Origin of the sequence: Acinetobacter sp. YH01009 (assembly GCF_013420765.1) — a bacterium.
GTDB lineage: Bacteria > Pseudomonadota > Gammaproteobacteria > Pseudomonadales > Moraxellaceae > Acinetobacter > Acinetobacter amyesii.
Window position 1 is genome coordinate 115,343 of sequence record NZ_VOYE01000002.1, and the last position, 230,686, is coordinate 346,028.

General features: G+C 41.5%; 205 protein-coding genes, 4 tRNA genes and 3 pseudogenes (2 of these 212 cut by a window edge). 107 read left to right on the forward strand and 105 right to left on the reverse strand.

The genetic code is table 11. The annotated features are described in order from the left end of the window. The 4 genes from FTT76_RS03355 to FTT76_RS03370 form a co-directional block, all read right to left on the reverse strand. Positions 1-347: the 5' portion of a hypothetical protein gene (locus FTT76_RS03355; protein WP_180034906.1), read on the reverse strand. Its footprint begins 481 nt before the window's first position; 347 of the gene's 828 nt are visible here — the first part of the coding sequence; it begins with the start codon at positions 345-347; the stop codon falls past the left edge of the window. 106 nt (positions 348-453) lie between these two features. After that, entirely contained in the window at positions 454-2,046 is a 1,593-nt protein-coding gene (locus FTT76_RS03360) for a peptide chain release factor 3 (protein ID WP_078192693.1), read from the reverse strand. 242 nt (positions 2,047-2,288) lie between these two features. After that, a complete protein-coding gene (locus FTT76_RS03365; RefSeq protein ID WP_180190041.1) occupies positions 2,289-4,355 on the reverse strand; it encodes an EAL domain-containing protein in 2,067 nt (688 codons plus the stop codon). A gap of 436 nt (positions 4,356-4,791) precedes the next feature. Further along, positions 4,792-7,002 (reverse strand): carboxy terminal-processing peptidase, encoded by a 2,211-nt coding sequence (locus FTT76_RS03370; protein ID WP_180190042.1) that lies wholly within the window; start codon positions 7,000-7,002, stop codon positions 4,792-4,794. 200 nt (positions 7,003-7,202) lie between these two features. On the opposite strand from FTT76_RS03370, the gene nagZ reads away from it, so the two are divergent. After that, on the forward strand, positions 7,203-8,225 hold the full coding sequence (gene nagZ, locus FTT76_RS03375) for a beta-N-acetylhexosaminidase (protein WP_180088981.1): 1,023 nt from the start codon (positions 7,203-7,205) through the stop codon (positions 8,223-8,225). A 130-nt stretch (positions 8,226-8,355) separates the two neighbouring features. After that, entirely contained in the window at positions 8,356-9,225 is an 870-nt protein-coding gene (locus FTT76_RS03380) for a class I SAM-dependent methyltransferase (RefSeq protein WP_180190043.1), read from the forward strand. Positions 9,226-9,254: 29 nt separating this feature from the next. On the opposite strand, the gene FTT76_RS03385 is transcribed toward FTT76_RS03380, so the two are convergent. Beyond that, positions 9,255-10,583 (reverse strand): alpha/beta fold hydrolase, encoded by a 1,329-nt coding sequence (locus FTT76_RS03385; RefSeq protein WP_180190044.1) that lies wholly within the window; start codon positions 10,581-10,583, stop codon positions 9,255-9,257. 303 nt (positions 10,584-10,886) lie between these two features. Here FTT76_RS03385 and FTT76_RS03390 point away from each other — a divergent pair, with 303 nt between their 5' ends. The 6 genes and pseudogenes from FTT76_RS03390 to FTT76_RS03415 all read left to right on the forward strand — a co-directional run bounded on the left by FTT76_RS03390 (position 10,887) and on the right by FTT76_RS03415 (position 20,098). Then, positions 10,887-12,152 (forward strand): glutamate-5-semialdehyde dehydrogenase, encoded by a 1,266-nt coding sequence (locus FTT76_RS03390; protein ID WP_078189652.1) that lies wholly within the window; start codon positions 10,887-10,889, stop codon positions 12,150-12,152. A gap of 493 nt (positions 12,153-12,645) precedes the next feature. Continuing rightward, the gene (locus FTT76_RS03395) at positions 12,646-13,863 is read left to right on the forward strand and encodes an acetate/propionate family kinase (RefSeq protein ID WP_078189653.1); all 1,218 of its coding nucleotides are present in this window, start codon (positions 12,646-12,648) and stop codon (positions 13,861-13,863) included. 59 nt (positions 13,864-13,922) lie between these two features. Continuing rightward, the gene (pta, locus tag FTT76_RS03400) at positions 13,923-16,064 is read left to right on the forward strand and encodes a phosphate acetyltransferase (protein WP_180004548.1); all 2,142 of its coding nucleotides are present in this window, start codon (positions 13,923-13,925) and stop codon (positions 16,062-16,064) included. A gap of 269 nt (positions 16,065-16,333) precedes the next feature. Next, positions 16,334-17,055 (forward strand): annotated as a pseudogene (locus FTT76_RS03405) (DUF2515 family protein). Then, positions 17,039-17,938: a hypothetical protein gene (locus tag FTT76_RS03410; protein WP_180007186.1), complete on the forward strand. Its 900-nt coding sequence runs from the start codon at positions 17,039-17,041 to the stop codon at positions 17,936-17,938. Before FTT76_RS03405 ends, FTT76_RS03410 begins: the two are co-directional and overlap by 17 nt. A 633-nt stretch (positions 17,939-18,571) precedes the next feature. Next, the gene (locus tag FTT76_RS03415; protein ID WP_078189659.1) at positions 18,572-20,098 is read left to right on the forward strand and encodes a fumarate hydratase; all 1,527 of its coding nucleotides are present in this window, start codon (positions 18,572-18,574) and stop codon (positions 20,096-20,098) included. A gap of 127 nt (positions 20,099-20,225) precedes the next feature. On the opposite strand, the gene FTT76_RS03420 is transcribed toward FTT76_RS03415, so the two are convergent. The 4 genes from FTT76_RS03420 to tig all read right to left on the reverse strand — a co-directional run bounded on the left by FTT76_RS03420 (position 20,226) and on the right by tig (position 24,573). Beyond that, positions 20,226-20,939: a DUF2846 domain-containing protein gene (locus FTT76_RS03420; RefSeq protein WP_180190045.1), complete on the reverse strand. Its 714-nt coding sequence runs from the start codon at positions 20,937-20,939 to the stop codon at positions 20,226-20,228. A 162-nt stretch (positions 20,940-21,101) separates the two neighbouring features. After that, a complete protein-coding gene (clpX, locus tag FTT76_RS03425; RefSeq protein WP_180190046.1) occupies positions 21,102-22,412 on the reverse strand; it encodes an ATP-dependent protease ATP-binding subunit ClpX in 1,311 nt (436 codons plus the stop codon). A 29-nt stretch (positions 22,413-22,441) separates the two neighbouring features. Continuing rightward, the gene (clpP, locus tag FTT76_RS03430) at positions 22,442-23,047 is read right to left on the reverse strand and encodes an ATP-dependent Clp endopeptidase proteolytic subunit ClpP (protein ID WP_078189662.1); all 606 of its coding nucleotides are present in this window, start codon (positions 23,045-23,047) and stop codon (positions 22,442-22,444) included. Positions 23,048-23,241: 194 nt separating this feature from the next. Then, positions 23,242-24,573 carry a trigger factor gene (gene tig / locus FTT76_RS03435; RefSeq protein WP_180171765.1) on the reverse strand — a complete coding sequence of 444 codons (1,332 nt, stop codon included), beginning with the start codon at positions 24,571-24,573 and terminating at the stop codon, positions 23,242-23,244. A gap of 272 nt (positions 24,574-24,845) precedes the next feature. On the opposite strand from tig, the gene FTT76_RS03440 reads away from it, so the two are divergent. From FTT76_RS03440 to FTT76_RS03485, 10 genes are all read left to right on the forward strand, one after another. Beyond that, a complete protein-coding gene (locus FTT76_RS03440; protein ID WP_180144330.1) occupies positions 24,846-27,020 on the forward strand; it encodes a TonB-dependent receptor domain-containing protein in 2,175 nt (724 codons plus the stop codon). Positions 27,021-27,333: 313 nt separating this feature from the next. Then, on the forward strand, positions 27,334-29,586 hold the full coding sequence (locus tag FTT76_RS03445) for a TonB-dependent siderophore receptor (RefSeq protein WP_180062936.1): 2,253 nt from the start codon (positions 27,334-27,336) through the stop codon (positions 29,584-29,586). 110 nt (positions 29,587-29,696) lie between these two features. Beyond that, positions 29,697-30,380 carry a Fe2+-dependent dioxygenase gene (locus FTT76_RS03450; RefSeq protein WP_078192711.1) on the forward strand — a complete coding sequence of 228 codons (684 nt, stop codon included), beginning with the start codon at positions 29,697-29,699 and terminating at the stop codon, positions 30,378-30,380. A 33-nt stretch (positions 30,381-30,413) separates the two neighbouring features. Beyond that, positions 30,414-31,520, forward strand: a complete 1,107-nt coding sequence (locus tag FTT76_RS03455) for an alpha-hydroxy acid oxidase (RefSeq protein WP_180065192.1) — start codon at positions 30,414-30,416, stop codon at positions 31,518-31,520. Between the two features lie 263 nt (positions 31,521-31,783). Further along, positions 31,784-33,481 carry a 2-isopropylmalate synthase gene (leuA, locus tag FTT76_RS03460; protein WP_111884051.1) on the forward strand — a complete coding sequence of 566 codons (1,698 nt, stop codon included), beginning with the start codon at positions 31,784-31,786 and terminating at the stop codon, positions 33,479-33,481. 104 nt (positions 33,482-33,585) lie between these two features. After that, positions 33,586-34,746, forward strand: coding sequence for a homoserine O-acetyltransferase (locus FTT76_RS03465; protein ID WP_168377871.1), 1,161 nt, complete (start codon positions 33,586-33,588; stop codon positions 34,744-34,746). After that, positions 34,746-35,339: a methionine biosynthesis protein MetW gene (metW, locus tag FTT76_RS03470; protein WP_067763682.1), complete on the forward strand. Its 594-nt coding sequence runs from the start codon at positions 34,746-34,748 to the stop codon at positions 35,337-35,339. The genes FTT76_RS03465 and metW overlap by 1 nt, the downstream gene beginning before the upstream one ends. Further along, the gene (locus FTT76_RS03475) at positions 35,336-35,926 is read left to right on the forward strand and encodes a tetratricopeptide repeat protein (protein WP_078189669.1); all 591 of its coding nucleotides are present in this window, start codon (positions 35,336-35,338) and stop codon (positions 35,924-35,926) included. Before metW ends, FTT76_RS03475 begins: the two co-directional genes overlap by 4 nt. A gap of 103 nt (positions 35,927-36,029) precedes the next feature. Then, positions 36,030-36,653, forward strand: a complete 624-nt coding sequence (gene rdgB, locus FTT76_RS03480; protein WP_180026016.1) for an RdgB/HAM1 family non-canonical purine NTP pyrophosphatase — start codon at positions 36,030-36,032, stop codon at positions 36,651-36,653. A 65-nt stretch (positions 36,654-36,718) separates the two neighbouring features. Next, positions 36,719-37,012, forward strand: coding sequence for a hypothetical protein (locus FTT76_RS03485; RefSeq protein WP_180190047.1), 294 nt, complete (start codon positions 36,719-36,721; stop codon positions 37,010-37,012). Between the two features lie 36 nt (positions 37,013-37,048). Here the strand turns inward: FTT76_RS03485 and FTT76_RS03490 are convergent, their stop codons facing one another. Next, entirely contained in the window at positions 37,049-37,930 is an 882-nt protein-coding gene (locus tag FTT76_RS03490; protein WP_180004574.1) for a permease, read from the reverse strand. A 141-nt stretch (positions 37,931-38,071) separates the two neighbouring features. On the opposite strand from FTT76_RS03490, the gene tatA reads away from it, so the two are divergent. From tatA to FTT76_RS03510, 4 genes are all read left to right on the forward strand, one after another. Continuing rightward, positions 38,072-38,293, forward strand: coding sequence for a Sec-independent protein translocase subunit TatA (tatA, locus tag FTT76_RS03495; RefSeq protein ID WP_078189673.1), 222 nt, complete (start codon positions 38,072-38,074; stop codon positions 38,291-38,293). A gap of 12 nt (positions 38,294-38,305) precedes the next feature. Then, positions 38,306-38,782, forward strand: a complete 477-nt coding sequence (gene tatB / locus FTT76_RS03500; RefSeq protein ID WP_078189674.1) for a Sec-independent protein translocase protein TatB — start codon at positions 38,306-38,308, stop codon at positions 38,780-38,782. Beyond that, positions 38,779-39,549: a twin-arginine translocase subunit TatC gene (gene tatC / locus FTT76_RS03505; protein ID WP_180190048.1), complete on the forward strand. Its 771-nt coding sequence runs from the start codon at positions 38,779-38,781 to the stop codon at positions 39,547-39,549. The genes tatB and tatC overlap by 4 nt, the downstream gene beginning before the upstream one ends. 220 nt (positions 39,550-39,769) lie before the next feature. After that, a complete protein-coding gene (locus tag FTT76_RS03510) occupies positions 39,770-41,986 on the forward strand; it encodes a PhoX family phosphatase (RefSeq protein WP_180050505.1) in 2,217 nt (738 codons plus the stop codon). 40 nt (positions 41,987-42,026) lie between these two features. Here FTT76_RS03510 and FTT76_RS03515 read toward each other — a convergent pair whose 3' ends face one another. After that, positions 42,027-42,806 carry an NRDE family protein gene (locus tag FTT76_RS03515; RefSeq protein ID WP_180050508.1) on the reverse strand — a complete coding sequence of 260 codons (780 nt, stop codon included), beginning with the start codon at positions 42,804-42,806 and terminating at the stop codon, positions 42,027-42,029. A 93-nt stretch (positions 42,807-42,899) separates the two neighbouring features. On the opposite strand from FTT76_RS03515, the gene lgt reads away from it, so the two are divergent. The 3 genes from lgt to FTT76_RS03530 all read left to right on the forward strand — a co-directional run bounded on the left by lgt (position 42,900) and on the right by FTT76_RS03530 (position 44,630). Further along, a complete protein-coding gene (gene lgt / locus FTT76_RS03520) occupies positions 42,900-43,712 on the forward strand; it encodes a prolipoprotein diacylglyceryl transferase (RefSeq protein WP_180007176.1) in 813 nt (270 codons plus the stop codon). A 156-nt stretch (positions 43,713-43,868) separates the two neighbouring features. Then, positions 43,869-44,261 carry a hypothetical protein gene (locus FTT76_RS03525; protein ID WP_180190049.1) on the forward strand — a complete coding sequence of 131 codons (393 nt, stop codon included), beginning with the start codon at positions 43,869-43,871 and terminating at the stop codon, positions 44,259-44,261. After that, positions 44,262-44,630 (forward strand): hypothetical protein, encoded by a 369-nt coding sequence (locus tag FTT76_RS03530; protein ID WP_180010198.1) that lies wholly within the window; start codon positions 44,262-44,264, stop codon positions 44,628-44,630. 21 nt (positions 44,631-44,651) lie between these two features. Here FTT76_RS03530 and FTT76_RS03535 read toward each other — a convergent pair whose 3' ends face one another. Then, entirely contained in the window at positions 44,652-45,164 is a 513-nt protein-coding gene (locus FTT76_RS03535; protein WP_168377881.1) for a peptidoglycan amidohydrolase family protein, read from the reverse strand. A 561-nt stretch (positions 45,165-45,725) separates the two neighbouring features. Between FTT76_RS03535 and thyA the strand changes: the two genes are divergently transcribed. The 5 genes from thyA to msrA all read left to right on the forward strand — a co-directional run bounded on the left by thyA (position 45,726) and on the right by msrA (position 49,505). Beyond that, positions 45,726-46,568: a thymidylate synthase gene (gene thyA / locus FTT76_RS03540; protein ID WP_078189681.1), complete on the forward strand. Its 843-nt coding sequence runs from the start codon at positions 45,726-45,728 to the stop codon at positions 46,566-46,568. Between the two features lie 99 nt (positions 46,569-46,667). Beyond that, on the forward strand, positions 46,668-47,180 hold the full coding sequence (locus FTT76_RS03545) for a dihydrofolate reductase (RefSeq protein ID WP_180010197.1): 513 nt from the start codon (positions 46,668-46,670) through the stop codon (positions 47,178-47,180). A gap of 27 nt (positions 47,181-47,207) precedes the next feature. Further along, the gene (locus FTT76_RS03550) at positions 47,208-48,278 is read left to right on the forward strand and encodes a DUF4105 domain-containing protein (RefSeq protein ID WP_180048848.1); all 1,071 of its coding nucleotides are present in this window, start codon (positions 47,208-47,210) and stop codon (positions 48,276-48,278) included. 84 nt (positions 48,279-48,362) lie between these two features. Next, on the forward strand, positions 48,363-48,821 hold the full coding sequence (locus FTT76_RS03555) for an META domain-containing protein (protein WP_180048847.1): 459 nt from the start codon (positions 48,363-48,365) through the stop codon (positions 48,819-48,821). Between the two features lie 159 nt (positions 48,822-48,980). Then, positions 48,981-49,505 (forward strand): peptide-methionine (S)-S-oxide reductase MsrA, encoded by a 525-nt coding sequence (gene msrA / locus FTT76_RS03560; RefSeq protein ID WP_180048846.1) that lies wholly within the window; start codon positions 48,981-48,983, stop codon positions 49,503-49,505. An 86-nt stretch (positions 49,506-49,591) separates the two neighbouring features. Here msrA and FTT76_RS03565 read toward each other — a convergent pair whose 3' ends face one another. From FTT76_RS03565 to FTT76_RS03585, 5 genes are all read right to left on the reverse strand, one after another. Then, positions 49,592-49,996, reverse strand: a complete 405-nt coding sequence (locus FTT76_RS03565) for a biopolymer transporter ExbD (RefSeq protein WP_078189686.1) — start codon at positions 49,994-49,996, stop codon at positions 49,592-49,594. Further along, positions 49,996-50,619, reverse strand: a complete 624-nt coding sequence (locus tag FTT76_RS03570; protein ID WP_168377886.1) for a MotA/TolQ/ExbB proton channel family protein — start codon at positions 50,617-50,619, stop codon at positions 49,996-49,998. Before FTT76_RS03570 ends, FTT76_RS03565 begins: the two co-directional genes overlap by 1 nt. A gap of 30 nt (positions 50,620-50,649) precedes the next feature. Next, positions 50,650-51,414 carry a TonB family protein gene (locus FTT76_RS03575; RefSeq protein WP_078189688.1) on the reverse strand — a complete coding sequence of 255 codons (765 nt, stop codon included), beginning with the start codon at positions 51,412-51,414 and terminating at the stop codon, positions 50,650-50,652. 210 nt (positions 51,415-51,624) lie between these two features. Next, positions 51,625-52,491: a formyltetrahydrofolate deformylase gene (purU, locus tag FTT76_RS03580; RefSeq protein ID WP_078192727.1), complete on the reverse strand. Its 867-nt coding sequence runs from the start codon at positions 52,489-52,491 to the stop codon at positions 51,625-51,627. Between the two features lie 79 nt (positions 52,492-52,570). After that, positions 52,571-53,272, reverse strand: coding sequence for a TetR/AcrR family transcriptional regulator (locus FTT76_RS03585; RefSeq protein ID WP_168377888.1), 702 nt, complete (start codon positions 53,270-53,272; stop codon positions 52,571-52,573). Between the two features lie 116 nt (positions 53,273-53,388). Between FTT76_RS03585 and FTT76_RS03590 the strand changes: the two genes are divergently transcribed. The 5 genes from FTT76_RS03590 to FTT76_RS03610 all read left to right on the forward strand — a co-directional run bounded on the left by FTT76_RS03590 (position 53,389) and on the right by FTT76_RS03610 (position 57,690). Beyond that, on the forward strand, positions 53,389-54,837 hold the full coding sequence (locus tag FTT76_RS03590; protein ID WP_180007171.1) for a coniferyl aldehyde dehydrogenase: 1,449 nt from the start codon (positions 53,389-53,391) through the stop codon (positions 54,835-54,837). A gap of 162 nt (positions 54,838-54,999) precedes the next feature. After that, positions 55,000-55,236 carry a 50S ribosomal protein L28 gene (gene rpmB, locus FTT76_RS03595; RefSeq protein WP_000048256.1) on the forward strand — a complete coding sequence of 79 codons (237 nt, stop codon included), beginning with the start codon at positions 55,000-55,002 and terminating at the stop codon, positions 55,234-55,236. Positions 55,237-55,248: 12 nt separating this feature from the next. Beyond that, positions 55,249-55,404 (forward strand): 50S ribosomal protein L33, encoded by a 156-nt coding sequence (rpmG, locus tag FTT76_RS03600; RefSeq protein ID WP_001205031.1) that lies wholly within the window; start codon positions 55,249-55,251, stop codon positions 55,402-55,404. Between the two features lie 141 nt (positions 55,405-55,545). Continuing rightward, a complete protein-coding gene (locus FTT76_RS03605) occupies positions 55,546-57,264 on the forward strand; it encodes a cation:proton antiporter (protein WP_180048845.1) in 1,719 nt (572 codons plus the stop codon). Between the two features lie 183 nt (positions 57,265-57,447). Continuing rightward, the gene (locus tag FTT76_RS03610; RefSeq protein ID WP_180048844.1) at positions 57,448-57,690 is read left to right on the forward strand and encodes a hypothetical protein; all 243 of its coding nucleotides are present in this window, start codon (positions 57,448-57,450) and stop codon (positions 57,688-57,690) included. A gap of 79 nt (positions 57,691-57,769) precedes the next feature. Here FTT76_RS03610 and FTT76_RS03615 read toward each other — a convergent pair whose 3' ends face one another. From FTT76_RS03615 to FTT76_RS03635, 5 genes are all read right to left on the reverse strand, one after another. Continuing rightward, positions 57,770-58,048: a hypothetical protein gene (locus FTT76_RS03615; protein WP_078189694.1), complete on the reverse strand. Its 279-nt coding sequence runs from the start codon at positions 58,046-58,048 to the stop codon at positions 57,770-57,772. Between the two features lie 105 nt (positions 58,049-58,153). Then, positions 58,154-58,657, reverse strand: coding sequence for a DUF6586 family protein (locus tag FTT76_RS03620; RefSeq protein ID WP_078189695.1), 504 nt, complete (start codon positions 58,655-58,657; stop codon positions 58,154-58,156). A 75-nt stretch (positions 58,658-58,732) separates the two neighbouring features. Next, positions 58,733-59,095, reverse strand: a complete 363-nt coding sequence (locus tag FTT76_RS03625) for an ASCH domain-containing protein (RefSeq protein ID WP_180048843.1) — start codon at positions 59,093-59,095, stop codon at positions 58,733-58,735. Positions 59,096-59,137: 42 nt separating this feature from the next. Beyond that, positions 59,138-59,389 (reverse strand): RNA-binding protein, encoded by a 252-nt coding sequence (locus tag FTT76_RS03630; protein ID WP_078189697.1) that lies wholly within the window; start codon positions 59,387-59,389, stop codon positions 59,138-59,140. 86 nt (positions 59,390-59,475) lie between these two features. Then, positions 59,476-61,464 carry an ATP-dependent helicase gene (locus tag FTT76_RS03635; RefSeq protein WP_180048842.1) on the reverse strand — a complete coding sequence of 663 codons (1,989 nt, stop codon included), beginning with the start codon at positions 61,462-61,464 and terminating at the stop codon, positions 59,476-59,478. Between the two features lie 185 nt (positions 61,465-61,649). On the opposite strand from FTT76_RS03635, the gene FTT76_RS03640 reads away from it, so the two are divergent. Next, entirely contained in the window at positions 61,650-61,946 is a 297-nt protein-coding gene (locus FTT76_RS03640) for a hypothetical protein (protein ID WP_180062924.1), read from the forward strand. Between the two features lie 65 nt (positions 61,947-62,011). On the opposite strand, the gene FTT76_RS03645 is transcribed toward FTT76_RS03640, so the two are convergent. After that, complete coding sequence (locus FTT76_RS03645) at positions 62,012-63,142, reverse strand: glycerate kinase (protein WP_180109028.1); 1,131 nt, start codon at positions 63,140-63,142, stop codon at positions 62,012-62,014. An 83-nt stretch (positions 63,143-63,225) separates the two neighbouring features. Here FTT76_RS03645 and FTT76_RS03650 point away from each other — a divergent pair, with 83 nt between their 5' ends. Then, positions 63,226-63,675, forward strand: a complete 450-nt coding sequence (locus FTT76_RS03650; RefSeq protein WP_180073302.1) for a carboxymuconolactone decarboxylase family protein — start codon at positions 63,226-63,228, stop codon at positions 63,673-63,675. Positions 63,676-63,752: 77 nt separating this feature from the next. Here the strand turns inward: FTT76_RS03650 and FTT76_RS03655 are convergent, their stop codons facing one another. The 7 genes from FTT76_RS03655 to FTT76_RS03685 form a co-directional block, all read right to left on the reverse strand. Then, entirely contained in the window at positions 63,753-64,325 is a 573-nt protein-coding gene (locus FTT76_RS03655) for an HdeD family acid-resistance protein (RefSeq protein ID WP_078189701.1), read from the reverse strand. A 126-nt stretch (positions 64,326-64,451) separates the two neighbouring features. Next, positions 64,452-65,210, reverse strand: a complete 759-nt coding sequence (locus tag FTT76_RS03660; protein ID WP_180073303.1) for a hypothetical protein — start codon at positions 65,208-65,210, stop codon at positions 64,452-64,454. Between the two features lie 169 nt (positions 65,211-65,379). Then, positions 65,380-68,022: a type I DNA topoisomerase gene (gene topA / locus FTT76_RS03665; protein WP_078192741.1), complete on the reverse strand. Its 2,643-nt coding sequence runs from the start codon at positions 68,020-68,022 to the stop codon at positions 65,380-65,382. Positions 68,023-68,060: 38 nt separating this feature from the next. After that, positions 68,061-68,510 carry an ammonium transporter gene (locus tag FTT76_RS03670; RefSeq protein WP_180073304.1) on the reverse strand — a complete coding sequence of 150 codons (450 nt, stop codon included), beginning with the start codon at positions 68,508-68,510 and terminating at the stop codon, positions 68,061-68,063. Positions 68,511-68,571: 61 nt separating this feature from the next. After that, positions 68,572-69,552, reverse strand: a complete 981-nt coding sequence (locus FTT76_RS03675) for a PIN domain-containing protein (RefSeq protein WP_180190050.1) — start codon at positions 69,550-69,552, stop codon at positions 68,572-68,574. Between the two features lie 25 nt (positions 69,553-69,577). Next, positions 69,578-70,579 (reverse strand): hypothetical protein, encoded by a 1,002-nt coding sequence (locus FTT76_RS03680; protein WP_180073310.1) that lies wholly within the window; start codon positions 70,577-70,579, stop codon positions 69,578-69,580. 132 nt (positions 70,580-70,711) lie between these two features. Next, positions 70,712-70,957 carry a SlyX family protein gene (locus FTT76_RS03685; RefSeq protein ID WP_180073311.1) on the reverse strand — a complete coding sequence of 82 codons (246 nt, stop codon included), beginning with the start codon at positions 70,955-70,957 and terminating at the stop codon, positions 70,712-70,714. Positions 70,958-70,991: 34 nt separating this feature from the next. Here FTT76_RS03685 and FTT76_RS03690 point away from each other — a divergent pair, with 34 nt between their 5' ends. From FTT76_RS03690 to FTT76_RS03705, 4 genes are all read left to right on the forward strand, one after another. Then, the gene (locus FTT76_RS03690) at positions 70,992-72,896 is read left to right on the forward strand and encodes an ATP-binding cassette domain-containing protein (RefSeq protein ID WP_180190051.1); all 1,905 of its coding nucleotides are present in this window, start codon (positions 70,992-70,994) and stop codon (positions 72,894-72,896) included. Between the two features lie 186 nt (positions 72,897-73,082). After that, a complete protein-coding gene (locus FTT76_RS03695; RefSeq protein WP_180190052.1) occupies positions 73,083-73,844 on the forward strand; it encodes a 3-oxoacyl-ACP reductase in 762 nt (253 codons plus the stop codon). A 99-nt stretch (positions 73,845-73,943) separates the two neighbouring features. Further along, positions 73,944-74,879, forward strand: a complete 936-nt coding sequence (lpxL, locus tag FTT76_RS03700) for an LpxL/LpxP family Kdo(2)-lipid IV(A) lauroyl/palmitoleoyl acyltransferase (protein WP_180190053.1) — start codon at positions 73,944-73,946, stop codon at positions 74,877-74,879. Between the two features lie 32 nt (positions 74,880-74,911). Then, positions 74,912-76,024 carry a glycosyltransferase family 4 protein gene (locus FTT76_RS03705; RefSeq protein WP_180190054.1) on the forward strand — a complete coding sequence of 371 codons (1,113 nt, stop codon included), beginning with the start codon at positions 74,912-74,914 and terminating at the stop codon, positions 76,022-76,024. A 177-nt stretch (positions 76,025-76,201) separates the two neighbouring features. Here FTT76_RS03705 and FTT76_RS03710 read toward each other — a convergent pair whose 3' ends face one another. Then, entirely contained in the window at positions 76,202-76,507 is a 306-nt protein-coding gene (locus FTT76_RS03710) for a hypothetical protein (protein WP_257235016.1), read from the reverse strand. A 371-nt stretch (positions 76,508-76,878) separates the two neighbouring features. After that, positions 76,879-78,006 carry an endonuclease/exonuclease/phosphatase family protein gene (locus tag FTT76_RS03715; RefSeq protein ID WP_180190056.1) on the reverse strand — a complete coding sequence of 376 codons (1,128 nt, stop codon included), beginning with the start codon at positions 78,004-78,006 and terminating at the stop codon, positions 76,879-76,881. Between the two features lie 185 nt (positions 78,007-78,191). Between FTT76_RS03715 and asd the strand changes: the two genes are divergently transcribed. The 5 genes from asd to truA all read left to right on the forward strand — a co-directional run bounded on the left by asd (position 78,192) and on the right by truA (position 84,087). Beyond that, complete coding sequence (asd, locus tag FTT76_RS03720; protein WP_180190057.1) at positions 78,192-79,310, forward strand: aspartate-semialdehyde dehydrogenase; 1,119 nt, start codon at positions 78,192-78,194, stop codon at positions 79,308-79,310. A gap of 143 nt (positions 79,311-79,453) precedes the next feature. Then, entirely contained in the window at positions 79,454-80,887 is a 1,434-nt protein-coding gene (locus tag FTT76_RS03725; protein WP_180190058.1) for a hypothetical protein, read from the forward strand. A gap of 75 nt (positions 80,888-80,962) precedes the next feature. Then, positions 80,963-82,261 (forward strand): fimbrial protein FimV, encoded by a 1,299-nt coding sequence (locus FTT76_RS03730; protein WP_180190059.1) that lies wholly within the window; start codon positions 80,963-80,965, stop codon positions 82,259-82,261. Between the two features lie 49 nt (positions 82,262-82,310). After that, on the forward strand, positions 82,311-83,273 hold the full coding sequence (locus FTT76_RS03735) for an asparaginase domain-containing protein (RefSeq protein ID WP_180190127.1): 963 nt from the start codon (positions 82,311-82,313) through the stop codon (positions 83,271-83,273). Positions 83,274-83,289: 16 nt separating this feature from the next. Next, a complete protein-coding gene (gene truA, locus FTT76_RS03740) occupies positions 83,290-84,087 on the forward strand; it encodes a tRNA pseudouridine(38-40) synthase TruA (protein WP_078189716.1) in 798 nt (265 codons plus the stop codon). 129 nt (positions 84,088-84,216) lie between these two features. Here truA and FTT76_RS03745 read toward each other — a convergent pair whose 3' ends face one another. After that, a complete protein-coding gene (locus FTT76_RS03745) occupies positions 84,217-85,224 on the reverse strand; it encodes an AraC family transcriptional regulator (RefSeq protein WP_078189717.1) in 1,008 nt (335 codons plus the stop codon). Between the two features lie 231 nt (positions 85,225-85,455). On the opposite strand from FTT76_RS03745, the gene infA reads away from it, so the two are divergent. From infA to FTT76_RS17600, 3 genes are all read left to right on the forward strand, one after another. Continuing rightward, positions 85,456-85,677: a translation initiation factor IF-1 gene (gene infA, locus FTT76_RS03750; protein WP_001284370.1), complete on the forward strand. Its 222-nt coding sequence runs from the start codon at positions 85,456-85,458 to the stop codon at positions 85,675-85,677. 154 nt (positions 85,678-85,831) lie between these two features. Beyond that, on the forward strand, positions 85,832-86,206 hold the full coding sequence (locus FTT76_RS03755) for a hypothetical protein (RefSeq protein WP_180190060.1): 375 nt from the start codon (positions 85,832-85,834) through the stop codon (positions 86,204-86,206). A 114-nt stretch (positions 86,207-86,320) separates the two neighbouring features. Beyond that, positions 86,321-86,599, forward strand: a complete 279-nt coding sequence (locus FTT76_RS17600) for a hypothetical protein (RefSeq protein WP_257235017.1) — start codon at positions 86,321-86,323, stop codon at positions 86,597-86,599. A 244-nt stretch (positions 86,600-86,843) separates the two neighbouring features. On the opposite strand, the gene leuB is transcribed toward FTT76_RS17600, so the two are convergent. The 4 genes from leuB to leuC form a co-directional block, all read right to left on the reverse strand. Continuing rightward, positions 86,844-87,923 (reverse strand): 3-isopropylmalate dehydrogenase, encoded by a 1,080-nt coding sequence (leuB, locus tag FTT76_RS03765; protein WP_180190061.1) that lies wholly within the window; start codon positions 87,921-87,923, stop codon positions 86,844-86,846. Between the two features lie 41 nt (positions 87,924-87,964). Next, complete coding sequence (locus tag FTT76_RS03770) at positions 87,965-88,528, reverse strand: hypothetical protein (RefSeq protein WP_168377913.1); 564 nt, start codon at positions 88,526-88,528, stop codon at positions 87,965-87,967. Positions 88,529-88,637: 109 nt separating this feature from the next. Further along, positions 88,638-89,288, reverse strand: coding sequence for a 3-isopropylmalate dehydratase small subunit (leuD, locus tag FTT76_RS03775; RefSeq protein WP_180062913.1), 651 nt, complete (start codon positions 89,286-89,288; stop codon positions 88,638-88,640). Between the two features lie 99 nt (positions 89,289-89,387). Next, entirely contained in the window at positions 89,388-90,836 is a 1,449-nt protein-coding gene (leuC, locus tag FTT76_RS03780) for a 3-isopropylmalate dehydratase large subunit (protein ID WP_180190062.1), read from the reverse strand. A gap of 356 nt (positions 90,837-91,192) precedes the next feature. Between leuC and FTT76_RS03785 the strand changes: the two genes are divergently transcribed. Further along, the gene (locus FTT76_RS03785) at positions 91,193-91,429 is read left to right on the forward strand and encodes a DUF2061 domain-containing protein (RefSeq protein WP_078189723.1); all 237 of its coding nucleotides are present in this window, start codon (positions 91,193-91,195) and stop codon (positions 91,427-91,429) included. A 129-nt stretch (positions 91,430-91,558) separates the two neighbouring features. Here the strand turns inward: FTT76_RS03785 and FTT76_RS03790 are convergent, their stop codons facing one another. Then, positions 91,559-91,768, reverse strand: a complete 210-nt coding sequence (locus FTT76_RS03790; protein ID WP_180024477.1) for a hypothetical protein — start codon at positions 91,766-91,768, stop codon at positions 91,559-91,561. Between the two features lie 465 nt (positions 91,769-92,233). Here FTT76_RS03790 and FTT76_RS03795 point away from each other — a divergent pair, with 465 nt between their 5' ends. After that, complete coding sequence (locus FTT76_RS03795; protein ID WP_078189725.1) at positions 92,234-93,097, forward strand: LysR family transcriptional regulator; 864 nt, start codon at positions 92,234-92,236, stop codon at positions 93,095-93,097. Positions 93,098-93,291: 194 nt separating this feature from the next. Here the strand turns inward: FTT76_RS03795 and FTT76_RS03800 are convergent, their stop codons facing one another. The 3 genes from FTT76_RS03800 to FTT76_RS03810 form a co-directional block, all read right to left on the reverse strand. Next, positions 93,292-93,534 carry a DUF2789 family protein gene (locus tag FTT76_RS03800; RefSeq protein ID WP_078189726.1) on the reverse strand — a complete coding sequence of 81 codons (243 nt, stop codon included), beginning with the start codon at positions 93,532-93,534 and terminating at the stop codon, positions 93,292-93,294. 96 nt (positions 93,535-93,630) lie between these two features. After that, positions 93,631-94,104, reverse strand: a complete 474-nt coding sequence (locus FTT76_RS03805; protein ID WP_180190063.1) for a DUF2628 domain-containing protein — start codon at positions 94,102-94,104, stop codon at positions 93,631-93,633. 93 nt (positions 94,105-94,197) lie between these two features. After that, a complete protein-coding gene (locus FTT76_RS03810) occupies positions 94,198-94,854 on the reverse strand; it encodes an HAD family phosphatase (protein WP_078189728.1) in 657 nt (218 codons plus the stop codon). Between the two features lie 181 nt (positions 94,855-95,035). Between FTT76_RS03810 and FTT76_RS03815 the strand changes: the two genes are divergently transcribed. Both FTT76_RS03815 and ptsP read left to right on the forward strand, forming a co-directional pair. Next, positions 95,036-95,515 (forward strand): RNA pyrophosphohydrolase, encoded by a 480-nt coding sequence (locus FTT76_RS03815; protein WP_078189729.1) that lies wholly within the window; start codon positions 95,036-95,038, stop codon positions 95,513-95,515. Between the two features lie 77 nt (positions 95,516-95,592). Next, on the forward strand, positions 95,593-97,887 hold the full coding sequence (gene ptsP, locus FTT76_RS03820) for a phosphoenolpyruvate--protein phosphotransferase (protein ID WP_180190064.1): 2,295 nt from the start codon (positions 95,593-95,595) through the stop codon (positions 97,885-97,887). Between the two features lies 1 nt (position 97,888). On the opposite strand, the gene FTT76_RS03825 is transcribed toward ptsP, so the two are convergent. Together FTT76_RS03825 and FTT76_RS03830 are read right to left on the reverse strand one after the other, a co-directional pair. Beyond that, positions 97,889-98,074, reverse strand: coding sequence for a hypothetical protein (locus FTT76_RS03825; RefSeq protein ID WP_180190065.1), 186 nt, complete (start codon positions 98,072-98,074; stop codon positions 97,889-97,891). A gap of 194 nt (positions 98,075-98,268) precedes the next feature. Then, on the reverse strand, positions 98,269-99,930 hold the full coding sequence (locus FTT76_RS03830) for an acyl-CoA dehydrogenase family protein (RefSeq protein ID WP_180190066.1): 1,662 nt from the start codon (positions 99,928-99,930) through the stop codon (positions 98,269-98,271). Positions 99,931-100,021: 91 nt separating this feature from the next. On the opposite strand from FTT76_RS03830, the gene FTT76_RS03835 reads away from it, so the two are divergent. Then, positions 100,022-100,630: a TetR/AcrR family transcriptional regulator gene (locus tag FTT76_RS03835; protein WP_180002945.1), complete on the forward strand. Its 609-nt coding sequence runs from the start codon at positions 100,022-100,024 to the stop codon at positions 100,628-100,630. Positions 100,631-100,834: 204 nt separating this feature from the next. Here the strand turns inward: FTT76_RS03835 and FTT76_RS17795 are convergent, their stop codons facing one another. Both FTT76_RS17795 and FTT76_RS17800 read right to left on the reverse strand, forming a co-directional pair. Further along, positions 100,835-101,014 carry a hypothetical protein gene (locus tag FTT76_RS17795; protein ID WP_180026622.1) on the reverse strand — a complete coding sequence of 60 codons (180 nt, stop codon included), beginning with the start codon at positions 101,012-101,014 and terminating at the stop codon, positions 100,835-100,837. Between the two features lie 211 nt (positions 101,015-101,225). Next, positions 101,226-101,516, reverse strand: a complete 291-nt coding sequence (locus tag FTT76_RS17800; RefSeq protein ID WP_180190067.1) for a hypothetical protein — start codon at positions 101,514-101,516, stop codon at positions 101,226-101,228. Positions 101,517-102,542: 1,026 nt separating this feature from the next. Between FTT76_RS17800 and FTT76_RS03850 the strand changes: the two genes are divergently transcribed. Continuing rightward, positions 102,543-104,063 carry a catalase gene (locus tag FTT76_RS03850; RefSeq protein WP_111884100.1) on the forward strand — a complete coding sequence of 507 codons (1,521 nt, stop codon included), beginning with the start codon at positions 102,543-102,545 and terminating at the stop codon, positions 104,061-104,063. A gap of 81 nt (positions 104,064-104,144) precedes the next feature. Here FTT76_RS03850 and FTT76_RS03855 read toward each other — a convergent pair whose 3' ends face one another. From FTT76_RS03855 to hcaE, 9 genes are all read right to left on the reverse strand, one after another. Next, positions 104,145-105,200 carry an MBL fold metallo-hydrolase gene (locus FTT76_RS03855; protein WP_180190068.1) on the reverse strand — a complete coding sequence of 352 codons (1,056 nt, stop codon included), beginning with the start codon at positions 105,198-105,200 and terminating at the stop codon, positions 104,145-104,147. Positions 105,201-105,260: 60 nt separating this feature from the next. Further along, positions 105,261-106,202, reverse strand: a complete 942-nt coding sequence (locus FTT76_RS03860) for a cation diffusion facilitator family transporter (RefSeq protein ID WP_078192768.1) — start codon at positions 106,200-106,202, stop codon at positions 105,261-105,263. 251 nt (positions 106,203-106,453) lie between these two features. Continuing rightward, the gene (locus FTT76_RS03865) at positions 106,454-107,335 is read right to left on the reverse strand and encodes a DMT family transporter (RefSeq protein WP_180190069.1); all 882 of its coding nucleotides are present in this window, start codon (positions 107,333-107,335) and stop codon (positions 106,454-106,456) included. Positions 107,336-107,769: 434 nt separating this feature from the next. After that, positions 107,770-109,005: a 3-phenylpropionate/cinnamic acid dioxygenase ferredoxin--NAD(+) reductase subunit gene (gene hcaD, locus FTT76_RS03870; protein WP_180007136.1), complete on the reverse strand. Its 1,236-nt coding sequence runs from the start codon at positions 109,003-109,005 to the stop codon at positions 107,770-107,772. A gap of 11 nt (positions 109,006-109,016) precedes the next feature. Continuing rightward, positions 109,017-109,979 carry a 3-carboxyethylcatechol 2,3-dioxygenase gene (locus FTT76_RS03875; RefSeq protein WP_180065704.1) on the reverse strand — a complete coding sequence of 321 codons (963 nt, stop codon included), beginning with the start codon at positions 109,977-109,979 and terminating at the stop codon, positions 109,017-109,019. 65 nt (positions 109,980-110,044) lie between these two features. Continuing rightward, entirely contained in the window at positions 110,045-110,863 is an 819-nt protein-coding gene (gene hcaB, locus FTT76_RS03880) for a 3-phenylpropionate-dihydrodiol/cinnamic acid-dihydrodiol dehydrogenase (RefSeq protein ID WP_067763930.1), read from the reverse strand. Positions 110,864-110,865: 2 nt separating this feature from the next. Next, positions 110,866-111,192 (reverse strand): 3-phenylpropionate/cinnamic acid dioxygenase ferredoxin subunit, encoded by a 327-nt coding sequence (gene hcaC / locus FTT76_RS03885; RefSeq protein ID WP_067763933.1) that lies wholly within the window; start codon positions 111,190-111,192, stop codon positions 110,866-110,868. Then, on the reverse strand, positions 111,192-111,710 hold the full coding sequence (hcaF, locus tag FTT76_RS03890) for a 3-phenylpropionate/cinnamic acid dioxygenase subunit beta (protein ID WP_180048817.1): 519 nt from the start codon (positions 111,708-111,710) through the stop codon (positions 111,192-111,194). Before hcaF ends, hcaC begins: the two co-directional genes overlap by 1 nt. After that, a complete protein-coding gene (gene hcaE / locus FTT76_RS03895) occupies positions 111,707-113,074 on the reverse strand; it encodes a 3-phenylpropionate/cinnamic acid dioxygenase subunit alpha (RefSeq protein WP_067763943.1) in 1,368 nt (455 codons plus the stop codon). The genes hcaF and hcaE overlap by 4 nt, the downstream gene beginning before the upstream one ends. A gap of 278 nt (positions 113,075-113,352) precedes the next feature. Between hcaE and hcaR the strand changes: the two genes are divergently transcribed. Next, positions 113,353-114,258, forward strand: coding sequence for a DNA-binding transcriptional regulator HcaR (gene hcaR, locus FTT76_RS03900; RefSeq protein ID WP_180002937.1), 906 nt, complete (start codon positions 113,353-113,355; stop codon positions 114,256-114,258). 401 nt (positions 114,259-114,659) lie between these two features. Here the strand turns inward: hcaR and FTT76_RS03905 are convergent, their stop codons facing one another. From FTT76_RS03905 to FTT76_RS17805, 8 genes and pseudogenes are all read right to left on the reverse strand, one after another. After that, a complete protein-coding gene (locus tag FTT76_RS03905) occupies positions 114,660-115,517 on the reverse strand; it encodes an alpha/beta fold hydrolase (RefSeq protein WP_180021149.1) in 858 nt (285 codons plus the stop codon). A 294-nt stretch (positions 115,518-115,811) separates the two neighbouring features. After that, positions 115,812-117,080, reverse strand: a complete 1,269-nt coding sequence (locus FTT76_RS03910) for an OprD family outer membrane porin (protein ID WP_180065708.1) — start codon at positions 117,078-117,080, stop codon at positions 115,812-115,814. A 546-nt stretch (positions 117,081-117,626) separates the two neighbouring features. Beyond that, a complete protein-coding gene (gene dmpG / locus FTT76_RS03915; protein ID WP_180109046.1) occupies positions 117,627-118,646 on the reverse strand; it encodes a 4-hydroxy-2-oxovalerate aldolase in 1,020 nt (339 codons plus the stop codon). A gap of 11 nt (positions 118,647-118,657) precedes the next feature. Beyond that, entirely contained in the window at positions 118,658-119,554 is an 897-nt protein-coding gene (locus FTT76_RS03920) for an acetaldehyde dehydrogenase (acetylating) (protein WP_180066245.1), read from the reverse strand. Positions 119,555-119,590: 36 nt separating this feature from the next. Continuing rightward, a complete protein-coding gene (mhpD, locus tag FTT76_RS03925; RefSeq protein WP_078189749.1) occupies positions 119,591-120,388 on the reverse strand; it encodes a 2-keto-4-pentenoate hydratase in 798 nt (265 codons plus the stop codon). A 693-nt stretch (positions 120,389-121,081) separates the two neighbouring features. Continuing rightward, entirely contained in the window at positions 121,082-121,750 is a 669-nt protein-coding gene (locus tag FTT76_RS03930) for an HAD-IA family hydrolase (RefSeq protein WP_180190070.1), read from the reverse strand. Positions 121,751-121,901: 151 nt separating this feature from the next. Beyond that, the gene (locus tag FTT76_RS03935; protein ID WP_078189751.1) at positions 121,902-122,873 is read right to left on the reverse strand and encodes an RluA family pseudouridine synthase; all 972 of its coding nucleotides are present in this window, start codon (positions 122,871-122,873) and stop codon (positions 121,902-121,904) included. A 55-nt stretch (positions 122,874-122,928) separates the two neighbouring features. Then, positions 122,929-123,237, reverse strand: a pseudogene (locus tag FTT76_RS17805) (hypothetical protein). A 394-nt stretch (positions 123,238-123,631) separates the two neighbouring features. Here FTT76_RS17805 and FTT76_RS03940 point away from each other — a divergent pair. The 6 genes from FTT76_RS03940 (at position 123,632) to FTT76_RS03965 (ending at position 129,863) form a co-directional block, all read left to right on the forward strand. After that, positions 123,632-127,060, forward strand: coding sequence for an Rne/Rng family ribonuclease (locus FTT76_RS03940; protein WP_180190071.1), 3,429 nt, complete (start codon positions 123,632-123,634; stop codon positions 127,058-127,060). 185 nt (positions 127,061-127,245) lie between these two features. Further along, positions 127,246-129,087: a long-chain-acyl-CoA synthetase gene (locus tag FTT76_RS03945; RefSeq protein WP_180190072.1), complete on the forward strand. Its 1,842-nt coding sequence runs from the start codon at positions 127,246-127,248 to the stop codon at positions 129,085-129,087. 140 nt (positions 129,088-129,227) lie between these two features. Next, positions 129,228-129,303, forward strand: a tRNA-Lys gene (locus tag FTT76_RS03950). Between the two features lie 21 nt (positions 129,304-129,324). Further along, positions 129,325-129,400, forward strand: a tRNA-Lys gene (locus FTT76_RS03955). A 49-nt stretch (positions 129,401-129,449) separates the two neighbouring features. After that, positions 129,450-129,525, forward strand: a tRNA-Lys gene (locus FTT76_RS03960). Positions 129,526-129,787: 262 nt separating this feature from the next. Then, positions 129,788-129,863: transfer RNA gene (locus tag FTT76_RS03965), tRNA-Lys, on the forward strand. A gap of 123 nt (positions 129,864-129,986) precedes the next feature. On the opposite strand, the gene FTT76_RS03970 is transcribed toward FTT76_RS03965, so the two are convergent. Continuing rightward, positions 129,987-130,640, reverse strand: coding sequence for a hypothetical protein (locus FTT76_RS03970; RefSeq protein WP_180010263.1), 654 nt, complete (start codon positions 130,638-130,640; stop codon positions 129,987-129,989). A 302-nt stretch (positions 130,641-130,942) separates the two neighbouring features. Between FTT76_RS03970 and FTT76_RS03975 the strand changes: the two genes are divergently transcribed. After that, on the forward strand, positions 130,943-131,200 hold the full coding sequence (locus FTT76_RS03975) for a PspC domain-containing protein (RefSeq protein ID WP_078189754.1): 258 nt from the start codon (positions 130,943-130,945) through the stop codon (positions 131,198-131,200). 117 nt (positions 131,201-131,317) lie between these two features. Here FTT76_RS03975 and FTT76_RS03980 read toward each other — a convergent pair whose 3' ends face one another. Beyond that, positions 131,318-132,424 carry an HPP family protein gene (locus FTT76_RS03980; protein WP_168377935.1) on the reverse strand — a complete coding sequence of 369 codons (1,107 nt, stop codon included), beginning with the start codon at positions 132,422-132,424 and terminating at the stop codon, positions 131,318-131,320. 275 nt (positions 132,425-132,699) lie between these two features. On the opposite strand from FTT76_RS03980, the gene FTT76_RS03985 reads away from it, so the two are divergent. Both FTT76_RS03985 and FTT76_RS03990 read left to right on the forward strand, forming a co-directional pair. Continuing rightward, entirely contained in the window at positions 132,700-133,281 is a 582-nt protein-coding gene (locus FTT76_RS03985; protein WP_180002928.1) for a hypothetical protein, read from the forward strand. Continuing rightward, positions 133,281-133,889 (forward strand): OmpA family protein, encoded by a 609-nt coding sequence (locus FTT76_RS03990; RefSeq protein WP_180002927.1) that lies wholly within the window; start codon positions 133,281-133,283, stop codon positions 133,887-133,889. The genes FTT76_RS03985 and FTT76_RS03990 overlap by 1 nt, the downstream gene beginning before the upstream one ends. Positions 133,890-134,180: 291 nt before the next feature. Here FTT76_RS03990 and FTT76_RS03995 read toward each other — a convergent pair whose 3' ends face one another. Next, the gene (locus FTT76_RS03995) at positions 134,181-134,468 is read right to left on the reverse strand and encodes a 2OG-Fe(II) oxygenase (protein WP_257223011.1); all 288 of its coding nucleotides are present in this window, start codon (positions 134,466-134,468) and stop codon (positions 134,181-134,183) included. 313 nt (positions 134,469-134,781) lie between these two features. Between FTT76_RS03995 and glyQ the strand changes: the two genes are divergently transcribed. The 7 genes from glyQ to FTT76_RS04030 all read left to right on the forward strand — a co-directional run bounded on the left by glyQ (position 134,782) and on the right by FTT76_RS04030 (position 142,821). Continuing rightward, the gene (glyQ, locus tag FTT76_RS04000; RefSeq protein WP_067666981.1) at positions 134,782-135,765 is read left to right on the forward strand and encodes a glycine--tRNA ligase subunit alpha; all 984 of its coding nucleotides are present in this window, start codon (positions 134,782-134,784) and stop codon (positions 135,763-135,765) included. Then, positions 135,765-137,834, forward strand: coding sequence for a glycine--tRNA ligase subunit beta (gene glyS / locus FTT76_RS04005; RefSeq protein WP_180190073.1), 2,070 nt, complete (start codon positions 135,765-135,767; stop codon positions 137,832-137,834). The genes glyQ and glyS overlap by 1 nt, the downstream gene beginning before the upstream one ends. A 65-nt stretch (positions 137,835-137,899) precedes the next feature. Beyond that, positions 137,900-139,789 (forward strand): AIPR family protein, encoded by a 1,890-nt coding sequence (locus FTT76_RS04010; RefSeq protein ID WP_180190074.1) that lies wholly within the window; start codon positions 137,900-137,902, stop codon positions 139,787-139,789. A gap of 271 nt (positions 139,790-140,060) precedes the next feature. Beyond that, complete coding sequence (locus FTT76_RS04015; RefSeq protein WP_078189759.1) at positions 140,061-140,450, forward strand: hypothetical protein; 390 nt, start codon at positions 140,061-140,063, stop codon at positions 140,448-140,450. A gap of 352 nt (positions 140,451-140,802) precedes the next feature. Continuing rightward, on the forward strand, positions 140,803-141,450 hold the full coding sequence (locus tag FTT76_RS04020; RefSeq protein WP_180007117.1) for a hypothetical protein: 648 nt from the start codon (positions 140,803-140,805) through the stop codon (positions 141,448-141,450). 213 nt (positions 141,451-141,663) lie between these two features. Next, positions 141,664-142,200: a hypothetical protein gene (locus FTT76_RS04025; protein ID WP_373683899.1), complete on the forward strand. Its 537-nt coding sequence runs from the start codon at positions 141,664-141,666 to the stop codon at positions 142,198-142,200. Between the two features lie 111 nt (positions 142,201-142,311). After that, the gene (locus tag FTT76_RS04030; protein ID WP_180190075.1) at positions 142,312-142,821 is read left to right on the forward strand and encodes a hypothetical protein; all 510 of its coding nucleotides are present in this window, start codon (positions 142,312-142,314) and stop codon (positions 142,819-142,821) included. Positions 142,822-142,964: 143 nt separating this feature from the next. Here the strand turns inward: FTT76_RS04030 and FTT76_RS04035 are convergent, their stop codons facing one another. The 3 genes from FTT76_RS04035 to FTT76_RS04045 all read right to left on the reverse strand — a co-directional run bounded on the left by FTT76_RS04035 (position 142,965) and on the right by FTT76_RS04045 (position 145,603). Beyond that, complete coding sequence (locus tag FTT76_RS04035; RefSeq protein ID WP_180190076.1) at positions 142,965-143,918, reverse strand: 2-hydroxyacid dehydrogenase; 954 nt, start codon at positions 143,916-143,918, stop codon at positions 142,965-142,967. A 97-nt stretch (positions 143,919-144,015) separates the two neighbouring features. Then, positions 144,016-144,207, reverse strand: coding sequence for a hypothetical protein (locus FTT76_RS04040; protein ID WP_180002912.1), 192 nt, complete (start codon positions 144,205-144,207; stop codon positions 144,016-144,018). Between the two features lie 124 nt (positions 144,208-144,331). Continuing rightward, the gene (locus FTT76_RS04045) at positions 144,332-145,603 is read right to left on the reverse strand and encodes an alpha/beta fold hydrolase (protein WP_180190128.1); all 1,272 of its coding nucleotides are present in this window, start codon (positions 145,601-145,603) and stop codon (positions 144,332-144,334) included. A 116-nt stretch (positions 145,604-145,719) separates the two neighbouring features. On the opposite strand from FTT76_RS04045, the gene FTT76_RS04050 reads away from it, so the two are divergent. Both FTT76_RS04050 and FTT76_RS04055 read left to right on the forward strand, forming a co-directional pair. Beyond that, positions 145,720-146,496: a class I SAM-dependent methyltransferase gene (locus FTT76_RS04050; protein WP_168377943.1), complete on the forward strand. Its 777-nt coding sequence runs from the start codon at positions 145,720-145,722 to the stop codon at positions 146,494-146,496. A gap of 9 nt (positions 146,497-146,505) precedes the next feature. Next, complete coding sequence (locus FTT76_RS04055; RefSeq protein ID WP_168377944.1) at positions 146,506-147,081, forward strand: hypothetical protein; 576 nt, start codon at positions 146,506-146,508, stop codon at positions 147,079-147,081. Positions 147,082-147,209: 128 nt separating this feature from the next. Here the strand turns inward: FTT76_RS04055 and FTT76_RS04060 are convergent, their stop codons facing one another. From FTT76_RS04060 to FTT76_RS04070, 3 genes are all read right to left on the reverse strand, one after another. After that, positions 147,210-147,620, reverse strand: coding sequence for a GFA family protein (locus tag FTT76_RS04060; protein WP_180190077.1), 411 nt, complete (start codon positions 147,618-147,620; stop codon positions 147,210-147,212). A 73-nt stretch (positions 147,621-147,693) separates the two neighbouring features. Then, positions 147,694-148,899, reverse strand: a complete 1,206-nt coding sequence (locus tag FTT76_RS04065; RefSeq protein WP_180048800.1) for a TIGR03862 family flavoprotein — start codon at positions 148,897-148,899, stop codon at positions 147,694-147,696. Positions 148,900-148,905: 6 nt separating this feature from the next. After that, positions 148,906-149,556 (reverse strand): SAM-dependent methyltransferase, encoded by a 651-nt coding sequence (locus FTT76_RS04070; protein WP_180002966.1) that lies wholly within the window; start codon positions 149,554-149,556, stop codon positions 148,906-148,908. 83 nt (positions 149,557-149,639) lie between these two features. On the opposite strand from FTT76_RS04070, the gene FTT76_RS04075 reads away from it, so the two are divergent. Beyond that, complete coding sequence (locus FTT76_RS04075; RefSeq protein ID WP_078189771.1) at positions 149,640-149,825, forward strand: DNA gyrase inhibitor YacG; 186 nt, start codon at positions 149,640-149,642, stop codon at positions 149,823-149,825. 93 nt (positions 149,826-149,918) lie between these two features. Here FTT76_RS04075 and FTT76_RS04080 read toward each other — a convergent pair whose 3' ends face one another. From FTT76_RS04080 to FTT76_RS04100, 5 genes are all read right to left on the reverse strand, one after another. Further along, a complete protein-coding gene (locus tag FTT76_RS04080) occupies positions 149,919-150,563 on the reverse strand; it encodes an MBL fold metallo-hydrolase (RefSeq protein WP_078189772.1) in 645 nt (214 codons plus the stop codon). A gap of 12 nt (positions 150,564-150,575) precedes the next feature. Then, complete coding sequence (gene hemH, locus FTT76_RS04085) at positions 150,576-151,598, reverse strand: ferrochelatase (RefSeq protein ID WP_168377948.1); 1,023 nt, start codon at positions 151,596-151,598, stop codon at positions 150,576-150,578. A 65-nt stretch (positions 151,599-151,663) separates the two neighbouring features. Then, complete coding sequence (locus FTT76_RS04090) at positions 151,664-152,692, reverse strand: DUF4062 domain-containing protein (RefSeq protein WP_180190078.1); 1,029 nt, start codon at positions 152,690-152,692, stop codon at positions 151,664-151,666. Between the two features lie 122 nt (positions 152,693-152,814). Next, a complete protein-coding gene (gene murI / locus FTT76_RS04095; RefSeq protein WP_168377950.1) occupies positions 152,815-153,702 on the reverse strand; it encodes a glutamate racemase in 888 nt (295 codons plus the stop codon). A 49-nt stretch (positions 153,703-153,751) separates the two neighbouring features. Then, entirely contained in the window at positions 153,752-154,360 is a 609-nt protein-coding gene (locus FTT76_RS04100) for a DUF1285 domain-containing protein (RefSeq protein WP_180026641.1), read from the reverse strand. A gap of 194 nt (positions 154,361-154,554) precedes the next feature. Here FTT76_RS04100 and FTT76_RS04105 point away from each other — a divergent pair, with 194 nt between their 5' ends. Next, positions 154,555-156,267, forward strand: coding sequence for an electron transfer flavoprotein-ubiquinone oxidoreductase (locus FTT76_RS04105; RefSeq protein ID WP_180190079.1), 1,713 nt, complete (start codon positions 154,555-154,557; stop codon positions 156,265-156,267). Between the two features lie 223 nt (positions 156,268-156,490). Here the strand turns inward: FTT76_RS04105 and FTT76_RS04110 are convergent, their stop codons facing one another. The 4 genes and pseudogenes from FTT76_RS04110 to tusA all read right to left on the reverse strand — a co-directional run bounded on the left by FTT76_RS04110 (position 156,491) and on the right by tusA (position 162,148). Beyond that, a complete protein-coding gene (locus tag FTT76_RS04110; protein ID WP_180190080.1) occupies positions 156,491-156,883 on the reverse strand; it encodes a hypothetical protein in 393 nt (130 codons plus the stop codon). Positions 156,884-157,106: 223 nt separating this feature from the next. Then, positions 157,107-158,033 (reverse strand): hypothetical protein, encoded by a 927-nt coding sequence (locus FTT76_RS04115; protein WP_180007097.1) that lies wholly within the window; start codon positions 158,031-158,033, stop codon positions 157,107-157,109. A gap of 1,159 nt (positions 158,034-159,192) precedes the next feature. Next, positions 159,193-161,757, reverse strand: a pseudogene (locus FTT76_RS04120) (type VI secretion system Vgr family protein); the annotation flags it as partial. Positions 161,758-161,890: 133 nt separating this feature from the next. Next, the gene (gene tusA / locus FTT76_RS04125) at positions 161,891-162,148 is read right to left on the reverse strand and encodes a sulfurtransferase TusA (protein ID WP_111885617.1); all 258 of its coding nucleotides are present in this window, start codon (positions 162,146-162,148) and stop codon (positions 161,891-161,893) included. A gap of 200 nt (positions 162,149-162,348) precedes the next feature. Here tusA and FTT76_RS04130 point away from each other — a divergent pair, with 200 nt between their 5' ends. Together FTT76_RS04130 and lnt are read left to right on the forward strand one after the other, a co-directional pair. Then, a complete protein-coding gene (locus tag FTT76_RS04130; protein ID WP_078189781.1) occupies positions 162,349-163,188 on the forward strand; it encodes an HlyC/CorC family transporter in 840 nt (279 codons plus the stop codon). Beyond that, entirely contained in the window at positions 163,185-164,744 is a 1,560-nt protein-coding gene (gene lnt, locus FTT76_RS04135) for an apolipoprotein N-acyltransferase (protein WP_180048793.1), read from the forward strand. Before FTT76_RS04130 ends, lnt begins: the two co-directional genes overlap by 4 nt. An 84-nt stretch (positions 164,745-164,828) precedes the next feature. Here lnt and FTT76_RS04140 read toward each other — a convergent pair whose 3' ends face one another. The 4 genes from FTT76_RS04140 to gspF form a co-directional block, all read right to left on the reverse strand. Next, positions 164,829-165,167 carry a tRNA-binding protein gene (locus FTT76_RS04140; protein WP_180048792.1) on the reverse strand — a complete coding sequence of 113 codons (339 nt, stop codon included), beginning with the start codon at positions 165,165-165,167 and terminating at the stop codon, positions 164,829-164,831. A 231-nt stretch (positions 165,168-165,398) separates the two neighbouring features. Beyond that, a complete protein-coding gene (locus tag FTT76_RS04145) occupies positions 165,399-165,734 on the reverse strand; it encodes a hypothetical protein (RefSeq protein WP_180022604.1) in 336 nt (111 codons plus the stop codon). A gap of 283 nt (positions 165,735-166,017) precedes the next feature. Further along, positions 166,018-166,455: a type II secretion system major pseudopilin GspG gene (gene gspG, locus FTT76_RS04150; protein ID WP_078189784.1), complete on the reverse strand. Its 438-nt coding sequence runs from the start codon at positions 166,453-166,455 to the stop codon at positions 166,018-166,020. A 36-nt stretch (positions 166,456-166,491) separates the two neighbouring features. Then, positions 166,492-167,697: a type II secretion system inner membrane protein GspF gene (gene gspF / locus FTT76_RS04155; protein WP_078189785.1), complete on the reverse strand. Its 1,206-nt coding sequence runs from the start codon at positions 167,695-167,697 to the stop codon at positions 166,492-166,494. A gap of 150 nt (positions 167,698-167,847) precedes the next feature. Here gspF and FTT76_RS04160 point away from each other — a divergent pair, with 150 nt between their 5' ends. The 10 genes from FTT76_RS04160 (at position 167,848) to FTT76_RS17610 (ending at position 177,098) form a co-directional block, all read left to right on the forward strand. Then, positions 167,848-170,070 carry a primosomal protein N' gene (locus tag FTT76_RS04160; RefSeq protein WP_180048791.1) on the forward strand — a complete coding sequence of 741 codons (2,223 nt, stop codon included), beginning with the start codon at positions 167,848-167,850 and terminating at the stop codon, positions 170,068-170,070. Between the two features lie 79 nt (positions 170,071-170,149). Further along, the gene (locus tag FTT76_RS04165; RefSeq protein WP_111885622.1) at positions 170,150-171,991 is read left to right on the forward strand and encodes a monovalent cation:proton antiporter-2 (CPA2) family protein; all 1,842 of its coding nucleotides are present in this window, start codon (positions 170,150-170,152) and stop codon (positions 171,989-171,991) included. A gap of 50 nt (positions 171,992-172,041) precedes the next feature. Continuing rightward, entirely contained in the window at positions 172,042-172,917 is an 876-nt protein-coding gene (gene hslO, locus FTT76_RS04170; RefSeq protein ID WP_180108809.1) for an Hsp33 family molecular chaperone HslO, read from the forward strand. 247 nt (positions 172,918-173,164) lie between these two features. Next, positions 173,165-173,617, forward strand: a complete 453-nt coding sequence (locus FTT76_RS04175) for a DUF2147 domain-containing protein (protein ID WP_180007084.1) — start codon at positions 173,165-173,167, stop codon at positions 173,615-173,617. Positions 173,618-173,901: 284 nt separating this feature from the next. Further along, the gene (locus tag FTT76_RS04180) at positions 173,902-174,366 is read left to right on the forward strand and encodes a DUF2147 domain-containing protein (RefSeq protein WP_180007082.1); all 465 of its coding nucleotides are present in this window, start codon (positions 173,902-173,904) and stop codon (positions 174,364-174,366) included. A gap of 188 nt (positions 174,367-174,554) precedes the next feature. Then, complete coding sequence (locus tag FTT76_RS04185) at positions 174,555-175,019, forward strand: DUF2147 domain-containing protein (RefSeq protein WP_180190081.1); 465 nt, start codon at positions 174,555-174,557, stop codon at positions 175,017-175,019. A 141-nt stretch (positions 175,020-175,160) separates the two neighbouring features. Further along, positions 175,161-176,123, forward strand: a complete 963-nt coding sequence (locus tag FTT76_RS04190; RefSeq protein ID WP_180007253.1) for a DnaJ C-terminal domain-containing protein — start codon at positions 175,161-175,163, stop codon at positions 176,121-176,123. A 10-nt stretch (positions 176,124-176,133) separates the two neighbouring features. After that, on the forward strand, positions 176,134-176,472 hold the full coding sequence (locus tag FTT76_RS04195; RefSeq protein WP_111885626.1) for a chaperone modulator CbpM: 339 nt from the start codon (positions 176,134-176,136) through the stop codon (positions 176,470-176,472). 81 nt (positions 176,473-176,553) lie between these two features. Then, positions 176,554-176,817 carry a YdcH family protein gene (locus FTT76_RS04200; protein WP_078192816.1) on the forward strand — a complete coding sequence of 88 codons (264 nt, stop codon included), beginning with the start codon at positions 176,554-176,556 and terminating at the stop codon, positions 176,815-176,817. A gap of 158 nt (positions 176,818-176,975) precedes the next feature. Then, complete coding sequence (locus tag FTT76_RS17610) at positions 176,976-177,098, forward strand: hypothetical protein (RefSeq protein ID WP_257224018.1); 123 nt, start codon at positions 176,976-176,978, stop codon at positions 177,096-177,098. A 184-nt stretch (positions 177,099-177,282) separates the two neighbouring features. Here FTT76_RS17610 and FTT76_RS04205 read toward each other — a convergent pair whose 3' ends face one another. The 6 genes from FTT76_RS04205 to FTT76_RS04230 all read right to left on the reverse strand — a co-directional run bounded on the left by FTT76_RS04205 (position 177,283) and on the right by FTT76_RS04230 (position 191,662). After that, positions 177,283-178,551: a magnesium transporter CorA family protein gene (locus tag FTT76_RS04205; RefSeq protein WP_180022601.1), complete on the reverse strand. Its 1,269-nt coding sequence runs from the start codon at positions 178,549-178,551 to the stop codon at positions 177,283-177,285. Between the two features lie 137 nt (positions 178,552-178,688). Next, on the reverse strand, positions 178,689-180,776 hold the full coding sequence (gene pnp, locus FTT76_RS04210; RefSeq protein WP_171262611.1) for a polyribonucleotide nucleotidyltransferase: 2,088 nt from the start codon (positions 180,774-180,776) through the stop codon (positions 178,689-178,691). A 273-nt stretch (positions 180,777-181,049) separates the two neighbouring features. Then, complete coding sequence (gene rpsO, locus FTT76_RS04215) at positions 181,050-181,319, reverse strand: 30S ribosomal protein S15 (protein WP_005007057.1); 270 nt, start codon at positions 181,317-181,319, stop codon at positions 181,050-181,052. Between the two features lie 868 nt (positions 181,320-182,187). Then, positions 182,188-183,969, reverse strand: a complete 1,782-nt coding sequence (gene recD, locus FTT76_RS04220) for an exodeoxyribonuclease V subunit alpha (protein WP_180190129.1) — start codon at positions 183,967-183,969, stop codon at positions 182,188-182,190. Positions 183,970-184,109: 140 nt separating this feature from the next. Continuing rightward, positions 184,110-187,880, reverse strand: coding sequence for a UvrD-helicase domain-containing protein (locus tag FTT76_RS04225; RefSeq protein ID WP_180190082.1), 3,771 nt, complete (start codon positions 187,878-187,880; stop codon positions 184,110-184,112). Then, complete coding sequence (locus FTT76_RS04230) at positions 187,877-191,662, reverse strand: exodeoxyribonuclease V subunit gamma (protein WP_180089625.1); 3,786 nt, start codon at positions 191,660-191,662, stop codon at positions 187,877-187,879. The genes FTT76_RS04225 and FTT76_RS04230 overlap by 4 nt, the downstream gene beginning before the upstream one ends. Before the next feature lie 179 nt (positions 191,663-191,841). On the opposite strand from FTT76_RS04230, the gene FTT76_RS04235 reads away from it, so the two are divergent. After that, the gene (locus tag FTT76_RS04235; protein ID WP_180024754.1) at positions 191,842-192,363 is read left to right on the forward strand and encodes a hypothetical protein; all 522 of its coding nucleotides are present in this window, start codon (positions 191,842-191,844) and stop codon (positions 192,361-192,363) included. A gap of 163 nt (positions 192,364-192,526) precedes the next feature. Here the strand turns inward: FTT76_RS04235 and FTT76_RS04240 are convergent, their stop codons facing one another. Continuing rightward, positions 192,527-193,945, reverse strand: coding sequence for a phosphate--AMP phosphotransferase (locus FTT76_RS04240; RefSeq protein WP_180190083.1), 1,419 nt, complete (start codon positions 193,943-193,945; stop codon positions 192,527-192,529). Positions 193,946-194,150: 205 nt separating this feature from the next. Between FTT76_RS04240 and FTT76_RS04245 the strand changes: the two genes are divergently transcribed. The 7 genes from FTT76_RS04245 to FTT76_RS04275 all read left to right on the forward strand — a co-directional run bounded on the left by FTT76_RS04245 (position 194,151) and on the right by FTT76_RS04275 (position 200,441). Beyond that, positions 194,151-194,864 (forward strand): hypothetical protein, encoded by a 714-nt coding sequence (locus FTT76_RS04245; RefSeq protein WP_180190084.1) that lies wholly within the window; start codon positions 194,151-194,153, stop codon positions 194,862-194,864. A 225-nt stretch (positions 194,865-195,089) separates the two neighbouring features. After that, on the forward strand, positions 195,090-196,034 hold the full coding sequence (gene ubiE, locus FTT76_RS04250; RefSeq protein WP_078189802.1) for a bifunctional demethylmenaquinone methyltransferase/2-methoxy-6-polyprenyl-1,4-benzoquinol methylase UbiE: 945 nt from the start codon (positions 195,090-195,092) through the stop codon (positions 196,032-196,034). 16 nt (positions 196,035-196,050) lie between these two features. Further along, complete coding sequence (locus FTT76_RS04255; RefSeq protein ID WP_180178271.1) at positions 196,051-196,719, forward strand: SCP2 domain-containing protein; 669 nt, start codon at positions 196,051-196,053, stop codon at positions 196,717-196,719. A gap of 18 nt (positions 196,720-196,737) precedes the next feature. After that, entirely contained in the window at positions 196,738-198,357 is a 1,620-nt protein-coding gene (locus tag FTT76_RS04260; RefSeq protein ID WP_180190085.1) for an AarF/ABC1/UbiB kinase family protein, read from the forward strand. 102 nt (positions 198,358-198,459) lie between these two features. Then, complete coding sequence (locus FTT76_RS04265) at positions 198,460-198,765, forward strand: hypothetical protein (RefSeq protein WP_180190086.1); 306 nt, start codon at positions 198,460-198,462, stop codon at positions 198,763-198,765. A gap of 209 nt (positions 198,766-198,974) precedes the next feature. After that, the gene (locus FTT76_RS04270) at positions 198,975-200,054 is read left to right on the forward strand and encodes a patatin-like phospholipase family protein (protein WP_180048786.1); all 1,080 of its coding nucleotides are present in this window, start codon (positions 198,975-198,977) and stop codon (positions 200,052-200,054) included. Positions 200,055-200,126: 72 nt separating this feature from the next. Next, on the forward strand, positions 200,127-200,441 hold the full coding sequence (locus FTT76_RS04275; RefSeq protein ID WP_180190087.1) for a hypothetical protein: 315 nt from the start codon (positions 200,127-200,129) through the stop codon (positions 200,439-200,441). Between the two features lie 70 nt (positions 200,442-200,511). Here FTT76_RS04275 and FTT76_RS04280 read toward each other — a convergent pair whose 3' ends face one another. The 3 genes from FTT76_RS04280 to FTT76_RS04290 all read right to left on the reverse strand — a co-directional run bounded on the left by FTT76_RS04280 (position 200,512) and on the right by FTT76_RS04290 (position 207,342). Beyond that, positions 200,512-202,692: a SulP family inorganic anion transporter gene (locus FTT76_RS04280; RefSeq protein WP_180123788.1), complete on the reverse strand. Its 2,181-nt coding sequence runs from the start codon at positions 202,690-202,692 to the stop codon at positions 200,512-200,514. A gap of 232 nt (positions 202,693-202,924) precedes the next feature. Further along, positions 202,925-204,892: a DUF2075 domain-containing protein gene (locus FTT76_RS04285; protein ID WP_180190130.1), complete on the reverse strand. Its 1,968-nt coding sequence runs from the start codon at positions 204,890-204,892 to the stop codon at positions 202,925-202,927. Positions 204,893-204,981: 89 nt separating this feature from the next. Continuing rightward, on the reverse strand, positions 204,982-207,342 hold the full coding sequence (locus tag FTT76_RS04290; protein WP_180007060.1) for a Tex family protein: 2,361 nt from the start codon (positions 207,340-207,342) through the stop codon (positions 204,982-204,984). A gap of 335 nt (positions 207,343-207,677) precedes the next feature. Between FTT76_RS04290 and ompR the strand changes: the two genes are divergently transcribed. The 5 genes from ompR to FTT76_RS04315 all read left to right on the forward strand — a co-directional run bounded on the left by ompR (position 207,678) and on the right by FTT76_RS04315 (position 213,295). Next, the gene (gene ompR, locus FTT76_RS04295; RefSeq protein ID WP_078189809.1) at positions 207,678-208,442 is read left to right on the forward strand and encodes a two-component system response regulator OmpR; all 765 of its coding nucleotides are present in this window, start codon (positions 207,678-207,680) and stop codon (positions 208,440-208,442) included. Between the two features lie 285 nt (positions 208,443-208,727). Beyond that, positions 208,728-210,188 (forward strand): ATP-binding protein, encoded by a 1,461-nt coding sequence (locus FTT76_RS04300; RefSeq protein ID WP_111885830.1) that lies wholly within the window; start codon positions 208,728-208,730, stop codon positions 210,186-210,188. Between the two features lie 206 nt (positions 210,189-210,394). Then, positions 210,395-211,912 (forward strand): acetyl-CoA hydrolase/transferase family protein, encoded by a 1,518-nt coding sequence (locus tag FTT76_RS04305; protein WP_180007250.1) that lies wholly within the window; start codon positions 210,395-210,397, stop codon positions 211,910-211,912. 128 nt (positions 211,913-212,040) lie between these two features. Beyond that, entirely contained in the window at positions 212,041-212,460 is a 420-nt protein-coding gene (locus tag FTT76_RS04310) for a GNAT family acetyltransferase (protein ID WP_180007058.1), read from the forward strand. Between the two features lie 148 nt (positions 212,461-212,608). Next, a complete protein-coding gene (locus FTT76_RS04315) occupies positions 212,609-213,295 on the forward strand; it encodes a DsbA family protein (RefSeq protein ID WP_111885832.1) in 687 nt (228 codons plus the stop codon). A 76-nt stretch (positions 213,296-213,371) separates the two neighbouring features. Here the strand turns inward: FTT76_RS04315 and FTT76_RS04320 are convergent, their stop codons facing one another. After that, positions 213,372-213,572, reverse strand: coding sequence for a dodecin family protein (locus tag FTT76_RS04320; RefSeq protein ID WP_067761311.1), 201 nt, complete (start codon positions 213,570-213,572; stop codon positions 213,372-213,374). 237 nt (positions 213,573-213,809) lie between these two features. On the opposite strand from FTT76_RS04320, the gene FTT76_RS04325 reads away from it, so the two are divergent. The 5 genes from FTT76_RS04325 to FTT76_RS04345 all read left to right on the forward strand — a co-directional run bounded on the left by FTT76_RS04325 (position 213,810) and on the right by FTT76_RS04345 (position 217,729). Beyond that, the gene (locus tag FTT76_RS04325; RefSeq protein ID WP_218946142.1) at positions 213,810-214,058 is read left to right on the forward strand and encodes a glycine zipper domain-containing protein; all 249 of its coding nucleotides are present in this window, start codon (positions 213,810-213,812) and stop codon (positions 214,056-214,058) included. Between the two features lie 232 nt (positions 214,059-214,290). Continuing rightward, positions 214,291-214,479: a hypothetical protein gene (locus FTT76_RS04330; protein WP_111885834.1), complete on the forward strand. Its 189-nt coding sequence runs from the start codon at positions 214,291-214,293 to the stop codon at positions 214,477-214,479. A 351-nt stretch (positions 214,480-214,830) separates the two neighbouring features. After that, a complete protein-coding gene (locus FTT76_RS04335; RefSeq protein WP_078189814.1) occupies positions 214,831-215,010 on the forward strand; it encodes a hypothetical protein in 180 nt (59 codons plus the stop codon). Between the two features lie 11 nt (positions 215,011-215,021). Then, complete coding sequence (locus tag FTT76_RS04340) at positions 215,022-216,470, forward strand: hypothetical protein (RefSeq protein WP_180026786.1); 1,449 nt, start codon at positions 215,022-215,024, stop codon at positions 216,468-216,470. A 149-nt stretch (positions 216,471-216,619) separates the two neighbouring features. Next, the gene (locus tag FTT76_RS04345; RefSeq protein ID WP_373685433.1) at positions 216,620-217,729 is read left to right on the forward strand and encodes a hypothetical protein; all 1,110 of its coding nucleotides are present in this window, start codon (positions 216,620-216,622) and stop codon (positions 217,727-217,729) included. Positions 217,730-217,797: 68 nt separating this feature from the next. Here the strand turns inward: FTT76_RS04345 and FTT76_RS04350 are convergent, their stop codons facing one another. The 6 genes from FTT76_RS04350 to FTT76_RS04375 all read right to left on the reverse strand — a co-directional run bounded on the left by FTT76_RS04350 (position 217,798) and on the right by FTT76_RS04375 (position 224,025). Beyond that, positions 217,798-218,073, reverse strand: coding sequence for a hypothetical protein (locus FTT76_RS04350; RefSeq protein WP_180160424.1), 276 nt, complete (start codon positions 218,071-218,073; stop codon positions 217,798-217,800). Between the two features lie 153 nt (positions 218,074-218,226). Next, positions 218,227-220,146, reverse strand: a complete 1,920-nt coding sequence (gene htpG, locus FTT76_RS04355; RefSeq protein WP_180190088.1) for a molecular chaperone HtpG — start codon at positions 220,144-220,146, stop codon at positions 218,227-218,229. Positions 220,147-220,263: 117 nt separating this feature from the next. Then, a complete protein-coding gene (locus FTT76_RS04360) occupies positions 220,264-220,611 on the reverse strand; it encodes a lysozyme inhibitor LprI family protein (protein ID WP_078189819.1) in 348 nt (115 codons plus the stop codon). Between the two features lie 156 nt (positions 220,612-220,767). After that, the gene (locus FTT76_RS04365) at positions 220,768-221,379 is read right to left on the reverse strand and encodes an OmpW family protein (protein WP_111885838.1); all 612 of its coding nucleotides are present in this window, start codon (positions 221,377-221,379) and stop codon (positions 220,768-220,770) included. A 306-nt stretch (positions 221,380-221,685) separates the two neighbouring features. Then, a complete protein-coding gene (locus FTT76_RS04370) occupies positions 221,686-223,053 on the reverse strand; it encodes a Na+/H+ antiporter family protein (RefSeq protein ID WP_111885839.1) in 1,368 nt (455 codons plus the stop codon). A gap of 96 nt (positions 223,054-223,149) precedes the next feature. Continuing rightward, on the reverse strand, positions 223,150-224,025 hold the full coding sequence (locus tag FTT76_RS04375; protein ID WP_180190089.1) for an alpha/beta fold hydrolase: 876 nt from the start codon (positions 224,023-224,025) through the stop codon (positions 223,150-223,152). A 129-nt stretch (positions 224,026-224,154) separates the two neighbouring features. On the opposite strand from FTT76_RS04375, the gene FTT76_RS04380 reads away from it, so the two are divergent. Then, positions 224,155-224,637: a DUF4442 domain-containing protein gene (locus FTT76_RS04380; RefSeq protein WP_180054258.1), complete on the forward strand. Its 483-nt coding sequence runs from the start codon at positions 224,155-224,157 to the stop codon at positions 224,635-224,637. Positions 224,638-224,687: 50 nt separating this feature from the next. On the opposite strand, the gene FTT76_RS04385 is transcribed toward FTT76_RS04380, so the two are convergent. The 4 genes from FTT76_RS04385 to rpoB form a co-directional block, all read right to left on the reverse strand. Next, positions 224,688-225,044, reverse strand: a complete 357-nt coding sequence (locus tag FTT76_RS04385; RefSeq protein ID WP_078192840.1) for a DNA transfer protein p32 — start codon at positions 225,042-225,044, stop codon at positions 224,688-224,690. A 129-nt stretch (positions 225,045-225,173) separates the two neighbouring features. Then, the gene (locus tag FTT76_RS04390; protein WP_180048778.1) at positions 225,174-225,716 is read right to left on the reverse strand and encodes a hypothetical protein; all 543 of its coding nucleotides are present in this window, start codon (positions 225,714-225,716) and stop codon (positions 225,174-225,176) included. Positions 225,717-225,875: 159 nt separating this feature from the next. After that, the gene (gene rpoC / locus FTT76_RS04395) at positions 225,876-230,075 is read right to left on the reverse strand and encodes a DNA-directed RNA polymerase subunit beta' (protein ID WP_180007037.1); all 4,200 of its coding nucleotides are present in this window, start codon (positions 230,073-230,075) and stop codon (positions 225,876-225,878) included. Between the two features lie 140 nt (positions 230,076-230,215). Beyond that, positions 230,216-230,686, reverse strand: the 3' portion of a protein-coding gene (gene rpoB / locus FTT76_RS04400) for a DNA-directed RNA polymerase subunit beta (protein ID WP_180007035.1). Its footprint extends 3,618 nt past the window's final position; only the last 471 of its 4,089 coding nucleotides appear in the window; its start codon lies beyond the right edge, outside the window; its stop codon occupies positions 230,216-230,218.

The window sequence follows — 230,686 nt, forward strand, 5'->3', positions numbered from 1 at the left end:
GCATCGACGGCTTGTTGGAGATTCATATTTTGCTTTAATGCAATCTGATCTTGTACGACGCTAGCCTGATTTTTTTCAATCCAACCATTCAACCACGTATCTACGGTCTGAATGGTTTGTATCTCTAAATCAATACAACTTTTATTTTCACAAAACGGTTTGGCAATTTTTGCTGCTTGCTCTCGAATATTTAAATAGGGCAAAACATCTGGATTGATCACGACCGCTTCAGAAGCGCCATCATCGGCCGGCTTTGTCGCTTTGTTTTCTTTTCCTGAATCACATGCACTGAGCAGCAAAACACTCCCCAAAAGTGCAAAAACTGTAGCATCCTTGAATATTTTCATGATGTCCTAAACGACCAAATGATTGCGTAATGTATGGATTTAAAAACTCTACCACAAAATAAAACAGCTTCACGAAGAAGCTGTTTTATTTCTGTAAAAGAACAACTTAGTGTTCACGTGTATTGCTGAACACGATATCCGGATAACGTTCTTGCATTAACTGTAAATTCACACGACTTGGTGCAAGATAAGTTAAATGACCACCGCCATCGACAGACAATTGGTCGTGTGCTTTTTTCTTAAATTCGTTGAATTTTTTCTCGTCATCACACGATACCCAACGTACGGTATTGATACTTACAGGCTCATAAATACAATCAACTTTGTATTCTTCTTTCAGACGATAAGCCACAACTTCAAACTGAAGTACACCCACAGCACCCACGATTAAATCGTTACTGTTTTGCGGCATAAAGACCTGAGTCGCCCCTTCTTCTGAAAGTTCTTTTAAGCCTTTTTGTAGCTGTTTTGACTTCAATGGATCTTTTAAACGCACGCGACGGAACATTTCAGGGGCGAAGTGCGGAATACCGGTAAAGTGTAAATCTTCACCCGAAGTGAAGGTATCGCCGATCTGAATCGTACCATGGTTATGCAAACCGATAATGTCGCCCGGCCATGCTTCTTCAAGGTGCTGACGGTCACCAGCAAGGAACGTTAAAGCATCACTAATACGCACATCTTTACCTAGACGCACATGTTTCATTTTTAAGCCTTTTTCATACTTACCTGAACAGATACGCATGAATGCAATACGGTCACGGTGTTTTGGATCCATATTGGCTTGAATTTTAAAGACGAAACCAGTGAAGCCTTCTTCAGTCGCTTCAACTTTACGGTCTTGAGTTGGATGTGCTTTAGGTTCAGGCGCATATTGACTAAATGCATCCAAAACATGGTCTACACCAAAGTTACCGAGTGCCGTACCAAACAACACTGGCGTTTGACGACCTGCCAAAAATTCATCACGGTCTAAAGGTTCATTGGCCATTTGAACCAATTCCAATGATTCTTCAAATGCAGCCCAAGCGAGATCACCGACTTTTTCACGCAAATCTGCATAGTCATAGCCATCACGGACTTCAATATCCGTAATTGTTGAACCGAAACCTGCCTTATAAACGTAGAATTTTTCTTCGAGTAGGTTAAATACACCGGCAAAGTCACGACCTGTGCCCAGTGGCCAAGTAATCGGAACACATTTAATTTTTAAAACGTTTTCGATTTCATCTAGCAGTTCTAATGGCTCACGAATTTCACGGTCCATTTTGTTGACGAATGAAATAATCGGCGTGTCGCGCATACGACACACTTCCATCAATTTGATCGTACGATCTTCGACACCTTTTGCACCATCAATCACCATAAGCGCAGAGTCAACAGCGGTTAATGTACGGTAAGTATCTTCAGAAAAGTCTTCATGCCCTGGGGTGTCGAGCAAGTTAATCATCTTGTCTTTAAACGGGAACTGCATAACAGAGGTGGTGATCGAAATCCCACGTTCTTTTTCCATTTCCATCCAGTCAGACGTTGCCGCACGATCAGATTTACGGCTTTTTACCATACCTGCAACCTGAATCGCCTGTCCCCATAACAACAGTTTTTCTGTCATTGTGGTTTTACCGGCATCGGGGTGGGAAATAATAGCGAAAGTACGTCGCTGAGCGACCTGTGTCGCTAATTCTTCTTTAAAACTCATGAAAGACACCTACTGCAAAACTCGCAGTGCAAAAGATCAGATCTGATCAATATGGAAAATTGGCGATATTGTATCAGATTGACCATTAAAAATAATCAACCACATCGGGTTGAGTCAAAATCTTAGCGTGGCGTGTCTTGATGTTTTACATTGGATGACGACCTGTTTTTATCGACGATATAACGTATTCCACTGTCTTTTCTTCTATACTCATTGGCAATGCGATAAGACCACAAATGACCTTATTCAACTTTCGCTTTCATGCTTTCTTCAAGCTGTGCCACTGGCATCGGCATTCCTAACAAATATCCTTGTAACTGTTGGCAACCTAAACGTTTTAAAATTTCTGCTTGTTGTTCTGTCTCTACACCTTCTGCAGTGACTGTTAGCCCCAGTCGAATTGCCAAGTGAATAATACTTTCTAAAATAATTTCTTCTTTAGAGCCAACGCTCAAATTGCGGATAAACTCACGGTCAATTTTCAGTTCATCTACAGGCAGTTCTTTTAAATACAAGAAACTTGAATGTCCCGTTCCAAAGTCATCAATCGCAACTTTAATCCCCATCTGTCTCAAATGTTCAAAAGTCACGATGCTGGCATCGATATGATGCATCGCTGTTGACTCGGTAATTTCAATAATTAAATTTGACGGGTTAATTTCATAACGTGCAAAAAGCGACTCTAAAGTACTAAATAAATGTTTATGCTCAAACTGGATGGCCGATAAATTGACCGCAATCGGATACAGCGGCATATTCAGCTTTTCCCAGTGCTGAATTTGCTTACAGGCTTCTTCAAGCGCCCAATAGCCCATGGCAATAATCAGTCCAGTTTTTTCCGCACCATTGATAAACTTATTTGGCGTCAGCATACCTAAGGTTGGATGATTCCAACGAATTAAGGCCTCAACCCCACAAATTTCACGATCAGTGGCATTGAATTTTGGCTGATAAAATAAGATAAATTGTTGTTCTTCTACCGCTTTATACAAATCATTGATCAGTTTCGTCTGACTTTTTTCTTCAAATTGGTCAGCGGTATAATTAAAAAATGAATAGGTATTCCGCCCTTGATACTTTGAACTCAGCATTGCAGTGTCTGCATTGATCAGCAGATCTTGCAAGTTCGCACCATGTTCAGGGTACATCGCAATACCAATACTGCCTGAAATATTGATTTCCTTACCTGCAATCAGGAAGCTTTCTTGCATCAATTCCAATATTTTTTCAGACATTGCTGTCGCAGAGTCATTGCTTGCCGCCTCAAGCACAATTAGAAACTCATCGCCACCGATTCGTAGCAATTTGGCTTGATCATCAATTAGACGGTGAATACGCGTAGCAATTTGAATCAGCAGTTGATCACCGACATGGTGTCCAAACACATCATTGACCGCTTTAAAACGGTCAATATCAATATAAATAAAAGCAATTTTATCTTGTCTTAAGCGATGCTCAGTAAATAAAAAATGTGCATATTCAGCCAAAAACAGTCGATTAGGTAAACGAGTCAAATTGTCCTGTACCGCTTGATTGGCCAGTTCTCGATTTGCGCGCATCAACTGCAAACTGCGATGCTCTAAACGTTGCTCAAGTACTGCAACGCTAAAGGCTGCCATCAACAATAAACTGGTGACAAATAAGACAATAAACAGCAATAAATTATGGTTAATTTGAGCCGCAACCAATACATCCATCGAGTTTAGCGGTACAAAATCTACAGCCGCCATACCAATATAATGCATAGCCACAATGCTAAAAGTCAGCATGACTGCTACAAAGGCATTCATGATGTTACGTTTAGACGAATACTTATTTTTAAATGTCAGCCAAAATGCTAAACCTGAACCACAAATCGCGACCAAAATTGAACAGATAACAATTAAAGGTTCGTAGCGTTGTTCATAGCCCTGAACGGCCAAACTCAGCATGCCAGTATAATGCATGCCGGAAATGCCAAGGCCCATTAACACGGAGCCTAAAATTAAACGCGGAAAAGGTAAGGTCGGACGAGTGGTCAGCCACACTGCAAAAGTGGATGCAACAAAGGCGATAAAATAGGAAGTTAGGGTCAGACTGGTATCAAAACTATGATTTGAAGGCAAATGGCTGGCCATCATGCCTACAAAATGCATGCACCAGATCGCAGCACCTAAAATTGCGCCGCTGAATAATAAAATGACATTTTCATATCTTGGTCGTGTTCCACGAAACAACATTTGTTCGAGTGAAACAGCTAAGTAACAACTTAATAATGCAACTACGATTGAACCAACGACCAGATTGTAATCATAATGAATATGGGTCATATCAAGCGTTCCGCTTAGGTTATCGTGGCACTTTCTTTAACCGAATTACCCAATCTATCTCTTCCCTTTAACTTGTTACATTTTCAATTACTTACTTATTTTCCCTTAGAATCTATTAGTCTACGATAATGGTCAAGTCTTTCTTTCAAGATTTTAAGCAACTGATTAATTTAAAAAAATAAAGCTTGATGAAGTTCACTAAAACTTAAACTTTTGATAAAAATTGCATCAGGTGTTTATTATTTTAGAACAGTTTCTAATCATAATAAAATGAATAAGTTAGAATCATTTATAGATTGCTTTCTAGATTTAAATCGAACACCGCCCTACTCACAAAAAAATAGCGAGCCGTAGCTCGCTATTTCTCAATGGATAAATTCATCTTTTCTGTCAAAAACTCAAGCAATCATCTCAATGTTATTTATGGATGAATTACTTACTTTTTGGCTGTTGTTGTATGCGTTTTGCCTTGTAATTTGGCATAGTCCATTAGCACGTTTGCTGCTTCCGTCACAAAGACTTCTTCTTCAGGCAGTGCTGGACGTTGGTTTGCCTTCATTTTTGCACGTGCCTCCACCAATGCATCCATAGACGCTTGGTAGCTTTCCCAGTTGGCATAAGGTTTTTGACCCACCACTTTACGACGCTGATTTTCAGCATCCAAAGACTTTTGCTCTAGTGCCAACAGCTCGGCTTTACGCTTCGCTAAGTCAAGCACCACACGCTTTTGCTCTTCTGTCTTTTTCGCAATCGCAGTACGTTGTTCTAAATATTTAAATTGCGGATCAATGCTGACACGTTGCTGAGATGACTTAATCAAATCGGGAACATAGGCTTGGATCGAGCCTTCACGTTTAAACGGTGCGGTTGGAATAGTATCCCACTGTAAAGCATTTTTCGATTTACGCTCACCAAACTCTTCATTGTAAATATCGACCAGCTTAATATCCGGTACGACTCCTTTATTCTGGGTACTACCGCCAGTCACGCGGTAGAATTTACGTTGCGTTAAGGTTGCTTGACCATAGGCTAAAGAGTCAAGTTGTACCTGCGCTGTTCCTTTACCCGTTGTGGTACTACCAATCACCACACCACGCTCATAGTCTTGAATCGCAGCAGAATAAATTTCACTCGCAGAAGCCGAAGCCAAATTAATCAATACCGCCAATGGGCCTGCATAAGTTTGCGCGCCACCATCATCATCTTCAAACACGCTGACATTGCCATTACCATCACGGATTTGCACCACTGGACCTGATTTAATCACTTGTCCAAGCATACGTGCCACTTCTTCAAGTGAGCCGCCTGGGTTGTTACGCAAGTCAATGATGATGCCTTCAACATTTTGCGCATCTAATGTTTTTAAGGCTTTATTGGTATCTTCCGACACAGAACGGTAGTCTGTACCCGCACGACGTGCACGATAATTTAAATAAAACGATGGAATTTCAATCACACCAAACTTATGTTTTTTGCCATCACGTTCAATTTCAACGGTACGTGAACGCACGCCTGCATCTTCTTCTTGAATTACATCACGTACAATCGTGACATTTCGCGCTTGATTCATGGACGCACCAGCACCCAATAAACGTAAAGTCACTTTGGTGCCACGTTTACCACGAATCAGTCCGACAATTTCATTGCTCGGCCAGCCGATCACGTCCACCATTTTGTCGCCATCTTGAGCAACACCAACGATGCGATCGCCCGACTTGACTTGCCCTGACTTACTGGCTGGACCACCTTCCACGATCGTTTCAATTTTGGTGTAGTCTTCGTTACCACGTTCAGGACGAATCGACACCCCAATCCCTTCCAATTGCAACGTGGTTTGACGGTTCAATTCCATCGCATCTACAGGCGGAAAATAGTTACTGTGCGGATCATACGTCAGCATCATGGCATTCAGAGTTTTATCAAGCACATCATCGCTTTTTAAACGACTAATCCGCTCTAACTGACGCGTATAACGCTTGGTTAAAGTCTGTTCAGGTGTTAAGTCTTCAGGACCTGTTAAGTCTTGACCATTTGCCAGTGTTGGGTCATCTTTCAACGCTTTTTGTTTGGCTTTCTCTTCTTCTTTGCTGATGGTTAAGTTGATCAGCTGAGAGACCAACATTTTATTCCAATGCGCACGCTGTTCTTCTGTCGACTTAAAGAATGGCGCTTTTTCACGATCGGTTTCGATGTAGCTATTCGGTTGATTTAAATTTTGTGGCTTTTTCAGCTCTTCCAACATATAGGTGTAGAACTGTTTTAAGCGCTCACGATATTGCGCATGAATGGCATACGGCCCTGTTAAATTGCCCGCTTTGAGATTTGCGCCAAAAGTTGAGCCATAACGTTTTTTATAATTTTCAATGTCCGATGCCAAGAACAACGTATGTTCAGCGTCTAAACTATCAATATAAAAATCTAAAATACGGTTAGAGGTATTGGCATCTAAACGCTGATTTAAATAGTGTTGACGGTCTACCAATGTTGCAAGCTGACGTGAGACCAAGGCTTGTTCTTGAGTGGGTTGAATGGTACCCGCGCTCACTGCTTCTGTATTATTGGCAGCAATTGCGTCATTCACCACATGAGTGAAAAAGAATCCACCTGTCGCAATCGCAACGGCACAAGCTAATGTTTGAAGTTTCATAAATAATTTGTACTTCCTTGGTATTAAGACCAATATTACCGTGTTGGTTTTCGACCTGAATTGAATAGATTCAAAATCTTAAACAACTTAATATGTTTATGTCGTGTAGTTTTATCATATTCTCTGCTGACAAAGTGTAGCAAATCATTGCAGAATTCAGGTATTGTTTTTCCTTAAAAATTCCAACACGGACACCGAATATGATTGGCGCATTAATGCTCGACATTGCTGGCACAGAACTTACCCAAGAAGATATTGAACTATTACAAGCACCACAAGTTGGCGGCATGATTTTATTTGGTCGTAACATTGAATCTCCTGAACAAGTTCGTGCCCTGACCGACCATATGCGTCAAATTCGTCCTGATATTTTAATTGCGGTCGATCAGGAAGGTGGTCGTGTACAACGCTTAAAGCAAGGCTTCACACTCCTACCAGCTATGGGTAAGTTTGGAGAAATTTACTTAACTGAACCTGAAAAAGCTGTTGAACTGGCTGAACAATGTGGCTGGTTGATGGCAGCCGAAGTCCTTGCGGTCGGCATCGATTTCAGTTTTGCACCGGTGCTTGATTTAAATGATGTCAGTGATGTGATTGGTGACCGTGGTTTTGCCAAAAATATGCAAGACATTATTCCATTGGCAAGTGCTTTCTTAAAAGGTATGAAACGTGCGGGGATGGCATCTACAGGTAAGCATTTCCCAGGCCATGGATCGGTGAAAGCAGACTCACATGTTGCTGCTGCCATTGACCATCGTAGTTATGAAGAAATCTATCAAAAAGACATGCAAAGCTTTATTCAACTGCAACCACAGCTTGATGCCTTAATGCCTGCGCATGTGATTTATGAAAATATTGATCCTAACCCTGCTGGTTTTTCACCGTATTGGATTCAGAAAGTCTTACGTCAAGAGCTCCAATTTGATGGCGTTTTATTCTCCGATGATTTAAGCATGCAAGCAGCTTGTGTCGCTGGCGGCGCAGATGCTCGTATCCAAGCAGCATTAAATGCAGGTTGTGATATGGGCCTCGTATGTAATAACCGTGAATCTGCATGCATTGCGCTTGATGGAATTCAAAACTTGGCTCTTCCAAATCAGGAACGCTTAGAACGTATGCGCGGAAAAATCCCACAAATTGAGATTGGACAAAGCATTGAACTCGGAGCGGACTGGCAAAATGTGCGTAACCGCATTGTGGATTTTAAAAATCAATATTGCTAATCCAAGACTTTCAAAATTCTAGAAAATGGAGCACGACAAGGTGCTCCTTTTTGATTTATGATGAAGTCAAAATAAGTGCTTCGGTGCTATACAAAAATTGCCAATAAAAACAACATTAGGTCAGGACGACATGACACAAAGTTTATCGGAACATCGACACATTTCCTTTACTGCACATTACACCGGCTATATTTGGTACAGCATGGGGATTTCACATCCCGTTTTTGCTACGCGTAAAGGCAAATTTTTAGCACGTTTAGTCCACCCATTAGAAAGCTGGGCAGAAAAGAATGTGGGCGGTAGCATGCGCTCGACGCTCAAACAGCGCCATGCCATGATCGATCAGCATTTAGATCAACTCATTGCCCAACACCCTCAGCTACAAGTCCTCGAAATTGCCTGTGGCCTTTCCCCGCGTGGTTGGAATTTTCGCACCAAGCATCCTGAAATTAACTATCGTGAACTCGACTTGCCGGATATGGCAAAAATCAAAACACAGGCACTCAAACAGATTGACCCGCATGCCCCCGAGGTCTTAACTGGCGACATTTTCACACAAGATTTTGAACGTATTTTTCAGAGTTTCAACCCTGAACGTCCTTTGGTGGTGATTAGTGAAGGGCTAATTAATTATTTTGATCAAACGCTACTGAATAAGTTATTGCAAGGGATCACCGAATATGGCGCCTCATTTCAGGAATTACATTATCTGACCGACATCTATCCTGAACCCGTCAAGAACCGTTTAGCACGTTTTATTTGGGCCAGTAGTAAATTACTCAAAGTCATGTCTCGCAGCGCTTTTACTTTTCATTTTCAATCCCCTGCTGAATTACAGCAGTTTTTCAGTCATACAGGATTTGAAGAAGTAGACGTCGTTCAGCCGGCCTTATACTTTCCACAACAGCAACATGAACAAGTGATTCCTTTCCACGATGCAGAGCAGCACTGTGGAGATTTGGTTTGGATGGTGCATGCCAAAACAAAAAAACAGCGCTAACGCGCTGTTTTTTTTTATATATTCATGTTTTAACTTACGGCTTCTAATAACAACACATCTTCTTTTTGGCGTTGCACAAAGCGCAATAAACGCTCCGCCAACTCAAAACTACCATGCTTAAACAAAGCGCGAATCTGCGTATCCACAACGTCAAAGATGAGACATTCAATTTTAAACTCACCTTCTTCATCTTCTAGATGTAAAGCCAAATCCCGAGGATATGCGTGCATGCAGTCCAACATTTCAGCCTGCACATTCAGCAACACACCGAAATAATTTAAATCCGTAATTTGAGTTTCAACCACGAGTTCTGAATGGCGATGAGATAAATGCGTGAATGGCTGTTGTACACTTACACGCACTTCGCCACGGCGGTCAATATTTTGCATTTGCTCTCGGCTCATTGGAATGATCCCTTCCAACTGCTGAATAGACTCACCGCGTAGATAAGTTGCAAACAAATTCATGGTTTCCTTACGGCGCTGCAACTGTGGTAAATGATCCGCATTGGCAATCATGGCAAACTGCATATTCGGACATTGCAAGGCAAAGCCAGCATTTTCATGTGGCAAAGTAAAACTGTCGTACTGCCCGCATGACACCAATACATCACACTGTGGAATCGGCACGTCTTGCAAACGCAGCAAACGATTACAGTTAATGTCATAACGCTCTTGTTCGGTATTGGTGAATTCAGCCATTTGTCTAAAGAACAAACGCTTCGCTGTCGGTGACATCCGCGTCACATCCAGTTTGGCATGATTAACCAAATACAAAATCACCGCTTGACCAAATTCATCCATGCGCTGTTCTTTCATTAAGTGCAAGGATTCTTCAAGCAACATGCGCCAGCTCTTGCGCGTTTTTTGCATCACGCCCATTAAAATCATGCGATCAATCAATTCAGGACGTTGATCGGCCAGACCTGCTGCCACCACTGAACCTAGTGACATCCCCATCACGGATACTTTTTCTAGCCCGACGATATCCAACCAAACGCCCAACATCTGCGCCAGATCACCCAACTCTAAAGTCCCTGCTGACACGGCTGTATCGACATTGGTAATTTGCTGGTTTGAGCCCATGGAGGGTAAATCAATTAAAATAATAGGGCCTGCCGCAAATAATTGTTCGACACAATATTTGTAGGAATTAAAGTTTTGAAATGCCCCACCAATAATAACAATCGGGGTGCGATGAATGGTTTCAGGTTGTGCAATGGCCATATATTCGACCTTCCAGCCATCAATCCATGTCGTTCTGGCAGGCTGTTTAAAGCTTTGCTTGTCATACAGATCGAAAAAACTGTAATGCGTACTTTCCTGTACGGTGGGATCCATTTGGATAATGGAATTCATATTCCTTTCCTCCATTCCTGCCTTATTTTTATTGTCAGGAATTCATTTAGAGACTCTGCTCGACTTAGCGTCCTGCTCTTTAATCGTTATTTGTACGACTTCAATGTCGCTATTGTTTCATTCTATACAGAGGTTCATTTTACAAGCAACTGATATCCCCGCCGCTTATCTACTTTTGTTCTAAAAACAATTTCAAAATGTTAATTCTGGTCAGCAAGTACAGTCGAATATGCACTTAAGTGCTTCATTGTTCAGTCACAGGCTGTTAATATCGAGTTGAAATTTCTAAGTGATCAAACCGCTATGCAAGAGTCTATTGAACAATACATGCAAACGGTAGGACAGCAAGCACGCACAGCATCACGTGTGCTCGCAGGGGCTTCTACCCAGACTAAAAATAATGCCTTATCAGCAATTTATACTGCTTTACAAAACAGTGAAACTGCAATTTTGGCAGCTAACCAAGTGGATATGACCAAAGCGCATAACAACAACTTGGATAGTGCTCTCCTTGATCGCTTAGAACTTACCCCCACACGCTTTAAAGGCATGCTCCAAGGTCTAAAAGATGTGATCGCACTAACTGACCCGATTGGCGAAATTACCGATATGGCCTTTCGTCCGACAGGTATTCAGCTGGGCAAAATGCGCGTGCCGCTAGGTGTTGTCGGCATGATTTACGAATCTCGCCCCAATGTAACCCTTGAAGCCGCATCTTTAGCGCTTAAATCAGGTAACGCGATTATTTTACGTGGTGGTTCTGAAGCTTTGGAATCTAACCAAGCAATTGCAGCAGCGATTCAACATGGCTTAACTGCTGCAGGTGTACCTGAGCATGCCGTTCAAGTGCTTAATACCCCAGACCGTGCTGCGGTTGGCCAATTAATTACTATGCCTGAATATGTCGATGTGATCGTACCTCGTGGTGGTAAAGGCTTAATTGAGCGTATTACCAATGAAGCACGTGTGCCGGTCATCAAACATCTTGATGGTAACTGCCATGTTTTTGTGGAAGCTCAGGCTGATTTGCAAAAAGCATTACCTATTGCGCTCAATGCCAAAACACACCGTTATGGCGTATGTAATGCCATGGAAACCTTACTTGTCGATGAAAATGTCGCTGAAGAGTTTTTACCACGCATTGCTGAACTTTATGCGGAGAAAAAAGTTGAACTTCGTGGCTGTGCTGAAACGCAGCGCATTTTGGGTGAATCGATTGTTCCTGCAACTGAAGAAGATTGGTATACCGAATACTTAGGCCCGATTTTGGCAGTGAAAGTCGTTACTGGCTTAGATGAAGCGATTGAGCACATCAACAAATATGGCTCACACCATACCGACTCGATCATTACCGAAAACTTTAGTCTGGCTCGTCAGTTCTTGGCGCGTGTAGATTCGAGTTCAGTGATGATCAATGCCTCGACGCGTTTTGCAGATGGTTTTGAATATGGTCTTGGTGCTGAGATCGGCATTTCAACCGATAAAATCCATGCACGCGGACCAGTCGGCCTAGAAGGTCTGACTTCTCAAAAATGGATTGTATTTGGTGATGGTCAAATTCGCCAATAACACCCAATAAGACAATGAAAGCTGTGCTTTTCTAAGTAAAGGCACAGCTTTTTTTATGGCGATTTAAAAAACTAGACCCAGGGTTCACATATTGAAATATAATCCTGCAAACACACAGGATTTAGAATCGAAAACAGATTTTTTGACAATTAAATGCTTAAGAAGAATAAGAAAAGTTCAATTTACCTGCTTTTTTGCAACAATTTTAGGATTACAGCGCAGCAACCGCATGTTATGTTCTATGTATATCTCTTAAATCGTATAAATTTTGAGGATTATTTTATTAATAAATGAAAACTATGAACTGATAAATTTTAATTATTATTGTGCTCAGGGTCGATAGTGCTTAAGTCTAATCTCCTAAAGTCTATCTAGGACGATAAAAAAACCCATGATAAAACATCATCACAGATCTAAATTGCATCAATCAATACAACTGCAATCAGATCAACATTATGGATAAGTATTTCAATTAGAATTCGGGTATTTAAACGTGTCTACATCAGTATTAGTAATTAACTGCGGATCTTCTTCTATCAAATATGCGTTAGTTTCTGAGCGCCGTGAAGATCGTATTTTTGGTCTGGCCGAGAACCTAGGTTCTGCTGATGCACGTATTAAAGGGGTCACTACGGGTGGTGCTGCGCTTGAGCTGTCTATTCCACATGCTGACCATGAAAAAGCCCTCGAAACTATTTTAGAGCGTTTGGCTCACCATAATCCTCAAGCGATTGGTCACCGCGTGGTACACGGCGGTACATTAACCAAAGCTGAGCTATTAACACCAGAAATTATTGAACGTATTCGTGAAGCTACACCGCTTGCTCCATTGCATAACCCGGCTCACTTGGTAGGGATCGAAGCAACCATGCGCTTGTTCCCTGAACTTCCGCAAGTAGCCGTATTCGATACAGCATTCCACCAAACGATGCCGTCTCATGCATACCGCTATGCATTACCAAAATTCTTGTACACACAGCATAACGTACGTCGTTATGGCTTCCACGGTACTAGCCATGCCTACGTATCTGAGCGTGGCTCAATGTTGGCAGGCAGCTTTAAACAAGGTGGCTGGTTAACTGCTCACTTAGGCAATGGTAGCTCGACTTGTGCGATTTGGAATGGTCAATCTGTAGATACGTCAATGGGTCTAACACCACTTGAAGGTGTGGTGATGGGCACACGTAGTGGTGATGTTGACCCAAGTATTCACAGCTTCCTTGCGAGCAACTTAGGTTGGGATATCTACAAAATCGACAAAATGCTGAACAGCCAATCAGGCCTACTCGGTTTGTCTGATCTATCAAATGACATGCGTACATTGATCGAAGCATCAGAACAAGGTAACGAAGATGCCGCGCTTGCCATTGAAGTATTCTGCTACCGTTTAGCAAAATCTTTAGCAGGTCTCAGCTGTGGTCTACCACGTATTGACGGTTTATTCTTTACCGGTGGTATTGGTGAAAACTCTGCCTACATTCGTGAAAAAACGGTTTCATACTTACCACACTTTGGTTTCAACCTTAGTAAAGAATTAAATGACAACTTAAAACGCGGTACGGAAGGTCGTATTGACCACGGTACTGGCCCACAAATTTGGGTTGTTCCTACCGATGAAGAAGGCCGTATTGCCAAAGAAACTGAGCATGTTGTAGACGAGGTGACAGCGTCTGCTACAAAAAAGCCTGATGCTGAAGCTGCGATTGCATAAGCAATCGCATCAGCCCCTTCGCCTTCAATATTAATTTTTAGCTTTAATTTAGACACCGTATGAAAACAATTTTACTCGTGCCAACTGGGGAAGGTGTAGGTTTAACATCTGCATGCTTAGGTTTAATTTATGCTTTGGAATGCCAAGGGGTCAAAGCAGGTTTTCTGAAACCATTTTCACAGGAAAATGTCGCAGATACTGTAGACCGTACAACGGCTCTTTATCGTCATTTATTTAATAATGAAACGGTAGAACCCATTCACCATGCCACCATCGTGAAACAACTCAGTCATGATGAAAGTGATGAACTGCTCGAAGAAGCGGTTCGTTTGCACCGTGAAATTGCAAAAAAGCATGACCTAATTATTGTTGAAGGCTTGGTTCCAAACAGCCGAGATAACTTTGCCTCAGAACTGAATGCGACTTTAGCAAAAGCACTCGATGCCAAAGTGATTATTGTCAGCACAGCAGATATTCAAAATGCCACGAAAACGGCTGAGAAAATTGACAGTTCACTACGCCAATTTGGTGGTGCTGCATCTGAACGTACTGCGGGTGTTTTGTTTATGCGCACACGTGGCTTGCCAGAAGAGTCTGCGCAAATTCCTGTCACACTTGATCCAAATCTGCGTTTAATTAGTGACACCAATAAATTTGTACTCGAATTACAACAAAGTAATCCGCAAATTGGTTCTACACAGCTACCTGTTATTGGTCTCGTTCCATTTAGCAATACGCTCAGCGTACCGCGCATGTCTGACTTGGCGACGCATATTCAAGCGGAATGGATTAACCAAGGCGATGCTGCTCATCGCCGTGTACTGCATAGCAGCTTAGTTGCATCGAATATTGAACATGAACTTCACAAATTTGTGGCAGGCGAACTGATTATCAGCGCCTCTGACCGTATTGATGTGTTGTTGGCTTCTAGCCTTGCAAGTAGCAATGGTATTCCACTTGCCGGTTTGGTTTTGACTGAACATCATCAACCGAACCCGCAAGTTTTGGATTTCTGCCAAACTGCGATTAAGCAAGGCTTACCGATTTTACATACGCCTTTAAGCACTTTTGAAACGGCACAACAACTTTCAAATTTAGGCAATGAAATTCCTGTCGATGACGTAGAACGTGCAGAACAAGTGACCCGCTTTGTTTCAAGCCACATCAATGCTGAATGGATTACTGAAGTATTAAATGGTTCATATCAACCACGCTTGTCCCCTTCTGCATTCCGTCATGAATTGGTACAAAAATCTATTGCTGCGAAAAAACGAATTGTTCTACCTGAAGGTGATGAACCACGCACCATTCAAGCGGCTGCCATTTGTCAATCACGTGGCATTGCACACTGTATTTTATTGGCAAAACCTGAAGCCGTGATTGAAGTTGCAAAAGCACGTAATATCGAACTTCCTCATGATTTGGAAATCATTGATCCAGACCTGATTCGTGAAAACTATGTGCCGAAAATGGTTGAGCTGCGTAAAGGCAAACTCAATGATCTACAAGCACGCGAACAGCTACAAGACACCGTGGTTTTAGGCACCATGATGCTTGCACTCGATCAAGTGGATGGCCTTGTATCTGGTGCAGTACATACTACGGCGAATACAGTGCGTCCAGCATTCCAATTGATTAAGACTGCACCTGATTATTCATTGGTTTCTTCTGTATTCTTTATGCTGTTACCAGATGAAGTCTATGTCTACGGTGACTGTGCCATTAATCCAGATCCAAATGCAGAACAGCTTGCAGAGATTGCGATTCAATCTGCAGATTCAGCGAAAGCTTTTGGTATTGACCCACGTATTGCGATGATTTCATATTCAACAGGTACTTCAGGTGCAGGAGCAGATGTCGAAAAAGTGGCTGAAGCAACACGCATTGCCAAAGAACGCCGTCCAGATTTACTCATTGATGGCCCGCTTCAATACGATGCTGCATCGGTGGAAAGTGTGGGACGCTCTAAAGCACCTGACTCTAAAGTGGCTGGTCGTGCCAATGTGTTTATTTTCCCTGATTTAAATACAGGTAATACAACCTATAAAGCAGTTCAACGTTCTGCAAATGTAGTCAGTGTTGGCCCAATGCTGCAAGGTTTAAACAAGCCTGTAAATGACTTGTCTCGTGGCGCATTGGTCGATGACATCGTGTTTACCATTGCATTAACGGCAATTCAGTCTGAACAGCAAGAAGCTTAATTTTAGTTTCGAGTTCTAAACCACCCTTTCGAAAGATTGGGTGGTTTTTTGTTTTATATAACTTCCATTATATTAAAAATGGCTCAGAATTAGTGGAAATTTCTTTTAAATTCTATGGCTGAATTTTGAGTATTTGGTACATGACCAATAATGTATTCATTCTTCGCTTAAAAAAAGAAATCAAAGCTCTGATACACATATCTAATTTAAAAAATAAAAGGAAAAATTTACATAAATTAGAGCCTGGATATGAAACTAGGGCGTGACGTATTGCTTCAGTTTATGCCAATATTTATCTAGAAAAAGAAAAACATCGAAACAAAGATTTAGTTGGCCGTTACTATTGGATGGGCTTAGGTGCATTTGTTTCAAAAAATCTTAGCTGCCATTTTAAACATGGTTTAACTGCATGGGAATATAAATGGATTCCACTAGGGGTAATTCGTGATCCTGTACATACTTTTGCAAAAGGTAACTTATGGCTATTTATGGATATTGCACCTTGGCATTATGCTTTGAGCATGTCTTCATCCTCTTTTAATCAATGCCGAACTCAACGTGATGTTTCCAAATTTACTCATATTAAAGAAGAAGTTATAAACGTTCCTTGGTCAAATTGTTTACCCATAATTAAAAACTTAAAAGCACTTTAGAAATTAAAAGTGCTTTTGAATATCTACCAAAATCGAAAAGTATTCTGCCGAGTTCTTATAATATCAAAAGCATGGAAAGAGAATATCAGGGGCGACACGCAGGTGTACTCGATAAGGTACCAGAAACAGTATACAGCGAACCATTAGCAAACACTAAAGTCGCCAATTATGATAGCCGTATGGAATGGATTAATAAAGCAGCAGAAAAATATCATCGTTTAATGCTCAATGATAAAGGAAGATACTTTTTAGAAGAAGAACTAAAAATTATTGCGAAATGGGGCGATAGCAAAGCTAATTTTACAGTTGGAAAGGATAGTAATGATGGAAAAATTTAATTACTTCATTGTTATTTTTATGGTGGGTTATCTCCTTTCAGCTTGTCAACCTAGTGCAAAAAATACAGAGAATAATGTCATGAATCAACAGCGTTTTAGTTTACATTTAGGCCAACAAGGATTTAAAGATTTTTCTCAACATAATCTTGGGCATCCCGATAGTCATCCATCTGGAGCAGGTTTTAGAGAGTTAGATTTTACACCGCCCAACTTAGGTCAGATTAAAGTTGAAAATGGTGAGAATAGCTTAGTGATAGATCATGTATTTTCAGTTCTAGGAACATCGTTTAATAATGAGGATGGAATACAAGGGCTTGATATTAATGCAGGGCTAAACAAAGAGGAATTTGTACGTCCTGAACAAGCCCACCAAGCTTATGTTGACTTAATGAAACGTATAAATCAGGCCGAATGGAAAAATTATTTCTATCGTTTTTCTGCACGAATAGCAAAGGATGATAATATTCGATATCTAATGAAATCAGGTGATGTCATTGACCCGACTTATATCTTTAATTATGAAGAATGGAAAAAGATAATAAATACAGTTGGAGGGAACTCTATAGGCTACCGATTATATGCCAATGGTATCCTTTTGGATCTGAGTATAAAACAAACTCAAAAAACTGAAGATGGTAAAGAACAATATATGGTTCGTTATGCTTTCAATACGATTCGTTATGATGAAAGAAATTCAATGGATGATTCAGAGAATAATATTGATACTTACAAAATGACCTCAAAAGAGTTAGAACAAGCATTTGCAAATGAGCTGATAAGAAATAAAAAATCAAGAGAAATTGATGAAAAAGAAGTTATAGTACAAGGCTACCATATCGATGAAAATTATGAAGATCCTGATGTTTGGCAATATGTTAAATAATCAAATGTTGTCGCGTTTAGACTCAATTTTAAAGCACTTTTACACAAAATTGATCATTGAAACTAAAGATTTAAAGATTTGAAGATTTGAAGATTTGAAGATTTGAAGATTTGAAGATTTGAAGATTTGAAGATTTGAAGATTTGAAGATTTGAAGATTTGAAGATTTGAAGAAGAATATTATTTTTATAAAATTTAAAGCAAAAAAAGAAGATAAAGCTTTAGGCTTGATCTTCTTGTTGACCGTAGAACCAAGTTGCTGCGATAAACAGAGAAAAACCAATAACTGACAACACTGGAGTAACCATATATTTCACACTCTAACTTTGATGACGTCATTATGTAAAAGTTTTATGACAGTTATATGACAAATACGAAATATTTAAAAATAACAAATATCATTTATTTTCAACAATTTAAAAATAAAAACATATCTCCCCCTCTAGTTTTGTGACAAATATTTCATGAAATATGACAGTTAAAACGTCATTTTCAGGCCATTTATGACAGCGAAACATGGCACTGTTTAAGCCTATTAAACTTTCGGCCAAAGATTAAGCGAAATACCCACACAACTGTGTTTTTGTCTTATAATTTAGCCCGCTAGCTATCAGCCCGCTCAAGAGATATTTGTATGACAACTATTATCAAGCAAGATGACTTGATCACATCGGTAAAAGATGCGCTTCAGTTCATTTCTTACTATCACCCACAGGACTTCATCCAAGCGATGAGCCGTGCGTATGACCGTGAAGAAAACAAAGCCGCAAAAGACGCGATTGCACAAATTTTAATTAACTCTCGTATGTGTGCAGAAGGCCATCGTCCTATCTGTCAAGATACGGGTATTGTGAACGTATTTCTTGAAGTGGGCTTAGACGTTAAATTTGATTTAACCATGAGCCTAGACGATGCAATTAACGAAGGTGTACGTCAAGGTTATCTTGAAAACTCAAACATTCTTCGTGCATCAGTATTAGCTGATCCTGCTTTTGGTCGTAAAAATACCAAAGACAACACCCCTGCTGTAATTCACTACAAACTCGTTCCGGGTAATAAAGTTGATATTACTGTTGCTGCTAAGGGTGGCGGTTCAGAAAACAAATCTAAACTTGCAATGCTTAACCCTTCTGACTCTATCGTAGATTGGGTACTTAAAACTGTTCCAACAATGGGTGCAGGTTGGTGTCCTCCTGGTATGCTCGGTATCGGTATTGGTGGTACTGCTGAAAAAGCCATGATGCTTGCAAAAGAAGCATTGATGGAAGAAATCAACATGGACGAATTACTTCGTCGTGGCCCACAAAACCAAATCGAAGAACTTCGTATCGAAATCTTCGAAAAAGTAAATGCTTTAGGTATTGGTGCTCAAGGTCTTGGCGGTTTAACGACTGTTCTTGATATCAAAATCAAAGACTACCCATGTCATGCTGCGGGTAAACCAGTAGGTATGATTCCTAACTGTGCTGCAACTCGTCATGCACATTTCCAATTAGACGGTTCAGGTGTAGCACATATTCAAGCACCTAGCCTTGAAGACTACCCAGCGGTGACTTGGGATTCATCAACATCTAAACGTGTTGACTTAGATAACATCACTCAAGAAGAAATGAACTCTTGGCAACCGGGTGACACACTGCTTCTTAACGGTACAATCTATACAGGTCGTGACGCTGCGCACAAACGTATGGTTGACATGTTAAACAAAGGTGAAGAACTTCCAGTTGACCTAAAAGGTAAATTTATTTACTACGTTGGCCCTGTTGATCCTGTCGGTGACGAAGTCGTTGGTCCTGCTGGCCCAACAACTGCAACACGCATGGATAAGTTCACACGTCAAGTGCTTGAAGCAACTGGCATGTTCGGTATGATTGGTAAAGCGGATCGTGGTCCTGCTGCTGTTGAAGCAATCAAAGACAACAAAGCGACTTACCTCATGGCTGTCGGCGGCGCTGCTTACTTAGTATCGAAAGCGATTCGTGAAGCTGAAGTTGTAGCATTTGCTGACTTAGGTATGGAAGCGATCTACAAATTTGTTGTAAAAGACATGCCTGTATCGGTAGCTGTTGACGTGAATGGTACTTCTGTTCACGCAACTGCACCAAAAATCTGGCAAGCAAAAATTGGTAAAATCCCAGTAGTTGATGCTGCTGCGAACTAATTTCGCCACGTTCAAGATCAAAAAAAGCACCCCATCGGGTGCTTTTTTATTGTCAATATTTAGACTGTCTGTCGAATGACATTCGCTATTTAATGCTTTCACACACTAAAAACAACGGCAAATTACATTACCAAGTTAATGGATTCCACAATTTAAAAGGCTTGGTCAACTGCACATCTTCCGCAGGATCATAATGAGGCGCCTTCAATTTCTGCGCACTTTTACGTACTTTTCCAGAGTTTTGATCTTCTGCCACAAAGTTAAAACTGTTGGACTTCAACTCCGTAAATGCGATTTCATTTCGACCAATTTTTTCAGGCATGAGCAGCAATGGACCTGAAATCGTTCGTTTACTGGATAAATTCTCTTCATCATATTTGATGAAATAGGATTGACCTGCTTCAACATCAAAGTCTAAATATTTAGGCTTTTGAAAATGATTCACACCCAAAGGGCGACTCGACGATAAGCGGTAATTCCCTGCCGGTAACTCCACCCAGTAATAATGATTATTCAATAAACTTGGAATACGCTCACTGTTGAGAAATAAGCTACTGGCCACAATTTCTTGGCGGTTCCACTTACTGTCTGGACGATATAAATACACAATCGCTGCTTGGTCATGCTGAGCCCTCACTTCTTGAAAATGTCGACCTTGCTTCTGATTGACCCAACCACCAATGGTGAACATACCCAATCGATATTGCTCAATATAACCCGGTGTACTTTCAGGATCCACGGGCTTTAATGTTGAAGCCAATGACGTTTGCTCAACGGCTGATTTTCCATGACAACCCAGCAGCGCTACACTGCTTAAAAGTAGAATTGCAACTCCACGCATGATTATCCCTCACTGCGTCTTTTTTTATTTTACACTTTTGTTTTCAGTTTTTTACATTCAGGCATCCACGCCATCCTGCTGAGATTAACATTCTGCTTTTATTTTTGGAAATAAAAAACGTGTGCAAATCTTGGATTTACACACGTTTCAGACGAATAGCGCTTAAGCAGATTTAGAGTTTACAACTTTTAAATCTGACTTCGGTGCAGCTTCTTCAGTTTTCTTTGGTTGACGTTCTGATTTAAATTCAGGTTCCGCTTCACCATTAATCACCGCTTCATTGACGACAACCGTACCCACATCTGAACGACTTGGTAAGTCATACATCGTTTCAAGCAATGAATTTTCTAAAATCGAACGTAGACCACGCGCACCCGTATTACGGTCAAGGGCTTTTTTAGCCACGGCACGCAATGCTGAGTCTTCAAATACGAGGTCAACATTTTCCATTTCAAATAAATATTGGTATTGACGTGTCAATGCATTTTTTGGTTCTGTCAGAATCTGCATCAATGCTTCTTCGTCCAGTTCTTCCAAGGTAGCAATCACAGGTAAACGACCAATAAATTCAGGAATCAGACCGAATTTAACCAAATCTGTCGCTTCAACTTGGCGGAATAAGTCAGATAATTTTTTAGTTTCATCTTTCTTACGTACTTCAGCCGTAAAGCCAATACCACCTTTTTCCTGACGCTGCTGTACGATTTTCTCTAGGCCAGAGAATGCACCACCACAGATAAACAGGATGTTTGAAGTATCAATTTGGATAAATTCTTGCTGCGGATGCTTACGACCACCTTGAGGCGGAATCGACGCAACCGTACCTTCGATCATTTTCAATAACGCTTGCTGAACACCTTCACCCGATACATCACGAGTAATAGATGGGTTTTCAGACTTACGAGTAATTTTGTCGATTTCATCGATATAAATAATGCCCTTTTGCGCTTTTTCTACATCGTAATCGGCTTTTTGAAGGAGTTTTTGAACAATGTTCTCTACGTCTTCACCCACATAACCGGCTTCAGTTAAAGTCGTTGCATCTGCCATCGCAAATGGCACATCTAAAAGGCGCGCAAGTATCTGAGCAAGCAGTGTTTTACCTGAACCTGTTGGTCCAACCAACATGATGTTACTTTTCGAAATCTCTACACCGTCTTCTGGTTTTTTACCACTGGTGCCAACTTTTAGGCGTTTATAGTGGTTATATACCGCAACAGAGAGGGTCTTTTTCGCAACATCTTGCCCAATCACATATTGGTCAAGCGCAGCACGGATTTCATGCGGTTTTGGTAAAGGACGAGTTGCCCAGTCATTTGATTCAACTTGCTGACTGGTCTGAACTAGGTCAAGACATACGTCCACACACTCATTACAGATGTACGCGTCCTCACCTGCAATCAGTTTCCCGACTTCAGACTGCGTTTTACCGCAAAATGAACAATGCTTTTGTCCTTGAGGATGTTCGGACATATTCACTCCAATAATTAATTCTTTAAAACTTATGGACGTTTAGATAAAACTTCGTCCACAAGACCGTATTCTTTTGCAGCTTGCGCTGTCATAAAGTTGTCACGGTCAGTATCTCGAGCAACAGTATCGTAGTCTTGACCACTATGCTCTGCCATCAAACGGTTTAAACGTTCTTTAATGAATAGAATTTCACGTGCATGAATTTCAATGTCAGATGCCTGACCTCGGAAACCACCGAGTGGTTGGTGAATCATGACACGGGCATTTTCAAGACAGTAACGTTTGCCTTTAGCACCGGCGTTAAGCAGGAATGCACCCATCGATGCTGCTTGCCCCATGCAGTAAGTCACAACATCAGGTTTAATAAATTGCATGGTATCGTAAATCGCCATACCTGCAGTAACCGAACCGCCTGGTGAGTTGATATATAAATGAATATCTTTATCTGGGTTTTCTGCTTCTAAGAACAACATTTGGGCAACAATCAAATTTGCCATGTTGTCTTCAACTTCACCGGTTAAAAAAATCACACGTTCACGCAAAAGGCGTGAATAAATATCAAAAGAACGCTCGCCACGAGATGACTGTTCTACCACCATTGGCACTAGTGCGTTTTCAATTGTTGGAACATACATACGTTATTTATTCCTAAATTTTTCTGACTCAACCCATAATTCACAATATGAGGGATATTTGTCGAAATTGCAAAAGATTCCCAATTAAATAACAGATATTTTTTTCATAAGCATTGTGAAATCAGGACAACTTATTTGGGGGCAAAATTCGATAAAAAAAGGCGCTTAACGCGCCTTTTTTTGAAAGCTAGAAATTAGCCTTGTTGACGAGCTTGTTGCTCTTTCAATAAGTCTTCATAGCTCACAGTTGTATCCGTTACTTTAGCAGAAGCTAAGATGTGATCTACAACTTGGTCTTCTAGAATAACAGCTTCGATTTGAGCGCGTTGCTGTTTATCGTTGTTGAAGTATTCAATCACTTCTTTAGGATCTTCGTAAGAAGAAGCCATGTCTTCGATGTAAGCATCAACACGTGCAGCATCAACTTCAATTTTAGCATCAGCTAATACTTTGCTGACTAATACGCCAAGTTTAACTGATTTTTCAGCTTGCTCTTTGAATAGGTCATCTGGAAGCATGCTTGAATCAAACGCTTTAGCGCCTTGAGCACCAAACTGTTGAGTGAATTGTTGGATCATTTGTTGACGTTGACGGTCAATTTCTTGAGCAACCATTGCTTCTGGAAGTTCTACTTCGTTTGCAGCTACAAGTGCATCAAAAGTTGCACCTTTCACTTGGTTACGAAGACCGTTTTTCACTTCACGTTCCATGTTTTTACGAACGTCAGCTTTCAGTTTTTCAACGCCTTCTTCTTCAGTTAGACCGAAGATTTTTAAGAATTCAGCATCAACTTCTGGAAGTTTTTGTTTTTCAACAAGCTTAACAGTGATTTTGAACTGAGCAGCTTTACCAGCAAGGTTTTCAGCTTGGTAGTCTTCAGGGAAAGTTACATCGATAACTTTCTCTTCGCCTTTCTTCATCCCAACGATGCCGTCTTCGAAGCCAGGGATCATACGACCAGAACCAAGTACGAGTTTAAAGTCTTCAGCAGCGCCGCCTTCAAACTTCTCGCCATCAACAGTACCTTCAAAGTCGAAAGTTACTTGCATGTCTTTTTTAGCCATGCCTTTAGTTTCAGCCCATGAAGCACGTTGTTTTTGAAGATTTTCAATCATCTTCTCAACGTCTTTGTCGTCAACTGAAGTTGCTTTACGTTCAACTTCTAGGCCTTCGAACTTAACTTCAACTTCTGGATAAACTTCTACAGTTGCTTCATAAACTAAAGCATCATCTTTCATTTCAGTTTTTTCAATGTTTGGCATACCAACAGCATTGATTTTTTCTTGTTGGATCGCTTCGAATACTGTGTCACGAATGATGTCGTTTACAACTTCTTGATAGATACCAGCACCGTATTCACGACGAACAACGTTTACAGGTACTTTACCTGGACGGAAGCCGTTGATCTTCACAGTTTTGGCAGTGCGTTTCAAGCGAGCTTCAAACTGCTCGTTAATACGGCTCGTCGGTACAGATACATTTAAACGACGGGCAACGCCCGAAACCGCTTCAGAAGTTACTTGCATGGCTTCCTCGATAATTTGTTAGTTAAAACAGTTTTAAAAAAAAGTGCCACATTATATGACAACAATTAAAGATATACAAAAATGGATTATAACACTATAAATTCAGGCATGGATGCCCTTCTTATTTTTAGAATTTTTCAGCTTTTTTCGAAGAAATATTGATTATTTTTTAATTCACCATTGAAAATGAGAAACTTTCTCACTATTATTCTTAATGATATTTTTTTAATTTATTTTCATATATTTATCTTGTCCATATTTGGAATTCTTTTATGAGTAAATTTAATCTCAACCCTCTTTCCGCTGCTTTATTTGGGGCAATTGTAACTACTACGAGTTTCGCACATGCTGAAACGACTGAATCTCAAGCTCAACAGATGGAAACCATTGTTGTTTCTGCAGCGGGCTTTGAACAAAAGATCAAGAATGCTCCTGCTTCAATCAGTGTTGTTACAAAAGCAGACATAGAAAAGAAAAATGCTTCTAGCATTGCAGATTTACTAGCTGACATTCCGGGCATTGATATTCGTGACGGTATTGGTAAAACATCCGGCTTAAACGTAAAAATGCGTGGTCTAGGTAATGACTATAGTTTGGTTTTAATTGATGGACGTCGCCAAACAACATCTTCTGACGTAACTCCAAATGGTTTCGGTGAATCATCAAATGGTTACTTACCACCCCTTGCTGCAATTGAGCGTATTGAGGTCATTCGTGGTCCTATGGCTACTCGCTATGGCTCAGAAGCAATGGGTGGTGTAATCAACATTATTACTAAAAAAGTGTCTGATACATGGACTGGTAATGTTACTGTGAGTGGTAACCTCATGGAACATAATGGGGAAGCCGACTCAGCAAAAACCAGTTTTGTTTTAAATGGCCCTCTTATAAGCGAACGATTAGGGATGCAGCTACGCGGTTCTTATTTAGACCGTCAAAAATCTGAACGTATTCCAGGTACATCTGGCCGTGACCCACGCCCAAGTGAAGCAGATAATTTTGATTTTGGTGGTAAATTATCCTTTAACTTAGATGATAAAAATAGTTTCTGGTTAGATGGCTTCCATTCAAGTCAAAACTATAAAAATGATGATAATCGACTGGGCACTCAAGACACACCGAGCCGTGCTAATGGTTATAAAGACGAACTAGAATTTAACCGTGATCAAATTTCTGCTGGACATGAGGGTAACTATGATTTTGGTAAATGGTCATCTTACGTAAGCCATACAACTACTGAAACCGTAGGCCGTACTATTCCACGAAACACATTCCCATTAAATGCATTTGCAGGTACAGATCGTACATTAGAAAACACTGACTTTGTTGCTGATACACATATCGTCATGCCTATTGCAGATCATAAAATCACAGTAGGTGCCGAATATAAAGAAGCAGAAATTGCTGACGATATTGCGGGCGTGGGTTCAAAATTCAAAAAAGACTCATTATCTTTCTACGCTGAAGATGAATGGCGCCTTTTAGATTCAGTTGCTTTAACTTTAGGTGGACGTTATGAAGATCATTCAGGTTTTGGTGGTCACTTCAGCCCACGAGCATATTTAGTTTGGAATACTAATGAAAATCTAACACTGAAAGGTGGTGTAAGTACGGGTTACAAAGCACCTTCTGCAAAAGCATTACACAATGGCGTGATTAGTGTTAGTGGTCAAGGTGCAACTTTTGGTGTCGGCTCTCCTAATCTTAAACCTGAAGAATCCACCAACTATGAATTAGGCTTTAATTATAACAAAGGTAGCTTTGACTTAACCACAACGGCATTCTTTAATAAAATTGAAGATCTGATAACTGATGGAGCTGACCTTTGGAACTGTTACTCTGAAACAAATCCAAACCAAGCAGGTTGTGTGAGCTATGGTTCCCATATTACTCAAGATAGTTTTTCACAAAGTATTAATGCCAATGAAGCAGAAACTAAGGGCGTTGAAGTTAGCTTGAAATACAGCATTATCCCTGAATGGGATATTAAAGCTGCATATACCTATATGGAAAGTGAGATCACAAAAGGTGAAAATAAAGGCTCGTACCTAAATAACGTACCCAAAAATGCTTTTAATATGACATCTACTTGGCATATTAATCCTTCACTCGATGTTTGGTTACAGCATGAGTATAAATCTGATCGTAAACGTTATAGTACAGTCCAAACTGCTGGTGATGCTGGCATCATTTATGCTGCAACAGGTAATAAGTTGAAGGGGTATAATTTATTTAACCTCGGTACAAGTTATAACCTTAACGAAAATATTCGTATTAATGGTTCTGTAAATAACTTATTAGATAAAGACTTCACAAGCAATGGAACTTATATCAATAGCCAAAATGTAGAGGCATCGTACTATGACTACATGACTATAGGTTCTTCAATGGCTGGAACTTACTTAGCTGGTCGTAACTACTGGTTATCCATTTCTTATGATTTCTAACTTTTAGTACTTATAAAAGACAAAACTAAAAAACCTGCTTCGGCAGGTTTTTTGCATAAATAATTTACGATTACTTCTTATTTAATTCACAATCATGTCTATATTTATAATCTCAATTAAACATAAAAAAACAATATATTTTATCAATATTTAAATAAAACATAGTCTTAATTAATACTTGTTATATCATTACATTAAATAGGACTATCACAATATGATTATTTATCGTGATTTACAATTACATAAAGATGTAAGAAAAAATAAGAATCATTATTATTCGCATACAAATTCACTATTCCAAATCGGGTTCGAAATGGCCTTCATTAAAACACGTAAGAAAATTGTTTCTTCAGCAATTGCTTCTTCACTTTCTGTTATTGCTGTTAATGCAATCGCACAAGAGCAAGTTACTCAACTTCCAACGATTAACCAAGAAGTTGCTGCTGAAAAAGCACCAAGCTTAAAAGTTGATAAATCTGCGAATGCTAAATTTGTTGCTCCCCTTCTTGATACACCAAAATCAGTATCAGTGATTTCTAAGCAACTGATTGAAGACACGCAAGTCACAACTTTAAGTGATGCTTTACGTACAGTACCTGGAATTACCCTCGGTGCTGGTGAAGGTGGCAATCCAAATGGCGACCGTCCATTTATCCGTGGCTACAGCTCTGAAAGCTCAATGTATATAGATGGTATTCGTAATTCAACCTCACAAAACCGTGAAATGTTTGCCATAGAACAAGTTGAAGTCACCAAAGGTTCTGCTTCTGCTATGGGTGGTGCAGGTACTGTTGGCGGTAGCATCAACATGATTTCTAAAGTGGCTAAAAAAGGTGACTTTTTAGAAGGTTCAGTTGCTGGCGGTACAGATGCTTATGCACGTGTAACACTAGATGGCAATAAAGATTTTGGCAATGGGATTGCTGCACGTGTTGCAATAATGGGCCACATGAATGAGAAAGCAGGTCAATCTGACGGTGCTGAATATAAACGTGCAGGTATTGCCCCTAGTATTACTTTTGGCTTAGACACCCCTACTCGTGCAACTTTAAGTTATTACTATTTAAAATCGGATGACACTCCCGATTCAGGTGTTCCATATTGGGATGCTGGTTTAGGTAAACCACAAGGTAAACCAGCGGAAGTAAAACAAGGCGTTTATTATGGTTGGAAAGATCGTGACTTCCAAAAACAAGAGAACCAAGCAGGGACAATCAAGTTAGAACATGATTTAACTGACAATTTAACCGTTACAAACACTGCAATGTACAGCAAATCTAAAAATGATTATGTCTGGACAAACCCTGATGATTCTAAAGGCAATGTAGCTAATGGCCAAGTATGGCATCGTCAAAACTCTGCCATCACAGATAGCGATACCTTTACAAATCAATTAGCATTGATAGGTAAATTTGCTACAGGTGCCATTAATCATAGCTTTAATGTTGGTGCTGAATACAGCAAGCAAGAAACTGACAAAGGTGGTTATAACATCATTAACAGTAAAGATGGCAAAGTTTCCTCAACTGGGTTTTACAGCGACTGTAAAGACCTTTCAAGCAATTGGTGTACTTCTCTAAACAATCCAACTCAAAAACCATTTTTAGATCGTCTAGAAGCCCGCCAAGACTTTGATGCCACGGTTGAAAGCACTTCTGTATATTTATTAGATAGTATTGAAATCACACCACAATGGTTACTTGATCTTGGTGTGCGCTGGGACAAGTTTGAAGCTGCACAAAACTTTCGTGCTACATCTTCAGCTGCTGCATATACAGCTAACAATGATTCAGACTTCTTTACATATCAATCAGGTATAACCTTTAAACCTGTTGAAAATGGTTCAATTTATGCAAGTTATGCTACCTCTGCCAGTCCTGTTGGCTTAAATGCTGGTTGGGGAGATAACAGCGAAACCATAAATGCTAATAACCAAATGATCGATCCTGAAGAAGCACAAACTTACGAGTTGGGTACTAAATGGGACTTGTTAAATGATCGTTTGAATTTAACAGCAGCGATCTTCCGTACTGAAAAACAAAATACTCGTGTACAACTTGACCCAACAACTTATGCGAATGTAGGTGAAAGTAAAGTTGATGGTGTTGAATTAGGATTAAATGGTCAAATTACCGATAAATGGGATATTTCGGCAGGTTATACTTATCTTAATAGTGAATTAACAAAAAATGGTAAATCATGCCGTGGTTCAGGTTCAACAGCAACTTGTACAGATAATGCCATTTATAATGGCAACCAAATGCCTAATGTACCTAAACAAGCAGCAACATTATGGACTACCTATAAGATATTGCCGCAATTAACTTTGGGTGGTGGTGCAGTATATTCAGACAAAGTTTATGGTGATGTTGCAAACATCAAATGGGCTCCATCTTATGTACGCTACGATGCTATGGCGCGTTATAATGTCAACAAAAATGTTGATTTACAACTTAACGTAAACAACCTTTCTGACAAACGCTACTTCACTAAAGCGTATGCCTCACACTATGCAACTGAAGCAGAAGGTCGCAGCGCAGTTCTGTCTGTAAACTTCAAATACTAAGAAAAAATAAATACCATAAATAATTTATGGTATTGACTCAAATAGCCTCGCTTCGAGGCTATTTTTGTATATGATCGAAACACAAACATTACATTTCAAAAGGTCAGACCGTGATTCACCATATTCCAAATGTATTGAGTAAAGAACAGGTCAACTACTTCCGCACAGAAATGCAAAAAGTAGAATGGATTAATGGTCAAAAAACTACGGGCTCACTGTCTAAAAATGTAAAAAACAACCAACAGCTAGATATAGACCATCCATTAACACAGCATTTAGGTGACATTATTCTGCATGAATTGTCACAACACGCGCTTTTTACATCGGCAGCCCTACCCCTCAATATTTTGCCGCCCTATTTTAATCGCTATGAAAATGGTGAAACGTTTGGTTTCCATGTCGACAATGCCATTCGCTGGATGCCTGACAGCAATCAAAAAATTCGTACCGATTTGTCCTGCACGATTTTTCTAAGTGAACCTGAAGAATATGAAGGTGGTGAACTTGTGGTAGAAGACACCTATGGCTACCACGAAGTGAAATTGCCTGCCGGAGATTTGATTTTGTATCCATCTACCAGTGTGCATGAAGTTACTCCTGTGACTGCAGGCTGTCGTATTGCGTCATTTTTTTGGTTGCAAAGTATGATCCGTGAAGATGCTGAGCGTCACATGTTATTTAATCTCGATCAAAGCATTCAAAATTTGCGTATGCAATTGGGTGATGCACATAGTGAAGTCGTCAAGTTGACGAGTCTGTATCACAACCTTATCCGCAAATGGGCCGAAATTTAAAGCTCAAGGTCAATAGACATGGACAAACTACCAATGACTGATCACAACATTTTAGCGCCACTGACTCAGATTCCAGCTCATTTGCAAACCATTGCAGATTACGAAAAACAGGCTGAATTGCACCTTTCTCAAATGGTGTGGCAGTACTTGCAAGGCGGCTCGATGGATGAACACAGTGTCCGTGGCAATTTGTCTCAGTTTGAACAGATACAACTGCTACCACGTATGCTGAAAGATCTAACCCAAGGTCATACCCAAATCGAAATCTTAGGGCAACGTTTCCCGCATCCGATTTTTGTAGCACCCATTGGTCACCAACAACAATTTCATCCTGATGCTGAAGCTGCAACAGCCCTCGCTGCCGAAGTCCTTGGCAGCAATATGATCCTCAGTACATTTACCAATACAGATATGCGTGAGTTAAAGCAGGACAATCCGTACAAATGGTTCCAATTGTATTGGCAAGGTGAGCGCGAAAAGTCATTATCACTGGTCAAGATGGCAGAAGAACATGCTTATACAGCAATTGTAGTAACCATTGATTCCCCGCATACAGGGATTCGTGACCGTGAACGTCGAGTGTTTTTTCATTTGCCTGAAGGCATGCAACATCCGCATACCCCTGCACATATCCCATTGCCTGAGCTCAATGATGGCGACCATCCCGTATTTAACGGTCTGATGAAAATCGCACCAACATGGGCGGATATCCTTTGGCTCAGTCAAAACACCTCATTACCGATTATTTTAAAGGGCATTGTCAGTCCACATGATGCTGAACTTGCCCTGCAACACGGTGTACAAGGCATTATTGTGTCGAATCATGGTGGGCGCGTACTGGACGGTTGCATCTCCCCTATCACCGCCTTAGAACTGATTAAAAAAGTTGTGCCTACGGATTTTCCAGTTTTATATGATGGTGGTATTCGTCGTGGTTCAGATGTGTTTAAAGCGATAGCCTTGGGTGCATCTGCCGTATTAGTTGGACGTCCTTGCATTTATGGTTTAGCTACAGCGGGCGCTTTAGGTGTTGCCCATGTACTCAAAATACTGAAAGAAGAATTTGAGATTACGATGGCATTGATGGGAACAGCCACCGTCGATGAGATCAATAAAGATTATATTTTTCAAAAAAGCTAATTTTATAGAAAAATATTTTCCAGTAATGGCATCTTGACGCAAAAATAGGAAATTATTTCCGGAATATATGGACTAATATTTAGTTATACGTTTACGAGCTTACGGTAAAGCTAAGTCATGTGAATCTTTACGGATTTATTTCGACTTTCGACTAAAGACTCCGAAATTAAACTTGTAAATTGCTAGAATAGACACAATCTATATAAGTAGTACCTTGCCGTTTATCCACGACATTTATCCACGGTGCTATAAGGAGTTTTCACATGATGTTGGCAGATCCAAGCAAAAAATACCGTCGCATGTACCAACGTGTAGACTTACCAGACCGTCAATGGCCAAATAACGAAATCAATAAAGCGCCGATCTGGATGAGTACCGACCTTCGTGACGGTAACCAAGCGATCTTCGAGCCAATGAACATTGAACAAAAGTTCAAAATGTTCCAAATGCTTGTGAAAATTGGTTTCAAACACATTGAAATCGGCTTCCCTTCTGCATCACAAATCGACTTTGATTTCACTCGTTTGTTGATCGAAGGCGGTCATATTCCTGATGATGTGTACATCGAAGTTTTGGTTCAAGCACGTGATCATTTGATTCAACGTACATTTGAATCATTACAAGGTGCAAAACGTGCCATCGTGCATATCTACAACTCAAATTCTCCAACCTTCCGCAATAAAGTGTTGAATGTTGATGTTGCTGGTGCAAAACAATTAGCGATTAATGCTGCAACGAAAGTCAAAGAATATGCTGCAAAACAGCCTGAAACTGAATTTGTATTCCAATACAGTCCAGAGTGTTTTACTGCAACAGAATTAGAAGTGGCTAAAGATGTCTGTGATGCGGTCACTGAAATTTGGGAAGCATCTCCAGAGAACAAAGTGATTTTAAACTTGCCTGCAACGGTTGAAGTTTCAGGTCCGAACGTCTATGCAGACCAAGTGGAATGGATGCACCGTAACATTCAACGCCGTGACGGTGTGATTATTTCTGTGCACTGTCATAACGACCGTGGCTGTGGTATTGCCGCTTCTGAGTTGGCCATTATGGCTGGTGCTGACCGCGTCGAAGGTTGTGTGTTTGGTAACGGTGAACGTACAGGTAACGTGGACGTTGCAGCGATTGCATTGAACATGTATACCCAAGGTGTTGCGCCAAACTTAGATTTCTCAAACATTAACGAAATCATTTCAATCATTGAAGAATGCACAGGCTTGCCGGTACACCCTCGTCATCCGTATGCTGGTGATTTGGTCTTCACCGCGTTCTCTGGCTCACACCAAGATGCCATTAAAAAAGGTTTCGAGTTCCAAAAGAACGAAGAAATGTGGGATATGCCTTATTTGCCAATCGACCCGAAAGACTTGGGCCGCGACTATGATGCCGTGATTCGTGTCAACTCACAGTCTGGTAAAGGCGGTATTGCGTACTTGTTAGAATCAAATTACAACGTGGTGTTGCCTCGTCGTATTCAAATTGAGTTCTCGCAAATCGTACAGCAAAAAACAGATGAAGACGGTACCGAGATTTCTGCGCAAGCAATCTGGTCTTTATTTAAAGACACGTATGTGGCTGCCAAAGACACGCATTATGCGGCGAAAAACTACCGCTTACATGATGAAAATGGCAAACAAGTCATTGAGCTTGATGTCGAAGTGAACGGTGAGATCCAGCAATTACGTGGTGAAGGCAACGGCCCAATCTCTGCTATCTTAAATGCCTTGCAGTTACCGATTGATGTCTTGAACTATGAAGAACGTAGCATCAGTTCAGGCGCACATGCTAAAGCCTTGGCTTTAATTGAGCTTCAAGTGAAAGGTACAGGTAAGTCTGCATTCGGCGCAGGTGTGCATGACAACATCGTGACCGCATCTATCGAGGCGATTATTGCCAGCACTAACCGTTTAATTGAACAAGGTGTTTTGAGTACTGAACAAGTGATTGCTGCTGCAGTCTAATTCAATGCTATAAATATCAAATAGCAATAAAATGACTTTAGAAGGATACCCTCAAGTGGTATCCTTTTATTATTCATACTAAAGATTTAAGGCGAATTATTCCTGTGTCTTTTCCAGCTGACTCAGTGGGCTTAGTTACCCCACAAAAGTTTATTTTTGAAGAGCCGTTAGAGCTCGAATGCGATCGCATACTCCCACGTTTTGAGCTCATGGTTGAAACTTATGGCGAACTGAATGCAGACAAATCTAATGCAATTTTGATTTGTCATGCACTGTCAGGCCATCATCATGCAGCAGGTTATCATCATGAAGATGACCGTAAACCGGGTTGGTGGGACGCATGTATTGGACCAGGCAAAGCCATTGATACGTCAAAATTCTTTGTCGTAGCATTAAATAATATTGGCGGCTGTAGCGGTTCTACTGGACCGACCTCTCCAAATCCTGAAAATGACAATCGCCCTTATGGTCCTGATTTCCCATTAGTGACTGTCCGTGACTGGGTCAAAACCCAAGCCATGTTGTCTGATCGTTTAGAAATTCAGCAGTGGTATGCGGTGATTGGCGGCTCTTTAGGGGGCATGCAAGCTCTACAATGGTCTGTGGACTATCCAGATCGTTTACAAAAGTGCGTGATTATTGCCAGTACACCAAAACTGTCTGCGCAAAACATTGCCTTTAACGAAGTGGCGCGTCAGTCGATTTTGTCTGACCCTGATTTCCATGATGGTCGCTATTTAGAAAATGATAGTTATCCTAAGCGAGGTTTGATCTTGGCCCGTATGGTGGGTCATATCACTTACCTCTCTGAAGAAGCCATGAAACAAAAATTTGGCCGTGACTTAAAGTCAGGTAAATTTATGTATGGCTTTGACGTCGAATTCCAAGTCGAAAGTTATTTGCGTTATCAAGGTGAGCAATTTAGCCGTAACTTTGATGCCAATACCTATTTGATCATGACCAAGGCTTTAGATTATTTCGATCCATCACGTGAATATGAGCAATCATTAAAAACCGCGATGTCTAAAACCAAGTGTCAATTTTTAGTTGTTTCATTTACAACGGACTGGCGTTTTACCCCTGCTCGTTCGCAAGAAATTGTAGATGCATTAATTAGTAATCATAAGCCTGTGAGCTATGTGGATATTGATGCTGAACAAGGTCATGACTCTTTCTTGTTCCCGATTCCGTTATATGTGAAAAGCTTACGTGCATTCCTAGGCGGTGTAAAACACCTGCAAGAAACACCGAAGGAGACCAACTAATGCGTATTGATCATCAACTGGCTGAACGTTGGATTAAACCAGATTCAAGCGTACTCGATTTAGGGTGTGGTGACGGTGAACTGCTTGCACATATGAGCAAAAAGCACAATATTCGTGCATATGGCTTAGAAATTGATCAAGAAAAGATTGCAATTGCGGTCAGTCGCGGGTTAAATATCATCCAACAGGACTTGAACTTAGGTTTAAGTCGCTTTGCCGACCAGTCTTTTGACTATGTGGTTATGGCACAAGCCTTGCAAGCTGTAGATGCACCAGACGTTCTTTTAAGAGACATGGTGCGTGTGGGGAAACAGGCCATTATCACCTTTCCAAACTTTGCACATTGGAAGACTCGTTCTTTCCTTGCATTAAAAGGAATGATGCCTGTTTCAGACGCGTTACCCTATATGTGGTATAACACGCCCAATATTCATTTATGTACTTTCCGTGATTTTGAAGCGCTGTGTGCTGAAAATAACATCCGGATTATTAACCGACTTGCCGTGAATGGGGATCAACAAGATAGTTTACTGAGTAAACGTCTCCCAAATCTATTTGGTGAAGTCGCAATTTATCGAGTGAGCGCTCTATGAAAAAATTATTATTAAGCACGACGCTACTGATTGGACTTTTTAGCATACAAGCCCATGCGGATTATGTTGCTCCATCATCTTCAGTTTCTAGCCAAGCTGCACAATATTCAATTATGGATATTCACAGCTTAAGTAAAGCTGCTAAAGCAGGTCAGCCTGGTGCTCAGTTTTACTTAGGCACTAAATATCAACAAGGTAAAGACGTTGCAAAAGATGAACGTCAAGCTTTTGCATGGTACAAAGCTGCTGCCGATCAAGGTTTATCTGCAGCTCAGCTCAATGTGGGTCGTATGCTCGCTGATGGCATTGGGACTAAAAAAGATGAAGCGCTTGCTCGTCAATATTTCGAAAAAGCAGCCAGCCGTGGTGATAACCGCGCAAGCTTTAACTTAGCCATGATGGAAGAGCAAAAGAAAAACTACATGGGTGCATACCAATGGTATGAGCTTTCTACCCGTGATGGCATGCTCGACAACAAAGTGATTAGCTTGTCTGAAGGCAAAAAAACCGCTTTAGCAGCGAACTTAAGCCAAGACCAAATCCGTCAAGCACGTGACCGTGCGGACAAATGGATTCAAGCACAATAAGTTTTTGAATCTTAAAAAGCACCTTCGGGTGCTTTTTTATTGCCTGTCAGCCACAGCATCTTGTTAAAATAGCCTCAAATCTTGTTTTATGGTGAATATTCACATGGCTTCAACTGATTGGTTATCTCAAGGCACTTTGGTGCTTGCAAGTAATAACAAAGGCAAAATTGCAGAATTTGAAAAAATGTTTGCCGAGCTTAATCTTCCTGTTGAAGTGATTCCACAAGGTCAGTTGAACATTGAAGATGCCATCGAAGACGGTCTAAGCTTTGTTGAAAATGCCATTATCAAAGCGCGTCACGCATCGAAAATTTCAGGCAAGCCAGCCATTGCAGATGATTCTGGCATTTGCGTTCCTGTACTCGGTGGCGCACCAGGGATTTACTCTGCGCGCTATGCAGGTGAACATGGCAATGATGCCGCTAACAATGCCAAGTTGCTTGCTGACCTCAAACCACTCCGTAAAGAGAGTGAAGCCATCGAAGGGATGTTTGTATGTGTCTTGGCTTTGGTCCAACATGCAGAAGACCCACTCCCACAAATTTTCCAAGGGATTTGGCGCGGTGAAGTGATGGAAGCAGCACGCGGTGAAAATGGCTTTGGCTATGACCCACTGTTTTGGCTGCCTGAACTAAACGTTTCTAGTGCTGAATTATCAAAAGAAGAAAAAAATAAAATCAGCCATCGTGGTCAGGCGATGAAATTATTTAAAGCAAGTTTGAAATAATTTGCATTGGAGTTAATCTTAATGCCAAAGATTAACTCCAATCCCTGAATAAAAATAGAATAATTATGGCACTTCAACCGATACAGATCATATGCAACGCTTGCCATCACACTTCAACTGAAATCCCGACACGCTCTTTTCTTGGTTTTCAAAAACTAAGCTGCCCTCATTGCCAGGCGCAACTGACCTACCCGCTCACCTCAGGCTTTCGTACCACTTACGCTATTTTTGCAGTGGTGATCGTGCTGTCGATCATGCTTAATCTGTCGCAAGGTCAGGTTGGATTTCCAGGCCTGATAGGTATCGCAATGATATACGCCCTCGTGCGTGATTGGCAGATTCGAAAACAGCTCAAGTAGTCGCCCTATGCGGGCATCTATAATTCACTTTTCATTTTAAAGCGAAAAAAGATGCAAAATTAACCCATATATACTAACGACGATGCAGCTCATAATCGTACCTGAAGCAATATAACGTGCCGAAGTGCCTGTTCCTTGATAATGCGTTTCTAAAGCCACAATATTGGCTGCAGGGGGTAAGCAGAACAGCATGAACATCACCCCAATATATTTCTCGATCTGGGGAATCGGAAGAAAGGCATAACTCAAACCACAGATCACCGCGCCAACGGTGAGTTTCATCGCATAAATACGACTACTGTTCATCAGATCACGCCACTGTACCTTAGTTTGGCGCAGCCACATGCCTAAGACACACATTCCTGTGAAACTCATTCCAATTTTTGCAGCCTGATACAGCCAATCTAAGATCTGATGTTCTTCTAAATGTTGTAATCCAACTATTCGACAGACACCTGCAATCATCAAGGCAAATACAGGCGGTGACATCGCCACTTTTTGAATCACGCTCGACCATGGTAGTTGGGCTGAACTGACGGCTGTAACAGCCCACATATTGCCAAAGATAGAACCACCGACATACAAAGCCACCATCGCTGCACTAATTTCAGGGCCGAACAATGCTAATGCAAAAGGAAAACCCAGCCAAGCCAAGTTCAAATAACTGACACACAAGGCACGTAAACTATCTTTTAACAGCCAGCGAAATAAATAAAACATCAGCACGGCAACACTAAAGCTAAAGAGCATCAGCGCTAAACTGCCTGCTTGATAGAACACCATGTTGTAGATGATTACGGCTGGAATAAAACAGCGTGCAAGTAAGCTAGAAAAAATCGATTTGAGCGATGCGGTTCCTGATAATGATGCCAATCCGAGGCCACTTAAAAAACCCAATATCGGAAGAAGAAACGCCACTACACCACCCTCACTGCTCAATCCATGCATAGTAACACTGAACATAAGCTTCGCGGCTGTCTTTAAACTGCAACATCTTGGTCACTTCACTGTCATCTACAACTGCTGAAATGTTGTGCAAACCAACAAGAGGATAACAAGATGGCTGGACTATCGATTTGGCATGTACTGATTTTTGCAATTGTGGTGATTTTACTCTTTGGTACCTCTAAGCTAAAAAACTTGGGTAAAGATGTCGGCGGCGCGGTCAAAGATTTCAAAAAATCGATGCGTGATGAAGACGCAGCAAATACGCAGCTTAATGAGCCTCGCACGCTAGAGCATGAAGCTCAAAATAAAACCAATTCCTCAGTTCAAAGCTAAGGGGTTGTCATAATGCTTAATATTGGTATTAGCGAATTACTGGTGTTCAGCATTATTGCGCTGATCGTACTCGGCCCAGAAAAACTGCCTGAAGGTATCCGCTTTGCAGGTAAATGGTACGGGAAAGTTAAACGACTGATCAGTAACGTGCAAACAGATATTGACCGTGAACTTCGCATGTCCGAACTTCGTGAAGAAATGCAAAAAGAAATGCAACGTATTCAACAGCTCGAAGCGCGTATGCAGGCGCAGATGAATGAATTGCAACAAACGCAACACCCCATAGAACAGACTGCGCAAAAACAACAAGAAGCCGTCCTACCTGACAATAAAAATTTATCCCCACGTTATCAGTACATCGAACGTGGTCAGAGCACGATCTTTGCCGTGGCTACACCCCAAATGAAAAAAAAGCACGAGATTAAAACAGACCAAGCTCCTACATTAAGTTCGACCGATGCATTAGCAGAATATCAGGTGGCCGTATGACAGATCTTTCACTGAATAATTCACAGAACACTGTGCCTGATTTGGAAGAAATGCCAATCACCAAACATTTGGTGATTTTGCGTCGGCATTTGATCAAAATTACAGGACTCATTTTGATTCTGTTCTTTTGTTTATTGCCCTTTGCCAATCAAAGCTATCAATTGATGTCAGAGCCACTGCGTGCTCAACTGCCAATGACCTCATCCATGATCGCAACGGATGTGACCGCCACGTTTATGGCGCCGTTTAAGCTGAATTTCTTTGTCGCGCTAATGCTCGCTATGCCCTTCGTGATTTATCAACTTTGGGCCTTCATCAAACCTGCACTGTATGAAAAAGAGCGGCATTTGGCGATGCCCTTATTATTCGGCAGCATCGTCCTCTTCTATGCCGGTATTGCCTTTGCCTATTGGGTTGCCCTGCCATCCATCCTACATTTTTTTATGAGTGTTTCCCCTGAAACGGTCGCCCCAATGACGGACATCAATAGTTATTTAAGTTTCTGCTTAAAGCTTTTTTTGGTGTTTGGACTGACCTTTGAAATTCCAATCATCACGTTAATTTTGATTTTGATCGGGGTGGTGTCTACTCAAACCTTGGTAGAGAAGCGTCGTTTTATTATCGTCGGCTGTTTTTTTGTCGCCATGTTTGCAACGCCACCCGATGCGCTTTCGATGATCATGCTGGCCATTCCCATGTGGATGCTCTTTGAGCTGGGTTTGTTCTTTGGCAAGCTGATTGAAAAACGACGTACATCTGTAACTTAAACAAACTGATGTTTCGACAATTTTGGTGAGTTTTACACCTAAGAGGCTGAGATAGCCTCTTTTTTTATGCGCCCATTTAATGTTTTGCAATTTTCATGCAGCGAAATCTAAACGCCTATTTCATCAGTTTGCAACATTAGCTTCAAAGCATTGTCATATTTTATCTATAGTTTTATGTGATCAACTTTTACCCAGCACACCTTTGCCAGGATTTAAATTCATGACAAACATGCCATATAACGAAGATCAAGAACTTGATAACAACACTTCGGATAACCTTCATTTTCGTGACATTTTAGAACAGCGCATCAGCCGTCGTAGCTTGATTACCAAGACTGCGAGTGGTGCCGTCGCACTTGCATTGGCATCTTCATTAACGGGGTGTAATGATGACAATGACTCAGGTTCAAATAGCAATACCAAACCACCTGTCACTGATCCAAATCAAAAACCGACCAAGTTCAATTTCACACCGGTGAAAAAAAATTTAGACGATATTGTGACTGTTCCTGAAGGCTATCAAGCGCATGTGCTATATGCGATGGGTGACTCGATTAACCCTGCATACCCAGCGTGGGATGATAACAATGTTCCTTCTGGCCCGAGCTTCCAATTCCGCTCTGGTGACTGCCATGACGGTATGAGCTTCTTTGGTTTAAATACCACCTCTGGACGTTATGATGCCAAGCAGTCTGACCAAGGTTTGTTGGTGATGAACCATGAATACATCAATCCAACCTTCTTACACCCACAAGGCCCAACCAAAGTGGATGGTCGTCGCCCTGAAGATGAAGTCATCCGTGAAGTCAATGCACACGGTGTTTCTGTGATTCAAATTGAAAAAGACAGCAAGACTCAAGCCGTTAAACTGGTACAAAATTCTCCATTTAACCGTCGTATTACCGCATCGACCGTAATGGACTTTAAAGGCCCTGTAGCAGGCTCAAGCTTAGTTTGCACGAAATTTTCAACCAATAGCCAGCAAACCCGTGGTACACACAACAACTGCGGTAATGGCTATACCCCTTGGGGCACTTACCTGACAACAGAAGAAAACTTCATTGGTTACTTCGCTCGTGCAAAAGACGATGATGCCAAACGTAGTCCTGCTGAAATTGTGGCACTCAACCGTTATGGCCTAAAAGCGGGTGCAAACTCACGCTATGGTTGGGAAACGGCGATTGGAAGTAATGAGTCACAAGATTTATATGACCGTTGGTCAGCGAATGTTACCGGTACTCAGGCAGCAGAAGATTATCGTAATGGTCCAAACACCTTTGGTTGGATTGTCGAAATCGACCCATTTGACCGTCGTGAAAACCCCGTAAAACGTACAGCACTGGGTCGCTTTGCACATGAAGACTGCCGTGCAAGTCGCTTACGTGAAGATGACAACCTTGCATTTTACATGGGTGATGACTCACGCGGTGAATACATCTATAAATTTGTATCCGACCAAAAATGGAGTAAAAAAGATGTCAACGGTGGCTATGCTGCAGGTGACAAATACATGAACAACGGTAAGTTATACGTTGCCAAATTTAACAATGACGGCAAAGGTCAATGGATTGAATTGAGCTATAACGTCAATGGTTTAAACCAAAGTAACAGCGTTTATCCGTTTAGCTCACAAGCAGATGTGCTAACCTTCGCACGTCTTGCCGCAGATGCTGTCGGTGCTACCAAAATGGACCGTCCTGAATGGGTCGCTGTGCATCCAGACAATGGTGAAGTCTATGTGACCCTCACCAATAACTCGAACCGTGGTACGACGCATGCACTAGATGCTGCCAACCCACGTAACTACACCGACCCTGAAGGTGGTAAAGGCAACGTCAACGGTCATATTATCCGTTTCCGTGAAGATGGTGATACAACCACAGCACTCAGCTTTACTTGGGATATCTACCTGTTTGGTGCTGAAGCAAAAATGGCGAGCAACATTAATTTATCTGGTTTAAATGACAACAATGACTTGTCATCACCCGATGGGATGTGGTTCGACCCACGTGGTGTGTTATGGATTCAAACCGATGACGGTGCTTATACCGATACCACCAACTGTATGATGCTTGCTGCGCTTCCGGGTCAAGTCGGTGACGGTACGAAAGCCACGACCTCATCGGGTCAAGAAACCATTGTGGGGGCAAAACTGAATGACGAAAACTTACGTCGCTTCCTGACTGGACCAAAAGAGTGTGAAATCACAGGTGTGACGATGACACCTGACTACAAAGCGATTTTTATCAATGTGCAACATCCCGGTGAAGATTCAGCATCCTATTCTGAACCGACCAGCCACTGGCCTGCATCACAAACCAATGCAGCAGCGACTTCACGTCCACGTTCTGCAACCGTTGTCATCACCCGTAAAGATGGTGGTGTGATTGCTGGCGAAGCGGTAGAACAAGCTCAGCCAACACAAAAAACCGCATAAAACACCTTTAAAAAATAAGCCGACGAATCGTCGGCTTATTTTATACCTTTAAATGCACTTCTATCTGGGTGATCTGTCCTTGTTGCTCACCGTGTTGCTGTTTTTCTTGCCAATGCCACTGTGAATCCCGCATACACAATAAATTTGAACAGCGGGTGCCATACACCGGACTTTGAATAAAGGTTGAAGACAGCAAATGTTCCATTTCCGCCTGAATCCCAGTATTGGGTAACAATGCTGGAATGATTTTACGTTCATCTTCCAAAATATCCCACGCAGCGGCGTCTATGTCCGCCTGTGGTTGCTGGCTTTGTAGCATCGGTAAAAATTCTTGCGTGAAGCGTTTGCGTAAATGTCGGGTCTTTTCCCAATGTTCAGTCATTAAACCATTGGATGTGACATACACCCCTTTGGCTAAGACTTGTGGTGCTTCACCGCGATTACTCATATAAACGGCTTGAGTGGCATCGCCAACGAATAAATTAAAGCCGGCATAATTACATTGGATTTGTTCAAGTGCATGCGCAAAACGAATGGGCGTTTGCTCAGATTCTAAAAATTGCTGAATCAAAGCGCCACGTGAAGTGGGATATGTGGTCTGATCACGACCATCACGAAAATTGGTCACAATCGCCCAACGCCCTTGAGCGGTTATCCCCATCCATGTTCCACCAGACTGTAAGTCTTGCCCTGCAATAATCGGACTATCTACCCATTGCTTTAGACCTGCCGTCGGTCGATGATAAAACTCATCACGATTCGAAATCAGGCAGAGTGGCATGTCATCCAAGACCTGCCAAGCAAAAGCCACAATGCACATATTCAACTCTCAATATCTTTACACATTGAATGTACAACATTTTTCAGCACATTCAGCTAAAATCTGTGCAAAACATAATGACAAGGAACAGCGATGCTGACATATCCAAATATCGACCCTGTGGCGATATCACTGGGGCCACTACAAGTTCACTGGTATGGTCTGATGTATTTATTGGCCTTTTTATTTGCATGGGGCTTGGCAAGCTACCGTGCAAAACAACGTGACGGCTGGAACGCAGAAATGGTCTCTGACCTGATTTTCTACGGTGCATTGGGTGTCGTGATTGGTGGACGCTTTGGCTACGTCTTCTTTTATGGTTTCGATCAATTCCTTGCCAACCCACTGTGGCTATTCCAAGTTTGGACAGGTGGCATGAGCTTCCATGGCGGTTTCCTTGGGGTCATGATTGCCATGTTACTGTGGTGCAAGAAATATAAAATGACCTGGTTCCAGACCCTCGACTTTATTGCACCCTGCGTTCCGACAGGCTTGATGTTTGGTCGTATTGGTAACTTTATTGGTGGCGAACTGTATGGTCGTGCAGTGACCGATCCTAATTTTGCTTTCGGCATGATCTTCCCGACCGATCCACTTCAGTTGGTGCGCCATCCGTCGCAACTCTATCAAGCCCTCTGTGAAGGTTTAATTCTGTTTATCGTGCTGTGGTGGTTTAGTTCAAAACCTCGTCCACGTTATGCCGTTTCAGCCTTGTTCCTCATCGGATATGGAATCGCACGCTTCACCGTTGAATTCTTCCGTGAGCCGGACAATGGTCAACTGTTCATCGGATGGATGAGTAAAGGTCAGTTCCTGACAGTTCCGATGATTCTGATTGGACTATGGATGATGTGGTATGCCTACCAGAAAAAAATCTATGACTGGGGTCCACAAAAAAATCATTAATATTTTATAATTGTCTTTAAGCAAGCGAGGTCTAAGCCTCGCTTTTTTATGCGCTGAAATTTATCCCTTCATACGTATTTACTGCACATGAAGTGACTGAATTAGACAACTGATCTGTGCTAAAGTTTATTCAGCTTATTTTTAAACTATCGATCCATGCTTGAATTTTGGTTTAACCCCAGCGTTTCTGTACTTAAAAAAATCTTGTTTTTTATTGCGATGGTCGTACTGACCAGTGTTCTGTATTGGATGGAACCCCTAACACTTCAAGCCATTCTAATGTTCATGGGTACAGGCGTCATTTTCCTGATTTGTCGTTATTGCAAGATTCATTTTGCAGCAAAAAACCCAACAGGTTTGCTCTATCGTTTATTGACCTGGATACCGATTGCACTGCTGTTAGCATTGGTTTTTATCAACATGAATAAGGGTGAAATTTTGATTCCGGGTGCTCAAGGCATTGGCTTTATGGCTTTGGCGATCTGCCTGCTCTCCCCGATTTCTCTACTGAATAAAAACGAGAAAACTTCGCCCGAAGGTAAAGTTTAAATGCTGACGTTTTGGTACTCTGAGCGCTGTAACCGACAAATCAAGCTCTTCATTTGTATCAGTACCTGTGTGCTTATTTTTCTATGCGCTGAACAAAAACAACTTGATCCCCGCTTTGCGGGCATAAGTTTAGCCATTGGTTTGATGATTGATCTGCTTTATAAGCTCAGACAAGACAAACTAAAAACACTGTCTCCGTCATTAAAATGGGGTTTGGCTAGTTTGCCAATTTTATGTTTAGTGTGCTTAATTTATTTTCTACCCAATGAGCAACGCTGGATTTTAGCGCTGCAATGTATGGGCTTTGCGGCAATTGGATTATTTATCGTCTCGATCTACAGTCAGCGTGCAAAAAGGTTTGAAGACTAACCTTTTTGCAGCCATGGGCTGTTAATCCGCTAAGCGGTAATAGCTGTATTTCACATTTGGAGTTCGATAGACCGCATAACCCGCTTGACGATAATCAGACACCCAATCCTTACCTGAATATGCTGCGATATGACCATAACGGCTACTTTGATTGCGGTCGATAATATAAATATCGCCTTTCTTTGGTCGATCAAACGCTAAATTAATTTTTTGATAACCAATTTTTTGTAATGTGCTGCCCCAATCTGCTGCGGCAACGGGGTGACCGTTAAAACGTGCCCCTGCGGACTCAAGTGCTAAACGAACACTGCGGGCACATTTCTGAGTACTTCTTTGGCGGGTAATGCCTTGTAAAAATCCAGTCAAACGATCGATATCGATACGCTGACCATTGCGGGATACCACATTTTTAGTCGCTGCTTTTTGAGTGGTATTGGACTTGCCCGTATTTTTACTCGCCTGAGAACGAATTATGATATTTGCCTGAACTGGAGCATGCACTTCACTCAAGTTTACATTGTGATCATAAGCCATTCTTTAACCCACACTCCCGCCTGTATTTAGGCATTCAAAAATTTTAACGAGGGTGATAGTACCGCGTAAATTATGTTTTTTCATGTAAAAAATGTAAGATTTCTTAAACAAATCTTCACATTTAAATACGATCGTCTATTTTTAATTCAATTGGATTTATTTTTGATATCAAACTCTTAATCAAAAATAGCAGCCCAAAACCACCTCTTTAAAATGAGAAAAATCACGTGTATTTTTTTAATCAAACTTATCTGTATTTTTTTCAACGCTGCGAATGTAACATCGCTCAATATATAAACAATAGAGCTTAAGTTTTCTAATTTCATTCTTGATTTAACAGACATATTGTCTCGTTAACACTTGATGTAATTGTTATAAATAGGCGTCTTCAGCCCAGACAACTCAGCGCTTGTTGCCTGCAAAATTTGGTCATCACCCAATAAACACCGTATGTTTTGGATTTTTTAAACCTGACTATATTCAAGCGCCCATCACAGTTCCTTCCACACGCAAAACAAGCTAATATGTGCCACAAGAAATTTAGCAAATTATGAGAGAGACATGCGCCAGTATTTAGACCTTTTACAACACATTCTCGACAACGGCGGCGACAAGGGCGACCGTACGGGTACGGGAACACGTTCTGTATTTGGTCATCAAATGCGCTTCGATCTTTCTCAAGGTTTCCCTTTACTCACCACCAAGAAAGTTCATTTCCGCTCTATCGTGATTGAACTGTTGTGGTTCCTTAAAGGCGATACCAATGTTCAATATTTGCAAGACAACAAAGTCTCGATTTGGGATGAATGGTCTACAGCAGAACAAACTGCGCGTTTTGGTCGTCCTGCTGGCGAATTAGGTCCTGTTTACGGTCATCAATGGCGTAATTTCGGTGCAACCAAAAAAGCCGATGGCCTATATGAACAAGATGGTTTTGACCAAATTAAATGGTTGGTCAATGAAATCAAAACCAATCCTAACTCTCGTCGTCTAATCGTGTCGGGTTGGAACCCAAATGAGGCAGGTAATGTTGCATTGCCACCATGCCATACCTTGTTCCAATTTTTTGTCCAAAACGGAAAATTATCCTGCCAATTATATCAACGCAGTGCTGACGTTTTTTTGGGTGTGCCGTTTAACATTGCCAGCTATGCCCTGTTAACACACATGATTGCGCAAGTTTGTGGTCTAGGTGTAGGCGACTTCGTTTGGACCGGTGGGGATACACATTTATATGCCAACCATTTCGAACAAGCGCAGTTGCAATTGACACGTGAACCAATGGGTCTGTGCCAATTAAAACTCAATCCTGAAATTACCGATCTTTTCGATTTTAAATTTGAAGATATTGAAATCGTAGGTTATGAATCACATCCTGCGATTAAAGCCCCTGTTGCGGTTTAATTTCAGAAATCCCAAGTGAAAAGCAAAATCCCGCTTTACCTCAAGCGGGATTTTGCATTCTAATAGACGACAAATAATTCGGCTATTTGAGTTCAAACTATGGCATTTCAAAATTTAGAAATCGTGCACGTTGTCGCTATGGATCAGCAGCGCTGCATTGGTAAAGGTAATGATTTGCCGTGGCATATTTCTGCCGATTTACAGCACTTTAAAGCCATCACCCAAGGCGGTGTGGTGGTCATGGGACGCAAAACCTTAGAGTCTATGGGACGTACCCTACCAAAACGTGTCAATTGGGTCATTACACGAGATAACACTTGGTCATTTGAAGGTACTAAAGTCGCATATAGTATCGATGAGGCGTTAACGCAAGCAGTTGCTGATGTCGCAAGTTCCGAAAAACCAACGAGTTTGTTTATTATTGGTGGTGGTGAAATTTTTAAGCAAACCATCGGCATCGCAGACCGTTTAGAACTCACGCATGTTGAACTGGATGTTCAAGGTGATGCGCATTATCCTGAAATTCCTGCGGACTTTCAAAAAGTGGCGTCAGAACAACATATCGACGACAAAACTGGGATTGCTTTTGAGTTCGCAACTTACCGAAAATAAAGAAAAATCTTAAGCTAAAAGAAAAATATGCAACAGAGTGACCAACAAGCAATGTTCAAAAAAATAGGGCGAAGTATTCTTCATGCTCTATTTAGTGTGTTTGTCCTCTGTTCTTCGATTTGGCTCTGTGCCGCCTTGTGGATACAGCAACCGGCAGGCTGGTTAGGCAGCCGCATTATCATTGGAATCTGGATTGCTTTTGCCCTGAGCATTTTAGGCATCTATATTACCCAACACTTTTTTAGCCGTCGTAAAGATGTCTTAATTTATATTATGGGCTTTATTTGCGGTCTATTTTGGTATTTTGGCATGGAAGCGCGTCAAGATCGTGAATGGAATCCTGAAGTAGCTGAAATTCTACATTATGAAAAGCAAGGTAATCTCGTCACCTTACACAATGTGCGTAATTTCGACTGGCATGCCGATGGTAGCTTTACCCCGCGTTGGGAAACTCGCCAATATGACCTGAGTCAAATCAATGGCGTCAACATCATTACCTCGTATTGGATGGGGCCACAAATTGCCCATACACTGGTCAGTTTTGATTTTGCTGACCGACCACCGCTGACGTTTTCGATTGAAATTCGCAAAGAGAAAAATGAAGAATTCTCTGCGATTGGTGGTTTTTTCCGTAAATATGAACTGAGCCTCATTGCATCAGATGAAAAAGATATTATCTATACCCGCAGCAATACACGCGGAGAACAGGTCTATTTCTTCCCCGTAAACATGCCAAAATCTGAAATGCAGGCGCTGTTTATTGAATATCTACATAAAGCCGATGAACTGCAGACTCAACCCAAATGGTACAACACACTCACTAGTAATTGTACAACACTGGTGTTTGACATGATTCAAGCGGTTTCCAAACATCAACTTCCAACCGATTACCGCTTATTTGCATCCGGTTATTTGCCGAATTATTTGCACGACCTCCATGCCATAGACCAAAATTGGGATATGAAAACATGGTATCAAAAAGCCCATGTTAACCCTCGTGTCTCTCAAATCAAGCAACTGAGCAGTGAACAATATTCGAAGTTAATCCGACAAGGTTTGCCGCATTCACAGTCTAAGCCAAGCGCCAATCAATTGTAATTCTTAAATATTGATACAAATATGGCTAGCTTATCTGTGCGATATTTGCTTAGATAATTGAAATGCTTCCACGGGGAAATTCCGATGCTAAAACAAATATTTGTTGCTGCAACTTTGGTTTCAACTTTAGTGGTGACAGGCTGTGAAAGCATGCCTGCACAAGACAACACCATAACTGAAAATTTAAACCTATTACAAAACCGTACTTGGATTGCCACTCAGATTGGCAACACCCCAATCAAAACAGCATCCAATGCGCATAATATTCCAAGCATTCAATTCGATGCGGCTTCAAAACGTGTCTCAGGTGCAGATGGCTGTAATCGTATAATGGGCGGCTATAATGCTGGCAAAGACACCATAACGTTTGGCCCGATTGCAGCGACACAGATGGCTTGTCTCAATAACAATGGGCTAGAGCGACAGTACCATGCAGCACTCGAAAAAGTAACGCATTATCAAGTGTTTGGAAAAACATTGAAATTACTAGACCGTCATGGCAATTTATTAATTCAATATGAAAGCGCTGTTCAACCGCGTTAAATCATTTTAAAAGTCTGCTTCGGCAGACTTTTTTATTCACTGTTCAGTCATGCCAGAGACATTTAATGCACATAAACTTGTGATTAGTATACAGACGTACATTGCAGTTTTTAGCTATAACCCCATATTAAACATCAGGGAACAAGATAGGATTTCACTATGCAACAAGCGGTATTTGGTGGTGGATGCTTTTGGTGTGTAGAAGCAGTTTTTCTACAACTTCAGGGCGTGCAAACAGTTGTCAGTGGTTATGCAGGGGGAATTACTCAGCATCCAAGCTATGAGCAAATCTGTGAGGGAAATACCCAACATGCAGAAGTCATTCAGATCAATTTTGATGACAGCCAAATCAGTTTTAGCCAATTGCTGGATGTATTTTTCGCAACCCACGATCCAACCACGCTGAACCGTCAAGGCAATGATGTCGGCACACAGTATCGCTCTGTGATTTTCTATCAGGACGAATCACAAAAGCAAATCGCTGAACACCGTATTGAAGAATTAAAAGCTGAAGGCATCAATATCGTGACTGAACTCAGTCCAATGCCGACCTTCTACCCTGCCGAAGAATATCATCAGAACTTCTTTGCGCGTAACCCAAACCAAGGCTATTGTAATTTTTCAATACCACCTAAACTCATGAAATTACGTAGCAAATTTCAAGACCTACTCAAATCTGAGTGATCTGATTCAAAGGCATCTATTTTCAAAATAGAGACATAAAAAAAGCGACATTTCAGTCGCTTTTTTTAGTTATCTTTGCTCAGTGCTTAGTTATCACTGGCAAAGGCGATATCGCTGAGTCCGGCTCCACTCGCACGCGACATCACTTGTGCAACTGTGTCATAACGTGATTCTTTATCGGCTTTTAATACCAATGCAGGCTTACGTTCTTGCTGACCAGCTGTATTAAGACGACTTTCTAAATCTTCGAGCGTGACAATATCACCATTCCAAGCGATATCACCCGCTGAGTTAATGCTGATGGTTACGCTTTCAGGCGGCAGATCAATCACTTCTGCAGTCGTTTGTGGCAAGGTTAATGGAATTGATGGGTTGGCAACAGTCGCAGTCACCAAGAAGATGATCATCAATACCAACATAATATCGATGAGCGGAATGAGGTTCATCTCATTCATGCCAGCATCGTTGTCTTCACCCAATTGAAAAGCCATTAAGCTTGACCTCCAGCTAAACTTTGCTGTGCAGTTTTCACGTCTTCTTTCTTCGCAGCAGAATCTTGTTGCAACATCGTGTCAATCAATAAACCATGTGCTTGATCTTGCAATTCATTCGACAGTGTACGGTTAAAACGAACACAGATGTTATAAGCCAATACCGCAGGAATCGCCACAGCCAAACCAAGACCGGTCATGATTAAGGCTTCACCGACTGGTGTTGCCACTTGCGCTAAGCCCGCTTGACCGCTTTTACCCACAGCTACAAGAGCATGGAAAATGCCCCATACAGTACCGAACAAACCTACGAACGGTGCAATTGAAGCAATCGTACCCAATACAGATACGCCTTTTTCAGCATTGGCTTTTTCTACCGAAATTTGACGTAGTAATGCTTGTTCAGCCACAGCCTTACGTTGTTCAAAAGCCAAAGGAGCAAATTTCGCTTTCAGTTTGCTTAGTGCATCTGCAAGGTGGTTATACGCCACTTGCTTGAGCTGACGTGTGCCCATAATACGAAGAACGAAGATCGTCCAAGTCGCAATCGACATTGCAAGTAACACGAAATACAGTGTTTTGCTGACTGCATCTGCATGTTGCCAATAAACTGAAAAGTTCATATTCGAACTCCTAATGGGTTAGCCGGAATCTTAATTAAGTTTAAAGTTAAATGGTTGATCAACTCGCGTCGGAGTTGCCACACCATTATCAATATATTTGGATAAACGCGCACGCTTCACTGCTGCAGTCACTTTACGGTTCACAGCAGCGCCACAAGTCGAGTTTTTAATGGTTGCTGATTCGATTTTACCTTCAGCACTTGCTGCAATCGCAACTTCAACTGTACACGACGCTTTTAATTCACCATCTTCAAATTGAACATTCGGTTTCTTAATCCAACTGACACCATTACCAATGCTCACAGTTTTAGGTGTCGGTGGCGCAGGTGGTGCTGGAGGCGCAGGTGGTGGTGCAACAGGTGCCGGAGGTGTTGGTTCAACACGAACGACTTTCGTTTCAGAAACCACAGTTGAAACAACAGGTGTTGGTGGTACGTTTTTGACCGCTTCAACAGTTGGTTTCGGCGCATCTTTCTTTTTCACCTGTTCCACTTTTTCCACTTTCTTCGGTGGAGGTGGTAAAGGCTTATCTACAATTTTAACTTCTTTTGGCTTTGGTGGCTCTTTCTTCGGTTCTGGTTTTGGCTTCGGAGGTTCTGGTTTTTTCTCTTCAACAATCTTCACAAAGCGAACTTTAATCGGATCTTTTTCGATCGGTTTAAGTTCTGGTGCTTTCATATTGCTGACCGCCCACAATACCCCCATATGCCCTACCACAACAGCGAGAAGCGCAGTAATGATTTTCTTTTTCATCGGGTTAGGTGATTGCATCATTGGAGCGGGAGATTGACTCATTAAACTCAGTTACCTTGAAGAAGCGATTGCATTTATTTTGTCAAAAATACAATCATGCTCATCGGTTAGCACAATTAAAGTACGGCAATAATAAATGAGAAGTGTTTTCATTTGCAACTATTAATTCGCCAGTTTTAATGACTTTTTTTAATCATAATATAAAAAAGGCATACCTAAAGTATGCCCTTTTATTCAAAAATTCATCTCGTTTTATTGAAATACAACAGTTTTATTACCATCGACAATAATACGATCTTCAAGATGCCATTTGACTGCACGTGCGAGCACATTACGTTCTACGTCCTGACCTAACTCACGCAATTGTTCAACAGTAAAGTCGTGGCTTACACGCTCTACGTCTTGCTCAATAATCGGCCCTTGGTCAAGATCAGCAGTCACATAGTGCGCTGTCGCACCAATCAACTTCACACCTTTTTCATGCGCTTGCTTATATGGGTTCGCACCAACAAAGGCTGGGAGGAATGAATGGTGAATGTTAATCACTTTCATTTCCCATTTTTGAACAAATTCTTCGTCTAAAATTTGCATATAACGAGCAAGAACCAATAAATCATTGCCTTGCATCAATTGATCAATTTGCTCATAAGCTTCACGTTTGTTTTCTTTGTTCACGGGAACCACTTCAAACGGAATACCGAAATTTTCTACAGATTCACGTAAAGCATCGTGATTAGACACGACTTTGGTGATTTCACATGGCAAACCACCACGTGCATGACGCCATAACAGCTCAAGCAATGCATGGTCAACTTTAGACACCAAGATACCGACTTTCTTCACATCACTGACTAAAGCTAAACGCCAGTGCATGTTGTAACGCTCAGCAACATTGCTCGCAAATGTTTGAGTTAGACTTTCTTTACGGCTTTGTAAATTGTCCAATTCGAACTCAACACGCATGAAGTATCGCCCCCCTTGAGCTTCAGTCGCGTATTGATCAAGTGCGGTAATATTTGCTCCCTGATGATACAAAAAGCTCGATACAGCTTGCACAATCCCCGGTTTATCTTCACAGGTAATGAGTAAGCGTGCTGTGTTAGCGGTCGACATATTCATGTTGGTTTATATCACTAATCAGTTAAATTGAAAAAAGAGCCGAGTATTCTAACGCTTTTTAAAGCCAGACTAAATAGTCTTATTCAGTAACCTGATGCTTTGCGTTTGAAAGACTTGCAAATAAGTCCGACGGCCCTAAAGTTTCGAGCAATCGCTCATAGGTTTCACGGCTTTCACCACGTAGATATGCACCTTCTAAGAACACCATTTGTCGTAGTGCTTGCCACACCCACTTTTCTTCCAAAGTGTTTGAGTCAGTAATATGGCCAGACATATAAAGGAAGTTGGTCCAGTTGGTCAGCACGATCCACAAGTTAATGGTTAAGGCCTCAATTTCAGAATCGGTCATCTGCATTAAGCCTGCGTCAACAAAGGCACGATAAATTTTCTGCCCTTGTTGCATGACTTGACCGGCAAAACGTGGATACATTTTGCGGAAATCTTCATTATTTTCGACCAAGTGATAAACATCACGATGTAAAAAGCGATAAGCCCATAATTGGCTACTTAACACTTGGAAATAGCGAATTTTATCATTGGCATCAAGCTGACGATCATCAGGAAGCGCTAACATTTCTAGCGTTTCATGCTGATATTGCTCCATTAATTCCTTAATAATTTCACTTTTATTTCGGAAATGGTAATACAAGTTACCTGGGCTCATTCCCAGTTCAGCAGCAATATGATTGGTTGTCACTGAACGCTCGCTACGCTCATTAAACAACTGCAAACTCAGCTGCAAAATACGTTCTTTCGTTTTTAAGGTTTTGGTGTGAGACATCCTAAAACAACCATTTATTTCAAAGCATTAGAACACTAACACATAAAGTAACTTGACTATTTAGAGTATTTGCTCTAAAAATTAATTAATCGCTAATTTGGATATGGTCGTGCGACATGAATAGTCAGACAAAAACAACTTCAATGACACCACATTCTTTTGATCACCAGCATCTCAACAATATGTTGGAACAGCAGAAACAAGCGTATTTACGTTACCCATTGCCTACAGCGAAGGAACGTATTGACCGTTTGGCTCGGCTTAAGCGTATCTTAGTTAAGTATCAAGATCAATTTGCTGATGCAATTAATCAAGACTATGGTAACCGTTCTATCGGTGAAACCAAGATTGGTGAGTTGCTCACATGTCTTGAACACATCAAATATTATAGCAAGCATTTGACAGACTGGATGAAACCATCCAAACGCCATGTCGGAATTATTCATCAACCTGCAAAAGCATGGGTGCAATATCAACCGCTTGGTGTCGTCGGCATTATTACGCCATGGAACTACCCACTGCTTCTTTCTATAGGCCCACTGATTTGTGCTTTGGCTGCGGGCAACCATGCCATGATCAAAATCTCGAGTGCCTCTGCGGCATTCGGTGATGTGCTAGAAAAAGCTCTCGCAGAAGCATTTCCTCAAGAATTGGTCGCAGTCGTCAACGGTGGTGGCCCAATTTCAGATGCGTTTAGTCACCTTGCCTTCGACAAAATGATTTTTACTGGCTCGACCAATGTCGGTAAAACCGTCATGGCGGCAGCGTCTGAAAACTTAGTTCCGGTGATTTTAGAATTAGGCGGAAAGTCACCTGTATTGGTTCATCCGTCTATTGACCTTGCAGATGTCGCACAGCGTCTTGCGGTTGGTAAACTTTGGAATGCAGGTCAAACTTGTGTTGCACCTGACTATGTGTTCTTACCTCGTGGTAAAACAGCTGAATTTTTAGATCACTATAAAGTGTGCGTTGAAGCCATGTACCCAAGTATTGCCCAAAATCAGGACTACACCTCGATTATTAATGACAAGCAGTACAACCGCCTACAAGGTTATTTAGAAGATGCGCGTGATCAAGGCGCACAAATCATCAGTTTTAACCCACAAAATGAAGATGTGGACGCTGTACGTAAAATTGCACCGACTGTTTTAACGGGTGTCACTCCAGACATGCAAATTATGCAGCATGAAATCTTCGGTCCGATCCTTCCGATCATGGAATATGATCAAATTGACGAGGTTATTGCTTTTATTAATAGCCGTCCTCGTCCACTTGCTTTATACTATTTCGACTTTGATCAGGCACGTGCCGACTATGTCGCAACACGTACCCATTCAGGACATTTCGGACAAAACACGGTATTAACCCATGTTGCTCAAGATGACCTGCCGTTTGGCGGTGTGGGGGCTTCGGGTATGGGGAAATATCATGGTCCAGAAGGTTTCTTCAGTTTGTCGCATGAACGCTCGGTGATGTCGAATCCAAAACTCTATAGTTTGAAATTCATTCTTCCACCGTTCAATAAGCCGATCCACAAACTGATTTCGAAGACACTTCTTCGATAAACGATCAAGGCATGAACGATCACACTAGGTGATCGTTCGTTTTATGCAAAATCGCTTGTCTTTTAAGCGCATTTTTGATATAAAACGCCCCTTGAATGAATTCAATGTTTTTTTTGACTGGCCATACAGATTTGCTGTTGGCTAAATCAATGGAGTTACACCATGTCTAAGGTTTGCCAAGTTACCGGCAAGCGTCCAGTCGTTGGTAACAACGTCTCACACGCCAACAACAAAACTAAACGCCGGTTCGAGCCGAACCTGCATCACCACCGTTTTTGGTTAGAAAGCGAAAAACGTTTCGTACGTCTTCGTCTAACTACTAAAGGTATGCGTATTATCGACAAATTGGGCATCGAAAAGGTTGTTGCTGACCTACGTGCTCAAGGTCAAAAGATCTAAGGAGCTACGAACATGCGTGATAAAATTCGCCTAGTTTCTTCTGCTGGTACAGGTTATTTCTACACTACCACTAAGAACAAACGTACTATGCCGGAAAAAATGGAAATCAAAAAATTTGATCCAAAAATCCGTCAACACGTAATCTTCAAAGAAGCTAAAATCAAATAATTTTAGTTTTTGAAAAAAACGACCTACTTAGGTCGTTTTTTTTTGCATTTTTTTTATTCGAATTGCTAAACTTTCAAAATGCTTTTTGGCACTTTTTGTGCTTGTCTTTTTTACCCTTAACTTAGGCTTAAGGAGTTTTTAGTGCCTCATGATGTAGAACTCATAATATTACTTGCTGTTGGCTTTGGTTTTGCCTTAATTTTTGGCTATATTGCTGCACGCCTGCGACTTCCTCCCCTTATCGGCTATCTGATTGCCGGTATTATTATTAGCCCAAACACACCTGGGGTAGTTGGCGATATCCATCTCGCTAACCAATTGGCCGAACTCGGTGTCATGTTCCTGATGTTTGGCGTGGGTATGCACTTTTCACTCAATGATTTGATGCAAGTCCGTCGTATTGCCCTCCCGGGTGCCATTTTACAAATTGCAGTGGCGACCTTACTCGGTATGGGAATTTCCATGCTTTGGGGCTGGAGCATGGGCTCAGCCTTAGTGTTTGGCTTAAGTTTGTCGTGTGCAAGTACTGTCGTTCTACTCAAAGCCTTAGGTGATCGCGGCTTACTCAACTCCGTCAATGGTAAAATTGCCGTGGGTTGGCTCTTGGTTGAAGACTTGGTGATGGTTCTGGTCCTGGTCCTTCTACCTGCGACTGCCGTACTGCTTGGCGGTCAACCGCTCACATCAGGCAGTGCCGATGAAAATATTTGGCTGACCTTAGGTCTAACTTTACTCAAAGTTGCTGGCTTTATTGCCTTCATGCTGATCATTGGTAAACGCTTAGTGCCAATGATTATGCAAGTGGTTGCGCGCTTAGGCTCACGTGAATTATTCACGCTCACCGTGGTTGCAGCAGCCGTATCTATTGCCTTTGGTGCCTACAAGGTATTTGGTGTATCCATGGCACTGGGCGCATTTTTTGCCGGTATGGTGGTCAAAGAGTCTGACTTTAGTCACCGTGCAGAAGAAGAAACTCTTCCGCTTCGTGAAATTTTTTCGATTCTGTTTTTCGTCTCCGTCGGCATGCTGTTTGATCCACGGATCTTGATTGAACAACCACTTCATGTCTTAGCAGTAGTCGGCATTATCATGATTGGTAAGACCATCGCTGCAATGGCATTAGTATTGTTCTTCCGCTACCCCATCAATACCGCATTAACCGTTGGGGCAAGCTTGGCGCAAATTGGTGAGTTCTCATTTATTTTGGCGACCTTGGGTGTATCTCTAAACCTCCTTTCTATGGAAGGACAAAATCTGATACTGGCAGGTGCTTTAATCTCGATTACGCTGAATTCATTTGTATTTTCTGCCATCGAGCCTATGCAGCGACTCATCCGTGAGCGCTCGAATTTGGCTCGTTTACTGGAACGTAGTAGTGACCCATTGGCCATGTTGCCGGATGAGGTCTCACAGGATTATCTACGTGATCAGGTGGTGCTGATTGGTCATGGTGAAGTCGGTCGTCGTATTACCCGCGAATTAATGAATGAAAACATTAAAGTGGTTATTGCTGAAGAAAACCGTGAAATCGTGGAAAACTTACGGGAAAAAGGCATCGCTGCGGTATCTGGTGTGGCAACAGAACCCGGCGTTTTAATTCAAGCCCATATTCAACACGCACGCCTTTTGGTCATTTCACCCATGGATATTTTAGATATTCATAAAATTGTCGACATTGCCAAAATGCTGAATCCGTCTATCCAAGTGTTGGTTTGTGCGGAAAGCAAAGAAGAAGCTGAAGTCATTCGTCGTGACAATGTCGGTGAGGTTTATTATGCCAAAGAGGAAATGGCGAAAAATATGAGCAATCATATTTTAAATCAAATCCAAATTGCCCATCACCAAACACCGACACACTAAGTGCCTAAATAAAACGCTTAGGGGCAATACCAAAAAGGCGATGCATTAAAGCATCGCCTTTTTTAAACTGATAAAATTCAGTAATTTTAAAATTACAAATAATTGAATTTAAAAAACATATTGATAAAATGAGCATCAAACGAAGCATCATGTTAAATACTTCAAACAAGATACGAGATAAACATGTTCATTCTTTATTTAGGCCTTGCCATTATTATAATTGGCGGTCTGGGCTTTCTCATCGCTGCATTTAAAACCAGTATTTTATGGGGACTAGGCTGTCTATTGTTTTATCCCATTTCCATCGTCTTTCTAATTCTGTATTGGCAAGATGCCAAAAATCCATTTTTCTTACAGCTCATCGGGGTCTTCATTGTATTTTTAGGTTCGATGCTGATCTCACCTGCTGAACTGGGCAAAATCTAAGTGCCATTTTGGGTATAAAAAAAACGCACCGAAAGGTGCGTTTTCCTCATCATGATCCACAAAATCAGCAGCTATATGATTAGCTCATATATTTAGGCTTTTCATCGACCACTTCAGCATGCCATTCATCCACTTGTTTTTCTAACAAACCAAACAGTGCAGCCTGAATCATTTGCTGAGCGATCACATTCATTTGATCGCCCAAAATATTGCGCAATTCTTCATTGAATTGGATAGTCACCAAAGGTTCTTTTTCTGAGCCTGCATTACGCAATGCCAACTCACCACCTTCCAATTGAACCAGCTCTAAAATTGCTTCCTGGTTCCCAAAGAGTTCTTTCAACTGTTCTATAGACATATATCCCTCCATGCGCAACATGGTGATAAAGGCATCTGCACTTTGTATTACTTAGATAATCTTATATCGGGTTAAATAAATTTATTTCAAGTAGCAATAGTCCGATTAGAACTCCACCATCTCGTTACGAAATCCATCAATCAATTGGGTTAGATCACGATGCCATTCACGCAAAATAGCGGTATCTGGCAACCATGCTTGCGGTGTTTGAGTGACTTTAATAATTAAATTTGAAGACGTTTCATCTTCTGGCTCTGGTGCAGACGGTTCAGGTGCATACTGACACATACGATGTGCGCGTTTCAGCTCTGCAATAAAACCCTGCTTTGCCAATTGCTGCATAACAGTCACTTCAGGTGATACCTGACCTTTTTCAGCCATCAGCGTTTCAATCGACTTTAACGTGGGCGCAGGATCATTTAAACGATAGTAACGCACCAACTCTTGTAAAAACGCAAGTACTGCACCATGCAAATGAAAAACTGCTGCTTCGCGATAAGCCTGAGCTTGTTGAACATGATCGGTCTGCTCAGCTTGCTGACATGCAAGACGGGTAAAATATAACTTTTGATTGGTACGATCAGCATGAAAGCGAGCAACACGAGACATGAACAATTCCCTAAATTTTGGCGTTTTTCTACATGAATAAGCTTAAACGGATTTTTAGGAAATTCACAATAAATATTATGGATGATCGATTTCAATTAAATAAATGTCACGCTTGGCAGGAACAGGCATATCCCAATCAATCATCCTGATATTTTCCAGACGCCAAGCCCAGTACCCTGCTGCCCAATATGTCGCCTGCGCTTGCTCTACCTCTGTTTCAGTCCATGCATGAACGTCATATACATCGACCTTCGCCACTGCACGTCCAATATCTTCATCTCCGCTTTCATGTAAGTAGCGTTGATTTTCCACGATCACTAAATCTTTTAAAGGCAAATGTTCGGGCTGCCATGAGCGGACTTCAAGCGTTTTAAGCCCACACGCAATGTTCGAACCAGATGGCGCAACAATAGACAAAGCCGAGTAGCATTTTTTCATAGATCACCGATAAAAAAAGGAGCGTTACGCTCCTTTTTGAATTTATGCTTTAGGCTTATCTTCAGCCGCTTTTACGCGAATACCCGCACCTTTGACTTTCAAAGTATTCAGGCCTTTAATCGCTTTTACAGCTTCACGACCATTTGGCATTTCGACAAAACCAAACCCTTTCGATTTACCTGTGCTTGCATCCATAACAACAACAGCAGACTCTACTGCGCCAAATGGTTTAAACAGTTCAACCAATTCTGCTTCAGTAACTGAACGCTCTAAGTTACGTACTAAAATTTTCATTCAATCTTCCAAATAGACAGCATCATCAAAAAGCATTTGTCTATTTTGCTTTTTAACTTGCGTGTAAATCACGTCAAAAATCTATTTTAATCGAGATCGATACCAAAATCTAAATTAATCGATTTTCTTTCGATTAACGCACTTTTTACGGTTTGCTGACGGGTTTTATAGTGTGTTTCCAAACTACATAAATTTCGAGTTAAATCATTCATAAAGTAACTTTCTACTTTACGCCCTTGCTCATCGACAGTTTCACGCGCCCAGTGGTTCAAGTTTTGCTTAGTCAAAATCAGTTCATTTTGCGCACGTGTCAGCGCTACATATAACACGCGACGCTCTTCTTCCACTTCATCGAAATTGCCTTGGGCACGTGCATGCGGGTATTGCCCTGGCGTGACATTCGCCACATAACAGACTTTTTGCTCCGTTCCTTTTGCCGAATGAATGGTAATTAAAGTCACGACATCACTGTCAGATTGGCGTTCAATTTCAGAAATGGACACTGGATCAAGGACATATTCTTCTAAGAATTCACTCAACTGCGTATGTTTGGATGCCAGTTGTTTCACCAAATCAAAATCACCCTGACGGCGGTTCCAATCTTTTTTATAGTTTTCTTCTAGCTGCTCAGAAATCGCTTGAACAGCCAAGCTTACACATTCTTTGACCTGATCTTTCAACACCGACATTTGCTTCATCATCAGAATCGCTTGGTCAGGTACTTTGCCAAAATTTTCCAACTTGGTTGCAATGGCTTGCATTTCTGGCTCAAGTAAAATCTGCTGCGATAACTTACTCGCACCGACATCACCCACACCATTCCACAAGGTTAAAAAGCGCATCCACGCGATATCATCTAAAGGATTGGCCACTACACGCAGCACACTGAGCAAGTCTTTGACATGGGCTGTTTCAAGTAATTTCATTCCGCCAATAAAGCGATACGGCACGTTTGCGGCAATACAGGCTGCTTCAATATGACGAGCAGCAAAGCTTGAACGCACAAGCACCATATGATCCGACCATTTGCTGCCTTCGAGGTAATGACGTTCTTTGATGTCGATGGCAATCCATTTGGCTTCATCAAACTCATTCGGGAAAATATGCATTTTCGGCTTAATCCCTTCCCCACGATAAGCATCTAAGCGTTTGTCATATTTAATTTCGCTTTCATCCAACAACCAATTCGACAGATCTAAAATTTCTTGGGTTGAACGATAATTTTTTTCGAGTTTAAAAATCTGTGCGTCGGGTACACGCTCTTTGAAATGATGAATATTTTCAAAGTCTGCACCACGGAAGCCGTAAATGGACTGTGCATCATCGCCGACACAGAACAAGCTGGCACGGTCCTTTAGTGGCTCAAGTAACGCCCATTGCAGCGGATTGGTATCCTGCATTTCATCAACCAACATGTGGCGACAAATCGAAGCAACATAATCGACCAGTCCATCTGATTCTGCCAAGGCTTTCGCCACAATCGCCAAGATATCGTCATAATCTAAAAAACTACGCGCACGTTTACGGGCTTCGTATTCTTTCATGATATCCGCGATTTGATCTTTCAACGCAAAGTACTCTGGCATTTGCTTTTCCATGGCAATGCTAAGTTTTTGGCGCGTATTCCGCGCAAAGGAATACAGATCACAGAGTTCTTTCGGCTTGGGCAAGTGATTGGGGTTTTTCTTATCATCACGGCCACGAATCAGGCGGAACATCATGAGCTGATCATCACGATCAATAATCGAAAACTGTTCTAGACCAAAAGCTTTTGGAATGCGGCGCAATAGGTACATACAAAAGGTATGAAAGGTTGATGCACGTAGCCCTTTAGCTTGCTCACCCAGAGCCAACTCCACACGAGCGACAATTTCACTGGCCGCACGGCGAGTAAAAGTCAAAATTTGAATTTGATTAGCAGGCACGCCTTGATCAATTAAATAAGCTGCACGCGCCACGATGGTTTTGGTTTTACCACAACCTGCTCCTGCCAAAACCAAGCTATGCTGTGCTTCTGTTGTTGCGGCTTGTTTTTGTTGAGGATTTAATTCATCAATCAGGTTGGCTAAACTCATATGTACTCATCATTTCATGGATAGGTATAGTTTAGCAGATTGAAAAAAAATACATGCTAATGTAGGATCAAAATTACAACTAGAAAAAGATAAGTTTATGAAAAATTTTAAGCTAATTAGCCATTTCCTTCAGCCAGTTTTATTACTTTTAATATTTACAAATCATCCATCTTACGCAAAAAAAATTGACTCAAACTGAATTTGATCACTTGATAAGTAAAAATAATCAGAAAGGAATTCAACTCCATGATGATCTAGCTGTAGCTCTAATTTCTGGCAATCATAAGCTTATATCCGATAATTTATGTGCAACTTATAAAATGAGTAAAGCACAATATGAAATTGCTTCAGAGAATTCTGAATTATTAAAAGCGAAACGGGCAAAAGAAAATGCAATAGAAAATATAAAAAACATTGAAAATATAATTCCAAAAAATCAAAAACCAATGGAAAAATATTGCAAAGATTCTCAACCAAATTAATCATATTTTCTAACTATGATTATCTTAAAACTCGCTAAATGCATTCATAAATTTTACCTTGATTTTTATTTCAAACATCTCATCACATTTCGACAGCAATGTTCCAAATTTAGTTCCGCATTTTTTAATGCATCTTCCAACTTACAATCTGGTGGATTAATCCCAACAATCTGTGTGAAACCTAAATCATAGAGTTCTGCTATCCCCTCACCCACTAGACCAGTAAAGGCGATCACAGGTTTATTAAACTTTTTTGCAACTTGCGCCACACCAAATGGCGTTTTACCGAACTTAGTTTGATGATCAATTTTCCCTTCACCTGTCAGCACATAATCTGCCTGTGCTATTTTTTCATTCAACTGACATTGTTCAATGACCAATTCCACACCTGATTGCATCGATGCACCCGCAAAAGCCATCAACCCAAAACCTAATCCACCTGCAGCACCTGCACCTGCGACATCACGTAAAGTACAACCCAGTGTCGCTTCAACGACATTGGCATAATGATTGAGGTTCCGATCTAACTGACGCACCATCTCCTGCGTTGCTCCTTTTTGCGGGCCAAAAATATGGGATGCGCCATTTTCACCACATAATGGATTCATGACGTCGCTAGCAATGATGATCTCTGTGTGCGTTAAACGTGAGTCGAGCTGCGTCAAATCAAGACTGTTAATTTGATCCAGACAACCACCACAAACTGCTATTTCCAAGCCATTTTCATCTAAAAATTGTGCCCCCAAGGCCTGCGCCATACCTGCACCGCCATCATTGGTCACACTCCCGCCCAAGCCAATAATAATTTTACTTACTCCGAAGTCTAGAGCAGCCTGGATCATTTCGCCCGTACCATAAGTTGACGTCAGTAAAGGATTTCGCTGAGCAATATCGACAAGATGAATTCCATTGGCTTTTGCCATTTCAATCACCGCAGTTTTTCCACCGTCGATCAAACCGAAATACGTCGTCACAGCTTGATTGGGCAAAGGACCTGTAAGCGCTATCGTCACTTTTTGGCCGTCGCAAGCACTGAGTAACGCATCTACAGTTCCCTCACCACCATCTGCTATTGGCACAGCGATGACATTGGCGTCAGGTATGAGCTTTAAAATTGCACGCTGCATCGCGTCACAGGCTTGTTGAGCACTCATACTTTCTTTAAATGAATCTGGCGCAAGAACAAAAGTGGTCATCTAAATGCTCAAAATAAAATTTATCCTCAACCATAACGGTTTTAAAATAGCAGGTATATCTAAAAACATCAGAAAGGTTCGAAATGTCACGAATCAACCTAGGTCAGTCTGCACCTGAGCTATATAAAAAAGTTGCAGAACTTGATGCACTGGCAATGCAAAAAATAAATGAAGCTGGCCTAAGTGAAGGATTAGCTCATTTACTCAAATTACGTGCATCCCAAATCAACGAATGTGCCTTCTATATTCGTATGCATGCACACGATGCACTGAAAACAGGTGAAAGCATTGAACGTATTAGCCTACTGAATGCATGGCGTGAAACTGCGTACTACGATGAAAAAGAACGTGCAGCTTTGAGCTTGATCGAAGCGATCACGTTAATTGCTGAAGGCCAAGTTCCCGATGCAGTTTATGAAGATGCTTTGCCCTTTTTAACAGATGAACAAATCAGTGCGATTGAGTGGCTCGCGATTGTCATCAACACATGGAACCGAATTGCAATTAGTAGCCGCTATAGCGTTAAACCTTAACGGGTTGTACACATTAAAAGTGAATAAAAAAAGAGTACCTCAGCACTCTTTTTTTATTTATCGGAGACGCAAGCAACTTACTGCTCTGCTGAGCTTTTCGGCACTTCACGTCGAATATAAGAAGCCAAAGTAAGGTAGTTGACCCCTTGGAATAAAATATCAACCGCCAAGAATAATCCTAATACCCAAAATGGCGCATCAGGCGACATCAAAATGATCACACCCGTAATCAAGGTCAATAGACCTGAAAATAGCGTCCATCCCCAACCTTGAAATGCTCTAAATAGCACAGCATTAAAGATACGAATGACCCCTGCAATGATCAAGATAATCGCCAATAAATTGGTCAGGACAATGGCTGTTTTGACAGGCGTTGTAAATGCATAATAGCCTGCAACCAAATACAGCACACCAAATAGTGCCCAGAACCAGCGGTAACCGCCTTCAAAAATTTTAAATGCCGCGATGAAGTGAATTACGCCACCTAACATCATCAGCACACCAAAAATATAAATCACCGTAAGTGTCGCAAATGGCAAAGCTGCCAAAAGGACCAATCCGAAGACCACCAATAAAGCACCTAAACCGAGATACCACTTACGGTTTTCATGGAGCTGACTGCGAATTAAATCGTTGCCTACTGTTCTCATGTTTTTTCTCAAGTTATTCGTTATTCAATGGATTATGCAACTTCATGATGAAGAAAAATGAAAGAAAAGTCCAAATCTTATCCACACTCCTGACTTAGACTGTGGATAAGATAGGTTTTATCCACATTATTTTTTCCATCCCAGTTCAATCGCTGTGACGTCATTCACCACAGTATCAGCTAAATCTTCAGGCATTTTACTTTGCGTCTGTGAGGTAGGAATATGCCCTGCCATCAGTTCAGCTTTGCTTTGTGGAAACAAAGGCTGCCGCTCAGGTTCTGCATAACCGACAGGAAAAATCGGCTGACCTGTAGCCAAATCATACTTATCAGTTGCACCAAAAGCGTGTAATAACTCATGTGCTAAAACGATTTTATTCTGCGCTGTCTGTTTATTCGATGCAAATAAATTCACCGATCCAATTCGACCATTTTCCAAGGCTGTGGAATGTTTAAGTTCTTTGGTTTGGTTCGGATCGTAATAATTTAGAAAGAGCGTGACACTCGAAACCCCGTCTACATTTTCATGCTGTTGCCAAGCATAGTAGCGGAATTTCAAACTCCATAAGATAACATCCAACATACCGGCGTCATTGGGTACTTTGGGAGGTAAAACTTTCAGCTCACGACCTAACTTAAAATACAAATAAGTCGGTTGCCCTCGGTATTTCTGTGCTGTCGCTTGTAAATATTGTTGAACATCATTTAAATCATTGACAGAGAGCTGCTGTATATAAGCTTGAGTGCTCTCTCGACCATCGGCATTAATTGGATGTAACAATACAAAGATCGGTTTACTCCAGTCTTGGTTTTTGTCTTTATAGGCATTGACTGCGACCACTAGTAGAATCAGCAGTAAACACAGTACCCGAATTTTTTTCCACATTCCCCAAGATCTCAATTAATTTTTAGCATTTATTTTCAGAATTAAAACAGAACATTCTTAAAATGTCTTGGACAATTTAAAAGCTCAATCGATTACTTACTTTAAAAAATCCTTGATCAAAAGACATAAAAAATGCCGACCGAAGTCAGCATTTTATTGATTTTAAAGCTTAAGCCTCAACCCACTTACCATCTTGGTACACCAAAGACCATTTGGTTTGCTTGCCTTCAGCATTTTCAGAACCAATATATTGCGCTTGGTTTTTACGGCTGAATTTTACTAATGTTGGGTTTCCTTCAGGATCGACATCTGGTGCTTGTAAGATGAACTGATATTTCGCATCCAACTGATCTGCGACAGAACGTAGTTCAGCCACTTTAGGCGCACGAGTTTCACGTACTTTCGGGAACTTACTTGCAGCTAAGAATAAACCTGCTGCGCCATCACGAAGGACAAAGAAGTCATCATGTTTGGTTGAACGTAAATGTTCCATTTTAATTGGATCTACACGTGGAGGTGCAGGCTGACCACTCTTCAATACTTTACGTGTATTGTCACAGCTATTACATGCAAAGTAAGGACCGAAACGGCCTGTCTTCAATTGCATTTCGCCATCACATTTGTCACAAGGAATGGTTGGACCATCATAACCTTTGATTTTGAACTCACCTTCTTCAAGCTCAAAACCAGCACAGTCTGGGTTATTACCACAGATATGCAACTTACGCCCACCATCAATCACATAGCTATCCATGGCTGTTTCACAGATTGGACAGCGTTTTTTCGACATTAAATCTGCTGTTTCTGCCGAGTCATCATCAGACAGTGCAGCCAATGATTCTACAGGTGTCAGGTTTAAAGTTCCCTTACAACGCTCTTTTGGCGGTAAGTTATAACCTGAACAACCCAAGAACACGCCTGTAGTCCCTGTACGAATTTGCATCGGACGGTCACATTCTTTACAGTGCACAGCATCCACTTCTACAGGTAAATTACGGCGCATGCCATTTTCACCCTGAGCTGTGGTTAAGCGTGTTTTAAAATCACCGTAGAAGCTATTGAGTAACTCTTTCCAGTTACGATCACCATCCGCGACTTTATCCAACTGACCTTCTAAATCGGCGGTAAAGGCATAGTTCATCAAGTTATTAAAGTTTTCATCGAGACGGTCTGTCACGATTTCACCCATTTTCTCGGCGAACAAACGACGGTTATCGAGCTTCACATAACCACGGTCTTGAATGGTTGAGATAATCGCAGCATACGTCGATGGACGACCAATCCCTTTTTTCTCAAGCTCTTTGACCAATGATGCTTCAGTGAAGCGCGCAGGTGGTTTAGTAAAGTGCTGCGATGGATCTAATTTTTCAAGTTTCAGTACTTCACCGACTTTTACAGCAGGTAACAGTACATCATCATCCGATTTGTTTTGGCCACGCACTTTAGTGAAACCATCAAAGACCAATGTACGGCCTTTGGCTTTGAGTTCGACGCCATTGGCATTAACTAAAATCGTTGATGATAAATATTCTGCAGGGGTCATTTGACATGCAACGAACTGACGCCAGATCAGGTCATAAAGACGCTGTGCATCACGCTCTACACCCACCAAACTATCGCCTTTTAGCGCGACATTTGATGGACGAATCGCTTCATGGGCTTCTTGCGCACCAGCTTTATTGCCGTAGCGATTTGGTTTAGCCGGTAAATATTTTTGACCAAACTCAGTTTCAATATGACCACGAACCATATTTACAGCGTCATCACTCAAGAATGTTGAGTCTGTACGCATGTAGGTAATAAAGCCGGCTTCATATAACCGCTGTGCCAACATCATGGTTTTCTTCACAGAAAAACCTAAACGTGTACTTGCTGCTTGTTGCAATGTAGACGTGATGTAAGGCGCGCTTGGATTAACCTTGGTTGGTTTGTCTTCACGTGCTGAAACTGTGTAGTCGGCATCTTTAATCAGGTTCAGTAAAGCATCCGTTTCAGCTTTATTGTGCAGTTTTAAAGTCTTGCCATTTTGCTTCACCGCTTCTAAGCGGATATCGTCTTTCTTCGACTTGGTATCTGCAAAAACTTGCCAAAATTCTTCTGGAACGAAGGCACGAATTTCACGTTCACGCTCAACCACAAGTTTAACAGCCACAGATTGCACACGACCTGCCGATAAACCACGGGCGATTTTTTCCCATAAGAGTGGCGAGATCATAAAGCCCACAATACGGTCGAGGAAACGACGGGCTTGCTGAGCATTGACTTTATCTGTATCGAGGCGAGAAGGATGTTTAAACGCTTCTTGGATGGCATTTTTGGTAATTTCGTTGAACACCACGCGTTGATAACGTGAGTCATCACCGCCAATGACTTCTTTTAAATGCCAAGCAATCGCTTCTCCTTCCCTATCCATATCCGTTGCGAGATAGACCTCGTCAACTTGCGATGCAAGCTTTTTCAGTTCCGCAACAACATGTTCTTTGCCCGGTAGGACTTCGTACTGTGCCTTCCAGTCATTTTCAGGGTCTACACCCATACGATTAACCAAAGCTTTTTGTGCTTTTTTGGCTTTTTCAGCTTCAGTTAATTTTGCACGAGTTACTGGCTTTTTCTCTGCTGTTTTACTCGAGCCGCCTGTAGGTAAATCACGGACATGACCCACCGATGATTTCACGATGTAATCAGAGCCCAAATATTTATTGATTGTTTTCGCTTTTGCAGGCGATTCCACAATCACTAACGCACGCTTTTTCCCAGCATCGGCAGATTTTGCTGTGGTACTTTTAGATGTGGACCGAGGAGCGTTCGCCATAGTTAACCATCATTCCTGTTTAATAGGTTTTTTAAAATTTAAAGTTCAGCCAATGAATGTAAAAATGCTTTCATATCTTCAAGCTGTGTGGCTCTTAAGTCAGATTCTTCGTTCCAATAGAGTCCTACACAGTTTGCCTGCATATCAATAGCATAAATGCCCTTTAATGTAATGGCTAAATCCTTGAACTTGTCATCACCATGTACCAGTTCAAGTTTGTCATCGACTACTAAAGCACGCATTAAAGGCAAACGCGCATCTGGAATCAGCACACTGTAATACGCCACCATACTGGCACGTTTTTCAGATGCCATTGGAATCTTGGTCCAAGCAGGTGCAGCCACTAAACGTGGGTGCAGCCCCATCTTACGCGCCTTCTCGCGCATATTGCCCAAGGCTTTTTCTCTAGGATTTACTCGAAGTCCAAAAATCGACCCAAGTACAAAGACCACAATAAAAACGGTAACCCAGATTCCAGTATTTTCCATAGCACAACCTTTATATTCCTTTATTAGAGTTGCATAAGCGCAATATAAAACGCAAGCATGCTTAATGAATAATATTAGTTAGCAATATCGGGTTATAACTAACTTGCCGTTTACTATTAACCTCTATCAATCTATATTTCCTCAATAATTCTAATGAGTTAATAACATCATCTTCAGGCAAACATCTCTTTAAAATACTAGTAAAACCACTTAAAGATTTAGGAGGAGTATGGTTATTTACATCCATATGAGCGAGTAATTTATTTCTTATCTCAATCAATTTTTGCTCAATAGTTTCAGCAGTTTCAGCAGTTTCAGCAGTTTCAGCAGTTTCAGCAGTTTCAGCAGTTTCAGCAGTTTCAGCAGTTTCAGCAGTTTCAGCAGTTTCAGCAGTTTCAGCAGTTTGTTTATTTGATTTCAAAAACTTCTGCAAACTTGGATCTTGATAAAATATTTTACTATTATCCAAGCGGATAATTTTGTGTTTTTTTAATAACTCAACTAAAACCTTGGCAACATCATCACTCACTTTAAGTATAGCTTTAAGTGAGTTTAATAAACTTTCTAACTTTGCAGGTCTAGCTGCATTTTTTGTTAAATATTCACAATATTGAAAAATTAGCTCACCCACATTTTGCTCAGCTTTCACTTCGTTAATTACATGAACAGAAACTAGCGGCTTTTCATGAATAATTTTAGCTTCAAATTTAGCTATTTTTAATAAATCAACAACATACCCCATGGAATGATCATTAGACATAACATCAAAACTAAATTCCTTAGCCGAAACTTGTGTAGAAAGTTGGCCTGCAATAAATGTTAGTCCAAAATCAGCTGCATCCTTCCCAATCTTTGGCATTTTTAATACTTTTAGTTTGCCATTCATAATAAATGGAGAGAGCTTAACCAAACCATCCAAGCTAAAACTTATTGGAGACTTGGCGTAAACTAAATAAATAGATGAGTATTGCTTTAAATAAGTTAGCAACTCATTTTCAGTTTTATGCAAATTTTCAATATCAAGTAATAATATTTTTTTCATAGCTCACCCATTTAATTATTTTATATTAATTCAGGAACATCTCGTGGCTATACAGCACTTCGTGACCATTCCAATAGATATATCCTTTTTCGATCAACTCTTTAAGTAATAATCGAACGTCAGATTGTGGGAACATTTGCTCCAATAAATCACGTAAGGCATAGATATCTTTTGGTTTATCTGACTTTAATTCATGCAATTTTCGGATCACTTCCATTTGCACAGGATCAATCTTATTGAAATTTTTAAATAAGCCTTGCTGTGCAGCCTGAATCATCGACGCCGTATCATCAGTATTTGAGGTTTGATCTTCGAGTGAAGCAGTAAATGCATTCAGGTCTGTTTTTATCGGCAATGTTGTTTCAGCAGTCGTATTTAAATCTAGCTGCACCCATTGTTTGAGTACTTTTTTTCGAATCGAAATCTGCTCATCAAAGCGTTTGACGATTTTTAGATTGATCAACATACCGACCAAATGCTGAGCTTTTTCGCTAGAGACTTGCAAAATATTCATCAATGAGTTTTTCAGTTTATCCAAACTGTTGGGTTTGCCACTGAGTTTTTCCAGACCATCACAATAGTGTTTAATCAGTAATAAATCAGGTTTATTCCGAATGGTTTCTAGGTCAGGAATTTTATACTTCACTTTATGTGAAACTTCTTGTTCTGATTGAATTTGAATAAGATGTGCGCTGAGTCCAGTGCCGTTCAATTGTTCCATCAGTAATTCAATATCAGGCATTGCTGAAATCACTTCAATATGCGCATCTGGATCCATCAAGGCCATCAGTTGCCCCACAATCACCGCATATTCAAATTCTTTTTGCGGCGTTTCTGGAATATCCAAAACCACCAATTGACCACTCGCGATCCACCCTGCAATTTCAGTCAAATCTTCAAGTGCATATTCAAATTTTCCGCTGCAGCTAAACACATACAAAGTACTGTAATGTTCAATGATATTGCGCAATAGATTTGCTGTGGGCGGGTTATTTTCCAAATCTAGCAGGACAACTTTTTGACTCATGAGATGAAATAATGGGTTTCGATCAGCAGATGCGGTGCATTAGACCTGTCACGCTGCAAAAGGTCAAATAAATTTACACCAATCCACAGCTTTGGCGCTGATTCGTCATCTGCCTGTCATTCAAAATCGACATTAATAATGCGGTGGGCGGTTGGTCATCGGGTCAAATGCCGCAATACCTTCAGATAAATCTGCCGATTCAATACGACGATACAACATCTGCATTTGTTTCTTTAAATCAGCGATTTCGGCGTTTTGACGCGCAACTTGACCATTCAGTTGGTCAACTAAATCATCTAAAAATGCAATTCGGACTTGCAAATCTTCAATGGGTGCGGAAAATGACGCCTGTTCATCAAGATTTTGTTGTGTAGTCAATTTACACTCCTCATATAAGATTTCAGGAAACATTATGGCCTATATTACTTTAAGGGACGTCCAGCTTGCGTTTGGCGGACCTTCCCTACTCGACGGCGCGAACTTCAGTTTAGAGCGTGGCGAACGAGTGTGTCTAATCGGTCGTAATGGTGAAGGTAAGTCTACTTTACTTAAACTGATTGAGGGAACTTTATTGCCAGACGGCGGTGAAGTTTCATTGCAAAATGGCATTACGATTTCAATGCTTGCGCAAGATGTACCCATGGATTCGGGCAAAGTCGCTGATATTGTAGCCGATGGTGCTGGTGAAGCTGCAACTGTTCTACGTGCTTATCATGAAGCCAGCGAAGCCTGCGTACTCGGCGATATGGACGCCTGTGAGCGCATGGGTAACTTACAACATCAGATGGATCAAATGGATGGCTGGTCACTTGAAACCAAAGTGAATGCTATCCTCAGTAAAATGGGCCTAGACCCAGAAGCTGACCTTGCAGATTTGTCTGGTGGTCGTAAGCGTCGTGTTCTATTGGCACGTGCTCTCTTAACGCAGCCCGATGTATTGCTACTCGACGAACCAACCAACCATTTGGACGTTGAAAGTATTGAATGGCTCGAAAAATTCTTACTCGATCAAAACAACTTAACCTTGTTGTTTATTTCGCATGACCGTTCATTTGTCGACAGCATCGCAACCCGTATTGTGGAACTTGACCGCGGCATTTTGCGTAGCTATGAAGGCAACTATTCTCGTTACCTCGAACTCAAAGCTCAGCAAATGGAAGCGGAAGAAAAGCAAAATGCGCTATTCGATAAAAAACTCGCTGAAGAAGAAGTGTGGATTCGTCAGGGCATTAAAGCGCGTCGTACCCGTAACGAAGGTCGTGTTCGTGCTCTAAAAGCGTTGCGTGAAGAGTCTAAAGCACGTCGTTCACAACAAGGTAAAGTGAGCATGGCAACGCAAGATGCGCAGCGCTCAGGTAAAGTGGTCTTTGAAATTGAAAACTTAGCTGTGCAATTTGGCAACAGCGCACCAATCATCAAAGACTTCTCGGCACTGGTATTACGTGGTGACCGTATCGGCTTAGTCGGTGACAACGGTGTGGGTAAAACCACTCTTATCAAAGCTATTTTGGGTGAGCAAGAACATACTGGTACAGTAAAAACAGGTACACAGCTTGAAGTTGCTTACTTTGATCAGCTTCGAAATGCACTTGATCTTGAAAAATCAGTGAAAGATAACGTCTCTGAAGGCTCAGACCATGTCGATGTAAACGGTAGCCGTCGTCACATCTATAGTTATTTACAAGACTTTTTATTCTCTCCAGAACGCGCACGTACACCAGTTAAAGCACTGTCTGGGGGTGAGCGTAACCGTATTCTGTTGGCGAAACTGCTACTGAAACCATCGAACCTTATCGTGATGGACGAACCGACCAACGACTTGGATATGGTAACTCTTGAACTGTTAGAAGAAATGCTCAGCGCGTACAAAGGCACACTGTTACTGATTTCGCATGACCGTGCATTTATGGACAACGTGGTGACTTCAACTTGGGTCTTTGATGGTAAAGGTCAAATCGATGAATACATCGGCGGTTACCAAGACTATTTGGAACAGCGTCCTAACCAAACTGTCGTGGATCAAAAAAGCGATGTGAAAAAAGCCATGGCTAAAGCCGAAGCAGCGGCTGCCGCTGCGGTGCCTAAAAAAGTCAAGCTCAGCTATAAAGACCAACGTGCCCTAGAACAACTGCCGACTGAAATTGAAGCATTGGAACAAGAGCAAGCTGAATTGTCTGAAAAATTAGCTGACGGTTCTTGGTTCATGACTGACGCCGATGCTGCGACCAAAGCATCACAGCGTCTAGCTGAAATTGATGACGAAATGCTAGAAAAAATGGAACGTTTAGATGAGCTAGAAACGCTCGCTAAAGGCTAAATCTACAAATATTCCACACAGAAAAAGCCGTATTTCGATATGGCTTTTTTTATGTCATATGACTCGGCTGAATTATTAGATCGGATAACTCAGTTTCAAATTGGAGTATACAGCGTCTGTAAAGATGATTCCGCTAATGCGAAAAGCTTGCTATGGTGACGTTCAATATAAGATTGAGTCACGAGCATGCAAATTTCAGATCAAATTGTCTTGGTTACAGGAGGCGCACGTGGCCTCGGTTTGGCAATTAGCCAAACTTTAATAGCTGAAGGCGCACGCGTGGTCGTGAACTATCTATCCAGTCAAACTGCGGCAGAACAGTTGGCGACCGCATTTCCTCAGCAAGTGTTTGCCTATCAAGCAGATGTCACAGATAAAGCTCAAGTAGAACAGCTCTTTGCTGCAGCAAAAGCACATTTTGGTACCGCGATCACCTCTGTCGTAAATAATGCCCTCATCCATTTTCAATTTAATGGCGATGCCCGTCCTAAAATTGAAGAACTGACTGCACAGCACTTACAGCAACAATTCGATGGAGCCGTCGTCGCTGCACTCAACACCACGCAAGCAGCGCTTCCCAAGATGAAAGCACAGGGTTTTGGTCGCATTGTCAATATTGGTACCAACCTGGTACAAAACCCTGTCGTGCCTTACCACGACTACACTGCAGCAAAAGCGGCACTTTTGGCCTTCACTCGCACAGCGGCGCATGAGCTGGGTGAGTTTGGGATTAATGTGAATATGCTTTCAGGTGGCTTATTACAAAGCACCGATGCCAGTAAAGCGACGCCCGATGCCGTGTTTGATTTAATCGCAGCATCGACACCTTTACGCACAGTGACCACGCCTGAAGAATTTGCTGCGGCCATCATGATGTTCTTGTCCCCTTACTCACGTGCGGTCACCGGGCAGAATTTGATTGTCGATGGCGGTTTAGTCAAAGGTTAAGTCAAAGGTTAAGTCTGATGCAGCATGAGGTTGAACTTTCTCTTTCAATTCAGCTTCATGCTAAACTGAACCCTATTTTTTAATCTTTGATTTAGCCCTATGAGTCAAAAGCCAACATATCAACCCGGAAAATTCCAATGGTCTTTCTTACTTCCTCAGTATTGGGGAATTTGGATAGGGATTGTATTTCTTATGATTTTGGCGATTCTTCCGTGGGCAATTCAGTATCGACTTGGGCAATTCCTCGGTTCTGTCGCATTTAATAATCTTAAGTCACGTCGTAAAACCACGATTCGCAACTTGGAAGTTTGCTTTCCTGAATGGGCGTCAGAACAAGTTGAAGCCAATGCACGACAGGTTTTTATCGACCAAATGATAGGCATTTTTGAAACTTTAAATGCATGGTACAGCCCGCAGTGGTTCAAAAATCGGGTGCAAATTGAAGGCTTAGAGCATATTCAAAATGCACAAGCTGAAGATAAAGGTATATTGCTCCTCGGCACACATTCTACCCTGCTCGATGCAGGTGGCTATTTATGCGCACAGTTCTTTGAACCGGATGTGGTTTATCGTCCACAAAATAATCCACTGTTGGATATGTTGATTGTGCGTTGCCGTGCCACCATCTATGCCAACCAAATCGACCATGATGATATGCGTGGCTTGATTCGTAATCTGAAAAATGGCCATGCCATTTGGTACAGTCCCGATCAGGACTTTGGTTTAAAACAAGGGGTCATGGCACCATTTTTTGGTACTCCAGCAGCCACTGTTACTGCACATCGTCGCTTATTAAAAATTGCTAAAGCCGAGGCGATCCCGTTGTATTTTTATCGAGATGGCGACATCAGCAACCCTCAATATCATGTGCTGATTGAACCAGCTATAGACAATTTTCCGAGTGACGATGAAGTTTCGGATGCTGTACGAACCAATAAAATTATTGAAAATCAGCTGCGAATCGCACCGACGCAATACATGTGGTTCCATCGCCGCTTTAAAACCCGCCCACAAGGCTATGACAAAATCTATTGAGTTCAACTCAGCACATAAAAAAGAGAAATGCTATGAAAGTGATACAGCTTTTACCTGAATTGAACAGTGGTGGTGTCGAGCGAGGAACCTTAGAAATAGCTCGTGCTTTAGTGACCTCCGGTCATGAGTCCTTAGTGGTTTCAAATGGTGGCCGTATGGTGACTCAATTAGAAGCCGAAGGCTCAACTCATCTCACACTCGCAATCCATAAAAAAGCCTTATCAAGCTTATGGCAAATTCGTCCTCTACGTAAACTGATTGAGCAACATCAACCAGACATAGTGCATGTGCGCTCACGTGTCCCTGCGTGGCTCACGCATTTTGCCCTCAAAGGGATTCCAGCAAACAAGCGACCTCACCTGATTTCAACTGTACATGGCTTTTATTCGATAAATCGCTACAGTCAAATCATGACACAGGCTGAAAAAGTCATTGCGGTCTCGGATAGTGTTGTCAAATACATCACGGATAACTACAAAAACTGCCCTACCGAAGACATTGTGCGTATTTATCGTGGCATTGACCCTGCTGCTTTTCCACATGGCTATCAACCCTCAGCACAGTGGCTCAATCAAACCCTAAAAGACTTCCCTGAACTAGAAAATAAGCGTCTGATTTGCTTACCAGGCCGTATCACCCGTTTGAAAGGTCATGAAACCCTGATCCATTTAATGGAACAGCTACAAGCACAGTATCCCGACGTACATGCGGTGGTAGTCGGTGGTGCTGATCCGAAAAAAGCAGCTTATTTACAAGAAATGCAAGACAGCATTGCGGCGAAAGGACTGAGTGATCGGATTACTTTTGTCGGTCACCGTTCAGATATCCGTGAATGGTTAGCTTTTAGCGATTTGGTTTTATCTTTGTCGAGCCAAGCAGAAACCTTTGGACGGACTGTACTCGAAGCACTGTCTGTAGGTACACCTGTGATTGGCTGGAACCGTGGTGGCGTAGCTGAAATTTTATCGAATGTCTATTCGCAAGGTTTAGTCACTGTCGATGATGAAACACAATTACTCGACACTTTAAAGTTGCATTTAGACCAACCACAACACGTGCAGCCTATCAGTATGTTTAGTTTAAAAGAGATGTGTGACCAGACTTTGGAGTTGTATACGCAGGTGGTCTCTCAGCATTCAGCTTGATTGACTACACGCCATAGATCTTTGCTGTGCAGGATAACGCTCTGGAAATATTTTTAATTCAGCAACTAGATCTGCATCTAGAAAGGATATTGTGAAATGCACAATATCCTTTTTTATTATGAATGACTCAATGGTGATTCAACCCTACTATTTAGCCCTTCAATTTCGCGCTTCCACTTAGCCCTTCCACACACGGTATCGAGCCATTAACCAGAGGATTAGCGGCAGTAACAAGATATTCAAAATATGTTGCAAACTTTGCCCTATACGCCAAAAACCTCTATCTAAAATATCATGGCGTGCATTAAACAATTCCAATCCCACTGCGACGACCACAACGGTCCAAATCGCATAATGTGATTTCAATTGGCGGTGATGGCAAAAGGCCACAAAAAAGAACAGGATTAAGCCAAGGTAAATGGAAAGTGCATCCGTAGATAAGTGTGTAATCTGCAATATTTTCTGGTGCCATTCGGACAGCATAGAACGCCTCATACCTATATTTTTATTGGAAATTCATCGCTTTTTTCTTGGCACACTGTATAAAGAAATTGATCAAAAGAAAAGCAAAAATATCTATATCATAAAAGCAAAACCCGAGTTCTGCATCCTGCAAAACTCGGGTCTATGAGGTTGTGCTTTCACAAGTATTCTTTTTATTTTTTATTGGCTTTCCTTTCCTGCATCCGTTCCATGATGCTTCCATCGGCTTCGTCTTCCTTAGTGGGATGTTCCGTTCCCAGTTCCATGTGCCGATGAACAAAGAATAAGTCAATACACTTGACCTGACCATTCGTCAGAAGCCGAAAGCTGTGTAAGCTATTTCTTACACTTTTCTCTTAAATCAAACAAAATCAAGGTGCCTTCGTACCATCCTTATAATCATGGGCGATTTCATCAGTCACAATCTTCTCCTCTTCCTCAGCTTTTTCTATACCCTCCTGAATTGCCTCTTGCGCTTCTTGTTCATCTTCATCTGTTTGCTCTAATTCTTCTTGGATTTGCTCAAATACCCTGCCTGTTTGCAGCACCACATAGACTGGAAAATGGTCTGAACCGATATTGGGCAAGCGTTCCATATGTACCAATGCAAAATCTGTACTATGAAAAATATGGTCGAGCGACCAACGCAGCAGTGGATAATTGGCATGAAAGGTATTTACGAAATGACGTCCAACACGCGGGTCTAAAAGCCCACTGATTCGTTGAAAGAGTCGTGTAGTACGTGACCATGCCACATCATTCAGGTCCCCCATAACGATGCAACTTTCATCTAAATCTTTAATCTGATCGCCCACAATCAGCAATTCTGCATCGCGTAAAGTTGAATCTTTGGCTTCTGTTGGACTTGGCGGTTTGGGATGTAAACAATACAGTTGAACCTGATTTCCTGATGCTAAGGTGACTCGGGTATGGATCGAAGGAATTTCATCACTGAGAATAAATTTGACTTCAGTTTCACTAAGTTCTAACTTGCTATACAAATGCATCCCATACAAATTATCCAAAGGTACGGGTACGCGATAAGGATAATCAGCTTCAATCACTGCCAATTCATTTTGCCAAGTTTGATCGGTTTCTAGCGTGAGTACTAAGTCAGGTTGATGCTTTTGTATTTGTGCCAATAATAAGTGATATTGAGTATTCGGCGTAAGTACATTTGAGACAATGATTGAAATTTGTTTCTGTTTATCTAGCTGGTCTGATCGAACTTTTTTGACTTGTTTTTTCCACAGAAACGTATAAGGCAAAACCATTTTTAATTGATATGCCAAAGCAGCAATCAACCCAATTAAAATGATTTCACGCGCCAAGTCCCATTCAGCATTCCATAAAATTAAGCCTATGAAGGCAAAGATGCCCAAAGCCAAGATTTGCAGACGCGGAAAATCTGCACCACGAAACCACCATTCATCTCGTGGTATGAGTGACCAAAATGTCAACCAAATGACGAAGCCCGCCAGTATTTCAATCCAAATCATTACGCCTCCCTTATATTCTTTATTTTTTATTGATTCATAAATTTATATCAGTTTTGCATGTAACATAAACAAGATATATTGCACAATATTATTGGTGTTTTCATTATGTAGCGCTTGCAGTTATGCGCCCTTTTGGTACACTCGAACCCCCTTTTTATTTTTTTAACGCACCGAGGCAAAGTGACATGAAAGTAGGTCTGGTCGGTTGGCGCGGGATGGTTGGTTCCGTCCTTATGCAACGTATGGTTGAAGAAAACGATTTCGCTTATTTCGAACCGTTTTACTTTTCTACCAGTAATGCAGGTGGTGAAGCCCCTGCGTTTGGTGGTAAGACTGCCCCAGCACTTATGGATGCAACGGACATTGATAGTCTGAAGCAAATGGATGTCATTATCACCTGCCAAGGTGGCGATTATACGACTGAAGTTTTCCCTAAGCTTAAAGCAGAAAACTGGAATGGCTACTGGATCGATGCTGCATCGACTTTACGTATGGATGATGAAGCGATCATCGTACTTGACCCAGTAAATATGAACGTCATCAAAGACGGCTTAGTGAAAGGTACAAAAACATTCGTGGGCGGTAACTGTACCGTTTCACTTATGCTGATGGGTTTAGGCGGTCTATTCCAAAATAATTTAGTGGAATGGGCAACGTCTATGACGTATCAAGCGGCTTCTGGTGCAGGCGCGCAAAACATGCGTGAACTGATTTCAGGTATGGGCTACTTGTATAACAACACCAAAGACTTGCTGGATGACCCACGTTCACCAATTTTAGATATTGATTCTAAAATTGCACAGTTACAACGTGGCGAAGGTTTCCCATCTGCAAACTTCGGTGTGCCTTTAGCGGGTTCTCTCATTCCTTATATCGACAAACAGCTTGAAAGCGGTCAGTCGAAAGAAGAATGGAAAGGTCAAGTTGAAACCAACAAGATCTTAGGCAACCAGCAAATCGTTCCAATCGATGGACACTGTGTCCGTATTGGTGCGATGCGTTGTCACTCACAAGCATTGACTTTAAAACTTCGTAAAGATGTGCCACTAGATGAAATCGAAGATATCATCGCTAGTGCCAACGATTGGTCTAAAGTGGTGCCAAATACGCGTGAAGCTTCAATGACTGATCTGACTCCTGTTGCTGTAACTGGCACCTTGTCTGTTCCAGTTGGTCGTCTCCGTAAGCTCAACATGGGTAAAGAATACCTAGGTGCATTCACTGTAGGTGACCAATTGCTTTGGGGTGCTGCTGAACCTTTACGTCGTATGCTAAGAATTCTCATTGATTATAAAAATGCTTAAGCATTTTTAAGTCTCTGAACAGGAAGCCGATCACAATTGATCGGCTTTTTTATGTAACTGTCGTGTAAATATTTTACAATTCTTTGACAACTCGCTAATCTATAATTTTCGCCATGCGACATATATTCGAGCTAAAGATTAAGATGACCGTATATAACAAATTAAAGATCGCCATTTTAGCCGTTATTGCATCTCAAAACATTCAAGCGATCAGCATTGATCCTGTACAAGTCCAGTCAGCACCCGGGGAATTGCTGTACGCTGAGATTCATTTTCGCCACTCAAATACATCTGTGCCGCTCAGTGCAAGTTTAGCCACGGCAGAAGATTTGTTGAGTATGGGTACAGGGCATCAACCACCGGGGCATTTAAACTTCTTTACGCGTCGTGATGGTTCGGGCAATGGGGTAATTACCATTACCTCTTCGCGTCCAGTGACCGATGCAGAACTTAATTTTATTGTCAATATTAAAGAAGGGAATGCTTCACGCCTGCAACAAATTCGCACACCATTAAAACGCAATCCAGCGCCGTCGAATGCGAATCAAACACGTGCCAATGAGCGTGCTTTAGCACCTGTCGTTATTGTAAATGAAAAAGATATTGCCTTAAATTTACCTGTCAGCACACTGTATACCGCAAAAGCACCCGTAGCTGCAGAACAACCCCTATTACTCAGTACCAAAGCACCGCCAAAATTAGCACAATTAGCAACTTCAACGCCTGTTGCGATTGAACCTGTCACGCATGTACAAAATTATAGCGTTGCACCTGCGGAGCAAAATAGCGCAAATACTTCATCTGGTTCTGAAACATCAATTTCGCAAGTTACAAAAACCAATTCGACCGGCTCTGTCAGTTCAGAAATGCAAGCCACACAAACTGCAACAGCATCAACTGCAAGATCTAAAGACCCATTGGCACAAAAATTTGCTGCGGAGCAGGCAGCACAAAAACGTGAAAATCCAACAACGACAGCTCAAAAAGCATCTACACCAAAACCAACAAGTACCGCGGCTTCATCGACAGCAACACCAGCGGCAAAATATGTGGTTCGCTCAAATGAAAGCCTTTGGGGGATTGCCTCACGTATTGCGACAGAACAAAACCGCCCTGTTTCTGAAGTCATGCAACAAATTAAAAACAGCAACGAACATGCATTCATTCAAGGCGATGTAAACCGTCTGCGCCGTGGTGCTGCCTTAAATCTGCATGGTATGCAGCAAGCAAAACAGCCTGTAAAAGTCTCTGCTGCAGAACTTGCCAAAGTGCCTTCGAAGCAGTCAGGCAAAACCAAATACCGCTTGAATCAAGCTGAAATGAGTCTGGTGGCAGAGAAAGCGCAAGATTCGGCACAATCTTCTGCCAACAGCGCAGCAGAAAAGAATAAAACTTCGAAAGAGTTGTCATTAAAAGTTATGACATCTCGTGAAAAAACCGTTAAATTACAGAGAAACGTAACTGAATTAGAATTGGCGCTAAATCAAAAGGATCACAGAATTCAATTATTAAATGCTCGTCTTGCTCAACTGCAACAACAGTTGAAAGCTCAACAAGCAGATAAAAGAAGCCAATAAACTAAAACGTTACCAATCAAGATTTTATAGGGATGAGTGCAACTTTATATCGCTCTATCTCCAAGGGGTTAAAACATGCTGATTTATGTGATTCCATTAGTGATCTTAGTGATCGTATTGGTTTTTTTAAACAAACGCCAAAAAGATCAAGAATCAGATAAAGCCAAACCAACATCCACTAAAACCAAGAAAACGGGTGTTTCGGCCAAAGCGACTCCGAAGAAAACTCAAGTAGTTGAAAGCAGTGTCATTGAAAAAAAATCAATGACGCCATTAACGACCGATGCTCGTGGCAAAATTGAAAAATTAATTGCAGAACGTAATTTCTTTTCTGCTGAAGCACAAATCAATCAATCGTTAAAACGTGACAACTCACAACATGAGTTATATCTATATCTATTAGATATTCACATTTTACAAAAAGACGAATTTGCCATCAGCCAATTGCTAAGCCATATTCGTTCACTTGAACTCGATGAAATTTTAGAACAAGCTGAAGCAAAAAAAGTAGAATTTGAAAATTCTCAAAATGTGAAAGATGATGCCATTAACTTTGTATCACCGATCACTGAAGAGGCTCCATCAAAAGCTCAAAATACCTCTGATTTTGATGCTTTAATGCAAAGTTCAACTGCTGCACCTGTTGAGCCAAAAGCAGCTGAAATTAAACCTCTAGATTTTAATTTCACCACTGAAACGCCTGCAAAAGCAGACATTTCAGCCCCTGTTGAAAGTGCGCCTGCTGAAAAAATACAGCCGCTTGAATTTGATACGCTTTCAATTTCACCAGAGCTTGTACTTGAAGCAGCACCGAAAACCGAAGAGATTGCTCAGCCATCTCCTGCTGTTGAAGAAATCAAACCAATTGATTTTGCCCCAAGTACAGAAGCTGCTGTCGAAACCAAAACAGAAACTGTAGAAGAAAAAATCGAGCCTTTAGATTTTTCATTTACAACAAAAACACCGGTTGTAGAAGAAAACAAAGTTGAAGCTCCAGCCTTAAACTTTGACTTAGGTGCTTTTGAAACAGCAAAAACAGAAGAAGCCGTTGTCGCTCCTGCAACAGAGTTTAACTTAGAGTCTACGCCTGAAGAGAAACCTGCCGCACCTGCTTCAAGTGGTGTGAGTTTTGACATTAGCGGTTTAGCCACACCTTCAACCCCATCTGCTACAGACCAAAACGATCCATTGGTTCAATCTTTCCCCGAACTGGTTGAAGTCAATGAAATTGAATTGAATCTTGAGTTGGCAGCGCAATACATCAAACTGGGTGCTTATGACGCTGCACGTGAAATTTTGACTGAAAAAGAAGCTGAGTTTTCTTCAGCTCAACGTCAACAAGCAGATCAGTTACTGAATCAAATCGCATCTTAAGCAAAAGCGATTTAAACTAAAGCAGTCTTTCAAGGCTGCTTTTTTTATGATGAAAAAAATTGCTCTTATTTATATGGGTGGTACCTTCGGTTGTATCGGTGAACCGTTAAGCCCCATGCCAGCGAGTGCGTTTTTACCTAAATTACAGCATGTGCTGCCACTACACCTAAACATTGAATGTTTTGTTGCACCTGTCATTCGTGACAGTAGTGCTTGTACTGCACCCGACTGGCTGGCACTGATCCAACAAATTCAAAGTTTACAATTACAACAATTTCAGCATTTCGTAATTATTCATGGCACAGACACGCTTAGCTATGCCAGCGCAGTACTTGCACACTTTATGGCACAGTCTGCTCATATCGTGCTTACAGGCAGCCAATATCCGCTGTTTAATGTGGCTGGTGACAACACCCGTGAATTTACCGATGCCATCGACAATTTAAATTTTGCATTGGAATCGGTACATCAATCGAGTGTTGGGGTTTATTTGGCCTTTCATCATCAACTGATGCATGCTCAATCCGCATTAAAAGTACATACAACCGATCTGAAAGCCTTTGATGGGCTGCCAACCACACAGCCAATTTCAATGCTGACATCGCCGTATATTGTTCAAGCCAATGATTTAGACAAAGCAGCTCATTTCAATTGCCTGAATTGGATGTGGCAACCGATTGCAACCAAGCTACACAGTCAAAATTTAGCGGCCCTGCTTTCACACACGCCAGATGTTTTAATTCTGCAAGGTTTTGGCACAGGCAACATTGCCGTTGATGCTGAATTACTCAATGTATTGAAGGCTATACAACAAAAAAATTGCCAAATTATTTTAAGTACACAGGTTGTTCATGGCGGTATAGATCAGCGCTATGCTGTGAGTGACTGGGTCAAAGATAGTGGAATATTACTGAGTAATTGTTTGGGTCATGCAGATCTTTATGCTAAATGTTTGAAAATGTATTTACAATACAGCAGTGCCGCAGACTGGACTGCGCATTGGAACGATTAAGTCATTTGAGGTAACTATGCAACGTTTTGCGATTGGGATTGAGTTTTGTGGCATGCAATACAAGGGCTGGCAAACTCAGCAACCGGGCGTACCAAGCGTGCAAGAAACCATTGAAACCGTCCTCAGCAAAGTGGCCAATGAGCCAATCATGTTGCACGGCGCTGGCCGAACAGATGCCGGCGTCCATGCAACCAATATGGTGGCACATTTCGATACTCAGGCGATTCGTCCCATTCGTGGATGGTTAATGGGCAGCAATAGCCAATTACCCCGTGATATTTCCATCCAATGGATTAAGGAAATGGATCAGGACTTCCATGCCCGCTTTAAAGCGCAAGCACGTCGTTATCGCTATGTGGTCTATAACAATCCACAACGTCCAGCTTTATTACATAAGCAAGTGACCCATGTTTATGCCAAGCTAGATGTGCTGAAAATGCAACGTGCCGCGGCCAAATTTGAAGGCACTCATAATTTCGAAAGCTTCCGTGCCGCAGCCTGTCAGTCCAATCAGCCAGTTCGTCATGTCAGCCATTGTCGCTTGATCCAACACGGATGTTACTTGGTCCTAGATATTCAGGCCGATGGTTTTTTACATCACATGGTGCGTAACATCATGGGCTGTTTATTGGAAATTGGGCAAGGTATGTATGACGTTGACCATATTGACGACATTTTTGCGGCTGAAGACCGAAAAGCAGCTGGTGTCACCGCACCGCCCGATGGGCTGTATTTTATCCATGCAGACTATCCAGCACAGTTTGAACTTCCTCAAGTTCCGCTGGGACCTCATTGGTTAAATATGCCTGAATAAAAAATTCCTCCCAACCTCCCTTTCACAGAGGGATGAGTGTCATTTTCGCCATTGCTAGGTTCTAAAAATGAAAGTACCCCTTTCAAAGGGGGGATTCTGTTTAGGGAAGGATTTTATCGAAGATCAACCTTAACGCTGCTTCCGCTTACGGTATTCCACGGGCGTTTCATTGGTCCAGCGTTTAAATGCGCGATAGAACGTACTTGGCTCAGAAAAACCCGTTAAGTAAACAATGCGCTCCACACTTTCATTGGTATTGGCCAATAATTTTTTAGCCAAACGACAGCGATAGTCTGACAAAATTTGCTGAAAACTGGTATTGGCTTCTGACAACTGAGTCCGTAAACGACGTGGGGTAATGTTGAGCTGTGCAGCGACCGTTTCGAGTGTGGTTTCACCACTTTCAAGCGTTGAACCAATAGCACGGCGAACTTCACCAACCAAATCATAACGCGCCAACTCCTGAAGTTTTTCAATCGCTAACTGCTCATGCAATTGTAATAACTCAGGTTCTGCCTGCCACAATTGATACTCTAAAATAGCCGGATCAAAATATAATCGGGTTTCTTTCTGCCCTAAACTCACAGGGCATTCATAGACACGGAAATACTCATCATCTGGCGCGCCCTGACTAAAGTTAAAGTCGATATAAATTGGCTGAAAACGCCCTTCAGTAATAAACTTAAAGAAACGCAAAACACCCGACATCGCGCATTCAGAAAAATGACGATTCACGATATTTTCTGCCCAAGGCTGATGACCATTGGTCAAATAGCAGCGGTCATCTTCAATCACCAATTGCGCATGAAAGGCATCGCTAATGAGGCGTTGATACGCCAAAGCCCGCTTTAAACCTTCACCGAAATTCTCAGATGAAATGAATAAGTGTTCAATCACCTGCCCTCGATATAAAGGCAAATGCTCACCCAGATGCAAACCAATGTCAGGATCCTTACTGACCTCTTCTGCAGCCACCCAGAATGCAAATTGTGCATTCAATGGGGTACGGTCATTGGTTTCAACCTGATTTAATGCCACACCCGCTTTTGTTAAAATTTCTTCTGTTGGCAATCCGGCACGACGAATCGCTTGATACCCTAAACGCAACACAACAGATGCATCAGTTAGCTGACCCACTCCAGAACCTTCCTTGTATGTACTTCATTTATACCTAAAAAGATTGATTTTAGATTAACTGCGATTGACCAAACTGACAACAGTTACTGCACATTTTTTGTTGAAAATATTTAACTGAATTGTTCGCTTATTTTACTGACAGTCGATCAGTTCAAAGCCTTTTACGGCTTGTATTCTGAAAAAAAATTGACTATAATTTGCGCCTTGCTAATTTATTCATTCAGGTAGGCTATGGCCAATAAAGAGGAACTCATCGAGTTCGAAGGCGTTGTCACCGAGACGCTTCCTAATACTATGTTCCGTGTACGTTTAGAAAACGGTCATGAAGTGATTGCTCACATCTCTGGCAAAATGCGTAAACACTATATCCGTATTTTGACTGGCGACAGTGTTAAAGTAGAAATGACACCTTATGATTTGACTAAGGGTCGTATCACTTACCGTGCGCGCTAAGTTTTAGCGAAGCGAAAAAGCCACTTTATCAGTGGCTTTTTTTTGTATCTATTTCAATGCAATGATAAAAATTGACTGCAAATTTGCTTTCCTTTACAGTCTAAAAACATAAAAATTCGATTATAAAATTCAAAATATAAGGACATAAAATCATATGAAACATCTAGGATTAGTCGGTGCTATCTTTTGTGTTGCTTGCGCCACGACAGGCCAAAAGCAACTCAATCAATCCCTACAACACTATATTGGACAGCCAGCTGATCAAGTTCGTAAAGAGCTCAACTTGAGTCAATTGGGCTATAAAGTGATGGGAGCACCCGTACAAAGCAATGAAAAACTTAGCTATACCATTTTACGCTCGATGCCAATCCCGATTGGTACACCAAATATCGGCACCAGTATAGCCATGGGCGCCCCTATCCCAACGCCGTCTAAAGGTGGTGTCACTGTCGATATGGAATGTAAAATCGAGTTCAAATTACGCAATCAAATAGTTGAATCCATTGAATATGTTGGCAGAGCTTGTTGATCCTGCATGAGAATACTAGAGGCTAATCTTGCTCGGATGACCGTGTATCAAATGACTACAGTGTTATACAGACCGATCTGACTAAACTGTATTTATTTCGTGAGGAACTGACCCATGAAATTTATTTTAGAACATCAGGTTTACGAAGATCAGCGTTTTATTCACCCGATACTGAGCATGGGATGCGTTCTAAGCATTGTGTTATTGGCTGGCTGTACCACGACTTCAACTCTCTCATCCGTTGAACGTGAACGCTATTTAGCCTCATTTATTGGTCAATCGAGCCAAACGATTCAAGCAGAACTCGACCTCAGCAAACTGGGCTATCAAAGGACTTCTCCCGTGGAGGTCAGTTCGGACTATCTCCTTTTATCGTGTCGCACGCCCGATTAGTATTCCTTTACCGATGGCGGAAAATCCTGCGATGGGCATGGGCAGCGGTGCTGCTGTGCCGATTCCTAGTGGAAATACACGCTATGAGGTGGAGTTAAACTGCCTTATTCAATTTCGCATAAAGCATAATATTGCAACTGATGTCCGATTAACTGGTCGCACCTGTTAGGGCATCAACTCTAGGGTTTATAATTTCTAGGCACAAAAAAACGCAGCATAAACGCTGCGTTTTTTTGATTCAACATTAGTTCAATGCAGAAACTACAGCTTGACCCATTTCAACTGTACCGACTTGTAAACTGCCTTCTGACATGATGTCACCTGTACGTAAGCCTTGATCTAGGACGTTACCTACTGCATCTTCAATTGCTTTTGCCGCCGCTTCTTCACGGAAGGTATAACGTAGCATCATAGCAACAGACAGAATTGTAGCTAATGGGTTCGCAATGTTTTGACCTGCGATATCTGGCGCTGAACCGTGGCAAGGTTCATACATGCCTTTACCATTTTCATCTAAAGAAGCCGATGGCAACATGCCGATAGAACCGGTTAACATCGCTGCTTCATCAGACAAGATATCGCCGAACAAGTTACCAGTCACGATCACATCAAATTGTTTTGGCGCACGAACCAATTGCATTGCAGCATTGTCAACATACATATGAGACAAGTTAATTTCAGGATATTGCTCTTCTTTTAACGCAGTTACAGTTTGTTTCCAAAGCTCAGTCACTTCTAGTACATTGGCTTTATCCACTGAACACACTTTACCACCACGTAAGTTCGCCATTTCAAAAGCAACTTTGGCAATACGCTTGATTTCAGATTCTGCATATACGTCAGTATTGAAACCTTGTTTTTCGCCGTTTTCGAGTTCACGAATACCACGTGGTTGACCAAAATAGATCCCGCCAGTTAACTCACGTACGATCAAGATATCCAAACCTGCTACGATTTCAGGTTTTAAGCTCGACGCATCTGCAAGCTGCGGATAAAGAATTGCTGGACGTAAATTAGCAAATAAATTTAATTCTGAACGAATTTTTAATAGGCCACGTTCTGGACGAATTGAACGCTCAATGGTATCCCACTTAGGACCACCCACTGCACCCAATAAAATCGCATCAGCAGTCTTCGCTTGTGCTGCTGTTACTTCTGGATAAGGTGAACCGTGCGCGTCAATCGCTGCACCACCTAAAAGACCTTGTTCCCAAGTCAAACCTAAGTTGAATTTCTCGTTTACACGTGTCAGCACTTGTTCAGCCGCTTTCACGATTTCAGGACCAATACCATCACCTGGTAAAATCAAAATATGTTTTGACATGAGTCTTTCCATTTATACGCTGGCTTGATTACCAGTCAGATTTAAAGTTTCTTTTCTACAAACTCACCAAGTCCTGTGAGGACATTGTAGGGTCGGCAGAAACGTCGAATCGTTTTTGCACCTTGCTTTAAGTCTACACAGAGCGGATCAGGCGCAGATTTATCCAGTAAACTGCCTGTGTTTTTTGAACGCTCTCGGTACATTTTAAAGGTGTACTCGTGTTTGGACCTAAAGTTGTGAATGACATGCAAGCGCTCTGCTTTTTCCTGAGAAATTGGATAATAGCGAATCACGACTTCATGCTGACCTGAAGGTACAGACAAATACAAAGGATTAGGCTCAGACAATGAACGACCATTCAACCGTACAATGCCTGCTTTAATCGCAGCACGTTGTACATGTTGATTATTTGGATCAACCACTTGTATTTGATCAAAACGCTCAAATTCACAATGCGCTGTACCTGCACAGTAAATCAGAGCATTATTTTTTGTACTTTCAGTTTCTTTCACATTTTTAATGCGTGCCGTGTCAAAGCTTTGACAGGCAGAGAGCGTTGCGAACAGCGCTCCCGTTACAACCAGCTGACCGAAGAACTTTTTCATTTTTCGAACCCAACCTGATAAATTCTGGCTAACGTATAAATTTTGTTTCGCCTGATATTAGCAAGACTTAAGCCGACTGACTACTAAGAAGTTCTACAATGACACTGACTTAAGCTTTAATGTCTGCAAATACCCAAGGGCGAGATGCTTTGGTTTTTTCTTCATAAGCGCGAATATCATCGGCTGCTTGTAAGGTTAAACCGATATCATCCAAGCCATTCAATAGGCAGTGTTTACGGAATGGATCGACTTCAAATGTAAATGCTTCACCACTCGGTGTACGTACTTCTTGCGCAGCCAAATCAATGGTTAATTGATAGCCTTCAGATGCAGCACATTCTTTAAATAACTGATCGACGATCTCTTCAGACAAGATCACTGGCAACATGCCATTTTTAAAGCTGTTATTAAAGAAAATATCCGCATAGCTTGGTGCAATGACAGTACGGAAACCATATTCTTCTAATGCCCAAGGCGCATGCTCACGGCTCGAACCACAACCAAAGTTTGCACGAGAGATCAAAATCGACGCACCTTGATAACGCGGTTTGTTCAATTCGAAATCGGGGTTAATCGGACGTTTTGAAATGTCCTGACCTAAATAGCCTTCATCCAAATAGCGCAACTCATCAAATAAGTTGGCACCAAAGCCTGTACGCTTAATAGATTTCAAAAATTGTTTTGGAATAATTAAATCTGTATCCACATTGGCACGGTCTAATGGTGCAACGATACCTTGTTCAACGGTATATTTTTTCATGTTTATTTCTCACTGAATCCGTGACCTCTCCCTAACCCTCTCCTAAAAGGAGAGGGAACTCCCTCTCCCTGAGGGAGAAGGTTGGGATGAGGGCTTAAACTAGAATGTACGCACATCCACAAAGTGACCTGCAATTGCCGCAGCTGCTGCCATTGCTGGACTTACCAAATGCGTGCGACCACCATTACCTTGACGACCTTCAAAGTTACGGTTAGACGTCGATGCACAGTGCTCACCCGGTTGCAATTTGTCGGCATTCATTGCCAAACACATTGAGCAACCCGGCTCACGCCATTCAAAGCCTGCTTCAATTAAGATTTTATCTAAGCCTTCTGCTTCTGCTTGTGCTTTGACTAAACCTGAACCCGGTACCACCATGGCTTGCTTAATCGATGCCGCCACTTTTTTACCTTTGACCACTTCAGCCGCTGCACGAATATCTTCGATGCGTGAGTTGGTACATGAACCAATAAATACACGGTCTAATTGAATATCAGCCAATGCCTGACCCGCTTCTAAGCCCATGTAGTTGTATGCACGTGTCCAGTCATTACGCTGTACGTCATCTTTAGCTTGTTCTAAAGTTGGCACTGCTTGAGATACAGGAATCACCATCTCAGGAGAAGTCCCCCAAGACACTTGTGGCTCAATCTCTTCACCTTGCAACACCACAACAGTATCAAAATGCGCGCCTTCATCAGACACTAAAGTCTTCCAATATTCTACTGCAGCATCCCACTGTTCGCCCTTCGGTGCATATGGACGGTCTTTTACATAGGCAATGGTTTTGTCATCGACAGCCACCATACCCACGCGCGCGCCACCTTCGATCGCCATGTTACACACCGTCATACGACCTTCGATCGACATATCACGGAATACTTGACCACCAAACTCAATTGCGTGACCTGTACCACCTGCCGTACCGATTTTACCGATAATTGCTAAAACCACGTCTTTAGGAGTTACGCCTTGACCCAAGTGACCGTCAACACGCACCAACATGTTCTTCATTTTCTTTTGAACTAAGCATTGAGTCGCCAACACGTGTTCAACTTCAGATGTGCCAATACCATGAGCCAAGCAACCAAAAGCACCATGCGTTGCAGTATGTGAGTCACCACACACCACGGTCATACCTGGCAAGGTTAAACCTTGTTCTGGCCCAACCACATGCGCAATCCCTTGGCGTACATCGTTAATATCAAACTGGGCCACATCAAAAGTTTTACAGTTGTCATCTAAAGTTTGCACTTGGATACGTGAGGTATCATCTTCAATACCCGCAATACCTTCAGCACGCTCCTTTGTAGAAGTAGGTACGTTATGGTCTGGCGTTGCCACGTTAGCGCTTAAACGCCATGGTTTACGACCTGCAAGTTGTAGCCCTTCAAAAGCTTGTGGAGAAGTCACTTCATGCAATAAATGACGGTCGATATACAATAATGAAGAGCCATCATCTCGTTGTTTTACTAGATGGTCATCCCACAATTTGTCATACAAGGTTTTTTTTGTTTGGGTTTCCGCTTTTTGGGTTTCGCCTGCCATGTCGATTTGCTCCACTGGACTGGGTAAATTCTTTCGTTAAATCGATTATAACCACGTATTCACATAAATCTAATTTATCATTTTTATTAGTTTAAAAACTTATAGGAATGATATTTAACTGCTGATTTCCGCTGCATTTTAATCACCATTGATGCGTTCAAAACACGCTCACTTCAATACTTTCAGCAGATGAAACTTTAGAATTTTCTCCGACTTTTTGTTCACTTTCTGCCATTTTTAAGCAGTGATTTAGAAATTCAATGATCATAAATTGAATTTTCTCTTTTACATTGCAAATAAGAATCATTATTATTAACTCCTTGCCAAGATTTATCAATTTAACAAGGAGCATTCTCATGGCACACATTAACAAGTTCGTCGAAAATAATCAGCGCATGTTCAAAAAAACCTTGAGCTATTACATTATGCATATCACGGTTGCGATGTTGGTTGGTTATTACGTGACAGGCAGTATTGCAATGGCTATTACCTTAAGTTTACTTGAACCAACTGTTCAAGCGGTTGCCTTTTTCTTCCACGAAAAAGCATGGGAAAAGAAAGATAAAGCAGCAGAGGAAAATATCCCCGCTTAATCCAACCCTGCTCCTTGTAAAAAAACCACCATCACGGTGGTTTTTTTAATGACCTTAAAACGTTCTTTGACTCCATCCACTTTAACTTTCCATCGATTTCATCCTATAGATTCAATTGTAGACAGAACATCAAAGCTTGGTTTTTTGCTGTAAAGCCAGTTGATCATGTGCCTCAACCAATTGTTCTATCGCAAGAATCAGTTTGTTTTTTGCCGCATTACACTCGGCAGCTGCACGGTTTTCGTCGTCTTCATCATCTGCGATTTCATATATCGCACAGCGCTTTTCGACTGTCCCTTCAAAAATATCCAATAAATTTTTAATGTGTTTAATATCCATCGCCTTCTCCCTGTGAGGTACAGCATCGCTAATCGATGCCGCCCTGACTGTACCTGTTGCTTTAATTATTCAATGAAAAGTATATTCCCCAAGCCATCAAAACTTGAGTTCATTTTTTTTTAGTTCAATGCTGAGTTAACAAGAAACGCCATCGCTCCTTTTCAAGTCAAACGGTTGAAGTACTTTCCAGCCCTGTATTTTTATATTATGCATAACTCTGGTTTCGGTTTAAAAAACAACTTTGTAACAACGCATTTGAGCTGAAAACGTCACAGTCCAACCTTAAATCATGCAGCGACCAAGTACTCGAATAACGCTATGGAACTAAGAAAATTCCCTCAGATTTAAAGCGTCATCTGGCTTGAACGCCTAGTTTTAAATCAAAAGATACAACTTTTCCTTTGATTTATTCTTAAAATATTATAACAATGAGACTACGCATAAAAATTCTTTATAGGAATGAAGATGAATCTCGCAGCCTTTGAAGCCTTTGTAAAAGTCATGGAAACTGGTTCGATCTCTTTGGCAGCAGATCAGCTCTTCATTACGCAACCTGCTGTGACCAAACGTATTCACAGTTTAGAAGAATACTTCGGTGTCAAACTTTTTGAATCGGCGGGTCGTGGTGTTCAAGCGACGCATGCAGCAAACTCTCTCTTGCCAAAAGTAAAAAGCTGGCTGAATGAGTTGGGCGATATTCACCATACGCTCAGCCATGAGCAAGGTCAGGTTCAAGGTAAACTGAAAATTGGCACTAGCCATCATATCGGCTTACACCATTTACCGGCGCATTTGCGTCAATATGTACAACAGTTTCCAGAAGTGACCTTAGATGTACACTTTGTTGATTCTGAACAAGCCCATGAGCAAGTTTTGGCAGGTGACTTAGAGTTGGCATTTTTGACTTTACCACCACAAGGTGACAGCCGTTTAAAATACATCACGACATGGAATGATCCACTGGTATTCGTGGTTGCGCCTTTCCATCCTTTGGCGCAAGTCGAACATTTGACCTTAGAGGATTTGATCCAATACCCAAGTCTTTTACCTGCAGCGCAAACCTATACCAGTCAAATTACCTTGGCTGAGTTTGAAAAGTATGGACTCAAGCCAAAAGTTACCATGAGCAATAACTCACTTGAGTCGATTCGTATGTTGGTTTCCATTGGTCTCGGTTGGTCTGTCCTTCCTAAAACCTTATTGAACCAAGATTTAAAACAATTGAATTTACCTTCAAACATGAATCGTCAATTGGGCATGGTATGGCACCCAGGCCGTACTCAGTCACTTGCTGCACAAAAGCTGGTTGAATTGATGAAACACATCTAATTGAATTTTTACCTACAAAATTCAGTTATTAATCAAGCCACCGTTATGGTGGCTTTTTTATTGATCTGTTTGAGCGTTTAGCAAAAGTGAATGATTTTCTATATGTTGAATGATCGCTTAAATTTCTTTTGCATTAAAAATGGGATCACCTTTTTCAGCCGATCCCATTAAATACCAAGGCAGACCCGTCAGTTTTACTTCGTCAACGAATCTTCATGTAATGATTCATTCAATTGATCGACAATAATCGCCCATTCACCATCTGACTTAATTTTTTCGGCCAAGAACTGGCGCTGAGCATCTGTCCAATAATCTGCTTCGGTAATTTTAGTTTGGGCACTGAGTTGATGCGTCACGATAAATAAAGCAATCGCGTCTTCACTCGAATCTAAACCCAGTTGTTCAAATAGATGAGTCATGCGTGGACGTACACTCATTGTCATTCTCCGTGTTAAAACTTATTGTTTATGGATACAAAATTATTCTGTTTTAAGGATATAACACGGAACGGACACGCACTCAATTACAGAATTCTACAGCGGTGAAAATTGAATAAAAGGCAAACTGAGCATAATCATCACGACCGATTGAATAAATACCAACAATAAAGGCAGCCCCCAGTTCACTCCGCCTTCTTCAGCAAACACCTGCTCACTATATTTCGGCTGCTGCATATAGGCTTTGGTCTTTTGCACAGCAAAATCGCTATAAAGCCGCTTTCCGATCCCTGCGAGTACGGCGTTAGGAATCAATGACAGCCCCATCAAGACCTGTTCAGGCACACCGATGATGAGCGCCAACATGCTAATCAAAAAACCAACCGCAAAGAATAAGAAGAAATAGCGATACATCTTCCGATAGAGTAACCAATAGGGCCCAAAAATTAACCCCGCCCAACTCAGGCCACTGTGCTGTCCACCTTGTTGTTCTATGAACATTAAATAAGATTGAGCACGTGGCCCTATAAAAATTTGAATTAAATGTTTAAAAGAAGTTTCTGTCTGCATATGGAGCGATAGTTCAAATAAGTGAGCCGAAGTTTAATCAAAAGAACGTCAAATAAAAAAGCATCTCAAGATGCTTTTTTTTCATGTTCATCTTTAGGCTTGAATTGACCAGTCTTGAATGTCCCAACCTTGTTCTTTTGCTAGGACTTCTAAACGGTCATCTGGGTTAATTGCAAAGGCATGATCGGCATATTCCAATAGGAAGCGGTCATTAATCGAATCTGAATAGGCCCAAGATTCTGTCACATCACGACCTTCTAACCATTGATTCAAACGGACTAATTTGCCTTTTTGATAGCACGGAGTATTGATCACTTTACCCGTATATTTACCATCCACAACTTCGGCATTGGTTGCAATGATTTCAGTAATACCAAATTCACGAAAAATCGGTGCGGTAATAAAATCAGACGTTGCGGTGATCCCGACCAATTGATGCCCTGCATCTTGATGGCGCTGAATGGCAGCAAAGCCCTCTGGACGCATTTGCGCACGAATGACTTTTTTCATAAACAACTGATGTAACTCAGTTAAGTAGGCATTGTCATGTTGAGTTAAAAACTCAAATACAAATTCGTTATAAGCAATCGGGTCAAGCTGGCCTTTTTTATAATCATCATAAAATTTATCATTCATGGCACGATGATGAATTGGATCAACCAAGCCTTCATTGACCAAAAACTCCCCCCAAGAATGGTCTGAGTCGGTATTTAATAAGGTGTGATCAAGGTCAAACAGTGCCAATTTCATGAAAATACTCGTAAAAGCTGAAATTTAAGAAAAAAATTGTAAATCTATCTCCGCTAGTCGATAGAAATTCGTTAAGATCATAACAATTTTAACATTTTTACACTTTGCTTTTTCGAGATGGACACAGAAATAAACGTCCCCGTGAGCAAAGTCATAAATTACACAATATTTAGGTAGCCAAATGATCGATTCAGAAGGTTTCCGACCCAACGTCGGGATCATTTTGGCAAACGACATTGGACAAGTTTTATGGGCAAAGCGCATTGGTCACAATGCCTGGCAATTTCCACAAGGAGGTATCCAACATGGAGAAACCCCCGAACAGGCACTTTACCGTGAGCTGAGAGAAGAAGTTGGCTTACTGCCCGAACACGTCCAGGTGATAGCACAAACCCAAGGGTGGTTGCGCTATCGTTTGCCACATCGGTATATACGTACGGATTCAGACCCCGTTTGTATTGGTCAAAAACAAAAGTGGTTTTTATTAAAACTGACGGCTTCGGCACAGCATATTCAGCTGGATTTGTCAGACCCACCAGAGTTTGATCAATGGCAATGGGTCAGCTATTGGTACCCTTTGGGTCAAGTGGTGAATTTTAAACGCGATGTATATCGTAAAGCCATGGTGGAGCTGTGCAATCAGCTTCCGCAAAAACCGTAAAAATTTGCAGAATGGATGCAGATTTTTAGGATGAGTGTTGTTATAAATAAAGCAGAATAAATTTTGGAGCAGACACGATGTCGAACATGCAACTGGATACCTTAAGACGCATAGTCCAAGAGATTAATGCGTCGGCCAGTTTGCATGAATCTTTAGACATTATGGTCAATCAAGTGGCCGAAGCCATGCATGTGGATGTCTGCTCAATCTACTTGCTTGATGAACGAAATCATCGTTATTTACTGATGGCTTCTAAGGGTTTAAACCCTGAAGCCGTTGGGCATGTCTCTTTGCATACCAGTGAGGGTTTGGTCGGCTTAGTTGGACAACGTGAAGAAATCGTCAACTTAGACAATGCACCGAAGCATGAACGCTTTATGTATCTGCCAGAAACGGGGGAAGAAATTTACAATTCCTTCCTCGGGGTTCCGGTGATGTATCGCCGTAAAGTTATGGGCGTCTTGGTGGTTCAAAACAAAGAGCCTCAAGACTTTAGCGAAGCTGCCGAATCTTTCCTCGTGACCCTGTGCGCTCAACTTTCAGGGGTGATTGCCCATGCACATGCCGTCGGGAATATTGAAGTCTTTCGTAAACCAAACAACCTCCCTGCCTATAAAACTTTCCAAGGTATTTCAGGTTCAGGCGGTATTGCGCTAGGTCGTGCAGTCATCCTGTATCCACCTGCTGATTTGGCTTCAGTCCCCGATCGTGAAGCCGATGACATCAGTGAAGAACTCGAATTACTCGACAATGCCATAGACGCAGTTCGTCAAGAAATTTTGTCTCTCGATGAAAAGATGCAAGATGCCCTCATGGCCGAAGAGCGGGCATTATTTAGCGTGTTCTTGCGGATGCTCGATGCCAATGCCCTCCCCGCGGAAATCAAAAGTGAAATTCGTGACGGTAACTGGGCACAAGGTTCGGTACGCATTGTTATTGATAAACACATTGCGCTCTTTGCACAGATGGAAGATGACTATCTCCGCGAACGTGTTTCAGACTTAAAAGATCTAGGGCGTCGTATCTTGGCCTTTTTGCAAGAAGCAGATGCCAGTCACCGTGAAATCACCGATGAAAGCATTTTAATTGGTGAGGAAATTTCTACGGCTGCCTTGGTTGAACTCCCTGTCGATAAAATAGCGGCGATTGTAACCACTGAAGGTGCCATGAACTCACACATGGTGATTGTGGCACGTGCCCTCGGTATTCCAACCGTAGTCGGTGTGACTGAACTACCAATTAATACCCTCGATGATGTCGAAATGATTGTCGATGCACATCAAGGTCGTGTATTCATCAATCCACCTCGTCGTTTACGCACACGTTATAAAGAGATTCAAAAAGAAGAAGAGCAAATTGCTAAAGATCTGAAGCAATACGAAACCAAAGATGCCATCACCCCTGATGGTGTTGCAGTTCGATTGTTTGTAAATACTGGCTTGATGATCGATGTGGTTCGCGGTGTACAACGTGGCGCCAAAGGTGTCGGTCTATACCGTTCTGAAATTCCGTTTATGCTGCGTGATCGCTTCCCTGGTGAAGAAGAACAGCGCGCTATTTATCGTCAACAGCTGAGTCATTTTGCCAATAAACCAGTGGTGATGCGTACCCTCGATATTGGTGCAGATAAAGACCTGCCTTATTTCTCGATTGAAGAAGAAAACTCAGCACTGGGTTGGCGTGGAATTCGCTTTACTCTCGATCATCCTGAGATTTTTTCAGCCCAAATTCGTGCCATGCTCAAAGCCAGTATTGGCCTGAACAACTTGCATATTTTGCTGCCGATGGTGACCAGTGTCAGCGAAGTCGAAGAAGCGTTGTATTTGCTTGATCGTGACTGGCAAGCGGTGCAAGAAGAAGAACAGGTGAAGATTACCAAACCCAAAATCGGCATCATGGTCGAAGTGCCGAGTGTGCTGTTACAGATCGATGAGTTTGCTGAATTGGTTGACTTCTTCTCGGTCGGATCAAACGATTTAACCCAATATTTACTTGCGGTTGACCGTAATAACCCACGTGTTGCCAATGTCTATTCACACTCACACCCAGCCGTACTTCGTGCGCTGACTCGTTTGGTGCAAGAATGTCATAAATACGACAAGCCGATTAGTATTTGTGGGGAAATGGCTGGTGATCCACTCACCGCTATTTTATTGATGGCAATGGGCTTTAATACCCTATCGATGAGTTCGAGTAATATCCTGAAAGTTCGTAAAGCCATCTGCCATGTGCCGATGCCAGATGCAAAAGAGCTCTTGGATCGTGCCTTAAGCATGAATAATCCACTGATGGTGAAAAGCTTAATGGAGTATTACTTTAAGACTCATGGTCTAGGTGATATGGTGAAATCAGCGACACGAATAGTCAGTTAAATTATAAAAATACAGACCAATAAAAAGGGAGATAGTCATTTGAGTATCTCCCTTTTTTGTGCTTGTCATAGCCACGTTTCGCATTTTTCTTTCGATCTACAAAAGTTTGGCTTTTGTTAAAATTGTTCATGTGTTTTGCCACAAAGTTGCGAACTTCAACTTCAGGCAGGACTTTTTTCTTTGCCATTTGCATTCACCTTTTGCCTATACAGCACCTTCGTGCTGTAGTGCATATATTGGTCTATTTTTAGATTTTTTCAAGCACTTTCCTATGACTTTTTGATACAGCTTAGTTAGTCTCAAGGCCATAAAAACTTTGCTTTGCCACATTATTTCCCTCTCCCTAACCCTCTCCCATTGAGAGACGGAAATACGTTGTATTTAGCTTGCAAAAGCCCTTTCCAGCAAACGCTCTACATCGACCATTTTGGCATCCAACATCCCCACCACTTGCCCGTGTTTAGCGCTATAACGGCTTTGAATAAAACCATTTGCTACATAATCAGGCGCATAGCGTTTCAATAACACCGCTTGTGCAAGTACCGTTAAACGACTGACCAAACTGCGCCCCATAAATTGTAAATCTTCAGGCGATTGATGGAACAACCTGAACAAGTCCTGCAATTCTGTTTGCAAGCTTTCATCTGTACTTGCTGTACTGGCCAAATCTTTAAACAGCACCTCAATAGATTCAGGATCACGCCCAATCGCGCGCAGCACATCTAGGCACATAACATTGCCTGAACCTTCCCAAATGGTATTCACAGGTGCTTCTTTAAAAATGCGCGCCATGATGCCGTTATCGACATAGCCATTACCACCAAAGACTTCCATCATCTCACCAGTTAGTTCGACTGCACGTTTACAAATCCAAAACTTAGCTGCAGGGGTCATAATGCGTTTCCATGCCACAGACAAGGCATCATCTGATTCATAGCACTGCGCCAAATGGAAACTGAGCTGCGTCGCTGCTTCACTCTCTAAAGCCAAATCTGCCAAAACTGCACGCATTAAGGGTTGTTCAATCAAATGTTTACCAAAAGCCTGACGCTGACGAGTATAGGCAATGCATTGCACCAAAGCTTGACGCAGCATGGCGCTCGAACCGACCGAACAGGTCAGACGGGTATAATTCGCCATTTCAATAATGGTTGGAATGCCACGCCCTGCCTCACCAATCATAATGCCCCATGCATTTTTGAATTCGACTTCCGAGCTTGAATTACTGCGGTTACCGACTTTTTCTTTTAGGCGTTGCACCTGAATATTATTCTTCGTGCCATCTTCCAACCAACGCGGCACAAAGAAACAAGCCAAGCCATCTTGTTCGGTTTTTGCCACCACCAAATGCGCATCACACATCGGTGCAGAGAAAAACCATTTATGCCCCGTGAGTAAATAAGCTTTGCCTCGTCCTGTTTCTGCCACAGGCACAGCTATAGTTTCATTAGCACGTACATCTGAACCGCCCTGCTTTTCGGTCATGCCCATACCGAGCCAAATCGACTTTTTCTGCGCAATCGGTACATCGCGTTCATCATATTCAGTCGATAGTAGTTTCTCGCCAATTTTCGCCCATAGTTCAGGTTCGCGCTGAATGAGTGGAATACTGCCGAGCGTCATTGAATTTGGACATAAATTGCCGCACTCGACCTGACCTGCTAAATAAAAACGTGCTGCCCACTCCACCCATTTTGCCTTGGAATTTGGCTGATTAAATGGATGTGCATGGGTATCAAACTGGCGGTTGAGTCCCATCCATTTATGCCATGAAGGATGAAACTCGATAAAGTCAGTACGGCGGCCTCGCGCATCGAAGGCATGTAAAATTGGGGTATGTTTGTTGGCTAAAGCCCCATGCTGAAAGTATTCACTCGAACCTGCCACTTTGCCCATTTCGCATAAGATCGGCTGATCGTGGCTGCCATAGCGCTTTAAGATTTCATGTAAAACCGTATCGCTTGAAAATAGATTGTAGTTTTCCAGTTCATCAAATTGGTTGCTGATTTGATGCGTCATCCATGTCTGTTCTAATGTATTCATCGTCTATATTTTCCGCTTGTTCTTGTTGGCTTTTCATTTCAGTATAGAGAAAATTTAAAGCATAGACGTTCGGTTTTCCGCGCTTAAAAATATGAAGCATTCAGCCATTCAAATACGGCGTAAGCCACGTCAATCACGTGCCAAACTGACGCAAGAAGCCTTACAGGACAGTTTTGTTCGGCTTTTGCATGAGCGTCCTGCCAGCCAAATTACCATTCGGGAAATTACCGACCTTGCAGGCGTGGGCTTGGGAACGTTCTATGAATATTTTTCTAAAAAGGAAGATTTGATTGCGCTAACCATTCATTTACATGTGAAACACAATGCGGAAAGCTTAAAAAGTTATGCACATAGCTTGATCAAGTTATCCACAGATTTGAAGTTTCAGACGTATTTAGAGCGAATTATTCATTTTCAAATTGAGCAAATTCAAGCACAGCAGTTTTTATGGTCACAGGTGTTTTTGTTAGAACGGCAGATTTCAGATATTGAAAGTTACCGTAAGAGTTATGCCATGATGGTGCAAATGTGGCGCAGTATGCTTGAGCCATTTATACAGGATGATGAACAGCTCAAACAGATGGCTTTAAATATGCAGCGGGTGTGTTATGGCTTTGTGTCGCAAACTTTATTGATTGAGCCTGATTTTGGGGAGTGGGATGAATTAAAGCGAGATATAATTCATATGTTGCGCGATTAGACTTCGCGGACAAGTCTAATGATGTTTCAAATGCATCGGTGAATAAAATAAAGTCATGTTATTTACAAAAAATCGGCTCTTAAACCAGTTATTTTAGATATTTAGGAAATTCATTTTTACGGTAGAAGAAAATCATTCATCACTTGTTTCATCCGTCAATAAAAGTGCTTTAGAAGTTAAGCTTTTATTGCCAGCTTACTTGTCTCATTTATACGCCTTTGCAATGCTGGCCAGTTGTAAGCTCTTTAAAAATTCAGCCGTATATTTTGGACTATGGCCTAATGCACCACGATGATCGCCATTTGGGATCGCCTGATAGACTACTGGTAATTTTTTATTTGCACACTTTTTGGTAATAACTTTGAGTACCAAGGTGATCGACAAATGGTCTGCGGCGCCTTAAACAAACATCAGTGTTACGGTTAGGGTCATATATTCAATCGACTGACGTTTTAAATAGCTTGGGGATGGCCTTAAGTCTGAATTTTTTAAAAGATTGGCTGAGGTGCTTGTTTTAACTCAGTTTGTAGTTCTGACAAACAGCGTTTACGGGCCTGATTTAGTAAAGACTGCATATCTGGACTAACCTGTTGATCTACATTGATCGATCTGCTTCGGCTGCTCCCAACAACACGATGGGGAAAAATGCCGCTACATTGGTATCTGGATTTGGATTGGTTTCTACGTATTCAGCAATACATTCATATTGATAACCATCCGGTGCCAAGGGTATTGCAGCTTTAAGATTCAATTCAAGCGCATCTTTTTGCCCCTGAGCTGCAACCGCAATAGCAGCTGCACCACCTTGACTATGCCCCATCACCATCCAGTCTTTATTAAATTGCTTCGGCTTCCAAGAATGCAGTGCATGGACAGAATCCACCAAATTATAAACTTAACTGACTACATTCATATAAGGGTGTAGTTTTGGCTTACCCAGTCCTTGATAATCTGTTGCAACCACTACATAGCCATGCCTCAAACAACTGTCGATTGCACCATCTATGACTAGTTGCAAACTATATACAGGCCCATTGTATAATCACTTGAAGGAGCACTTGTATCAGCCACACAGTCGTGCCATGTGCTCATGCCAATACGGTCCAGTCTTGTTTAAGTGCTTATCCTTTTGGGAGTAAAATATATCCCGAGGTCAAAATGGGTTCGCCATTAACCCCCTCAACTACGATATGCGATCACGTAAGGTTGCCTAGTATGTTGATATGATGTAGGAATCGATTCAAGCTGGAGTGACAACACCTGACCTGACAACAATAAAGATAGGTGTGCCAACCATCGCCCCATAAAGAATTTATTTACAATTTTCTAAATCAACTTAGACCACTTGCCAATATTTCTTCAGCTGTATTTTTAGCTTATTTTAAGTATTAAATAATGTCTTTAATGTTGAAAAACTCTCCAATATTAATAGCTCAAAAATGTCTTTCATTAACTAGAATCAGCTAAAAAACCTATATTAAGGCCAAAATCCATAATAAAAATATGGGTTTAAATATTTCGTCCTGTTCTACCTATCATAGCGATATATTTGAGTTTAATTCATCGATAAAATGTTAAAACAAATATATAAACAAATAATTTAAATTCAACAACTTGATTCATCGAATTAACCATTTATTCAAAACTATTTTTCCATTTGTAAAAAGCCACAGAAAGCTTTAGAGTCAATAAGTATATAAAGATTTTTAAGCTTTTAACGGCTACAGTTTTATGACTTCTCTTCGATTGATTGCTGCTTGAAAAATTTTAGAATGAGAGAAAAACTGTTGTCACATTGTCACTTTAAAATGAATTAACAAAACGGTTAATGTCATGTGCTGTTGAGCGTGTTATCAATTGAAAGGTTATAACTCCCAACTTTAATACATGATTATAATAATGGAGATACTCAATGAGCGACGACGTTAAAAAATGTCCTGTCACCCACCTAACAACTGATGCTGGTGCTCCTGTTGTAGACAACCAGAACAGTATGACGGCAGGTGCACGTGGTCCTTTACTTGCCCAAGACCTATGGCTTAATGAAAAACTCGGTAATTTCGTTCGTGAAGTAATTCCAGAGCGTCGTATGCATGCCAAAGGTTCTGGTGCTTTCGGTACGTTTACCGTGACTAACGATATTACCCAATATACCCGCGCTAAAATTTTCTCAGAAGTTGGTAAAAAAACTGAACTTTTTGCTCGTTTCTCTACCGTAGCGGGTGAGCGTGGTGCTGCAGATGCAGAACGCGATATTCGTGGTTTTGCCCTTAAATTCTATACTGAAGAAGGTAATTGGGATTTAGTTGGTAATAACACACCTGTCTTCTTCCTACGTGATGCTCGTAAATTCCCTGACTTAAATAAAGCAGTGAAACGCGATCCTAAAACCAATAAGCGTAGTGCAACTAATAACTGGGATTTCTGGACTTTACTTCCTGAAGCTCTACACCAAGTTACTATTGTGATGTCTGACCGCGGTATTCCAGATGGTTACCGTCATATGCATGGTTTTGGTAGCCATACTTTCAGTTTTATTAATGCCAATAATGAACGCTTCTGGGTTAAATTCCACATGCGCACTCAACAAGGCATTAAAAACTTAACCGATGCTGAAGCTGAAGCGATTATTGCCAAAGACCGTGAAAGCTCACAAACCGATCTGTTCAATGCAATTGAACGCGGCGATTTTCCAAAATGGAAAATGTACGTTCAAATTATGCCTGAACTTGATGCAGAAAAAGTACCTTATCACCCATTTGATTTAACCAAAGTATGGCCTAAAGGCGACTATCCGTTGATTGAAGTGGGTGAATTCGAACTCAACCGTAATCCTGAAAACTATTTCCAAGATGTTGAACAAGCCGCTTTTGCACCAAGTAACTTGGTGCCGGGCATTAGCTTCTCACCTGACCGTATGCTGCAAGCGCGTTTATTCAACTATGCTGATGCTGCACGTTATCGCGTGGGTGTAAACCATTACCAAATTCCTGTAAATGCACCACGTTGCCCTGTTCACTCGAACCGTCGTGATGGTCAAGGCCGTATGGATGGTAACTATGGTGCAACACCGCATTATGAACCAAACAGCTTCAGCCAATGGCAAGAGCAACCACAATACAAAGAACCACCATTGAAAATTACTGGTGATGCTGACTTGTGGGATTATCGTGAAGATGACAGCGACTATTTCAGTCAACCACGTGCATTATTCAACTTAATGAATGATGAACAAAAACAAGCATTGTTTAACAACACTGCTGGCGCAATGGGCGATGCACTCGACTTCATCAAATACCGTCATATCCGTAACTGTTACGCATGTGATCCAGCTTATGGTGAAGGTGTTGCAAAAGCATTAGGCTTAACTGTAGCGGATGCGCAAGCTGCTCGTGCTACTGATCCAGCTCAAGGTAATCCTGGCTTGCTTTAAGTTTTATCTTTGAATAAAAAACCACCTTTTAAGGTGGTTTTTTCTTGGCATTAAATATTCCAATTACCTTCTAATTAATCCTTAAACAATCAGTTTTTTGCCTTCATGCATGGTCAAAAATGGATTCATTAACTTTGACGTTTTACGCATGGCTTGATGTAAGTCATGCTCCGGCTGATCTCTAGCTTCATCGGTCAACTGAAAAGTCCGATAATGCATGGCCAATGAACATTTAGACTGTAAGTCTTTATGCGCTTGAAAAGCCTCTTCGGGATTCATATGCAAATATTTCATTAAACGACGTGGCTCATAAGCCCCAATCGGCAATAACGCCACACGCGGTGCGCCTAAGCGTGTATGAATTTGCTTGAAATGTGCGGCATAACCGGTATCACCTGCAAAGAAAAAATGCCCTGTGCTATGTACGATAGAAAACCCGCCCCATAAGGCATGATTTTGATCGCGCCATCCACGCCCTGAGCCATGCTGTGCCGGCGTATAGACGATGCGTAAATCTTCAAACATTTCCGATTGCCACCAATCGAGTTCGATGACATTGAAATGTGTTGGCAAATAATAAGCGTTACCTAAACCGGTATAAATCGGCATGACAAATTGTTCATGCAACCAGTTTAGACTTGCCAAATCCATGTGATCATAATGGTTATGACTCAGTAAAACCCCATGAATGGTGGGTAATTCTTCTAAAGCAATGCCTGCAGGACACGCGCGTCGTGGTCCAGTCCCCTGACGTGGGCCTGCATACTCCGCCCACACAGGATCGGTCAAAAAATTATATGGACCAATTTGAATCAAAACCGTAGCATGCCCGACAAACCATACCAACCAATCATCCATTTTAGCCAAAGGTCGATTTTGCGGAATGCTACGCGAAGAGGCAAAAAACTGTTGGTATTCTTGCTCACGATCTACTTTCCACGTGTCGCTTTTACGCGTCATGATCCATTTCAGCATATCTTTACGCGTAAACGGATCTGGATTTCGAATGGTATTAAAGAATTTTTCCCCATTAAAATGGTCGGTTGCCAGATAATCAAATACAGGCTTCGTCCACGTATGTTTCATACAGCGTTCAGTACTGATTTGAAATTGTGCTGATTGAGTTTTTTGATTCATGTGTATTTAAAATTCATTCACTGTGCTGACAAACCATGCAAAGTATTTAACCTCGCAGACCTACTGATCAAGACGACCTTTCATGCGCTCAAGCCAAACCTTCCGAGATTGAGGCTTGACAAAGAGTGCCACAATTTCAGGATGAAGCTGTTTAATTTGTGCTTCAATTCTGTTGACACAAGCTTCGATATCATCTGACGTTAAATTATCTTTAAATTCAAGACTCAAAGATGCCAAAACTTGATGTGCCCCCATCTGCTCTGTTAACACCCCATTGGCAGAATGCACCGCAGGATCTTGCTCTGCCACCATCAAGACATTATGCCTCAACTGCGGGTCTGCGGTTTCCCCCATAAGCAATCCTTTAGTCTCACGTGCAAGTAAAATTGCTGAAATAGCGAGTACAACCCCAATTAGAATTGATGCCAGACCATCAAGCATTGGCATATTCAGCGCGTGTGATAAATAGATACCGATCAGGGCAATAAACAGACCAATCAGCGCTGCTGAATCTTCAAATAACACGGTAAATGTCGTCGGATCTTTACTGCGTCGAAATGCTTCAAAATAGCCCTGTTTCCCTTTGATTTTACGAAATGCTTTCAATGCCACAAACCAAGAGGTCCCTTCACACAAAATCGCAATACCTAATACGATATAGTTAATCATCGGATTTTGCATTTCTTCGGGGTGATAAATATGACTAATCCCTTGATAAATCGACACGATCGCACCCAAAGCAAAGACCATCAACGCCACAATAAAAGCCCAAAAATACAGCTCTCTCCCATAGCCAAACGGATGGCGTGCATTTGCTGGCTGCTGCGATTTTTTCATACCGTAGAGCAGTAAGATTTCATTTAAAGTATCAACCACAGAGTGAATAGCTTCACTCAACATGGCCGAACTATTCGTGATATAGGCAGCGACAAACTTCACCAGTGCAATCGCTAAATTGCCGAAGAGCGCTGCATATACCACGATTTTGTTAGATTCAGACATTTAAAATTGTCCTAAATTTATTTTTATCAAACAGATCTATTTGATTTTATAACTCATTCCATAGTACTCAAACTGACTGTAGCTGTTGTTTGTTATTTTGTTGTTTTTACACCAACTGTCGATTGTTTCGACAATGCCATCATGTTCCATGTGAAACACGCTCTTTAGCGCAAAGGTATAGAAAAAAAAGGAAGCCGCAGCTTCCTTATAATTCTGTAGATGTACACGGTTCAACGTACTTTATTAAAATATTACTCGCGCCACTCTTTCCAAAAGTACATCACAATACCAAACATCACGACCACGATTCCAACAAAGGCATTGGAGCTAATATGTTCACTGTTCAACGTCGCTCCCAAAACCAATGCTATGACAGGTGTCATAACATTACTGAGTGACACCGTTGATGCCGCCAAACGTTTGATCAGCCAGAAGTAACACAGCATTGCCACAATAGATGACATGATCATGGTAAAGACAAAACCTATCATGGCACGGCCACTTGGCAATTCGGTTGGAAAATGCTGCCAGATAAAAGGAATGATGAGTACCGAACCCAAGGCAGAAACAATCAGAGAACCTGTTGCCTGAGACATTGGCTTTAACGGTGCATTAATCTGCTTCACCCAAAAAATCGAACTAATATACGACACCATGCTGATTAGCATCAGTACAACGCCAATTGGATTGACTTTGCTATCAGCAGAATCTGCAAAGACAAAAGTTAGACCACCCACTGCAACCGCCATGCCCAACCACTGCAAAGCGACCAATTTATGTGTTTTTAAAATTACATGCCCAATCAAACCGGCAATTAAGGGTGAAAAACCAAAAATCAGTGCCATTAAACCAGAGGTGAGATAATTGGCTGCGAGATAAATAAACAACTGTGCGCCAATCAAATTCAAACTCCCTGCCACATAACTTTTTAATGAGGTTTCATCAAACGGCAAAGGATCACGCATCAATTTCAACAGAAACAGCGCAATAATAGATGCGCCGAAGTAACGGATAATCAACACCCACATCGGATGTATTTCCTGCACACTCCACACAATCGCGAGCGGCGTCGTCGCCCAAATCAGTACCAAAAGAGCATATATACTTGCCGTCAGCGGCAGTGAAGATTTCATTTCATTCTCAAATTTGATTGTTCTAACGACTTAACCTGAAACCCACTATTCAGATCTGGAACTACTCGTAAGACCATTAACTAATAAAGTTTAAGACCAATTATTGTTCTCCCCTTTATCAACTAAATTGGAGGCGGTATGAATGCCACCCGATCGTTTGGGGTATAAGGACTTCTCCTCAAACGATCAATAATCTCCCCTAGCCCCTCTTTAAAAAAGAGAGGGAACCATCCAAACGAAATCCATTCTTCACAAAGACTACTCCCTCCTTTGAAAAAGGAGGGCTGGGAGGATTAAAACCGTTGAATAGATCTATATAAGCTAAAACTGTATACATGGACTACAAAAATAGCTTTATAAGTGCGATGCTAAAACTAAAGACATAAAAAAACAGACCTACGTTACCGCAAGTCTGCTCCTCTTAGACATTCAGCTTACTTTACAAGTTTACGTAAATCTTGGCTTAAATCTAAATATTTATCCGCTTCAAACGCCGCATTCTTGCTAATCAATTTTTTCAAATGACGCATCTCTTTTGCAGCATTCACCGTAATACCACCAACAATGACACCGTCAGTTACACCAAACAATACAAATGAAGACTCAGCCGCCAATTCAGGTTTAATTTCACCACGAACGATCCATTCGCTTGCAGCCATATCACCTACAAATTGATAGTTGATATTCAATTGATCTGTCCAGAACCACGCTGGATTTGGGGTTGGATGTTCTACATCCATTACATGACGAGCAAAGATACCTGCTTGCAAGTTCGCATTTTCCCATGTTTCCACGCGGCGGTGGTTACCACAGTCACGAAGCTGAGTCGCAACGTCACCCGCTGCATAAATATCTGGATGCGAAGTTTGGCAGTTATTATTCACTTTAATGGCAAAATCAACGTCTAAACCTGCATCAACCGCAAGTTGAGCATTTGGCACAATGCCAATACCATAGATCACTGCATCGGCACGAAGTTCTTCACCGCCTTCAAGCGTGATCACTACTTCTTCGCCATCAAGCTTACAGTCAGCAATAGAAGTCGAAAGACGAACATCTACACCTGCAAGACGTTGCTGTGCCAATAAGAATTCACTTAAAACACGTGGAGATGAACGACCCATGACCATCGGACCCATTTCAATCACGGTCACGATACAGTCTTTAGAACGTGCTGAAGATGCAAGCTCAAGACCAATCACACCACCGCCGATCAATACAATACGGCGACCCGCTTGTAATACAGGCACCAATGCTTGTGAATCTTCAAGGTTACGTAAGGTATAAACGTGTTTACCCAAAGCATCGAAATTCGGTAAACGGCGTGCTGCACCACCGGTTGCTAGAAGCAACTTGTCAAATGCAACAATTTCGCCATTTTTCAGTTCAACTGTTTTCGCATCGCTATGGATTTTCACAACGCCATTGCCACGAATATGTTCAACACCGAGTTCTGCCAATTTTTCTTCTGACAGAATTTCGATTTTGGTCTCTTCAGGTTTTAGAATTACGTCTTTAGACAAAGGCGGACGTTCATAAGGAAGATGTGTTTCATCACCCACCAAAATGATTTTGCCTTCATACTTGTTCGCACGGAGTTCTAAAATGGCGCTAGCACCAGCTTGACCAGCTCCAACAATAACGATGGTTTCGATACCATTTTGGCTCATGGGTTTGTTCCTTATTTCAATTCTGCAGATACGATGCCGAAGCCCGCAATCCACTCACTAATATCTTCGTAGCAATGTGTTGTCATGTCGTATTCGCCCACTTCATGTAGTGCAGCAAAAGCAGCCATCCAAGAACGAACTTCTTGACCGCCACGACCGCCTTCAACACGAATTTCAGCTTCAGTCATCGCTTCAATGGCAGCAAAGTCAGCTTTGGCGAAAGTATCAAGCAATGCACGATCCCATTCTGGGTTTAAAGGCACTGCGACAGAAGTATCACCCGCTGCGAGTTTTTGACCGACAGCAATGATTTTGCCTTGACGTGTATTACGTGCCTCTTCAGTTGGATTACGACCTGCAATCAGGAACTCTTCCACTTCTGGTGGAACTGAACCCATTTGCGGCGTTGGTGGATCATGAGACAAACCACCTGTACCCAAAACAAGTACACGTTCATTCTCTAAGTTCAATGATTTAATGAACTGACCGACTGCACGACCCAAAGCGACTGTACGCTTGGTTGTTGGCATCGGTGCAGCAGCACCATTGATAAAAATTGGAATCGTTGGATAACGATCAAGCTTGCCACCACATAGGAAATGTAATGGTTGAGTCACGCCATGATCTGCTTGCATACGGTATGAGTACGCAACATCAACACCTTCATCCAACACACGACGTACTAAATTCACTGCAGTTTCTTCAGGTACGTTGATGTGATCATTGTCTTTACCATAATCCCAATCACCTGCTGCTTTGGCACGAATACCGACGCAGAAAGATGGCATGAGGTCATAGAAGAAACCATTGAAATGGTCTGGACCAAAAGTAATGATCAATGTTGGATTATAGTCTTCAACTTCTTTAGCGAGTTTGGCAAAAGTTTCGCGAACTTTTTCCTCTTTGTATTTCTCTTGCGGAGAAGCGAATTCCATTAGGGGACTGTGCGATGCACAAATAAGTTTAACGGCCATGGGTGACTCCTAAACGGAAGGCAGCCAAGACGGCTGCCGAGTAAGTCCTTTACGTATTTGGCGAATTAAATCTCGTCAAAGAAGCCAGCACGTGGTTGTCGTAAACCACGGATACCCAGACCACATTCAGCATTAATTAAAACACCAGTTAATGGGCGGTTGTTTTGACGAGAAGCCAATAACACGTATGAACCAGTCATATCTTCAGGTTCGGGTAAGAAATTGAGCGGCATGCCGCGTGCAATCTTCTCAGGATCGCGTGCATCGAGTAGACCGAGGTTTTCTTGGCCTAAAGAAGCAGCACCTTTGATGTTTACATTCATACCCGACGGAGCAACAGCGTTCACTCGTACTTTAGGCGCAAGCTCGTAGGCTAATTCTTTCATGATCCCAACGCCAGCATGCTTAGACGCTGTGTATACAGGGCCTCCGCCTGCCGAATACAGTGCTGAGTTAGACAAAGTAAATATGATAGAACCTTCCGAAGCTATCAATGCATCAAGTGCAGCTTTGGCACCTAAGATGAGAGATTTGGTGTTAATACCCATAATCTCATCAAAAGCTTTTTCCAGCTGTTCACCCGATGTATTGACGATATCTGCGTAATGATCCCAGATACCTGCGTTTCCGACGAAACAGTCAAGTTTGCCATAATGTTCTACAGTTGCTTGAACTGCACGAACATTATCCTCATAGCTGGCTACATCTCCTGCGATCGCAAGCACGCGGTCACCAAAATGTTCTTTCAATGCATCAACTTTCGATTGAGAACGTTGAAGAACGGCAACTTTTGCACCTTCTTCTAAGAAACGTTCAACCAATGCCCAGCCTAAGCCTGAACCACCACCGGTAATAAGTGCAACTTCGCCTTGTAGCCAACCCATGATTACTCTCCTGCCATCTCTACGTATAAAGCACCATCTTCAACAATCACAGGGAATGTCTTGATAGGATCTGTTGCTGGTAAGCATAATGCTTGACCAGTTTTCAAACAGAATCGAGCCGAATGAAGTGGACATTCAACAGTGCCATCATCTTCAAGGTAACCTTCAGACATTGAAGCATTACCATGTGAACAACGGTCGTTCATCGCGAAAAATTCGCCATTGTTGTTGAATACTGCAAGCGCATCGATACCGTTAACGCCGCAATCTACTTTCAATGCTTCGCCTTCGTCTAATTCGTCAACTTGGCAAACAAAAATCTTATTCATTAGAAGAACACGCTCAGGTTATGTGAGTTGTAAGTCACCTGATCAAGGGTAATCTTACGGTTGAAGATTTCGAAACCTTGCTCAGTGTCGACTTTGCGGATCTTGTCGTGACGCTTACCACAGTAGATTGTTACATCTTTCTCTTTCTGGGTACGGTACAACAAGTACGTTACGTAAACGTCGTATTCGCCTTCAACTTCAGTCGCTTCAACAATCATATTTGAAACCATGTGTGTTGTACGTGAAGGAGGTTCTTCAGCCCAAGCCATACCTGTCTCTAAACGAGCTACACGGCGTTCCAACAAATCTTTTGTATCGTTAAATACCCAAGTTGTTGGCGGCTCAATCGAACGACGACGGTCACGTGTTTGCGCGTTTGGTGTTGTGCGTAACGTATAAGAAATATCTTCAGCTAATACAGCTAACCAATCGCGGAACTTCCAATCGTCAAGCAATTTTGCTTCACGATAAAGAAACTGACTAATTTGGTGATGGAGTTCTAAACTAATTTGACTCATTTCATAAGCTCCTTCTCATATTCGTCAGCCGCAGCTTCAACGTCTTCCCATTTTTCATGAATCAATAGGTCAGCCCAACGACGGTACATACCACGTGCAGCTGTTTCTGAGAAAATGTAGTTGGTGATACCAGGGATACCATCTTCACGTACTTTCTCGTTACCTTTACCCATTTCCATAATTAATTTGTTTTGACGGGCTTTATAACCACGTAAAACTTTTTGAATTTCAATCCAGTTCTCAGAGTCATCTTGCTCAAGGAAACCAGCAGGACCGAATGCACGTGTTGCAGAACGTTCGAATGCTTCTTTCACTTCTTGAGATGCTTCAGCGTCTGCAATACAGAATGCCCACACTTCAGTTTTGTTTGGACCACGTGGGTGCCATACACGAAGCGTTGCAGTACCGTTCAACCAAGACAATGTTGGGAACATGGTGTTATGACCAGCAAGACGAAGTGCACGTACTTCACCAAGGCGCTCTTTCACTTCATCAAATGTTTCACGGAAGTAGTTCGCCACTTCACCATCTACCCAAACGTTTGCATCTGGTTTTTCAGTAAAGAAGAAGCCTGAACCATGACCGCGTGAACCATATTGAATCGCGTCTTTCGCAGTTTCCCAAACAGGACGAGCAGTTTGTGCAGCACCTAATTTCTTAGATGATTCGTCATCTGGTTTTGCACCCAATACTTGGATTGCAGATGCGTGAGAGAACAATGCGTGATATTGGTCAGATGCGAACTGTTCAGCTGCAAATTTCCAGTTACACTCGATTTCCCACTTGTGTACACCACCGATAATTTCTGTACCACCTGGACGACGGTCAAGAACACCATCTAAGTACCAAGCGATATCGCCCATGTATTCTTCTAGGTCAGGTGTAGTTTCATCCCAACAAGCGAATACTAAGCCTTTGTATGATTTAACACGGTTAACTTCAACAAGACCCCATTTCTCTTTGCAAGCACCGTGCGGGAACGCGCGGTCTTCAAGTGGAATATCTTTTAAAGAACCGTCAATGCCGTAAGACCAGCCGTGGTACGGGCAAGTAAATGCACGTGTATTACCACAGTCTGCGAAACTCACACGCATAGAGCGGTGACGACATTGGTTTAAGAATGCTTTGATTGAGCCATCTTTTTGACGTGCCACGATGATTGGATCTTCACCCATATAGGTATTGAAGAAATCGCCGGCTTTAGGAATTTGGCTCTCATGGCATAGGAATAACCATGTACGACCGAACACACGTTCTAATTCAAGTTCGTAGATGTCTGGATCTGTATAGATAGATGGCGTGATACGTCCATTTTGTGCATCGACTAAAGCATCGATTTCGCGCACATCAATTTTTCCACTCATGAAAAGCTCTCCTGTGACCATAAGGCACAAAGTAATAGACTCAACTTTTCAACGATGATGGATTTTAGAGCGATATTCGGGAAATATTTATTTTGTTTTAATTAAGAGATTTTATGGATTATTACGGTAGATTTTTTTTATAGCATTTTTTTTAAATTGCCGAGAACACCATTTATTTCGTGAATGGTAAAATAATCTTCACGCAATAGTTGTTTATAGATTATACTGAACGGACTTCTAAGTAAGACATTTTTTGGATTACTCCACGGGTTGATTATATGGAATTACGACACTTACGCTACTTTATTACTGTCGCTGAAGAACTCAATTTCAGTAAAGCTGCGTTAAAACTTTATACTGCTCAACCTTCTTTAAGCCAACAAATTAAAGATCTTGAAGAAGATGTCGGCGTAAAATTGTTGCACCGGACTAAACGTAAAGTTGAGCTCACAGAAGAAGGTGCCGTATTTCTAGAACAAGCACGTTTGACACTAGCTCAAGCAGACAAGGCCGTGGCGATGGCACGTCAGGTTTCACAAGCCAAGCAACAGATGCTGCGCATTGGTTTTGTCCCTGTCGCAGAGATGAAAATCTTCCCTTATGTACTACCTAATCTACGTGTTCAGAACCCAGAACTCAAAATTGAATTACTCAGTTTAAATAACCGTGATCAGATGAAATTACTGCAAAAAGGTGAACTGGACATCACTTTTACCCGCAATAACTTCCACAGCGACGAAATTGAAAGTCAGTTTGTACTGCGTGAACCGCTGATCTTTATTTTACCCAAAGATCACCCTTTAGCGAAGTACGAGCGCATTCCAGTTAAAGCATTGAATGGGATTGATTTTATCATTCCTGCACGTGAACAATCTGGCACGTTGCATGAAGCCATTTTGGACTTTGCTTCGACCCATGATATTCAATTTAATATCGTGCAAAAAGCCGACAATATCCTGTTTAACATTAACTCCATCGGCATGGGCTTAGGCTGCACGATCCTACCGGGATACATCGCGCCATTGACCATGAACAATACTGTGATTCGTCCTTTAGATGTCGAATTACCGTATCTAGACCTGTACGTAAGTTACCGAAAAACGGCGAGTTCTGTGGCTGTAGATAAATTCCTTGAACTGCTAACCAAAGTTTTTTATCTCGATATCAATCGCGAACAGCGTTAATTTTCGCCAAGTCATAATTTATAGATATAGCACCATTATTTTTGAAATAAATAATGGTGCTTTTTTTATGGCTAAAAAGTCGCTTTTTTAATCGTTTAAATGTTTTAATCGACGCATTTTATCTATCAAGCATATCGATTTGATGGAAAATAACTTATAAATTTTAGTTTAGACATTGATAAAAATTGCTAAAAATAGCCGATTTACAACTTAAGTCTAATAAATAATTCCCCTTCCCCAACCATTTAGATGAGCTTATTTTATGCCTTTTTACTGATTTAGACCCTATACTGCCGCCTCATTAATGAGAATAATACTCATTTAAAATATTTCTGTCAAAAGATTTATATAAAAAAAAGGATGGTAAAACCATCCCTTTTTGCATTAACTCGGCTGCTCGATTAAACACCGCGTGCAGTTAAATAATCTTTAATAACCGTGTTAAATTCTTCAGCTTTTTCAACTTGTGACCAATGACCACATTGGCTAAAGATATGCGCATCAGCATGAGGAACGGTATTCAAAATATCCCACGTACGAGATACAGGAATCACCACGTCTTGTACACCGTGAATCAACAATACTGGCACAGTAATGTCTTTCATTTTTTCAAAATCTAATGGGAATTCGAAACGGTCACGGTCACGTGCGCCAACAACATCCATCAAACGATTTGATGCATAGTCATTTGCAGCAGATGCAAAACGTACTTTTACCAATTCGTCTGTGATCAAGTCTTTGTTTACAACAAACATAGACAAGGTTTTCTTGATGCCTTCTTCGGTTAATACAGGGTTTGCATGTGCTTTAAGTGCTGCAGTTTGTTTAGCACCGCCTGTACCCATAGAAACGATACCCAATACACGTTCTGGATAGTCCAAAGCCATTTGGAATGCTAACCAGCCACCGAGTGAGTTACCCACTAACCAAGTTTTTTCAATACCTAGGGCATCTAACGTACGTACAGCGTGATCAACCCAAGCACGGATACCATAAGCAGTATTCGGTGCAACAACAGTTTGACCATAACCAATCGTATCGATAGCGATACAACGTGCTTGTTCACCAATTTGTGGAAGGTTTAACCACCAGTTTGCAGCAGCAGATACACCTGTACCTGAACCGTGTAAAAATAGAATTGGTGTGCCTTCACCCACTTCGTGGTAATGCGTTAATTCGCCTTCAGCAGTTTCAATCCATTTATCTTCTAAACCAAAGAATGAATCAGTTGTATAGTCAGGAATCTGAACAGTGCTCATACATGCTCCTCGTATTGCGTAGAGCTTATGTTTCAATCCATAACGGATTTAAACACAAGGGGGACTCTTTTGGATTTTGTGGTTTTTACAGTCTCATATTACCTGTTCAGCCACTGCTAACTGATACATATTTACGATCATAAACAACAAATAGACTATAATTTAAGTTATTGTTTTTTAAATATATAACTCAAAAATATATCCATAAAATCTTTGAGGTATTTCTTTTTTAAATAACCCAGCAAATAAAAAGGGAAGCAATGAATCCACTTCCCTCTTTTTTATCCTGAGAAATTAGAACTTATAGGTATAAGTTGTCGCGACACGGTACTCTTGCAAGTCAGATTTGTAATCGAAATCGGCATCGATATACATTGCCTGGAAGCCTAAGCCCTTCAACTTACCTTCAGGCACGGTGTAGTTCACGATTAAGTTAAGCTCATCAGATTTTTGATCTTTAAGACCAGCAATTTCTGCATCTGAACCTGTGAAATACACAGCAGTTGTATTTAAGCCTTTCACACCCATTTCTGAGAAATCATAGCCATAAGTAAAGCCCCATGATTTTTCATTTTTTGCAGTAAATGTTGCTATACCCCAGTTGACTAAGTACGGCTGCGGCACCCATCCACCCAGTGTTGGGAATGCATTATCACCAAACATTTGTTGATAACCCAAACCAAAGGTATGCGAACCGTAATTCACTTTCGCACCAACCGATAACGCTTGGTTATCAATTTCGCCATACAGTTTGTCACCCGAATCCGAGTTATCGAAGTAACGGATATGGCTATCCAGTTTGGCTTTGTCACCTAACTTAGTTTTATAGTTCGCGCCGACATATTGCTGTGTGTAAATGTCTTGAACATCGGCATACCAATAGCTACCACCAATTTCAGGTGTAAATTGATGGTCAATACCCGCAATATACATACCATCAGAAGTTGGCCCAAGATCATAATGACCTATGGTGCCATCTGGTAATCTTTTACCTGGAGAGAACATTGATAAATCACGGAATTGGTTGTCATAACGGTTATTGATCCCGTCAATGTATGCCAAAGTTAACTTAGTATCTTTAATCTCTTTCGATTCTAACCATGCACCGCTATAAGTCGTCATTAACTGACGTGATGGATCGAAAACCAACACTGGAGACACTGGTAATAACTCACCCACTTTCAACTCAGTTTCAGATACTTTGGCTTTAAGGGTCACGCCCACTTTACCAAAGTTATCTTTTGATTCTTTACCATCGTGCGGCAAGATCCAGTCTGGGTTTTTATCACGTGCATTAAGTTTAAATGCATGTTGAACCAAAAGGTCAGCACCCACTTGAATACCTGCACCAATATCTTGATACCCTGACTTGGCATCCAAAGTCACACCCTGTGACCATGAACCCCAGTTACCCGCCGGATTTTCTTTAATTTGACGGTCTAAGTAGAAGTTTTTAAATTTCAATTGTACTTGGCTGTCGTCAACAAAGTCCGCATAAGTTGCAGATGTTCCTAATGTTGCTGTCGCAGCAAGAATTGCTATCCATAAATTTTGACGACGCATGGCTTATTCCCAGTGATCAAATTAAGCTATGACATCATCATGCTCAACAATACCTTGGAAAAAAATCCGACTACAGTATTAAGGTTTATCAGGCTTTTGTACGACTTGAACTTTGGAAGCTATTTCTGCTTATTTTCCTTAGAGATTAAAACAATAACTCTTTTTTATCATTTAGAACAACTGATTAAATTAACCCCATGTTTTATTAACATAAAATTTAAAGTTTTTTATTTTTTGCAATTACATGCGCTGTATTAATTGCTTTTAAGTTTAAACAAAGTTTTTTACTGAGATTTATCCTTATTTGAGTTATAAAATTTAGCTATGACATGATATTTAATTTATATAATCATCAACAACTTAAAGTTAAATTTTACTACTATGGCTGCTCGAAATCAGCCATTGGTTCGCAGAACTTTTCTTATTTCAATCCGCTTTCCATGCCTCAAATCAATCTCAACGTAATCTCAAGCCCATCTCAAACCAAAACAGCTACTTCAGACATAAAAAAAGCGCCCATTTCGGGCGCTTTTTTTTTAAAGCAAATTAAGCATTGGCTTCTTTTGCTTTAGACATGGTCAATGCTAGGTCTTCGATCATATCTTCCTGACCACCAACCGTACCACGACGACCCAATTCCATGAGGATTTCACGAGCAGATACGCCGTATTTCGCTTCAGCACGTTTTGCGAACAATAGGAATGAAGAATACACACCAGCATAACCTAGAGTTGCTGCATCACGGTCAGCACGGATCGGTTGATGCATCATTGGTACAACCAATTCTTCAGCAACGTCCTGAACTTTGAACAAGTCTACGCCAGTGTCCATACCCATACGGTTCGCCACTGCAACAAATAGTTCTAGTGGTGTATTACCTGCGCCTGCACCTAGACCCGCAGATGCCAAGTCGACACGGATCGCACCCGCTTCAACAGCCGCAACAGAGTTTGCCACGCCCATACCTAAGTTATGGTGACCATGGAAACCGAGTTCAATCTCTGAACCCAAGTTTGCACGTAAGATACCTACACGGTCAGTCACATCTTGAGGAAGCATGTAACCTGCAGAGTCTGTTACATAAATACAGTTTGCACCGTAAGACACCATTTTTTGTGCTTCTTCAAGTAATTTTTCAGGTGTTGCCATGTGCGCCATCATCAGGAAGCCCACAGTGTCCATACCCAGTTTACGAGCAGCAGTAATGTGCTGTTCAGAAACGTCTGCTTCAGTAGAGTGAGTCGCTACACGAATAGTTGCTACACCTACATCATGTGCCATTTTCAGGTGATCAACCGTACCGATACCAGGAAGTAAAAGTGCAGATACTTTCGCTTGTTTCAGGTTTGGAATCACCGCTTTCAGGTATTCTTCATCAGTTGCAGCTGCGAAACCGTAGTTCACAGAGTTACCGCCAAGGCCGTCACCGTGTGTTACTTCAATCAGCGGTACACCGGCATCATCCAGAGCAGTTGCAATCGCAACCATTTGCTCAGGTGTAGTTTGATGGCGCATGGGATGCATACCATCACGTAAAGTCATATCATTAATAATAATCTTAGACATGAAGGTGCTCCTTAAGCTTCAACTGCATTTAAAACACGTTCTGCGAACATTTCTGCGGTACGTGCAGCTGCTGCAGTCATAATGTCGAGGTTACCTGCATATTTCGGCAGGAAGTCACCCAGACCTTCAACTTCAAGGAAGATCGATACGCGGTTGCCATCAAATACTGGACCATTCACCAGTTTGTAACCTGGTACGTATTTTTGAACTTCTTTGATCATCGCATGTACAGATTCAGTGATCGCTGCCTGATCTGGCTCACCTTCTACTAGACAGTGAACAGTATCACGCATCATCAGTGGTGGCTCAGCCGGGTTAATGATGATGATCGCTTTACCTTGTTTCGCACCACCGACTTTCTCAATTGCACCAGCAGTAGTACGTGTGAATTCGTCGATGTTTTTACGTGTACCCGGACCCACAGATTTTGTTGAAACTGTTGCAATGATTTCGCCATAGTTCACAGGCTGAACGCGAGAAATCGCTGCAACCATAGGAATCGTTGCCTGACCGCCACAAGTTACCATATTGACGTTTGGCACTTCACCTTGTTCAAGCAATGCTTCAAGGTTGACAGGTGGTACGCAGTAAGGACCAATTGCAGCAGGTGTTAAGTCAATCATTAACACGCCAAGTTCATTTAATTTGCGGCTGTTTTCAGCATGAACATAGGCAGAAGTTGCATCAAATGCGATTTTGATTTCGTCTTCAATTACGTGTGGAAGTAAACCATCTACGCCTTCAGCAGTGGTTTTTAAACCCATTTTAGCAGCGCGAGCCAAACCTTCAGACGTCGGGTCAATACCAACCATCCATACTGGTTCTAAAAATTCGCTGCGTTGAAGTTTGTAAAGCAAGTCAGTACCAATGTTCCCTGGACCGATCAATGCACATTTAATCTTTTTCATGAATGTGTACTCTTAAAAATTCCGTAAAACCCAAGCTTATTTCGCTGCAAATGCTGCAGTCACAGAACCAAAGCCTTCAATTTCAACTTTGAATTCATCACCAGGATTTGCCACAACCATTGGGCCTAAGGCACCGGTCAATACGATGTCACCTGCAAGCAATGGACGACCACGACGAACCATTTCGTCAGCCAACCACACTGCTGCATTTAATGGGTTAGAAAGACACGCTTTACCCACACCTTGTGAAACCACTTCTTCACCACGAGTCATGACCATTTTGCAATTTACAAGGTCAAGATCTGCAAGTTTTACAGGCTTAGAACCCAGTACAAAACCTGCTGAAGATGCGTTATCTGCCACAGTATCAATCAACGAGATTTTCCAGTTTTCAATACGGCTATCGACCACTTCAATTGCAGGCAGTGCATATTCTGTTGCACTAATAATGTCTGCATAGGTGTGTTTTTCTTTGGTCAAATCTTGGTTAATCACCAAAGCAATTTCTGCTTCAACTTTTGGCTGAATCAATAAACCAGCAGGGATTTCTTCACCATCGCCATACGCCATGTCAGCAAACAACATACCGAAGTCAGGTTGATCAACGCCTAACTGCGCTTGTACAACTTTTGAAGTTAAGCCAATTTTACGACCTACAAGGCGACGACCTTCTGCCACCGCACGTTTGGTATTCACTTCTTGAACGGCATAAGCAATATCTACATCAGCACTTTCACCACCAAGTTGTGGACGGATCGGTGCAATCGCAGCCTGATTTACTTCCGCATCGCGTAATGCTTGCGCAACTGATTCAACAACAGCAGAATTCGACATCAATGTTTCCTTAAACTGCAAAAATTGGATGCACAACGTGTTTCATCCCGATCACCATCAAAATCAAAGTGATGAAAGTCATGTCAGGATTCGCCTAAAGCATTTCACTTGACATACTACACGTTATGTTTAGATGCATTTAGCATCGAGATTTTAGAAAGTGAATACCAATACTTATTTTATTTATGACTATAGCTATTAGCTATAAATTAATCATTATTTATTATTAATATTCAAAAACTTAAGTCAAAATAATTAAATAAAATTCACTATTTTTTTCGTCCTTAAATCTGAATCTCGACCAAAAAACTTGGCTTATACGACTAAAAGATAAGATTGAAAGATTATTTTAGCGTCAGCCTAATACCCGAATAACAATGTTCAATTATGATAAATTAAGTACGCCACTTTCTTCAAATAAAAATAATTCAATAAATAACAACAAGATAAATCATAAAATTCAAACAAAACCCTATCCTGGCTTGTGCTAAAAAAGCAAATAGTCGCGCCAAACTACACAGATAAATCAGCTTGAGGACCGCTTGTTATTGTTAAAAAATCTAGTGTTATCAGTTTTTTAAAATAATTCAGTTCAATACTTCTCAAAAGAGATGAATGATGTATTACCCCCTATGATTGGCAATAAAAAAGGTGAAAACCAGTTTCACCCTTTTTACTCGTTTGTATCTAAAACTATACAGCTAGACGTAATTTCACGTGTTCTAGTAGAAATTCAGTCAAATCACCTACGCTATGTGCAATACGTAAGGGTTGAAAACACTGGAGTGTTTCTACAGTATGCACTCCATAGCTCACGCCTACACGTGGCATCTGAATATTGAGGGCCATTTCTAAATCATACGACGTATCACCAACCATAATGGCTTGATCGGCACGTAGTCCTGTTTCCGCCAAAATTTCTGCCAACATCAACGGATCTGGCTTAGATTTGGTTTCACTGGCTGCACGTGTCGCACAAAATAGCTCATGACTTTGCGTTTGAGCCAAGACACGGTCTAGACCTTTACGACTTTTTCCTGTTGCAACAGCCAATTGTAGACCGGCATCGCGTAATTCCTGCAACATATCCGCGACACCATCAAACCACATATCCCCTTTGGAATGGGCCACATAGTGATCGGCATAACTTTGCAAAATGTCGCTGTGCAATTCAGGAACCGTCGGAAATAACCGCTGTGCGACTTCCGGCAGACCTAAACCAATAATACTTTTCGCATCAGCATCGGTCAGCGGCTGTGAATATTGATCTGCTGCAAATTTTAAACTCGCTACAATTTGACCCACAGAATCAAATAAAGTGCCATCCCAATCGAAAATGACTAGTTTTACAGCTGAGTTCATACGTTTTCCTAGATTTGATTCAGTGTTTGGTAATTCAGATTCTGGAGTGCATCAATTTATTTACCTCACCCCGGCCCTCTCCTTAAAGGAGAGGGAGAAAGAAAACTTACGAAGCAGTCCTGCTCAGGGAGAGAAGTCTCGTATTTAAAACTTACTCGTCATCTTCTGAAGACTTCACCACTTTGTCGGCTTTTTGCGCGCGTAGCTGCGCCACAAGGCTTTGCATATCTTCTGGCAATGGCGCTTCAATGGTTTGGTAACCCGGAATTTCTAAACGCATAGCATGCAGACATAAACGACGTGGCTTTGGACCACGGTATTCAGTTTCATGACCGTATTTTTCATCGCCCACCAATGGATGACCAATACTTAAACCATGTACACGGATCTGATGGGTACGGCCCGAAAGTGGAGACGCATACACCAAGGTGGCATGCATAAAACGTTCTTTCACGTTCCACAGCGTCTTCGACTCTTTACCTTCTTTAGGTGATACACGAACACGACGCTCGCCATTTGCCAGTTCGTAACGATGCAAAGGCTGATCAATGAGCTGCTTATCCAAACTCACCACGCCTTTCACCACAGCAGCATAAGTTTTTTGGATTTTGTGCTCACGTAACATGTCTTGCAGGCTTTTTAACACACTACGTTTTTTCGAAATCATCACCAAACCAGAAGTGTCGCGGTCAATTCGGTGAATCAGCTCAAGGTATTTCTTCCCTGTAGCGGCACGTAAGCCTTCGATCAAGCCATACGCCACACCACTACCGCCGTGAACAGCAATACCAGAAGGTTTGTTTACCACCATTAAGCCTTCATCTTCGTACACCACACGGCTCAGTAAACTTTGTGCCACTTTGTCCGATACGGGAACCGCAGACTCATCTTTTTGCTCATAACGAATTGGAGCAACTCGAACTTGGTCACCAATATTGAGTTTGGTTTCCGCTTTGACGCGTTTTTTATTGACGCGAACTTGGCTTTCACGAATCAGACGATAAATGCGACTTTTAGGCACACCTTTCAGACGACTAAACAGGAAATTATCAATACGTTGACCCGCCTGATGCTCGTCCACTTCAAACCAGGTGACGCTTTGCCATTCTTGCGTAGAATTCATACAGTTACTGTGACCTAAAAAAATACTAAAATTGATTAAAAATTGATCATTTAAGCTATACTTTTCGCAAGAAACATAAGCTTAGCCCATAGGCAGATGATGCAAGGTTTGATATAGTCAGCGCACGGAAACCACCGTAACTGAGTAAAAGTTGATTCATTTCAGTATTTACTGTCATTGAACTTTCAAGCAATTACTCATTTAGCTCGGAAAGGTCCCAAAAGAATTATGCCGACGCCGAAGGCTTATTATATCGGCAAAACTGCAAACTGTTGCGTTTAATTGTGCCGTAGGTACATAAAACAGTTTGCCCCAAAAAAATATGTGCCAACCAAGGTTGGTTTTTAAACGTAAACTGATACACATCAGACCAGTCGCTCCCTGGAAATCGTGTTCAGGCCACAACGTTTGATGCATTGGATCTGCACAGTTTGTAAAGGTACGATGATAATTCCGTATCAAGACGCTCTATCAGATATGAATGGATGCTCTTCGAGCAATGTGACAGTGAAAGTTACTCACATCCAATGCACCGTTTGTCCGCCAGTGAAACGCGTTCAGGTGACTTTAATCGTTTAAAAGATTGAAGCCGTATTGCCATCATCAATACGTGAATCAAAAACCGTTGCCCACCCAAAGAAGGTCGGTACACATGCACAGATGATGTTTTTCGATCTGTGCAACTTGATCCATGCTATCTGATGCTCGCTACGAGTCAGGCGATGTTCTTCTGTGTATCACTATTAGGTGTTACACCCATGAAACGTATGTTGATTAATGCAACACATGCCGAAGAAATTCGCGTTGCACTTGTCACTGGTCAGCGTCTTTACGATTTTGACTTAGAGAATCGTACCCGTGAACAAAAAAAATCGAATATCTATAAAGGTCATGTGACCCGCGTAGAACCTTCATTAGAAGCTGTATTTGTTGAATACGGTGCAGGTCGTCAAGGCTTCTTGTCGATGCGCGAAATTGCCAATTCTTATTACAAAGCAGATCCTCGCCAAACTTCAAACATCCGCGAATTGATCACTGAAGGCACTGAACTTTTGGTTCAAGTGGAAAAAGAAGAACGTGGTAATAAAGGTGCTGCCCTTTCTACATTTATCTCACTTGCTGGTCGTTATTTGGTATTGATGCCAAACAACCCGAAAGGTGGCGGTATTAGCCGTCAAATTTCAGGTTCAGTTCGTGAAGAATTGAAAGAAATGTTGGCGTCTTTAAATGTCCCTCGTGGCATGAGCGTAATTGTACGTACTGCAGGTATTGGTCGTTCTCAAGAAGAACTGCAACTTGACCTGCAACACTTGCTTGACCTTTGGGCACAAATCCAAAGCACATCAAGTTCAGGTCCATCACCAATGTTGGTTCACCAAGAAGCCGGTGTGGTTACACGTGCGATTCGTGACTATTTACGTGATGATGTTGCTGAAATTCTGATTGACTCTGAGCAAGCGTATAACGAAGCATATAACTTTGTTAAAGCTGTGATGCCACGTCAAATCGACAAATTAAAAACTTATACTTTAAATGAACCGTTATTTGCTCATTTTGGTATCGAAAGTCAAATCCAAACGGCCTATGAGCGTGAAGTAAAACTTCCTTCTGGTGGTTCAATTGTGATTGACCAAACTGAAGCATTGGTTTCAATTGATATTAACTCTGCAAAATCAACACGTGGTAGCGACGTAGAAGATACAGCGCTAAATACCAATCTTGAAGCAGCAGAAGAAATTGCTCGCCAATTACGTTTACGTGATATCGGTGGTTTGGTTGTGATCGACTTCATCGACATGACCAAAGACCGTAACCAACGTATGGTTGAAGCTAAACTTCGTGAAGCAACACAAAGTGACCGTGCGCGTATCCAATTCGGTCAATTGTCACGCTTTGGTTTGATGGAAATGAGCCGTCAACGCTTACGTCCATCGCTTGAAGAAGCCACTGGTTATGTATGCCCACGCTGTCATGGTACAGGTATGGTACGTGACCTACGCTCTTTATCACTTTCGATTATGCGTAAAGTGGAAGAGATTGCGCTACGCGAACGTCATGGTGAAGTTCAAGTTGAAGTGCCTGTTGAAATTGCTGCATTCTTATTGAATGAAAAGCGTCACAGCCTTGTATATCTTGAGCAAACTTCAAATGTTCGTGTGACTGTACTTCCACACCCTCACCTAGAAACACCACATTACGAAATTTCGTATAACCCTGAAGGTTTTGCACCGACAAGTTATGAACGCACTGAAGCAACACGTTCTAGCGAAAAAGAATTGGGTTACGAAGCATCTGAGTGGCACTTAGGTGAAGAACAGGCCGCTGCTGCTCAGCAACAAGCACCTGTACAACAACAAGAAAAAGGCCACAAAAAGAATAAGCAACAACCCGTTGCTGCTCAACAAGCACCAGCACAAGTTGCCGCTCCTGCAGCATCATCTAGTCCATGTGCATGGTTAGAAAACTTATTTGTTCAAAAACAAGCTGCAACCGTTGACCAGTCGCGTACTGCAAACAATGCCGCTGCTGCAATTGAACAAATGGTAAATAGCGGTGCTGCAAGCCGTGGCCAGTTTGGTCAAATTACCCCTGCATCGGCAGCGCCTGTTATTGTCGTAGACAATAATGCTTACCTTGCGCCTTCTTCTGTTGTGCACAAACAAGAACGTGACAGCCATTCAGAAAAAGCTGAACGTGAAGAAAAACGTCACAATAAAAAGCGTACTAAGCATAAAGAACCACGTGAACAAGAAGCTCAACCGCATCAAGTTCATGAAGAAGTGTTACAACCTTCACGTCAAGACCGTCAAGAACAGCGTAATAACGAAGCACGTCAAAACGAACGCCAAGAGCAACGTTCTGAACGTCAAGAACCGCGCCAAGACAACCGTCAAGACCAACGTGAAAACCGTCGTAACTCACGCCGTCAACACAACAACGAACAAGTGCAGCAAGATGTTCAAAACAATGAACAACCGCAGTCTGTTCCGCGTCGCGACCGCAACAACCAACAACGTCCAAATCGCCCAAATCGCCACCGCGATCAAAGCGTATTGAACGAGCAAGCGATTGCTCAGGAAGTTGCAGCTGAGCAACAACCTGAAAACCGCAATCAACGTCAACCTAAAGTTGAAGTTGTTGATGCACCACGTCAAGACGTGATGCCAACAGCACTTGTGGTGAATGTTGATCAAGCTCAAAGCGAAATCGTAGCACTAAATACTGCCCCAGCAGTTGAAAAACCTGTAGAAACCCCAGTAGTCCAAAAAGCCGCTGTCGTTGAAGCAGAAAAAGTGGAAAAACTTGCGACTGAAACAAAAGAAGTAGGATATAAACCACAGCATGCGCAGCAAAAACCGTCTCGTGCAAGCAATGACCCACGTCAACGCCGCCGCGAACAACGTGCAGCTCGCGCTCAACAAGCACAGGCTCCGAAAATTTCGCCATCTCAAGTGCCGACACTGGGTCAATACACTGTAAGCAGCTTGATTAAGCATGTATACGGTGAAGACTGCTCAGTACTGATTGAGCAATTTGGCTTAATTCCAACATTCAACCGTGCATTGCAAAAATTCACGGAAGAATATGCCGCGACTTTGTCTGCACCTGCAGCTGAAGCAGCTGTAGAGAAAAAGCCTGTCACTCGTGATGTTCAAGTTACAAAAGCTGCACCTGAAGCTGAACCAGCGCCAATGTTGGATTTAACACCACCAAAGCCTGTGTCAGATAAGCGTGTTGCTAATGACCCACGTGAGCGTCGTCGCCTTGCTAAACTTGCCGCTGAACAAGCGAAACAAGACCAAGCAAAAGCACATGCTGAGATGGAAGCTACGCCTGTCGCAGACACTGCTATTGAGGCGCCTGTAGTTGCAGAAGCTAAAGCTGCTACAGTTGAAGCCAATGTATCCGACGTTGCAGTTCAAACTGAAGCACCTGTGCCCGCTCAAGCTGAAGTACCGACACCCGTTCAAGCTGAACTGGATGTGAGTGCGCAGCCTGAAAAGACGGAAGAAGTGTCTGAAGCTCCTACTCAACCAGTAGAAGAAAAAGCTCAAGCCGTTGAAGCGGAAAAGAAAGTTGAGGTTCCTGTAGACGAAAACTCGGCCGCTGAAGGTGAAAAACCTGCACGCCCTCGTCGTCCTCGCGGTCGTCCACCGAAAAAAGCAAACACCGCAACTGAGCAGTAATTTGCTATTTTGCAGGTGAATAAAAAAATCCAGTCATTTCGGTGACTGGTTTTTTTTTGATACTTTTGTCAAATTAGGTTGATTGCACTAGATCGAAACGATTAAAAGACAATTGTAGAATTTGCTGCAAATTTCATTGCAAAGAAATAGACCGTATCGGATTACGAAAAATAAATAGGATTCACATGAGCCAAACTACACAACACGACCTTATTGGGATTGCTGATGTTGCAGCAAAAATTCCCGCGTTCATTAGCAAAGTACCCAACCTGTTGAGTGGTCTAAAGCAAGCCTATTTACGTACCCCAAATACTTCCGCAGGCTTAGGGATTGCATTTGAAAAAGCCGTAAAGCGTAATCCCAAAGGCTATGCGCTATATTTTGAAGAGCAAAAATACACCTATAACGAACTCAATGAATGGGCCAATCAAATTGGTCACTATTACCTAGCACTCGGCGCAAAAAAAGGTGATGTGATTGCGGTGATGATCGAAAACCGATCTGAACTCGTGGCAACTATCGTGGCTTTAGCCAAAATTGGCGTCACCAGTGCCTTGGTCAACACCTCACAAGTCGGCAAAGTCCTGACACACAGTATCAACTTAGTAAACCCAATTGCGGTAATTGTGGGCGAAGAATGCCGTCAAGCCGTAGAAGAGATTCGTAATGATCTCAGTGTGGCTGCAGATCGTTTACATTGGTTCGCAGATCAGGCCACCCGTGTAGATGCCGGTAAAGCACCTAAAGGCTTTTTAAACCTTGCAGTAGCGATTGATGAATTTCCAAAATTCAACACGCCAACCACTGCAAGCGTAAAAGGCAAAGACGGCCTATTTTATATCTACACCTCTGGGACAACAGGCTTACCTAAAGCGGTGATTTTCACCAACAGCCGTTGGACTTTGGCTTATGGAACATATGGTCACGTCCTTAATCTGAATAAAGATGATGTGATGTACGTAACTTTACCGCTCTATCACGCTACAGGCACTGTAGTTTGTTGGTGTGGGGTGATTGCAGGTAGCGCCACCCTTGCCCTGCGTCGCAAGTTTTCAACCTCATCGTTTTGGAAAGATGTACAAAAATTTGATGCATCAGCCATTGGCTATGTGGGCGAGCTTTGCCGCTATTTGATGGATGCTCCACATTCAGACCTTGAAAAAGGCCATCGTGTGAAAAAAATGATTGGTAACGGCATGCGACCAAACATTTGGGATAAGTTTAAAGAACGCTTTGAGGTCGAAGAAGTCCTTGAACTCTATGCTTCAAGTGAAGGCAACGTTGGCTTTAGTAATGTGTTTAACTTCGACAATACCGTTGGTTTTTCACCAACGCCTTATGCGATTATTCAGTTTGATAAAGAAAAAAATGAAGCTGTACATGATGCTAAAGGTCGCTGCATTAAAGTGAAAAAAGGCGAAGTCGGCTTACTCATCGGTAAAATTACCCGTCGCTCACCTTTCGATGGCTATACCGACACGGAAAAAAACAAATCCGTCATTATGAAAGATGTATTCAAGCATGGTGATTCATACTTCAACACTGGTGACTTGGTTCGAGACATTGGCTTCCGACATGCACAATTTGTCGACCGTCTAGGCGATACTTTCCGCTGGAAAGGTGAAAACGTCTCAACCACTGAAGTTGAAAACATGGTGAGTGAGTACGATAAAATTGCTGAAGCTGTGGTTTATGGCGTAGAAATTCCAGATACAAATGGCCGTGCAGGTATGGCTGCCATCACGCTCACCGACGGTGCCGAACTCAACGAACAAGATTGTCGTGAAATGGTTCTACAATTTAAAAAATGCTTACCCGCTTATGCTGTACCGGTATTTTTACGTGTACAGAAAAAAGTCGAAACCACAGGTACGTTTAAATACCAAAAAAATAAGCTGAAAGAACAAGCTTTTGATCCTAAGCAAACTGATGAACGTTTATTGGTATTGCTGCCAAATGCAACTGCTTACTGTGATTTAACTCCTGAAATTTATGCCAATATTCAGGCATATAAATACCGTTTTTAAGCAAATAGCGCTCATTTTAGCGACAGATATCCGCTAAAATGAGCTACTTTGTTGTATTTATAATCAAACAAAAGCAAGTTTATGAATTTTTACTTGCGCTTGAAGCAGATCTTGCTACAATACGCACCATCAAGCGAAATGGGTCGTTAGCTCAGTTGGTAGAGCAGTAGACTTTTAATCTATTGGTCCCGCGTTCGAGTCGCGGACGACCCACCATTTCCTTCGATACCACAAGATGGGTCGTTAGCTCAGTTGGTAGAGCAGTAGACTTTTAATCTATTGGTCCCGCGTTCGAGTCGCGGACGACCCACCATCTTTCTAAAATTCCAGTTTTAGATTACAATCTTGTGCATACCCCCTAAGGGTCGTTAGCTCAGTTGGTAGAGCAGTAGACTTTTAATCTATTGGTCCCGCGTTCGAGTCGCGGACGACCCACCATTCTTTCTTAGGGCTTCATTCTTCCGGCAGTTGAAGAAAAAGAAACCTGCAGGTTCCGACCAAGACAAACCATCACCATTATTGGTTTTGATTCGCCATTCTCGAAATTTTGCTATAGCGATGTTGCGAAGTATCATTCTTGTCTTGCTAGATGAAGTATTTGACCTGAAAAATTTTAGATAACAAATATTCCCTAGTACTCAAAACTACGCGCTTCGTTTATCTTGCTAAAATTTTAAAATGTTATTTTAAAATTTTCTCAGGGTTGTTAGCTCAGTTGGTAGAGCAGTAGACTCTTAATCTATTGGTCGTGGGTTCGAACCCCACACAACCCACCAATTCTATGTCGTATTAATAATTCAATTTTTTATAAGCTAGTTGCATTCGATTAGCCAATGTCTGCGAATTTCACGCCAACGCTCAAACGCAATTTATAATTTTATTTACTTCATTCGCAGCATTTAATTCGGGTCTTTCACCAAGGTATAGGCATGTTGCGGCTGAGGATAACCCTTGGAAAATAATTCCTGATTTCGATCAACTTCACCTTGACGAATTTTGTCTAAATCCATGGTGATTTTATTTTCATTAATCACGTGATAATAAAAATTCACGCCTTCTTTTCGATGAACCACCAGCTCGGTATGTGCTTCATTGACACTCCACGTATCCTTTCGGTATTTCACATTAATGCCTGGCGTATTGGTTTTTTCAGCAAATACTTTTCCAATTTGAATAATACTGCGGTGTACCGTGCCATCTGGTAATAAGTTGAGGATGAACTCCGCATCGCCTTCTGGGCATGGAATAAAACTGTCATCGCATTTTACTTTGGCATGAAAACGTCCAATAAAAATTTTGGCATGTTCAGGAACAGGAGCTGACTTTAATTCATCATCATTCGGCAATGTCGCCTGCCCTGCTACTTGGGTTAATTTTTTTCCATGATCTTGCTTCGCTTGAACTTCCGATGCGACAGTTGATGCTGAACTTTCACCCTTATCCGCTGCGGGTTGATGCGTTGGACTACAGCCAATAAAAGAGAGGCTGAACACTCCTGCAAACACTGAAAGATATGCAAATTTCATCAAAAAAGGTGAAGCCGATGTTTTCATATAATGTGCCAAGACCAATCATTCATTGGTTTTTTCAGTTCTTGCTGACTTAATATTGTAATCAAAAAATCAACGCTGTATACATATATTTGCAATATATGTTAATCATATCTCATTGTTATCGTTGATATTTAATTAGTACTCAAGCTATTTTAAAGGCAAACTAATCAAACCAATTCTTCAAATTACATAACTTTACTTAATTTTTTTTCTGCACCCTTTAAATCGTAAAGCTTGTCACCATTTCTATAATATGAATTTGGAAATATTCAAATTTATTCTATTTTTTTAAGGAGACCTGAATGGCCAATGTTGGTTTATATCGCTCAAACCGCTCTAACATGATTGCTGGTGTGATGGGGGGTATTGCTGAACGTTTTGGTTGGAACGCAAATTTACTGCGTATTATTTTTATCTTTGTATCATGCTTAAGCGCAGCCTTTCCCGGTATTTTGGTGTACTTGGTTTTATGGTTAGTCATGCCTAAAGCACAAGATAACTTTTTCCGTACCAATGGCTATTCAGACCCGATTCGTACTGTGAATGATGACAGACGTTAAAATCCCTTGACCCAGTTTGGTCGCTACGGTTTCTCCCCCAAGATTCCGTAGCTTTTTTTTGTCTACATATTGGCAAAGCCATATTTAAGTCTGATGAATTTAACTAAAGTTTAAGGCTTAAGATTTTGTTTGCTGATTTAACTGTTGATATAACGCTGCGATCATATCAGCACGGCTAATCATTCCCACCAACCGTTTTTGCTCAACGACTGGAATATAATTAAAAGATCTTTCCACAAAATATGGCACCAAGTCTTCAATCGGCTGATCCGGCTGCACGGTCACCACTTTGGGATTCATAATTTGATAAACGTGATTTTCCCAACTGGCTTTGGGGTCTGCGGCACGCTTAAACCATTCCACTACATCATATAAAGCCAAATTTCCCACCAAGCGATCCAGATCACTCACCACTGGCAAACTCATCAAATTGACTTGTTTAAACTTTTCCAACGCTGACTGAATATCATCTTCTGCACGCAAGCTAATCACTTGCTGGCTCATGAGATCACGACAATGAAACTGGCTTAGACCACGACGACTAGCTAACTGCTGTGCTTCTAAAATGATTTTTTGTAGGTCGTATTCACTGATATCGAGTAACTGACTTTGCTGTTCTAAGACTTGCTGAATATCCGCAGGTTGAATCGACACTTTTTGTGTCGGTGTTGGATCTGTCGTCCGTGTATTAACTTGTGATTTTTGTGGATACTGCTTACCTAGTAATCGGTTATAAATAATAGCAACCACCATCAAGAGGACCGAATTTAAAAGGACTGGATAAAAAAGAAAGGCGTAGCCTAAATCATGGACAGCCTCGCCGCCCAATACCGCGGTAATCGCTACTGCCCCACTCGGTGGATGCAATGAGTCCGTGGTCATCATTAAGATAATCGCTAATGCAACTGCGATACTAAAAGCTTCGGTTAAATTAGGAATATACATCGCACAAGTCACGCCAATCAAAGCCGCAAGACTATTACCGACCACCATATTCCACGGCTGTGCCAAAGGACTAGCAGGTACAGCAAAGAGCAGCACAGACGATGCGCCCATCGGGGCGATATACCATGCATTTAAGTCACCTAGCGCTAACCAACTAATCAGCGAAGATATACTCAAGCCAAGCAAAGCACCTACCCCACATAGGATGCGATCTTTTAATGGTAAAACTTTAAAGTTGGGTTTAAGTGTATTAAGCCAAGCTGATTTTGCGTGAAACACGATATGCCTGATTGATTATTCGAACAGATGGGCGATTATAAAACGAAGTCTCTTATAAGATGTATTTATTTTATACCTTTATCTTATAAAATTTTCTACTGAACAATATCTAATCCAAATTAAAGCCGAAAGAACTGAATAATGCTCACGAGTCAATCACCTGCTCATCTCTCTTATTTCATTAACGTTTTACAACAAAACCTAGACAGGCTAGCTGTTTAAAATTCCCTATAGTCAAAAGACCTATAAAAATATTTGAAAAAAGGATGTTCTGAATGAATAAAAATATCTTCGCAATGTGTGCCCTCTGTATGCTTGGCTTGGGTTTATCGGCCTGCTCCAAAGAACCTCAACAAGCCAATCCGCCAGCCAATGATAATACACCTCAAGAAATGGCCCCAGCTGAAACTGCAAAAAATGGGGATGATCTTATTCGAGAACCAGCACCACAAGTTGAAGCACCAGCGCCTCAACCCACTTTAGCTGAAATCCCCATGAGTAAAGGCACTTTAGGTTTACAAAGCGTCAAGGTGATTGGAAGAATTTTAACCGTAAAAGTGATAGCTCAACCTAACCCTGCCCCAAATGGAAACACTGAATTTATGAGCACATCCATCAATTTGGAACAAACCAATTATATTGATGATGACACAGCCAAAAAAGTAGGACTGCTGCAAGATGATGCTGGCATTTGGATGGCAGCACCTTTAAATGCAACAAATAAAGCTATCCAAAAAGCCAGTTATGAACCTATTTTACTCACCTTTAAATTCCCTGCGCCGCCTGAAAGCACCAAGACCATTAGCATCAATTTAGGTAATGCAGGTTCTTTTGACGGCATACCGGTTGAACGCTAATGAGAACATTACTGTATAGCGCAAGTTTGAGCTTATTGATTGCAGGATGTGTAGATTCCAAAACTGATCCACCGCCTACTCAGACTGAACAGAACGTCACGGAAATAGACAACTCTCAGACTGTGCCAGAACAGCAGCCGAAGTCATCTGAACCAAGTCAACCTCAGGCAGAAGCCAGTAATTTATCGGCTGTCGGTTCAGATTTAAGTGCCAATCATAATGAATTTAATATTCAGGTGAATTTAAGTTCGGATGTGCTGTTTGATTTTGGCAAAGCCAATTTAAAACCCGAAGCTGAACCTGAGTTGCAGCAAGCAGCCCAGACCTTAAAAAGCAAAGGTAAAGGCATTATTGCCATTGTCGGCCATACCGATAATATTGGTTCAGATGCCGCCAACCAAAAACTGTCGTTACAACGGGCTGAAGCGGTGCGTGATTATTTTAAAGCCCAAGGTATTGATTTAAATTATCAAATCAGCGGGATGGGAGAAAGTCAGCCGCTTAAACCGAATACCCTATCTAATGGTGAGGACAATCCTGAAGGTCGTCAGAAAAATCGACGGGTTGAAATTGTAATTAATAAAACCAAAAGCTTATCTGAGTCATAAAGCCTTGATAAAAATGAGTCTAAACGACTCATTTTTTATTTTACGACTAAATTTTTAGTGGTGAATTTTGATTCTTTTTTTGAGAATATCTCTAAACGATAGACGCGCCAAAGTCATATAGCAAACGTTCATTGAGCGGCGATATTTTTTATTCGATTTTCGTATGCTGTACCAAGCCACCTAAGTTGCAAAAGACGTTATAAAAGACCGATTACCCTGTTGGTTATTTGGGATTTTTTTGAAAATTACAGGCTGAATTTTCTTAAAAGATATTGATTTTATCTATCAAATTTAATCGATTACGCATCCGATACTTAATACATAGCATGAGCTGCCTTGCACCTCAGTCACTTCATGCCGATACAAATCTGGTCTAAATAATTTAACTCTTGGTAAATCAATGATGCTTCGCTCACATATAAATTCACCACCTGCTTTCGATTTTTTAATCACGATATTCAACCTAAAATGCTGCCCATATTGTACAGAGTCTTGACGTGGTGGAATCATTGAACCCACAGGAAAACGAAGAAAATAGGCATCACATTTAAGTCCTAAATGGTTTTGTAATAACAACATTTTGTCACAACCCGAATGCTGTCTTCCTTTTTACCAACGCAACCACTTCGAACCCATAAGTCTTTGAATAATTTTATTATTCCTAAATTTCATTGTATTTTTATAGCATGATCATCGTTAACAACAGTATCACTGATGAAGTTGTCTTATTGCCACCATATTTCACCAATAAAGACTCAGCTTCATTTAAAACCCGCAGTGCCTTTATTCTATCTGGCATTAAAAGCCCACTTGTTCACGCGAAACCTTTGCCACACACCCCCAAAATCCTTATAATTGAGCACAATTTTTATCTAATTTTAAGTGGATGACCATGAGTCGCGCCATATCGCATATTGATACCTTCCAAGGCTTAATTCTTGCCTTACAAAACTACTGGGCTGAACAAGGCTGTGTAATTCTTCAACCTTACGATATGGAAATGGGTGCGGGTACATTCCACACTGCAACTTTCCTACGTGCCTTAGGCCCTGAAACTTGGAACGCTGCTTATGTTCAGCCATCTCGCCGTCCGAAAGATGGCCGTTATGGTGAGAACCCAAACCGCCTACAACACTACTACCAGTTCCAAGTCGTGTTGAAACCAAACCCAGACAACATCCAACAGTTGTACTTAGATTCATTAAAAGCCATTGGTATTGATACCCTTGTTCACGACATTCGTTTCGTGGAAGATAACTGGGAATCTCCAACACTTGGCGCATGGGGCTTAGGTTGGGAAGTTTGGTTAAACGGTATGGAAGTAACTCAGTTCACTTACTTCCAACAAGTTGGTGGTGTTGAGTGCTACCCTGTGACAGGTGAAATCACTTACGGTCTAGAACGTCTAGCGATGTACCTCCAAGGTGTAGACTCTGTTTACGATTTGGTTTGGACTAAAGGTCAGTTTGGTACAGTGACCTATGGCGACGTGTTCCACCAAAACGAAGTTGAACAATCAACCTATAACTTCGAATATGCCAACGTTGAAAAAATGTTTGAACTCTTCGACTTCTATGAAGCGGAAGCGACTCGTTTAATGGAAGCGGAACTTCCACTTCCTGCTTACGAGCAAGTGATTAAAGCATCGCATAGCTTTAACTTGCTTGATGCACGTGGCGCAATTTCAGTAACTGAACGTCAACGTTATATTTTACGTGTCCGTACATTGGCGCGTGCTATTGCACAAAGCTATGTCGCTGCGCGTGCGAAGCTTGGCTTCCCGATGGCAGAACCTGCTTTACGTGACGAAGTCCTTGCTCAACTCAAAGCTCAAGTTGAAGCGGAAGCAAAAGTAGAATCTAAGGAGAGCAAATAATGTCTAAACATACAGTATTGTTCGAATTAGGCTGCGAAGAACTTCCACCAAAAAGCTTAAAAAAATTACGTGATGCGCTTCATGCAGAAACGGTAAAAGGCTTAAAAGACGCAGGTCTAGCATTCGATTCAATCGAAGCTTATGCGGCACCACGTCGCCTTGCGCTTAAAATTGTGAATGTCGATGCTGCGCAAGCTGACACTCAAAAACGTTTTGATGGCCCTGCGAAGCAAGCAGCGTTTGATGCCGAAGGCAAACCGACTAAAGCACTTGAAGGCTTTATGCGCGGTCAAGGCATTACAGTTGATCAAGTATCAACTTTCCAAGCAGGTAAAGTTGAAAAAGTGTGCTACTTAAAAGATGTAAAAGGTCAAAGCCTTGATGTTTTACTTCCACAAATTTTACAAGCCGCTTTAGATAACCTACCTATTGCAAAGCGCATGCGTTCTGCTGCAAGCCGTACTGAATTTGTACGTCCTGTTAAATGGGTTGTGTTGTTGAAAGACAGTGATGTGATTGAAGCAACGATTCAGGATCACCAAGCAGGTAACGTGACTTATGGTCACCGTTTCCATGCTCCTGAAGCAATTACACTTGCAAATGCCGATGCTTATCTTGATGCCCTTCGTACTGCAAAAGTGATTGCAAACTTTGAAGAGCGCCAAGCGATCATCGACCAACAAGTGAAAGCTTTGGCGGATGAAGTGAATGCCATTGCGATTGTCCCTAGCGACCTTCGTGACGAAGTAACTGCTTTGGTTGAATGGCCTGTTGCTCTTCGTGCAAGCTTCGAAGAACGTTTCCTTGCTGTTCCTCAAGAAGCACTCATCACGACGATGCAGGACAACCAAAAGTACTTCTGCTTAGTGAATAGCGACAATAAACTTCAACCTTACTTCATTACCGTGTCAAACATTGAGTCGAAAGATCCGTCTCAAATTATTGAAGGTAATGAAAAAGTTGTACGTCCGCGTTTGTCAGATGCTGAATTCTTCTTCTTACAAGACCAAAAGCAACCACTTGCATCTCGTAAAGAGAAACTTGCAAATATGGTATTCCAAGCTGAGCTTGGTACACTATGGAACAAGTCTGAACGTATAGCGACTTTGGCTGTTGCACTTTCTGCAATCACTGGGGCAAACCCAGCAGATGCTGAAAAAGCTGCGCTTCTTGCTAAATGTGACTTAACCTCTGAGTTAGTGGGTGAGTTCCCAGAGCTTCAAGGTATTGCGGGTACTTACTACGCACGTATTGAAGGCGAAAATGATGAAGTTGCTGAATCTTTAGGTGAACAATACTTACCTAAATTTGCTGGTGACGTTTTACCAAAAACCAAGACCGGTACAACGCTCGCGCTTGCAGACCGTTTAGATACGCTCACAGGTATTTTTGGTATTGGTCAAGCGCCGACAGGTTCGAAGGATCCGTTTGCACTGCGCCGTTCTGCAATTGGTATCTTGCGTCTTGTGACTGAAAATGATTTAGATGTTTCGATTGAAGATCTAATCAAACTTGCACTTGCTGCTTATGGCGATGTATTGAAAGATCACGATAAGACTTTAGCGGATGCTGTTGCATTCCTTGAAGGTCGTTACCGTGCTAAATACGAAGACCAAGGCGTGGCTGTAGATGTGATTCAAGCGGTTCAAGCACTTTCTCCAAAATCGCCACTTGATTTTGATAAACGTGTAAATGCGGTAAATCATTTCCGTGACCTCCCTGAAGCTGCTGCACTTGCCGCTGCCAACAAGCGTGTTGCAAACATTCTTGCGAAAGAAGCTGCACCTGAAGGAAATGTCGTTGAAGCAAATCTAGTTGAAGATGCTGAAAAAGCATTGTTCGCTGAACTTGCGAAAATCACACCTGTGGTTGAGCCATTATTTGCTGCGAAGGACTACACTGCTGCATTGTCTGCACTTGCTGCACTTCGTGCGCCAGTCGATGCGTTCTTTGACGGTGTGATGGTGATGGCAGATGATGCTGACCTGAAAGCAAACCGTTTACGTATGCTTGCACAGCTTCGTAACTTGTTCACGAAAGTGGCTGATATTTCGGTGTTACAGCACTAAGCTTTAACTGCTTGTAAAACAAAAAAAACCCGCTATAAATTAGTGGGTTTTTTTGAATTTAGATCATGAGCTTACAACATTTATTAAATGAACAAATTGATATTCTTTTCGAAAAAGATAAGGACTTAAAAGATTATAATGGCGATAAATATGAAAAAGCGGTTCCAATCTTCTGCAATTTAAAGCATTTAAATGGCTTAGAAAATGAAGAACTCATGGCTGGTATTCTTGGTTCTGGCGGTGATCAAGGAGTAGATGTTAGCTATACATTCCACAACTCTGAACTCATAAATAGCGATTCTGAAATAGATATAAAAAAAGATCACACTATTAGATTCGTATTTTTTCAGATAAAACGAGAAACATCTTTCAAGACTAACGGATTTAAACTTTTTAAAGAGGGTATTGAAAAAATTTTCGACTTAGACACCACAATCGAATCAATACAGGAAGAGGGAGCCAATAAAGAGTATATAAATCTTTGTCAAAATACTCGAGAAATATGGAAAAATGCGCGTCGCGCATCAGCTACAATTTTAGTTGATATCTTTTTCGTGACTCAAGCACCTAATACTAAATTAGCTGCTGCTATTGAAGTTAACCTTGAAAAACTTAGAAAAAAGTTAGAATCAACTAATATAAAATTTAACTCATTATTTTTAAATGCTAGAGATGTTTTAGATTTAGTTCAAAAGACAGATGACAAAATCGGAATTAACTTCCAAACCCCCCCTTTAAATATTAAAGATAAAAGCATCGCTACAAGTGGTTTTGCAGGAATTATTGATGGAAATACCCTTTTAAAAAGTTTTTCTGAAACTGATAAATCATTAGACAACACTGAAATCACAGTAGATCAAAATATACATTTAAAATTTAAAAATTATTTAACCGAGGGTAATGTTCGATATTTCTTAGGTGAGAAAACACATATCAATAAAGGTATTATTGATTCGGCAAAAGATGAAGATAATGCCGAAATTTTTTGGGCGATGAATAATGGCCTAACCATTATATGTGAAAAAATTACAGATATATCTTCTACTGAGTTTGAATTACTAAATCCAAGTATTGTAAATGGCTGTCAAACTATTCACTGCCTATATCAAGCTAGGGAAGAATTACAAAAACCATTACCTAAAAAATTAGGAGTATTTTGTAAAATTATTCAAACTGAGAATTTTTCGATTCAATCTAAAATCATATTATCAACCAATTCTCAGAATGAAGTAAAAACTGCCTCTTTAAAAGCTAATGATTCAATACAAAAAAGTATTGAAGAATACCTACTACCTTTTGAAATTTACTATGAGCGACGTGAAAACTACTATAAGCGTAAAAACTACACAGGTAATAAAGTGATTAGTTTGACTCGTATGGCTCAAATTTTACAAACTGTGATCAATAAAGAATCAATTGCCGCTATTAATGATGTAAAGAAATGCTTCGAAATAAATACACTCTATCAATCAATTTTTGATGAAACAACAGATTTTGATATCTATAAGTTTTCAACTTTATTGTATTTAAAAACTTTAAGTTTAAAAAATTCAGACTTAAGGAATAACCAATATGAACTAGAAGATAAGTCATTGATAAGCAAATCTACTTTCGTAATCTTGCACATACTTTCTAGCTTAGTTATTTCAAATAGCCAATCTGATAATGATGAGCAATGTACAAATTCTACGAAAAAAATTAAAATTGCTGAGAAAAAAAATGATTTTAATCTTAAGAAAAAAAATATTTTCTTAAATTTAGAAGATAATGAATTTATGAAAAAATTATATTCAAAATCTATTGAAATACTTTTAGAGGCAGCTAATCAATACACAAAATCAACAGGAAAGGAAAGAAATTCCCTTCTTAAACAAAGAAAATTTGATAATGACTTTTTGATACCTTGTATAGATAGTTTTTTAAAACGTAAAAAATCTTTAAATAACAGTTGCTAATTTAAAATGTAAAAAGCCCATAATATGGGCTTTTTACATAAGTGCTCGATACATAATAAGAATGAGGAAAATTAGAGGCTAATGGATAAAAAACAGGACCCTCTTTTCCATTGCTTTATCTTACTAGCTATACAGTTATCAAACATCAAAGCCACAGCAAAATACTGATTAGTAAAAGCGAAGAGCATAAATATCTTAGACTATCACCTATAGCCAATAATTCACCAATTCCCTATACTCAATCCAACAACACTCAACAAGAATGAAACTTATGAAATTGAAAGCATTCCTTTTGACTGGTCTTGCGGGTCTAACACTTTCTGCATGTACATCTGCACCAACGATTCCACAACTTGAAACAGGTGTATTACAAGAGGTTCAAAACATTGATGTCTACCCAGATACCACAGATAACAAAGCAAAACTGACTAAATTTGTAGATAAATGCGTGATTGAATTTACAGGCAATTTAGAAGAAGCAAAATCTGTTGAACAATGGTCATTTAAAGGCTTAACCCTAATTTCAGGTGGTACAGCAACCTTTGCCAAAGATGGTACAAGTTCAGCGCACAATTTTGATTTAAATGCGGCGGATGTACAGAAAAACTTCCTTGCATTACGCGGTCATTTTGCAAAAGATGCGCTTACACAATGTGAATAAATAATAAAAACCATATCTCCAAAATGGAGGTATGGTTTCATTTTTCGTTTAATCTTGAATCATAATCAGTTCAAACCCATAATTTTTAATCATGAAAATCGTAACTAGAACCACACCCCAGCAACGCTCAAAACACATATAAGCCACTGTATTTTCATAAAATTACAATAATGCATTAACTTAACCATGTTTCCACACTTCAAACTTCCGCGTATCTGAGCTGTTATTGCATTGTGTGACTTATCGCACAAAACCACTTTTTGCTTTTTTTTACTCTTAAGATGTCCTCTGCTCCAAAAGCGCAAATGCTGAGTGCAACAGCAGCGTTCAATAAAAGAGGACAATTGCAAAGATGAAACCTTTATTTAAAACAACACTGATCACCGCAGCATTATTCGCAAGCACCCCACTATTTGCGAACACCGCAGTAGAAGCCAATGCGAAAGTTGAAACACAGCAACCGTCTGTACTGCAAAATCTAAAACAAGACATTAATCAGTCTGCGCATACAGCCGGTGACAAAATTGAAAAAGGCGTCGATAAGACCAAAACATTCACCCAAGAAAAGTGGCAAGACACCAAAGAATTCAGTGCTGACAAAAAGCAAGATGCAAAAAATAAATGGGCTGACCTAAAACAGTCTAAAGATGAAAAGTCAGATGCAGCGAAAGCCAAGATCGATGCCAAGGCTGAGCAAAATAAAGCTAAGCTTGATGAGCGCAAAGCACAGCTCGATGAAAAAGCTGCAAAAGACAAAGCAAAACTCGATGAACGTAAAAGCAATGTCGACAACAAAGTTAATCAAACCAAGAGTTATTTAGGTGAAAAAGCTCAGGAAGGTCGCCAATTTGCCAGTGAAAAATGGCAACAAACCAAAGCGAATTTCCAAAAAGGTCAAGAAGCTAATGTGAGTGGCAGTAGCAATGTACAGTTGCAAACGCCTGTCGCACAAGCTGAAGTCCATAGCTCACATGAAGCCAGCTTAGGTGCTCACAAATAAGTAAACTGGCTTTCATACCCTCCCCTCCAGAGAGTAGGCTCACCCTTCGGTGGGCCTTTTTTTACCTTATGCAAAATACAAACGTGTACAAAGCTGTCATATGCTGTATTGATTTTGCTACGGCAAGTTTTTTTCGCTGCAATTTTTCCTATAATGCGTTAAAACCATTCATCAGATAGAAAATCTATAAAATTCAGAGGTGAAGCTGTGAAGATTTCATTAAAAACAACGTTATGCCTAAGCTTAATATTCACGACACCCATGCTTTGGGCACAAGAAAACACAGCAGCGCAAAGTACTGAGCAACAAGCGAAAAAGCCTGTGAGCCCTTATGGTGATAATCCAAATTTATTGCATGTTTGGGCCTATAAAGCCCAAGAAGGCGTGGTCGGTGCTGCTAAAAATATTGGCGAAATGACTGAACGTGGGATTTCTAAAATTAAGCCTTCGGTTGACCAAGCTTGGGACAATACGAAAACTGCTACTCAAAATACAGTGCAACAGGTTGATCAGGGCGCACAGCAAGCCACCCAAAACGTTAATGAAAAATTGAAGCAAACCCGTGAAAATATCACAGGCAAAACCAGCCAACCTGCGCCCATTAGCCAACAGTCATTGAGCGAACCGTATTCAGGCAATACGATTAATACGGCTCCAAGCAATAATGCGGGGCAAAATAACAATCAATATCCACAAAGTAGCTATCCATCAAGTTCGACGTCTACGACGTATCCAGTGACTGATTTATAATTTAACACCACATTTAAAAGCTCAACTTTGGTTGGGCTTTTTTAAAACCAAAATTGAATGCTTTGGGTCTTTGGCCTATGCCTATAAAAACAATGAATTAATGAGAAAAAAATGCGAATTTTATTTGGTATCTTGCTTGGTATTCTGCTCTACGTTGGCTCTGTGATTGGCTTGCAACGTTTTCCACAATTGTTGAAAAGTTATCCACAGTTGCAGACTATTTTTCCCCAATTGTACGATTCATACCAATATAACCATGATGCCGAAGGTAAATTATTACAAACCTTAGAGATGCTAGATGACGAAGAATACAAATCGACTGAAGGCAATGAAGCGACACTGTATCAACTCGATGGTCAATGCAAAATTAATCTTTATCTTTTTGGTGAATCCAATCAATCCCTAACAAGTTTCTATTTTCACAATGATCAGATTTTACGTGCCTATGAGACAAATTTGATCTACCCAAATGGTGGCTTTAATCCTGTACCCAATACCAAAGAGCCTTTTAAACTCGAAAAAAGTCATTTACGAATCATGATGCCAAACAGTATCAAGACTGAACTTGAATTTGAGCGGATCAAAAATCATTTCAAACCAGCCTTCATTAAAGCCTGTTAATGCTGTGCATCTTCACTTTGAAGCGATTCACCACACTGTAAAAGTGTTATTGCTTACAGAGATATACCGCACGTACGGTCAATGCCATACAGAGCTGTAAAAGCATCAATCCAACACAGAAAAAGCAGTGTTAAAGACAAAATTTAGTTGACCTGACGACGAGGATGGCCCGCTTCAAAGGCTTCTACATTTTCCACCAATTGCTGCACAATGCGTTGTCGTGCATCGACGCTTCCCCATGCACTATGTGGGGTAATGATTAAATTTGGAATACTTGGGTCGAGCAGCACATTACCCTGCTTGGGTGGCTCTACCGTCAAGACATCGGTTGCTGCGCCTGCGATCGTCCCTAATTTTAATGCCTCGGCTAATGCCGATTCATTAACCACACCACCTCGTGCACAATTGATCACAAAGGCCGATGCTTTCATTTGAGCCAAGCTTTCATGATTGAGTAAATCACGGGTTTCCTCTGTTAAAGGGCAATGCAAACTCAGAAAATCAACCTGCGCTAACATCTCAGAAAAGGCCACTCGTTCAGCCGCCATGGGGCGATTCGGTAGTGCACCAATCATAATTTTCATGCCAAAAGCTTTAGCTAAATGTGCCACGGCTTGCCCCAATTCGCCATAGCCAACAATACCCAAAGTCTTACCAGCCAGCTCAATAATTGGAAAATCTAGTAAGCAGAACTGATCCGCTTTTTGCCAATCTCCCTGTTGGACCGCCCGATCATACTGTCGAAATGATGTCGCCAAGTTCAACATTAACATCAAGGTATGCTGTGCGACCGCAGCGGTGCCATAAGCTTGGCAATTACACACCACGATGCCTTGTTGCTGTGCGTGTACAAGGTCAACGTTATTGGTGCCAGTGGCAGAAATTAAGATCAGTTTTAATTGCGGATTGAGCTGCATGTGCTCAGCATTGATGTGTACTTTATTGCTGATAATCACATCAGCCCCTTGTATGCGCTGGGCAACCTCTGAAGCCGTTGTTGCGGGATAGAGTGTCAATTCATCAAACTGTGCGTCTAGTCCGCTAAAATCTAAGTCCTGTTTATCTAGAGACTGATAATCTAGAAATACCGCTTTCATGGCTGCTTCCCTTCTGGTCGATTATAAAGATTCGATTGTGGATGATTAAAACCTGTGATGCACCAAAGTGCAATCGAACAGCATATAAAAAAACCCGCTATTTCGCGGGTTTATCGAGATGATGTTGCAGTGAATTTCGAATTTTGAGTATGACATAAATGGTCAGTATCGTAAGTAACAACATACTGCTGCTAAAAATCAGTATGCTTGAACTAACCCCCTGTGCATAGGCTGAACTCATGGTCAGCACTAAGATGAATAATACAGCAAGCATCTGTGTTGAATGCATACTGATACCCCTCATATTCCTTATGATGTTTTGGGCAGTATGGTTGTTTTTTATACTACCTTTCTCTCATCATAATCTCTTCCTACAAATTAGCAAGCTTTGGATTTTCAAACAAATGTCGAGCTTAAATCTGTTCGGGCTGCACCACGAACTGGCAAGACGCATCGGGGTTTTCGACAAAGAAGACTTGACCAAATTCATCGCTACTCAAACGCAGTTCTTTATAGTTGAGCGTGTAATAGCCCACATATTTCTGCATTAAAATCGGATGCATACCTGTCGCCAATTCATCTTGAGCTAAGACCAGTTTCATTACCTGACGGTCATTCATCACCACCATGTAACGCTCATCTTGGACTTGTACGTATACCAGGCCTGTGCCCTTCGGCTGCAAAGGGATCAAAAACTTGTGATTCAGCGCAATCACACCGGCTGCATAGCTTTCAATTTTTTGGCTAATCACATTAAACACTAAACCATGTTCAAACTGGTCGAGTAACAGGTTACGATTATCCTGTGGCACAAAAGTTGTGATCCCCAACTTTTGCAGATCTTGCTCACTGACTTGTTTGTTATTAAACAATACCCGTAATAAGGTCTGCTTTTGTTTGGCATCAAAAAATTGTGGATCAAGCTGAAACGAATTGCTTTTTAAAATTTCACCCAAGGCATCACGATGGCGTGTCAGTAAATTTTCAATGACTTTTCGATAGTAGAATTTACTGTTTTTCTTAACCCGACGCATTTTTTGATAAAAATACGGCGCATCAAAAGGATGTCTTAAGAAATCATTTAACAGTTCTGAACTCGCCAATACCGCAATGGCATCATGCCCTGTAAACGGCAGATGCAACACATGCACATGCGGAATTAAAGCCTGTAGTTTTTCAAAGTGCGCGCGGTCTTCTGGGCAATAAGGATCATACACCACGATATATTCACGTCTAGTCGATACGTCTTCAGCAAGTACCCGCATATTGGCATGCAGATTGGGCTGAAAGAACATGCCATAGCGTGTATCGACAATGTCTTCTGGGTCTATGGAGTACTGCGGCACCATACTGACCACACGCTGAAAACCAAATAAATTGGCATACTTAATGGCAGCATAGCCGCCCATGGAACCACCATAGGCAATACGCATCTCAAATTGTTCGAGGATCGGCTTGATGGCTTGATACATCGGCTGCATTGATGATGCTGGAAACCACGATTTTTGTTTCGGCATCACACCGATCACATTAAAATCATATTTTTGCAAAGACTTCTCGGCATTGATGCTCAAGCCCTTGGCACGGGTAATCAAATCACCGAAGGAGAAAATAAGCTCACGAGAACTGCCAGGCTGAAAAATGACACGAATTTGATCATCTTCAAAAATGATGTGCTTTTCCATTGTACTTTGCTCCAGTCCTTGTTGCGTCACGCTTTTCCTTCCTTGTTGCATTCAAAGTTTATCTTGTTCCGAATATGCTATTTTATAGAGGCCATACAGATTAAAAAGTGCAGAATATGACACATTCAATACATCCTGCCGCACAACAAGGCTTTAGCTCTGCAGCTGAACTCTATCAACAAGCCCGCCCTGACTACCCGATTGAAATCAGTGCGTGGCTACAACAACATTTAGCTTTAGCCCCTCAAGCCCATCTGGTGGACTTAGGCTCAGGTACAGGCAAATTTCTCGAGTATATTCGCCCACTCAGTGAAAATATCACCGCGATCGAACCTGTGCATGAAATGCTGCAACAATTGCAGAAAAAACATCCGCATATTGCAACTTTAGCCGCCCAAAGTGATCAGATTCCACTGCATGATCATTCTGTGGCAGCGGTATTTTGTGCCCAGTCTTTTCATTGGTTTGCCACCCCTGAAACCCTCAATGAAATCAGTCGTATCTTAGTTCCCAATGGGGATCTTGTATTGATTTGGAACCAACGTGATATCCAAGTCAATTGGGTCAAACAACTCGCTGATGTCTTGAGTGAGCTCGAAGGTGACACACCACGTTATCATAGTGGGCAATGGCAAAAAGTGTTTGAGCAGCAGCAAAAATTTAAATTAATTGCCGAAACCACCTTTCAACAATTGCATCATGGTACAGTGGAACACGTGGTTTCCAAACGATTATTGTCCACCAGTTTTATTGCAGCATTAAGCCCGGATGAACAACAAAAACTGAAACAACAATTTGAAAATATCGTGGCTGAATCAACCCAAAAGACTGCACAGGATTTCATTGATTTCCCCTATATCACGCATGTCTATATCTTTAGAAAAACATATTAGGACACGATTATGCTCTTGCCAATCTCTTTAAAGAAACTCAGTGTCATCTTCCTCATGGGTACGGTGCTAGGACTCACTGCATGTGAAAAATCATCAAAAACGGTGGAACAAAATAGTGAAATCAGTTCCGATGATCAAATCATGAAAGAGCTGAATAGTGATCCTATTAAAAACTTTGCCAAGACCCCAGATGATCTACACGACTTAACGCTACTGACACAATATGACGAGAGCTTTAGTCAAATTAGCGATGAGATGGAAGATGAGCTGATGAAACTGCGTGAGGAAGGAAAACTCACCGATGAATTTGCTACACAGCGTAAGCGTGACAACATCCAGTCGGCGCTGAATATGCTCAAAGAACTCGAAATGAAAACTGAGCAAGGCCGTTATATTCAAGGCTTGATGTATCAGTACTGGGACAATCAATCACAAATTTATCGTGAGAAAAATCAAGCAGCCGATGGCGAGTTAAAAAATCCTAGTGATAGTGTCAAAGGTCTCGGTCAGTTTATTCATGCTCAAGAACAATTGGGACATTGGCAGGAACAATATCCTGAACTACAAAAAACTCGACAGCCTTAATCTTCCAACCCTGTTGCAATCTATTCACCCAAATTCAACTTGGATGAATGAGAGAGCGATACGAGCTTATTACTTAACATCAAGGGTGCAAACCTGCCCTTGATGTGATTGCTCAATCTTGATTTTCGCTATGGTCGTTCAGCATATTGTGGTAAATCACCTGCGATATCATCCCATTCTGCTTTGGATGCGACAAAGATATGACAGGTTGGTTTCTGCGTCAGAGGTGTATCTAAGGTGCCTATACGTAAGCGGTAATAATCAGGCGTTTCAGCCTTTATACTGATGATCGGCGAACCACACTCACTATAAAAACAGCGCTGTGTGGTAGCGGTAGACGCATACTGTTTCAGAAACTGCTCACCGGCTACAATTTTAAAATCTGCTTTAGCAATCGGGGCATTGGTCGCAAATGCTGTACCATTGGCTTTTCTGCACCGAGAACAATGACATTGCACGATCTCACCAATCGGACCATTGATCTCATAACAAACCGCTCCACACAAGCAGCTTCCGGTATATTGTTCTTGTACGCGCATAGTGGTCTTTCTTAGAAGAATTTCATCTCAAAATATCACAACTCCTCAGCAAGATTGTGACAATTTGAAGCGCTTAGTTCTGCAAAGAAACCAGATAGTTTTGAACCCCTTCACCCGCTGCTCGACCGGTTGCAAGGCAGGCTGTTAGTAAATAGCCTCCAGTAGGCGCATCCCAATCCAACATTTCACCGCAAGCAAATACTGCAGGATTGCTCTTCAATTGTAAGCCATCATTTAGGACTGAACGCTTCACACCACCTGCGCAGCTAATCGCCTCATCTATCGGGCGAAATCCGTCAAGTTGAATATCTAAATGTTTAATTTTCGCTGCTAGTAAGGCCGGCTCATGCCAAAAAGATTTATCCACCAGTTCACGGACCAGCGCAGCTTTCGCCGCATCTAAACCGGCTTTACGCCAAACATTGGTTAAAGACTGCTTCTTCGAAGGCTGTAGTTTCTTTGCCAATTGCTCAACAGATTGATCTGGCAATAGGTCCAAAGTCAGCTGCATGGGCTGAGCAGATTTCACCTGTTGACGCAGTGCTCGACCTTGTTTGTAGATCAATCCACTTTCCAGCCCATAGTGTGAAATGATGATATCGCCTTGGGTCGGCTCGGCTTGATCGACCCATGCATTGACTCGCTTTAAGGGCTGTCCAAACACAGGCTGCATAAACTTCGACCAAGCGCGTTCCACGCCAGCATTACTGGCTTGAAAAGTTTCAATGCTCTCAGGCTGCAGCCATTTTTGCCATGCGCCATCACTGCCTAAACGTGACCAAGACACTGCGCCACATGCCATAATAATCGCATCAAAGCCAAGCACTTGACTTGATTCATCAACAAGGTTTTGAATCGTTAGCTGATTGGACTGTAAGTCCAAAACTTGATGTCGATAATGAAACTGCACCCCGTCTAGACTAAGACGTTTTAACCAGGCTCGCAGCAAAGGCGCAGCTTTCATTTCAATAGGAAAGACCCGACCAGATGAACCAATATAGGTTTCAATGCCCAGCCCCATCATCCACTGTTGAATCCATGCTGCATCCCACTGCTTAACCCATGGGCTCAGCCATTCCACTTGATCATAGCGCTGCACAAATTGTTCAACGGGTTCTGCATGCGAAATATTCAGCCCCGTCTTGCCAGCCATTAAAAATTTACGGGCTGCCGATGGTTTTTGCTCATAAACATGAATGTCATAGTCAAATTGGCTAAGCACTTCCGCCGCCATCAATCCCGCAGGACCTGCCCCAATGATTGCAATACGCTGAGTCATGCCCAATTATTCCGCAGATGCTTCGGTGGGTTGCTTGCCTTGTAGCGGCTGAAAATCATCAAAACGTGTGGTATAGCCAGCGGGTTTAGTCACCAATAATTGTTGGCACAACTCACCACGTTCTAGATATTTAATCTCAAAGTGTGTACGTGCTGAAGTCTCTGCAATGCGTTCTTTGACAAAAGGTAGCTTCCAAACATCGATTAACTGCTGCTGCGCTTCCTCAATATATTCAGGAATATTACTGGCCAAGGTAATCTGACCACCCGGCTGCAAACGCGACAATAAAAATTCAAAAAACGGCATATTTAACCAGCGCTGTGCAGGATTATGCGGTTCAGGGTTTGGATACAAAATAAAGAATTGCTGTACTTGCGCAGGATGTAAGGCATGTACTACCCAAGGCAATGCATCAGCATGAATTGGAGCTAAATTGCTTTGCCCTTCAAGTTGATGCTGCTTTTGCATTGCCACAAATTTTTCACGTGTCCGCTCAACAGCAATCAATTGAAATTCAGGGTGATTGGCTGAAAACAATAATGCATGTTTACCTTTACCAGCCCCAATTTCCACACAAATCGGCGTGGAATCAATCGGCTGAAAATCACGGGGAGCTCGCATACGCTGCGCTTGAAATTGACGAATAGGCATAAACAGATCAAACTAAACAGAACGGCATAAGTCTAACAACTGCGACTGTATTTGCCTAATTGAATCATCCGTTTTTGCTGGAGTTAAGCATGCCCACCACCATGAATTGTCCACGCTGCGGCGCATTGACGACTTGGGAAAATAATGAATATCGCCCGTTTTGCTCAGATCGTTGTAAATTGATTGATCTCGGTGCATGGGCCAATGATGAATATCGTCTGCCGACACAAGATGCACCTCAGGCCGATGGTGGCCGTGAAGAAGACCAATTCTAAGGACTCAAGTGCATAACCCTATTATTTAGGTAAATAAAACAGGAATCCGTTTGGATTCCTGTTTTGTTAATTTAAGTTTCTCAATCTAGTTGCTTAACCCGCTTTACCAGCAACGAAAGGATTATGTTGTTTTTCATAACCAATGGTACTCATTGGACCATGCCCTGAAATAAACTGCGTGTCATCCGGCAAGCTAAAACATTCACGCTGAATGGAGTCGAGTAATTGTTGATGGTTACCGCGTGGAAAATCTGTCCGGCCTATCGAGCCTTTAAATAACACATCCCCCGTCCAAAGCACGGCATATTTTGCGTTATAGAACATGACATGACCTGGTGTATGCCCCGGTGCAAAACGAACTTCAAACTCTTCTGCACCCAGCTTCAAGGTTTCGCCGCCTTCCAACCATTGGGTCACATGGACATTTTCAGGGATCGGGAAACCGTATTTCGCAGAAACCTCCTGAATCATGTCCAACCAAAACGCATCTTCTTTATGCGGGCCAATCACTGGAACATTCCAAGCTTGGGTTAATGCCCCAACCGCACCTGCATGGTCTAAATGGCCATGCGTTAACCACAAGGCTTTGACCGTTAAACCGAGCGCTTCAACTTCGGCTTTTAATTTTTCAGGCTCTCCCCCTGCATCAATCAAGACCGCTTCTTTCGACTCAGAGTCCCAAACAATGGAACAGTTTTGTTGAAATGCCGTAACGGGCACGATTTTAACTTGCAACATAGGGCGAAAACCTCAAGGCGATGAATGGGCTAATGTTTGCTTTAAGGCATCAAGATTAGCTTGAAGTAATAAATTGAGCAATGCGACATGATCATCCCGCGCGTTTAATGCAGGAATATAACCATATTCACCACCGCCTGCAGCTTGGAAAATTTCAGCATTTTGCAGCGCCAACTCTTCTAGCGTTTCCAAACAATCCGCTGAAAATGCAGGGCTCATAACCTGTACCGATTTCACGCCTTGTTTGCCCCATGCGTCCAAAGTGGCATCAGTATAAGGTTTCACCCATTCTTGCTTACCAAAGCGAGATTGGAAACTGATTTCATATTGATCTTCAGTTAAACCAAGCGCTTGCGCGACTAAATGTCCTGTTACACGGCAACGGTCAGCATAGGGATCACCCTTGTCTGCATAAGGCTGTGGAATGCCATGAAAAGACATCAATAACTTATCCGCGACCCCATGCTCCGCTTGATAATCACGCACACTTTGCGCTAAAGCTTGAATAAATAGCGGGTGCTGATAGTAATCACGAATAATACTCAAGCCCGGCAAATTGCGTTGCTGCGGAATCCATTGTGCGATCGCATCATATAGCGGTGCAGTCGATGTTGCTGAATATTGTGGGAATAGTGGAAACAGGACGATGTGGTCTTGTGGCTGCTGTGCCAATTGATCTAAAGCTGCTTGAATGCCTGGATTGCCATAGGTCATGGCAGGAACCACCTTCAGTTCAAATTCTGGATACGCTTGAGTTAAATGTGCTTTTACAGCGTCAACTTGCGCCAACAATATTTCACGCATAGGCGAATCATTGCCCCAAACCATTTCATAGGCATGCGCCACACGCTTTGGTCGAAATGGCAAAATGAACAAACGCAAAATCAATTGCCAAATCGGTTTTGGAATTTCAATCACCCGCTGATCTGACAAAAACTGTTGCAGAAAACGACGCACTGCGGGCACAGTTGGCGCATCAGGCGTGCCTAAGTTCGCCAGAATAATGGTGACTTTAGCTTTTTCGGCAGACAACATTACACTTTTTCCATCAATTTGAATGACGCTAATGTAGCAGCTTTTTATCTATTTTATAAAACAGATTAATATACAGTTTTAAATTGAAAAACCCGATCATTATCCAACAAATTACTTTCCAGTAGTTTTTGACCTTTCGAGGTCACTTGCCACAACATGCGTTGACGGTCATCACGTCCATTTGGAATGATCCAATCATTTTGACGCATTTGACTCTTGATACTATGCAAAGCCCGAATATTCACCTGAGCACGAGCAACCGCATGCGCACGAGGCATTTCAACGCGGGCATCTTCCAAACCTGTTTCGTTTAGAAATTCATTCATGCGTTTAGAGAAAAACTCTTCTGGGGTCGGATTGACAAAAGTTGAACCTAAAATCGAAAGCAACTGCGCCCACGTCATTTTCTTCTGTACTTTTAATTCTTTGAAATTACCATCTTGATAAGCGTGCATGCGGTATTCAAATGAAAATAGTTCATGCATCGACACTTTTGGTAAAGATAGGAATGGATCAACTTCGCGTTTTCCAGACTCTGTTTCGAGTTGAACTAACTGGGCTTTTAAACGATCAATTTCATCATGTAAAGCTTGAGTATTCTGTGGGCGCACCCAACCTGTAACAGGATAGCGTTCTAGCATTTGTGGCATGTTCAATCGAACTGCCATTTCTAAATCACGCAAGGTTCGATAGCTAAAGACTTGATCCACTTCATTTTGCAATAGCTTACGAAAGTCTTTGAATTTTTCACGTAGCTCAGGCTTTTCATCATGCAAAGAAAGATCACGTGAATTTGGATCTTCATGCATAAACACAATGACCGGCTTTTGTTTCGTCACTGCATAAATATATTCAAGGTGCATATAACCCACACCTGAAACAGACTGCTCGCCATACTGACTACCCAGTAAGATCACCACATAATCACAGTCATCAATTTGACGACGCGCAAAAGCCGTACTTAATGGTGTGCGCTGTTCCAACCCCCAAGAGAAAAAACCCATCCCTACAAGCGTCTGAGCCAAAATGATCCGTTCTGGCTGCATTTCACTGCCAGATGTGGAAATGAATACTTGATAACGCTTATCGAGCATTAGAGATCCTCTTCCCGTTGCACGCTATATCCAGCACTCAAAAAAGTGGTTGCTGAAACATACAGCATGACTACCCCAAATAGATTTAAATTGTTTTATCTAAAATCGTTCAATCACAATGATTAAAATTCTAAACTTGCCGCCTGAATATTGCAGATTTTCCAAGTGATTTGATCATCTTGAATTAAGCGTGCTACCACAGGTGTTAAGTTTTCCGCATTATTTCCACTGACATAACATTCGATACGCAGTGAATCTTGGCGGTTATGCTCAAATAATAACTCATTTTTAATCAAAATTTGGGCTGTTTGTCGTGCAACCGCAAATCCTGAGTCAATTAATGTCAGCTTCTGACCAAAAATATACTGAATTGCCGATTTTAGGAAGGGGTAATGCGTACATCCAAGCACTAAATAATCTGCACCTGCATCTACAACTGGCTGTAATATCTCAGTTAATGTCTGCAGGCAAGGCTCAGTCATTTGCGCCCCCGCTTCAACAAAGGGCACCAATTCCAAAGAAGTCACTGACAAAACTTGCACCCCTGCAGGTTCAGCAAATCGCTGCATGACATCTTTGATTAATTTACCCCGAAAAGTCGCAGGCGTTGCGAGGACAGCCACAGTTTTACTTTTGGTCTGTAATACCGCAGGTTTTAAGGCTGGAACCAAGCCAATAATCGGAAAATTTTCACCGTAGTGTTCACGCAAATAATCCAAACTAAATGCCGATGCCGTATTGCATGCCACCACCGCGACTTTACACCCCTGACGGTATAACCACTCAATCGCATGTGCAGTCAGTTCACGGATGTCCTGATCTTGACGCGGGCCATAAGGGACATGTGCCGTATCTGCAAAATAAACAATCCGTTCATTCGGTAAATAACGTGCAATTTCCAACGCAACAGACAAACCACCAATACCTGAGTCAAATACCCCAATAGGCGCATCAGCAGTCGCTTTTGGCATGGGTACATTTAAGGGGTAAATGGGATGAATGGCGGTCATAGGGTCACTTTAATTTAGATTCAGAATGACAAGGTGGAAAGCTTAAACCTCAGGTGCCTAATTGCAAGTGCAAATCACCACTTTGTAACACTAAAATGGACTCCCCTTGCTCATTTTCAAGCAGCTCACCCATCTCGACTAAATGAAAAAATGCAGCACGTTGAATTAAGGCATTTATACCAAAACGAACATGCACATAAGGACGTAGTTCACCCTGATATTCACGCATAAAAATCGGATGTTCATCATCCACAACAATCACGTCTTGTGTTGTGGTCGTAAACTGGATATAGCGCTTGTTTTCTAGCTCAAGCGTATCGACTTGATTAACAAATAAAGGCTCATCTTCCACCTGTATTTCAATTTGTTCCACAGGGGTTTTTAAATAGAATTTCCCATCTTCTTTCCAAAGCACGGTTGAGAACAGATCAATGAGTGCTTGCCGCTTGATCAATTGACCATCGTGCCACCATTCTCCATTGGCTAAAACCTTCAAATCCATTGCACCACAATGCTTTGGATGCCATTGATCTAATGGGGGGATTGACCTTTTGTGACCGGACTGTCCATCTTTTAAGTATTGTGCAATGTTCATTAAATTTCTATCATCCCTATTAATGAATTTTTTCGTCGGGTTTTCGTTCAATTGCTGCTTCATCCGCCTAATAAATACCTTAGTGACGGAAAAATAATATGATTCAGCCAATTGGCTAGAACTCGGTTTAAAACTATACTAGCCCACAATATCAAAGACACGATAGAAAAATTGTGTCTGGGCATTAAGAACACTCATGGCAGCACCATTTAAATGAATTGAATGGATGCCACCTTCCGAAATATGAGGAGTCCTACATGGAACACATCGAACGTGAATCGATGGAGTTTGACGTAGTTATCGTCGGTGCAGGTCCTGCCGGCCTATCTGCTGCGATTAAAATTCGTCAACTTGCAATTGAAAATAACCTAAACGATCTGTCCGTTTGTGTCGTGGAAAAGGGCTCCGAAGTGGGTGCGCATATTCTATCAGGTGCTGTGCTTGAACCTCGCGCAATGAATGAATTGTTCCCAGATTGGAAAGAACAAGGTGCACCTTTAAATGTGCCTGTGACTGAAGATAAAACCTTCTTCTTATTGTCTGATGAAAAATCACAAGAAGCACCACATTGGATGGTGCCTAAAACCATGCATAACGATGGCAACTATGTTATTTCGTTAGGTAATGTGGTTCGTTGGTTGGGCGCTAAAGCTGAAGAATTAGAAGTGTCTATTTTCCCAGGTTTTGCAGCGTCTGAAATCCTTTACCACGAAGATGGTACTGTGAAAGGTATTCAGACTGGCGACATGGGTATTGGTAAAGATGGCGAACCAACGCATAACTTTACTCCTGGCTATGAACTGCATGCCAAATACACATTATTTGCTGAAGGCTGTCGTGGTCATTTGGGTAAACGTCTGATTGCTCAGTTCAATTTAGATAAAGATGCTGATCCGCAACATTACGGTATTGGTATTAAAGAACTTTGGGAAATCGATCCTGCTAAGCACAAACCAGGTTTGGTGATGCACGGTGCAGGTTGGCCTTTAAGTGAAACAGGTTCTTCAGGCGGTTGGTGGTTATACCACGCTGAGAACAACCAAGTGACTTTAGGCATGATAGTTGACTTGTCATACACCAATCCACACATGTATCCATTTATGGAAATGCAGCGTTGGAAAACACATCCACTGATCAAGCAATATCTTGAAGGTGGTAAACGTATTTCTTACGGTGCACGTGCGGTTGTAAAAGGTGGTTTCAACTCACTACCTAAATTCACTTTCCCAGGTGGTAGCTTAATTGGTGATGACGCAGGTTTCCTAAACTTTGCGAAAATCAAAGGCTCTCATACAGCAATGAAATCAGGCATGCTGTGCGGTGAAGCTGTATTTGAAGCGATTGCTGCGGGTGTGGAAAAAGGTGGTGACCTTGCCATTGCACGTGTGACTGAAGGTGAAGACTTCTTCACTAAAGAGTTAACTGCGTATACTGACAAGTTTAACAACAGTTGGTTGAAAGAAGAGTTATATAACTCTCGTAACTTCGGCCCTGCTATGCATAAGTTTGGTCAATGGATGGGTGGTGCGTTCAACTTTGTTGATCAAAACATCTTTAAAGTGCCATTTACACTACATGACTTACAGCCAGATTTCAGTGCTTTAAAAACTGTCGATGCTGCGAACTTCAAACCGAATTACCCAAAACCAGATGGTAAAATTACATTTGACCGTTTGTCTTCAGTATTCGTATCAAATACGGTACATGAAGAGAACCAACCTGCTCACTTGAAATTGACAGATGCTTCTATTCCTGTACATGTGAACTTACCAAAATGGGATGAGCCTGCTCAGCGCTACTGTCCTGCTGGTGTTTATGAAATTATGGAAGAGAATGACGGTTCTAAACGTTTCCAAATTAACGCGGCCAACTGTGTACACTGTAAAACGTGTGACATCAAAGATCCGTCTCAAAACATTACTTGGGTAACACCTGAGGGTGGCGGTGGTCCTAATTATCCTAATATGTAATCTCTTTTGAGATTGAAATAAACCCGCTTAATGCGGGTTTATTTTTTAATAGACAATCACACTCTTTAAATAAATATTATTACAAAAAAACTAATTCCTATAAAAAATGAATTTCATAAGTATTTCATTTAAAATAATTATCAATGTATTATTTTATATCCACTAGATTTAGATATTTTATAAATAATTAAAAGAAATAATTTCACTAAGCCTAAATAAAAATTTAAATTTCATCTATATAGTAATATATTCTTTTAGATCCTTCAATTTTATAATAATTAATTTTAATTTCTCTAGAACTTTCCATATTACAAAGCTTACTTACAACTTCATCTCCTCCACCGTACATTGTAATTTCCTTATTTTCGATCAGAAAATTAAACGATGTAGGCTCTTCATAATTTCGATGAATTTTTTCCAACTTATATTTTAAGGTTAGATCTTTTATGTTAGAAAAATCAGTACTATTAAATGGAAAAACTCCCCTATTACACCCACCTAAAAAAAGCGCTTGTTTATTTTTCTCGTATAAATATGCTATTTTTTCGTCATCAGCATATACATGCGAGCTAATGAGCACTATAAATAACAATCTAAAAACACCAACAAAATTCATCATAGCTCAATTTATTTATTAAAAATAAAATACATAATTTTTTTAAAATCAAACCCACTAAATAAAATTAAAAAATCAATATCAACAAAAACCATTGCAAGAAAGTTTAAATAATTAAAAAATCAGAATAAAATTCCGCCTACAAAATTATTACTTCAAACATTAAAAATACAATTCCCCTGCACAAAAAAATATGAAAAAAACCAAATATACGACATGCAATTCATTTAGAATAAATAAATTCATTCAAACTAGTTAAATAATGAAAATCACCTGCAATAATACTTGGCGATAGCACTCTAAGATCCATAACAACATAATATTTTAGCTCTGCATCATCTATAATTTTTTGATATTCTTCTAGCTTATCCATTTCATTTTTATCTAACTTGAAATGAATACTTTTTTTCATTTTCCCAGGTAATATTAGATTGTTTAATAAATCCTCATTTTTCTCTATCAAATTATATTTATTCAAACTAAATTTAAAAGATGCATTCAAACCATCCCTAATCACTAAATTTGATATTATTTTACTTCTTCTATTTTCATTACTCACCTCCCAATCATTAACCCCAGTGATTAATATATCTTGCCCAGATAAATTCTCAAATATCAATTCTAAAACATAATTAGATTCACTTTTTTTTATTTTAGTAATAATTTTAAATCCTATTTCCATTTTACTTTCACTGGAATTAATAAAATTTATTTTTTTTTCATTAAACCATTTTAAAACTTCCTGCCCATTACTGTCTTTTGAATTAAAAAGTATTGAAGAAACAGTATTCTCACCTGAAATTTCAAAAAATCTAAAATTTAGCTTCTTATCTTTACTACTTTTGACATCATATTTTTTATTAAGCAAGAAAATTTTTTTTCCATATTTGTCATAATCTTCAGCCTCTTTTTCGGTTAAGCTTTTAACAATCAAACCGACTCCGTTTATTTTATTATTTTTACTACCTATTCTATCTACTGTAGAATTTTTCAAATAAAATTCTTTACCATTATTAGCCCAAAATTTTTCTATAAGAGGATTACCCCAATAATTTGGATATGTACTCGTGTAAAACTCTTGATTATTTTTCGCCATTGATACAGTACTCATAAATAAAATTGAAACCATTATAAATTTAAGATTTAACATCCCAATTAATCCCTGTTTCTTTTTCAAACCAATCTCGAATTTGATGCAGATAATATTCATGCATTTGTGGATTTTTAATTAAAGTTCCTTCACCCATTAAATTATTTTTTGAATTTCTTTTCCAAAAATCTGCAGGCTCTGCAATCTTAAGATCTATTTGATATGGTGGATTACTTGTAGCTAAAGTATATCTTTGATTTACTGCTCCCCCATAAGCAAAATACTCATCTGGCCAATTAAATAAATGACCAGATTCATGCGCATGTATATTATTCGACATCCAACTTGGCTCAAATTTCCAACATCCGAAGTCATATTGTTGAAAATCAGTTAATGAAGTTGAGTTTTCAATAAATTCATAAATTTGATAGTAATCAGTTACCTGTTTTTTCGATGCTTCGTATTCTGCTGTAGCATTTATAGACCAATTACTTGAATCCGCACGTGTACTTAATTTGTATATATTAACCTCATGACCATCTTGTGCTTCTACAACTTCCAACCAAACTGGAACTTTACACGTACATTTTGATTGAGCACAGTTTTTCGGATATAAATAAAAATTATTTTTATTTAAAATTTTCTCAATTTCAGATTTAGCTTTATTAAAGTCAAACCAATCTTTATATGGAATTTCTATATCCTCAAAAGAAAACATGGAATTTTGCAAATCTAAGCTAGAATCATATGGTAATTCTACTTCTATACCACTTTTATTAGTAACTATCTGGTTATTATTGTCAACTAAGACACGCTTTTTTCCTTTAAAAGATATCTTTGTTGTTACTGTTAAGAGGTTTTTAAGTGGATCAAACTTAATATCAAATGGTTGGCTTATCTCTGAATAATCATAAAATTTGACTTTATACCTCTTTGAATTTTCATAATAGTCAACATAACCATCTTCTAAAGTTTCATTTTTTTCTATACCTATTGATATTAAATTTCCGTTTTCATCCGTATCTACAATTTTCCCAGAAAGAGCTTCTGGTAGATAATCAACTATACTAATTGGTTTTAATAAAGATGAACAACTATTTCCATGTAATGCTGAATCATTCAACGCCGTGGATGACTCAGCATTAGATATATATTCGGTATTTGAATTTGATTGTTTTAACCTTATAGGACATTCGCTCACTGAATTTTCTTTGATTTTCAGTGCAGGTAAATTTACATTCAAAGTGGGAATCTTGTTCCCTCCCACAAACTTATGCTGCCCCGCCTTCACTTCAAACTTACCGCTAGTTGTCGGTAATACACCCGCACTACTAATCTCAATCTGACTACCACCCGCAACCAAAACAATTTTTTTGCTCGCTTTGATTTCAACTTTATCTTCCGTGGAAATGATTTGAATACCTTTTCGGGCAATCAGATCTGCCCCATCTCCTTGGGCTTGGATTTCAACTTTGCCTTTGCCCGCATACGCACGTAAGCCTTCTTGTGCTGCAAATAGACTGATCTTGCTTTGTGCATGGGCAATCAAGGATTTTTGACTGCTGAGGTTGATGCTATCGCCTGCACTTTGGCTGATCTGTCCATCTGCTGAAAGATGAATATCTTCCTGACTACTCACAACAATTGAGTTTGGTGCAGATAAAATCATTAAGGCTTGTTTAAAGGCATCAGCTTTTTCTTTACTGCCTTTTTCAATTTGTCCAAGGAAGTTTTTCAGGTTATCTAAGACTTCAAGCGGGTCAGTTTGCTGTTTTTTCGCCACTTCACTTAAGGCTTTGCTGCTGTTTAAGTTGGCTTCGATTTGTTCTTTCGCCGCTTGTGCATCGAGGTGCATTGCTGCTGCTTGTTGTTGTGGGTGTGTGCTGACAAGGAGCCCTTGTCCTGCACGAACTGCGCCCCATTGGTCGGTTCTCAGTTCAAAGCCTTCGCCTCGACCTGCACTTTCTGCGGTTTCTTTAGGATGACTGAGGTTCCCTAGGTTGAGCTGGGTGGCACCATGGGTACTTTGTAATTGTGTTGATATTTGTCCAGTCGTGTCATCAAAGCGTAGTTGTCCAAAGCCTTCACCTTGGACTTCCTTACTTTTTATTCCAGCCAGTTTTTTGGTGTCTGGCAGTTTGCCTTTACTATCAAATTGGGTTGGACTGCGCTGTGCTTCATGTATGCGCCCCACCACAAATGGTCGGTCGATGTTACCGTCAAAGAAATCGATGACCACGATTTCATTAATACGTGGTAAGAAACGTGCACCATAGCCTTCACCGGCCCATGGGGTAAGCACATCGACCCATGCAGAGTCCGTATCATTGTCATTGCTGCCTGCACCGCCATCATGGCTGTGGTCATCTCCACGGGTAAATAAAAAGCGGACTTTGATACGCCCCCATTCATCGACATGTATTTCTTCACCACTTGGCCCGACAACTTTAGCCCGTTGCGGATGGGTGCTTGGACGGTGTTCGAGTGGGTTATATGCAGGAACCGTCACAATATTGCGGCGTTGTAATGTGAGCTGATTGGCCTGACGCTCGGCCTGTTCATGGATCGGTTTAATGTTCCACTGACTTTGTTCAATCAGTTGATTGACTTGTTCAGAGAGGTCTTTAGGTAAGTTATTTTGGTTATAGAATTTTTTTTCTGTGATTAAAAATTGTTTGTCTGCACCACTGTGTTGATCGATTTCTGGGTGTTCATTCAATTCAAACCAATAACCCACTTGGGTATCACGCACAGTCGATTGTGCACTGAATTTTTTCGATTGTAGCTCGTGATAGCGCGTTAGGTTTTGATTCAGTTTTTCAATTTGGCTATTGGATGAAGCAGTGGCTTGATCTTCACCTTTTAAATCTTGCATCCATGCAGGGCTGACATGCCATGCTTGTTCCAAACTTAAGCTGGCATTGTCTTGGCTTTGGCTATGCTGATGTTTACTTTGAACTGAACCTGCGCCTTCTTCTTGGCTGAGTCCATCGGCTTGCCAGCGCTGCACATGGACCGCAGTCGGTTGAATGCTACGCTCACCGATCAAGCTGGTGATGCTGTCTTGTTTTTCTGTGGCGCTAGAGCGATGAAAGCGGATGCTACGACGGCTGAGTGCTTGATATTGGCTATTGTCATCAATCAGGCGAAGTTTTTGTTTTTCAATTGGCGCTGAGGAATGTGGTGCTTTCAGCTGCGCTTCATCGATGAGCCAATTGATGCCTTCACTGCGCCAAAGACGCGTTAAAAAGTCATAATCGCTTTCATTCGACTGCATGATGAAAGGTCGTACATCATAGTTCTGACTTAAACCGCTTAGATCTAGCGTTAGACTGGCAGCAAAGAGCGGACTTTTGCTTTGCCATTCTTTAAAGAGAGTCTCACTGACTTCGCGCACCGATTTGTTCATAAACACACGACTGTTGCGGCGTTTATGCCATAGCGACGTTGCGTCTTCTAGAGTGAGTTTATATAGGGTGAGTGAACCGTCACTCTGGCCTTGGGTGGCTTCGGTAATAATACCCGTGGTACGGAAGAGTTCGCCCTGATCGGTCACTTGATCAACGGCGACCTGTGCGCCAATAAATTGTTTTAGTGGAATAAGTGCATTCGTAGATAGGCAAATCAAAGTCGCTTGCAGGCCTTGGTTTAAGACATGCTCCCCATCAATACGTTGAATAAAAAGCTCGTCATTCAACGCAGGGTTGGAAAATTGCACATGAATGGCACGTTTTTGGGCGGATAAGCCTAATTTTTCAAGTATAAGAGCAATCGAATTTGACATTTTAAAAGTCTGTTTTTTAAACTTTGTATAATTATGCTGCGAATGATATAGGCTAGCCATCAGACTTGACCAGCCTATTTTATTAATAAAAATGTAACATCTTAATAATTATTATTTTTTACAATCTCTTAAATTAACCTTTCTGAACCAAATAATGGAATTCTTTATTTCCATTTTCATCAAGACGTTCTTCTTGAAGCAAAAGCTCATGACCTAAATGCATACAAAATTTCGGAATATCCCAAGAGGTCGAATTATCTGTTGCAAAAACCTCCACAATATCACCCGATTTTGATTTACGAATGGCTTGATGCAACATCATCACAGGCTCAGGGCAACGTAAGCCACGGGTGTTTAATTGAATTGATGGGGACACAGAAGGCTCAGACATTAGAAAACTCAGTATTAAAATCTAGGGCTATTTTAGCATAATCCTGACGACCGAATGTTAGCTTGAAAAATGCAGATGATAACGTCTTAAAATGACTTCATCGCTCATCATCTAGATCAACATTAACAATAGACAACTGTATTTTCTACGGTATGATAAAATCATCATTTATTAGATATTAAGAGTCTTTAGGAAAGATCATGCAAGAGGAATCCGGCCCGTCGTGGGGCATGCGCGGCTTACGTAAATGGCTGGGCACTGCACCAGAAACCCGTGACGAACTGTTGAAATTGGTACAAGATTCACGTCGCTTCTTAGAACCCGATACAGTTGCCATGCTCGAAGGGGTACTCGACTTACCTGCAACTAAAATCCGCGAGGTCATGACCCCCCGTACTGCGATGATCAGCTTGCAAGAAGATGATGAGCTATTAGATATTTTGCATGTACTTGTTGAATCTGCACACTCACGTTTCCCAGTCTTTTCCTCAGACCAGCCAGACAATGTTGTCGGTATTTTGTTGGCCAAAGATTTGTTGCCATTTTTGACAGAACCGACCACCAAAGTCGATATTCGTGCATTAATGCGTCAACCCTTATTTGTACCCGAGAGCGCGCGTTCTGACCAAGTTTTACGTATGTTGAAAAATACCCAAACCCATATCGCTGTAGTGATTGATGAATATGGCACAACTTCAGGCTTAGTCACTTTAGAGGACATTCTTGAAGAAATTGTGGGTGAAATTGAAGATGAACACGACAAAGTCGATGAAGAAGCTCAATTTATCATTCCAGATGAAGACCCACTCAGTGCAAATACATGGCTGGTTCAAGCACTTACACCAATTGAACATTTTAACAATCTTTTAGATGCTGATTTTTCAGATGATGAAGTAGAAACTGTGGGCGGCTTACTGCTACAAGAAATGGGCTTAGTCAGTGATTTACAAGGTCAAGTGATTGAACTTGAAAACTGGGAATTTACCATTTTGGAGGCAGATGCACGTACTATTCATCTGATCCGAGCTGTCCGTAAATGAGAACCTACTTTGATAAGCTGCTAAACCACTCAGAACAAAAAAAACAGCTACCTTTCATCTATCCTTTGCTGATTGCATTATTTTCAGGTGCCATCTTCAGCTTGTCGCTGGCACCTTATCATTATTGGTGGTTGGCAATTTTATCTCCAGCCCTGCTGTATGCTTGCTTAAGTCAGCGTGCCCCTAAACAATCGTTTTTCATTGGTCTAGCTTATGGCTTTGGCTTATGGTTTGTCGGGGCTTTTTGGCTGTATACCTCGATCCATGTCTATGGTGATACCAATTCAGCACTCAGTGTTTTGATGATTGCCATTATGGCGATTGTGATGGGCCTGTTTACCGCAGTTCAGAGTTGGCTCTACCGCCGCTTCTTTCCAGAAACACCTCTGACCTTTGCGCCACTGTGGGTGTTTTTCGAATGGAGTAAAACTTGGGTCTTTACCGGTTTTCCATGGCTGTTTGCAGGTTATACCTTTACTGAACGATTCCTCGATGGCTATGCGCCATTATTCGGGATCTTTGGGGTATCTTTTGCGGTCATTGTATTGGCCTGTGCCTTGGTTGAAATCCTACGTAAACGCATCTTTTGGATTGTTCCCTCTGTCCTTGTTTTGCTCGGTGCATGGGGTGCAGCACAACTGCAATTTGTTCAGCCTAAAAATGAAAAACCGCTGAGTGTTTCCTTAATTCAAGGCAATATTCCACAAGATTTAAAATGGTTAACAGAATACCAAGCTCAAACCTTAATGAAATATGCATCATTAAGTCGGACAGAATGGGGCCGTGATGTCATTGTTTGGCCAGAATCCTCCATTCCAATGTTCCAAACTGATATTGAGCCGTTTTTGGATGCGATGAAAGTCCAAGCCAATAAAACAGGTACGGCTTGGGTGACAGGTATTCCCTATTGGGATTTGGCAGAATCACAGCAAAACCAACACCCTATGTATTACAACACCATCATGGCAACTGGTGATGAGTCTTCTGGCCTATACAAGAAGCAACGTCTAGTTCCCTTTGGTGAATACATTCCGCTTTCAGGGATGCTAAGTTGGGTACTGCCTGCCCTACAAAATGACCCGTCGATGAGTGGCTTTTCACGTGGTGCAAACAACCAAAAGCCTTTGAATGTTAAAGGTCATGATTTAGGTGCGGCGATTTGCTATGAAGTGGCTTATCCCAACTTAACGCGCCGTAATGCCAGTCAAAGTGACTACCTAGTGACTATTTCCAATGACGCATGGTTTACTGGAACAGCGAGCCCGCATCAACACCTACAAATGGTTCAAATGCGTGCCAAAGAAAATGGCCGTTGGTTTATCCGTGCAACCAATACTGGTATTACCGCCTTTATTGATCATAATGGTCACATTGTGAAACAAGCACCGATGGATAAAGATGCGGTACTTCGTGGTGATTTACCTGCCATGCAAGGCGAGACACTTTACACACGCTTAAGTGATTGGCCTGTGTTGATTTTCTCATTCTTGTTATTGGTTCTCGGTTGGATTTATCGCCCGCGTAAAGTTGATATTTCTTTTAAATCACGCCGTTGATTCCGCTATAAAAGATCAAGAAAACCGAGCTTTGGCTCGGTTTTTTATTGATAAACTTTCAACGTGCCAGCTCATCCTGCTTTTTTAAAGTAACTTGGTGCCGAGGGGAATTTCTGCATCAGGCATACAAAGAGCAACATGCCCCTCTGCATTATGAAAACCTGTGACCAAACACTCTGACTGGATCGGCCCAATTTGTTTTTTTGGAAAATTCACGACGGCAACGACCAATTTTCCCACTAGATTTTCCGGCTGATACAGCTGTGTAATTTGTGCACTGGACTTTTTAATGCCCAGTTCCTCTCCAAAATCCACATGGAGAATGTACGCGGGTTTACGTGCTTGCTCAAAGACTTCAGCCTGTACAATTTTCCCTACACGTAATTCAACTTTCAAAAAATCTTGCCAATCGATCTGTTGCATTTTTCCTCTTGCTTTTCTTTGTTGTACTTCATCTGACTATCTATGCATTATAAAAATTTCATTCAGGCTGACGATATGTGAAGCAGACATTCGATGCGTCAAAACGGACAAAGCAAGGTCTTCTTAGAAAACGTATCAAATTGATGTACGCTTTGATGTAGGCTAACTGTTCATTTGCACGGGACATAAAAAAACTGGAGCAAGCTCCAGTTTGGAAGGTTTGATTGTGGTTTATAACTTCGTTACTAAATAGGAAAGCATGGCAGCTAAAGATACCATTGGAATATATCGATAAAGACGAACAACCATTTGTTCGATGGCAGATGCATGTTCTTGTTTTAAATTTGCCACAGTCGCTTTTAATGCAGACCAAAAACTTAAAGCCAGTAATGAACTCATTAAGCTCATGGCAAAGAAGCCCACCATAATTTGGCTACTGCCCTCAGTGCTTTGCCATAAATACACAATGCCTTGACTGATCGGCAGAATACTTAAAATCAAAAGAACAGATTTCAGCATAGACCAATGAAATTGGTTAATTTCATCCGTTAATAATAATGCTTTCATACTATCCTCCATGGCTAAAAAAGTACCATAAAAGATATTATGCTCGGTTTTATTTAAATGAAAAGCCTATATTTATTCATATTTTGCGATTATTGTAATCAATAAAATTGGGAATAATTCTTATTATAAATATCACATATTTAATATTATGAAATTTAAAGTAAATTCAATAACTTAATATTAATTTTATAATTAAGATTTATTATCACTTCACTCAATATTGAAACACCCTATTAAGTGAAGTGATTAATTCCATTAAAACTGAATATATAATTATTCTCAGTTAGTGTTTATAGTAAATATCGGCATCATTTTCTTCACCGCCAGACTGACCATCTGCACCAAATGAATAAAGATCATAAGGACGGCCTTCAGAACCTGGGATCACATATTGAATATCATTGTCCCAACTGTCTTTTGGATAGCCGCCTTTGATATAGCCACCCGGCAACCAGTTTTTAGCAGACTCAGGTTTAGTGACCAAAGCATTTAATCCGCCGTCTTGCATTGAAGGGAATTTACCATTGTCCATTTTGTATTGATCTAATGAGCCAGCGACACTTTTTAAAGTAATCGCCGTAGTATCAACTTTGGCTTTTTCACCACGGCCCATCACGTTCGGTACAATCAGCGCTGCCAAAACACCTAAAATGACAATGACCACCATCACTTCAATTAAAGTAAAACCTTGTTGCTTCATATTTTTTGTCTTCACTTGCATGTTACAAATCTCTGTTCACATCATTGTTCGAATGTTTTAAATCATATTATTCATATTCACGATTGGCAGCATCACAGCAATCACGATCACCAGTACAATGCTCGCCATAAATACCAACATCAACGGTTCAAGCAACGCCAATAAAGTTGAAATTAAGGTCGTCACTTCTCGGTCTTGCATCGTCGACGCACGTTCTAGCATCCGGTCTAATTCGCCTGAACTTTCACCACTTTTGATCATTTGTACCATCATCGGTGGGAAATAACCACTTCGCTCAAGCTGTGTTGCCAAATTACCACCTTCTGTTACTTTCTCTGCCGCAAGGTTGACCGAATCTCGAATCACCCAATTATTACTGACCGCTGCGCCAATTTTTAAAGCATCGACCAAAGGCACGCCAGACTTGGTTAAAATCGACAAAGTACTGGCAAAACGAGCGGCATTAATGCCTTTAGAAAGTTTGGAAAATAACGGTAATTTCAAGGTCAATCGGTCAAAGGCATAATGTCCCGCCGCTGTTCTGAGGAATCGAACCAAGAGAAAAATCGAGACTACGCTACCGACCAATAAAAATGGCCAAGCCATTCGAATAAAATCACTGGCTTTCATTAAAGCGACCGTTATCCACGGCAAGGCATCTTTGCTTTGATCAAAGGTTTTGACAATATCTGGGACCACATAGGTCATGAGTCCCATCACAATCCCGAAAGACATTAACATCAGGATGATCGGATAAATCATCGCACCCTGCACTTTTTTTTGCATGGCAAAGCGATTTTCGGTGTAATCGGCAAGTTGGTCGAGAATGAGATCGAGATGGCCTGAACGCTCACCTGCTGCAATCGTGGCAATATACAGTTCAGGAAAACGTCCCGCTTGTTGTAGTGCGTTGGCTAAAGAATGTCCTTCCAAAACTTTAGAGCGCACCGACATCAACAGGTTTTGCACATGGGCTTTTTCGTTTTGTTTTCCCACAGCACGAATCGCTTCTTCTAATGGAATCGCAGCGGCAACCAAAACTGAAAGTTGGCGAGTTAATAAAGCCAAGTCATAGGCATTCAGCCCTTTTTGAAACCAGCGCTGCTGCGCGTGTTTGTCTTTTTGCTCAATCGGATCGACAGCAACTGGAATGAGTGACTGATCTCTGAGCTGTTGACGAATTTGACGCGCAGAATCACCCTCAAGTACACCCTTCTGCTGCTTCCCTGAAGCGTCTATGGCAGTAAACTGATATGCAGGCATTGTAATGCTCTAATTTTCCAAAATTTCTATCAGCGCAGTTGCGTCTGACCATCAAAATCATTCATATTCTTAGATATAAAATATGAGCTCACTCTAACACAACTCCTTTACGATCACGACGAAATTTAATCAGGAACTTATCCACGTTTTATGGCAAATTCAGCGAGCATTGCAACACCTATTTACCGCGTTCGAGTCGCCGTTCCGGTATATTTATACGACTGCTTCGATTACAGCTTAAGCCAAGAGCAATACCAAAAAGCTGAAGTAGCTGCACGCGTTGCTGTATCTTTTGGTCGGCAAAATTTGACCGGTATCATCGTGGAAAAAATTGCACCCGATGCACCACTCGATTCAAGCTTTAAACTCAAGGCCATTACCGAACTTCTTGATGATCGCGCCATTTTAGATGAGAAAGTTTTAAATTTATTGACATGGTCTGCACAGTATTACCAATTTCCGATTGGTGAAGTGATGCAAAGTGCCCTTCCGACCTTGTTACGCCAAGGAAAACCCTATAATTTATTGGCACGGACATGGAATCTCCTCGACCTCCATGCCGATGACAAAATTAAGCGCTCGGAACGACAGCAAGAAGCCTATAAGATTTTAAAATTACATCCAACTGGAACTGGGGAAAATTTACTCAATTTGGCAGGTGTGGAAACCGCGACACTCAAAGCATTAGAGAAAAAAGGTATCTGTCAATGTGTCTTGGCCGAACAGGACTTTAGCCCGATGCCCATGAGCATGGCGCAAATGCCGCTCACTGCAAATCCTGAGCAAAAGAAAGCCATTGATCGGGTATTAAAAGCACGGAGTCAATATCAGGCATTTTTACTTGATGGTCTGACCGGCAGTGGTAAAACCGAAGTCTATTTACAAATCATGCAAGAGGTTCTAAAGCAAGGCAAACAGGTCTTGGTTTTAGTGCCTGAAATTGGACTCACCCCACAGACCATCAGCCGCTTCCAATCACGTTTTCATTGCAATATTGCTCTACTACATTCGGGTTTGAATGATTCAAAACGTATGCAAGCTTGGCAAGCGGCGCAAACAGGTAAGGCGTCAATTATCTTAGGCACGCGTTCTGCAATTTATACTCCACTGCCGAATCTAGGTTTGATTGTGATTGATGAAGAGCATGATCTGTCCTTTAAACAACAAGAAGGCTTTCGCTATCACGCTCGGGATGTCGCACTTTACCGTGGGCATCTGGAACAATGCCCCGTAATTTTAGGTTCTGCCACGCCTAGTATCGAGTGTTATGCACTCGCGAAACAAGGCAAAATGACTGTACTGGAATTGAACCAACGTGCTGGCACCGCAGTCATGCCGAAAATGCACATCCTTGATCTGAAAGTGGCACAGAAACAGCATGGAATTAGCCAATTATTAATTGGTGAAATCCGTAAGCGCCTAGAAAAAAAAGAACAGGTATTGGTGTTTTTAAACCGTCGCGGATATGCCCCGGTTTTAATTTGTGAAAGCTGTGCATGGCAGGCCAAATGTCCGCACTGTGATGCCAATTTCACGGTACACCGCACACCCTATCAACACTTGCATTGTCACCACTGCGGCACCATTCACCGTATGCCAGAGCATTGTCCACAGTGTAATCACCAAGAACTGAAATCCGTGGGCATGGGTACAGCGAAGGTTGAAGAAAGCCTAAATGAGCTATTTCCGCAGCATGACGTTATACGGGTCGATCGTGATTCCACCAGTCGAGTCGGCAGTTGGCAAAAAATCTATGACAAGATTCAAAAAAGCGAACCTGCCATTTTACTCGGTACACAAATGCTGGCCAAAGGACATCATTTCCCTTACGTCACCTTGGTGGCGATTTTAGATATCGATTCAGGTCTACTGAGTGTGGACTTCCGTGCCATCGAGCGTACTGCACAGCTCATTGTACAAGTCACTGGGCGTGCCGGCCGTGGTGAACGTAAAGGCGATGTGTTTTTACAAACCCTAAGACCCGACCATCCGCTTTTGAATATCTTGGTCAATGAGGACTATCGAAAATTTGCCAAAGAAACCATGAAAGAACGGGAAATGGCACAAATGCCACCGTTTCGCTATGCCGCATTGGTACGCTGTGAGTCAAAAAACCAAGAACTCAATACTGAATTTTTACAACAACATGCCCAATTACTGCGTCAGGACTCTGCTGGAATTATTGATATTTGGGGGCCGATTCCTGCCCCTATGGAGCGCAAAGCAGGGCGTTACCAATCCCACATGGTTTTACTGTCTACAGATCGTGCGCGCTTACATTATTATCTGCGTTATTGGTGGCAAAACATCTTGCATAACAAGCCATCAAATATGAAATTGAGCCTCGATATAGACCCACAGGAACTCAGTTAAACGCGTACAATTCAGTCTGAAAATATCAGTCATACTGAATTGCAACTTTCGACCAAAAACACAACTCTAGGACGAGTAAATGTCACTACTGTTACAGATCACAATTTTCCTTGGCGCATCCTTATTGCTTGTCCCTTTGCTCAAGCGCTTTGGTATTGCAACGGTATTGGGATATCTGTTCACTGGTATTTTGCTCGGCCCCGATGTCTTTAACATTGCCAGTGATCCCCAAGCGATCCAAGATCTCGCTGAGTTTGGCGTGATTTTGCTGATGTTCCTGATCGGCCTCGAACTCCGCCCACAGCGTCTATGGAGTATGCGTAGTTCTATTTTCGGCATGGGTAGTTTACAAGTTGGTCTGACCGGTCTTGTTTTAGCGCTAGGCAGTTTTTTTGCCTTACAACAAGGCATTGCAGCCAGTATCGTTATCGGTTTCGCTCTCGCTCTTTCTTCTACTGCCTTTGTCTTGCAGATGCTGAGTGAAAAACAGCAATTAAACACCACCTATGGGCAACAATCCTTTTCGATTTTGCTGTTTCAAGATATGGCTGCAATTCCGCTGATTGCAGTCATCCCCCTGCTCGCAGGGACAGAATCATCACATCACGGAATCGCCTATTTCGCTGCCATCATTGCGACTTTTTCAGGCTTATTTTTATTTAGTCGATACTTAATGCGGCCTTTTTTCCGCTTCGTCGCGAAAAGTGGTGCGCATGAACTGATCACCGCTGTCGGTTTATTTATAGTGCTGGGTGTCGTGGTGTTGATGGATGTACTCGGTATCAGTACCACGCTTGGTGCATTTCTGACGGGCGTGCTATTGGCAGACTCGGAATTCCGCCATGAACTCGAAGCGAGTATTGCTCCGTTTAAAGGGCTTTTACTTGGTCTGTTCTTTATGACCGTGGGCATGACCACGGAACTGTCATTATTCGTTGAAATGCCATGGTTCATTATCGGTGGTGCATTGGCACTGATGCTCATCAAAATGGCGTCACTTACCGCAATTGCACGTTATCTCAAAAATTCATGGCGCAACAGTATTTTACTGGCGACCTGTTTGGCTCAAGGCGGTGAATTTGCCTTTGTGGTCTTTAGTGTGGCGAAAAGTGAAAATGTCGTACAACAAGCCATTTTGGAGCCATTAACCCTCATCGTCACCTTGTCGATGGTGTTGACCCCTATGTTGTATTGGTTAATACAATCACAAATTTTGCCACGTTTTAATCCAAAAACCATTCCCGAATATGACGACATTCCGGATGAACATAATCCTGTGATTATTGCGGGCTTTGGGCGTTTCGGACAAATCATTGCTCGTGTGGCGCATTTACAGCATTTGTCTTTTACCGCCATTGATAGCAACTTAGACAAAGTCGATTTCGTACGTAATTATGGTGGTCATCTGTATTATGGCGATGCCACACAACCAGATATTTTACGCGCTGCGGGCATTGAACATGCCAAAGTGTTTGTCCTTGCCATAGATGATATTGAAGACTCAATGAACGTGGCGCGTCATATTCGTCTGAATTACCCTCAGTTAAAATTATTGGTCCGCGCACGTGACCGTCATCAGGTGCATTTGCTGCGTGATTTGGGGATTGAGCATATTTGGCGTGAAACCTATTTATCGTCTTTAGGAATGGCCTATCACATGCTGTGCGACTTAGGCATCAGCGATGAAGATGCCTATAAAAGTATCGAATTGTTCCGTGATTATGATGAGAAACTGCTGACTCAACAGCAGCAAATCTATACCGATGAACAAAAGATTTATGAAACGCATCGTAACGCTTTAGCTGAACTGGAACATTTGTTTGAAAGCGATGCGCAAGCCCGTGAAAAACCTACAGGTGTTGATTTACAACGCAGCTTACAACGTCATCGTATTGATGTCACAAGAGATGATAATGAATGACTTGTGTTTTACAATATCGTCACCATTAAAGCAGGGTTATGGAGAATTTTATGTCAGATTTACGCCAACGCTTTTTTATTGAAGATAGCCCTGTTCGTGGAGAAGTGGTTCATCTTGAAGAAGCCCTACAAACGATTCTTGCACAGCGTGACTATGCACCTGCTGTACAAATTCTCTTGGGTGAAATGCTCAGCGCGACTGCCTTGTTGGCCAGCACCTTAAAAATTAAAGGTCGTATTAGCTTACAAATTCAGGCTGCAGGCACTTTTAAATGGGCAATGGCGGAATGTAATCATCTCGGTGAAGTTCGCGCACTTGCAGATTATGAAGAAGACCCGCACTTTCAAACCGCTGAAGACAGCAGCACGGTACTGAAAGCCTTGGTAAACCCAGTACTTTTCATTAATATCGAGCCTGAATTTGGTGAGCGTTATCAAGGGATTGTACCTTTAGACAAACCGACTTTAGCGGGTTGCTTGATGCAATATTATGATCTATCTGCACAGATCCCGACACGCATCGTCTTAGCAAGCAGCAACAGTCGTTCAGGTGGTTTACTGATTCAGTTATTACCTCGGAATAGCGAAGAAGAACAACGCCGTGTCGATGAAGATCTATGGCCACGTTTAACCATGCTGACCGAGACATTAAAAGCAGATGAGTTAACGTCTTTATCTGCAAATGAAATTTTATATCGTTTATATAACGAAGAAGAAGTTCGTTTACCTGAAACTGAAGCCTTAAAATTTGGCTGCACGTGTTCAAAAGAACGCTGTGCGACAGCACTTGAACAAATTGGTGTTGCTGCAGTTCGTGAAACCCTAGAGTTTCAAAACCCAATTGAAATGGATTGCCAATTCTGTAATACAAAATATACCTTTACTGCAGAAGAAGCTTTATCCCTTTTTGGTCAACACCTCAGCTAAATCATCGTGATGATTGAAAGCCTAAATCTAAGCATCCTTCGGGGTGCTTTTTTATTATTCCGATTAAATTTAGAACAGCTACTTTCTTGCGCTTAGTCGAATGGGTTCGAACTATAAAGCATCAACATGATCAGCTGTATTTGCGATCAATTTTTTTTCGAGTAGAATCGCGCCAGAAATAAAGTCAAAAAAACCAACAAAGCTTTATTTTTAATTGAAAAATAATGTAAAAAAAACTGGATAAATTATGAAACTCAAAACACTCGCTATTGCTTTAGCCATGTTCTACTTTGGCCCAATGACAGCACATGCAGCAGACCTCGTCGGGACATGGAAAACCATAGATGACAAAACAGGCTATGCTCGTGCTGAAGTCCAAATCACTAAATTAAAAGACGGCAGCTATAGCGGTAAAATCACCAAAGTGCATGCCATCCCCAACCGCCCTGTCACCACGATTTGTGAAAAATGTGAAGGTAAACTCAAAAATGCACCCTTAATTGGTTTACCGATCTTCTCTGGCTTTAAACATAATACAAAAGAGAATGCGTACACCGATGGCAAGGTGATCGACCCACTTTCAGGCAATACTTATCAAGGTAAAGGGCAATTGAATGCGCGCGGCAATGTCCTGACACTTCGAGGTTATGTTGGAACCACGCTTCTCGGCCGGACGGTATCTTGGATCCGCGTCAACTAAAGTCGCCATTTGGCTTTCATTGGCATGATGAACTCAACTCCAGACGAGTTCATCATGCCGATAATAATCTACTTTGAGATGAATTCCGACTATTTTACTAGTGCGTAGACGTTCAGCATAAACCTTATTTATCGCCAACAAGATCATGTTTTGGCTCAAAAAATAAATACCATTTCTTAAAATATCACTAGAACATTCATATTATTTCAGGCTACATTAAAACCATAATATTTTTATGCCTTTAATTTTCTGGCATCTGCTTTTTATGTAATGTGGGTAACTGTATGACTGTTAAATTCCTCTTTTCTATCCTGTTCGGTATGTTCTCAATATGCAGTATATCATCTGCTTTGGCAGCGATTGACCCCTTAGTGGGGACATGGAAAACCATTGATGATCGAACAGGTTATTCCCTTGCCGATGTGGTGATTCGTAAAGATAAACATGACCTGTATTCAGCTACTATTATTCAAAGCCGAAGCATCCCCGGAACAGCAAATATCTCGACGTGCACGCAATGTACCGGTGCTCAGAAAAATAAACCGATGGTCGGTTTAACCACCTTATCCGGCCTAAGCGCTGATCCAGAAAAGCCCAATGAATTTGTGGGTGGTGTAATGCTCGATCCCAAATCTGGCAAGCACTACAATGCACGCGCTCGTTTGATGAATAATGGCAAGCATTTGATCATCAATGGTCGTACTGAAGGCTCTGCAATTGGACGCAATGTCACTTGGGTCAAAAACTAAGCACGAGGCCTTTAAATCATTAAAGGCCTTTTTTAACTTAAAAATTAGAGTAAAAACTCCATATTAAAGCAGCGTTTTAAAAAAATATGCCAAATACATCACAAACTATCACATTGATTTTGTAGGTCTTTATATATAAATTAGGCAACTTACTCTAAAAACACAATTCTGAATTTTCAGGGGATGAAATGAAAAAAATATATCAACAATTATTTGCCGGAATAGTACTTAGCACTTTGTCAGGATTGTCAATTGCTTCGGAAACCGATCCACTAGTGGGGAAGTGGAAAACCGTCGATGACCGTACAGGATATTCGCGTGCAGACGTTGAAATTCGCAAAAAAGCCGATGGAAGCTATGAAGGCATCATTGTCACCACACGCAATGTCCCTGGCACTGAAAAAATGGGCGTCTGCTCGAACTGCCCAGGTGAATTGAAAAATAAACCTTTTATCGGCTTGCCATTTATTTGGGACTTTAAACAAGATCCAAAAAATCCACGTGAATTCCAAAACGGTAAAGTTCTGGACCCGATTGGTGGAAAAATCTATAAAGGCAAAGCAAGACTTAGTGCTTCAGGAAAACATTTAACTATACGTGGGTATGTTGGTGTATCTGTGATTGGTCGTAGTGTCACTTGGATAAAATATTAATTTTAAATGTGTTTTTAAAAGCCTCCTCGTGAGGCTTTTTTATTGTCATGTTTTGAAACAATAAGATGCTGTTTGCCCCTATGACAGTTTGATGAACCCTTCTATATTGATTAAAACATGATCAATATTTATACAGAGAGTATGCCAGACAATCACTATCAAACTTTAGGGATCGCCCGAGATGCTTCGGCTGATCAAATAAAAAAAGCCTATCGAAAATTGGCGCGTAAATATCACCCTGACGTCAGTAAAGAGGCTGATGCTGAAACGCGTATGCAAACGATTAATGTTGCATACGACACTTTAAGTGATGCCGAAAAGAAAAAACAATACGATTTTGAACTCGATCATCCTCAAGGATTTGCTGGGTTTAATGCTGGCAACCAAGGTGGTTTTGACCAATCTCAGTTTTATCGCCAATCGACGAGTGATGGTCAGCATGCGGACTTTAGTGGATTTGAAGACTTGTTTGGTCGTTTTGGGCAAGGCTTTGGTGGCGGTGACTATCAGTATCAACGTGCAAACCGCCAAACCAAGAGCTTCCGTGGTGAAGACCAACACGCCAGTTTAGAAGTGGATTTAGAAATCGCATTTCATGGTGCAACGCAGAATATCACCTTACAGATTCCAAGCCTCAACCCCCATGGTGAGCCTGAAGTCCAACGTAAAACCCTGCAAGTCAAAATTCCTGCAGGTATGAAATCAGGTCAACAAATTCGACTCTCCGGCCAAGGGCAAGCTGGCTATAACGGTGGAGCCGCCGGCGATTTATACATTGAAATTTTGTATAAACAAACTGAGCAAATCCGTGTAGAAGGCGTTGATATTTTCCAACAACTGAATATCAGTCCATGGGAAGCCGCATTGGGTCAAAAAATTGCATTTACCAGTCCTGATGGCAAAACATTAGAACTACAAATTCCTAAAAATGCACGTACTGGTCAGCAGCTACGATTAAAGGACAAAGGGATACCAAATAAAACACCCGGACACCTTTACCTGATTTTAAATATACAGATACCAGCTGCACAAACCGAACAAGAGCAACAAGCATATGCGGCTTTTGCTCAAGCTTTTCCGTCATTTAATCCACGACAGTCTTAAGGAGAGCACCATGACAACAATTCATTATCGTGAAATTGTCTGTGACGGATGTAAACAGACTGAAATCGTAGACGAAAAAAGTAGTTTTGATCTACAACACTTTGCCTCTGCCTGTGGGCAAAGTCCAGAATGGGTTCTGCAACTACTCGAATACGATATTCTGCCTAGCCGTTCAGAAGACAGGATTCATCAATTTTTTGGCGATGATATATCTCGCGCACGGCGTGCGTATCGGCTTCAACGAGATTTCGATGCCAGTTTTACTGCGGTCGCTATGATGCTTGATTTAATTGACGAAGTTCAACAACTACGTCGCCAAGTCAAACACCAACAGTTTCATTCACATTAAATGTAATCATGAACGCTCTGCCTCGCAGGGCGTTTTTCTTTTCTTGTAGAGTTTGTCTTGTAGAGGAAGTGATCGACAACCATGAAAACACGAGATTGCAATAAAAAAGTCAAAAACATGTTTCCTGAGTACCGTGATTTGGTCTCTCAGTTACGTGATGAAAATCCATATTTTGCACGGATCTTTGAAGAACATGATGAGTTAGATCGTGAAATTATTCAATTGGAATTAAATCCTGTCAATCACCATAACACGGATATTGAGACCATTAAGCGTAAGAAATTAAAGCTAAAAGATGAAATTTATCGCTTGCTGAAAAGTAACGAAAATGATGATATCTCTTGAGATATCGATTCATGTATAGGGGATTTTTCATGATGCATGTCGTTCGCAGTACAACCCACGAGGCTACACAATTGAATTACTAAGACCATAAGGATCGGTCAAATCGCGTTGTACTGCAGATTTTTAAAAAACAATAAAATCATGACAAAGGATTCATCATGCAAATACATCATGTGCTATTTGGAGCATTACTCAGTTTCAGCGGTCTGTTGCATGCCAGTGATAAACGAGTATTTGAAAAACCATGGATGACCAAACAGGATATTCACGCGGTGATGTGACCATCGTCAAAAATGCCGACGGGACGTATAGTGGAACACTTACTGCAATACGCCCAATGCCGTACAAGCCCTTGGTCGAAGTGTGCTTAAAACGCAAAGGCAAACTCAAATATGCACCCTTGGTGAGTCTCGAAGTTATCAAAGGATTTAAAGCAGACCCATCCATCAGAGAAGCTAACGCGAACTATTTGAGTTTCGTCAGCTTCTCAATTTCTTTCATAGTTTTAACCGTACCTTTGACTGTGCCCTTCACCGTTTGTTTAATTGGTTCATAATCCATAAACCAAAACAAATTCATGTGTTGATCGCCATGTTGCTGTGCCAGCATATCAATCACACTTTTTTCGCCACGCCCCACCAAATGCCGTCGATAAAAATAATACAGCAGTAAAATCGTGGTAATCAACATGATACCAAGCATGATCCAAAAACCGGTTGGCGATTTGAGTCCGGGAATAAACTCAAAGTTCATACCGTATATACCAGTTAATAAGGTTAATGGTGCGAAAATCGCCGTAATAATCGCTAAAATACGCATATTTTCATTGGTTTGGTTGGCAACGGCTGAAAAATGCAGATCAATGGCGGCCTGCACGGCACTGCGTAATCGTGTGGTGTGTTTTTGAATGCGTTCGATATGGCTAGTTAAATCATCTACGCGAACCAGCATGATATCCTGCTTTTCACTGCGCTTTTTGCCTTTCAAATGCGGGTAATTATCCACAACTTCATCACGCAGTTCTTGCAAGGCTTCAATTTGCTCTTCACACAAGTTTTCCACTTGCTGAAAGGCCATATTTTCCTGCAACAGTTGATGCCACTTGGTAAAACGCCGATGCCCTTGCAGCAATTCTCGCTGCCAAAACTCGACACGGCGGGTCAAAGGAACACGTAAATCCAAGTATCCATCTACCATATTATTCAGTAAGCGCAATGCCAAATCTAAGGGTGTAATGGCTAATTTTCGTGGTTTATTTTGTTCATCAATCGGACGAGAAATTAAAGTTTCAATCCGTTGGATATAACTTTCAATGGCTTTGTTGCCTTTTTCGCGCACCGTGATCAGCACTTGGGGCGTGATCAAAAAACTGATCGGGGTGGTCGCCAAACCAAAGACCCGCTCATGCTTTTCAAGAGCTTCTGCACCTGCAACAATTTGGTCATCGGGTGTGACCATTTTTCTAAAAATTAATAAATCATAATCATCGAGTGTGTCAAAGGCACACGGATGCTCTAAATTTAAAATATCCCGCAGATGGTATTCATTGACCCGTAGATCTGATGCCTGAAAAATATCACTCTGCCACTGCTCTGGGCGGTTGACGACATCTTCACGGGTACAATCAATCCAAATAAACTCAGGCTCAAGTTCAGGATAATGCTCACATTGCACTTGGTCTTGCACATAGATATGCGCGGCTGTTGGATGCTGAAAAAAATAATAGGTTTGCATATCTCATTTATTATTGTGTTTACTTTTTCATGATGCCATAAAAAAAGCCTTGAGCAAGTCAAAGTTCATACTCTGACTGCACTCAAGGCTTTTTAGAATCCATTCACAGAGCCGAAACCCTGTGAATCAACAAACCATTAAGCTTGTTCGATGTCTTTCATGGTTAATTTGATACGACCGCGGTTGTCGACATCAGCAACTTGTACTTTGATCTCTTGACCTTCAGATAATACGTCTGAAACGTTCGCAATGCGTTCGTTAGAAATTTGAGAGATATGAAGTAAGCCATCAGTACCTGGAAGGATGTTTACAAACGCACCAAATTCAACGATACGAATCACTTTACCAGTGTAGATTGTACCTGGTTCGATTTCAGCAGTAAGCGCTTGGATTTTCGCAACAGCAGCAGAAGCAGCCGCTTTAGTTTCACCAAATACGCGAACTGTACCGTTATCTTCGATATCGATTGCTGCTTTAGTTTCTTCAGTGATCGCACGAATCGTTGCGCCACCTTTACCAATCACATCACGGATCTTATCAGGGTTGATGTTGATCACTTGGAATGTAGGCGCGTGCATAGAGATTTCAGGACGAGCGCGTGAAATTACTTGGTTCATTGCATTTAAGATGTGCATACGACCTGCATACGCTTGGTTCAATGCAACTTCCATGATCTCTTCAGTAATACCTTCGATCTTGATGTCCATTTGAAGTGCAGTAATACCGTTTGCAGAACCTGCTACTTTAAAGTCCATGTCGCCAAGGTGGTCTTCGTCACCCAAGATGTCAGAAAGAACTGCGAAACGCTCGCCTTCTTTGACTAGACCCATTGCGATACCCGCAACTGGCGCTTTAAGTGGAACACCTGCGTCCATAAGTGATAGAGAAGCACCACATACAGAAGCCATTGAAGATGAACCGTTAGATTCAGTGATGTCCGATACGATACGGATCACGTACGGGAAGCGGTCAGCTGCTGGAAGTACAGCTTGTACACCACGACGCGCTAAACGACCGTGACCGATTTCACGACGTTTAGGACCAGATTCACGACCAGTTTCACCTACAGAGTATGCAGGGAAGTTGTAGTGCAACATGAAGTTGTCAGTTTTCGTACCCGCTAATGTATCTACCATTAACGCATCACGTGTATTACCCAAAGTTGTTGTTACCAACGCCTGAGTTTCACCACGTGTGAATAATGCAGAACCGTGAGCACGGTCTAACACGCCAACTTGTACGTCAAGCGCACGAACTGTTTTAGTATCACGGCCATCAATACGTGGTTTACCTGACAAGATGTTGTCACGTACTGTACGGTATTTCAGGTCTTCGAATAATTCAGCTAAGTCGTCAGCGATACCGTCAACGTCTTCTTCTGGAACAAATTGAGCAACAGCTTCAGCTTGAAGCGCATCAAGTGCTGCATAACGATCGTGTTTAACAGCGATTGTGTATGCTTCAGAGATTTTCGCTTCAAACGCTTCTTTTAATTTTGCACGAAGGTCTTCGTTTTTCGCAGGTGCAGTCCAAGTAGACTCTGTTGCACCAGCAGCCGCAGCAAATTCTTTAATCGCTTGGATCGCGATTTGCATTTCGTCATGACCGAACAATACAGCGCCAAGCATTTGGTCTTCAGAAAGTTCTTTCGCTTCTGATTCAACCATCAATACTGCAGATTCTGTACCTGCAACCACAAGGTCAAGGTCAGATTCTTTAAGCTGTTCGTGGTTCGGGTTAAGGATGTATTCACCGTTGATTAAACCAACGCGCGCACCACCGATTGGACCACGGAAAGGCGTACCCGCAATTGCAAGTGCAGCAGATGTACCTAACATTGCAGCAATGTCAGCATCCATCGTTTTGTCAGAAGAAATCACAGTCGCAGTCACTTGGATTTCGTTGTAGTAACCTTCTGGGAACAACGGACGGATTGGACGGTCGATTAAGCGTGAAATAAGAGTTTCAGCTTCAGACGCGCGGCCTTCACGTTTACCGTAACCGCCCGGGATACGACCTGCAGCATATTGTTTTTCTTGGTAGTTAACAGTCAATGGGAAGAAGTCTTGACCTGCTTTAGCTGTTGGTTGAGCAACAACGGCAACAAGAACTTGTACACCACCCATAGTGATGATTACAGTGTTCGCTTGACGCGCAACACGACCTGTTTCTAGGACAACTTGATGCTGACCGTATTGGAATTCTTTACGAATAATATTAAACATCGACATGTTTTATTTTTTCCTGATTTTATTCTAGTGGAGACCCCTAAGGTTTGGCATTCACTCAACGCCCCAAACGCTGCAACATAAATGACAAAGCTTAGAAGCCGACCTCACTAGATATTAAAAACATTAATTAAAAATACTAATTTGAGACACAAAGAAGGAGCGAATCAACGCCCCTTCCCCATTATCCAACCAAGGTTGGATAGACTTTAGTTTTCAGTAATACAGCACTAAGCATGCAATAGTCCGAAAATAAAAGTTTAAATCGAATTAACGACGTAAACCTAAAGCAGCAATCAATGCGCTGTAACGAGTAGCGTCTTTACCTTTAAGGTAGTCAAGAAGCTTACGACGTTGGTTAACCATACGGATAAGACCGCGACGGCTATGGTGGTCGTGTTTGTGCTCTTTGAAGTGACCTTGTAAATCATTGATTTGAGCAGTTAAAAGAGCTACTTGAACTTCTGGTGAACCAGTGTCGTTTTCAGCGCGAGCGAATTTTGCAACGATCTCTGCGCGATCTGCGTTTGTTAAAGCCATTCGATTTCTCCGAGATGCTTATAAAGTTAACTTTTGATACGAATCAACTGATAAATCAGCTGACTGCCGTGCATCACTACAGCAAGTGCATTATATTAAGGGAAAATCGTCCCAATTGCAAAAAGAGATGGCCGACTTCGTCAGGTTTTCATGACGATAATAGCGCCTTTTTTTTCACATCGATTCCATTATAAATTTTTTATATGTTTCGATACTTTATGCGACACAAAACCGCATATTTCTAACATGTTGAATGCGATGTCATTGAATGAATTTTAAACTGATTTTTTGATATATTTTGCCACTCGATGTTTAGCATGCAAAACTCAAAGTGGAATGATTAAAAAAAAGCCCGAGCTAGGCTCGGGCTTTTTTGCGCTGTAGTTTCTTCTTTTTTAGTTATTGTTTTATTATTTATTGTTTTATGTGGCGCTTTTCCGCGTCCTTATGTCAAACATTCCATGTTTTAACTTGCACTTCCTTATGTGGTAGATTTTGCCACAACGGCTATTAGATAAAAGTCGTATTTTTCGTATCTATATGTAAGCTTTTTCGTACATCAGTTAAGCTCTATTTCTTTTCTGTTACAGCGTATAGGCATTTCTTATTTTCCAGACATAAAAAAGCCCTGTAGTCTCTCCCAAAACTACAAGGCTTAGCGGCTGTAAGTTTCCTATTTCCTTACTTCACTGTAAGTTCGCTGTCTTTTGACGTTATTCTTATACTTTTGCGATTTTACTCAACCATCCGTGTTGAGTTCTTTTTCTGTGAAGTCATCTTCTCAAAAAGCTCTAAAAAGCTCTATGCGCAAATCTCCTGAATCGATGTAAGCCATTTCTTACAAAATACGGTACATTTTGCCTAGGCTTTACAAAGGTAGGTGATTGTTAATTTTTTCTAACAGACCACTAACTCGCGCTGTTCTTTTTATAAGCGCTTTTGCCAATGCATCTTTTGCAACAAGCAAACTCACCACTTTTTTGGCACGAGTGATGGCGGTATAAATCAGCTCTTTACTCATCATTTCGGTAGCATGATTTTCCAAAACTACCGCCGTATGGGTAAATTCAGAACCTTGAGACTTATGTATGGTCAAGGCATAGGCGGTTTCTATACTTTTAGGTAACCGTGTTGCCACCACCCATTTATCCAAACTTGGAAAATAAACCTCAAACTGCGACTTTTCCGTCATCGGTCGTTTTAAGCAAATCCCGATATCACCATTTGATAGTCCAAGTTGATAATCGTTATAGGTCATCATGACTGGACGCCCCACGTACCAATCCCCTTGTTTCAACACACCCAAGGCATTTAAGACCCGAAGTTCAATCTGCTGATTGAGCTCATGTAAGCCTAATTTTCCATGTCGAATGGCCGATAGAATCCGATAATCATCAAAATAGCGAATCAATTGGGCTAACCAATCTGCATATTCAGCGGGTTGCTCTGGCCATTGTTTTAACCATACCACATAGGGCTGAAAACCATACATCAGTTGATCATAATATTTTGCCCAATGTGCCACACTGTTCGTGGCGTCGGGGAGATATTGCAACTGAATCACATCGTTCATATTCGGTGTCAATTGAATCGGCTGAAGTTCAGATGCAGACACTACCTGATGTTCGAATTTCGCCAGAACTTCTGTGGTTGTTTGCTGCTGTTCTTGTTGTTGAATAAAACCGGCAAACTCACCAATGGCTGCACCTTGCACAAAACGGCGGCTGGTCTGTAAATGAGTGCGGTTGGCTTGTAGGGCATCCACATCCTGAAGATTAGCCAAAACTGCGCCAACATCGACCGAAGCCAACTGTTCTGCGTCCCCCAATAGAATCAGCTTACTGTGCTGAGGGATCGCCGCGAATAGCATCTGCGCCAAACTTAAGTCCAACATAGAGGCTTCATCGACCACAATGACGTCATAGGGTAAGCTTTGACGCTCATTAAACCGAGGAATTGAGCGGGTCCCTAAACCCAATAGACGATGCAAAGTCACGGGTTTCAAATGTTTATGAATAATCGAATAATGCTGCAATGCAGGATCTTTAAACGCGGCTTGTAAGGCTTCTTCCATTCGCTGCGCCGCTTTTCCTGTCGGCGCTGCCATCGCAATTCTTAAATTTGGATTTTGCTCATTCAACACGGCAATAATCCGTGCCAAGGTATAGGTTTTACCTGTCCCAGGCCCACCGGTAATGATATTAAAATTGTGCTGACACACCATGTGCAGTGCTTGAATCTGATGGGGATCGGTCAATAAATCCTTTTCAATATTAAGCGTCTGCGTTTGATTAAGATCTTGCTCAGTTTGCTGCTTTAAACGTGCGACTTGCTTGGCCAAAGCATTTTCTAGTGCCCAATAGCGATAAAGATACAGTCGCTGCGAATCAAAAATAAAAGGCGCAACCGGCGTTTTTTCAGCTTGCTCAAGCTGAACCATCTGAGCCAAACATTGAATCTGTACATCTTCGGCCAAAATACAACTGTCGCCTTTTTCCACGGCTTGCATCAATTGTTGAATTAACTGATTTGCAGCAGGATGACTGGCCTGATTGGGTAAATAATGTTGGATTAAATAGTCAATCCAATCCGGCAAAACCGCATCTAAATCAGCAGTTTCTTGGGGATTTTGGGTAACTAAAACCTGCATTTCTACAGTGTTTTCTTGTCCCGCGTGCAAAGGCTGTGCTGACAAGGCTTTTTGATCATTTTCCACACAGTTATCCTCAAACTTATCCACAAAGCAACTTATTGTTTCAGCGTGAATATTTTTATCTTTTTCGTGCTTTTTCACGTTTTAGCCACAACCTTTTCGCTCAATATTGCATCGAGGTTTTGAATGAATGTATCCGCCGGCTTCCAGTGATATACTCCACGATCGGACTGTCCATCCATACCGCGAAGATATAAATAACTCGCCCCACCCAAATGCTGCGTCATGTCATAGTCTTTCATCACGGCTTTCAAATAACGATGCAGGGCCACCAAATATAAAGCCGCCTGCAACCAGTAACTAGAATGACTCATACTTTCTCGAATATAGGCATGATTATAATGTGCGGTCTGATCGCCTAAGAAATTACTTTTATAATCGGCAATGTGATAACGCTGACCATCATAATATACCAAGTCAATCGACCCCGTCAGATAGCGTGCCGTAAACACATCATTCAAATCTTGTATCTGTAAATCTGGCTCATTTAGGCTTTCAAATAGCATGCGTATTTTACGTATCGCCAATGCACGATCTGCTATACTTAAATGAAAGTCCATTTCTGAACGATATTCACCATCGTTTAACTGATGCAGGCTAAAACCATCATGCAATGGTGTATGAATAATTTGACTGTACCATTCCCGCATTTCTTCAATCAGTTCAGCTTCATCTTGCTCAGGGTTTGCCGTTTGACCAAACTGTTTCATCAAGTTTTGCAATATTTGCGGCGAATCAAACTCAACATCACTATGAAAACGTGATGCGATGGCTTTGGTCAACTTCTCTTCAGGGGTGCTAAATCGAACTTTTTCCATCAATTTATGCAAGAAACTTCCGGGCTTGGTTCCCTTTGGAAAATGCCGTTTAATCCAGCTAATTTTCTCTGCCGTTTCTGCTTCAATAATTTCAACTTGTTCAACTTCATCGGCAGCACTGTCTTCCTGCTCGGTTATTGCCGCTGCCAGTTGGTCACGTTGTATGTGCGCCTTATGCGCCGTGCGCGTGAGCGCGGTAAAACTGGTGGTTTCTCGTGGATAAAAATGGCTGTTGGGAATCTCTTCCGCCTCTAACACAACAGCTTCAACCTGAGTCTGAGTCAACATCGGTGGTGCTGCACGCAAGACATCGGCATCCACACTATCTGCGTGTTGGAACAGATCTGGTGCGCTTCCACGCCAAAAAGTCAGTCCTGAACGCGCTTCTGCCAATTGTTTCTTTTCGACCTCATGATGACGTAGCACGGCATAAACACGATAACTGGCACGGGTCAACGCCACGTACCACAAGCGATGATGCTCTGCTTCATTGCGCGCATCATTTTGTTGAATATCATCTTCGGGTAAGTCCGAAGACTTCACGGCAATCACACGTTCTAACCCAAGGCTTTTTTGCTGATTGTCTTTAAGGGAAAAATTCAAATTGCCTTTTTCACTTAAGCCTGCATTTGCTCCCAATAAAAATACACAACCAAACTCTAAGCCTTTGGATGCATGAATCGTCATCAGTTGCACCCCCAATTGCCCAGTCAATTTTCGCTCTTGGGTACTTTCATTATTGATGCCTAAATTGATTTGGCGAATAAACCATTGATAGAGCTTATGTGCACCTGTGTAATGTTCACTTTGCTGACTTAATAATTCTGCGATATGGCGTAAATTCACCACTGTGCGTTCATTATCTCGACTTTGCCCAGCCACCAAACGCGTCCACACCTGAAAGACCGTCATACAGCTATTCCACGCGCTGCGGAATCCTTGCTCATTCCAAATTTGTCGGATCTGTTCGAGTTTTTCGATAATTTCGCTCAGCCCATCTGCCTGCTGTTCGAGTGCGACCAGTTGTTTCAGATCAAAACCCAATAAACGGCTCAGCAGCGCACGTTTCACCTTGGCTTCTTGATAAGGATTTAAAATCGCCGTCAGCAAAGCGGCAACGTCTTGTGCGACGGAACTTTTATAGACGCTGTCCCGTGATGCTTTATAACAAGGAACACCCAGTTGCAATAAACATTGTTGCACTTGCTCTAAGTCGAAATGGTTTTGCCCTAAGACCGCAATATCGTTTGCTGTCAGTGCTCGCTGGATATTGTTGTCTTGAAAATATAAATGTCCTTGCTGAGCTTGGTTGAGTAATGACTGAATCTGCCAAGCCACTTGCTCTGCTTCATTTAGCGTTTCATCCAAAGCCAACCAACGCAGCGGTTGTGGATTGACTTGATCATGATCAATCAACGGCGGATGCTCGCGCTCACCTGCTTGAATCGGGGTGTATTCAACATGCTCACCAAAATCCATTTGCCGATGAAACAAGGCATCCACCACTTCAACCAAATTTTTGACTGAACGATGGTTTTTGTTCAAGGTATAACAACGCCCACCCTTGCTTTGAATATCATGACGCGCTTTACGATAGGTCAGCATGTCACCGCCACGGAACCCATAAATCGCCTGTTTGGGGTCGCCGACCATAATCATACAACCCTGATGTAAGCGCTCCTTGACCCGCCAAATACTGGATAGCATGTCATCTTGATCTTGGTTGGTGTCTTGAAATTCATCGACTAAAATCAGCGGATATCGTGCCAAAACATGAGCGGCAAAACTGTCTTTCCCTGCTGCTGAGCTTTGCTGTAAGGCTTCCGATAAGGTCCTAATTTGTTGTGAAAAGGTGGTTTCGCCAGCGTGGGACAACACTTGAGGTAAACGCTTTTTGACTTCCTGTGCCAAATAAAAGTTTAGAAATTGTTCTGCTTGATTGATATGTTCATAAGCATTGAGCACCGCTCGAAGTTGTTGCACAAAAGCATGTTGATAAAATTCTTTTGAGACATCTGGCTGCTCTTCAACGACTTTGTCTTTAAATACACGTGGCTTGAATTCAGTTTTATTCGGATCATAAAACAATGAACGAATGGCTTTCATCGTCGGTTGTAACACGTCGGACTGAGTCAATACCCCTTGGCTACCCGAATCTTCAAAGTGCTGTAAAAACTCGGGAATGCGTGTATTAAAAGTGACAAAGAATGTCCCTTTATTAAAACGTCGAGCGTCGACAAGGTTCTTATAATGACTTTCGGCATCAAAACACGCTGCAAGCTCTACACGAGCGGCAGGCAGCATCTGCGCAAGCTGATGACACATCGCTTCAAAATGCGCCAAGGCATTTTCGGGTAATTCAGGGACGCGCAAATCCACCGATGGGAAGTTTAGACTTTCCTTTACCACGCTAAGATAGTATTCAGGGCCTTTCAACTGATGATTCAACATCAAATATTCAATCAAATGTGCAGGCTGCTGCTGAATCCAATCTCTTAATAAATCATGAATGATCCGTTCAATATGTAGGTCTTCATCATCACTGATTTGCACTTGTTCAATACGACCGCTTTCAAAGGCAAATTCACGTAATAACTTTTGACTAAAGCTGTCCAAGGTCCCAACAAAGAGTTCTTCATATTGTTGTAAGACCACGTTCAACCGATTGTAGGCATAATCTAAATGATGCCCATGATCTTTCAGCACTTGCTGATACAAAGGGTCACTCAAAATTTGCTGAAGTTCGGCCAACTCATCTTGAGATGCCGCGAGCAGGCCATAAATAAAGTCACGGGTTTCTTCAATCCGCAGCCGAACTCGCGCTTTGAGTTCCGCTGTGGCTTTACGGGTGAAAGTGGTGGCAATGACCTGATTCGGCATATAGCGATCGAGAAAAATCCGTACCATCAGACTGGAAAGCGTATAGGTTTTTCCTGTACCCGCCGAGGCTTCAATCCAGTGCAGTCCGGTAAAGCTCATGTCTGCAATCGGGTTGGTGGACATTTTCATCGTTTGCTGTGGCATATTCATTTTTTCACCTCAGGCTTGATGACATTGAGTTTTTTTAGGCCGTCATCCGCCTCGGTATCCATCACATGATATAAACGTTCTGCATAATAACGACAGGACAATGCCAGAAGCTCATCTGCCGCTTGTTGCTGTAAAATAAAGCTCCAATCACGATGGTGGCTATTGGCTTCATTCGACTCCAACTCCACTCCACCAAAACTATGATTTTTCAGCCATTCCTCTTGAAGCTTTGCAAAATTATCTGGCATGAGCTGGCCTGTTTCATTCTCCACCCAAGTGCATTTTTCTTGGCGAATTAAGGCAGCAGGCAGCACCACAGGACGTTTTTGTGCATGTTTCCACATCGCCACCCATTCACTGAGCTGCAGCTTGGCTTGTGCAGAGCTTAATCCACAACAGACTATGCTTTTATCATTACAAATCACTTCACGACGATACGTCGCGCCCTCATCGCCTAAGTCTAAATAGCTCAACCACAATAGATATTCGAGCCAGGTTTGCGTCTGACGCTTAGGCTTTGCCCCAGACGCCATACAGCTTAACCAATGCATACTCTGAGAGTCTTCAGGCACGGTGATACTCAGTATCAAATGCGGTTCAAGCTGTAAGTTTTGTAAGGTGGTCGCGGTTACACGGCGTCCATCCAAACGCTCTAATAACTGTGCCTGCTCTTGCAAACTGAGCTTCCAAGTCGCTATTTGACTATGTCCCACAGGCAGTACATCTTGGAACAAGGCCATATCCGGTTCAGTTGGAGTCGTAGAGTTCTGATCCTCAGCTTGATGGACACGAGAGGCAGGTTGCACATAATGCTTTTGCAATAAGTCACGGACATGATATTGCTGTAAACGGTCGAGCAATAAAGGCTCTTGCTGTGGTAATTGGTCACCGGTATAGACACTGGCCACGCCAAGCGTTTTCAAATATGCACGAGCTGGAAACACCACATCTTTAATCCATTCCTGACCATCCAAAACCCGTACTTCTTGTTCATCATGCACAGGATAATCACGGTTAATCCACGATTGGCGTTGACCAGACTGATCTAAAATATGTTCCGCCACAGCAAACCATTGATCTTTATATCGTAAGTTTTTCGACTGCTGAAAACCCATCGGGTCAAAAGGCTGCAAAGGATAAATATGGTATAGCGGCTCGAGCTGCTGTGGAATGCGTAAGCCATCCAAATCCAGCATGGCATCATGGGGTTGGTTCAATTGCTGCGGCTGAATCATCCGTGCGAGGAACTGGCTAAATTCATATATCACAGAGGATGGCTCCCGACTTTCACCATCATTGACATCAAAGCCATTATAGAAAATCCACAAGGACTGTCGGGCAAATAACAAGGCATCTAGAAATGCACCTTTATCATCTTCCAAACGAGAGCGATCACCCAAAACCGGTTTAAACACATCCATCAAATCAAAAGGCACTTGCTGATCACGACGTGGAAACTTACCACTATCCATGTTCATCAACACCACCAATGAAAATGGGACTTGGCGGATTTTCCCCATGTCCGCAAAGGTCACGGATCCTGTCGGTTCGATCTGATCGGCAGAGCTATCGATGCCTTGTTGTATTTCTTTGAGCAGCAAAGATAATGGCAAATTAAAGCTATTGGGGAGCGACTCAACTTTATCACTTTGAGCATTGTGCAGACGTTGCGTCATCGCACGCATCACACTGCGAATGGTTTCAAATGCACGACCACTGGCCTCCACAAAAGGCTTCAAATCTGCGTCTAATTGTTGCAACCATGCTTTGACCGTCTGTGCGCTGAGATTTGGATTGAGCCAATCTCGACGCGCACTGATATCTCGGTAGATCTGAATTAAAGTTTGCACCAACTCAAAATCACTACTCAACACCCCTGCAAAACTTAAGGTGTCCTCAAATACGGCATGTTGTGGAATCGCAATCCCTAAAGCCAAACGGTCTAATGCAAATTTAAAGGTATAACGATAATCTCGGTCTTGCTCGGACAAATAAGCCAACATGTGCTGTTCGTCTAAACCACGACGGAAACCGGCTTGAATCAGCAGTTCCATCATACGTTCCATTTGCACATGGTCGAGCTGATACAGTTCTTGCACCGCATTCAAATTCAGCCAATCATGAAAATCTTCTGCGGTAAAACGACCTTGACTAATTTCAATGCGTCCAACAAAGGCTTGCCATGCATTTTGAATATCTTGACTGACCACCCCTGCAATTTTGACTGGGATATAAGGTAAATCCACAGCACTGCGACCCATGCCTCGAGTCGTCGAAAAGACCGTCCGAATATGCGGTTCCAGTTCTTTTAAGTTTGGCACCAAGACCAAGATATCACTCGGATGGCGTGGCTCTTGTTCCGTGCCATCGGCCAACCAATGCACCAACTGTTCACGTAAAACCTCTAACTGACGCAGGCTAGAATGACAGACATGAAATTGAATCGATTCATCTGCCCCCGCGAGTGCATATTGATGCTGCTCGGGTTCTTCTAAGGTCATGATGTCATATTGAATTTGAGCGAGCAGTGTTGTCGGCTCGGTGTCTGGAAAAATATCTTCCCAGCCTTCGCCACCAGACATATTCACCAATAATGCAAAGTTATCCCGCGCACGTTTACCTAAACGCGTCAGTAATGAATGCTGAGATTCACGAAATTCCGCATTGGTCGTACTCAGATAGGCCTGAATTTGTGCCGTGCCGACATTGGGATTTCGCTCAATATAACGCTGTTGTAATTTCAAGTTATAACGATCTTTCCATACGGGATCGACCATGTCTGCCCAATACTCACGCGATGGGTTGAAATACAACAGATGCACTTCGGTATACGCTGCCAAGCGATATAAAAATTTCAGTTGTGCAGGGGGTAATTCTAAGGTCGTAAAGACGAAAATCTGTTCAGGCAAACCGTTATAGGTTTGGTGACGCTCATCATCATCGCGCTCATCATCCTCAGCATCCAAATCAAATTGCTGCTGCCGATTTTGCTCAGCATGCGCCAAGGCAAACCAAAATTTATTGTCTATTTCCTGACGGTCATTAAAGTCTTTTTGGAATACTTGATGCCACAGCCAACGCTGCCAATGCTCCAGTTGTCGAGCCTGAGTCGGTAGATATTCATCGGCTTGTTCAGGTTTCAGACCTGTAAGTTGCATAATATTTAACGGCTGGTTATAACTCCACGCTTTTAGCCAGTCAGTATCGCAATGTGGACAAACCCAGTGCTCAACACCTTCATCTGGGGTATGAATACAACTGCCACGAAAGGCCATGTAGTTGGTAAAAAGCCGAGTGACTTGAGCAGCGATCCAGTACAACATTTCTTGCCGCTTTTGCTCACGTTTTTTTCGATCTGAGAGCTGTGCTGTGCTGTCAAAAATACGCTGAACTAAGGGCTGAACATCTGTCGGAATCTGTGCTGCATCAAACTGATCAGCTGCAATAAAAACCGCTAAAGCATTATAAATACGCCATTGCATAATCAACGGCGGCATATTGATACCTTTAATCCGCTCTCGGTCTTGTTTATTCGGCAAGGCCCAATCGTAGGCTTTCCACTGCAACCCTAAAATTTTACGATGATGCTTAATATTGGCACTAATACTGATTTTTTCAGCAATTTGTTTTTCTAACCATGCAGCAATGGCTTGATCGGGCACCACGATATGTCGTTCTTGCAAGACGGACAAAGCATTGGTCGATTGATTCGATTTCAATTTTTCGATTAGACAATCCACCAAAACTTCGATTCGTTGACTTTGAATTACATGTATTGCCATGGATTACCTTTACAGCCTGCGTGACCAACTACTACAAAACAACAATGATTATTTACTATACATCTTGGGCTGTCTATGCGACTTTGACAAGAGAATAGATTGCAAAAAATGCTTTTAAACAAGTATCTTAATGATACTTTATGAGAAAAAAACCAATCCAGTATCAAGGGTATCTGCTTATGAAAATTGATAACATTCCTGATTCCATCGACCCTAACTTAAATCTGGACATTATTCGCGCTGAATGCTTAGAGCTCGTCAAAAAACGTGCTTATTTTTCAGCAGGTGCAGCTATTATTCCTGTGCCATTTTTGGATGTGGTGATTGACGTCGGAATTTTGTCACAGCTCATTCCAGAAATTAATGCGCGTTTTGGTTTAGCGCCAGATCAAATTAGTGTGTATGATCCAAAAACCAAACAAATTCATTGGACGGAACTGCGTAAACGTGGTGTCGAATTTTCTGGTTTAGTGGTTGCACGAACCGCCATGAAAAAATCGCTGAATAACATTGCAGCAAAATATATTACCAAACAAGTCACTAAATTTATTCCATTAGGTGGACAATTGGTGGCAGCCAGTTTGGGTTATATTGTGATGAAAAAAGTCGCTGAAACCCATGTAGAAGAAAGCTACCAATTGGCGAAGCGTATTCAACAGAAATTTCCGAACCAACCTGTCCCAACGCCTAACAATGGTTAACGAAACGATGTATAGCGCATCAACAAGATTTAAGAATCAAAGTGATTTAAACCATAGATCTAAAGATGAAGTAAATCTGAAAATGAGCGAGTTTTGAAAATGAAGAAAAAAGCCACGAATTGCGTGGCTTTTTTCATAAAATCAATCTGCTTTCATCATAAAATCAATCTGCTTTCAACTGCGCTAAAATCGTTTTTAGCACTTGTAAACGAGCACTATGCTTATCATTGGTCGCAATCACATGCCACGGCGCATATTCTGTATCCGTGCGTTGCAACATATCTGCGGCAGCTTTGAGATAATCATCCCAACGGTCACGATTCCGCCAGTCATCTGGAGTAATTTTAAAACGCTTATGTGCGGTTTCTTCTCGAGCTTTAAACCTTGCAGCTTGCTCATCCTTTCCAATGGCTAACCAGAACTTGATGACAACCGTTTGACTGTTATATAGATCCTTTTCAAAGCGATTAATTTCATCGTATGCCCTCTGCCATTCAACGGTATTAGCAAATCCTTCAATCCGCTCAACCAAAACACGACCATACCAACTGCGATCAAAAATCGTGATTTTCTCTTCAGGGACAATTTTATTCCAAAAGCGCCATAAGTAAGGACGGCGTAGTTCATATTTTTCAGGTGCTGCTATGGTATGAATTTCATATTCGCGTGGGTCTAACTTTTTAACAATACGTTTAATTGCTCCGCCTTTCCCTGCGGCATCCATCCCTTCAAACACGATCACCACGTTGCATGAATCAAAACGTAAAGCTTCAGCCACCTTACGGCTTAATTTTTTTAATTCTTTTTTATAATCGGCTTCATCAGCGACGGCAGTGCTGGGTTCCAATAACGCCTGTGGTGTTTTGGCTTGTTTCCAACGCCCTACCGCTTTAGTTTCATGTGTTGGACAATGTTTTAAAGTGCGTAAAATATACTGTGCAAATTGCTGATCACGGACTTGCTCATCTTCACAGTCGATAATGATCCAGTCATGACTAAAACGCTGACGTAAACGTTGCAAGTTGTCATATTGTTTTTTATTGCGCCAATCTAAACCATGCAATTTATGCCAACGCGCTTCACTCGGGTCCATTTCATCCAAACGTTTTTGTAAAGATTTCCAAGATAAATCGAACCAGACCTTAATCACATCGACATGATTATTTTTTAGGTCTCGTTCATAAGCCCGCATGTTCTCGACATATTCATCAAATAAGGTTTCATCCAAAGGCTTCGACACATGCATGGCGGTACTGAGCAAATCACTATACCAGTTTCCAAACATCACCATAATTTGCCCTTCGGCAGGAATAAACCGTGCATAAGACTGCCAAAAGGTTTGTTTTGGATTAAATATGATCGGGGCATCCGCTTTCACCCTTAAGTAACGTGGATCGACCCATTCACGGAGCTGTTTGACGGCCTCCCCCTTACCCGCAAGCTCTATTCCGCTGACTAAAATCAACACGCTTTTGGCATTAGGCTGACGGCTGGTATTTTTCAGTTGATATTGCGCTTCAATTAGCTCAACCGAGAGTTGTTCTTCATCCATCAATTGAAATTCTGTTTCTTTTAAGCTCATGGCGGACCCTTGGTTTTATTCTGTTTTGAGTATAACCATGCCCTTCACCCCACAACAATGCTTTCATGTATATGCTGAAATGCAAAATATGACCGTTTCTGCAACAAACTGACTCATATTGACCTGTAATTTCGTCACTTTGTCATAGCCCTAAGCTCCAACACCCACTAAGATTCAAACATCTAAAAAATAATTGAGACACTCAATGTCCAAACTTGCGGTATTAGATGATTTACTTGAACTGTATTACCAGTTGAATTACCACAAAAAGCCAGAAATTTTACAGCGTTTACAAGATGTCCAGCAGTGGCAAAAGCAGCGCATGCAACGTACGCATGCTGTGCAATTTGCTGAAAAACACAATGTGCTGATGTCTGAATATTTTATTAACCGTTTATATGGCGGCCCTGATTTCGATGCATTAGCAGCACAAATTGCACGTCTCACCCGCTATGCGCATAAAGCAGAAAAACTAATTCCAGATAATGCCATTAAGACTGGCACTTCGGGCGTACAACTTGCGATATTGGCCGTACAGCTCGATGAACAAGTAGCCATGCAATTACTGCAAGATTATCCAAATAATCCAACCCTGACCGATGAAATGATGCGTCAGACCTATCTCAAGCTCGATCAAGGTAAAGACCGCATGTTGCAGCTGCAACTGCTGGACGATTTAGGCCGCAATTTAGATAAATACATGCGCTCATTTATGGTCTATACCGCATTTAAAATGTGTAAGGGCGCAGCAAACAAATACAATTTCGAAGTAATGTACGACTTTATGCAAGATGGCTTCTTGGCAATGAAACCGCTCAAGTCAGCAGAAAAATTTGTCCGCGAATTTACCGCTGTAGAACGCAAAATCGTTGACCGTGTACATGCCGGAGACCCGAACCCGTTTCAGCCTGCGGCTTAACAAAACTCACATCCCATAAAGCCCGTGTTTGATATAAAACAAACTGGGCTTGCAAGACTGAATTCAGATTTTTTATAGGGGATTTGCAAAGCAATTACAGCAGACCCTTATTTTTTCTGTATATTATTCACAACAAATGCAAATGACTGCTGTATAACAACAGAGAATCTGTCATCATGCTTGCAAAGCAACATTAACCCTATTTATAAGTTAGGAGTGACTCTAATGTCTAACGAGAATCAAACGCCTGCCCCTACACCTGAGTCGGCACAAAATACAGACAAAGTGAGTCCATTCTTAACTGAGCCTTTACCACAAGGGACAGCGCAAGGTCAGCAACAATCTTTAGAACAACGTCTGACCGACACACCTGTGACAGGTTCAGTACCCAAATATAATCTGCCACGTGGCGCGAATACTGGTAACGTTGGAGCAACCACGCACTTTGGTTATCAAACCGTGAGCAGCGAAGATAAAGCGCAAAAAGTAGCGGAAGTCTTCCACTCAGTGGCTGCAAAATACGACATCATGAATGATTTAATGTCATTTGGTATTCACCGTCTATGGAAACGCTTTGCCATTAACATGTCAGGCGTACGTCGCGGTCAACACGTGCTTGATATTGCAGGCGGTACAGGCGACCTTGCCAAAGTGTTCAGCCGTGAAGTTGGCCCGACTGGTCATGTGGTGCTTTCAGACATTAATGAATCGATGCTCAATGTCGGTCGTGACCGCCTCATTGATGCTGGTTGTACCAATGTCGATTTCGTTTTGGCCAATGCTGAAACTTTAGAACCTTTTGCTGACAACAGTTTTGACCTATTGACCATTTCATTTGGTCTACGCAACGTGACTGACAAAGATGCTGCACTAGCTGCAATGTACCGCGTACTTAAGCCAGGTGGTCGTTTACTGATTTTAGAATTCTCTAAACCGGTATTTGAACCATTCTCAAAACTGTATGATTTGTACTCATTCACTGCATTACCGATCATGGGTAAAATCGTAGCGAATGACTCTGAAAGCTATAAATACCTTGCAGAATCGATTCGTATGCACCCAGACCAACGTACGCTTAAAGGTATGATGGAAAATGCCGGCTTCCAAAACTGTGATTACCACAACTTAACGGGTGGTATCGTAGCTGTACACCGTGGTTTCAAACTTTAATACTGCAGGCTGAACTATGTGGTCGATTCTCGCACTTGGTGCAGTTGAACGCTTAATTCATCATGTCATTGATTTGGATGCTATTACTCGCATCCAACTGAATGAATTGCAAGGCAAAATGCTTCGTGTGGTGATCGACTCACCACAATTGTCGGTGGATGTGTTTTTTGACGATCAGAAAGTTCGCTTAGAACCGACGCCAACAGGACATACTGAAACTGCATCCATCTTTGAGCAACGCCCTTTCGAACAGCATTCAAACATAACTGAAGCAACGGCGACCTTACATGTCAAAACAGTCGTCGAGCTCCTTAAACTGCTGTTGGCTGAAGATGTTGGCAATATCCCATTGCAAGGTGATTATCACTTATTGCAGGATATCCAGCGCATTATGCAGCAAGCTGAGCCCGATTTAGCTTCGCATCTAAGCCCTTGGATTGGGCCAAGCCTTGCGCATGAAATTGGTAAGTTACAACTTGCACCCAAACATCTCAAACGTACTTTACAAAGCCATTTGTTCTTTGCTGAAGATGCGTTAAAAGAAGATTCAGGCTTGCTTGCCCCACGCTGGCAAATGGATGACCTGAATCAAGACACCCGAATTTTGAATCAAAATCTGGACCGTGTAGAAGCAAAAATTCAGCAACTGCACAGCCAAATTGACTCATTACAAGACAACACTTAAGACTAGGTAATTGCATATATGATTCCGCACGTTTCACGTTTACTCGACCTTTGGCGTATTGCTGCGCACTATAGACTCGACACGTTGTTTCCTGCGGAAGAATTACCGGAAAAAGCCCGTCATATTCTTTCCCTCATTCGCATGCACCCTGCGGCATGGTCAAGCCGCGAGCGAAAAAATCCGCTCAAGCTCAAAGAAGCCATGGAAGAGATGGGCCCGCTGGCCATTAAAATGGGGCAATTACTATCTACCCGTCGTGACTTGATTCCACCTGAAGTTTTACAGCAATTGGTGCTTTTACAAGACCGTGTAAAACCTTTTTCAAATGACGTTGCCAAAATGCGCATTCAGGAATCACTCAAAGCCGATGTTAATACCTTATTTGCACGCTTTGACGAGCAGCCTTTAGCCGCAGCATCTATCGCACAAGTGCATACTGCTGCACTGCATGATGGTCGCGAAGTCGTAGTGAAAGTGACTCGCCCGAATATTCGCAATCAAATTCTGCATGATTTTGAAATATTAGAGTGGCTTGGTCAGTTCCTTGAAAAACGCCTAGAAGCCGCTCGTGCCCTGCATCTATCTGAAATTATTCAAGACTACCGTCAAATTATTCTCAATGAATTGGATTTGACTTTAGAAGCGGATAACACGCGTCGTATGCGTCATTACTTCACCGGTTCAAGCATGATGTACGTGCCTGAAGTCTATATGGACAGCCGTGATGTCATGGTCGAAGAGCGTATTACGGGTGTACCAATTTCAGATATTGCGACCTTTGATCGCTTGGGCATGGATCGTAAAGATTTAGCCGAAAAAGGGCTCACCATTTTCTTTACCCAAGTGTTCCGCGACAACTTCTTCCATGCAGACATGCATCCGGGGAATGTCTTCGTCGAAACCATTAATCCAAGCAATCCACGCTTTATTGCCTTGGACTGCGCGATTATGGGTGAGCTTTCAAAGCACGACCAAATGACCGTAGCACGCATGCTGCTTGCGGTTATGAACAGCGACTTTATGCAACTGATTCAAATCGTGCATCAAGCGGGTTGGATTCCACCGGGTACAGATCAAGATGCCTTAGCACGTGAAATGCGTCGTACCGTTGGCCCAATGGTCTCTAAACCAATGCATGAATTGGACTTCGCCGGCATCCTGATTCAAGTGATGGATATTGCGCGTCGTTTCCATTTAGAGATTCCGCCACAACTGATGTTGCTGCTCAAGACCTTGGTCCATGTTGAAGGTTTAGGAACTGATCTCTATCCTGAATTGGATATTTGGAGTTTGGCAAAACCAATCCTCACCGATTGGATTAAAGCGCAAATGAATCCGCAGAAAAACTTAAAAGAACTCGGGCAAAAAATTCCAGACTTACTTTTAGGTGCGCAAGATTTACCAACGCTGATGATCGACAGCCTGAATGGTTTAAAAAATCAGTCGGCTTGGCATGCCAAACAACTGAATGAACTGCAAAGCATGCGCCTGCAAATGGAACATCAGCAAAAACGTAGTTGGGTTTTTGGCAGTATTATGGCCATCTTCCTCTCCATCGCGATAATTGCGCCATGGTATGTTTCCATCGTATTAATTGCACTTTCAAGCTTACTTGCCATTTGGCGTGTGTTTAAATAATCTGTGTTTAAATGATCTTGATGTATCCATAGCTCCTTTAAGCCTTTTAACAATAAAGGGCTTAAAGCTATAAAAACAAAAATTTAAATAAGGCTGAACGCCATGTCATACAGTTATTTAGGGGTACTGTATGGTCGAAATCCACTCCGAGCATGTGCAACGGCCTTGCTATATAGTTTTTCGACCCTGCTCGATGTGTTGGTTCAATTGAATTTGCACTTATCTTTTCTGAACTGGCAACCGACAGCCAACACCACCCTGTATCGGATGCAGCATAGCGCTGCATTTTGGTGGATCATTCTCTTTAATGCACTTCCCTGTATATTCCTGCTTTGTTTGCCACAGCAAAAACTGATGGCCAGGTTAAATTATTGGTTATTAGCTGGGGCCGTGATTTTTTATCATTAACCTATTTGCTTGGGCGGTCTTTCCAATGGCGACATGGGCAATCGTCTGCCTCAGTTTGTTTCGATTGCATCGGCATAACGAACAACTATTACAGCATTCCTGAGAGACGCCCTGATATGACTGAGAAGTCATTTGTCGGAAGTTTCAGCCATTGGGTCTGTGCAAAAACGCACTAGAATAATTCTACGACTGTATTTTAAGCGACTACCATGACTCAAATTTTGCAAAAAAGACCGCCTGCGCTCAATATCCGTGCTGGCCATTTAGCCCGCCAACTGATTGAACAAGAGGGTTTAAACGCTGCTCAAGTGGATATCCTGCCCGGTGCTGCTGGTGGCCCGAAAGGCATTGGTATTCAAGGTTTAGATCAGGCGATTTTTGCTGACTTTTTGCCACGCGCGCAACAAAAGCGTACTTTAATTGGTTCATCGATTGGCAGTTGGCGCTTTGCCAGTATTGCTGCTTGGGGCGCCATTGAAGGGACGAAACGCCTCTCTGAGCTGTATACCAATCTGAGCTTTCATAAAAAGATGAGCCGTCAAGAAGTCAGCGATGTGTGTCGTGGCATGCTGATCGATTTGATTCAAGGTCAAGAAGCGGCACTGGTTAATCACCCGGATTATCACCTCACTGTGCTTTCAGTCAAAGCTCAGCATATTTTCCAAAGTGATAAAGCTCTGCCGCTATTAGCCTCTGTCGCAGGAATCGTGGGAACGACAGCGCTCGCACGTAAACACAGTCGTTATTTCATGCAGCGTGTAATTAGTCAGCCTGTGTCAGGTCATCAATTTACCGTGGCGGATGATGGCTTTACCACGCATTACCATGCATTGACTCAAAATAGTGTTATGCCGTGGCTTATGGCATCTGCATCTATTCCTGGTGTTATGGCCGCGATCCGTGATATCCCTGATGCACCACAAGGCAGTTACCGCGATGGCGGCCTAATCGACTATCACATTGACCTGCCCTTCCAAAGTCAAGGCATCGTACTATATCCACATTTCACAGATAGCATCACCCCCGGTTGGTTTGATAAATTATTTAAACGTCAGGCTAATCCAGACAATCAAGCGCGTACCTTGTTACTATCACCTTCACAAGAATACCTTGCAAGCTTGCCGCTTGGCCGACTGCCTGACCGCAAAGATTTTACCCTCAAAGGTTTAGACAACCAACAACGGATTAAAATGTGGAACCAATGCGTGGCTGAAAGTCAGCGTATGGGCGATGAGTTTTTGGAAATGGTTGAGAAGCAACATTTCCCAGCAGTCATGCAAGCACTCTAAGCGTTACAGTAATCTCTTGCGAGGGACGCTATAATCCTGTTTCAGAATTTTGAGCTTATTTAGTATAGATTTATGCGGATATTTTTAACTGTTTTGCAGTATGCCTGCATCGCTTTTGCACTTTTCCTTGTTTATCAAGTGTCAACCGCCTTGATCAGCGGCCAATACGATTTAATGGAAGTAGTGGCAGATGTCGGTACCATTTTAATTTGTATCGATTTGGCGGTATTTTTATTTACTAGTAATGCAAAACAAGGCAATAGTATCGAAGACTATGCGAAACAATTGGAACAAAAACCGTCTAAATTGGTATATGTCACCCGTAAATTGGGACACTTCGGTATTTTGCTGATCATTACCAGTTGGATCGTACCGATGATTCGCTAATGTATTTTAGTTCAATAAAAAGGATCATCATGTGTTCATGATGATCCTTTTTTATGTCATCGGATTTTATTTATCCGAAGAAATTAACCCGTCCAGTTTTTACATCATACACTGCACCAACAATCGCCACTTTACCTTCTTGCACCAACTGCTGTAGCACTTCACTATTTTGCAAAATATAGCGGATGTTGTAATGCACATTCATTTGCGTCACTTGCTCTAAAAATGCCGGACTCAGCGTTTGTGGTTGCATCAATTCGGCAACACGCGATACAGACTCATTGAGTGGCCCCAGCACATATTGAATATGTGGCATACGCGTCAGGCTCTGAATCGATTGACCAGCTAAATGCAACTGACAAGCACTGCTAACCGCACCACAGTCCGTATGACCAAGCACCACGATCACTTTGGCACCTTTGGCTTCGCAGGCAAATTCCAATGATCCCAAAACTTTTTGTCCCGCGACATTCCCCGCAATGCGTAAACTAAATAAATCGCCAATTCCAACATCAAAGATCATTTCAGTCGGCGCACGAGAATCCATACAACCTAACACTGCCGCAATCGGATGCTGCCCTTCTTCAGCGGTCACCCGCAGTTGCCGATAGATATCTCGTTGCAAACGCTCATTTTGTACAAAACGTTTATTGCCTGCTTTAAGCAAAGCGAGCACGTCCTCTGGGTTCAAACGTTGCTGTAAAGCTGCTGTACTAATATCTATATCTAATGCCGCCTCCTGCGCATCGGCATAGTGTGTCTTGAAACCAATCAACTGCACTTGCACTTTACGCTGTGCTGCCTTTTCCTGCTGGTACTCTTGAATAAGCTGGAAAATATCAGCATCCATATCACTCACATGTGTAGCATCAATCACCACTTGTTCGCCGCGATGGATATGTTCCAATGCAGATATTAATGCCGAACGGTTGAGAAAACTGACTTGTGAAGGCAATTCAATCCGTGTAATCACCCCATGTAAATGATGCTCTTTATACACCTTCAGTCCCTTATTAAAATTGGCATATAAAATAAAGGCCGCACTACTGGCTAAACCAATCAAGATTCCGAGCAATAAGTCTGTGAGTAAAATCGCCAACAAGGTAATGATAAAAGGAATAAATTGTTTCCAACCTTTTAAATAAAGCTGTTTAAACAATTTGGGATGCGTCAGTTTAAAACCTGTGAGGATTAAAATTGCAGCTAATGCTGAAAGTGGAATCATGTTCATCAAAGGCACTAAACACAGCACGGCAAACAGGAGCAACACGCCATGAAAGATGGCAGAACATTTACTTTTAGCTCCAGCACTGGCATTGACCGAACTACGAACAATTACTGACGTCAGCGGCATCCCGCCTATAGCACCCGAAACGACATTGCCGATGCCTTGCGCCCATAACTCTCGGTTGGGGGGTGAAGAGCGCTTATGCGGATCCAATTTATCTGCTGCTTCTAAATTCAATAAAGTTTCTAATGACGCCACAACCGCCAAAGTGATAGCGCCCGTATAAATCAGAGGATTATTTAAAGCGGTCCAATCCGGAAAGATCATCACATTTTGTGGCTGATCCCAAAGGTTAGGAAGTTGGATGAGATTTGATGGATGAACTGCAAAAGACGAGCCACTAAGCACCAACACGGCATTACATAGTGCAGCAAGAACGACAGCAACCAAGGCTGAAGGCAAAACCCATTTTTTGCATGGGCTCTGCTCCCAAAGCAACATCAGTACAAGGCTACCGATACCGATCACAATGGCACCCACATCCCATTGCAAATTGAGCGGCTGTGACTGCCACAACACTGACCATGAAAATTGGTTCAAGCCAAACAGATAAGGCATTTGACTCCCAATCAAGATCAGCCCGATAGCTGCCAATAAACCCAATATGACATTGTTCGGAATAAAGTTGGCAAAGAAACCGAGCCTAAATATGCCAAATCCAATCTGTAAGATACCGGCAAAAACAATACACAATAAAAAGGCGGCATAGTTGCCGCCGAGTAGTTCAAGCTGTACCAAAATGACTGCTGTTAAACCTGCTGCTGGCCCTGCAACACTGATATGTGAGCCACTCAGTGCCCCAACTAAAATACCACCGACAATGCCGGCAATAATGCCAGAGAGAATCGGTGCGCCAGAAGCCAATGCAATGCCTAGGCATAGCGGTAAAGCCACGAGAAATACCACTGTTCCAGATAAAAAGTCGTGAATATGAAATCGATGTCGTTCAATTTTAGATGTCATCATTTTACCGTTTATAATAAATATCAAATAATTAGATGTAAGTATGTAAAACCTAAAGTTTGTGACCACTTTATGGCGTGACTTATATTGTCTGACAATCGAACGATTCTATAGTGTGTTTTGATACGTGATTTGTGTGATTTTTACACTTTATTGCGAAGTTTAAGATTCAGCTCATTTATCTTTGATAGGCCTTAAAAGAAATAAAAAAACCTCCCAAATGGGAGGTTTTTTATAGCGTATTGAAACCACATTGCTTCAAAAAATTATACGTCGAATCATAATATTTCTTGGGACGAGTCCAGTCACTGTCATCTACAGATGGTATATACAACACCATACCTTGTCGCGCCCGAGTCAGTAGCACTCGATATGCATTTAACAGGTATTTCTGCTTTTCAGTTTGCCTTATATTTTGCCATCGACTACCTTTAAAGGCTTGAAATTGCCAATCTTGATCAAAATAAAAATTAATATCCCATGCCACGCAACTGTAATCTATTTCCAAGCCTTGCACATCAAACTCAGTTGCAATATCTTCCAAATAATACGCAGAACGTACATCTGTATTTGAATTCAAAAACCAATCTGCAGGTGTTATTTTATTCTTTACATCAATACCTTCGGCTTTTAAACGTCTGGCACCCGAACTAGCAATAACCCCAAAGCGCTCTGAACCCTTAGCCTTTCTTTTTAACCACTGTTTAGCAACATTAAAATCACGACAAAGCAGAATAGGATAATCTTGGGACATCATATGGTAAGTTTCTTTCGCGGACTTTGCATCACCATCTAATACATGTTGAATCAAATGTGAAACTTGTTCGCTGCGAAATGACCGGACAGAAACAGCAAGATGTAAATCTTCCTCATTTTTTCCATTTTTTTGAACCCAGAATTGTTGTTTAGGATCAGTTAAATAGACTTTATCCTGCAAAATTTTGTTAGAAAAGTAGATCTTCCATTTCGGGTATTTATGTTCTAATGCTGATAGCCATTCAGAAACACCTGCTTCTCCAGTGTTAATCTCCTGCCCACCACCAATCAGGCAAACAACGACACACCAATCAGCGTGGCGATCCATAACACTAATGAGAAACTCTGGTTCAGACATCGAAAAATTATCAATACCTTTTTTCTGTTTCATAAAGTTTGAAACCTGATCCTTTTGCCAGGCCCTTTGAGCTTCATCAAAAATAACGACTTTTTCGATTGGCACCTCATTTGATTTCAAATAATGATCTCTAAAATGATGAATATTTTGTATAAAGGCTTTGGCTTCACGTTCTGCCTCAGATCGCGTCTTTTTTTCTGTTTGTTGCTTAGCAAGTTCCACGGTATTTCGAACCAATGCTTCACGTAAAACATCAACTAAAGGACCATTCCCAGATAAAAATACAGAATGTTCTTGTTCATTTGTTTTTAAACGCTGGTTCGCAATATTAAGACCGGCCAATGTCTTTCCTGCACCAGGTACACCCGTTAAAAAACAAATCGTTTTTTTATTTGTTAATTTTGCATCTTCAATAATTTGTTCGATTTTTTTCGAAGTGATCGCTAAATTTTTTGCACCGGCATCACTTCTAGAAATTTCATCCACTGTATGACCTTGATATAACGCCTGAGCTGCTTCAATAATTGTGGGTGTTGGTTTATATCGAGACTCAACCCACTGTTTGATATTAAGTTGCGTAAGACCTGCAAATTGATAAAGCGCTTGTTCGATTACAATCCGTAAATTATGGGTGTTACAGCATAAAGTATCTTGATAAGTGGATACCGCTGACCATGACTGTTCACAACTTTGAGCTTGGGTTGAAATTAAAAGTGGTATGACCTCTTGCTGATGACTACCTTCATGAAAATTCAACAAATCCAAACAATAATCTATGACCTGAGTCTTAGCATATTGTGGGTAACTCTTTTCACCTACTTTAAATTCAATAACAAAAATTAAATTACGTATCAAAAGAATGTTATCTACGCGCTTACCCATCCGTGGAATAGAGAATTCAAAAAAGATTTCTCCCTCATCTAAAAAATCCAACTGTTGTTTTAAAATCTCAATTTGTTTTAACCAAGCGTTCTTTTGTAAATCTTCCAATGCAAATTCATGCTGTAGTGCCAAAGCCCCCATAATTTCTTGTTCATTTGTATGTATGAATTGTTGCACTGAACCCTGATAATAACTACGTAACATCATGATCTTCTAAGTTTATTTAAGCTTTGATTGTTTTAATCTTATATAAAAAAACCTCCCATATGGGAGGTTTTTTTAACAGTTAAAGATTACTTCGAACCTTTAATCCCTGCTTGTAATAACAACGCACCTAAACCACCAATTTTATTTTCTTGTGGTTTCGCTGCTTGAGGTTTTTTATGACCTTGTGGGCGGTCGCCTTGCGGACGGGCATGCTGTGGACGTTTCGCATGTGGCTTACGCTCACCACGTTGTTCTTGCTGGGCATTGTCACGACGTGGTTGACGTTGTGGTTTCGCTGCAGCAGCACCTTCTGCACGCATAGACAAGTTGACACGGTTACGTTCAACATCGACATTCAAGACACGAACTTGAACAATTTGACCTGGTTTCACGACTTTGTGCGGATCTGCAACAAATTCATTTGCAAGTTCAGAAATATGCACTAAACCGTCTTGGTGTACACCCACATCCACGAATGCACCGAAGTTGGTTACATTCGTAACCACACCTTCAAGCTGTAAACCTTCAGTCAACTGCGCCACTTCTGTGATGTCTTCACGGAATTTAGCCGTGCGGAACTCTGGACGTGGGTCACGGCCTGGTTTTTCAAGTTCAGATAAAACGTCTTGAATTGTCGGTAAACCAAATTGGTCATTTACAAATGCTGCTGCATCGATCTGACGGATAATTTCAGTATTACCAATAATATCTTTTACAGTCGTCGCTTTTGCTTCCACAATTTTTGCCACCAAGTCATATGACTCTGGGTGAACTGCAGATGCATCCAATGGTTCAGAACCATCTTGAATACGTAAGAAACCTGCTGCTTGTTCAAAGGTACGTTCGCCTAAACGAGGTACTTTCTTCAAACTTTGACGGTTATCAAAACGACCATTTTCTTTGCGGAATTCAACGATTTGCTGTGCAATCGATTTATTTAGACCCGCGATATAACCCAAAATAGCAGATGATGCTGTGTTGACATCAACACCTACTGAGTTCACACAGTCTTCCACAACCGCTTCTAGCGTTTTTGCCAAACCGGTTTGGTTCACATCATGTTGGTATTGACCCACACCAATCGATTTAGGATCAATCTTCACAAGTTCAGCCAATGGATCTTGTAAACGACGTGCAATCGATACAGCACCGCGGATCGATACATCTAAATCTGGCAATTCATTTGACGCCAATTCAGATGCTGAGTAAACCGACGCGCCTGCTTCAGATACCGACACACGAATCAAGTTCAAGTCTGTATTTGCTGCCATCATTTCAGCTACAACAGCTTCAGTTTCACGGCTTGCAGTACCGTTACCAATGGCAATCAGTTCAACATTAAACTCACGGCATAGACGTGCAAGTTCAGCCACTGATCCAGCTTTGTCTTCTTTCGGAGCAAATGGGTAAATCGTGCTATGTGCAAGGACATCACCTGATGCATTCACAACAGCCAATTTCACACCCGTACGGATGCCTGGGTCTACACCCAATGTGCAACGTGCGCCTGCAGGAGCAGAAAGTAATAAATGACGTAGGTTTTCAGCAAAGACATCCATCGCTTCAGCTTCAGCAGCCAAACGTTTTTCAGTCAATAATGAATGTTCAATCGCAGGACGAACTTTACCGAGCCAGAACAATTTTGCAGTTTGTTTTAAGAAATCTGCACGCGCTTGTGGTTGTGCTGTTTCTAAATTGTATTCAGTATCAATACGAGCCAATGGTGCATCATCTTCACCATCGACTTTTAAGCCCAAGACATTTTCTTGACGGCCACGGAGCATCGCCAATAAACGGTGTGAAGGGACTTTATTTAAGCTTTCAGAGAAATCAAAGTAATCACGGAATTTTTTACCGACTTCTTTTTTCTCATCGCTTGCAACTAAACTTTTCAACACTGCAGTTTTCGCAAATGTCGCTTTTAGCTCAGTGGTTAATGCAATATTTTGTGCCCATTCATCAATTAAAATGTGTTGAATCGCATCAAGTTGACTTTCAACATCTGCATAATCTTCATGGCTAAAGCCTGCCAAAGCTTCCGTAGGATCGATCGCTTCATTAAAGATTTTTTCAGCGATTGGGCCTAAACCCGCTTCTTTGGCTTTAAATGATTTACTGGTACGTTTTGGACGGTACGGTGCGTAAATCTCTTCTAAAGCATTTTTCGTTTCTGCTGCATTCACGCGAGCAAGTAAGTCATCAGATAACTTGTTTTGTTCTTTTAGAGATTCGATTACCTTTTCACGGCGCTCAAATAAATCACGCAGGTAAGTCAGACGTGTATCGAGCTGACGTAATTGAGTATCGTCCAGACCTTGCGTCACTTCTTTACGGTAACGTGCGATAAATGGAACACTGGCACCTTCATCAATGAGCTTGATGGCAGCTTCAATTTGATTTGGACGTACGGCAATTTCTTTTGCCAACTGCTGAACTAAGTCAGTCATCGTATTAGATCCCTGCAAGGATAAGTTCTAAAAGCCATGATTATAAAGACCAAGACCATAAAATCCACAATTGTTTTTATAAATTTATTCGTGGTTTTTAATGCCAGTTCATCTCAAATACACATTTTTTTACGAAACTGACTATGAAACAGCAAATTAGCGAGACTTAGATAAGCAAACTGATTCGAACAACATGTATACATTTGGTATCTATGTCTTGATTTTAACTGCAATATTTGTTGCTTTAGAGCATAGTAAATTTATATAAATGAATCGTATACTCAAGTGAAATCGACTTTTTGTTTACGATGACAATAAAGAATAAGGAGCACGTCATGAGTTTAGTTGTACCTGCTGAAAAAACAGATGCCGTACAAGCCGAAACCGACCGAGTCGAACGCATTCTGGTTGTCGATGATGATGTGCGTCTACGCACCCTCTTACAACGCTTCCTAGAAGATAAAGGTTTTGTGGTCAAAACCGCACATGATGCGACTCAGATGGATCGTCTGTTGCAGCGGGAACTCTTTTCCCTGATTGTGCTCGACTTTATGTTACCTGTTGAAGATGGCTTGAGTATTTGTCGCCGTCTGCGCCAATCTAGCATCGATACCCCAATCATTATGCTGACCGCTCGTGGTAGTGATTCAGACCGTATTGCTGGACTTGAAGCCGGTGCAGATGACTATTTACCAAAACCATTCAACCCGAATGAGCTTTTGGCACGTATTCGTGCCGTATTACGTCGTCAAGTGCGTGAAGTTCCGGGCGCACCAAGCCAACAAATGGAAGTGGTGTCTTTTGGTCCGTGGTCACTCGACCTGTCTACTCGTACATTAACCCGTGAAGGTCAAGTCGTCACATTAACAACGGGTGAATTTGCCGTACTTAAAGCATTAGTTCAACATCCTCGTGAACCACTGACACGCGACAAGTTAATGAATCTTGCTCGTGGTCGTGAATGGGGTGCTATGGAGCGTTCAATTGACGTTCAGGTTTCTCGCCTGCGTCGTTTGGTTGAAGAAAACCCAGCACGTGCACGCTATATCCAAACCGTTTGGGGCGTGGGTTATGTCTTTGTTCCAGATGGTGCTGAATAATCCAAATAAATAGTAATAAAAAATTCCGCCGTTCATTAGGCGGAGTCTTTTCATTGAACATTAAATTTATCCAATAACCTGCGGTTCGCCTTACTTTTGTTTCGGCAAAAGTAAGCAAAACCATTGTCATACGCAAAACTCGTCTCATTTCTGCTTCATATCAGAATCATCGCAGAAACATAATCTATTCCATGCTTCCTGCCTCGAACAGTTGCGTATGACCTGAACGCGTATCCAACAGGGTTAATTGATCTCACACTCTAAAATTTACTCTAGGGATATAGCGTGAAACTCGAACCCATCGACCCACAGGAATTTACCGACTACGTTACCTACTCCGAAAAAAAACGGACACCTTGGGAACGCTTCCTCGATAAAATCAAACCCCGCTCTGCAGCCATGCGGACCACCGTATTGGTCTTATTTGTGGTGTTTTTTAGCCTGTTTATGTCCTTATGGTTCTTTTGGCGCACACTCTATTTACCCGAAATTCAACAACATGCTCGTTACCTCGCGGTCGAGCTTGAAATCATTAACAATCCTGATTTACGGATTTTTCATAACAATGCCGAAGTGGATGTCGACGACTGGATGCGCAACCGTGTCGGGATCGAATATGTGACCGATCCGAAAGAATTCCCCAATGTCAAAGACAAAGTCATTGCAGAGTTCTTTACCAATCAAATTGAAAAGAAACTGGCCAAAGAAATGCGCATTGATAATGCGACCGTGTATTTCCAATTTAAACCTGACCCACGCATCTGGATTCAAACTCCAGAAATGAATGGCAACTGGGTTCGCGAGCCTTTAAAAACCTATGCCAACTATAGCGCAGAGCTGATTTTAGGCTGGTTATTGGGTATTCCGCTGATTGCTGGCATCATTATCTTAACCTTGGTTCGTCAGCTCAACCGTCCACTAAAACGTTTACAAGATGCGGCAAACAACTATAGTAAACACGGCACTGCACCTTATTTAGAAACCAACCATGGGCCACAAGAAATCCGTGAAGTAAACCAAGCCTTTAACCACATGGTCTACACGCTGGAACAAACTGAACGTGATCGCCGCATCATGTTGGCCGGTATTTCCCACGATTTGCGTACTCCGCTGACCCGTATTCGACTCAGCGCAGAAATGATGCCTGATGATGACTTCCTAAAAGAAGGTCTGATTTACGATGTTGAAGATATGGATGCAATTCTGAATCAGTTCATTTCGTATATGCGAGATGGCTCTGATGAGGTTCCGCAAGATACTGATTTAAATGCGCTATTGCAGGAATTAGTGATTCAATTTAAACCTTTAGATATTCGCTTTGAACCTCAAGACTTACCGATTATTCAAGCACGTAGCCTGTCCTTAAAACGATTAATAGGGAACTTAATCAATAACTCAAAACGCTATGGTGCCGAGCCGATTGAACTGTCTACCGAATATGAAGGTGACCATATTCAAATTCGCGTTGCCGATAATGGCGAAGGGATTCCTGAAGACCAAATTGAAGACCTGATGCAACCTTTTGTACGTGGTAATGATGCACGTACCATTCAAGGCAGTGGACTCGGTTTAGCCATTGTAAAACGTATTGTGGATATTCACGAAGGTCAACTTTCAATTCACAATCGAGCAGAAGGTGGACTCGAAGCGATCATTTCTTTACCACTGCAAAAACTCGAAAATGATGAAATATTAAACAACAGCCCATTGGAAAAAATTAAGCAAAGTTTAACTGAACGCTTTTAACAAGCGTTCAAAAAAGCAACGAACAGTTTTGTTTAAGCTTTAACCATTGATATTTTTAACTTTATTATTCAGTAGTTTAAAAAACATAATAAAATCTTATACCCACATTTTTTCAAAAAATTAGACCTTAGCCTAACAGGTATGCAAAATGGCTTTTTTGATCGGTACAATCCGTATCAGTTTTGAGAATTTCACGAGAGTATATGATGTCTTTAGATCGCATCCGTTTAGCTGCCCTTCACGACAAAGTTATCAGCGCAGAAAAAGCTGCTGAATTCATTCAGGATGGTATGACGGTAGGTATGAGTGGTTTCACACGCGCAGGTGAAGCGAAAGCTGTACCTTTAGCGTTGGTTCAACAGGCTCATGCTAATCCTCTTAAAATTACCCTAATTACTGGCGCGAGCTTGGGTAACGATTTGGACAAAAAATTGACTGAAGCAGGTGTTCTTGCTCGTCGTTTACCGTTCCAAGTAGACAATACATTACGTAAAGCCATCAACAAAGGCGAAGTGATGTTCATCGATCAGCATTTGTCTGAAACAGTTGAACAAATGCGTAACCTTCAGCTTAAAAAGCCTGATGTGGCAATTATTGAAGCTGTTGCGATCACTGAAGATGGTGGCATCATCCCTACAACTTCTGTAGGTAACTCTGCAAGCTTCGCAATTTTTGCTGAAAAAGTGATTGTTGAAATCAACACCAACTTAAGCCCAGCATTCGAAGGCTTACACGATATTTATATCCCAACGTATCGTCCAACACGTCAAGCGATTCCATTGACTCAAGTTGACGAACGTATTGGTACACATGCAATCAACATCGATCCTTCAAAAATCGTAGGTATCGTATTTAACAACGAATTGCATGACTCTCCATCTACAGTGACTGCACCTGATGATGAAACTCAAGGTATTGCAAACCACCTGATCGCTTTCTTTGAAAAAGAAGTAGAAGAAGGTCGTTTACCGAAAAACCTTGGTCCATTACAAGCAGGTATCGGTTCAATTGCAAACGCAGTATTGACTGGTCTTAAAGATTCAAACTTTGAAGACTTGATCATGTACTCTGAAGTACTTCAAGACTGTACATTTGAATTGATCGACGCAGGCAAAATGAAATTTGCTTCAGGTTCTTCTATTACGCTTTCTGCTAAATATGGCGAAAAAGTATTTAATAACCTTGAACAATACAAAGACAAACTTGTATTACGTCCACAAGAAATTTCGAACCATCCAGAACTTGTACGTCGTTTAGGTATCATCGGTATCAACACTGCGCTTGAGTTTGATATCTACGGTAACGTGAACTCAACTCACGTTTGCGGTACAAAAATGATGAACGGTATCGGTGGTTCAGGTGACTTCGCACGTAATGCACACTTGGCGATCTTCGTGACTAAATCAATTGCAAAAGGCGGCGACATTTCTTCTGTTGTTCCATTTGCTTCTCACATTGACCATGCTGAACACGACGTTGACATCTTAGTTACTGAACAAGGTCTTGCTGACTTACGTGGTCTTGCTCCACGTGAACGTGCTCGTGCAGTAATCGACAACTGTGCTCACCCTATGTACCGTGATGCGCTAAATGATTACTTCGACCGTGCATGTGCGAAAGGTGGTCAAACACCTCACCTTCTACGTGAAGCATTGTCTTGGCACATCAACTTCGAAGAGAACGGCCACATGTTAGCTGCTCAACCAGAAGTTAAAACTGCTTAATTGACAGTGAAATAAGAAAACGCTCTTCGGAGCGTTTTTTTTATGGCTTTTATTTTTCAATATGACTTATCAAGTCTGCAAAACTCGACTAATCTAAATTGGTCAAAATACATGCTAAAACAAAAATTATGTTTATTATCCGCCCCTATCTCGAATCTGATTTAGATGATGTAATTGCACTTTGGGAACTGTGTGATCTGACCCGTCCATGGAATAACCCTGAAATTGATATTTTTCGAAAACTAGCGCAACGTGATCAATTATTTTTATTGGCTATCAAAGATGATCAATTGATCGCAACTGTGATGGGGGGCTATGATGGACATCGAGGCTGGGTCAATTATCTTGCTGTACATCCACATTTTCAGCGTAATGGCGTTGCCACTGCCCTCATTCAACAATTAGAAAAACGCTTAATTGCTTTAGGTTGCCCAAAACTTCAATTACTGATTCGCCAAGACAACATTGACGTACAAAATTTTTATGAACAATTGGGCTATGAAGAGGTTGAAGTGATTTGTTTGGGTAAACGTTTAATCACGGATTAATAGTCCGACAAATCTTCGGTCAATCCTTGAAGCAACATAAAAAAAATTCGACATTGCACCATCGAAACAAAAATGGATTGCATTGCTTGGCTTTAAATTTTAGGATTTGCCCCCATCATTTTCCCAGAACATAGAAAAGAGATTTCCCATGCGTGTAGATATCTGGTCAGACGTGGTTTGCCCATTTTGTTATATTGCGAAAAAACGCCTTGAAGCTGCTGCCGAAGAATCGGGTGTAGAACTTGAAGTGTTTTGGCATAGCTATCAACTTGATGCAGATGCGCCCGCTCGCCTAGAAATTTCTAATACTGAACGTCTAGCTCAAAAATATGGCCGCAGTATTGAAGAAGTAGAGGAAATGCAGCGCAATATTGCCGAAATGGCAAAAGCTGAAGGTATTGAATTTAACTGGCAAAAAGCCAATTCAGGCAATACTTTCAACGCGCACCGCTTGATTCATCTTGCACAAAGCAAAGGTCTCGGCAGTGAAGCCAAAGAAGCTTTCTTCTATAGCTATATGACGCAAGGCTTGGCCATTGGTGAACGTGAAACCTTAGAAGATGTTGCATCTCGTATTGGTCTAAACCCTGTTGAAGTCGATGACTTATTAGACTCAGATGAATTTGCTGATTTCGTCAAATACGACGAAGAAGTAGCACGCGATCAACTTAAAGTTACGGGTGTACCGTTCTTTGTATTTGAGCAACGCATTGCTTTAGCAGGCGCTCAACCGAAAGATGTATTTAAAAAAGTGATGGACAAAGCTGCGGAACTCCCTGAGCTTGCTCCTACACCTGTCTGTAATGATGAAAGCTGTGAAACACCTGAAAAATAATTCAGCGCGTTCAATCAAAAATCCCCGAACTTCGGGGATTTTTTATGATCAGTTTTTAACATCAATAAAATGAAACTTATTCCACCAAGAAGCTGATTTTTAAGTTCACTCGATATTCCGCAATTTTATTGTCTTTCACCACAACTTTTTGTTCATTAATCCATGCACCCTGAACGTTCTTTACGGTTTCAGTGACTTTATTAATTCCCGTTTGGATGGCATCTTCAAAACTTTTTGTGCTACTTGCATTTACTTCAACGACTTTAGCAACAGACATTGTATTTATCCTCATTGTTATGATTTTGAATCTTCATCATATGATTAAGTCACTTATTTTGGTTATTTTTTAAACATCAAAACAGCAAAATATTACATGTCTTACACAGGAGTGAATTCCACTTCGAGGGATTACAAACTGACCATCATTTATTACATGCTTTCTGTTTAAGCCAAGGCCACTACCGATTAGGCTAAAAGCTTCATTCTTCAAACGATCATGCTCGGGAGTAATGTCATGACTATTGAACCTCAAGCAACTTCTGCTGAAACCGAACTATCTACCAATACAACCCCTCAAACAACCACCAACGAGTCCCAAACAGGGAAGAATAGCTTTCTCTCACGTTTTTCTCCGACCGTCAAAGGTGCTGCGATCGGAGCTGTTGCAGGCAGTATATTACCTGTTTTTGGTACGATTAGTGGTGCCATTATTGGTGGTATCGCAGGCAAAGTCTATGAAAAGAAATGTGCCAAACATTCATAGATTTTTCATCTATATCTGAGTGATACGCCGCTGTCACTCAGCCACTAAAAACTCTAGAGCAATAACTCTAATAGACTGTTTTATATGAATATTAAATCCTACCATTTATCTTGTGTTGCCGAATCGATCATTTTTAATTGATTATTTTTTGATATTATTTTCACATAAATTCAAGTGATTAATTTTCTCCCTGACTCAATTTTTGAGTTACTAATGATTGATAGGAATACACATGAACGCAATCAAATATGCTATGGCTGTTGCTGTGATGGCGCTTTCTGCAACTGTTTCTGCACAAATCGTTTACGTACCTGATTTTCCAGTAAAAAAAGCTGTAACTGCTGAAACTGCCAATGCAGAGAGCCAAGCTCCAGCTGCTGATACAACTGAAGTTATCACAAACACAGAAAAAAAAGCTTAATTTTTAGCTGATTTTTCCATAAAAAAACCGATGGCTCCCACCATCGGTTTTTTATTTTATGTGCCTTTACTTTGGGCTTTATTCTTTACTTAACATTAAAAATGAACATCTAAAAGCGCTCAATCGCTGATGATGACTTCAAAAAAATTGATCCAACTATGCCGCGATAAAATTTGCAAAGCGTATCTTTAAGCTGATGATTTGGTATTATTTTTAAACAAAATGCGCATTAATTGTCATATTCAACACTTAATTTGTAGAAGCTGACATTTATTTCCATGTTTTTTTTAATGAAATCTCTATAATCAAATGAACTAATCGACTTCTTTATTTTTAAATTTACATTGTCCTATGCAAGAACTTCAGGCACTGATACAAGGAAAAATTTCACCGCAGGTCATCGATATTGAACGCCTGATTGAATTGGCCAATACATATCGAAACCCGAATTCGGCTGAATATAAATTAGTAGAACTTGCAACCAATATTGTATTGGCTAAATATTTAGAAAAAGCACAAAAAGTCCTTTAGGAAGCGGACAAATGAATTTACAAGAGAAAGTACAATTAATAAAAGAAATCCATGTACTGACCCATCAACTTGAACATCGTGCTTTAAGTTTTTATGAAACGGCGCTTTCTAAACGTCGGATTCATGAAATTTTTGCCTTATGCGATGAACCAATTTTTCAAAAGCAAATATTAAGTTATCGCGCATTAACTAAGCCACAAATGGCTGCAACTGAATTTTCCAAACAAACGCCATATTCATGGTTATTTCGTGGCTATTTTAACCATGATGCTGCACTTGAAAATGCTTTATATCAATATCCAGAGATGGGTTGGGCCTTGCTGCATGACCATGAATTAGGTTGGCAAGTGTGGATGATTCCAGCCAAACAGCGCACGGCTTTACTCAGTGAATGGGGCAATTTTAGCGAATGCTATGATTGGTTAATTGAACAACAACAGCTATATAAATGTTTAATCAGTGATACCGATCTACGTCTACATGCCTTACGCCTAAAGGATGAAATCATCTCAGCGCCAAGCTGTGTTGCAGCAAGTGTGGACGACCTACTGCCAATTGAAGCGATAAATAAAGACGGATCTGTTGATCTAGATCATTGCGATAAGCAAATCAATAAAGCGGATACGTTGCTTGATAACTCAAATACAAATAAACCGGAGCTTTCTGCACCTGATACCGTTCCTCTTGTTCTAATTGAGCAGCCAACACATGCGCCATCGGAGGAACATCTCAACTCGACAATGGCAGGCGTTGAATTTCCTGAACAGGTTCAAATCGCTCAATATACCGCTCGCGTTCAAACGCTGCAAAACATCGATGCGCAATTGGCCTTGTATGAATTGCAGTTTATAGATCAGCCTGAACTCACAACGCAACTTGATGTTCTATTACATACAACAGATGGTACAGATTGGAAAAACCAGCCACTGTATTTAGCAGAGCAAATCAATACCGAAGGTCGCTTCATCAAATATCTCTTGTTGTTTGGTGCGCAAACGCAGATGGAAGCCATTCGACTCTCTCAGCTGTTTTGCCAACAACATCAACATGAACTTGCCGCGATTAAAGTCATATCATGGGACAGTCTAGAGCAACTCTGTGCTGCACCTGATCAGCTCTATCAACAGTCTCAGCATGCTGAAATGATTTGGTCGCAAAACGACTATTATCCATTTATCCCGGTACAGTTAGTTCATACGCAAAAATTCATTCATTTTGATGAACCTGAACCGACGCTACATACCCCGCTGTTATTATTACAAGAACGTCAAAAAATACGTTTAATCCACGGTCAAAAACGCATGGCACTCTTGCGTACTGAACAAGCCCTTCCCTATTTGATCCTCCATCGACAGCAAGGTTTAAATTGGCAAAGCATCCAAAATGTGATCCAACAATTGGCTCAACCCATTGATGTGATTTCGCTTTATCAAGCACTTAAGCAAATGACCGAAGATTAATTGCATTTATTTTGTAGTTTGGCTTGCATTTATCCGACAAAAATAACAAAACTACAGATGCAGGATACTCAGATGATAATTAAATAGAGCCAAAACATATGCATAAAAAACAACAGTACTTTATTCGGACTTTGCTTTTTTCCGCATCAATGAGCTTGATGTATCAAGTTGCTTGGGCCAATGAAACTGATGCTGTCGTCAATGAAACTGAGGGTGAACATTCGCAGGATGTGCCTGAAACTGACCAAAATTCATCGTATATCACGCCAAAGACCTATGATTTTTTAGATCAAATTCCACGTTGGATTGATGCAACACCGACCTTCTTACCTGAACAATCAGATCACCCCATTGTTCCGACAACAGAACAAACGGAAAATAATAGCTGGACCGATCGACAACAGAAGAAAGTCCGAAATTGGGCAGATCGAACGGCCGTTCGCATGGATAATTGGTTTGGGCAAAGTGAGCCTGATAAACCAGCCAATGCTACCCTTAGGGTGATTTTAGACAACAGTTGGAATAAGCACGATGAATACGAAATTAAGCCACGTATTCGCGGTAAAATTAAGCTTCCCACTTTAGAAAAAAAATTGAGTGTGGTCTTTGGTGATGACTCACTTGATAATGAATTAGAAAATAATGCTGCAATTACCAATGAAAACCCTGCGGGGCATAGTGATAAAAATTATGACAATAAGCAAACCCGTGAAGATAACAGTTCACTGGCTTTACGTTGGTCAGAAATTTCAGATCGACTGCCCTTCGAAACTGACGTTGATCTCGGTTTACGTTCTGGTGATGACCTATATGTCCGCTTAAAAGCAGCTAAAAAATGGCAACTCGACAATGACTTTCGTTTTTTAGCAGAACAGATTTATCGCTATGGCATCGACAGTGAAAATTATCTAAGAACCAATTTAGAATTAACCCATGCCCGCCCAGGCCAATCCTTTATCTCGAACCAATTCAACCTGACCTATGCCGATACGCAGGATGATGATTTGAAATGGGATAACTTCAGTTTTCGCCAACACCAATTTTTTAAAGGCAACCGCTTCAGCTATGGCCTATATACAGGTGGTTTTTACAATAACGATCAACTGCGTTTAAACAGTTGGGGGCCATCTGTGTCATGGCGCCAACCCTTCCTGCGCGAATGGTTTTATATCCAAGGCGATCTCAATTACCACAATAACCATCGTGATGATAAAAGCCACTTTTTGGGCGCTTTAGTGCGTCTTGAAGCCCTGTTTTAAAACATCTTTAAACACAGCATATAAAAAAGCCCATCTCAACAGGATGGGCTTTTTTAAATAACTCAGGTTCAGTTTTTCTTAATCACACTCACACGATCATTACGTGCAATACGCGACTGCTTTTCAGCGACTTTTTTCACTTTAGGAAAGCTGTACTGAGCACGATCATTTCGTATCACACGGCGGCTATCGACAAAAGGGTTGATATCGTATTGTGCGATCTGCTTTGAAACCTGCACTCGGTCATTACGCACCATTTTTTGCGTAGCGCTATCTGCCTGAGCAGATTGCATGAGGCCCATAGAGAGCAGCGAACCCATTACAGCGATCACTAAAATTTTCATCTTACAATTCCCAATATTCAATGATCGCTATTATAGATTAATTATTTATTTTTAATTTATTTTAAAGATTAAAACATGGACGTTTTTATTTATGCCCTCTATCGAAAAACCAAATAAAAAAACCTCCCGAAGGAGGTTCATTTCATATCACGGTTACTTCAGCAATAAGCTGTTAATCCGTTTGATATATTGGGCTGGATCTTCGGGTAAACCACCTTCAGCAATCAACGCCTGATCAAAAATAACATTCGCCAAATCATCAAACTGCGCCGAGCTTTCTAATTTTTGCACCAAAGGATGGGATGGATTGATTTCCAAGACTGGTTTTGACTCTGGAACCGCTTGTCCTGCTTGTTTTAGCATGCGAACCAACTGAGGTGATAACTCACCTTCAGCCACCACCAAACATGCAGGAGAATCAACTAAGCGTGTGGTTACGCGAACCTCTGAAGTTTTATCTTTGAGCGATGCTGACAATTTTTCAACCACCGGTTTAAATTGTTCCGCTGCGGCTTCAAGTGCTTTTTTCTCTTCAGCATCTTGCAAGTCACCTAAATCAACCGCACCTTTAGCGACGTTTTGCAATGGTGTGCCATCAAATTCAAATACAAATTCCATCGCCCACTCATCTACACGTTCAGTCATGAGCAACACATCGATGCCTTTTTTCTTGAACAATTCAAGTTGCGGAGAGTTTTTCGCTGCATTCAAACTATCAGCCGTAACATAATAAATGGCTTTTTGGCCTTCTTTCATATTGGCTTTATAGTCCGCCAATGACGTCACGACTTCATCGTTGCTGGCAGTAGCAAAACGTAATAATTTTAAAATACGCTCTCGGTTTGCCATATCTTCGCCCAGTCCTTCTTTCAAGACTGAACCAAATTCTGCATAGAAGGTTTTAAATTTTTCTTGATCTGCAGCATCTTCCGATTTTGCCAAAGCATCAAGTACGGTCAAAATACGACGGGCGTTACCTTCGCGAATCGTTTTCACGTCGCGGCTTTCTTGCAATAATTCACGGCTCACATTCAGCGGCAAGTCTGCGCTATCCACCACACCTTGAACAAAACGTAAATAATTTGGAATCAAATTATCCGCATCATCCATGATAAATACACGTTTCACATACAGCTTAATTCCTGCTTTAGCTTCACGTGTGAAAATATTGCTTGGTGCGCGAGATGGAATATAAAGTAACTGTGTATATTCCGTACTTCCCTCTACACGGTTGTGTGTCCACGCAAGCGGGGCTTCAAAATCATGGCTCAGGTTTTTATAAAACTCAGTATATTGTTCTTCACTGATCTCATTTTTATTACGCGTCCATAATGCACTTGCTGAGTTAATCGCTTCCCATTCATCCGTCAGTACATATTGACCAGGTTTTGCTTCTTCGCCTTCGGCAGCTTCCTCTTGTTGCCAAACTTCTTTCTGCATCTCAATTGGTAAACTAATATGATCAGAGTATTTATTAATAATCTGCTTAACTTTGTAACGATCTAAATAATCTAAAGCATCCTCGCGTAAATGCAAAATGATGTCGGTTCCACGTGAAGCCTTATCAATTGGCTCTACATCAAACTCACCTGTACCATTACTAACCCAACGTACCCCTTCAGCGGCATTTACCCCAGCACGACGTGATTCCACTGTAATTTTTTCAGCAACAATAAAACCTGAATAGAAGCCCACACCAAATTGACCAATCAATTGTGCATCTGACTTTTGATCACCCGTAAGCTTCGACATAAAATCTTTAGTGCCAGACTTAGCAATCGTACCCAAATGATCAATCGCTTCTTGTTGTGTCATACCAATACCATTATCCGAAATGGTAATTGTCTTCTGCTCTTTATTTAAATGAATACGCACATGTAAATCTGGATCATTTTCATAATATTCAGGATGGTTAATGCCTTCAAAACGTAATTTATCGCAGGCATCAGATGCGTTTGATACCAACTCACGAAGGAAAATTTCAGGATTTGAATATAAAGAATGTGTTACTAAATGCAGTAACTGAGCCACTTCCGCTTGGAAGCTGTGTTTTTGAGATTGTTGTTCGCTCATCAGTCTCTCCGTTCATACTGAGTAAAATTATCAATTGCCTATATGAATGGAGGGACTTCACTATTTTTCAATAGTGTGAATGGAAAATTTTTATTCTGTCGCACTAAATTTTAAGGTTTAAAAAGGTCCTTGTTTATAAACGCGGTCCATGTAGAGATCCAGTTTTTGCTGCCGCATTTTATATACATCACTTAAACAACTGACATTGTCACGGCACTGATCGCGTAGTTGTAGCCATTTTATTTGTTGATCTTGAATTGCACCACGTGTCCCCATGGGAACCAAATGACGAATAATCGTATAGGTTGTTGCCATTTTGACATCGGCATCATTAATACTACGGTTATCACAAACCGCATGTTCGGTAATGGTTTTCGCCTTTTTACAATCAAAACTTGCGGCATAACTTGTCGAAATAAAATAAGCACTGCCCAAGACCAGCATACCCTGAATAATTTTTTTCATCGTCTTTTCTCTTCATCCAACTTGCTGATTTATCTCGACTCTAACACTTCTACCTAAATTTTCTATTGCCTATTTGTTCAATTCGATCAACTGATGAATGGAGTATGCTGCATAAAAAACCCTGCCATTAGGCAGGGTTTTAAGATCAGCTACAGCTTAGAATTTGTAGCTATAACCAATTGTATACACCATAGGATCGATATCTAAATCAAAAGTTTCGACAACTGTTTGAACTTCAGGCTGGATTTGAGCATAACGTGCATCAAAGAATACGCCCCAGTTTTTTGCATCAGCTGGCTGGTAGTTAAAACCGACTTGACCTGCAAAACCATAAGACTCTTTCACTTTAACCTTTGTGCCTTCTAGCACACCTGAACCATCTTCATCCCAAGCAACAAATGCTGTACCACCCACACCAATGTAAGGTGTAAAGCCAGTTGAATTTTTAAAGTTATATTTCGCAGTAATTGTTGGTGGAAGATGTTTCAATTTAACACCAGCAACTTTTGAACCCGCAGCTGTTACATCCACATCATGACTAATTGGTGTAGCTAATAGTAATTCAGCTGAAATGTTGTCATTAAAGAAATATTCTACAGACGGTGTAAATGCAAACTCATGATCTGCTTTTACATTTAAAGCACCATTAGCAATATCAGTATCTGCAGTTGGAGCAATTACAGAAGCACCAACTTTAACCTGCCATTGACCAGCCATCGCTGAAGCAGACATACCCAATAATGCAATAAGAGCAGCTTGTTTTAACATTTTAAAGCAACCTTCTAGAATGAATAATTAATATTAAACATTAGTATTAAAATTATGCAACATTATTATTTTATAAATTTTTACATTATTATATAAGTCATTATTAATTATATATATTTATTTTAATCATAGTGCAATGCTTGGTTTTATATTTTCACCGTTATAATTAATTTATTATTCATAATATACCAACCTTTTTAATCAGAATTAATAAAATGAATTATTTTAATCCAACCAAAATCCTCAGGATTAAATAACAAAAAAGGCGATTATATAATCGCCTTTTTATTTATCTTTGAAAATTTTTTAGAGTACCATTGCGGCAATCCAACCAAAGATCATTAATGGAATATTGTAGTGAATGAAGGTCGGGACCACACTGTCTTTCATGTGGTCATGCTGACCATCCATATTAAGGCCTGATGTTGGGCCTAAAGTTGAGTCTGATGCCGGAGAACCTGCATCTCCTAAAGCTGCTGCTGTACCAATAATGGCAATCGTTGCCGCTGGGCTAAAACCAAATTGAATACAAAGTGGTACATAAATAATGGCCAAAATTGGGATTGTTGAGAATGAAGAACCAATACCTAAGGTAACTAATAACCCAATTAATAACATCCAAAATGCCGCTAAACCTTGGCTGTTTCCAATCCATTCAACTGAAGCTTGTACCAGTGTTGGTACTTGATTCGTAGCCTCAATCACAGATGCAAAGCCTTGCGCAGAAATCATAATGAAACCCACAAGTGCCATCATGCGCATACCACTGATAATGACATCGTCGGCTTCTTTCCACTTAAAGATACCTGCACAGCTTAAGATCGCAACACCAACGAGACCCGCCAAAATCATCGACTCAGATATGACTTGAACAGAAAGCGTAGCAACCACTGCAACCGCAGCCATAATCAAAGTAAATTTAGCGACTTGTGGTTTACCATTTTCATCTGCTTTTACATCAGAGGAGATGGTGTGCTGTGATTCCTTAACCTGAACGTCAGCATACTCTCGTGGTTTACGGTAGCTATAAAAAACAGCAATTAATAAGCCAACAAACATCCCAAATACTGGAATTGCCATAGCAGTTGGAATTTGATCATAGCTGATGTTGAAACCGTATGGCTTACCAAAGGTATTGATGTTTTGACCTAAAATATCATTAAGGAAAATAGCACCAAAACCAAAAGGTACCAGCATATAAGTCGCCACAAGACCAAAAGTCAGAACACAAGCAATCAAACGACGGTCAAGTTTTAAATGATTAAATACGCTGAGTAATGGTGGAATTAATACTGGAATAAACGCAATGTGCACTGGAATCACGTTTTGTGAACATACGGCGGCTAAAGCGATAGTAGCGAAAATTACGTATTTCACGCGATTCTGGGCTTTCACATTACTGTTACCTTTGAGTTTAGTAATGAGTTGATAAGCCAGTAAATCTGGCAAACCTGAACGCGCAAGTGCCAAAGCAAATGCCCCCAACACGCCATAAGCAAGTGCGATTTGAGCACCGTTGCCTAAGCCACTATTAAACGCTTCGATGGTGCCATGAATACCAAGGCCAGCTAACAAGCCACCTGTTACTGCACCAATGATCAGTGCAAATACAACAGGCACGCGTGCCAGCGACAGTCCAAACATGACTGTAATTGCGGCAAGAATAGCAAACATAAGAAAAAAGGGAGTCTGACAAAAAACCGTATTTTATCAGAATTTGCTCGCTATTTAGCCCCCTATCGATGAAACTGACACTGTTGAAAGATTTACTTAAAGCTGCTGTGATTGCGCAAATTGAGCGATGTAACCTGCAATTTTTTCGGGTTGGCTTAGCACAGCCCAATGATTGGCATTGACTTCAACCACCGATAAATCTTCAACCCAATTAGTTAATTCTTTAATGTAATCTGGACTGACAAAATTATCATGTTTCAACACAATCGCTTGTACAGGACAGACCGCATGACGTTGTCTAGGCTGAGTTAAGCGGGGAATAAAATTAGCACGGTAAAGCGCAATACCGTGTTTACCATCATGCTGAATATTATGATTCAAAGGCAATTCTTGAGTACGTTCTAAATCATTCACAATTTTTCCCCAACGTTCAGCATTCAAAAAATGCCACGCGGTCGGTGCCAAAAATGGTAATTGGAATACCCCGATGTACCATGACTTACTTAATAATTTGAGTAATTTTTTCTGCTGATGCTTAAAGCTATTTCTGAGCAAAAATGCCGCATGATCCAAACATGGCCCAGAAATAGTTGAATAAGACAAAATACGTGAGCGAAATTTTGGCTCAGTCACCGATTCCCAAGATTGGATAGAGCCCCAATCATGCGCGGCCAAATGAAAACTACGTTCGCCTAATACCGCTTGCGTTACACTATCCAAATCAAGTGAAAGTTGTTCTAAACGGTAATCTCGTACTTTACGGGGCACAGATGACTGCCCTGCACCTCGCACGTCATAGGTCACAATATAAAATTCAGAACCAAGATGCTCAATAACCGGTTCCCATACTTCCTGATTATCAGGATAACCATGAACCAAAACCAATGCGGGCTTGGTTTCATCACCCCATGTCTTCACATAGAGCCGTTGTTGATCTGTGGTATTCACCCATTGCGTATTTAGTGGTTGCATTCTTCTTGTCCTTTTTACCGATTCCATCGAATTGACGTTTTATTTGTGAACATGGGCAATGTGATCAATGCCACAGTTTTGAAACTCATTTAGTATGCAAAGTTCAGCATAAAAAAAAATTGACCCAGTATGAGCATAATCCAGAAAATAATGACAATGCCTATTGTCTCTAAATTCTTACTCAATCATTATGCCCCTTATAAAGGTGCTGGCATTTCGATTGATAAAATTGATCTCGCCAATTATCACATTCGCGTCAAAATGCCATTAACTCGAAAAAATCAAAATATTGTCGGTGTACATTTTGGCGGTAGTCTATATTCAATGGTTGACCCATTTTATATGTTGATTTTGATGCATCACCTTGGCTCACGTTATATCGTGTGGGACAAAGCGGCAAATATCCAATTTTTATCCCCTGGGCGTGGAACGGTATACGCTGACATCCAGCTCGACCCAAATGAAATCAATCATATTAAAAACTTAGCAGATAACCACGCACCTGTTTTACGGAACTATAGCTTAAATATTTTTGATGAAGCAGGCTTACGTATCGCTGAAATTCAAAAAACGCTATACATTCGTCGCAAACAACCCCGTCCACGCAAATAAAAAAGGCGCTTATCTTTAAGCGCCTTTTCATTCAAATTTATCGGATTAGATTAGCGATTTTGCTCAATTGCAGCACCTGCACCACCACCGATTGCACCACCAATCGCAGCACCGGTGTTACCACCAAAGATACTTTTGCCGACTGCAGAACCAATCGCACCACCTACACCACTATATGTAGCATTTCGGTTTGAACCGTTTTGAGTTTTACTACCGACAGCTGCACCAGCACCACCACCAACGGCTGCACCTACACCACCACCGACATTATTACCCACACCACCACCTATGGCACCACCTAAAGCTGCAGCACCAATACGTTGTTCATTGGGCGACATGCTTTCACAACCAGCAAGCATTAGGGTCGACATCATCGCGACTGCACATACGCTCATTACTTTTTTCATTGTGATGTTCCTTGTCTTCTTCAATACCTATGATTCTAAAACCATTGTATGAAACAATTAAACATAGCTTGTTACGGCTTGGAGCATAAATGCTGCATTTTGTAAAAACCACGCCTAATCGCTTACGAATTACTCAGGGTTTTCATCCAAAATCATCAAATCTTTTGTGGTTTCACCATTTTCAGTCAGCACAGCATGAGAGAGTTTGGCTTTGCTTTCTGGATCTGTTGCCTGATCTAGTTTTAGCGTGCGTTTAATCGGTTCCTGCCCTTTCTTAAACTCTACACCCTCTGCATCAATATTGGTGTTTTGACGAATAATCTGACCGTCCTGCTTCACCGTAGTCTTGGTTTCAATTTTAGAAGTCGGGATGATGACACCACCACGTTGTACTACTGGAATCGATAATTTCTTTTCAGAAAAATCACTTTGGTGATCTGAAAGTTCAATTTCACGTGCCACGATATCCTGACCTTTATTGGTCATTTCTAACACTGTTGCAGTTACTTGGCGTACAGGTTCTTGACCTGCAACACGGCGAATCACTTCTGTTTTTAGTACTGGAACTACAGCTTTATCTTCTACCACAATCGAATTGGGCATAGGTGCAGCAATCGCTGTCAATGAGCTGAATAATGCAGAAACTGCGAATAATTGCTGTGCGAATTTCATCAAAAGACCCCGTTATGTTTAAGTTTAAAAATCAAGAGATTTGTTATGTTCTATTTTTACTATAGGAAATAAATCAACATTAGGAAAGCTTTAATTTTCAATTCATCCGCATAAAAAAAGCCACCCAAAGGTGGCTTTTTTGAATAATTTAAGGGCTAATTAAAGACCGTTAAATTCATCGCTAAATGCTTGGCTTAATGCTTGATCTACATCAGAGAAATCATTGTGAAGCTCAAGCTCTGCAGCTTCAGACTCCTGACGACGACGTTCTAAGTGGTAAGCCAAACCTGTACCCGCTGGGATCAGACGACCTACAACTACGTTTTCTTTCAGACCACGTAATTCATCTTCTTTACCTGTTACAGCAGCTTCAGTTAACACACGAGTTGTTTCCTGGAACGATGCAGCAGAAATGAACGAGTCAGTAGAAAGCGACGCTTTGGTAATACCCATCAATTGACGTTCAAACTTCGCTGGAAACTTGTTCTGAGCTGCCACAGCTTGGTTTTCTTGAACAACGCGGATGTATTCCACTTGCTCGCCTTTGATGAAGCTTGTATCACCACCGTCAGTGATTTCAACTTTACGAAGCATTTGACGTACGATCACTTCAATATGCTTGTCGTTGATTTTTACACCTTGCAGACGGTATACGTCCTGAACTTCGTTCACGATGTAGTTTGTCAGTGCAACTTCGCCTTTCAAACGTAAGATGTCGTGTGGGTTTTGCGGACCATCAGAAATGGTTTCACCACGGTTCACATGCTCGCCTTCGAACACGTTAATCGTACGCCATTTCGGAATTAGCTCTTCGTAAATCTCAGAGCCATCATCCGGAGTAATCACAAGACGGTTCTTACCTTTGGTCTCTTTACCGAAGCTTACGATACCTGAAATTTCAGCAAGGATCGCGTGTTCTTTCGGTTTACGTGCTTCGAACAAGTCAGCTACGCGTGGAAGACCACCGGTAATATCACGAGTACGTGAAGATTCTTGTGGTACACGACCAATTACGTCACCGACACCAATTGTTTCGCCATCACGAACAGTCAGAATCGTATTTTGTGGCAAGAAGTAGAACTGTTCGCCACCATCAGTTGTATCCAATACAACCGCTGGACGCATATCTTTACCTGACGCAGGACGTGAAGTCACTGGTAAGATTTCGATTGTAGTCATACCTGTTGCATCATCAGTTTTCGATGTCACAGTTACGCCATCAGCGATTTGGCTGAAACGCACTTTACCTGCAACTTCGGTAACAAGTGGATGTGTATGCGGATCCCAAGTCGCTACGATACCGCCAGCTTCCACAGCTTCGCCATCTTTAATGATGATTGAAGCACCGTATGGAATTTTGTAACGTTCGCGTTCACGACCGATGTCATCTGCGATACCGATTTCACCTGAACGTGAAGTTGATACCAAGTGACCTTTAGCGTGTTGTACTGTTTTCACATTGTGGAAACGTACTGTACCTTTGTTACGAACTTGTACGCTGTTAGCAGCAGAAGTTCGGCTCGCAGCACCACCTACGTGGAACGTACGCATTGTTAACTGTGTACCTGGCTCACCAATTGATTGAGCAGCCATTACACCCACAGATTCACCTGGATTCACCAAGTGACCGCGAGCAAGGTCACGACCGTAACATTTCGCACATACACCGAAAGTAGATTCACAGTTTACAACTGAACGTACTTTCACTTCATCGACACCTTGCTCTTCTAAGTAGTTTGCAAGTTTTTCGTCGATTAAAGTATTACGTGGAAGAATCACATCATCCGAACCTGGTTTCTTCGCATCTTCAGCAAGTACGCGACCCAATACTCGAGTACCTAAGTTCTCGATGACATCGCCACCTTGAATGAACGGAGTCATTACAAGACCGTCGAAAGTACCACAATCTGGCTCAGTAATTACCAAGTCTTGTGCAACGTCAACCAAACGACGAGTCAAGTAACCTGAGTTCGCAGTTTTCAATGCAGTATCGGCCAAACCTTTACGTGCACCGTGTGTTGAAATGAAGTACTGAAGTACAGTCAAACCTTCACGGAAGTTTGCTTTAATTGGTGTTTCAATGATCGAACCATCTGGTTTCGCCATCAAACCACGCATACCCGCTAACTGACGAATCTGAGCTGCCGAACCACGGGCACCTGAGTCAGACATCATATAGATCGAGTTGAATGATTTTTGTTTCTCGTCTTCACCCTGTTTGTTTTTAACAGTAGTGAAAGATAAGTTGTCCATCATCGCTTTCGCTACTTGGTCGTTTGTACGCGCCCAAATATCGACAACTTTGTTATAACGTTCGCCGGCAGTTACGAAACCTTGTTCAAATTGTTGTTCAATTTCGCGAACTTCAACTTCAGCTTTTTCGATAATTGCTTGTTTTTGTGGCGGAATCAACATGTCTTCCATACCAACAGACACACCTGAGTGAGTCGCTTGACGGAAGCCCAAGTACATCAATTGGTCAGCGAAGATAACAGTATCTTTTAGACCTAATTTACGGTAGCAAGAGTTGATCAATTTAGAGATGTTCTTTTTAGTCATCTCAACGTTGATTTGTTGGAAATCCATACCTTCAGGTACAACTTCCCAAAGTAAACAACGACCTGGAGTTGTGTCTACAACAATGGTTTGTTGTTCACGGTTACCATTTTCGTCAATGACAGTTTGGTGTACACGTGCTTTTACGCGAGCGTGTAAATCAACTTGACCTGTTGCAAGTGCACGGTTTACTTCGTCAGTATCCGCAAACACCATGCCTTCACCTTTGGCATTGATCGCATCACGAGTGATGTAGTACAAGCCTAAGACAACGTCCTGAGAAGGTACGATGATTGGCTCACCGTTCGCAGGAGAAAGAATGTTGTTTGTTGACATCATTAACGCACGAGCTTCTAACTGAGCTTCAAGTGTTAATGGTACGTGTACCGCCATTTGGTCACCGTCGAAGTCGGCGTTAAATGCCGCACAAACTAACGGATGAAGACGGATTGCTTTACCTTCAATCAGGGTTGGTTCAAATGCTTGAAGACCCAAACGGTGAAGTGTAGGCGCACGGTTCAACATCACTGGATGTTGACGAATTACGTGAGCAAGTACATCCCAAACTTCTGGAGTTTCACGCTCAACCATTTTTTTCGCAGCTTTAATGGTTGTCGCTTGGCCAGACGCTTGTAGTTTCGCGAAAATGAATGGTTTGAATAATTCAAGCGCCATTTTTTTCGGAAGACCACATTGGTGCAGACGTAAAGTCGGACCTACAGTAATTACCGAACGACCAGAGTAATCGACACGTTTACCCAATAAGTTTTGACGGAAACGACCTTGTTTACCTTTGATCATGTCTGCCAAAGATTTAAGAGGACGTTTGTTCGAACCGGTAATTGCGCGACCACGACGACCGTTATCAAGCAATGCATCTACAGACTCTTGTAACATACGTTTTTCGTTACGTACGATAATGTCTGGTGCTGCAAGGTCTAGAAGACGTTTTAAACGGTTGTTACGGTTGATTACACGACGGTAAAGATCGTTCAAGTCAGAAGTCGCAAAACGACCACCTTCTAGAGGAACCAACGGACGAAGATCAGGTGGAAGTACTGGAAGTACATTCATCACCATCCATTCTGGCTTGTTGTTCGACTCTTTGAACGCTTCCATCAATTTCAGACGTTTAGAGGCTTTTTTAAGCTTCGTTTCTGAAGTTGTATTTGGAATTTCTTCACGAAGACGTGAAATTTCAGCTTCAAGATCGATGTCTTTCAACAAATCTTGAACTGCTTCTGCACCCATTTTCGCAGTGAATTCATCACCATGTTCTTCTAAAGCCGTGAAGTATTCTTCATCGTTTAGAAGTTGGTATTTCTCAAGTGGAGTCATACCTGGGTCAGTTACAACGTATGATTCGAAATACAATACACGTTCGATATCACGTAAAGTCATGTCTAAAAGCAGACCGATACGGCTAGGAAGTGATTTTAAGAACCAAATATGCGCAACTGGAGAAGCAAGGTCAATATGACCCATACGCTCACGACGTACTTTTGCAGTTGTTACTTCAACGCCACATTTTTCACAAATGACGCCTTTGTATTTCATACGCTTGTATTTACCACACAAGCATTCGTAATCTTTTACTGGACCAAAGATTTTGGCACAGAATAAACCATCACGTTCAGGTTTGAACGTACGGTAGTTAATGGTTTCAGGCTTTTTAACTTCACCATGAGACCACGACTTAATCATTTCTGGTGACGCAAGACCAATACGGATGCGATCAAACTCTACAGGAGCATGACCGTCTGAATCCGTCTTTTTGCGCATGATATCGAGCAAGTCTTTCAATTTTTTTCTCCGTGTGTTGTGGAGATTTTCACTTCACAACTGGGTCACAAATATTGTTTTTTAACTGAGAAATCCCCCTTGCTCCTCTTGATTAAAGAGGTGAGAAGCACTGCTTCGCAAGGGAGATTCAATGGAGCTAATTAGTCACCATTTTTCAGTTCAATGTTGATACCTAAAGAACGGATCTCTTTGGTCAATACGTTGAACGATTCAGGCATACCTGGGTCCATGTAATGGTTACCATCTACAATGTTCTTATAGATACGGGTACGACCTTCAACGTCATCCGACTTCACAGTAAGCATTTCTTGAAGTGTGTATGCTGCACCGTAAGCTTCGAGTGCCCATACTTCCATCTCACCGAAACGCTGACCACCGAATTGTGCTTTACCACCAAGCGGCTGTTGAGTTACTAGAGAGTAAGAACCAGTAGAACGCGCATGCATCTTGTCGTCAACCAAGTGGTTCAGTTTCAACATGTACATGTAACCTACAGTTACTGGACGGTCAAAACGTTCACCTGTACGACCATCATACAATACTGTTTGACCAGTACGTGAAATGCCACCAAGTTCTAACAATTCTTTAATTTGTGATTCTTCAGCACCATC

Excerpts from the sequence above, each read along its gene's own strand:
- FTT76_RS03785 (WP_078189723.1), top strand. The coding sequence starts at position 91,193 with ATGGCACACATTAACAAGTTCGTCGAAAATAATCAGCGCATGTTCAAA.
- FTT76_RS03860 (WP_078192768.1), bottom strand. The coding sequence starts at position 106,202 with ATGTCTGAATCTAACAAAATCGTGGTATATGCAGCGCTCTTCGGCAAT.
- FTT76_RS03865 (WP_180190069.1), bottom strand. The coding sequence starts at position 107,335 with ATGAAATCTTCACTGCCGCTGACGGCAAGTATATATGCTCTTTTGGTA.
- FTT76_RS03825 (WP_180190065.1), bottom strand. The coding sequence starts at position 98,074 with ATGGCAAAGAAAAAAGTCCTGCCTGAAGTTGAAGTTCGCAACTTTGTG.
- FTT76_RS03985 (WP_180002928.1), top strand. The coding sequence starts at position 132,700 with ATGAATAAAAATATCTTCGCAATGTGTGCCCTCTGTATGCTTGGCTTG.
- FTT76_RS04385 (WP_078192840.1), bottom strand. The coding sequence starts at position 225,044 with ATGAAAAAAGTAATGAGCGTATGTGCAGTCGCGATGATGTCGACCCTA.
- tig (WP_180171765.1), bottom strand. The coding sequence starts at position 24,573 with ATGCAAGTAACTTCTGAAGCGGTTTCGGGCGTTGCCCGTCGTTTAAAT.
- FTT76_RS03670 (WP_180073304.1), bottom strand. The coding sequence starts at position 68,510 with ATGGAAAATACTGGAATCTGGGTTACCGTTTTTATTGTGGTCTTTGTA.
- FTT76_RS03475 (WP_078189669.1), top strand. The coding sequence starts at position 35,336 with ATGAAAAAATTATTATTAAGCACGACGCTACTGATTGGACTTTTTAGC.
- rpmG (WP_001205031.1), top strand. The coding sequence starts at position 55,249 with ATGCGTGATAAAATTCGCCTAGTTTCTTCTGCTGGTACAGGTTATTTC.
- FTT76_RS03620 (WP_078189695.1), bottom strand. The coding sequence starts at position 58,657 with ATGTCTCGTGTTGCTCGCTTTCATGCTGATCGTACCAATCAAAAGTTA.
- FTT76_RS04205 (WP_180022601.1), bottom strand. The coding sequence starts at position 178,551 with ATGCAAACCTATTATTTTTTTCAGCATCCAACAGCCGCGCATATCTAT.
- dmpG (WP_180109046.1), bottom strand. The coding sequence starts at position 118,646 with ATGTCTAAGATTATTATTAATGATATGACTTTACGTGATGGTATGCAT.
- FTT76_RS04195 (WP_111885626.1), top strand. The coding sequence starts at position 176,134 with ATGACAACAATTCATTATCGTGAAATTGTCTGTGACGGATGTAAACAG.
- FTT76_RS04045 (WP_180190128.1), bottom strand. The coding sequence starts at position 145,603 with ATGGAAAAGCACATCATTTTTGAAGATGATCAAATTCGTGTCATTTTT.
- FTT76_RS17610 (WP_257224018.1), top strand. The coding sequence starts at position 176,976 with ATGCAAATACATCATGTGCTATTTGGAGCATTACTCAGTTTCAGCGGT.
- FTT76_RS04055 (WP_168377944.1), top strand. The coding sequence starts at position 146,506 with ATGCTCTTGCCAATCTCTTTAAAGAAACTCAGTGTCATCTTCCTCATG.
- FTT76_RS04175 (WP_180007084.1), top strand. The coding sequence starts at position 173,165 with ATGAAACTCAAAACACTCGCTATTGCTTTAGCCATGTTCTACTTTGGC.
- FTT76_RS04330 (WP_111885834.1), top strand. The coding sequence starts at position 214,291 with ATGAACGCAATCAAATATGCTATGGCTGTTGCTGTGATGGCGCTTTCT.
- FTT76_RS03875 (WP_180065704.1), bottom strand. The coding sequence starts at position 109,979 with ATGGCCGTTAAACTTATTTGTGCATCGCACAGTCCCCTAATGGAATTC.
- tatC (WP_180190048.1), top strand. The coding sequence starts at position 38,779 with ATGACAGATCTTTCACTGAATAATTCACAGAACACTGTGCCTGATTTG.
- clpP (WP_078189662.1), bottom strand. The coding sequence starts at position 23,047 with ATGTATGTTCCAACAATTGAAAACGCACTAGTGCCAATGGTGGTAGAA.
- FTT76_RS04110 (WP_180190080.1), bottom strand. The coding sequence starts at position 156,883 with ATGAATTTTGTTGGTGTTTTTAGATTGTTATTTATAGTGCTCATTAGC.
- FTT76_RS04290 (WP_180007060.1), bottom strand. The coding sequence starts at position 207,342 with ATGACTGACTTAGTTCAGCAGTTGGCAAAAGAAATTGCCGTACGTCCA.
- FTT76_RS04265 (WP_180190086.1), top strand. The coding sequence starts at position 198,460 with ATGTCATACAGTTATTTAGGGGTACTGTATGGTCGAAATCCACTCCGA.
- hcaE (WP_067763943.1), bottom strand. The coding sequence starts at position 113,074 with ATGAGTGGAAAAATTGATGTGCGCGAAATCGATGCTTTAGTCGATGCA.
- FTT76_RS04310 (WP_180007058.1), top strand. The coding sequence starts at position 212,041 with ATGTTTATTATCCGCCCCTATCTCGAATCTGATTTAGATGATGTAATT.
- FTT76_RS04270 (WP_180048786.1), top strand. The coding sequence starts at position 198,975 with ATGACTCAAATTTTGCAAAAAAGACCGCCTGCGCTCAATATCCGTGCT.
- FTT76_RS03805 (WP_180190063.1), bottom strand. The coding sequence starts at position 94,104 with ATGCAGACAGAAACTTCTTTTAAACATTTAATTCAAATTTTTATAGGG.
- hcaB (WP_067763930.1), bottom strand. The coding sequence starts at position 110,863 with ATGGGTTGGCTACAAGGCGAAGTTGCACTTATTACCGGTGGTGGTTCA.
- FTT76_RS04280 (WP_180123788.1), bottom strand. The coding sequence starts at position 202,692 with ATGACATCTAAAATTGAACGACATCGATTTCATATTCACGACTTTTTA.
- FTT76_RS03920 (WP_180066245.1), bottom strand. The coding sequence starts at position 119,554 with ATGAAAAAGATTAAATGTGCATTGATCGGTCCAGGGAACATTGGTACT.
- FTT76_RS03390 (WP_078189652.1), top strand. The coding sequence starts at position 10,887 with ATGCAAGAGTCTATTGAACAATACATGCAAACGGTAGGACAGCAAGCA.
- FTT76_RS04020 (WP_180007117.1), top strand. The coding sequence starts at position 140,803 with ATGAAACCTTTATTTAAAACAACACTGATCACCGCAGCATTATTCGCA.
- FTT76_RS04200 (WP_078192816.1), top strand. The coding sequence starts at position 176,554 with ATGAAAACACGAGATTGCAATAAAAAAGTCAAAAACATGTTTCCTGAG.
- tusA (WP_111885617.1), bottom strand. The coding sequence starts at position 162,148 with ATGTCTGAGCCTTCTGTGTCCCCATCAATTCAATTAAACACCCGTGGC.
- asd (WP_180190057.1), top strand. The coding sequence starts at position 78,192 with ATGAAAGTAGGTCTGGTCGGTTGGCGCGGGATGGTTGGTTCCGTCCTT.
- tatA (WP_078189673.1), top strand. The coding sequence starts at position 38,072 with ATGGCTGGACTATCGATTTGGCATGTACTGATTTTTGCAATTGTGGTG.
- FTT76_RS04115 (WP_180007097.1), bottom strand. The coding sequence starts at position 158,033 with ATGTTAAATCTTAAATTTATAATGGTTTCAATTTTATTTATGAGTACT.
- FTT76_RS03570 (WP_168377886.1), bottom strand. The coding sequence starts at position 50,619 with ATGAACTTTTCAGTTTATTGGCAACATGCAGATGCAGTCAGCAAAACA.
- FTT76_RS04105 (WP_180190079.1), top strand. The coding sequence starts at position 154,555 with ATGGAACACATCGAACGTGAATCGATGGAGTTTGACGTAGTTATCGTC.
- FTT76_RS04030 (WP_180190075.1), top strand. The coding sequence starts at position 142,312 with ATGCGAATTTTATTTGGTATCTTGCTTGGTATTCTGCTCTACGTTGGC.
- FTT76_RS04040 (WP_180002912.1), bottom strand. The coding sequence starts at position 144,207 with ATGCATTCAACACAGATGCTTGCTGTATTATTCATCTTAGTGCTGACC.
- FTT76_RS03990 (WP_180002927.1), top strand. The coding sequence starts at position 133,281 with ATGAGAACATTACTGTATAGCGCAAGTTTGAGCTTATTGATTGCAGGA.
- purU (WP_078192727.1), bottom strand. The coding sequence starts at position 52,491 with ATGAATATGTCGACCGCTAACACAGCACGCTTACTCATTACCTGTGAA.
- FTT76_RS03525 (WP_180190049.1), top strand. The coding sequence starts at position 43,869 with ATGCTTGAATTTTGGTTTAACCCCAGCGTTTCTGTACTTAAAAAAATC.
- FTT76_RS04140 (WP_180048792.1), bottom strand. The coding sequence starts at position 165,167 with ATGCAACAGATCGATTGGCAAGATTTTTTGAAAGTTGAATTACGTGTA.
- glyQ (WP_067666981.1), top strand. The coding sequence starts at position 134,782 with ATGAGTCGCGCCATATCGCATATTGATACCTTCCAAGGCTTAATTCTT.
- FTT76_RS04230 (WP_180089625.1), bottom strand. The coding sequence starts at position 191,662 with ATGGCAATACATGTAATTCAAAGTCAACGAATCGAAGTTTTGGTGGAT.
- FTT76_RS04145 (WP_180022604.1), bottom strand. The coding sequence starts at position 165,734 with ATGAAAGCATTATTATTAACGGATGAAATTAACCAATTTCATTGGTCT.
- FTT76_RS04050 (WP_168377943.1), top strand. The coding sequence starts at position 145,720 with ATGACACATTCAATACATCCTGCCGCACAACAAGGCTTTAGCTCTGCA.
- FTT76_RS03660 (WP_180073303.1), bottom strand. The coding sequence starts at position 65,210 with ATGTGGAAAAAAATTCGGGTACTGTGTTTACTGCTGATTCTACTAGTG.
- hemH (WP_168377948.1), bottom strand. The coding sequence starts at position 151,598 with ATGTTGTCTGCCGAAAAAGCTAAAGTCACCATTATTCTGGCGAACTTA.
- FTT76_RS04255 (WP_180178271.1), top strand. The coding sequence starts at position 196,051 with ATGTGGTCGATTCTCGCACTTGGTGCAGTTGAACGCTTAATTCATCAT.
- FTT76_RS03675 (WP_180190050.1), bottom strand. The coding sequence starts at position 69,552 with ATGAAAAAAATATTATTACTTGATATTGAAAATTTGCATAAAACTGAA.
- FTT76_RS03770 (WP_168377913.1), bottom strand. The coding sequence starts at position 88,528 with ATGAAAAAGTTCTTCGGTCAGCTGGTTGTAACGGGAGCGCTGTTCGCA.
- FTT76_RS03610 (WP_180048844.1), top strand. The coding sequence starts at position 57,448 with ATGTTCATTCTTTATTTAGGCCTTGCCATTATTATAATTGGCGGTCTG.
- FTT76_RS03485 (WP_180190047.1), top strand. The coding sequence starts at position 36,719 with ATGGCACTTCAACCGATACAGATCATATGCAACGCTTGCCATCACACT.
- FTT76_RS03970 (WP_180010263.1), bottom strand. The coding sequence starts at position 130,640 with ATGAAAACATCGGCTTCACCTTTTTTGATGAAATTTGCATATCTTTCA.
- FTT76_RS03800 (WP_078189726.1), bottom strand. The coding sequence starts at position 93,534 with ATGAGTGTACGTCCACGCATGACTCATCTATTTGAACAACTGGGTTTA.
- FTT76_RS03655 (WP_078189701.1), bottom strand. The coding sequence starts at position 64,325 with ATGAGAACAGTAGGCAACGATTTAATTCGCAGTCAGCTCCATGAAAAC.
- lgt (WP_180007176.1), top strand. The coding sequence starts at position 42,900 with ATGCTGACATATCCAAATATCGACCCTGTGGCGATATCACTGGGGCCA.
- FTT76_RS04315 (WP_111885832.1), top strand. The coding sequence starts at position 212,609 with ATGCGTGTAGATATCTGGTCAGACGTGGTTTGCCCATTTTGTTATATT.
- FTT76_RS04130 (WP_078189781.1), top strand. The coding sequence starts at position 162,349 with ATGCAAGAGGAATCCGGCCCGTCGTGGGGCATGCGCGGCTTACGTAAA.
- FTT76_RS04325 (WP_218946142.1), top strand. The coding sequence starts at position 213,810 with ATGACTATTGAACCTCAAGCAACTTCTGCTGAAACCGAACTATCTACC.
- truA (WP_078189716.1), top strand. The coding sequence starts at position 83,290 with ATGCAACGTTTTGCGATTGGGATTGAGTTTTGTGGCATGCAATACAAG.
- FTT76_RS04160 (WP_180048791.1), top strand. The coding sequence starts at position 167,848 with ATGGCAAATTCAGCGAGCATTGCAACACCTATTTACCGCGTTCGAGTC.
- htpG (WP_180190088.1), bottom strand. The coding sequence starts at position 220,146 with ATGAGCGAACAACAATCTCAAAAACACAGCTTCCAAGCGGAAGTGGCT.
- FTT76_RS03715 (WP_180190056.1), bottom strand. The coding sequence starts at position 78,006 with ATGATTTGGATTGAAATACTGGCGGGCTTCGTCATTTGGTTGACATTT.
- FTT76_RS03565 (WP_078189686.1), bottom strand. The coding sequence starts at position 49,996 with ATGGCTTTTCAATTGGGTGAAGACAACGATGCTGGCATGAATGAGATG.
- FTT76_RS03410 (WP_180007186.1), top strand. The coding sequence starts at position 17,039 with ATGATGGAAAAATTTAATTACTTCATTGTTATTTTTATGGTGGGTTAT.
- FTT76_RS03380 (WP_180190043.1), top strand. The coding sequence starts at position 8,356 with ATGACACAAAGTTTATCGGAACATCGACACATTTCCTTTACTGCACAT.
- rpsO (WP_005007057.1), bottom strand. The coding sequence starts at position 181,319 with ATGGCTTTAACAAACGCAGATCGCGCAGAGATCGTTGCAAAATTCGCT.
- msrA (WP_180048846.1), top strand. The coding sequence starts at position 48,981 with ATGCAACAAGCGGTATTTGGTGGTGGATGCTTTTGGTGTGTAGAAGCA.
- recD (WP_180190129.1), bottom strand. The coding sequence starts at position 183,969 with ATGCAGGTTTTAGTTACCCAAAATCCCCAAGAAACTGCTGATTTAGAT.
- FTT76_RS04335 (WP_078189814.1), top strand. The coding sequence starts at position 214,831 with ATGCAAGAACTTCAGGCACTGATACAAGGAAAAATTTCACCGCAGGTC.
- FTT76_RS03725 (WP_180190058.1), top strand. The coding sequence starts at position 79,454 with ATGACCGTATATAACAAATTAAAGATCGCCATTTTAGCCGTTATTGCA.
- clpX (WP_180190046.1), bottom strand. The coding sequence starts at position 22,412 with ATGTCCGAACATCCTCAAGGACAAAAGCATTGTTCATTTTGCGGTAAA.
- FTT76_RS03530 (WP_180010198.1), top strand. The coding sequence starts at position 44,262 with ATGCTGACGTTTTGGTACTCTGAGCGCTGTAACCGACAAATCAAGCTC.
- FTT76_RS04165 (WP_111885622.1), top strand. The coding sequence starts at position 170,150 with ATGTCACTACTGTTACAGATCACAATTTTCCTTGGCGCATCCTTATTG.
- FTT76_RS03585 (WP_168377888.1), bottom strand. The coding sequence starts at position 53,272 with ATGTCTCACACCAAAACCTTAAAAACGAAAGAACGTATTTTGCAGCTG.
- glyS (WP_180190073.1), top strand. The coding sequence starts at position 135,765 with ATGTCTAAACATACAGTATTGTTCGAATTAGGCTGCGAAGAACTTCCA.
- FTT76_RS03830 (WP_180190066.1), bottom strand. The coding sequence starts at position 99,930 with ATGAATACATTAGAACAGACATGGATGACGCATCAAATCAGCAACCAA.
- FTT76_RS03695 (WP_180190052.1), top strand. The coding sequence starts at position 73,083 with ATGCAAATTTCAGATCAAATTGTCTTGGTTACAGGAGGCGCACGTGGC.
- FTT76_RS04345 (WP_373685433.1), top strand. The coding sequence starts at position 216,620 with ATGAGCTTGATGTATCAAGTTGCTTGGGCCAATGAAACTGATGCTGTC.
- FTT76_RS03790 (WP_180024477.1), bottom strand. The coding sequence starts at position 91,768 with ATGGATATTAAACACATTAAAAATTTATTGGATATTTTTGAAGGGACA.
- FTT76_RS04360 (WP_078189819.1), bottom strand. The coding sequence starts at position 220,611 with ATGAAAAAAATTATTCAGGGTATGCTGGTCTTGGGCAGTGCTTATTTT.
- FTT76_RS03975 (WP_078189754.1), top strand. The coding sequence starts at position 130,943 with ATGGCCAATGTTGGTTTATATCGCTCAAACCGCTCTAACATGATTGCT.
- murI (WP_168377950.1), bottom strand. The coding sequence starts at position 153,702 with ATGACCGCCATTCATCCCATTTACCCCTTAAATGTACCCATGCCAAAA.
- FTT76_RS04340 (WP_180026786.1), top strand. The coding sequence starts at position 215,022 with ATGAATTTACAAGAGAAAGTACAATTAATAAAAGAAATCCATGTACTG.
- FTT76_RS03735 (WP_180190127.1), top strand. The coding sequence starts at position 82,311 with ATGAAAAAAATTGCTCTTATTTATATGGGTGGTACCTTCGGTTGTATC.
- FTT76_RS04100 (WP_180026641.1), bottom strand. The coding sequence starts at position 154,360 with ATGAAGCAGCAATTGAACGAAAACCCGACGAAAAAATTCATTAATAGG.
- FTT76_RS03835 (WP_180002945.1), top strand. The coding sequence starts at position 100,022 with ATGAAGCATTCAGCCATTCAAATACGGCGTAAGCCACGTCAATCACGT.
- FTT76_RS03535 (WP_168377881.1), bottom strand. The coding sequence starts at position 45,164 with ATGGCTTATGATCACAATGTAAACTTGAGTGAAGTGCATGCTCCAGTT.
- FTT76_RS03730 (WP_180190059.1), top strand. The coding sequence starts at position 80,963 with ATGCTGATTTATGTGATTCCATTAGTGATCTTAGTGATCGTATTGGTT.
- infA (WP_001284370.1), top strand. The coding sequence starts at position 85,456 with ATGGCCAATAAAGAGGAACTCATCGAGTTCGAAGGCGTTGTCACCGAG.
- FTT76_RS04235 (WP_180024754.1), top strand. The coding sequence starts at position 191,842 with ATGAAAATTGATAACATTCCTGATTCCATCGACCCTAACTTAAATCTG.
- rdgB (WP_180026016.1), top strand. The coding sequence starts at position 36,030 with ATGGCTTCAACTGATTGGTTATCTCAAGGCACTTTGGTGCTTGCAAGT.
- FTT76_RS03385 (WP_180190044.1), bottom strand. The coding sequence starts at position 10,583 with ATGAATTCCATTATCCAAATGGATCCCACCGTACAGGAAAGTACGCAT.
- FTT76_RS03555 (WP_180048847.1), top strand. The coding sequence starts at position 48,363 with ATGCTAAAACAAATATTTGTTGCTGCAACTTTGGTTTCAACTTTAGTG.
- thyA (WP_078189681.1), top strand. The coding sequence starts at position 45,726 with ATGCGCCAGTATTTAGACCTTTTACAACACATTCTCGACAACGGCGGC.
- FTT76_RS03705 (WP_180190054.1), top strand. The coding sequence starts at position 74,912 with ATGAAAGTGATACAGCTTTTACCTGAATTGAACAGTGGTGGTGTCGAG.
- FTT76_RS04350 (WP_180160424.1), bottom strand. The coding sequence starts at position 218,073 with ATGAAAATTTTAGTGATCGCTGTAATGGGTTCGCTGCTCTCTATGGGC.
- FTT76_RS03445 (WP_180062936.1), top strand. The coding sequence starts at position 27,334 with ATGGCCTTCATTAAAACACGTAAGAAAATTGTTTCTTCAGCAATTGCT.
- FTT76_RS03590 (WP_180007171.1), top strand. The coding sequence starts at position 53,389 with ATGAATAGTCAGACAAAAACAACTTCAATGACACCACATTCTTTTGAT.
- mhpD (WP_078189749.1), bottom strand. The coding sequence starts at position 120,388 with ATGTCGAATTCTGCTGTTGTTGAATCAGTTGCGCAAGCATTACGCGAT.
- FTT76_RS03795 (WP_078189725.1), top strand. The coding sequence starts at position 92,234 with ATGAATCTCGCAGCCTTTGAAGCCTTTGTAAAAGTCATGGAAACTGGT.
- FTT76_RS04240 (WP_180190083.1), bottom strand. The coding sequence starts at position 193,945 with ATGAGCTTAAAAGAAACAGAATTTCAATTGATGGATGAAGAACAACTC.
- nagZ (WP_180088981.1), top strand. The coding sequence starts at position 7,203 with ATGATTGGCGCATTAATGCTCGACATTGCTGGCACAGAACTTACCCAA.
- FTT76_RS03940 (WP_180190071.1), top strand. The coding sequence starts at position 123,632 with ATGAAACGTATGTTGATTAATGCAACACATGCCGAAGAAATTCGCGTT.
- leuC (WP_180190062.1), bottom strand. The coding sequence starts at position 90,836 with ATGGCAGGCGAAACCCAAAAAGCGGAAACCCAAACAAAAAAAACCTTG.
- FTT76_RS04380 (WP_180054258.1), top strand. The coding sequence starts at position 224,155 with ATGAGCATAATCCAGAAAATAATGACAATGCCTATTGTCTCTAAATTC.
- FTT76_RS03415 (WP_078189659.1), top strand. The coding sequence starts at position 18,572 with ATGACAACTATTATCAAGCAAGATGACTTGATCACATCGGTAAAAGAT.
- FTT76_RS03615 (WP_078189694.1), bottom strand. The coding sequence starts at position 58,048 with ATGTCTATAGAACAGTTGAAAGAACTCTTTGGGAACCAGGAAGCAATT.
- leuA (WP_111884051.1), top strand. The coding sequence starts at position 31,784 with ATGATGTTGGCAGATCCAAGCAAAAAATACCGTCGCATGTACCAACGT.
- hcaR (WP_180002937.1), top strand. The coding sequence starts at position 113,353 with ATGGAATTACGACACTTACGCTACTTTATTACTGTCGCTGAAGAACTC.
- metW (WP_067763682.1), top strand. The coding sequence starts at position 34,746 with ATGCGTATTGATCATCAACTGGCTGAACGTTGGATTAAACCAGATTCA.
- ompR (WP_078189809.1), top strand. The coding sequence starts at position 207,678 with ATGAGTTTAGTTGTACCTGCTGAAAAAACAGATGCCGTACAAGCCGAA.
- FTT76_RS04260 (WP_180190085.1), top strand. The coding sequence starts at position 196,738 with ATGATTCCGCACGTTTCACGTTTACTCGACCTTTGGCGTATTGCTGCG.
- gspG (WP_078189784.1), bottom strand. The coding sequence starts at position 166,455 with ATGCAAGTGAAGACAAAAAATATGAAGCAACAAGGTTTTACTTTAATT.
- FTT76_RS03850 (WP_111884100.1), top strand. The coding sequence starts at position 102,543 with ATGAGCGACGACGTTAAAAAATGTCCTGTCACCCACCTAACAACTGAT.
- FTT76_RS03755 (WP_180190060.1), top strand. The coding sequence starts at position 85,832 with ATGAAACATCTAGGATTAGTCGGTGCTATCTTTTGTGTTGCTTGCGCC.
- FTT76_RS03710 (WP_257235016.1), bottom strand. The coding sequence starts at position 76,507 with ATGCTGTCCGAATGGCACCAGAAAATATTGCAGATTACACACTTATCT.
- FTT76_RS03995 (WP_257223011.1), bottom strand. The coding sequence starts at position 134,468 with ATGTTGTTATTACAAAACCATTTAGGACTTAAATGTGATGCCTATTTT.
- FTT76_RS03855 (WP_180190068.1), bottom strand. The coding sequence starts at position 105,200 with ATGAATCAAAAAACTCAATCAGCACAATTTCAAATCAGTACTGAACGC.
- FTT76_RS03690 (WP_180190051.1), top strand. The coding sequence starts at position 70,992 with ATGGCCTATATTACTTTAAGGGACGTCCAGCTTGCGTTTGGCGGACCT.
- FTT76_RS17600 (WP_257235017.1), top strand. The coding sequence starts at position 86,321 with ATGAAATTTATTTTAGAACATCAGGTTTACGAAGATCAGCGTTTTATT.
- topA (WP_078192741.1), bottom strand. The coding sequence starts at position 68,022 with ATGGCGAACGCTCCTCGGTCCACATCTAAAAGTACCACAGCAAAATCT.
- FTT76_RS04320 (WP_067761311.1), bottom strand. The coding sequence starts at position 213,572 with ATGTCTGTTGCTAAAGTCGTTGAAGTAAATGCAAGTAGCACAAAAAGT.
- FTT76_RS04010 (WP_180190074.1), top strand. The coding sequence starts at position 137,900 with ATGAGCTTACAACATTTATTAAATGAACAAATTGATATTCTTTTCGAA.
- hcaC (WP_067763933.1), bottom strand. The coding sequence starts at position 111,192 with ATGAATAAGATTTTTGTTTGCCAAGTTGACGAATTAGACGAAGGCGAA.
- FTT76_RS03630 (WP_078189697.1), bottom strand. The coding sequence starts at position 59,389 with ATGAAAATTTTAGTACGTAACTTAGAGCGTTCAGTTACTGAAGCAGAA.
- FTT76_RS03575 (WP_078189688.1), bottom strand. The coding sequence starts at position 51,414 with ATGAGTCAATCTCCCGCTCCAATGATGCAATCACCTAACCCGATGAAA.
- FTT76_RS03455 (WP_180065192.1), top strand. The coding sequence starts at position 30,414 with ATGACTGATCACAACATTTTAGCGCCACTGACTCAGATTCCAGCTCAT.
- ubiE (WP_078189802.1), top strand. The coding sequence starts at position 195,090 with ATGTCTAACGAGAATCAAACGCCTGCCCCTACACCTGAGTCGGCACAA.
- FTT76_RS04080 (WP_078189772.1), bottom strand. The coding sequence starts at position 150,563 with ATGTTGCAAGTTAAAATCGTGCCCGTTACGGCATTTCAACAAAACTGT.
- FTT76_RS04075 (WP_078189771.1), top strand. The coding sequence starts at position 149,640 with ATGCCCACCACCATGAATTGTCCACGCTGCGGCGCATTGACGACTTGG.
- FTT76_RS03545 (WP_180010197.1), top strand. The coding sequence starts at position 46,668 with ATGGCATTTCAAAATTTAGAAATCGTGCACGTTGTCGCTATGGATCAG.
- FTT76_RS04035 (WP_180190076.1), bottom strand. The coding sequence starts at position 143,918 with ATGAAAGCGGTATTTCTAGATTATCAGTCTCTAGATAAACAGGACTTA.
- FTT76_RS03905 (WP_180021149.1), bottom strand. The coding sequence starts at position 115,517 with ATGAGCACTGTTCAGATTCCTGACTATACAACTGATTCATTCTTTGGT.
- FTT76_RS04180 (WP_180007082.1), top strand. The coding sequence starts at position 173,902 with ATGACTGTTAAATTCCTCTTTTCTATCCTGTTCGGTATGTTCTCAATA.
- FTT76_RS04060 (WP_180190077.1), bottom strand. The coding sequence starts at position 147,620 with ATGCGCGTACAAGAACAATATACCGGAAGCTGCTTGTGTGGAGCGGTT.
- hcaF (WP_180048817.1), bottom strand. The coding sequence starts at position 111,710 with ATGAGTCAAATTAGTTTAGAACTCCATCACCAAATTAGTCAGTTTCTT.
- leuB (WP_180190061.1), bottom strand. The coding sequence starts at position 87,923 with ATGTCAAAACATATTTTGATTTTACCAGGTGATGGTATTGGTCCTGAA.
- FTT76_RS04390 (WP_180048778.1), bottom strand. The coding sequence starts at position 225,716 with ATGAAATTCGCACAGCAATTATTCGCAGTTTCTGCATTATTCAGCTCA.
- FTT76_RS04190 (WP_180007253.1), top strand. The coding sequence starts at position 175,161 with ATGCCAGACAATCACTATCAAACTTTAGGGATCGCCCGAGATGCTTCG.
- FTT76_RS03945 (WP_180190072.1), top strand. The coding sequence starts at position 127,246 with ATGAGCCAAACTACACAACACGACCTTATTGGGATTGCTGATGTTGCA.
- FTT76_RS03510 (WP_180050505.1), top strand. The coding sequence starts at position 39,770 with ATGACAAACATGCCATATAACGAAGATCAAGAACTTGATAACAACACT.
- FTT76_RS04015 (WP_078189759.1), top strand. The coding sequence starts at position 140,061 with ATGAAATTGAAAGCATTCCTTTTGACTGGTCTTGCGGGTCTAACACTT.
- FTT76_RS04065 (WP_180048800.1), bottom strand. The coding sequence starts at position 148,899 with ATGACTCAGCGTATTGCAATCATTGGGGCAGGTCCTGCGGGATTGATG.
- FTT76_RS03515 (WP_180050508.1), bottom strand. The coding sequence starts at position 42,806 with ATGTGCATTGTGGCTTTTGCTTGGCAGGTCTTGGATGACATGCCACTC.
- FTT76_RS04090 (WP_180190078.1), bottom strand. The coding sequence starts at position 152,692 with ATGCTCGATAAGCGTTATCAAGTATTCATTTCCACATCTGGCAGTGAA.
- ptsP (WP_180190064.1), top strand. The coding sequence starts at position 95,593 with ATGTCGAACATGCAACTGGATACCTTAAGACGCATAGTCCAAGAGATT.
- leuD (WP_180062913.1), bottom strand. The coding sequence starts at position 89,288 with ATGAAAAAATATACCGTTGAACAAGGTATCGTTGCACCATTAGACCGT.
- FTT76_RS04285 (WP_180190130.1), bottom strand. The coding sequence starts at position 204,892 with ATGTTACGTAGTTATTATCAGGGTTCAGTGCAACAATTCATACATACA.
- tatB (WP_078189674.1), top strand. The coding sequence starts at position 38,306 with ATGCTTAATATTGGTATTAGCGAATTACTGGTGTTCAGCATTATTGCG.
- FTT76_RS03935 (WP_078189751.1), bottom strand. The coding sequence starts at position 122,873 with ATGAATTCTACGCAAGAATGGCAAAGCGTCACCTGGTTTGAAGTGGAC.
- FTT76_RS03910 (WP_180065708.1), bottom strand. The coding sequence starts at position 117,080 with ATGCGTCGTCAAAATTTATGGATAGCAATTCTTGCTGCGACAGCAACA.
- gspF (WP_078189785.1), bottom strand. The coding sequence starts at position 167,697 with ATGCCTGCATATCAGTTTACTGCCATAGACGCTTCAGGGAAGCAGCAG.
- FTT76_RS04275 (WP_180190087.1), top strand. The coding sequence starts at position 200,127 with ATGCGGATATTTTTAACTGTTTTGCAGTATGCCTGCATCGCTTTTGCA.
- hslO (WP_180108809.1), top strand. The coding sequence starts at position 172,042 with ATGTCAGATTTACGCCAACGCTTTTTTATTGAAGATAGCCCTGTTCGT.
- FTT76_RS04225 (WP_180190082.1), bottom strand. The coding sequence starts at position 187,880 with ATGAATATGCCACAGCAAACGATGAAAATGTCCACCAACCCGATTGCA.
- FTT76_RS03815 (WP_078189729.1), top strand. The coding sequence starts at position 95,036 with ATGATCGATTCAGAAGGTTTCCGACCCAACGTCGGGATCATTTTGGCA.
- FTT76_RS04370 (WP_111885839.1), bottom strand. The coding sequence starts at position 223,053 with ATGTTTGCTATTCTTGCCGCAATTACAGTCATGTTTGGACTGTCGCTG.
- FTT76_RS03645 (WP_180109028.1), bottom strand. The coding sequence starts at position 63,142 with ATGACCACTTTTGTTCTTGCGCCAGATTCATTTAAAGAAAGTATGAGT.
- pta (WP_180004548.1), top strand. The coding sequence starts at position 13,923 with ATGAAAACAATTTTACTCGTGCCAACTGGGGAAGGTGTAGGTTTAACA.
- FTT76_RS03360 (WP_078192693.1), bottom strand. The coding sequence starts at position 2,046 with ATGAGTTTTAAAGAAGAATTAGCGACACAGGTCGCTCAGCGACGTACT.
- hcaD (WP_180007136.1), bottom strand. The coding sequence starts at position 109,005 with ATGAGCCAAAATGGTATCGAAACCATCGTTATTGTTGGAGCTGGTCAA.
- pnp (WP_171262611.1), bottom strand. The coding sequence starts at position 180,776 with ATGTTTAATATTATTCGTAAAGAATTCCAATACGGTCAGCATCAAGTT.
- lpxL (WP_180190053.1), top strand. The coding sequence starts at position 73,944 with ATGAGTCAAAAGCCAACATATCAACCCGGAAAATTCCAATGGTCTTTC.
- FTT76_RS03420 (WP_180190045.1), bottom strand. The coding sequence starts at position 20,939 with ATGCGTGGAGTTGCAATTCTACTTTTAAGCAGTGTAGCGCTGCTGGGT.
- FTT76_RS04305 (WP_180007250.1), top strand. The coding sequence starts at position 210,395 with ATGTCTTTAGATCGCATCCGTTTAGCTGCCCTTCACGACAAAGTTATC.
- FTT76_RS03810 (WP_078189728.1), bottom strand. The coding sequence starts at position 94,854 with ATGAAATTGGCACTGTTTGACCTTGATCACACCTTATTAAATACCGAC.
- FTT76_RS03635 (WP_180048842.1), bottom strand. The coding sequence starts at position 61,464 with ATGAGTTTAGCCAACCTGATTGATGAATTAAATCCTCAACAAAAACAA.
- lnt (WP_180048793.1), top strand. The coding sequence starts at position 163,185 with ATGAGAACCTACTTTGATAAGCTGCTAAACCACTCAGAACAAAAAAAA.
- FTT76_RS04375 (WP_180190089.1), bottom strand. The coding sequence starts at position 224,025 with ATGCAACCACTAAATACGCAATGGGTGAATACCACAGATCAACAACGG.
- FTT76_RS03680 (WP_180073310.1), bottom strand. The coding sequence starts at position 70,579 with ATGAGTCAAAAAGTTGTCCTGCTAGATTTGGAAAATAACCCGCCCACA.
- FTT76_RS03440 (WP_180144330.1), top strand. The coding sequence starts at position 24,846 with ATGAGTAAATTTAATCTCAACCCTCTTTCCGCTGCTTTATTTGGGGCA.
- FTT76_RS03550 (WP_180048848.1), top strand. The coding sequence starts at position 47,208 with ATGCAACAGAGTGACCAACAAGCAATGTTCAAAAAAATAGGGCGAAGT.
- FTT76_RS04245 (WP_180190084.1), top strand. The coding sequence starts at position 194,151 with ATGTCCAAACTTGCGGTATTAGATGATTTACTTGAACTGTATTACCAG.
- FTT76_RS04365 (WP_111885838.1), bottom strand. The coding sequence starts at position 221,379 with ATGTTAAAACAAGCTGCTCTTATTGCATTATTGGGTATGTCTGCTTCA.
- FTT76_RS03625 (WP_180048843.1), bottom strand. The coding sequence starts at position 59,095 with ATGAAAAAATGCTACTCGGCTTTGTCTATTGTTGCGCCATCTGGTTCG.
- FTT76_RS03650 (WP_180073302.1), top strand. The coding sequence starts at position 63,226 with ATGTCACGAATCAACCTAGGTCAGTCTGCACCTGAGCTATATAAAAAA.
- FTT76_RS03370 (WP_180190042.1), bottom strand. The coding sequence starts at position 7,002 with ATGAAACTTCAAACATTAGCTTGTGCCGTTGCGATTGCGACAGGTGGA.
- FTT76_RS03930 (WP_180190070.1), bottom strand. The coding sequence starts at position 121,750 with ATGAACTCAGCTGTAAAACTAGTCATTTTCGATTGGGATGGCACTTTA.
- FTT76_RS03365 (WP_180190041.1), bottom strand. The coding sequence starts at position 4,355 with ATGACCCATATTCATTATGATTACAATCTGGTCGTTGGTTCAATCGTA.
- rpmB (WP_000048256.1), top strand. The coding sequence starts at position 55,000 with ATGTCTAAGGTTTGCCAAGTTACCGGCAAGCGTCCAGTCGTTGGTAAC.
- FTT76_RS04185 (WP_180190081.1), top strand. The coding sequence starts at position 174,555 with ATGAAAAAAATATATCAACAATTATTTGCCGGAATAGTACTTAGCACT.